We start from the raw sequence: 230,686 nt of genomic DNA, 5'->3' as shown, positions 1-230,686 counted from the left end.
GCTTTAACTTTGGCGTCAACTTCTTGAACGGTTAGCTCTTTGCGGCGGTAGGCGGCTTCGACCTCATCTAGCTTGCGCCAGTAGTCTCGGGTAGCACCGATCAAATCGGGAAGCATTGGTTAACTTTTGTAACTGCGTTATTGACAGTCTAACGCTTCTCCGATCTTGAGGTGTCTATAGACAGAGGTAGAACAAACCCTACACCTTGGCCGATTCGACAGCTTGCTCAGGGGTCTTCTCGGCTGCTTTTTCGGGTGCGTTCTCAGGTGCAGCCGCAGCCACCTCATCGCCATGGGTGTCATAAAACACCAGGGCTGCTTCTACCTGAGCTTTAGAAAGGCCATATTCTTCGGCGATCTGCTCCGTTGACCAGTCCCACTCGGTGGCGGCTATCACCACCGTTCGCACATGAATGGTGGTGCCATGCACTACGGGCACCCAGCTATTTTCGGCATCAGAGCGAAAGGCAATGTCGGGAAAGGCGGGGTCGGGTTCCATCAGGGCGCAGTGGGTCTCTTTCTGAAGCGAGGCTAAAACCGTGTTTACGAGTTGCCAACGGGCCTCAACAGAGAGTTGCAGAGCCTGATCTTGTAATTCCTGGAGCGTCATAAATGTGAGCGTAAGTGCGGGTGGAACACCTCCATTAAACTGCAAATGCCGAACCGGGTCTTGTCGGTGGGGCTGTTCTAGGGGCTAAGGGCAACTGGTTTATGCTGAAGATGGACCTCTTGCCCGAGCCAGAGGTCTGCTGAGCACCTGTTCTCTAGTTGTTGCGCCATGTTTGCCACCACCGCCCCGCCGCTGCCCGTCAACCGCGATCGCATTCGCCCCGCCATCCAAGTTCTGCAAGACCAGCTGGTGGCCTGGCGGCGAGGCCTGCATCAGCGGCCCGAGCTGGGGTTTAAAGAATGGCTGACCGCCGACTTTATCTGCGAAAAGCTCAGCGAGTGGGGCATCGAATACCAGCGCAATATTGCTAAAACCGGCGTGGCAGCGGTGATTGAGGGCAGCCGCCCCGGCCCCGTGCTGGGCATTCGCGCCGATATGGATGCCCTGCCCATTCAAGAAGAAAACGCGGTGCCTTACTGCTCGCAGCACGATGGTGTGATGCATGCCTGCGGGCACGACGGTCACGTGGCGATCGCCCTGGGCACCGCCTACTACCTGGCCACCCACCGCGACTTTGCGGGCACCGTCAAAATCGTCTTTCAGCCCGCCGAAGAGGGGCCGGGGGGGGCCAAACCCATGATCGAGGCCGGGGTGCTAAAGAACCCCGATGTCGAGGCCATGATTGGCCTGCACCTGTGGAACAACCTGCCCCTGGGCACTGTGGGCGTGCGCACCGGGGCACTGATGGCGGCATCCGAATTTTTTACCTGCACGGTGCAGGGCAAGGGGGGCCACGGCGCGCTGCCCCACCAAACCGTCGATTCCATCGTGGTCGGGGCGCAGATTGTCAACGCGCTGCAAACCATCGTGGCCCGCAACATCGACCCCACCAAGTCAGCGGTGGTGACGGTGGGCCAGTTCCACGCCGGTAAGGCCCAAAACGTAATTGCCGACACCGCCACCTTTGGCGGCACCGTGCGCTACTTCGACCCCGCCTACGCCGACTACTTTGCCCCCCGCATGGAGCAGATCATTGCGGGCATTTGTCAGGCCCACGGGGCCAGCTACAGCTTCGATTACCGAGCGCTATATCCCCCTGTAATCAACGATGCAGGGATGGCAGATCTGGTGCGATCGGTAGCGTTGGCAGTGGTCGAGACTCCAGCGGGCGTGGTGCCCGACTGCCACACCATGGGCGGCGAAGACATGGCCTTTTTCTTGCAGGAAGTGCCGGGGTGCTACTTCTTTTTGGGCTCGGCCAACTCCGACAAGGCTCTGGCCTATCCCCACCATCACCCCCGCTTCGACTTCGACGAAACCGCCCTGGGGCTGGGGGTGGAAATGTTTGTGCGCTGTGTGGAAGCGTATTTTGGCGAGTAGAGAGGTGGATGGGTAGATGCGTAGGGGCAGACCCACGTGTCTGCTCAAAACCAACGTGTCTGCCCTTCTCCGAAGAGTGAGGTTAGAACGCTCAAAGTTAACTTCTTTTATCGGGCGAGTTCTCGGCTAGCAGAGTTGCTATGCTTGGCGGTTAGATAACGAGGATTTCACCATGGGGCAGCGGTTTCGGCAGTTTAGGGGGCTAGCGATCGCGGCGATCGCCCTAGCCGCAAGTATCTTGCTGACCCAAGGAATGCACCCTAGCGTTGGCGTCGGCAACCGGGATGCAATCGCCCAAACCAACGCCCCACCGCCAGCCCTGGCCCCGGCACTGCCCATGGTCAGCGGCAGTTTCGAAGACCCCCAGGGCCGGTTTCAGATCGGCATTTTAGACGGCTACAGCGTCAGTTCAGCGGGCGGCAGTCCGCTGTTTCAGGCGGCAGATGGTAGTTTGGCTTACACCGTGGCGGTAGCGCCCTTACCCTCGGCCCAGACTCCCGAAGCGGCCCTGGTGGCGGCGGCAGAGAGCACCTTTGGCGCTGGGGAAGGCTTTTTGGCGGGCGACGATGTGCAGCCCATCCCCGGCGGCGGCATTCGCATTAACTGGACAGGTCGCCTCAGCCAGGGAGCCGCCCCACCCCAGCCCATTACCGGCAAAATCTTTGCCCGCCAGCGCGGCGAAGAAGCCTTTTTGCTGCTGGTGGCCGCCACCAGTGCCGCCGAATCCCAGCTGTCTGACGCCATCAACGCCCTGGGGGGGACGCTAACGGTGCCGTAGGCTACAGTGGCGTTAGTTAAAAGGTTTAAGCAGGCTATGGGTATGCGCCGATCGACCTTGTGGGGGCAGCCCCAGACCTATCTACTGCTAGGGGGCACCGCCCTGGGCTACGCTCTGATGATCTTTTTGGTGGGGCCAAAACCCGTGGCCGTGCTAGCAGGGGCCGGAACGGCGGCGGCCATGGTGAGCAGCTGGGCAGCTGGGTTTCGCCCCAGTGAGGCATCGACGAATAGCGGCGACCTGCTCGACCCCCAAACCTTTGCCAGCCAGTTGGGCACTCTGGGCCAACGGGTGCCCCCCAAGGCCCAAAAAGTCTGGCGCGAAGTGCAGGCCTGGTCTACCGAATCGCAGCGCTTTGCCGCCCGCATCTTCGATCGCGACCCCCTCCTGCAAGTGGAACTGCTCGAAGCCCTGCACACCGTGCTCGATCTCTCAGGCCAGGTGGCCGATGGCCTAGCCGTGCTTGACCAGATCGAAACCCCCGCCTACCAACAGATGGCCCAGCAGCGCTTGACCGCCAGCCGCGATCGCCTCCAGGCGACCCATTCCCAGCTGCAACAGCTCCAGGATCAAGTCGCCCTCTCCACCCTCGACACCGCCGACGACAGCACCCTACCCCACAGCCTGCAATCGCTGATTGAGGCCAACAAAACCATCCTCCAAGACAACCAAGACTCCACGTAACCCCCAGTTTTCCAGGAACCCTCAGGAAAACACGCAATTCAACCTGTATCTACTCCCTCACCTTCCCCACTTTCTATTCCCCACCCATCCCTCCCTAAAATGCGCCGCCTTCCCCTCATCCTTTTCCTCCTCAGCCTCTGCGCCGTGCTGCTGTGGAACTGCACCCCTGGTCAGACGGGGCGCGTTGCCCAGGTTGATTCTGTGGAGAGCGCCCAGCAGGCACTACAGCAGTCGGTAATGCCCAACATCAACGTGGGTGAAGACCTGATCGCCGATGAGGTGGCTAGCCGCTACACCACCGACCAGATCGAAGACCCGCTGCCCGATGTCAACACTTTTCCGCTCTATGCGGCCCAGCCCGGTGGGGGCAACACCGCCTATATAGAAATCTACAGCTCGTCAGAAAAGGCCAACGTCGATCGCCAAAACGAGCGCTGGTTGGTAGAAGTGGCCGAAGCCTTTAACCAGCGCCAAGAGACTCTGCCCTCAGGCGAAGTCATTCAGGTGGGGGTGCGTCAGGTGGCCTCGGGCACCGCCGCTCGGCTGCTGGGGGCCGGGGCTGTGCAGCCCCAGGGCTATAGCCCGTCTAACGATCTCTGGGTGGCGATGGTGCAGAGCCAGGGGGTGAGCACCGTGCCCGTGGCGGCGCGGCTGGTGCCCAACACCGCTGGGTGGGTGCTGCCTAAACCCGTCTACGACAGCCTGGCTGAGAATGGCACCGTCAGCTTCGATCGATTATTAAATGCGATCGCCTCGGGCGAAGTCACCGTAGCCTACCCCAACCCCTACAGCAGCTCCACTGCGCTCAATCTGCTTTACACGCTCTACTGGCGGGCGGCAGGGCATCAAGAAAACGGCGGCCAGCTCACCGTGGCCGAGCTGCAAACCCCCCAGGTCAACTCGGTCTTCGACCAGTTTCAGCAGCAGGTGCTGATCACCACGCCCACCACCCTCGACCTGCAAGAACTCTTTCTGCGCGACCAGAGCAATCTGCAAGCCTTTCCGCTGGAATACCAAAACTACCTGGCCCTGCGGGAGGTGCCCGGCTTTAGCGACACCGAGTTTGTGCCCTTTGGCGTGCCCCACAACAACCCCCTAGTCGGCTTTGGCTGGAACACGCCTCAGCAGGCGGCGGCGCTACAGCGGTTTGCCCAGTTTGCCCAGTCGGCCGAAATGCAGACCCTAGCCCAGCAGCAGGGCTTTGTCGAAACCGACTACCTCAAGGCCAACCAGGTGCCCCCCTTCCCCAACGGCGAGACCCTGCTGGCCGCCCAGTCAAACTGGAAGCTGCGCAAAGACGGGGGCCGCACGGTCTATATGGCCCTGGTCATCGATACCAGCGGCTCTATGGAAGGCGATCGCATCCAGGCTCTCAAGGATGGGCTGCGGGTCGCCGCCGGGCAGATCAACGCGGGCAACTACGTCAGCGTCGTCACCTTTGCCGATGCGCCCACCCGCCGCCTGCCCCTGGCCCCCTTTGATCAGCTCCAGCACCAAAAGTTTTTGGCCACCGTTGACAGTTTGCGGGCCGATGGTGCGACAGCCATGTACGACGGGGCCATGGTGGGCCTCGCCGACCTGCTGGCCCAAAAAGAAAAAGATCCCAACGGACGCTATTATCTGCTGCTGCTCAGCGATGGCGAGGTCAACCGGGGCTACACCTTTGACGCCATCCAAGACATTTTGACCTATAGCGATGTGCGGTTTTACCCCATCGCCTACGGGGAGGTCAACCAGGGCGAATTACAGGCGATCGCAGCCCTGCGCGAATCCACCGTGCAGCAGGGCACCCCCGACAACGTGCAAACCCTGTTCAAAGACCTGTTCCAGGTTAATCTATAGGTCGTTTGGTCGGACTCGACTCACCCATGCGCAACCCCAACCAACGACTGATTCTCACCCTCGGCCTGGGCTGGCTAACCTTTGCCGGCCTGGGGCTGGGGCTGCGCCAACTTCTGGCTGGCCCAGCGGTAACGGTGATTATCGATCGCAGCTACTGCGCCCCGGCCCAGTGGCAGGAACGGGTGGGCGATCGCTACGCCAGCCTCTACGCCGAGCAAGAGCAGCGGCAGCTCACCATCGATCAAGTAATCTACGTCAGCGACCTGGGGCAGGAAGTTGCCGAGGCCGTGCCCTCCCCCGAAGATGTGCAGACCCTCAGCACCTACGGCAGACCCAACCCCACCCAAATGCAGCAGGCCACCCAGGAAAGCCCCAATGCGGTGGTGCTCTCCTGCGGTAGTTAAGGAGTGTAGGATGCTGTGGCGGTCGATTCTTCACCCGCTTTATAAGACTGACAAGCCATATAGAGCTAAATCACGTATATTAGGGATAAAAGTGAGTTCTGCCTCAGAATTATATGACTGAGACATCCCAAACACTCCCCGATTTTGAAGAACCACCTGTTGTAGAGAATGTAATAGGTGTTGAGTTCAATGAACTCAATGACTGGTCAATAATGAGTTTTGCCGAGTTCTGGCAAGTTATTCAGGAAGAATATCCGAGATACGAAACTCAGCCACCTGTTACAACTACATCTGTTCAAGACCTGGTTCTAGAGTATGGTTTTCCAGGTAAGTTTCCAGTTCGTTTCTGGTTTCATCATTCTTCAGAAGCTCAACTGTTACAAGTTCAGAGTGATCGTTTCCTTTACAACTGGCGCAAGTACATTACCGAAGGTACCTATCCTCGATATGAGAAGACAATCCGCCCAGAATTTATCAAAGAGTGGACACGATTCTGCGATTTTCTTCAACAAAAAGGTATTGAATCTCCGCAGGTCAAAAAATGCGAGATAACTTACGTAAACCATTTCGAAAAATCTCGAGAATGGGAGTCCCTGGAGGACATGCCTGAAATGTTTCGTTTTTGGCAAAAAGGCATCTCAAGCGTCTTCTTGCCGTCGGCATCTTCGCTAGCATTCCAAATTGTTTATCCAATACCTGAAATCGATGGAAGCTTGCTTGTAAATATGCAACCTGCCCTACGAAATAGTGATTCGAAAGACATAATTCAGCTTAGTTTGACTGCTGTTGGCAAACCAAACTCCTCAACGTTGGAGGATGTATTGGATTGCCTTGATACAGAGCGTCAATGGATTGTTAATAGCTTTTTGGATATAACAACTGAAAGAATGCATGAAATATGGGGAATTAAAAAAATATGAGTACCTCAGCTGCCCATTATAATAGTCATCTTCTTGGTATTTCCTCAGCCATTACTACTTATAATTATGCTTCTGAAATTTCAAACACTCTTACCCTCGATAGGGTTGCAGATTCATCTTTGCAGCAAGTAAACAATAAAACCACCAAAATTAAAAGCATCACGTCTTCCAGATCAGGCGCTTTATATTATGCGGTGCCTTACGGGGATCAGAAGGCATTCTATGATCCTAGTCAAAAATATCAACAGACTCAAATTACTCCTTACGAAGCTCGATCGAGTTGGCTTTTGCCTGTTTTGAAGTCTGCATTCGAGTTTAAAGAGCTTACGGAAAACTGGGACAGCTATGGTAGTCCGAAAATTACTGAGGATGCTTTTCAATCGTTATTAAATGTTTTATTTCAGGTTCAAAATGAAATTTTACCGTCCCCTTTTATTTGTCCTGTGCCAGGTGGCGGCTTACAACTTGAGTGGGAGATTGGTGAATACGAACTAGAGCTAGAGTTTTTGCCCGATGGTTCAATCGAGTTTTTGACTGTAGATAAAAGTGCTAATCATTTGGAAGATGGCATGATGGAAGGCAAGTTGGAGCGTACCAACGGCATAGCGAGGATTCACGAACTCCTTGCGTGGTTATTGTCTAAGTAAGTAATTATATTTATTCCAAATCCCTTTCCTATGCAGCCACGTGTTGATGATAAATCAATCAGTGATGATGAAAGGCTTTGGCGTAGAATTGTACCCTCTAACGTTTTTACTAAAGTAGATAAGGACGGAAATTTGCGTCCTTCCTCAGCTGCGTTTCTCGATGGAATAACTGGCGAAGTTTCTGTATGCAGGGCATGTTTAACTTCGGTTGACAAGGTTCTCGAGAATTATCAACAGCAAGGCTTAGTAGAGATTAATGCAAAACTTCCACGATCTTTAGGCCACATAGTAGTAGCAGATCCCCAAGAAGAGGATTTATCTCACGCGTTGATATGTCCGCCACCAGATAGTTCCTATAATCGGAGAAAAAAAGATGCCCGAATCATAGCGGATAAGGCTGAATGGCTGGTCAAGCCTGTAATGGCTTCTTAATTCTATATCTTAATAGAGGGGTAGTGAGAATTCTTACTTCTGAAATCTGCTTCACAGATACAAATTCACGCCTAAACTGAAAAGTGCGCTTGTAATCATCTTTGCCACGATTTTCCCACCTTTATGACCGCTACCTCCAACCTGCCCAGCGACGACACCACCCGCCGCCCCGATAGCGACTGGCGGCTGTTTCTGCGCATGTGGCCCTACATCTACAAGCACCGCAATGCCCTGGTGCTGCCGCTGATTTTGCTGGTGCCCCTGTCGCTGGCCAACGCCCTCCAGCCGGTGTTAATTGGGCAGGCTATCTCCCTGATTCGCCAAGAGCCGGTGATGTTTTTTCTAGAGGGTCGCACCCTCCAGGGCGGGCTGAATTTGCTGGTGGGGCTGCTGGTGGTTACCGTGCTGATTCGCCTGCTGCTGGATGGCTTTCAGAGCTACCTGGTGCAGGCCGTGGGGCAAAACATTACCGCCGACATTCGCACCGACCTGTTTACCCACGTCACATCGCTGGCGGTGCGCTTCTTTGACCGCACCCCCGTGGGCAAACTGATCACCCGCATCACCAGCGATGTCGATGCCCTGGGCGACGTGTTCTCCACCGGGGCGGTGGGCATCATCACCGATGTGGTGTCGATGCTGGTGCTGCTCGTGGTGATGTTTACCATGCAGTGGCAGCTAGCCCTCATGCTGCTGGCCCTGCTGGTGCCCGTCACCTGGCTGATCATTTACTTTCAGCAGCAGTTTCGCAAGGCCAACTACAAAGCCCGCGAATACCTCTCTGAACTCAACGCCACCCTGCAAGAAAACGTCGCGGGTATCAACGTGGTGCAGCTGTTTCGGCGCGAGCGCTACAACGCCGAAATGTTTCGGGCCACCAACCAGAAATACATCACCGCCGTCGATAAAACCATCTTCTACGACTCGGCGGTGTCCTCGACGCTGGAGTGGATTTCGCTGGTGGCGATCGGTGGCGTGCTCTGGCTCGGCGGTCTACTCGTCATGCAAGACGCCCTCACCTTCGGTACCCTGGCCACCTTCATTCTCTTTGCCCAGCGCCTGTTCGACCCCCTGCGCCAGTTTGCCGACAAGTTCACCGCCATCCAGGCCGGCCTCACTGCCGTGGAGCGCATCACCGACCTGTTTACCGTGCCAGTCGAGATTCGCGACCCAGAGAAGGTAGGGAAAGATGGGGACGGTAAGAAAGGTAAGGAAGGTGGGGGCAATAAGAGCGCGGCGATGGGGCTTGGCGGAGTCAACGGCAACGGAGCGAAGGAATTAATAGGTAAAGGCAAAAGCGAAGGGAATAGCAGCTTAGCCACCTTCCCCACCACCTATCCACCCATCTCCCCCACCGCTTCATCTTCCTTATCCTCCTCATCTTCCTCACCCCTCCACCCCCTCACCCCCTCACCCGCCAAAGCCTCCGAAATCCGCTTCGACCACGTCACCTTTGGCTATAGGGCCGATGAGCCCGTGCTCAAAGACCTCACCTTCACCATTCGCCCCGGCGAAAAGGTAGCTTTGGTGGGGCCAACAGGGGCGGGGAAGAGTTCGATCATTCGGCTGCTGTGTCGGCTCTACGACATCAACCAGGGGGCGATTTTGCTGGATGGAGTCGATATTCGTGACCTGCCCCAGGCGGAGCTGCGGCGGCGCATGGCGGTGATTTTGCAGGATGGCTTCCTCTTTGCTGGGGATGTAAAGAGCAATATTACCCTGGGGGAAGAATATCCCCTAGAGGCAGTGATTGAGGCCGCGAAGCAGACCAACATTCACGGGCTGATTGAAGACCTGCCCCAGGGCTACGACACCGAGCTGCGGGAGCGGGGCACCAACCTCTCGGGGGGGCAGAAGCAGCTATTGGCCTTTGCCCGGGCAGCAATTCGCGATCCGGGGATTTTGGTGTTGGACGAGGCCACCGCTAACCTGGATGTGGGCACCGAGGCAATGATTCAAGAGGCCCTAGAGCGTCTGCTGGAGGGGCGCACGGCGATTATTATTGCCCACCGCCTATCGACTATTCGCAACGTCGATCGCATTTTGGTGCTCAAGTATGGCGAGCTGGTCGAGCAGGGTAGCCACGACGAGCTGCTGGCGCGGGAGGGGCTGTATTCGAGCCTGTATCGTTTGCAGCGGCTTGGGGTTTAGGGCATAGGGTTCAGGAGATTCTCCGAAAACCTGTACCTTAAACCTTAGGCCATCTAGACACTGCCTTTTTTCACCGGCATGGCAACCGCAGCCCCGCAACCTGAAAAGCGCGAAACCCCACCCCCCAACGAGGGCTTTTTGGTGTGTGGGTTGGGCAGCCTGGGCCAAAACTGTGTGGCCAATCTCAAGAGCTTTGGGGTGCCGGTGCACGCCATCAACAACACCCTGCCCGACCAGTGGGAGGTGCCCCACCTGCGGGATTTAATTGACCACTTAGAAATTGGTGACTGCCGCTCGGCGGAGGTGCTGGAGAAGGCGGGTATTCGCCAGTGTCGGGCGGTGCTGCTAGTGACTCAGGATGAGCGGGTCAATCTGGAGGCGGCGCTGACGGCGCGGGTCTTGAACCCCAAGGTGCGACTGGTGATGCGATCGGATAAGCAGAACCTCAACGAGCTGATGGGTCAGCAGTTGCAGAATTTTATTGCCTTTGAGCCCACCCAGCTGGCAGCCCCCGCCTTTGCCCTAGGGGCCTTTGGGGAGGAGCTGATCGGCTACTTTACCCTCGATGGCCACCGCTTTCAGGTGGTGAAGCAGCGGTTGGAGTCGGGGCACGGCTGGTGCGATCGCCGCCATCTCCACGAGCTAGATACCCACCACCGCCGCATTCTATGCCATACCCCCGTCGATGAAGATTCCTGGGTGATGGCCGATAGCCCCTCCAGCCTGTTTTACTCCTGGATTCCCGACACTGCCCTGCGGGTGGGCGACGAGGTGGTGATGGTTGAAAGCGATGCCCAGCTGCGTACCCTTCACCGCGAAGCCCCTCAGCCCGTGCGGCGAAAGCCCCTCAGACAGATCGGCCGGGCGATCGCCCGGCTGTGCCACTGGCCGACCCTAAAGCAGGATTTCATTCATCTAGTGCGATCGAGTTCGGGGCAGCAGTTGCGTCGGGTGGCGATTATCTGCGGTATCACGGTGCTAGCGCTGTGTCTGATCGGCACGCTGCTGCTAGACGCCAACTCCCCCGACGACATTCCTTTGTTTCAGGCGTTTTTGTACACGTTTATCACCCTGTTTGGCGGCTATGGGGATGTCTACGAAGCCCTAGAAGACTTTGAGCATCCGCGCCTGCTGCAATCCTTTGGGGTGGTGCTGACGGTGGCCGGAGCCGCCTTTATCGGCGTCCTCTACGCCCTGCTCACCGAAAAACTGCTCACCCTGCGGTTTGAGTTTATGGAGCGCCGCCCCCCGGTGCCCGAAAAAGACCACGTAGTGGTGATCTGGCTGGGGCGGGTCGGGCGGCAGGTGCTGGCCGCGCTGCAAGAGCTCAACCAGCCCGTCGTAGGGATTTCGTCCCACGGTCTCGATGCCGATGTGCTGCCCAGAGTGCCGCTGCTGACCGGCGATGTCAGCGCCGCCCTCAACAAAGCCAACCTAGCCACCGCCAAAAGCGTTGTGGCGGTCAGCGAAGACGAAATTCAAAACCTGGAAATGGGGCTCTTGGCCCACCGCCTCAACCCCTACTGCCGCGCCATCATTCGCACCTACGACCAGCAGTTTACCGATCGCGTCGCCCAGATTTTTCCCTTTGCCCAGGTGCTCTGTGCCTCGGCCCTGTCTGCTGAAGCCTTTGCCGGGGCGGCTTTTGGTGAGCATGTCATCGGCCTGTTTCGCCTCTACGACCAAACGGTGTTGATCACTCAGTACCAGGTCGAAACTGGGGATACCCTGGTCGGCATGCTGCTGGCGGAGGTGGCCTATGGCTACGGCGTTGTGCCCCTGTGGCATCAGCACCCCGACCAGCCCGGTAAAATCATGCCCTCCGACGACACGCGATTGCAGCCGGGCGATCGCCTGGTGGTACTGGCCACGATCAGCGGTCTGCGCCGCATTGAGCAGCAGGAACTCGCCCCCCGCACCTGGCACATTTACATCGAAAAAGCCTTCACCGCCGATGCTCTGTTCGACGGGGCCACCGAGCTGGCTCGGGTGGCTGGCTACCGTCTGGGCGACGCGCGGGAGTTTATGGCCCAGCTGCCCAGCACCCTGCCGCTGTCCCTCTACCGCCACCAGGCCCTGCGCCTCAGCCGCCTGCTGACCCGAGCCCAGGTCAAGGCCGAGGTGGTGCCGCCGCCCTCCTAGGGGCGATCGCCCTGGGGGTCGGTCCCTGACCATCGCTCCGGCCAGAGGATTTCTGAAGAAATAGATAGATTCGGCAGTTTTCCTGCCGGGGCTAGGGCCTTTGCGATAGAGTTTGCCCAGAGATATTTGCAGCAGGACGGGGCTATGGCTAAGTGGGGTAAAGGAATAACGCAGCACCGAGGGGCAAAGCCCCGCCTGAAAGCGTTGCTCTGGCTGGGGGGAATTAGCGCGCTGGTACCTCTGGCCCTGCCAGTGCTAGCCCTCACCGAATCGGTGGGTGCCCCAGGAATCGACGCCCTGCGGCTGCACGGTGAACCCTATAACCTAACCGGCGCAAAAATTGCCCTGGGCCAGGTTGAAATTGGCCGCCCCAGCCAGTTTGGCCTCGACAAAGTGGCCTCAGAAACCCTGCCCGTGGTAGTGCGGCGGGTGCTGTTGCTCGACGGCTGGGCCGTGGCCGACGAGTATGTCGATGGCCATGCAGCCAATGTGGCCAGCGTCATGATTAGCCAAGACAAACTGCGCACCGGGGTTGCCCCCGAGGCGCTGCTGTACTCGGGGGCGGTGGGGCCGCTGAGCGATCGCAGCGCCCAGCCCGAAGAATGCCTCGCCTCCCAGTCGGTGGCGCTGCAGAACGGCGGCGATGTGCGAGCCATCAACTTCAGCTTTGGCGAACCCCTGGGCCGCGACCCACGACCCAACGCGGTGCTCGACGGCAACGCCCTGCTCACCCAGTGCATCGACTGGTCGTCGCGGGTGCACGGCTCTCTGTACGTGATTGCGGGCAACCAGGGCGGCGGCGGCATCCCCATCCCCACCGACAACTTCAACGGGCTGAATATCGCCTACTCGCGCCAGGTCAACGGTGAGTTCAACAAAATTGACTACTCTAATCTGGGTAGCGAACCCACCTTTCAGTCGCGCCGCGCCGCCGCCCCCGAAACCAACGAAGGGCCTCGCCGTTCGATTACGCTGGTGGCCCCCGGCAGCGACATTGAGCTGATCGACCCCGACGGGCAGGTGCGGCGCTCTAGCGGCACCAGCTTTGCCTCGCCCCACGTGGCTGGCACCGTTGCCCTGATGCAGCAGTTTGTCGATCGCCAGTTTCGCACCGGGTCGCCCAACTGGTCTCTCAATGCCCGCCACCCCATGGTGATGAAAGCTGTGCTGCTCAACTCTGCCGACAAGGTTAAAGACAGCGGCGATGGCCTGCGCCTGGGCATGAGCCGTACCCTGGTAGACGACGGCAACCGCTCCTGGCTGGAGTCTGACGCCTACCGCGACCCGAAGATTCCGCTCCACAGCGATCTGGGTACCGGCCATCTCAACGCCTACCGCGCCTACCAGCAGCTGGCCCCCGGTACCGCTGGCCCTGACCAGGCGATCCCCCCTATCGGCTGGAATTTTGCCGAGCTTGAGGCCCAGCCCGCTGCGGTGCAAGACTATGCGTTTGCCGATACCCTTCAGGCCGGCAGCTTTTTGTCGGCTACCCTGGCCTGGGAGCGGGTGGTAGATCTGGTCGATGCCAACGGCAATGGCCTCTATGACCTGGGCGAGAGCTTTAACGACAAAGGCCTCAACGATCTCAATCTATACCTCATGCCCGCCGCCGAAGACGACATTGCCAACAGCGTGTGGTCATCGGTGAGCGAGGTCGATAGCGTTGAACACATTTTTTATCAAATTCCGGAAACGGGCCGGTACAAACTGAGAGTTATCTATCAGCAGCAGGCCCACAGCGAACCTACCCAGCCCTATGCCCTGGCCTGGTGGTCGGTGCCTGCGCCCTAGGGCTCACAGCAGTGGTTTAGGCCGCTCCTCTGATAGTTTCTAGGGGAGACTACGCCCTTTTGGAGAAATGCCTCATGGTCGACTACGCCGTTGCTCTCAAATGCGCTCGCCTGTGCCAGGAGGTCTACCGCGACTTTAGCGGCCTGCGGTTTTCAGACTATCCCGACGTCGAGCCCGTGTTCGTAGAAAGCCAGGACAGTGGTTTTACCGATACCCAGGTGTCGATCTTAAACGAGCTGACCAGCGATCGCCTCTATATCGTCTTTCGCGGTTCCGACAAATCCATCGACTGGATGAACAACGTTCAGTTTCGTCAGCAGGTTTACCCCTACGGCGACGGCAACACCGAGGTCAAGTTTCACCAGGGGTTTATGACGGCCTACTTCGCCGTGCGCCAGCAACTGCTGGAGGCCATGGACAAATTTGTGGGCCAGAATGTCATTGTCACGGGCCACAGTTTGGGCGGGGCGCTGGCCACCATCGCCGCCCTCGACATCCAGTACAACCTGGGAGCCAAGCGCGATCTCAGGTTTGAGGTGTACACCTTTGGCGCTCCCCGCGTGGGCAACACCGCCATGGTCAAGTCCTACAATGGCCGCATTCCCAACAGCTATCGCTTCATCTACGGTTGGGATATTGTCACCCGCATTCCCCGTACTTGGCAGGGCTTTGACCATGTAGAAAAAGCGATTCAGCTAGGCTCTCGCTGGACCTGGCAGGTGCTCAGCCGCCGATTTAGCGACCATTCCATCAGCGCCTACATTGAGGGTTTAGAGGCTGAAGTTAAGGCCGCCTAATCGGGGGAATGCGATTTAATGCCAAGGCCCACCCGCCGATAGTGGCTCGGCCACAAAGGCCTACGTTCGCGGCCCCGGCACCATAGAGATGCCGGGGCCACGCTGCTACAGCGATCGCCAGTCTAATTGAGACAGTTCTCTCAAAACCATTCAAGCGGTTTTAGCAGTCTTTGAGAGAAGTCCTTCAGATCCTGACTATAGCTGTATCTACAGACTGTCGGTGACGCCGGTTTCGGCTAGGGGAGGGGGCGTAGTGACGCTGCTAAAACCCATCTGAGTAGCGGCTTCCCGCAGCAGCGAAATCTGCGACTGAAACTCCATACCCTTAAGGTCAGACAAAATTTTGCTGACATCGCCTTGAGCGCTGTAGTTGCTGGGCATGCCCACGATCTGGTTGCCCATGGCCTCGGCCCAGCCGAACCACACCAGCAGTTGGTTATTGGCGCTGAGAGCACCGTAACGCTGGGAAATATCGCTCTGGTCGCCCTTCGCCACGCTGCGCATCGCCTCTAGCTGTTCCTCTTCAGACATATCAAACAGCTCGGTAACTAATGGTTCGGCCAGCTCTGGGTCGGCTGCGCCGGGGGCCGCTGGGGTAATTGAGCTACCCATAGCTTCGTAGACGTAGTAGAGCAATGCCAGCTTGTCGTCTACAGACAGCGCATCGTAGCGCTGAAACAGGTCATCGGTAGAGTTTTCGGTAATTTGAGTTGTTTGCTTGTCAGCCATAAAGCCATCCAATATCGTCGCTTCACCTTAAACCGGTGGCCCTTGCCCCTACATCGGCTGCGGGGGAGACATGGCCGTAGCCAATTGGTAGAGGCGTGGGGGGTAAGGGGGGGATCGACTGCTGGCAATACAGCTGAGATGCATTTGTGTCTAAGCGATTTACTGCTTAGACAGAGCCTCTAGATCGGGGCGTAGCCAAAAGTGACATTAAACTGGCGGCACCAAATGCCCACGGTTTGGTAGTCATTGATGTCAACGTCCGCCGGAATCAGGTATCGCTGCGCCCCGGAGAAGCTTTGTAGGGGGGCGAGGGTCAAGTAGTCGCCCTCAGCAATATTGACGGGCACCGTCGCGCCTTTGTAGAGAATGACCTCGACCGCCGGGCCACGCGCCGTGTCAAAGGCGGCATCAAATTCTAGATATCGCTGCCCGCTGGCGGTCGTTAGGGTGGCGGTACCCCTGGTGGCGTGGTCTTGTTCGACGGTGACAAACTGGCCTGGGGTCTGAGCTAGGAAGGCTGTCGCAGCTACAGCCCCTCTACTCAGCAGCGAGTCAGGCAGGATTGCCGTGGAGGGGGCAATGCTAGTGCCCAGCGCCACCGCCGTTGCCCCAAACGCTAGGGCGGCAAACATCAGATTTTTCATAGAAGTTATCTCCAGTAATGGGCGATCGGGTTAGGCCATCGGTTGATGCTTGTGGCCATCATCGGTGGCCCGCGTGAGAATACCCTGATCTAAATCTGAAGAGCTGTTGAGAAAACGATGAGGGATGCGGCTGCCTACTCAGGGGCAGGAGAATTGGGGATACCTACAGGGAAAGAGCGAAAATCGAAGAGCGAAGAACGAAAAACAAGAGCGAAAAAATCCCGATGGGCCTGAATATTTGGCGTTTTGGGCCGTTTTAACTCAGACTTCACCGGCTGTGGAGCTTGGGCCTGATGTCGCCTGCGAGCGGTTTTAGCCGACAACCTGCTGTAATCTCCTAGGGTCTGGCAATGGTCTCTAGATTTGGGCAGGGATGCGGGATAACCACCAAAATCAGATGAAACTGTCTCAGCTGCGGATTTTAGTGGCTGTGGCCGAGCATGAAACCTTTAGCGAGGCCGCGCTCAACCTCGATATGTCGCAGTCGGCGGTGAGCCACAGCATTTCGGCGCTGGAAGACCATTTGGGGGTGGTGCTGTTTTCTCGCGGGCGGCACGGGGCACGGCTCACCCCGGTGGGCGATCGCATCGTCAGCCACGCCCGCACCATCTTGCAGCAGGCCGACGCCATTGCCCGCGAGGCCGAGCTGGCGCGGGGTTTACAGGGGGGCCAGGTGCGTATTGCCTCTTTTCGTAGTATTGCCATTCACCTGCTGCCCGACGCGATCGCCGAGTTTAAGCACCGCCACCCCAACATTGCCGTCAACCTCAGCGAGCACGACAACTACCTCCAGGTCGAACGCGCCCTGCGGGAGGGCCGCGCCGACATTGGCTTTACCCTGCTGCCAGCCGCAGATGATCTCGACACCCGAGAGATTTTGGAAAACGCCTACGTGGCTCTGTTTCCGCCCGGTTTTAAGCTGGCTGGGCCGCAGCTCACCTGGGCAGAGCTGGCCCAGCACCCGCTGATTATGCCCCCCGCCGATCGCATCATGATGCGCGATGTTTACGAGCATGTGCAGTCTTACGGGTACCAGCTCAACGTGGTCTCTGAGGTCGAAACCGACACCACCATCGTCAACCTGGTGGCCCAGGGGTTGGGGGCGACCATTCTGCCCCGGCTGGCCGCCGAGCCGATTCCGCCCCAGGTGCAGGTGTTTGCGCTGCCGGTGCCCCTGGGGCGCATCATTGGGGCCGCTGTTTTGGGCGGTGCCCTGCACACCCCGGCCATCTACGCTTTTCTCGATGTGCTCAAGGCTCTGGGCAGCTCTATCGCCGCCAGTGCCACGCGATCAACCGTTGCTGCCGCCCCAAATTCCTAGCCGCTATCCCCAGGCCCTGGGATGGGCCTGAATCGTAGCCGCAACGCTGCGGTAAATGCAGAACAGCGCCACCATTTGCACCAGGTGGTAGACCACCAGGGGGCTGACCCCAGGCCAGGGAATCAGCAGCCCGATGGCCCCCATTGCAGAGAGGGCGATCGCCGCCAGCAGCCAGACCGGAGCACCCGGATTCTTATGGCGCTGCAGCCACTGCACCAGCAGCACAATAATCAGCGCACTGAGATAATCGGCCACCCGCAGGGCAAACCCCCACAGGGTAAACCCCACGGCGATCGCCCCGGCCAGTTTTCCTGTAGCCAAGGCCAGCAGCAACCGGCGATCGCCCCGGCGTAGAGTCGCCGCCGCCGCCGCCAGCGTAAAAAAACTGGCGATCGCCACCGCCATCCCCATCCCCTGCCACAGCCAAATGCGGTGCCCTAGGGAAAGCTGGGGAGCAAACCCGTGGTAGGTGCCCCCCATTGCCGCCGCCCCGCTAACGCTGGTAAAGGCCGCCGCCCAGAGCCGCTGAATATTCCTCTGCCCCAAGAGTAGCCCGGCCAGCAGCAGGCACTCTAGGGCGATCGCATAGTCAGTCAGAGTCGCAAGTGGTTCTGCCATGCCGAGGAAAGACAAATGAAGCTTGGGCGTGCAACCCAGTCTTAAAGTCTAAGAATACTCCAGGCAAACAACCACCCCGTTGCCACCCACTCACTCACCCACGCATCCACCCCTTTCAAAAAAATGCTTGACTTAGAGTGCGCTCTAACCTCTAACGTGCAGATATGGAACAGGAACTCACCATTCAGCAGGTCGCCGCCGCCACCGGGCTCAGCGTTTACACCTTGCGCTATTACGAGCGCTGCAACCTGATTGCGCCCATTGGTCGCTCCACCAGCGGCCATCGACGCTACTCGGCTAACGACCTCCGCTGGATCGAGTTTCTCAACAAACTGCGGCTGACGGGCATGCCCATTCGCCAAATGCAGGAGTACGCAGAGCTGGTGCGATCGCAGCCCGACTCTGGGTTCCACAGCCGACGACAGATTCTAGAAGCCCATCGCGAAGCGGTGCTAGCCCAAATCCAGCAGCTTCAAGAAAACCTGGCCGTCATCGACTGGAAGATTCAGCACTACTCAGAACTAGAGGCCAATCTCCATGACTCACTCAACCCCTCTGAACAGACCCGCTCCGCGTAATGAAGACGTTTGAGAAGGTCTGTTTCTTATAGCAAACGTCAAGATCCCCTAAATTCCTCCTTAGAGGATGTTTAAAGAGTCCTATTTTTTGTAGCAAAAGCGGAGATCCCCCTAAATCCCCCTACCCTGCGGGAAGCCGCAAGCGTCTATAAAAAGGGGGACTTTTAACCCCCCTTTTTAAGGGGGGCAGGGGGGATCAGCCGGTGACTAAAGCTACAGCGACTCACTTTGCAAACGCTATCTAAGCCCTCAAGTTTCATCTTTCGCAGTCTGTCCAGTGGATCTGTGCTGCGGAAATTTGAGCATCCCAACCTCCAAATTGAGGGTTAGGGGAGAACGATATTGGAATAAAACAACCTAAACCAGGAGTTAAGCCATGAAAACCCGTAAATTAGGTCAACTGGAAGTTTCCGCCATTGGGCTCGGCTGCATGGGCATGTCGGAGTTCTACGGCGATCGCGATGAAGCCGAGGCGATCGCCACCCTGCACCGCGCCCTAGAGCTAGGCGTCACCTTGCTCGACACCGCCGACATGTATGGCCCCTTTACCAACGAAGAACTGGTGGGTCGCGCCATTAAAGACCGCCGCGACCAAGTGGTGCTGGCCACCAAGTTTGGCAACGTGCGCACCGCCGAGGGCGGATGGGGCGGCGTCAAAGGCACCCCTGAATACGTCAAGCAGTGCTGCGACGACTCGCTCAAACGGCTCGGGGTCGAAGTCATTGACCTTTACTACCAGCACCGGGTAGACCCCACCGTGCCCATCGAAGACACCATCGGGGCCATGGCCGAGCTGGTGCAGGCGGGTAAGGTGCGCTACCTGGGCATGTCCGAGGCGGCCCCGGCCACCCTGCGCCGCGCCCACGCTGTGCACCCCATCAGCGCCCTGCAAACCGAATACTCCCTCTGGAGCCGGGAGCCGGAGGACGAAATTTTGCCCACGGTGCGCGAGCTGGGCATCGGCTTTGTGCCCTATAGCCCCCTGGGGCGGGGGTTCTTGACCGGAGCCTACCAAAGCCCTGACGACTTTGCCCCCGACGACTATCGCCGCCATGCCCCCCGCTTCCAGGGTGAGAATTTTGCTAAAAACCTGGCCCTAGTCGATCAGGTGAAGGCGATCGCCGCCGAAAAATCCGTCACCCCCGCCCAGCTGGCCCTGGCCTGGCTGCTGGCCCAGGGCGACGATATGGTGCCCATCCCCGGCACCAAGCGCCGCAAGTACCTCGAAGAAAACGTGGCGGCGGCAGAGATTGAGCTATCCCAGGCCGACCTCGATCGCATTGACGCCGTGGCCCCCCAGGGGGCCGCCGTGGGCGATCGCTACGCCGACATGAGCACCGTTAACCGCTAAGTGTTGCTGTCTAAAACCCGCTCTAACCCCCCTTTTTAAGGGGGCAGGGGGATCTTCAAGGGCCGGTACCGATATCCAACGCCATCGCAGAATTCTCTAAACCACTACCTAGGTCAAACCGACACCTAGCAAACAAAGGGGTGCCCGATTCGCCGAGCACCCCTTTCCCACATATCTCAGTCAACTAGCGTAACTAGCGGCCCTAAAACCCTCGGGGCTGGCTTAGCTGCTGAAACTCAAAGCTGATGGTGGTCTGGGCATTGTCGTCGTCGGTAATGGTACAGGTCTGAATTGCCCCATCGTCGTCGGTGACAATGCTGACGGCCTGGGGTGCCACAATGCGGTGGGCGTAGACGGCCTCGCGGATGCCCAAAAAGCGATTCACCGTAACCACCAGATCGCGGCTGTGGTCGGGCTGGTCGTAGGTAATCGAAAACAGCGGCTTCTGACGCAGTACGTCAAATTCCCCCAGCTCTCGATCTAGCTGTTTTAGGGTGATCAAGCGGCCTCGGTGCTCATCGGTGAGCTGGGCAAAAAACTCTTGCCAAATGCCGGGGGGAATTTCGAGCTGATATCGCTTATAGGACAGTTCCAAATCCATCGTTTACCTCCTGACAATGGTGTTTAGAGTAGGGTTGGGGTGTGTCATTGATGTGCCAAGACTGTGACAAAAGGGCCACCTCTGGGCGGTGCAACACCGCTGAGACGCCATCGACACACCATCGCCACAACCGCTGATTACCGTTAGCCATCACACAAAATGCACCGATTCCCAATTGGAAAAGGACAGACATTATGGAAACTATGGTTCGCGATCGCCAAATCACCCCCACTGGCTCTCGCTCTGCTGCGATCGCCCCCGGTCGTCGGGCGTTGGGTATGGCCCCCTTTGCGCCCTCGGCTTTTGACCCCCGCACCGTCGCCATGGGCCGCTGCGAGCTGGGCAAAATTCGCCTGGAAATGGGCCGGTTTCAAGACGCCCTAGAGCTATTTGAGCAATCCTTGGCCGTGCAGCCCCACGCCGTCGAAAGCTGGTATGGCCGAGCCGAGGCGCTGACCTGCCTAGGCCGCTACGAAGATGCCCTCGCCAGCCTAGAGCAAGCCCAAACCCTGGCCGGGTTTGCCAGCGCCCGCCTCTGGGTGCAAAAAGCCGCCGTGTTGCTCTGGCTCAACCGCCTAGAGGCCGCCCTCAACTGCTGCAATCGAGCCCTCTGGCTCACCCCCCACCACAGCCAGGCCTGGCTGTTTCGCGGCGTTGCCCTACACCGCCTGGGCCGGGTAAAAGAGGCCTACCGCAGCTATCGACGGGTTTCCCAGCCCGAGGCGGCGGCGGGTGCGCGCGCGAATATTCAGCAGTTGTGCCAAGACATTGCGCTGCAAAGCCAGGCTGGTTAGACCTCCACTCAGCCCTGCTCTGGTTAACCCTACGCCTCAAGGCGGATAGCATCCCCCTGAGGCGTAGACGGCTGAAACTAGAGGATATTGCCGAAAAACACTCCAAAGGGGGGGATTTCGAGGGTGTCGCCGTAGCTGCGATCGCTAAATACCCCTTCCCCCGTGGGCTCACAGGGCGGCAGGGGCGATCGGTCTTGGTAGACGGTTTCGGGGCTTAGGTTAAACAGACAGAGCAGCTGCTGCTGGTCGCAGGTGCGCACAAACCCCAGCAGCCGCTCTTCGGTTAGGGTGAGCAGCTGTAGGTCGCCCCCGGTCAGAGCGGGCTGCTGTTTGCGCCAGTGAATCAGCCGCTGATACTTGTGCAGCAGCGAGTCTGGGTTGGCCTCCTGCACATCCACTGCACTGTCACGGTGCTGGTCGGGAATGGGTAGCCAGGGGTCATTGCTGGTGGTAAAGCCCGCCTCAAGAGCCTCTTTTGCCCAGGGCATGGGCGTGCGCGAGCCATCGCGCCCCAGTACTTGAGGGTAGCCCTGAATGCCAAAGGGATCTTTCATCTTTTCGTGGGGAATGTCGGCCTGGGTCAGGCCCAGTTCGTCGCCCTGGTAGATGCAGCAGCTGCCCCGCAAAGACATAATCAGGGCGGCAAACATGTGGTCAAAGGCCGCCTGCAAAAATTCGCTGCTGGGCTGGTACTTGCTCCACCGATTCTTTAGGCGAGGAAAGTCGTGGGTGCCCGCCGTCCAGCAAATGACGCCCTCATCAAACAGCGTTTCGACCTGGCGAATCAAGGCCTGCATCCGCTGAACGGTGAAGGGCTCGTCGGTCATCAACGATGAGTTGTAGGCGGTGTGCAGTCGGTCGGTACCCTTCACGTACTCGCTAGAGGTGAGCAGGGCATCCTCCGTGCTGCTAATTTCGGCCAGGGTGGTGGCACCGTAGCGATCCATCAGCTGGCGAATGGGTTTGAGCAGGGCCAGGGTTTCGGGCTGGTCGAGGTTGTGCTGGTTGATCTGCGAAAAGAATGGATCGGTGGCGGTGGCCCCCGCCGGACGCGGCATGTCTGGCGGGCGCATGGGGTTGTCGGCCAGGGTGCGATCGCAGGTAAAGAAGTTCACCACATCCAGCCGAAAGCCATCGACCCCCAGCTCAAGCCAAAACCGCGCCGTGTCTAAAATGGCCTCCACTACCGCCGGGTTGTACCAGTTGAGGTCGGGCTGGCTGGTGAGAAAGTTGTGCAAATAGTACTGCTGTCGGCGCGGTTCCCAGGCCCAGGCGCTGCCGCCAAAGGTCGAGAGCCAGTTGTTGGGCGGCGTGCCGTCGGGCTTGGGGTCGGCCCACAGGTACCAGTCGGCCCTGGGGTTTTCGCGGCTCTCGCGGCTTTCGAGGAACCAGGGGTGCTGGTCAGAGGTGTGGTTCCACACCTGATCGATGAGGACCTTGAGGCTGCGATCGTGGGCGGCCGCCAGGATATCTTTGAAATCTTCTAGGGTGCCAAAGATTGGGTCTACCGCTCGATAGTCGGAAATGTCGTAGCCAAAGTCATCCATCGGCGACTTAAAAAAGGGCGAAATCCACACCGCATCCACCCCCAGATCGGCAACGTAGTCGAGCTTTTGCAAAATGCCCGGCAGGTCGCCAATGCCATCGCCGTTGCTGTCGGCAAAACTGCGCGGATAAATCTGGTAAATGACGGCACTACGCCACCAGTCAGAGGGGGAATGCATAAACAAGTCTGTGTGTACGGCAAAGGGAGCGGCGACGCCCCTGGAAACGCTTTCAGGAGAGGGAAATCTCATAGAAACCCACGCCCAAGCTCCAACGGTGACCTTCAGATCCCCAATAACAGGGCAGAGCCATTTCAGGGTGGAAAACGCATCCTCAGTCCAGCGACGTCGCCATGGGCGATCGCTACGACTGTCTAGTCAGCGATCGCTGGGGCCGGTGACGGGGTTTAGACAGCTGAGCCCCAGAGCTGCTCTCCTCATCCCCCTGGTGTTCTAACGTATCTTTGGCAGTGCCGCTATTGGCCGGTGGGGTAGTGGGTTGTAAATTGCCGAAGAAATAGCCGTAGCCCCGCAGACGCAGCATGCCTTCGTTGCGCTTAGCCGCCGGGTTGGCCCCCGTGGCGGTGACACAGGGCAACATGTCGTCGGGCAGATCAAAGTGGGCCGTGTCTGGGCTGAGATTAAACATACACAGCATACGCTGCTGGGGAGCCTCACGAATAAAGGCAAAGAGTGGCTCTTCGGTATCGAGAATGCGGCAATTTCCCTGCATCAGAGCAGGCTGGTTTTTGCGCCAGTGCAGCAACCGCCGCCAGGTATTGAGCAGCGAGCTGGGGTCTTCGGTTTGAGCGTCTACCGCTCGGGGGCGGTGGGCCTCGGGAATGGGCAACCAGGTGTCGGCATGGCTCGAAAAACCCGCGCTGACGGCGGAGGACTGCCAGGGCATGGGCGTGCGCGACCCGTCTCGCCCCACCACGTCGGGGTACAGCGCCTTGCCGAAGGGATCTTGAATCTGGCTCACCGAAATATCTTCAGGAATGCGAGCCTCACTGAGGCCCAGCTCGTCGCCCTGGTACAGGCAGAGGGCACCGGGCATAGACACCAGCATGGCCGCCGCCTGGTGATAAAACGTCTCGGGATAGGGCGTGCCAGCGGCATCTTTGCCGCTCCAGCGGCTGCGCAGGCGACCGTAGTCGTGGTTGCCCACCATCCAGCAGTTGCCGCCGTTGGTGAAGTACCGCTCCATTTTTTCGAGGGTGTGGCGCATCAGCCCGGCGCTGATGGGCTGATCGACCAGCAGGGCGCTGTTGTAGGCCAAGTGGGCGCGGTGCTTGCCCTGCACATACTCGCTAGACAGCGCAATGGAATCTTCGCACAGGGTGACTTCGGCCAGGGTAACGGTGCTGGGATATTGGTCGATTAAATCGCGCACAGGCTTCAGCGCCTCTAGGGCCTCGGGCTGGCAAAAGCTGCGCTCAAACATCATTTTCGCCATCGGGTTCTCGGGGTCGATGCCGTCGGGATGGGGGCTGCCCTCGGGGCGAATCTGCTCGTCGCGCAGCTCCAGGTCGTGCATAAAAAAGTTGGGGGCATCGATGCGAAACCCGTCTACGCCGCGATCGAGCCAAAACTTCGCCCGGCTTAAAATAGCCTCGATCACCTCGGGGTTTTGCCAGTTGAGCTTGGGCTGACTGCGCAAAAAGTGAAACAAAAAGTACTGCTCGCGCTTGGGTTCCCATTTCCAGGCGGAGTCGCCGTTAAAGGCCGAGAGCCAGTTGTTGGGCGGTGAACCATCGGGCTTGGGGTCGGCCCACACATACCAGTCGGCCTTGGGGTTGTCGCGGCTTTCGCTACTTTCTAAAAACCAGAAGTGGCGATCGCTAGTGTGACCCCACACCTGATCGACAATCATCCGCAGGCCCCGGGCGTGGGTTAGGGCCAAGAGCTTATCAAAAACATTCAGATCGCCAATCACCGGGTCAATATCCATCATGTCGGTGATGTCGTAGCCCAAATCATCCATGGGCGACTCATAGATCGGCGTTAGCCAGATAGCATCAACCCCCAGGGCCGAAATGTAGTCGAGGCGATCGACGATGCCGTTTAAGTTGCCCCGACCATCGCCATCGGTATCTAAGAAGCTCCAGGGCACGATTTGGTAAATTGCAGCATTTTGCCACCATTCAACGGTCTGCATAGATCAATCCTTTCAATGTTGAGAAGCGTGGCTTCAATCTGCCCAGTGCGTTGAACGTCAGCAGCAGGGTGTCTGAACTTGCCCACATCAGTCTCGACAACAGATTGAAGTATTTACCACCAGCGATATTCACCGGCTGATTTAGAAACCGCTGTGGAGAGACTAAGGTTTCAACCTGCCTTAACCACAGGGTTACTTCATTTTAGAACCCAAGAGAACAATGCTATCCGCCCGAAGAAAGACTTGCCTATCAGCAAATTTAAGTAGGAAAAATCACTCAAAACCAATGAGTTTAGGGCAGTGGTTCGATCGCAGCTATAGTTTTCAAGATGGTTTTATAACGGGTTTCACCAGGGTGAAATCCATCGCGGCATCCCCCCTGTGCCCCATATTAAGAAATGGCCCTACTGTTCAGAATGCTCGAAATACCTGCGAACTAAGGATTTTCACTTTTAATTTTGCATTTTGAACTCCGCATAGCGGTACTAGTTTGGTCGTTATCACCTTTAAATAAAAAATAATGTAATAAAAATCTCAAAAAATCCCGCCCCTATCGAGGGGCGGGATAAAAGGACGCTAGATCGCGCAGGCATAGCGTCATTGAGCAGCGACTGGCTTTAGTTACCGGGGGTAACTTTCTCTAGGGCATTCTCAATTTGATCTTGCACAGTGGTCGCTTGAGAATTTTGAGGAGAATTTAGCGTATGCAGATCGGCATCTCCCTGTACTTCGTTGGGCCCGCGCTGGGCCTTGCCCTGCACCTCGCCCTGGCTGCGGGGCTCAGCCTTGAGCGCCCGCTCCGAGGCTTTTTGTATATTATTCATTTGGGCTGTGCCATCTGAGGAATTGCTGCTGGATTTACCAAAGGCCATGGCTGGACTGGCCACCCCAAGGAACAAAAACAGCGAGGCAATCATCACCATAGAAATCCTGGCCAGATTGCGATTGAGCCGATGAAGAATCTGCTTCATTGTTGATAATCCTCTCAACTTAGATTTGATGAACAAACTAAAACTTACGCAAATAGTTTTTAGGAGCTAAGATCACCAGTTATTGCTACCAAAACCGACTTTAATCGGCCCATTGAAGGAGGTTAAGCTGGCGTTAGCCATCATTTTTTTCAATGACCCCATCACCTTAGGGCATTGACAACCTATCAGCATCAATCTGAGGATATAGGCCCAACGGTGGGGATTTGCCGTTGCCTGCGATCGCCCAAATCTGGGGATAAAAAACGTGATGGCACTCAATCTGAGGATTCCTCAACCTCGCTTCCTCACTGTGGGCGGGGTCTAACACCAAGTTTTAGCTGAATACCCTCGATGCTTAGGGCAAGCATGCTACGGCTCTACGGGTTTCCTGATGATGAATCGGGGTTTTATCAAATCAGATTTCGTATCAGACTTAATCGAGGCTAAAGCTTTGGGTGATAGCAGCGGCAATTCCTGTTGTTCAGCGGGTTGCCGCAGAATTGCTAGGAATGCGGTCGATCGCCCCCTGAAGAATATCGGTCTACCCAAAGAGCAGGTTAAAGCAGGGTAAATCTATTCCTCAGGGTTGAGCAGCGGGGGGATATTTTGCCCAAAGTGCCTGCCTGTGGATAGTTTTTTGAGATTGTTGTTTTAAGGGATTCCATTTCTTTGGAAGGTTGGTCTCAGGGCGATCGCCGGGTCAGACACGATGGCCACCTTCACAAAACTATGGATATTTTTCTACCCTAGGGTAGATCAGCCTTTGGATAGAAAGGTTAATCATCAGACGTAGGCCATGGGTCGTACTGACGGCTGCCGAAAGCCTGAACAGACCTGGACGAAAATGATTACCTCAGAGCTGTGGAGGTTCTGAAGGCCATCGACTTCAGCCGGTGAGGCTATCTAGGTCACTGTTTGGCAGGGTGAGAAGCAGGGCGAGACTCGTCGCTGGCCGTTGAGCTTGCGCCCTAGCTGTCAGTTCAGCGATATACATCTGGCCCATGTCAGAGCTGAGGCGTACCTAGGTGACTACTGGGAACTTTCTCCCCCATGGTGGGTAACGCCCACCCCACGGCGGCTACCGTCGCCAAATAAAGCGGGGATCTTAATTTTCTGGAAATCTCCTTATCTATTCAGGTGAACCAGTATTCGGTGAACCAGTATTCAGGTGAACCAGGCGTAAAGGGAGACTCACATGCCTCTTCAGGGCTTAACCCAATCCATACCTATGGGCCAAGACCCGATGGCAGCGCTACGGCGATCGCGCGATTGGTCGCAGACCCCGCTGGGCGACGACGCTGCCTGGCCCGCTGCCCTTAAAACCACCCTGGGCATTGTGCTCAGCGCAGAGACGCCGATGGCGTGCGTCTGGGGGCGCGATCGTCACCTGTTCTCTAACTCGGCCTGTGCCGCTTGGCAGCCTGGCGAGCCTGGGCAAGGCCAACCCCTGACCGACTTTTTAGCCAGCCATGGGGGCTGGGAAGATCTGGGTCGCACCGTTGAGAATGTGTTTGCCAGCGGGCGATCGCAGTTCGTTGACCTTCCCCCAGACGCCAACCTGCACCACTGGGCCTGTAGCGCCATTTGGGATGAGGCGGGCCAGATCGCGGGGGTATTTGTCACAGCTCAGATCACCCACTGCCCCTCGGCGGAAGGAGCCCTGCGCAAAAGTGAAGAGCAGCTGCGCCTGGCCCAGCGGGGGGCCGGGGCCGGCCTGTGGGATTGGGATATGGTCGCCAACCGCGTCACCTGGTCCGAGGAGTACTACCACCTCTACGGCTTGGCCCCGACGGTGATGCCCTCCTACAAAAACTGGTTGGCCGCCATTTCGCCCCTCGACCGACCCCACGTAGAGCAAAAAACCCGTGAGGCGATCGAGCAGGGCGAAAATCTCAAGGTCAGTTTTCGCATTGCCCACCCCGAGAATGGGCGGCGCTGGATCATGGTTCGGGGGCAGACCTTCTATAACGAGGCGGGCCAGCCCATGCGCATGACGGGCATTGCCATCAACGTCACCGAGCAAAAGCGCTTTGAGCAAGCGCTGATCGGCAGCGAGGCGATCGCCCATACCCAGGCCGAAGAGCTGGCCGCCCTGATGGAAACGACCCCCGCCGCCATCTGGATTGCCCACGATGCCGACTGCCAGCGGATGACCGCCAACCGCACGGCCCACGAGCTGATGCGAACCCAGTCGCAGGGGGGACTGATCGCTGCACCCTCCAGAGATGAACGCTCGCCGCTCTTCAAACAGTGCCGACAGGGGCAGGAGATTGAACCCCAGGATTTGCCGATGGAAAAAGCCATTCGCACCGGGCAGGAGGTGACCGATGAAATTGAGTTCGTCTACCCCGACGGCACGGTGCGCACCATCTACGGTAAGGTCGTGCCCCTCCGTGGTGCCGATGGCCAGGTGCGGGGGGCGATCGCCGGCTTTGCCGAGATCACAGCCCTAAAAGAGAGTGAGCGCGATCGCGAGCAGCTGCTTCAGCGTGAGCGCATTGCCCGCGAAGAGGCCGAACAGGCCAACCGGCTGAAGGATCAGTTTTTAGCGGTGCTCTCCCACGAGCTCAGGTCGCCCCTCAACCCCATTTTGGGCTGGGCCAAGCTGCTGCAAACCCGCAGTTTTGATACGGCCAAAACCGCCCAGGCTCTCGCCACCATCGAGCGCAATGCCCTGCTCCAGACCCAGCTAGTCGATGACCTGCTCGATCTGGCCAAAATTTTGCGCGGCAAGCTTCACCTCAACCCGGTGCCGGTTCACCTCGCGACCGTGGTCGAGTCGGCCCTAGAGACGGTGAAGACGGCAGCGGCCACCAAGACCATTGCCGTCAACCTCGACCTTGACCCGACGGTTCGAGTGGCGGGCGATGCCGCCCGTCTCCAGCAAATTGTTGGCAACCTGCTCTCCAACGCGATTAAATTTACCCCCAGCGGTGGCCAGATCAACGTCACCCTAGGCTCCGTCGATGACCAGGCCAACCTGGAGGTCAGCGATACGGGCATTGGCATCAGCGCCGACTTTTTGCCCTACCTATTTGAGTCCTTCCGACAGGAGGATATTTCGATCACCCGCAGGCACGGTGGGCTGGGGCTGGGGCTGGCGATCGTGCGTCAGCTGGTTGACATTCACGGCGGCACCATTGCCGCCCGCAGCCCCGGCGAAGGTCAGGGGGCGACCTTCAGCGTTCGGATTCCTAAGCTGGCGGAGAAGACCAATGCCGACTCCGTCGCAGCCCTACCGCGACCGGCCCTCGACTTGAGCGGCATTCGGGTGTTTTCGGTCGATGACTCGGCCGACACTCGCGAATTTTTGACGGTGCTGCTGGGGCAGTATGGGGCCGACGTCATTACCGCTGGCTCGGCCACCGAAGCCCTCGACACCCTCAAAACCCTCCATCCCGATGTGCTGATCAGCGACATTGGTATGCCCGACATGGATGGCTACCGGCTGATTCGCCAGGTGCGCGCCCTGCCCCCAGACCAGGGGGGCAAAATACCGGCGATCGCCCTCACCGCCTACGCCCGCGACGAAGATCAGCAGCAGTCCCTCGACAGCGGCTATCAGCGCCACCTCACCAAACCCCTCGATCTCGAAAAGCTGGTGCAGGCGGTGGTGGAGCTGACTCAGGCGTGCCCGTAGGATGGGGTTGAAGGGTTAGCGGGTTGAAGGGTTGAAAGGTTTGAACCTGCCAACTTGCCAACCTGCTAACCCCAACGGCCAAGTTAGCCCTGCCAACAAGAGTCGAAACGTTAACGAGCGACGCTGAGCGCCTGCAGCAAGGCCTGGGCCGCCGCCTCAGAGGAAGCCGGATTTTGCCCGGTGATCAAGTGGCCGTCGTGCGCCACGTAGGGCTGCCAATCCTCGGCTTTGCTGTAGTTGCCGCCGCTCTGCTTCAGCGCGTCTTCGACTAGAAAGGGCACTACGTCGGTCAGGCCCACGGCCGCTTCTTCGCTGTTGGTAAAGCCGGTGACGCTCTTGTTTTGCACCAGGGGCGAGCCGTCGGGCGCTTTGGCCTGGCGCAGCACCCCAGGGGCGTGGCACACGGCGGCCACAGGCTTATTCGCCTTGTAGAAGGCTTCGATTAGGGCGATGGAATGGGAATCGTTGGCGAGATCCCACAGCGGGCCGTGGCCACCGGGGTAAAACACGGCGTCGTAGTCGGCGGCAGATACCGTAGACAGCACGGCGGTGTTGGCCAGGGCATGCTGGGCGCTAGGGTCTTGCCTAAAGCGCTCGGTGGCCTCGGTCTGGGCATCGGGGGCGTCGCTTTTGGGGTCTAGCGGCGGCTGACCGCCCTGGGGTGAGGCCAGGGTAAGCTCGGCCCCGGCGTCTTTAAACACGTAGTAGGGGGCGGCAAATTCCTCTAGCCAGAAGCCGGTTTTTTTGCCGGTGTTGCCCAACTGATCGTGGGAGGTCAAAATCATCAAAATTTTCATAGACTCAATTCCTTTGCGTTAGTCAGATGTACGGTTTGAACAGGCTTGGGCCTAGCCACTAGAGCCGCAGACCAGCTCTGCCAGGGCTAGGCCCAGTTGCTCTACGTCGAGGGGTTTACTCAGGTGGCGCTGAAACCCGGCAGCGATCGCGCGATCGCGCGTCTGGGCATCCACGTAGGCGGTCAGGGCGATTGCGGGGGTGAGCCCCCCGGCTGCCGCTGGCCGCTGGCGCAGAATCTGCATCAGCGTGATGCCGTCTTGCTCGGGCATGCCAATGTCGCTAATCAGCACATCGGGATGGTGCTGCTCGATCAGGTGCAGGCCCACCGCCGCCGATTCGGCGGTGAGCACCTCCATGCCGTAGTCTTTCAGCAGGGCCGACAGCAGGTGCAGCGAATCGCGATCGTCGTCAACCACCAGCGCTAGCCGCCCAGTCAGGTTAATGGTGCCGGGGGGGACGAGGGCTGGATTAGGCAGGGCCGTGGCCGCTTGCAGGGGCAGCCGCACGGTAAAGGTGGCTCCCTGGCCAAGGCCTGGGCTGGTCACCGAGACCTCACCGCCGTGCTGCTCCGTCAGATAGCGCACGATCGCTAGCCCCAGCCCCAGCCCGCCAAAGGAGCGGGTGCTGCTGCTGTCGGCCTGGCGAAAGCGCTCAAATACGTGGGGCAAAAAGTCGGCGCTAATGCCCTGGCCCGTATCGGCCACCTCAATGACGGCATAGTTGCCAGCTTGGCGCAGCCTGACCGTAACCGTACCGCCCCTAGGGGTGAATTTGATGGCGTTGGAGAGCAGGTTCCACACGATCTGTTGGAGGCGGCTGGGGTCGCCCCCCACCGTCCCCAGGGTCGAATCAAACTCGGGGTGTAGGGCAATGGCCTTGGCCTGGGCCGAGAGCTGCACCGTTTCTAGGGCGGCCTGCACCACGGTAGACAGCGCGACAGACTGAATATTGAGCTGGAGCTTGCCCCGCAAAATGCGCGACACATCGAGCAAATCTTCAATTAGCTCGGCCTGCACCTTGGCGTTGCGCTCAATGGTTTCGAGGGCGCGGGCGCGGGTATCTTCGTCGAGGGGGCGCGATCGCAGCAGCGAAATCCAGCCCAAGATGGGGTTTAGCGGCGTGCGCAGCTCGTGGGAGAGCATCGCTAAAAACTCGTCTTTGATGTGGTTGGCCGCCTCGGCCTCGGCGCGAGCGACCCGCTCCTGGGCCAGGGCGCGATCGCGCTCCACCAGCGCCGTTTTCTGGTCGTGAATATCCGTAGACGAGCCAAACCACCGCAGCACCTCCCCCCCTTCCCCCCGCAGCGGAAACGCCCGTACCAGGTGCCAGCGATACTGGCCGTCCGCCCGCCGGGGTCTGGCCTCTAGGGACAGCGGCAGCCCCTGGTGCAGCGCCTCGGCCCAGGCCGTCTGGCAGCGATCGCGATCGTCGGGGTGCAGCACCGTCAGCCAGCCCTCAGCAAAGCTCTGGGCCGCAGTCAGGCCCGTGTAGTCGTACCAGCGCTGGTTGCAATATTCCAGCTGGCCGTCGGCCAGCGCCGTCCAAAACATTTGCGGCATCGAGTTGGCCAGGGTGCGAAAGTGCAGCTCGCTCTTGCGCAGGGCAGCTTCCACCTCCTTTTGCTCGGTCACGTCGGAGTTGATTTCTAACACAGCGTCGGGTTCGCCCGCCGGGGTGGGCTGAAGCGTCCAGCGGCTATTGGTAATAATCGCGCGGCCCTCGCGAGTGGTTTGCCTCAGCTCCCCCGCCCAGTACCCCTCCTGCAAAATAGCTTCGTGAATTGCCGACCTGGGCTCGGGCAAGACAGTTTTGAGCAACTCTGTGGCCGATCGCCCCACCGCCTCCGCTGCCGACCAGCCGTACCGCCGCGCCGCCCCCTGGTTCCAGTAGGTAATGATGGCCGTATCGAGGTCTTGAATAATAATGCTGTCGTTGGCCAAGTCAAGCATCTGCATCTGCTGATAGAGCTGACGCTGGCTATTTCTGCGATCGGTCACATCGCGAAAGTAGATCGCCAGCCCGTTAGCCAGGGGGTTAACATGCATCTCAAACAGGCGATCGCGGTGCAATACCCCCGGAGTTTCTACCATCAGCGGCTGCCGAGTCATCATGGCCCGTTTGAACGATTCCCCCATAGCGCTGCCGTCTAGATCGCTCAGCACCTCCCAAATCGACTGCCCCAGCAGCTCGTCTAGGGGGCGATTAAACAGGTACTGCGCCTGGGGGTTGATGTACACAAACCGCCACTGCAAATCGACCGCATAAAAGCCTTCAGTAATGCTCTCTAAAATAGCCGTTACCCACTGACTGGTCTGGGTTAGAGAGACTTCGCTTTCCCGCAGCTGCAGAGAGCTGTACTCTAGGCGATGGCGGGCCGCTCTCAACGAGCCGCATATGGCGCTGAGCCCCATCCCTTGGATCACAAACACGCTTAGTCGAATCAGAGCTGGGGTATCTAGGCTGAGGCTATACAGCGGTGCCATAAAAAAATAGCTGCTGACCAAAGCCGCTAAGACCGTTGTCAGCGCCCCACACGCCGCCCCACCCCGCCATGCGGCTACGACCACGGCCCCATAGAACAGCAAAAAAGGCGTCATAGCCATATTGGCTACGGGGTTGAGCAGCCCCATAATCAGGAGGGCCACCGTCACGCTAAAAACCGCTATGCCACAGGTTTTAGGACGCAAATAAAACAGATGAATGTTCATAGCAGCCTAACGGTATTAAGCATTTAAGACGGTAGATAGGCTATTTTCAGCCTACAGCTCGCGCACAAAAAACCGAATTTAGCCTGCCTACCGTCTTTTGGCTAAATCTAGCTTGAGATAGCAAACTCCGGTAGTCATATATCTCTAGGCATAGATTAGGTATTTGCACTGATTAAGCTACCCGATCGCGGCTCAGCCCATATCCGGGCGCCTATAGAGATTGTAGAGATTGGGTGACTATCGGCCACAGCTAGCGATCCCCCTAAATCCCCCTTAAAAAGGGAGACTTTGAAGCGGACTCACCCCCCTTTTTAAGGGGGGCAGGGGGGATCCTCCAGCCGTTGTATACACGCTTATATCCGGTTTTGCTCAGTTTTGCCGCTGAAGCCTGAGAGCCATAAACCCACCTATCTGGCCCAAATTTATTCTTGAATCTGCTGTCAAAAGTCCAGCGTCAGCCGCAGGCTTTTTGTCAAATTGGGTTCAACCTAGCGAAAGATAACGCCGCTGATTTCGATCGTTACAGTAGGGCCAGCCTATCAATTAGAGCGGCCTTAGCCTATCAATTAGAGCGGCCTTTACGAAGTTTTATCCAGTAGCTAACCCTGCCGCCGCCTTTTTTGGCCAGATAAGTCTTTTTTATCGCTCTTTGTAGCCTCTTTTTTGTAGCTCCCTTAATTAAGCACTTTTGTATTCACCCCAATTGAGACCCGCCATGACGATTACCCCCGATCAAATTTCTGCTCAACATCAAGACCGCACCCCCGCCCTAGAGTCAGAGATGGTGCCCAGACCCCAGTACGACGACCCCAACTACAAGGGCAGCGGCAAATTGCAGGATAAAGTGGCCCTAATTACCGGTGGTGACAGCGGTATTGGTCGCTCTGTCGCGGTTTACTACGCCAAAGAAGGGGCCGATGTTGCCATTGTCTACCTCAACGAGCACGACGACGCCAAAGAAACCCAGCGGGCCGTGGAAGATTACGGTCGCCGCTGTCTGCTAATTCCGGGCGATATTCGCAGCGAAGACTTTTGCCGCGAGGCGGTACAGCGAACCGTCAAAGAATTCGGCCAGCTCGATATTTTGGTCAACAATGCAGCGGTGCAGTACCAAGAACCTACCCTCGATGAAATCGACGAGGCTCGCCTAGAGGAGGTTTTTGCCACCAACATCTTCTCCATGTTTTACTTTGCCAAGGCGGCGACTCCCCACATGAAACCGGGCAGCTCTATGATCAACACCACGTCGATCAACGCCTACAAAGGCAACCCCAGTCTGCTGAGCTATTCCACCACCAAGGGGGCGATTTTGGCCTTCACCCGCTCCATTGCCGGGCCTATGTTAGAAAAAGGCATTCGCGTCAATGGCGTGGCCCCAGGCCCAATCTGGACGCCGTTTATTCCCGATGCGTTTTCGGGAGACGATGTGGCCAATTTTGGCAAACAGGTGCCCATGCAGCGCCCTGGACAACCTAACGAAGTTGCGCCTAGCTTTGTCTTTTTGGCGTCTGAAGATGCGTCTTATATGGCGGGTCAGGTGCTGCACCCCAACGGCGGTGTAGTGGTTAACGGGTAAAACTGAACCAGCCTAAATACGGTATGCAGAGGAGGAAATCTCGTCCAGTCTCCTAAGGCTGGCTAAATTTCCTCCTCAATTATTCATCTTCTAGGGATGTTAGAAGGGAAAAACCTGCTTATCTATCGCTAGATTTTCCGAGTTATCCCACAGGGCTGATTTGTCTTCAGCTGGGGGCATCGTATGGTTGAAAATGCGATGGAGGCTTGGTGCTCCACTGTGGCTGCTTCCCTGAATATTTCTCCTATTCCCCTTTGAAAAGGATCATCATGCAAGGTCATTGCTTGGCAGCAATACCCCGCTCTGCTTCGACAAATTTGGATGACGATACGCTTCGATCGAGTCCTGTTTTAGTTGCTGAGTCGCCGCTGCCCCCCACGCGAGTTTCGGTAATTGTGCCGGTTCGAAATGAAGCGGAGATGCTGCCAGAGACCCTGCTAGCGCTGGCAAATCAGGTCAATTTTAACGGCGATCGCTTAGAGTCTAAAAGCTACGAAGTGATTGTGTTTGCCAACAACTGCACTGACGACTCGGCAGCGATCGCTCGCCAGTTTGCTCAGCAGCATTCCCAGTTTCAACTCCATGTCGTCGAGCAAACCCTGCCCCCTCAGGAAGCCCACATTGGTCGCGTGCGCCAGATGCTGATGGATGAGGCCTACCGACGGCTCCAGGGGCTGGGGCAGCCCTACGGCATCATTGCCTCCACCGATGGCGATAGCCAGGTCGATCGCCACTGGATTGCCGCCATGCGGTACGAAATTGAGCAGGGGGCCGATGCGGTGGGCGGGCGCACGGTCACCCACCGGGCCGAGCGAGCGGCGCTAGATGCGGCAACTAAGGCTTCTTATCTGCGGTTTGTGGGCTATCGCTACTTGATCAAGCAGCTCGAAGACTACCTCGATCCCGACCCCTTTGATAAGGCTCCGCGCCACTACCAATTTTTTGGCGCTAACTTTGCGGTCACCCACGAAATGTACGCCCTGGCGGGGGGCATGCCCCTAGTACCCACCTCTGAGGATGTGGCGTTTCACAATGCGATTGTCAAAGTGGGGGCCAAGGTGCGCCACAGCCCGCTGATGCGAGTGACCACCTCGGCTCGCCACCAGGGCCGCGCCACGATGGGCTTGGCCGATCGCCTCAGTCAGTTTCAAGCGCTAGGACAGCGGCGGCAGTCATTCTTGGTGGCGTCAGCGGCAGAGGTTAGGGCCAGGCTGCTGGTGCGCCGCGATCTGCGCCGCTACTGGGGACAGGCCACCAGCGACCCATTTCGCGCCGCGCTGGCCCCCCAGCGACTGGCCCAGTTGGCGACGCGGTTAGCCGTGCCCATGGCCGATCTGCACCAGGCGATTGAGCAGTCGTTGACCTTTGGAGAGCTGTTTCAGCGGGTTGAGCAGTGCCAGCAGACGATAGGGATCTGGCAGCAGCAGTGGGCGGCGGTACCCATAGAGATGGCGATCGCCGATCTGCGCCTCTACCTCAATCAGCAGCGCCAGCAGGCGTCGCCCCAGGCTGGCGATCGCTGGCCTGGGGCTGAGTTGAGAGACAACTCTGTGCCAACCCCCAATGTCGCCTTGACGGTCTAATCCGAAATCCTACCTGAATACCCCCGATTCGTAGGGGCGTAGCATGCTACGCCCCTACGAGGTTGCTGATTATGAATCGGAGTTTCCCAACTCGGATTTCGTATTAGACTTCATCCTGCCGAATACCCTAAGGCACCGGCCTTTAAGAGGATGTTTGAAAAGTCCTATTTCTTGTAGAAAAAGTGGAGATCCCCCGAAATCCTCCTTAAAAAGGGGGACTTTTACCCCCCTTTTTAAGGGGGGCAGGGGGGATCAGCAGGTGACTAAAACTACAGCAAATCACTTTTCAAACGCCCTCTAAGGGTGAAGATGCCGTTTGTAAAGGCGTCCTTCAGCTAGTTCGCGTTTGGTTTGCTAAGGGCGCTCGTAGAGATCTAAGCGATAGTCGGCGGTGCACTGACTGGACAAAGGCTTGAGCTGGGAAACCGCCGCAAAGTCTTGAAAGGCATTGTGCACATCGTCGCCCCGCAGCGGGTAGCTGGGGGCATCGTGCAGCCAGTGCACCAGCAGCAAGTGGCCACCGGGCTCCAGCGATTCGTAAATGCGCTGTTGGGCGCTGTGCAGATCGGCCAGGCACCAGTAGTAGCCCACCTCTGAGAGCAAGACTAAATCGAAGCTGTCGGTGGGGTACTCCTGGGGCACATTCATCAGCCGAAAGCGCACTTGGGGGAGGTGTTGGCAGCGCTGTATAGCCCGCTCTTGGGCGATCGCAGAAATATCCACCGACAGCAGGGCGTCGCAGCGCTGGGCCAGTTGCTCGGTGAGCACGCCGATAGAGCTGCCGATCTCAAAGGCGGAGCGGTAGCGCGGTTTGGGTAGCGCGGCCATGGTGGCGGCGTATTTGGCGGCTTCGTACTGGCTGGTTTCAAACCGCCAGGGGTCGGGGTCGGCCTGGTAGAGGGTGTCAAAAAAATCGGCGGCGAGGGATTGTTCGCTTACGGGGTCGGTCATGGGGTGGGCTCTAGATAAACTTCCCAGGGGTTGAGAAAATTGGCGATCAGCTCAGGCGACAGGCGAAACCCGGTGGGGTCATCATCAATTAGATCGGTGGTTTGCGATCGGTAGCAGTGAATCGCCTGCTGTTTGAGGGGTAGCTGGGGGGCAACATCGAGCCGCCAGGGCTGGTAGCCCTCGGCCAGGGGCTGGCGCTGGTGCGGGTCCCAATCCCAAATTGGGTATTCGATCACCTGGGGCGGCTGGGGAAGCACCGCGATCGCCCCCTGCACTAGCTGCCAGCTCGCCCGATGGTCGCGGTGGGGGTCAAACCGATAGGGCAAAAAAATTGTCTGGGGAACCGTCTGCCGCAGGTAGGTCTGGCACTGCTCCAGCGCCGCCTGGGCCGCTGGTTCCTGGGGGCGATTGCCCGCTAGGGACAGGTGCGGTACAGCGCCATCGGGCAGGCCCAGAAAGGTGACGTTCTCAGCCTCCACCCCAAGCAGCGCCAGGGCAGCTAGGGTCTCGGCCTCGCGCACCTGCTTCAGCCGAAGGGCCGGATACTGCTGCGATCGCGGGTGGGATCGGGTGCCGTCGCTAATCACCAGCACGTGCACCGGGCAGTCTCTGGCCCGCAGCTGAGCGATCGCGCCGCCGCAGCCCAGGGTTTCGTCATCGGGATGGGGGGCCACCACCAGTACCGGGGGCTGGAGGGAAGTGATGGATTGCAGCGGCAGCGCCTCTGCCGCCACAAAGGGCGACGTGAACGAAGAAAGCGTGTCTAGGCTTGCCATAGGCGATCGGCGGGGATAGTTTGGGTCAGAGCGTAGCCCCCCACCCCAGCTAGGGCGACATCAAAGGCGGGCTGCCGCAGATACAGGGTCAAATCGCGAATCACCCGCTCCATGGGGTGGGGCGATAGCAGCCCTCGGGTGCCCACCGAGCGCTGGCACAGCTGCATGGTGTCAATGCAGATTTGCTCAATGGCGGTACGCATCATGTTGGCGTAGGCCACCAGCTGCCCCTGGTGAGGATGGGCTCCCTGGGCCTGGCCGCCAAACTGTGGGTCGTAGGCGACCAGGCGATCGGCGACCCCGCCCAGCCAGAGATTGCCGCTCTCTAGGGCGATCGCCATCTGGCCCAGCCGCTCTTGCTGGTAGGGGTGGTCGGTGCGGCCCTCGCCCTGGAGGTACTGCCGAGTGAAGTCAAACAGCGCCTCGGCCCCGCCCAGCTGCACGGCGGCAAAACGCACCACCCCAGCCGTGAGCCAGGGCTGCCGCAGATAGTCGCCCGGTTCGCCAATCAGCGATTCGGCCCCCAGCTCTACACCGCTGAAATCAATTTTGTAGCTGGCGGTGGCGCGCATGCCCATGGGCTGCCACCAGTTGCGATCGCACCTAGTTTGCACCTCATCCATGGGCACAATGCACATTTGCCACGACCCGTCGGGCAGCTTGCCGTTGACAAAGGGGCGCTCCACGTAGCCGCCCCCCGAACAAAACGTCTTTGCCCCCTGTAGTCGGTAGCGGTTGGGGCCAATGGGCACCAGGTGCAGGCCTTCGGCGTCTTCGGCATTCCAAACGCCAAAAAGTTTGTGCTCGTCGCGGGCCTCGCGCCCGTAGCGCTGAATCTGCGCCGCCGTGCCAAAGGTTTGAATCAGCTGTAGCGCGTTGACATGGCCTTCATACACCCGCCCGATCGCCAGATTGCCCCGGCCAATCTGCTTGAGCAGCCGCAGCAGTTCGTGGGTTGTCGAGGCGTCAATGCCGAGACCGCAGCCCCCCAGCTCGGGGTGCAGCGGTGCCGCCAAAAAACCGGCCCTGGCCAGCTGCCCAAACTCCTCCACCGGAAATGCCCCTGGCCGATCGACTGCCGCCGCCCGGTTCGCAAAGCCATCGGCCAATTGCCCAGCCGATCGCAGCAGGTCAGCGATCGCCAGTTTAGGCCCCAGGGGAATCGTTAAAAGTTCAGCAGTGATAGGAACACCTCCTAGGAAATCCGGCCCTGCCCCTGACCAAAATTTGGCTCACCTTGGGGACAACAATGGGAATGCTCTTAAGAATGACAGATGCTCGACCTGTGCCCCTCTACCCTGAGGGATATTTGAAAAGCGGCCTATTTTTATTGGTTAGAGCTTATTGATTAGGGATCGAGATATCCCTAATCTCAAGCTTTTTTCAACGTCCAAGACAGCGTTTTTCGGGGAGCATCCATTAAAGCTTTAGTCAGCGCAGTGTTAGAGTTAAACTTGAGCTGCGATAGGTAAGAGGCATCGACCATAACTGTAAATTTTTCGCAGGAAAATGGCCAGGGCGTAACGCTTAAATCGCCAGAATCTAGCTCATAAATACTGTAGCGTCTGCCGTCGGGGCCTTGGGTAATCTCTAGCTGCCGACCGCCTACGGGTATCTGACGCTGGGACAAAATTAGCGACAGGCGATCGCACCAGCGCATAAAGGTATAGGCTTTTTCGGCGTCCTCCTGGGTAATGTCAAGTTCGGTCTGCCACTGGGCCTGGCGCTGGCGCTGTTCCTTTAAAAAACTGGCCATTTTGGAGTCATCTTCCCCCTTGCCCTGGTTTAAGAAGCACAGGTGCATCGAAATTAGCATCGCCACCCAACGGCCCTGATACAACGCTTCATCGGCGTGCTGGCTGAGTTGTTCGATGGGCGATTCTTTCTTTAAAGTAAAGTCTAGGGGCGCTCCGGCCTCGGTTAGCTGATCTCCCTCCCACTCTTTTTCGAGGTGATCGTGGTGGGTGATCGCCGCGATCGTTTCGTAGAGACGATAGGTTTGCTTGCTAAAGTCCCAATGTCCGGCAATTTGAGCCGCTAAGAGCGCATGGGCACGGTGATAAATAATTTCCCAGCCATCATCTTGAAGATTGACGATCATAAATGTAGGTTTCAAACAATCAAAGTAAGCAACGCTTTTGGCCTCTGGGTCACTGACCGCAAATTCCCTTAAGCCGCTGACTCTAGGGAACTCTAAACGCTTCGCCCCGGCCAAAACGTCAAACAGCCCAGGAAAAATTCTATCGAGAAATAAAAACCCATACAATCAGCATCCAGATAGAGATCATTACAGAGCGTCTCTATCTGGATGCTGGTTTGAGTTCCTGGGCTAGGGCCAGAAGCTAGCTGTTCGGCAGAACGGTGTCAGCAGCACCGTTGACTAGACCCCGAGCGTTTTCGGCGGCGTTGTCAGCGGCTTGCTGGGTCGATTGGCCAATGTTTTCGGCGGCCCGCTTGGCCGACTGGCCAACCTCTTCGGCCTGCTGCCCCAGAGATTTATTGCTGTTTTGCTCAATCCGCTGCTCCGCCTGGCGAATCATGCGATCGGCTTTAGCATCGGCGGCCCGGGTATCCATGTCGGTATCTTTGTGGGGATACATGCCCTCGCTCTTAGGCGAAACGGCAGTAGCCGAATTGTTATCGACCGGCACCGCCGCCTGGGTTGCACCACAGGCCGTTGTCGTTAGCACAACTAGGCCAGCCAGAAAAACCACCATCCACTGACGCCAGGCGCTGGGGTTGAAAATGCGTTTTAGGGTCTGCATAATAAAGCTCCATTGGGAATTTGCTCACAGTCTAAGAGGTTTAGAGTCAGGCGATATCTACCGCTAGGGCTGATTAAACCGCTGTTGAACGGGCAGATCTCTATCCCTAGACTCAACCTAAAACCTAGCCAGATCGCAGGCATCGCCGGATATGTCTTGGGGCGATCGCCACCTCTCTGCAAACGATGAAAAGGTTGCGATCGCCCCCGAGGCCGATCTCTACTGCCCGCCTAAGCCACCGACACCTGGCTGACATCGACCTCGCGGGTGCCGTCTAGATGATTGGCAATATCCACAATTCGATCTAAGACAGCGCTGTCTTCCACAGAGCCAGATAGACAAATGGCGCTGCCGTGCTGGGTCAGCGTTACGGTGTCAATGGCGGCCAGATCGGGCTGCTGATCCAGGGTCTCAGCCAGCCGATGCACAAGCCCAAAGGTGTCGTATTCCCCCTCTAGGCCCATGCACTCGGGTGGCGGTGGCGGTGTGTGCATACCCGCTTTTTCCCGCAGTTCGGCGTCGTAGGTGTTGGTGAGGCCGGGCGTCATTGGGCTGTGGGATGATGCCCCGTGGGTCGAACTATCATCACAGTGCTCAAGATCGATCTGATTATGCCAAGTCATGACTAAATATGGGTTTACTAAAGGATTTTTTGAGAAAAACGTGAGCCTAGATATTCTCTGTTGAAGGGTTGGAAAGGATCGGTCGATAGCTCAAACTGCGACCAATCCCGGTTCAAACAACGGCTTAACTCAGGAGACTTCTGAGAGGATGTTTGAAAAGTCCTATTTCTTGTAGCAAAAGTGGAGATCCCCCTAAATCCCCCTTAAAAAGGGGGACTTTTACCCCCCTTTTTAAGGGGGGCAGGGGGATCGGCAGGTGACTAAAACTACAGCAAATCACTTTTCAAACGCCCTCTGAAAAAGAGTTTCCCTAATGGTGGGCAGTGCCCACCCTACAGCGGCTATGGTCGCTGGATTGAAGCTGGTATCTTCTTTCCTGGAAATCTCCTCACTAATCCGATGCATCCCCTGGCCCGACAATGCCCACTTTGTGGCGAAAGGTCAGCTCGCCGCCAAACCAGCCGCTCACCATCAGCAGCACCGCCACCGTGCAAGACAATATCAGCCCCACCGGCACAATAGCGTCGGCCGGATTGCCCAGGCGCAGGCCAACGTTGACCATGCTGAGCACCAGGGCACCAATGTTCAGCACCATGTGGGCCCAACCAGCCCGACGCTTGCGCACCCGAGGAATTTTAGCGAAATCGACCATGCCCGTGACGCCAGCGGCGACCCCGGCCAACACCCCCGCCCCCAGCAGCCAAAGCCCGGCCCTGGCCCAGAAAAAATCTTGGGTGATTAAGTAGCCCAGGTCAGTGCCCGCCGCGCCGCTTAGGAACGCGATCGGAAAAATCACAATCACCGGATGGATAGGATGGCCAAAGATGGCCACCGAACTGGTAATGCCCGGCCCTCGGTACTCCGCTGCCCGACTGTCAATCAGTGGGGGCAGGTTAGGGTAGGGCACCGAATCAACCTGAGTTTGGCGATCTTGAGTATCCATGGCAGCAGTCTCCAAGCAATAGTTGTCAATCAATAGCGGTACATTCAGCAACAGGTCAGAGATTAAGATGCAGAAACTGACGTCCTAACTATCTGTTCCAACGACCGCTTTGAACCGGTCTTTTAGCCAGTTGCCCGCTTCTTTGAGGTTGTAGATCAGGGGCTCTTGCACGCTCAAAAACACCCGAGCACAGTTGCGCCCCGGCATCCCCGAGATCGAACCGCCGGGGTGGGTGCCCGCTCCGGTCAAAAACAGCCCCTCGATCGGGGTTTGGTAGTTAGCCAGCTCGGGCAAGGGGCGAAAGAACACCATTTGGTCGAGGGTCATATCGATGTGGTAATGGTTGCCCTTACGCACCCCCAGCCGCTGGGTTAGCTCAGCCGGGCTTTCTACCCGCCGAGCAATGATCGACTGTTTGAGATTGGGCGCATAGTCGGTCAGCTTGTCGAGCACGCGATCAGCCACTTTGTTTTTTCGCTCATCGGTCCAGCCGGTGCCGAGCAGGCCGGTGCCCTCGGCGTCTTTGATTTGGTAAGGGGCAAAGAACTCCACCCAGAGGGTGTGCTGGCCTGCCGGGGCCATCGACGGGTCGAGCACCGTCGGCACCACCGCATACAGCGAGGGATCTTGGTCAGGAATCAACCCCTGCAACGGCATCGCGTGGGCGGTTTCCACCTGATCCATCGAGTCGGCAATTAGAACTGAGCCGATCAGGTAGTCGTCTTGGTGGTCGTAGGCCTCAAAGCGGGGCATTTCAGATAGGGCGCAGTCGATTTTGAGAATGCCCTCGTTGTTGTTGACAATGCGGCGATCGAGCCGCTCGCCCAAACCGGGGGCAAAGGAGTCTGCATCGGCGGTGGGCACTAGGTCTTGAAAGACTCGCTGGGCATCAATGTTTGAAATCACCCCTTTCTTCGCCCGATATTCTTGCCCCCCAGCGACCCGTACCCCTTCCACGCGCCCCTCGCCATTGACCAAAAGTTGATCCACCGAGCGATCGCAGAGAATCGTGCCGCCGTTGTCTTGAACCATGCGCACCAGGGCATCGACTAGAGCCCCGGTACCGCCCCGAGGGCGGGCCATACCGGGGTTGTGGCGCAGTCCCATCATCATCGAACCGATGGCCAAGGTTTTCTCCGAGGGTGGCCCCCCCAATTCAGAGGCCAAACGGGCCAGGGGCGCCTTAACAACTTCAGCATCAAACCATTCGTTGAGCGTGTTTTCGGGGCTATTCAACATGGTTCGCACCAGATCGAGAGCCTTGTCAACGCCCCCAATCAGCGACAGCAAGTCTTGCATGTTGTGCAGCCCGTAATTGCCCAAAATATCGATGACAGATTTTGGCGGCGCATTAAACACAGGGGTGATGGCCTGGATGAGGGTATCCCAAAAGGCCATGTATTCTTTGTATTTAGCGGCATCACGCGCACTGTAGCGGGCAATTTCTGCACAGGTTTTATCGACCGAGCGATGGCCTAAAAAGGTTTTGCCGTCGGCCTGGGGGCAAAAGACAACCGGGTCACAAAACAGGTATTCCAGACCGTATCGCTCTAGCTCTAGCTCATCGACCACAGGGCCAAGATGAATAAATTCGTGGTCGATCGCGCAAAGATTGAAGCGAAAGCCAGGAGCCTCCTCTGGCAAGGCTTCTTCTGTTGTGGCAGCCCCACCGGGAATCGACTGTTTTTCTAGCAGCAAAACACTGTAGCCTGACTTTAATAGGTACCCAGCGCAAACCAACCCGTTGTGGCCTGCGCCAATAATGACTACATCAAATGTTTGCATAGGACAATCGCTCGCAATGATGTCCTGATAGTAGGCAATTCGCTTTTTTTAGCGAACTATCATAGGGAATAGATGTCAAAAATATTGGTTTTATTTTATATAGCGGCTAGCCGTTTATGTTCAATGTCGCCAAAAATTTGCCGGATCTATTAGTGGTAATTATAATAAATTATCTTCAAAATTTATGGTTTCAGGAATAGGCTTTTGGGAGAGGGTTTTTGGGGGCGATCGCCCCCAAATAACCACTAACAGTTCTTGCCTGTTTTGCTAATCTCGACGGGGAGAATTAGCGGTCGGCAGATCACTCGGCTCTGGATCAGAGCTACTGGATACATGATCTTCGGCTTCGGCAGATACGCCAGACCCACCAGAGGCATTGGGCCCCTCACCAGCGGCAGCGTTGCGGGCTTCTTGCTGCATCAGTTCTGGGTTTTGATGGATGGCGGCAGTTCTAGCGCCCGGATTGTCGGCAACTTCTTCTAGCAGTTTATTTTGATCATTTTCTTTGTCGTCAACGTTGGCCATCAGGCTGTTTTCTTCGCTTTCGCTATCGTTGGCCATTGGTTTTGTTCCTAGAGTGGGTAAATTATGCGAAGCCGTGACCATGATCAACCGAGCCGTGTTTAATTGGCCTAGCACTGGCTTACGTAAATTTTCTCGCTATCTACTCACACGGCGGCAAAGGGCTTGAGAACAACCTTGATGCAGTTGTCTTCTTTGTCGCGGAAGATTTTGTAGGCGCGAGGTGCCTCTTCGAGCGGTAGCCGGTGGGTAATCACAAAGGTAGGATCAATATCGCCCTTTTGCACCCGCTCTAGCAGCGGTTTTAAGTACTTATGAACATGGGTTTGGCCCGATCGCATCGTCAAGCCTTTGTTAACAAACGCCCCCATCGGCACTTTGTCGATGAATCCGCCGTAGACGCCAGGTACTGAGACCTTGCCCCCTTTGCGACAGGCGGCGATCGCCTGCCGCAGCACCTGAGGGCGATCGCTTTCTAGGCGCACCGCCTGCTTAACGGTGTCGTAGAGCCCCATGGGGCCAGGGCTATGGGCTTCCATACCAACGGCATCGATGCAGCTGTCAGGGCCTCGACCACCGGTCATTTCCTTCAGGGCTTCCCCAGGGTCAAGCTCTTCGTAGTTGAGAATTTCGGCTCCGCCCGCCTGGGCCAAGGCTAGCCGCTCAGGTACGCGGTCGATGGCAATCACCCGTTCAGCGCCGAGCATAAAGGCGCTGCGAATGGCAAACTGGCCTACCGGGCCACAGCCCCACACAGCCACTGTATCACCGGGTTGAATGTCGCAATTTTCAGCGGCCATATAACCGGTGGGGAAGATGTCGGTGAGAAACAGCACCTGCTCATCGCTAAGGCCATCGGGCACTTTGAGTGGGCCAACATCGGCAAAAGGCACTCGCACGTACTCGGCTTGGCCCCCGGCGTAGCCCCCCATCAGGTGAGAGTAGCCAAATAGACCCGATGGCGAATGGCCGTAGAATTTCTCCGCCATCCACCCGTTGGGGTTGGAGTTATCACACAGCGACCACAGATCGCGCTCGCAGAAAAAGCAGCCGCCGCAGGAAATGGTGAAGGGCACCACCACGCGATCGCCCTGCTTCAGGTTGCTCACCCCTGACCCCGTTTCGACCACTTCTCCCATGAACTCGTGGCCTAAAATATCTCCCGACTGCATGGTGGGGATAAAGCCGTCGTAGAGGTGCAGATCAGACCCGCAGATTGCCGTAGAGGTAACTTTAATAATGGCGTCGCGCGGGTTCAAAATTGTCGGGTCAGGCACAGTATCTACCCGAACATCGTGGGTGCCGTGCCAGCAAACTGCTTTCATCAAACTTCTCCTAAGGTAAATGCGTTCAGCGGATATTGGTCAACAGCCCGGCAGTGTCGCATTACCCATGGATTGGGGAATAGACAAGGATTTGAGGACTCGGTAGCTCAGCAAGATCTCAATGGTCGGTGTAGCGGTCTAGAGTAGGATTTCTTTCGGGTTGCACGGTACTACGAGGCGCATCGGTGGGCGACTCGTCTGAGGACAGCCCTGGCACCAGATTTTTGAGCCTGTCGCCAAGGCTGACCTCTGGCTCAGCCGGTGGCTGAACGGTTTTGCCCTGCCGATCAACAGCGGTTAGATCGACACCGCCTTGAAAGTTTTCGTTGCTGATCGGGTTGCGGGTCGGGCGCACAGGGCTGGGATCACCGGCTCCGGTTTGGGTGGCGTTGGCTGCCTGGGCGCTGGGTAGGTAAACACCCACTGATCCCACCCAGAGGGCGATCGCCAGAGCACCCAACGCCACCTGTCGCCCGAGTTGAACCTTCCCCGTCACGGTTTTCACGAAAGTGAGGAGAGAAGAAAGAGAACGGAACAAGGAATTCATGGCACTACGTCTTAAAAACATCGGTGAGTCATGCTCAGGCACCCTTGGGCTGACCTTCAGTGGTGGCGATTTCTCCTGTTTCCATCAGCTGTTTAAAGCGGCTGAGGTCATCGCCAATCTGCTGTTCGGGTGCTTCGCCAAAGAGCTTGGCGATCGCCGCCGCCATCGCCCCGCCCGGCAGTTCATACTCCATGACCACTTTGACTTCGGTACCGCGATCGCCGGTAGCGGGCTGAAACCGCACAAACCCGGAATGATCCACTTCGGCATCGTCGGCTGAGGTCCAGGCAATCAGGTGATCGGGCTGGTCGTTTACAATCACCGCATCCCATTCGACGCGCTGATCGAGAGGGGCGTTGACCACCCAGTGGGAACGGTTTTCGTCGATAACCTGCACAGACTTGAGGTGGCGCATAAAGCGGGGCAGGTTGTCGAACTGCCGCCAAAAGCTGTAGAGCTCTGAGGCCGGGCGGTTGATGGTGACGGTTTTTTCGACCAAAATGGCCTTTTCTCCGCCAACGGCCTCGCCGATTTGCTTGATTGTGCTTTTCTTCTGGGCACCCTGGTAAACCAGACCGCCGCCAGCAACCGCCGCTAAAATTCCCCGCAGCGATCGCTGCTGCAAGCCTCCCAATACCAGTGCGCCGCCGCTAATAATTGACGCCCACCGCTCTAGACGGCTGGCCTCCGTATCCGTCGATGTTTGCGTGCTGACAGAATCTTCCACACCGATACCCCTAGGCGAAAATATTGTTTTATAGTCTTTGTGCTAAACCCGTCCAAGGGAAGTCAAGGCCATAGCCTTAGTGCCCTTGGGCGGGCTAGCCCTAAATCTGTACATTTAGGCTTTTCTAAAACTCAGACGAGCGATCGGTGCTGAGCTCAGAGCCCGAACCATCGCGCAGAAAGGCAGGGGTTTTCTTGTCGAAGTAGTTGTCAATGAAGGTATTCACCGCAGATAGCACCAGGGGGCCTACCAAAAAGCCGATGATGCCGGTGATGTAGAAACCTGGCACCACCAACGAGGCCAGCCACAGGCAAAGGCCGTTTAGAACCAGCGAAAAGGCCCCAAAACTGATGGCGTTGATGGGCATGGTCAACGTTTGCAGCGCCGGTCGCAGGAAGGCATTGACCAAACCGACTGAAACAGCTGCGATCGCCGCCGCAGTCAGCGTATTGATAGTAACCCCAGGCACGATCAAATCAACTACTAGCAGGCTGAGGGCCGTTGCCAAGCCAGACAAAAGAACACTCCACATAGTCATCTCCTTAAAAAATATAGGCCTGCACGAAATTGTGTCGAGGCTAAACCAAAGCGAGTCATGCCACTCAAAAAGCCGGGCGAATAAACCAAGCAGTTTTCTGTGATATTAGGCTCGCGTCACTTATCCCCACGTTAAAAACCAATTCAAATATTGGTGTCTACTATTGGATAGATAAACCAAGAATATAAACAAATGTTTCACGTTTCCTGCGCCAAGCTTTTGTTTTGTAGCGACTAGGTGAGCATTTTCTGTTTAGAAAAAGCCAAACCCCTAGGAGACAACATCCAAAGGAAGGCGATCGGCAGGCTATGTCTTTAGAGAGACCCATCTTACTGCGCTTGAGAGATACCGAACTTTCTACTGTCATCTAGACTACGGATCTATACCGTTAGGGTGCGATCGCATCGCGCCCTACCTATTACCTCTAATTGGAGTAACTTTATGTCAATTTCACTAGAAATTGGAATGGTGGTTCTTGGGCTAGGAGCAGCTCTGCTCTTAATCCGTTCCCCTAAAGCCGCGCAGTCTGGGTTAGTGGCCCTGACTTGCCTAGCAATTCTGCTGGTTGGGTTCACCCAGCCCGCCCTGGCCGGTGCAGTCAACGGCGATGTGTTGACTAACGACCAGCAAAAACTCAACGAGACGCTTCAGTCGAACCCTGGCGACAGTCAATATCAAGGCATCGAATACGCCGATTCTAAGGGTACTCCCCTGGGCGATCAGGAAATTACCAACAAGGTTGAAAGCCAGGTTCCTGAAAATTTGAAAGTTAGCGTGTCTAACGGTTCGGTGCGTCTGTCGGGTAAAGTCAGCGATCGCGGCACCGCCCAGGCCATCATTGAAGAGGTTAAGTCCATCCCTGGGGTTCACGAAGTCGCCTACGATCTGGGCCTGAAGAACCTATCGCGCAAGTAATAGGCTGAGAACCCTGTATCCATTGTGATGATTAGAATCGGCGGCGTCCCGCCGATTTTTTTGTACTTAATATATTAATTCTGCAGAAGATAAAGGATAAAGAATCCAGGCTTTTAACTGACCACAAACCAAGTTAAAATAGCCTATAGTTCGCGGCTATTCTATCCACTAAAATTGTTTGAGACGCAAGCAATGGCTAATGAGATCGAGCCTCTTGACATCAGCTCTACCTTCGTCGTCATGAATGCTGAGGGAAGTGCTGTACCTGTTCCAGTAGGCGACAACTTCTACGAAGAACTTGATCGTAACTTCGGCGACTTCAAAGATAAACGTCTCGTCTCACACCACAGGTTTGACCAAGACTGGGACAGTTGGGAAATGCACCCTGCTGGAGAAGAGTTTGTCTGCCTGCTTTCGGGCCGGGTCGATTTTGTCCTGGAGCAGGACGGTGTTGAAAATGTAGCAGCCTTGACCATAGCCGGAGCCTATGTCATTGTCCCGCAAGGTGTGTGGCATACGGCCAAGGTTCATCAGCCCAGCTCTGTACTCTTTATTACTCCTGGAGAAGGGACCCAGCATCGAGCTGTTTAATCAGGCTAAATCATCGTCGAAGGCTTTAATTGGTGGGGAGTTCAATAGGCTGAACTTCCTATGTCAAATAAAGTTTTTTGAGAGCAGGCTTGGTGCTAGGCGGCGCGATCGCAGTTGACCAGCCACGGCGTGCCAAATTGATCGACCAGCATCCCGAACCGGGCTGCCCAAAATGTTTCTTGAATGGGCATCTTAACGGTGCCATTTTCGGCCAGAGCCTCGAAAATATGCTCGGCCTTCTCCACATCCTCAACGGCGATTAAGACTGAGGTGCCCTTGGCTTCTTCGAAGTACTCGGGTGTGCTGTCGGCTCCCATGAGCTCTTGATCGCCCAAGATAAGCTGCGCGTGCATAATTTTGCTGCGCCACTCATCAGACACCTGGTCGGCCATCGGCGATTCTCCATAGGTCATCTTGTCGCCAATTTTGCCGCCTAAAACCTGTGCGTAGAACGTAAATGCGGCCTCGCAATTACCATTGAAGTTGAGGTAAGAATACAGTTTCATCACGCCCTCCTAGGGCTAAAGAATAAAGGATCAATCGATCTGGATTCTGTGGTTGAGCTGTCGAAGATAAAGGGTTTAAAAGTCTGTTGAGGGGCGTATGCAACAATTGGGGGATCGCTAGTTTTGGCCGGTAGTCCCCCAATCTCTAGATGTGCCCCCTACTCAGGGACAGCGCCGGGGTCCATATACATCAGCTCCCAAATATGGCCGTCTAAATCTTGAAAACCGTGGGCATACATAAACCCGTAGTCTTGTGGGTCGTTGTAGGTCGCGCCGCCAGCATCGATCGCTTTGTGCACCAGCGCATCGACCTCTTCGCAGCTGTCGCAAGATAGGCACACCAGCACCTCGGTACTCTTGGTGGCGTCGCAGATGGGGTTGGGCGTAAAGGTTTTGAACTTTTCGTTGGTTAAAAGCATGACGAAGATGTCATCGCTGACAACCATGCAGGTGGCGGTTTCGTCGGTAAATTGCGGGTTAAAGGCAAAGCCGAGATGGGTAAAGAATTTGATCGACTGTTCGAGGTTTTGGGTAGGTAGATTAACAAAAATTTTGCGTCCCATGGTGGGGCTCCTTTGTGGTTTAGAGGACTTAAAATCGACGGTCTAGTACGCTGCGGCAGAAATGACCCTACGGTTCAGAATGCTGAAAATGCCTATACCCCAAGGATTTCTCACTTTGAATTTTGCATTTTGAACTCCGTATAGCGATACTAGGGTGTCATCGCCTGGCCTAAGAGGATGTTTGAAAAGTCCTCTTTCTTGTAGCAGAAGTGAGGATCCCTCTAAATCCCCCTTAAAAAGGGGGACTTTCAACCCCCCTTTTTAAGGGGGGCAGGGGGGATCAGCAGGTGACTAAAGCTACAGCAACTCACTTTTCAAACGCCCTCTAAGGCCCTAACTAATTCTTGAGGCCGCAGCTCAACAGCCTGGGTTGAAGGGTATCGAGCAGTGCTCATGCACAATTTGCCATTCGCCCTGCTGCTGCTGATAGCCACCGGTAACGCGCAACCACATCTGTGCCGCCGGATGATCGGCAGCAACGCCGGTATAGCGCAACAGCCAGTGGGCCAGGGCCAGATCGCCGCCAATGGTGATACTGAGATCCTGCATCTCGGTGCCCGACGAGTCTGGCATGTAGGGCAAACTGCTCTCCCACATTTGGCGAATAGCGGCGACACCCTTGAACTGGAGCGGCGGCTTAACGTCAAAGAGAACAGCCTCTGAGCCATAGTGGGCCATAATTTGCTCGACGTTTTTGGCGCAGATACCACTGGCCTGCTCGGTGATGAGCTGCCGAATTTGGGCTTCGTCGCGAGTAGTCGTAATCGTGCTAGTCATGGGCATATCTCCAGGTATCAATTGGGGGGCAGGGAATGATTTGCAACCAGAACCTCCCTGCTTTGTTAGTTAGTCGAAGGTTGGGCGGTGAGATCGACAGGTAGAGTCACCTTTTTGAGCAAAAAACCTCAAAGATCTGTCTCTACTGGCCAGATGGCAGGCCAGGCAGCTCTACTAAGGGACGAATTTCAACCGTGCCCTTGTGTACCGAGGGAATGCGACCGGCGATCGCGATCGCATCATCTAAATCTTCTGCCTCAATCAGAAAATAGCCGCCCAGCTGTTCTCGGGTTTCGGCAAAGGGGCCATCGGTCACCAGGCGCTTGCCGTCCCGCACCCGCACGCTGGTTGCCGTAGCCACCGATTGCAGGGGCGACGCTCCCAAATACTGGCCGCTGGCGTGCAGATCTTGAGTGAGTTTGACCGAATCTTGGTAGCAGCGCTCCTGCTCGCCCTCGCTCCAGGCGTTTTCGTCGCTGTAAATCAGCAGCATGTATTTCATGATTTAGCTCCTAAACATCATCCATAGGTCGGTCGCTGCGGCCAGCCAGCGGGAGAATCCTCAAAGTCTTGCTGCCGACCGTAGGGGGTGATATCGAGCAGGCTGTAGGCATTGGTCAGGTTTTCACAGCCTCGGGCATAGGTCGAGTAAGTGTGAAAGACCTCGTGTTCAATGCGAAAGAACACGCTCATACCGTGGCTTTCGCCCGTCATAAAGTGCTGTTCCTGCTTGTTGGCCAGCTCTTCCTGGTCGCGGTAGTTGTACTGCACTGGGGCCACTGACTCATCTAACGTGGCGTGAAAATCGTAGTTAAAGTCGCTGCCAAAGGAAGACACCCAGGGCAAAGTCCACTGGTGACGCGCCTTATAGGCATTGAGCTTGGCCAGCGGAGCACGGGATACGAGGGCCAGCGTGGTATCGCGATCGTAGAGCAGACTGATATCGCCGATGGCGTTGACCAGGCCGGTGCAGCCCGAGCAGCCGTTTTCCCACGCCGGGTCAAACATAAAGTGGTAGACCAGCAGTTGGCGGCGGCCCTCAAATAGATCGAGCAGAGTAGTTTCCCCATTGGGGCCGTCAAATCGGTAGGTTTTCTCTAGCTTGACCATGGGGAGGCGGCGACGCTGGGCATTGACGCGATCGCGCTGTTTAGTCAGGGCTTTTTCGTCCGCCAAAAGTGCTTTTCGCTCCGCTAGCCAGGTGTCAGCCGACACCACGGGCGGATGGGCAAGAGTGGTGGTCGTCATGGTGGTTTCTCCTTAGATTGTTTAATCGAGTTTTGTAGGGTGGGCATTGCCCACCAATCAGGAAGAAGTTTTCTAACAATTGCCTCAATGCAGCTCGGCCTGAACGGTTCTCTGGTTCACTTGGACGTTAATCTCCTCATCCGCTGGGCGAATCTCGAAGGGGCCGCTGCGCACCCCAGGATGGTGCGACATGAGCTGGATGGCGTGGTTGAGATCGCGGGCCTCCAGCATCAAGATGCCGCCGATTTGCTCCTTGGTTTCGGCAAAGGGGCCATCGGTAACCACGACGTTGCCATTTTGGTACCGCAGCGTCGCCGCATTGCAAACGCTTTGCAGCGCTTCGCCCCCGAGAAAGTGCCCGCCCCGGCGCAGTTCGTCGTCATAGGCAAAACAGTCAGCCATTAGATTCGCCTGTTCGACTTCCGAAAGCCCATTCCACTGCGTTTCGTCAAAATAGCCTAGACAGATAAATTTCATCATTGCCTCCAAAATTGGGTCTAACACCAAATCCTGTTTGCGTTTTGCAGGGGCGCATGGTGTGCGCTCTAGGAGTATCTGGTTTGCAGCAAGGTGATTGATTTTGGATTTGGTCTGAATTTGTCACCTTTGTGAATTAGTCGTTCGACCTAGCAGCAGATCGACAGCGGGGCAAAAGTATTTTCTAATTTTTTGAATGTCCCAAATGCAGGACCAGATACGGGGATACATCAAGCCTTCCAAGGTGCGCCTTAGGGCAAGTGGCCATTTGTCCCCACCCAAGTTCTCATTTGGCAAGGCCGTTTCTCAGACCAGTTCGCGCAGGCGGCTTTCGAGAAACCGACGCTCGGGTTCTTGCTTGACCAGTTCTAGCGCCCGCTGGTAAGACACTTTAGCACCGGCAGTTTTGCCCAGCTGTCGGCACAAATCGGCTCGCGCCGCGTGGGCCAGGTGGTAGTGAGCTAAATCGCCCTCGGCCAAAATTTCATCTAGCAGTTGCAGGCCCGCCTCGGGGCCATCGCGCATGGCCACAGCCACCGCTCGATTGAGCTGTACGACGGGGCTCGGCTCGATCTGGGCCAACAGGCTGTACAGACCGACAATTTGCGCCCAGTCGGTGGCGGCGGGGTCGGCGGCTTCGGCATGGACGGCGGCGATCGCCGCCTGAATTCCGTACGGCCCCACCTGCCCTGACGACAGGGCCTGCTGCACTAGCGATCGCCCCTCGGCAATCTGCCCCTGGTGCCACAGCGCCCGATCTTGGTCGGCCAACAGAATCAGATCGCCCGTGGCCGAGGTGCGGGCCTGGCGGCGCGACTCTTGCAGTAGCATCAATGCCAGCAGCCCCATCACCTCGGGGTCGGGCAGCAGCTCTAGCACCAGTCGCCCCAGGCGAATCGCCTCGCCCGAGAGGTCGGCCCGCGTCAGCGATGGCCCTGAAGAGGCCGCATACCCCTCGTTAAATACCAGATAGATCACCTGGAGAACAGCCTCTAGGCGATCGGGCAGATCTTCTATAGACGGCACCTGGTAGGGTATGCCCGCCGCGCGAATTTTGGCCTTAGCCCGCACAATGCGCTGGGCCAGGGTGGGTGGGGCCACCAAAAAGGCGCTGGCAATCTCTTCGGTTTTGAGGCCGCAGACCTCGCGCAGGGTCAAGGCCACCTGGGCCTCTTGGGGCAGAGCCGGGTGGCAGCAGGTGAAGATCAGCCGCAGGCGATCGTCTTCGACATCCTCATCGCTGGGCAGGTCGGGCTGGGCCTCAATCTGCTGGGCTAGCTCGGCCAGCGAGGCATCGAAGCGGGTGCGGCGGCGCAGGCGGTCGATCGCCCTAAACCGACCCACCGAAACCAGCCACGGTCTGGGCTTAGCGGGCATGCCCTGGTGCGGCCACTGCTCCATTGCTACGGCAAAAGCCTCGTGCAGCGCCTCTTCGGCCAGATCAAAGTCCCCCAGCAGGCGAATGAGTGTGGCAAAAACCCGCCGCGACTCAGCCCTGTAAATGGCATCTACCTGCCTCTGCATCTGGTGGGATTCGGTCATGGTTAGCGCTCCTGCCAGCAAAGCCCATCCTTTGAACCATTCTAATTACTCTAACTTAGTTCAAATGAACTAGATTTTTTGTTAACTATTTATAGCAATAGGGGCACTGAGTTGGGTTCTGCGGGACAGCGCCAGTGGTGGGTCGCTAACAACGGTCATCAATTGTTAAGCTTTGCGTTGGCAAAGCCTCCCGGAATGGGAATCACGCCTTTTCCTGCCGCCCGTTGGCAGAAACGGCAGCGCCATATCAGTTAAAAAAGACCGTTCGCTAGCCATCCCATCGCCCGGCCTAACTTGCGCAGCGGCCATTGTCTGTCGTCGCACAGGATAGCGATCGCCCCAACGGACAGAAAGAGCTACCTCTAGAACCTAGGCCATGTCAACAGACAGGCCGTCAAAGACGCTGGTTAGCTGGGGTGTTACCCTCAAATATGGCCCATTAGCGCTCCAACGCTAGCATGCTCGACCTGTTGCTCATGGCCAGCTTAGGATTTTTAGGCAGTTTTGGCCATTGCCTCGGCATGTGCGGGCCAATTACGGTCGCCTTTTCGCTGTCGCAGTCTGCCGCTCAGCCTAGCCGCTGGCAGCAGGTGGGGTTTCACCTGCTGCTCAACCTGGGGCGGCTGGTCAGCTACGCCCTGGTGGGCCTGATGATTGGTGCGCTGGGGTCGGTGCTGGTGGCCAGCGGGCAAATGGCGGGCCTCGGCAGCCCGCTGCGGCGGGGGGTTGCCCTAGTCACCGGGCTGCTGCTGATCTGGTTTGGGCTGGCGCAGATTAGCCCCGCCCAGGTGCCCAAAGTCCCGTTTCTCAACCCCATGGCCCAGGCGAGCTGGCACGATCGCCTCAGTCGAGCCATGCAGGCCCTTTCTCTCAACCCCCAGCGGTGGACACCGCTGCTGCTGGGATTGGCCTGGGGGTTGATGCCCTGCGGCTTTTTGTATGCGGCGCAGCTCAAGGCCGCCGAGACCACCAATCTCTGGCGGGGCGGGGCCACCATGCTGGCCTTTGGCGTCGGCACGCTGCCAATGATGCTGGGGGTCGGGGTCTCTAGCGCCTGGGTCAGCGGCGATCGCCGGGGGCAGCTGTTTCGCCTCGGCGGCTGGATTACTCTGCTGATTGGTCTACTGACCCTGTTCCGGGGCAGCGACATGATCGACTTCACCGGCCACGGGGCGCTGGGGTGCCTGCTGCTGGCGATCGTCGCCCGCCCCCTCAGCCGCCTGTGGTCGCCATTGCTCGGCTACCGTCGCACCCTGGGGGTGGGGGCCTTTGTGCTCTCGGTCGCCCATGTTGCCCACATGGTGACGATGGGATGGAACCCCGCCGCCTTGCCCTTTCTTTTGCCGAGTCTGCAAGCGGGCGGTTGGGCGGGTATTGTCGCCTTTGGGCTGATGGTGCCCCTGGCCCTGACCAGTTTTAATCGGGCTCAAACCTGGCTGGGCCACCGCTGGCGACAGATCCATTTGCTCAGCATCCCCATTTTTGGGTTGACCGTAGCCCATGCGGTGCTCTTGGGTTCAAGCTATTTGGGCGGGTTTGAGCGCTCTATCCGCCACTGGCTCGGGGCCGTGGCCCTGGTGGGGCTGGCGCTGCTGGCCCTGCTGCTGCGCTGGCGAAAACTTTGGTCTCTGCTGTCTCTGGAGAAATACTATGCGCCCGCCAAACCCTAGCCTGATGACGGTCGGGCTACTGTTGAGCAGTCTGACGATGCTGCCTGCCCAGGCCCACAAAACTGAGGTGGCGGGCGATGTGGCGGGCACCTGGCACCTCGAACCCAACCACAGCCCCAAAGCCGGAGAGCCGGCGCGGGTCTGGGTGGCGCTCACCCAGCAGGGCGGCCAGGTGATTCCCCTAGAGCAGTGCGACTGCACCCTCGCCGTCTATGCCACCAACCAGGCGGGGGGCGAACCGATCGCACAGCCCCCCCTCCAAGCCATGTCTCCAGAACGGTTTCAGAATATTCCTGGGGCCGACATCACGTTTCCTGACCTGGGCGAATACCGAATTGTCCTCACCGGCAGCCCCAGGGCCGAAGCTACCTTTGCTCCCTTTGAATTGAGCTATACCACCGTTGTCGCTGCAGGCAGCCCTAGCCCAACCCCTACCCAGGCCGCTGCCCCAGAGGTTGTCCCCGAGGACGGCGCGGGAGGCCGTTATCCCTACTGGATTTTTATAGGGGGCAGTGGGGTGGCGGCGATCGCCGCCTTAGCCCTGGGCCTGAGCCGCAGCAAATCGCCCAATTGATGGGCGAGGTTAGCTCTGACTGACACCCTCAGCTACCTCACGCCAAGGGTGAGCCACCATCTACCACCACCACCGGCAGCAGGCTGGTCTCTAACACCGCCTGAGAAACCGACCCCACCAACACCTCCTCTGGGGGCCGGTGGCCACGCTTCCCCATCACCACTTCCGCCACCCCATACTCTTGGGCCACCCGCACAATCTCCTCAGGCACCGACCCCGAGGTGGTAATAAACCAGTGGCGAATGTCGGCCAATCGCTCCTTCGCCTGCTGACGCAGCGCCTCCACCGCAGCTGGATGCTCCATTCGAATCACGTGTAGCACCACAACTTCGGCATCGCTGCGGCGGGCGAGGTCAGCAGCTTTAGTAAGCACCCCTGCCGCCAGGGGCGAGGTGTCCACTGCCGCCAGCAAAACAATCTGGCGGGCAACGGCCACCTTGGTGGGGTCTACCTCGCCCCGCTCCAGCAGCTTGGGGGCAAACAACGGAATCGCCCAGGCCCCCAGGGGAGCCGTCACCAAAATCGAGAGGGCCGACAGCGCCAGAATAATTTCGCCCCCCTCAACCCCCTGAGCCAGCGGAATGGCCCCGATCGCCGCCTGTACCGTGGCTTTGGCCGAGTTGCCGGGCAGCAAAAACAGCCGCTCCTGCCAAGTCCAGTTGCTGCCCAGGGTAGACAAATACCAGCCCAGCGATCGCCCCACCAGCGTGCCAATCGCCAGCACCAGCAGGCCCAGACCCAGCATGTTACCCAGCACGCTGAGCTGAATGCTCGCCCCCAGCAGCACAAAGAGAACAATCTGAGCAACCGTCCACAGGCCGTCAAAGACGCCCCGCAGCCGCCGCGCCAGTGGGGCATCGAGCTCGATCAGAAAAAAACCAGTCACCATCACCGCCAAATAGCCCGAGAACACCGGCACATCTTCGGCTACTACAACCAGCAGCAGGGCAAAGCCCGCCGCCACCAGAGCATCCTGCACCGCATTCTGTGTCCAGTTTTGCCGGGCCAGCAGTGACACCAGCAGCTGCGCCGTTAGCCAGCCCAACAGCACCCCCAAGGTAATCTGAACCACAATTTGCAGGGGTAAGAGCTGTAGCGGGCTCAGAGTCAACCCACCGGGCAGGGTCACGCCCATGGGGGCACTCTGGGAAAGAAAGGCCAGCAGCAGGCTAAACACCAGCAGCAGCAGCACATCCGACAGGGCGCTGCCGGTCAAAATCGCGTCAGGAATACCCTTTTTAACGCCCCACCCCAGGCTTTTGAGCCGCAGCATGGCGGGCACAATCACCGCAGGCGATTCGGCCCCCAGCACGCAGCCCAGCAGCAGCCCGGTGGCAACATCGAACTGAAACAGCCAGATAGCGGCAAAAGCAACGGCGATCGCCTCACAGGTCGCCGGCAAAAACCCCAGCCGCAGCGCCACCGACCCCTGCTGAGCCAGCTTTTCTCGGTCGAGGCCCAGGCCCGCCTTCATCAAAATCACCATCACGGCAATGGTGCGCAGCCCATCGGCCGCCCCCAGCACCTCGGGGCTAATCACGTTGCCCACCTGAGGGCCAATCACAATACCCACCAGCACCATGCCGACCAGGGCCGGAGCCTTCAGTCGCCGGGCAATCTGCCCAACGAAAAAGCCCATCAGCAAAATCCAAAGAATGCTTTCTAACATATCGCCACGCTGAGGTTGAATCGGTTAACCCAGGTGGCTTAGGGTAGATATCGCGCAAAGACCATAAAGCCCCTACCCTTCCGCCCCAAGCCGGAATAGTAGGAGCCATCAGCCCTTACAGCATTAGTAACCTAGGGCGGTTTTGGCGAGCTCCATCGCCGTTTTTAACGTTATACCAGACTGGCAATGTAGCGAGACAAAGGATCCGTGACCAGAGCGTCGCTCACCCTAACCCCGTCTCTGTAAAACCCAGGGACTGCAAAAGCTGCTCTACCTTGGCGCGGTGGTTGACTTCCCAATCGGCCAGGGATTGGGCGGCATCTTGCTCGGTGCGCTGCTGGGCCGCCTGCCAAACCTCCTCTTGCTGGGCCGCTGGAATCACCGCGATCCCTTCCTCATCGGCCACCACCATGTCGCCAGGGTTGACCCGCACCCCGCCGCAGACGATCGGCTGGTTGAGCGTGCCTAGGGCTTTCTTCTGGCCCGGCACCGGCATCACCCCCCGCGCAAACACCGCAAACTGCGCCTCGCGCACTTCGGCCAGGTCGCGAATGACGCCATCGACCACAAAGCCCGCAATGCCTCGGCTTTGGGCGATCGCACAGACATTACCCCCCGCCATAGCGTACTCCGCATCCCCCGCCTGCACCACAATGACAGCGCCGGGGGCCGCCCGGTAAATAGCGGCATGCAGCATCAGATTGTCCCCCGGTGGGCAGCTCACGGTATAGGCCGGGCCAGCCAGGCGAGGCATGCCGGGCCACAGTGCTCGCAGGCCCATATCCATAAACTGCTCGCGCCCCAAGACATCGCCGTAGGCCGTGGGGGAAAAGGCCGCAAAGTTTAAACGTTCGTTCACTGTCGCTCGCCACCCTGGCCCAAAACATTGCCGAGAATATTGGCTTTGGCTTGCAGCATTTGCCGAGGCTGGAGCGATCGCAGCGGGTGAGCGGCTGGCTGGGGGCCATGCAGCTTCAGGGATTGGGCGATCGCTACCTCCACCAGCTCAGCGGCGGGCAGCAGCAGCGGGTGGCCCTGGCCCGCGCCTTGGCCCCCGAACCAGAGGTGGTGCTGCTGGATGAACCCATCTCGGCCCTAGATACCTACCTGCGCAGTCAGGTCGAGCAGCAGCTGATTGCCACCCTGGCAAGCTACAGAGGCGTGACGCTGCTTGTCACCCACAACCTGGAGGAGGTGTAAGGAAACTTGGCTGAGGCCGAGGCAGCAACCACTGCCCTGGTACGTTCAGTTAGCCCCAGAGCGGGTGCTGCTGTTGAGCGATCGCCCAGAGCCCGCCCCAGGCTGTAGCCAGTCTAGCTAAGATATTTCCCCTCTGACCGTTGGAACATTTAAACGTTTGAACGTTTTCTGAATGTCCTAATCTAGGTAACTATATTGATCCCACAGCTGGATTTAAGGGTGAGTCGAACGGGTTGACTTTGACAACCTTAATGTTGTTAAACTTGATGAGTATTTTTACTGTGTTTCCCCTGTTATGGCCCAGCAACCCCCCAGTACCAAGGGAATCACCCTTCACCAAATGGAGGTTTTTGAGGCGGTTGCACGCCACGGCAGCTACACGAAAGCGGCTGAAGAGCTGTTTTTGAGCCAGCCGACGGTGTCAATTCAGGTTAAGCAGTTGTCTAAAACCATTGGCCTGCCCCTGTTTGAGACGGTGGGCAGAAAGCTCTTTCTAACGCCCGCTGGCGATACCCTGCTGGCCACCTGTCGCAATGTCTTGGCCCAGCTCTCGACCCTGGATGACGCGCTGGTAGCGTTTCAAGGGCTCGATCGCGGCATGGTCAGGGTGGCCACGGTTGAAAGTGGCAAAACCGCCCTGGTACAGCATCTCAAGCCTTTTATGGACAGCTACCCAGGGCTGGAACTCTCTCTGCACATTGGCAATCATCAGGAGCTTTCGGCTCGGCTGCAAGACAACCAGGATGACCTCTACCTGTTTAACCAGCCTCCGGCACTGAATGGCGTTGCGGTCTTTCCCTGTATGGATGTGCCGCTGCACATTGTCACCCATCGGCAGCACCCGCTGGCTGGGCGATCGGTGGTGACGCCCCAGCAGCTGGCTCAGGAGTCGTGGATTTTGAGTGAGGCGGGGTCGGTCAGCCGTCAGCTGTTAGAAGAGTTCTTTAGGGCTCAGTCAATTACGGTGCGCTGCCGTCTAGAGTTGAGCAGCTATGAGGCGATTAAGGTCAGCATTCGGGCTGGGCTGGGGATTGCGGTGCTGCCTGCCCCAAGTTTGTCTGCGGCGGAGCTTGCAACTGATTTTGTGATCTTGCCTGTGGCCGAGTTTTCGCTGCGAAAGCAGTGGCATTTGGCTTACCCCAAGGGGAAGCATCTATCGCCGGGGGCGAAGGTGTTTTGCGACTATTTGCTGGAGCACCTGTGAGCAAGGCAATACGTCGCGCTCGAATCTACTCACCCTCTACCAGCGCCTGAAACCGCTCGTCGGTGCGAATGGGGTCGAAATCGGTGTCGGTTTTGGCCAGATCGCGCCACTTAGTGGCTAGGGCAATGGCAGTTTGCAGACATTGGATGGCGTTGTCGGCATCGCCATAAAGACTGTAGTAGAAGGCTTTGTTGTAGAGCGCGTCGTGATAGTCGGGTTTGATTTTTAAGGCTGCATCATAGCAGGCGATCGCGGCCTCGTAATGGCCTAAGTCACCCAGCGCCATCCCTTTATGGTTGAGCGCTTCGTGGTAGTCAAGCTTGATGGCTAAGGCGGCATCGTAGCAAGTAATCGCACCCACCTTATCCCCCAGCTCAAACAGCGCATTTCCTTTGGCGTAGAGCGTGTAATGATAATCGGGTTTGATGGCTAAGGCGGCATCGTAGCAAGTAATCGCCACCTCATGTTGCCCCAAGCGCCCCAACGCCATCCCTTTATTATTGAGTGCCTGGTAATAATTGGGCTTGATGGTGAGGGCTTGGTCATAAGCGGCGATCGCGGTCTTATAATCACCTAATTCAGATGCTAGATTAGCTTGCAAAAGCAGCGATGTAGCTTGTAAGTCCTGAAGTTGAAATTCTGGATCAGCCGAAGCTTTTTCTAATTGATATTGGATTTCAATTGGATCTAGGCCTAATGCTTGAGCAAAAGCTTGAATATGCTTTGTTTGTTGGGGTTTCGAAGAAGCTGAACGGAGCTGAGTTGACTGCTGTTGTATTTTGTTAATTAGCTCGGGCGATGAAATTACTTGTATGAAATTTGACAAGCTAACATAAGCAGCTTCTTTATTTTGGTTGCTTCGCAGCTCAGTAATGAAAGGCAGCGCTACAGTAATAGGATCGCAACTACCCATTTCAGCCGCACGATTAAAGTCGGCTTTCGCCTGTTCTTGGCAGCCGAGCATCAAATAGGCTTTTCCTCGACTGGTAAACACTTTATGTTTGTCGGGCTCGATGTCTAAGCTTGCATTGAAGCAAGCGATTGCAGCTTCATACTGGCCTAAGTCGCTCAATGCACTTCCTTTGTGATAAAGCGCTTCGTAAAAGTCAGGCTTAATGGCTAAAGCTGCGTTAAAACAGGTGAGTGCGGCTTCATACTGATCTGAATGAGCCAGGGCAACCCCTTTATTATTTAACGCTTCGTAGTCGTCAGGATTGAGAGATAATACATCATCGTAGCAGGCGATCGCAGCCTCATACTGGCCTAAATTACGCAGCGCTATTCCCTTATTTTTGAGTGCTTCATGAAGGCTAGGGTTGATGGCGATAGCAGCATCGAAACATGTAATCGCGTCTTCATACTGACCCAAGTTACGCAGCGCTATCCCTTTGTTGTAAAGCACTTCGTGTGAGTCAGGATTGATCGTGAGGGCTTTGTCATAAGCAGCGATCGCAGCCTCACTCTGCCCTAAGGCACTCAGTGCAATCCCTTTGTTGTTGAGCGGGTCAGGAAAGTCGGGTTTGAGGGTAAGGGCCTGGTCATAAGTGGTGATCGCGTCCTCATATTGCCCCAATCCAATCAGCGCAATCCCTTTGTTGTTGAGAGCTTCGTGATAGTCGGGTTTCAGTAGAAAAGCTTTACCAAAAGTGGTGGCGGCGGCAAAAAAGTCCTTAGCAAAAGCAAAAATTAGACCTTGCTCAAAACATAATTTTGCTTGAGTTTGTGGAGTAGTCTTAGCTTCATCAATAACAGCTTGAATCTCAAAAATTCTAGCATTTAGTTCATCATCAGACCAACTGCAATAGGCATTATAATCAGACTCTGCTAGGATCCGTTCAGACTCTTGTGCCAAAGTCTCTACATTAGAAGCGTAGTTCACCAGTCCCGATCGCCAGTCAAAAAAGTCGGGGGCGCGGTGAACGATGTAATTGATTGCATACTGAGGCAGCAAAAATACAAAGCAAGTGGCAAAGTTATCCCGAAATCGCTCTCTCTGCTGATTCAGGTTGATCAGCACTGGAGGCACCTCGCGCCAGGTATAGGCGTTGGCTTTTTCGGCACTCCAGCCCAGGCGTTTCTTAGTTTCTTCGGCGTCAAACAGCGAGTTTTCTAACCCCTGAATAAACAGCACATCCACCGGGGAATTACTCAAGAAATCGCTGACCCGCTTAAAAACGTTGCCATCAGCAATAGGGCGCTCAAACTTGAGTGCGCCGATTGTTTTCTCTTTTAGGTCAGCCTGCACCCGTTCGATGAGTTTGCCGCCGCTAAAGGGTGAGCACTGCACAAAGTACAAGCCAAACCCCTGGGATCGTCTGAGCCCATTTAGCAGTGCCTGATACTCTTCATCGGGGCTCGTTTGCAGGTCTTCATCCCAGTCAAGCAGGTTGGCAGTCATGTCTTTAGCTCCTCCTGGGCTGCTCTAAACTCAGGAATCGCTTTAATTAATGGATGTACATCGTACCAGCACTGCATAGCACCGTCATCGTCAAAAAAGCGGTACTCCATCACACAGCGGCGAAACAGCAGGTCGCGGTGGTCTTCATCGTTTTCGATGGCACGCTTTTGGGCGACTTTAGCCAAAATGGCCCATTGGTGTTCTTCTACTGTGCGGCGGTAGGTATCGCGGGTTTCAGAAATGGCCCGGCGCACCGCCCGCGTGGGGATAGGTAAGCTATCGGCGCGATTGAGGGCTTCTTTCATTAGCAGCAACAGCTCTCGTACATGGCCACCGCTGGCTAGGCACAGTTGTTCAACAACTTTTGCTTCTTCAAAAACGTCTTCGCCCAAACTCACCTCAGGCAAAAAGGGAATTATGCGCCGCCGCAAAATCTCCTTGAGCTTTTCAAAGCCCGGCTCGTGGAGATCACCATCGGGGGTCTGCACCATAATCATCGGTAGCAGATCGGGGTTGCCGTAGATCTCTTTCAAGTCATTGGCCCGGTTCGAATACACCATGGCAATGGGTACGGTGTAGATCAGGTGGCAGTCTAACCCCTTGAGCTGGTCGCTGCGGTCAAGAAAAATTTCGTCGTGGTTGCTGCGGCCATTGTCTTCATAGACGGGCACGATGCGGTCTAGGTTGTCAGCAATCACCACGAGCTGGGTTTTGCCCTCCGGAAGCTTGCGATTGCCATCGGCAATAAATTCGTTGAGCGCTTTGACCAAGGTAACGGTGTGGGGGTTCACCAAGTCGCGAATTTTTTTGCGCTCACTGGGTACTGCACGAATGTTGGCAGTCATAGAGGCAAACTGGCTGGCCAGTACGTTCACATTTACCGAATCCATTTGTACTTGGGTTTGCCCTAGGTCATAGAGCGCTTTGCCCCGATCTTTGAACCAGCTCACCAACGGAGCCGGGTCAGCGGTTGTGAGCGTTTCCAACAAGTGACGGGTGCAGGCCAGCAGAATGTCGGTGTACTGCACGTCTTGGGGGTCAATGTCGCCGTCTTCGCCCACGGCGGCAAAGTAGACGACGAAACAGCCTTTAGATCCCAGATCGGCCTTGAGGCGCAATAGCTCTGTTGATTTGCCAGCCCCCCGGTGCCCGGCGTAAAGCTGGCAGGTGTAACGCTCAGAGCGAATAATTTCTGGCCCCAGGTCGAGCAGCACATTGGCATCACCCCGCTCGGCTTCGCAATCGACATAGGCCGGGTCGCCCGGTTCTAAAGGCCGAAAAGGGTCTACCGCGTTATAGATGCCGGTGAGAATATCGGTCATGGACTAACCCGCTGGGATTAAGCTAATTTTAGCTACCAGTTCTGGGATTTCTTGCTTTCAAACGAGCATTTTGCCACCGATCCAGAGACCAAGTTTCTCTTGATAGGTGAGCGGTGGGTTACGGCGGGGCAGGGGTGGCAGAGTCTTGGGCCGCCTAACCCACCCTACGGATAATCAAAACACCCCTCACCCATCCACCCCCCACTCCCTTAACCAACTCTTACCGAATAAAACTTCACAGCCTTGCCAGAGTATTGAATGATGGAGGTAGTGGATTTTTGCTATCCAAACTTGAGCGGTGGACTTGCTCTATATGAAAAACCTCATCTTGCTCCACGCTTCCCTCTCACCAGCCTATAGGATGAAACACTATGACAAGCTTTCCCATTGACCTGGGCGCATACCAGCGAATTTCCCTCGATGCGTCTAACCCCACCCTCACCGACGAGCAGCGCAGCGCCCTCAAGGCCAACATTCAGCTGTGTCGGGATGCGATCGTGTTCTTTACTGCGACCGGCGCAGCGCGAGGCGTGGGCGGTCACACTGGCGGCCCCTACGACACCGTGCCCGAGGTGATGATTCTCGATGCCCTGTTTCGCGGCGCGGGCGACAAGTACGTGCCGATTTTCTTTGACGAAGCGGGCCACCGGGTGGCCACCCAGTATCTAATGTCGGTGCTCAACGGCGACATGCCCGCCGAGCAGCTGATGCAGTACCGTGCCGCCAACGAAAAGTTGCCCGGCCACCCCGAGCTGGGGCTGACCCCCGGCGTCAAGTTTAGCTCGGGTCGTCTAGGCCACATGTGGCCCTACGTCAACGGTGTGGCCCTGGCTAACCCCGGCAAAGTCGCCTTCTGCCTGGGGTCTGACGGTGCCCAGCAGGAGGGCGACGACGCTGAGGCGGCCCGCTTTGCGGTGGCAAACCACGTCAATGTCAAGATTTTGGTGGATGACAACGATGTGACGATCGCCGGTCACCCCTCCCAGTACATGGGCGGCTACAGCGTCAAGAAAACCCTGGAGGGCCACGGCCTCACGGTGCTCGAAGGCGACGGCGAAGACCTGGACGGCCTCTACGCTAACATCTGCAAGGCGATCAACACACCCGGTCCGGTAGCGGTGATCAACAAGCGGGCGATGGCGGTGGGCATTGAGGGCATTGAGGGCAGCACCCACGGCCACGATGTGATCTCGGTGAAAGCGGCGATCGCCTACCTCACCGCCAAGGGCCACACCGCAGCGGTCGAAATTCTCGAAGGCATCGAGACCCCCAAGAACACCTACGAGTTCATGGGCTCTAGCAAAAACGTAGGCGCGAACCGCAACGTGTTTGGCGACGCCATGGTCGAAGTGCTGGGCGAGATAGATGAAATGGCCCGCAAGGAAAGCGTGCTGGTGGTCGATAGCGATCTGGAAGGCTCCTGCGGCCTGGCCCAAATTCGCAAGGCCTACCCTGAGATCTTCATCAGCGGCGGCATTATGGAGCGGGGCAACCTGTCGGCAGCAGCGGGCTTTGGTATGGCCAAGGGCAAGCAGGGCGTGTTCGCCACCTTCGCCGCCTTTTTGGAGATGTGCATTTCTGAGATCACCATGGCGCGGTTGAACTACTCCAACCTGCTGTGCCACTTCTCCCACTCGGGCATTGACGACATGGCCGACAACACCTGCCATTTCGGCCTCAACAACTTCTTTGCCGACAACGGCTTGAATGACGGCTACGACACCAAGCTCTACTTCCCCGCCGACCCCAACCAGATGAAGGCCTGCGTCAAGAAGGTGTTCCACGACCCCGGTCTGCGCTTCATCTTCTCAACCCGCTCGAAGGTGCCGATGATTCTGGATGCTGACGGCAACGAGATGTTTGGCGGCGACTACACCTTTACCCCTGGCAAAGACGAGGTCATTCGGGAAGGCACGGCGGGCTATATCGTCACCTTTGGCGACTCAGTCTACCGCGCCCTCGACGCGGTCGAGCGACTGAAGCAGGAAGGCATTGACGTGGGCCTGATCAACAAGTCCACCCTGAACGTCATTGATGAAGAGACCATGGCCAAGGTAGGCAAGGCTCCCTTTGTGCTGGTGACCGAGGCCTTTAACCGCAAGACGGGCCTGGGCAGCCGGTTTGGCTCCTGGCTGCTGGAGCGGGGCTATACGCCCAAGTTTGCCTTCATCGGCACACACCACGAGGGCAGTGGTGGCCTGTGGGAGCAGTTCATTCACCAGGGCATTGACCCCGATGGCATCATGGCCAAGGTGAAGGAGCTGGTGGGTTAGATTCCCCCTGCCCCCCTTAAAAAGGGGGGTGATGGAACCCCGGTTTCTTAGGGAGCCGGGGTTTTGTGCGATCGCAGCCCACTAAACTCAATGGGGAAGGTTATCGGCGATGAAAGTTGATGTGTTTAAGATCGCCCAGAGTGGCCCCGACGACCTGAGCGGTCTAGCCGCACTAGTGCAGCAGGGGACGCTAGACCCCAAAACCATCGTGGCGATTTTGGGCAAAACCGAGGGCAACGGCTGCGTGAATGATTTCACCCGTGGATTTGCGGTGGCCACGCTAAAGGGCTACCTGCGGGGGCTGATCGGCGACGAGCTGACCGACCAGGTGGTGTTTGTCATGTCGGGGGGCACTGAGGGGGTGCTAAGCCCTCACATGACGGTGTTTACTCGCCAGAGCAAGGGGCTGACGGGGGCGACTCAAACCGGGCTGGCCCTGGGGGTTTGCCACACCCGCGACTTCTCGACCGATGAAATTGGCACGTTGACAATGGTGGTGGAGGTGGCGGCGGGGGTAGAGCGGGCGATCGCATCTGCTGGCCTCACCGCCGAGGCAGTTCACTTCGTGCAGATTAAATGCCCGCTGATTACAGCGGCGCACCACACCCAGGCGGCCATCACCCAGGACAGCTATAAGTCGATGGCCTACTCGCGGGGGGCCTCGGCCCTTGGGGTGGCCCTGGCCCTGGGCGAGGTGCAGCGGGGCGATCTGACCGCCGCCGACATTTGCCACAACTACCGCCTCTATTCATCCGTGGCTTCGACCTCGGCGGGGGTCGAGCTACAAAACTGCGAAATTTTGGTGCTGGGCAATGCCCCTCAGTCCCACAGCCGCTACCGCATTGGCCACAGCGTCATGGCCCACGCCCTCGATATCGCCGCTGTCGATCTGGCTATCCACAGCGCCGGGGGAGTAAGTGACGGCGGCCAGATCGTGAATGTGTTTGCTAAGGCCGAAGCCGACCCCTCGGGGCAGCTGCTCGGGCACCGCCACACCATGCTCGACGACTCTGATATCAACCATACCCGCATGGCCAGGGCGGTGGTGGGGGCGGCGATCGCCGCCGTTGTGCAAGACCCGATGATCTATGTGTCGGGCGGCAGCGAGCACCAGGGGCCACCGGGGGGCGGGCCGATCGCCGTCATCGTTGCATGACGGGATGACCTCAATCCTTAAGTAGACCAAGATTCTAGAGTTCTCACAGTACCCTAGAGTCTTGGTCTAGAGAGGGGGAGTCGCGATGGTGAAAACCGAGCGGGAAAAGATGCTGGCCAATGAGCTATATCTAGGCTTCGATCCGGAGCTGGTGGCGCGGCGGCGGCAGGCCCAGGAACAGCTGTACCTGTTCAACCAGGCCCGGCCTGGGGAGCTTGAAGTGCGGCAGGCGGTGGTGCGATCGCTCTTCCACACCATTGGCCACAACTTCGAGATTACCCCGCCCTTTTTCTGCGACTACGGCAGCCACATTCGAGCCGGCAAAAACCTCTACATCAACGCCTACTGCACCATTCTCGACTGCAACTGGGTGACGCTGGGCGACAACGTGCTGATTGCGCCGAATGTGCAGATCTATACCGCCTACCACCCCACCGACCCCGCCGTGCGGCTGACCGGTTTAGAGCTGGCGGCCCCCATCGTCATCGGCAATAACGTGTGGCTGGGGGGCGGCGTCATTGTCTGCCCAGGAGTGACCATTGGCGACAACACCACCATCGGCGCGGGTAGCGTGGTGAGCAAGTCGATTCCGGCCAGCGTGGTTGCCGTGGGCAACCCCTGCCGGGTGGTGCGCGGGGTTTGAAGTCAATCGGGCCGCAGCGAGTGTGCGCTATTTGACCGAATCGGTGCTTTTCTAGCGTAACCCTAGGGCCAAATGGGAATACTCGATCCGATAAATAGCTTGATTGCGGACTCAACCCCATGGGATTTTCTGTCGCTAAGACCTGTGCTTGTCATCAAATCGGTCGGTGCCAGGCGAAAGAGTCTGGTCAGCTCTATCTCTGGTTTCCAGTTCCCCACACCCTGACTAAAGTACTGCCGTTTTTAAAGCAGGCGGCACTGGCGTTTGAACCCATGCAGGAACGACCTGGGTTGAGCATTGCCTGCAAACCGGGGCAGGCCCAGGAAATTGCCTGCCATTTGGCCCAGCTGGTGGCCCCTCGGGAGCTTAAGGAAACCCAGGTGTTGTTTGTGCGCGGGGCGATTCAGCCGCAGCTAGAGGACTTTAGCGAGATTGCGTCGCTACAGCGTTTTATTACCTACAGTCAGTCAGACTGGCTAGTAGATATGCTGGCGGATAACCGCGTTACCAGCCACTTTCAGCCCATCGTCTCGATGCAGGATACGTCGCAGATTTATGGTTACGAGTCGCTGCTGCGCGGGCTTGACCACCAGGGCAATATGGTTATGCCCAGCGCCATATTTGAGCTAGCGGCGGAGGCCGGACTGCTGCCGCAGCTAGACCGGGTCGCCCGGCTGAGCGCGATCGCCCATGCCAGTCAGCACCAGCTCACCGGGCGCATTTTTGTCAACTTTACCCCAACAGCGCTGTACGACCCGGTGTCTTGCCTGCGGAGCACCGTAGAGGCCATCGACCGGGCTAACATTCGCCATGATCAGGTTGTCTTTGAAGTAGTAGAGTCCGACAATCCTCAAGATTTAGAGCACTTGCAAACGGTGCTGAAATACTATCGGGACGCCGGGTTTGCTGTGGCGCTAGACGATCTGGGGTCGGGGTATTCTGGCTTAAATCTGCTGCACCAGCTGCGCCCCGACTTTATCAAGCTGGATATGGAGCTGATTCGCAATGTCCATCTCGATCTCTATAAAGCGTCTATTACTGAAAAACTGCTGGAAATTGCTCAGAAGCTAAATATTCAAACGGTGGCAGAAGGCATCGAATGCGTTGAAGAGCTGAACTGGCTCCAGGAGCGCGGCGCAGATTTTGCCCAAGGCTACTTAATTGCCAAACCGGCGGCGGTGCCGGTCAAGACAACGCCTCGCTTCGACCCCAAGCCGGTGGTTCGAGATGTGGTTCGAGATGCTGGGGCGCTGGGGGATGCCTCGGTGCAGCGTCAAAGCGAGTCTGAGCGCATTGTGGCGGCGGTCACCCAGCGCATTCGGCAGTCGTTAGATCTAACCGAAATTCTGCAAACCACCGCCGATGAGGTGCGGCAGCTGTTTGAGGTAGACCGAGTGGTAATTTATCGATTTGAACCCGACTGGAGTGGGCTAGTGGCGGTGGAGTCTCTGGCAGAAGAAAGTTCATCTATTTTGGGCTTCCACGTGATGGATACCTGCTTTCAGACCACCCACGCGGATTACTACCAGCAGGGCAATACTCGGGCGATCGAAAACATTGAAACCGCAGGGCTGCAACCCTGTCACGTGGAAATGCTGAGGAGCTTAAACATTCGGGCAAATTTAGTTGTGCCCATCTTGCAAAAAGAGCAGTTGTGGGGGCTTTTAATTGCGCACCAGTGTAGCCACACCCGGCAGTGGCAGCAGTCGGAAGTGAATTTGTTCTATCAGCTGGCCAGTCAGGCGGCGATCGCCATTCAGCAGTCGGAGCTTTACCACCAGCTGCAAACCGCCAATCAAGAGCTTCAGCGTCTGGCTGAGGTCGATGGGTTGACCCAGGTGGCCAATCGTCGCTGCTTCGACGAGCGACTGAGCGCCGAGTGGCTACGGCTGGCCCAAGAGCAAGGGCCCCTGTCCTTAATTCTGTGTGATGTCGACTGCTTTAAGCTCTACAACGATACCTACGGGCATTTAGCTGGAGATGACGCCCTGCGACAGGTGGCCAGCGCCATTGCTCAATCCTCTAAACGGCCCTCAGATTTGGTGGCCCGTTACGGTGGTGAAGAGTTTGCGGTTATTTTGCCAAATACCACTTCCGAGGGGGCGATCGCCGTAGCCAAAGCCATCCAGGCCAGGATCGCCGTTCTGGGGCTGCCCCATCCCACCTCCCAGGCTAGCAACCTGGTGACCCTGAGCTTTGGCATGGCCACGGTGGTGCCCCAGGATACGCTGTCGTTTGAGACGTTAATTGCCCTCGCCGATCAGGGGCTTTACCAGGCCAAAGCCCAGGGAAAAAACTGTGTGGTGCAGATGAGCTACGGAGAAATGGCGTCGTCATCGCGATGATTCACCGCTGTGATAGGCTGCGGTTGAGAGTAGCAAAGAACACCACCTATGGGCCGAAAACGGGTTCGCTATCAATGGTTTCGCGATATTCCCCGCAATGTTACCTATCGGGAGTACGAGCAGTTTCAGATGCGTTCGTTTGGGGCGTTTAGTCTGGGGCTGACCGCTGCGGCCATGGCGATCGTATCGGGGTTGGGGCTGACCCTGCGGCCCGCCCAGGAACTGACCGAATTCGATGCGATATCGATCGCTGCCGCGATCGAAGCGGGGAGCGATCGCCCTGACCCGGTAAAGCTGGAGGGCTATTTAGTCGCCGCTAACCCACCGACCATGCCCGACGATGCGGCGCGGCGGGTGATTCGGGGCCGCTTGCAGATTGCGGCACGGGGGCCGGCAGACTCGGAGGAACCGCTGCGCGAAACCCTGTTTCTCTGGGAAGAGACCGCTGCCCCTGTATTTCTCTCCGATGGCGATCGCCGCATTCCCTTGGCCTTTGATCTGGCGGTACTGCCCATGGAAGATGAAGACGCCAGCCAGCCAGTGCCCCGCATTGTGTGGCAGGGCGACTCAGCTCGCACCAGCCGCCCCGTGGCGATCGAGTATGGCGACCAGGTTTTTCCGCTCGATCGCGAGGTTTGGGGCAGTGCCGAGAGTGTGTATATCGACCTGGAGCGCCAGGTGATTCCCCAGGGGCAGGCTGTGGTGGTGATTGCCAAGGTAGAAGCTACGCCCCAGGGCAATCAGCTGGCCGACCCGTTGGGCGATCGCCTCCAGGTAGTTTTTGGCACTGAGGATGAATTTCGCCAGCAGGGTCAGCAGCTCCGCCTGTGGTTTGGCCTGCTGTCAATTCCTTTAGGACTGGCGAGCGTTATGGTGGGGCGATCGGCCTATGGTCTATGGCAAGAGTTTGTCGAGCGATCGCACCAGTGATATTGCCTAAGGTTCTTGATAGCTGACAACGCGCACCGCCGCCGCCGCCGGATCTGAGCTAAAGATCAGTACTCCCTCGGCCTCGGAGCGGGCGGGGATGAAGTCGAAGGTGGTGTTGGCGACTTCTTCAGGGCTAGTTGTCTCTAGCGTGCCTTCGACGGTGACCTCGGCGGCGGTGGCGTCGCCCTCGTTTTTGATGGTGACAGGCAGGTAGTAGTGGTCATTGGCGGCCCGCACTTTGCCCGGTTCCACCGTAAACTCGGCGGGTTTGAGCGATGGGTTGAGCCACAGCGAGGCCACCGTGGCAATCACCGCCGACAGCAGCGCCAGGGAAATGCCGAGGGAAAACCATTCAGCTCGATTGCGGATGGGCTTTTCAGACATATGGGTTTAGGGGTTATACGGCTAGGCGGCCTGCCGCACCGCCGATGGTACAGGGCAGACCCAATATGATGCTATAGCTCACCCATTGGTTGATCGGGTCGCCCACGCGCACCCCTTGAAACAACCACAGCATGAGCATCCCAGTGGCTAGGGCAATCAGGTAAGCCGCCACGGTCTCGCTAATCGGCCTTTGAAAAAAGCCGGACTGCGATCGCCGCCGCCGCTGAGCGCCAAAATTGGCCTCAAACACAATGATGTACGACAGCAGCAGTGAGCTGGCCATAATCAGCAGCAGGCGCGCGGGCTCTAGGGAGCTGGAAATCATGGGAATTTCATCGGTGGGGGCGATCGAGGAGCCTACGACGATGGCTCCTAGAAACGCTGCCCCGGCATCCGACAGTGTGCTCCGCCAGGGGTGGTCGTTCTGAGGCTCGCGCTGTTTGGCGGGGTCAGCCTCGTCGTCATCGATTTTCAGCAATAGGTTGTTAGCAATACCAACCCCAATGGAAAAGGGCAGCGACAGGGTAATCAACCGACCCATAATGGCGTCTATGCCAGCATCAAAGTGAACAATGTCAAGCAGCGTCAGACTCAGGGTAGCGGTGAAGAGGGCGATCGCAAGCCCTTCAGCACTTTCGACCAAAATTTGGGCGCGGCTGCGGGGCTGCTCGGCCCGAAATCCACCTTTGATGTTGAGCAGCACAAGGCCTAGGTAAGCTATCCCCAAAATCAGCATCATGCGCGGCGGCGAGGTGAAATTGCCCTTCCACCACACCTCCATGGTGTAGAGAAAAGGGGCACCAAACAAAAATGCCCCGGCAATGCCGCGCATTAAATCGTCAAATTCTGTCTGCCAGTCCTGGGCTTTGATTCGTACCATGCTATCAATTGCGAGGTTGCCTCTAAGTTTGGCAGATTCTGAGCACAGCTGAGCGTCGGAGCCGCTGCTAGCAATGTTTGAGATCCCTGCCCAGGGCCGCTACCTGCGATCGCTCGGGCATCGACGACTGCGCCCCCGGCACCATCACCGACGCGGCGGCTACGGCGCTGGCAAACTCCACCGCCGCCTCCAGATCCATAGCTTCGGCCAGGGCTGCGGCCAGGCCGCCATTAAAGGCATCCCCAGCGGCCACGGTGTCCACCGCCTTGACCGGCAGGGCGGGCTGGTGGAAGGTGCGATCGCCCGCCGCGACGACAGCGCCCAGTTCCCCCAACTTGACGATCGCGATCGCCACCCCGCGCTGCACCAGCTGGCGGCCCGCCTCTGTGGCGGTGGGGATGTCGGTCACGCTCAGCCCGGTGATCTGACTGACTTCGATCTGGTTAGGGGTGAGAATATCGACCGTCTTAAAGAACTCGGCAGGGAGGTCATCGCGGGCGGGGGCGGGGTCAACAATCACCCTGGCCCCCTGGGCTTTGGCGGCTTTGGCGGCGGCCATCACCGCTAGCAGGGGCACTTCAAACTGGAGCAGCACCAGGTCGCCGGGCCGCAGCCGGGTTGCGAGGCGATCGATGTCGTCATCGCCAACGCGACCGTTGGCACCGGGCACCACAACGATGGTGTTACGACCCGCCTCATCGACAGCGATCGCCGCCACCCCCGTCGGTGCCCCCGCATCCATCGCCACCCCCCTGGCCTCTACCCCCGCCTGCTGCAACCCCTGGATGAGCTGGCGACCAAAGTCATCCTCCCCCACCCGACCGACCATCGCCGTCGATGCCCCCAGGCGCGCCGCCGCCACCGCCTGGTTGGCCCCCTTGCCGCCGGGGAGCGTTTCGAAGTGGGTACCCAAAATCGTTTCCCCCGGCTGGGGCAGGCGCGGCGTACGGCAGACCAGATCCATATTTAAGCTGCCGAAAACGTGAATGGTCGGCGGGGCTGGGTTAGGGGTCATCAGTAAAGGGCGTTTGAGGGTTTGAACGCTGGAATGTTCGAACGCTGGTGAAATAGGGGGATCAACTGCGCCCAAAATCGCCTAAAACAGATCCCGATCGTCATCCTCGTCGAGGGTGCCGTAGGGCGACGGGGGGCGATCGCTGCTCCAGGCCCACCAGGGCGTTCCGCATTCGCCGCAGTGGTAAAACTCTTGCCATTTGCGGCGGTGATCGGCCCCGTAGACGGGCGATCGCCGGTTGATCCAAACGGCTTTGGCTTGGCGACTCTCGGCCCCGCACTGGGGGCAGCAAAACTCGGTGGCGTGGGTGGCCGACTCGGCCCAGTCGGGCGGAAAAGGGGAAAAAGCTTCCATAGGGTGGAGCGGTGGGTCAGTTCTATTATGGGCTAGGGGCGGAGTCTGAGGTCTTGAAGTTTGATCATCGCGCCGGGGGATCTGGTCTGGCGCAGAGGTGGAGGGAGGTTGGCAAGTTCAACTAATCTTCAAACCCTCAATTGGTTAAGTTCTGGGGCAGGGCGCTTCGCTAGCGACGTTCTTCGGCATAATCGGTGGCAGGCTCGCGAATTTGAGACCAAAAGGAGAATGAGCACCGCATGGCACTGCGCTTAATTTCGCTGCTGGGTATATTTGGCCTTTGCTTTATCGCCTGGCTGGGGTCAGAAGATCGACGGCGGGTGCCGTGGAAGGTCATCCAATGGGGCATTGGCATTCAGCTTTTGGTGGGGCTGCTGGTGTTTTTGCTGCCCTTTACCCGCGAGCTGGTGGTGTGGCTCAGCTCCCTACTCAACGCCCTAATCGATGCGTCGGATGCCGGGGCGCGGTTTTTGTTTGGCCCCATTTTTGTGCCCGATTTTAACCAACCCGTTGGCCCCGCCGGGGCAGGACGCTGGATTGCCCGCGCCCTGACGCCGCCCTTTACCGCCGTGCCGGGCGATCGCCTAGGAACCGATAACCTCAACCTGGGCTACATTTTTGCCTTTCGCTCGCTGCCCCAGGTGGTGTTCTTTGCCGCCATTTTCTCGCTGCTGTACAACCTGGGGGTGGTGCAGCCCATCGTGCGGGTGTTTGCCCGCTTCTTTCGCTGGGCGATGAACATCAGCGGGGCCGAGGCCCTAGCGGGGGCGGCGAATATTTTTGTCGGCATCGAGTCGGCGATCGCCATTAAGCCCTTCCTCGAACGCATGACCCGCAGCGAGCTGTGCGCCATTCTTGCCTCCTGCTTTGGCTCCATTGCTTCCACGGTGCTGGGCCTCTACGCCGGATACCTACGGCCGATTTTTCCCTCCATCGCTGGCCACCTGATGTCGGCCTCGGTGCTGACGATTCCGGCCTGTTTTGTGCTCGCCAAAATTTTGGTGCCCGAAACCGAAACGCCCGAAACCCTGGGCAAGGTGCCTGCGATCGATATGGCCGAAGAGGAGCGCCAAAGCCCCATGGACAGCCTGATTTTGGGTGCCCTGGACGGGGTCAAAATGGCCGTGGGCATCGTCGCCGCCCTGATCGCCATTCTGGGCTTGATTGCCCTGCTCGACCTAGTTTTTGCCCAGCTAGCATCGCTCGCCACCAGTGACTTTGGCCTGTGGCGGGCGATTGGTCAGGTGTTTAGCGTGGTCACCCTGCGAAACATTATGGGGGTGCTGTTTTTGCCTTTGACCTTTCTCACCGGGGTTTCCCTCGACTGGCCAGAGCTGTGGCTGTCGTCGCAGCTAATTGGGCGACGGTTTTTAGAAACGGCGATTCCGCCCTACATCAGCCTGGCCAATGCCGCCGCCGAGGGCACCCTGAGCGATCGCGCCTTGGTAATTGTCAGCTACGCGCTCTGCGGCTTTGCCCACCTGCCCTCGGTGGGCATCTTCGTCGGCGGTCTCTCGACCCTGGTGCCCTCCCGCCGCAAAGACATCAGCGAAGTCGCCTGGAAGGCGCTGTGGGCAGGCACCCTGGCCACCCTGATGACCGGCTGCGTGGCGGGCATCTTTTTCTACGAAGGCGCGGCGGTGCTGGGCCGGTAAGAGGCAGCTTTACAGGCACGCGATCGCGCCCTCACTGCGGCGATCGCACCCGCCCAACAGCCCGTTTGCATTCACCTGAATCGCGTGGGCGTGGCCCATTTGCTCAGCCCAGGCAGGGGCGGCAGTGACCTGGTGCCCCCGGCGTTCTAAAGCGTGGCGAATCTCAGCGGGAATCCGATTTTCCATCGCCAGGCGGGTAGAGGCTTCGCCCCAGGTGCGACCCCACAGCCAGCGGGGCAGATCGATCGCCGTTTGGGGAGAATAGCCAAAATCCAGCATTCTGGTCAGTAGGGCCAGCTGGGTCTGGGGCTGGCCCTCGCCGCCCATGGTGCCCACCACTAGGTATGGTCTGCCGTTCTTGAGTACCAGACCGGGCATCAGCGTGTGAAAGGGACGCTTGCCGGGTTCCAGACTGTTGGGATGGTTGGGGTCGAGGGAAAACAGTGCGCCACGGTTTTGCAGCGGAAAACCCAGCTCAGGCGGCACCACCGCCGCCCCAAAGTCGAAATACAGACTTTGAATAGTCGATACGGCGTTGCCTTCGCCGTCTACTACAGCGATGTAGACCGTATCGCCACCGCAGGCTGAGGTGGAATAATTCTGCGCTACGGCCATGCTCAGCCGGGCGCGGCGGCGATCGCCGTAGGACTTCGAGATCAGCTCCCCTAGCGGAATGTCGTTAAAGTCGGGGTCGCCCAGCCAGCGATCGCGATCGGCAAAGGCCAGCTTGGTGGCCTCCACCAGCAGGTGGTGGTAGTCGGCGGTGCCGTGGCCCACGGTGTGCAGGTTAAACCCTTCCAGCACATTCAGCATTTGTAGCACCGTAAAACCCTGGGTATTGGGGGGTAGCTGGAAGACCTGGTGACCCCGGTAGGGGGTGCTGATGGGGTCTACCCAGGTGGCGCTGTGGCGGGCGAAGTCGTTGCGGGTGAGCCAGCCACCCAGATCGCCCAGGTAGTCCACGATCTGTTCAGCGATTTGACCCTGATAGAAATCCTGGAAACCTACGCTGGCCAGGCGGCGTAGAGTCTTCCCCAGCGGTGCGTTGGCCACTTTTTCCCCAGCAGCAGGTACCTCACCCCCTGGCAAAAAGGGATTGTTTTCACCACCGTAGGCCTGCAAAAATTCAGCGTTAACCCGCGTCCAGTGGGCCTGGGATTTGGAGCAGGGGTAGCCCTGCTCAGCCAGGGCGATCGCAGGCACCAGCAGGTCGGACCAGGGCAGGCGGCCAAAGCGCTGGTGCATTTCACCCCAGGCCGAGACGCCCCCCGGCACCGTGATCACCGCCTGGGGGCCACGCTGGGGAATACTGTCTAGTCCCAAATGGGAGAAGCGATCGCGATCGCAGCTCGCCCCCGCCCGACCCGAGCCGTTGAGGCCGTAGAGCTGGCCAGTTCTAGCCTGGTAGCCCAGCCAAAACCCATCGCCGCCGAGCCCAGTCATGGCGGGGTAAACCGCGGATAGGGCGGCCTGGGTCGCGATCGCCGCATCGACCGCATTGCCCCCTTGACTCAGCACGTTTAGCCCAGCGGTGGAGGCCAGGTAGTGGGGGCAGACCACCATGGCAGTGGGGGCAGAGACTGGAGCCATAGCTAACTCAGGGACTGTTTCAGTATTGGGCCTAGAAGATTAGCATTTTTGCAGGTAGGCGGCAGGGGGCGATCGGCCGGGATCCAGCTCTGTTAAGAAATGCCTCATATGGTGGGGCGATTCCGGGACGGATCGCTTCGCGAATTGCAGACAGGCTCTTTTGCCCCCAAAGTTCCTGTGAGAGAATACAGCCTAATGCCAGCGGATTGTGCCTACGGTTGTTCCTTCAGTCCTGTCATTAAGGAGATTCACCGATGCTGCTTTACCTGCTCAGTATTTTGGCTACGGCGCTGTCGCTGCTGTTGGTAGACGCCATTTTTCCCGGCGTGGTGCTGGCCAATTTTCCAGCGGCAATGGTGGCGGCGATTGCCATCGGCATCGTCAACGGCATCATTAAGCCAGTGCTGTTTATTCTGTCGCTGCCCATTACTATCTTGACTCTTGGCTTATTTTCGCTGGTGGTCAACGGCATTTGCTTTTGGCTGGCATCGCTGGTGACCCCAGGCTTTGCGGTGCACGGCTTCTGGGCGTTTATCGTCGGCCCCATCGTGCTGTCGATCGTGTCCACTGCGCTCAACAAATTTTTTGTGGGTCAGGCCATCAAGCCTCAGGCCAAAGAGATCGAAGGATAGGCATAGCGCTAGCCGCCCCTGGGGGCATCGACTGCTTGGCGGCGGGGGGCATGACGTAGATGGCCTGGTACTGGTTGCGGCCTTGGGCCTTAGCCTGGTAGAGAGCCTGGTCGGCGGTAAACACTAGGTCAGAGGGCAGGTAGTCGGCCATGGGTAGTACATTGGCCACGCCGCAGCTAACGGTGACGATAGCCTGGGGCGCTGTGTCGTGGGGCAATTCCCGCTGCTGAATGCCCTGCACCAGCCGTTGGCTGACTGTAGTAGCCCCCTCCATCGTGGTGTTGGGCAAAATTACCGCAAATTCTTCGCCGCCGTAGCGGGTGACCAGATCGGCGGGGCGACTAATGCACTGGTTAAGGGTTTTGGCCACTTCCTGAAGGCAGCGATCGCCCGCCTGGTGACCGTAGTGGTCATTGTAGTTTTTGAAATTGTCAATGTCGCAGATCACCAGCGACAGGGGCAGGCTCTCGCGCACACCCCGCCCCCACTCTTGCAGCAGGTATTCATCAAAGCGACGGCGGTTGGCAACCTGGGTGAGGCTGTCGATCATGGTCAGCTTTTGGAGCCGATGGTTAGCTTCGCGCAGCTGAATTTCGAGCCGGTGCTGCAAGATTAGCCGCCGCACCCGCTGGCGCAGCACCGCCCAGTTAATCGGTTTAGTCACATAGTCCACCACCCCAATTTCAAAGGCCTGATCCACCGATTTTTCGTCCTCTAGGCCGGTGATCATCAGCACTGGAGCCAGGTTGCCCTGGGTCAGAGCCTGCAGGCGCCGACACACCTCAAAGCCGTCTACCACCGGCATCAGCGCATCAAGCAGCACCAGATCGGGCAGGTGATAAAAGTACAGGTCGAGGGCCGCTTCGCCGTGGGGCGCTTCGATCACCTGATAGCCCTCGCGCTCCAGATAACTGGTCAGCATGTGGCGAATAAATGGGTCATCGTCGGCCACCAAAATGACCGCTGAATCAGGGTTGACTGACATGGCTGGTTACCTCCTGGGAAACCAAGACAGACTGTAGCGCCGTTTTAACGTCGGTTAGAGCATAACGAATGGCCTCCACCCGTTCGGCAACCGCCGCATTGGGGTCTTGGCGCAGCACCACCTCCAGATCGCGGCACAGGTCGGAGAGGGCATCGGCACTGACGGAAGCGCTGCTCGACTTGAGGGTATGGGCCGCCCGCTGGAGAGTGGACCAGTCTTTCTGCCCCAGGGCGGTGCCCATGTCAGCTACGAGTTGTTCAGCGCTGTCTAGGTAGCTGGCAATCAAGTCGGCCATAAACTTAGCATCGTCGCCGCCTACGGTGGTGGCAAAGCATTGCAGTGCTGTCAAATCGACGGCGGGGGCGGCGGCAGGCTTACCGGCCTCCAGAACCCGAACTAATTCCTCTAGGCGAATCGGTTTGCTGATGTAGTCATCCATGCCGGCCCGCAGGCACTGTTCGCGATCGCCCTGCATGGCGTTGGCGGTGACGGCCACCAGGCGAGGGCGACGGGTAGGCCAGCGCTGAACGATCTGCCGAGCGGCGGCCAGGCCATCCATTTCAGGCATTTGTACATCCATCAGCACCAGGTCGTAGGGCTGCTGGTCGAGGGCGGCCAGCACCTCCAGACCGTTGGCGGCCACATCGGCTCGGTAGCCCAGGCGCTGCAAAATCTGGAGAGCCACCTTTTGATTGACCACGTTGTCTTCGGCCAGCAAAATGCGCCGGGGGCACCGCCGCCCCAGGTCGGCATCTACCGGCGCCGGCCGGGGCCGGGGAGACACCCGCACGGCCTCGGGGCGATCGGCCAGGGCGTTGGCCAGGGCCTCCATCAGCTGGGCCTGCTTGACGGGTTTGGTCAGGTAGGCGGCAAATAGACCCTGGTGAGCCATACCCTGGTGCCAGCCCAGGGAGGTCAGCATGACCAGGGGCAGCGATCGCTCCGCGAACCGTCGGTGCAGAGCCTGGGCTAGAGCCAGGCCGTCCATACTCGGCATTTGCATATCCAAAATGGCTAGGTCAAAGCGCTGGGTCTCAATCGCTTCTAGGGCCGCCAAGCCCGAATCTACAGTCACCACCGCCATGCCCCACCCCTGGAGCTGAAGCTGAAGAATCTTGCGGTTGGTGGCGTTGTCATCGACCACCAGCAAGCGACGACCCTGGAGCATGGTGGTCGGAGCCAGCGCAGTGGGGGCTGGCGGCTGGGGGTCGAGGGTGGTCTGCAGCGTGAAGTAAAAGGTTGACCCCTGGCCCTCGGTGCTCTCTACCCAGAGGCTGCCGCCCATCAGCTCGCACAGGCGCTGGCTAATGGCTAGGCCCAGCCCGGTGCCGCCAAACTGCCGGGTGGTCGAGGCATCCACCTGAGAAAAGGGCTGAAACAGCCGGTGCAGCCGATCGGTCGGAATGCCAATGCCGGTGTCTTTGACGGCCACCTGAAGCGTCATCTGCCCGGTGGCGCTCTGAGGATGGGCCTGTACCGAGACAATCACTTCCCCTGCGGGGGTGAACTTAATCGCGTTGCTAACCAGGTTGACCAGCACCTGGCGCAGGCGGCTGACATCGCCCAGCAGGTACTGGGGCACCTGGGTCGGCAGCAGGTAAGCCAGCTCTAGCCCTTTCTCAGAGGCCTTGGCGGACAGCAGATCTAGGGCTTCTTCCAGGCAGGTGCGCAGGTTAAAGGGCTGGGTTTCTAGCTCCAGCTTGCCCGACTCGATTTTTGAAAAGTCGAGGATGTCGTTGATGATGGTCAGCAGGCTATCGCTCGCGTTGCGGGTGGTTTCGACAAAGTCGCGCTGCTGGTCGGTGAGGGGCGTGTCGAGCAGCAGGCCAGTCATGCCGATGACGGCATTCATGGGGGTGCGAATTTCGTGGCTCATCATGGCCAGAAATTCGCTTTTGGCCCGGTTGGCGGCTTCGGCAGCGCAGCGGGCCTGTTCGAGATCATGGAGGTGCTGCTGTAGCTGAGCTTCGGCGAGTTTGCGATCGCTGATGTCAGTCTGAATGCCAATAAAGTGAGTCAGCTGACCCTGGCGGTCACGAATGGGGGCAATACTGAGGTGGTTCCAGTACTGCGTACCGTCCTTGCGGCAGTTGATCACCTCTACGGTGCAGTCTCGGCCTTCGGCCACCGCCTGGCGCAGGGTTTGCAGGTCGGGCTGGTCTCGGTTGCGCCCCTGCAAAAAGCGGCAGTTCTGCCCCAGAGCCTCGGCGGCAGAGTAGCTGGTAATGCGCTCGAAGGCCGGGTTGACGTAGATCACCGGGTTGTTGGGCTGGCGGGCGTCGGTAATGATAATGCCGTTGCGGCTGGCGGCGATCGCCCGCTCTTGCAGACGCAGGGTTTCTTCCATGCGCTGACGCTCTAGGTCAGCCTGATGAGCCTCCGCAATCTGGCGATGCAGCTCAAGCTGATCGATCACCTGAGCGGCCAATATCTCCAGGGCCTGGCGCTGCTCAGGGGTAAGGCTGCGGGGCACATGATCAATCACGCAAAGGGTGCCCAGGGCATAACCCTCAGCCGTGATCAACGGCATGCTCGCGTAGAAGCGCAGGTTAAGCTCGCCTACCACCAAGGGATTGTTAGAAAAACGCTCATCCTGGAGGGCATCGGGCACCTCCATTAGCTCTGTCTGCAAAATGGCGTGGGCACAAAAAGCGATTTCGCGAGACGTTTCCATGGCTTCAACCTGGCCGACTCCGGCTTTGAACCATTGCCGTTGTCGATCGATCAGGCTGACCATCGCAATGGGCGTGGCGCAGATCATCGCCGCCAGTCGGGTCAGGTTATCAAACCCCTCAGCCGGGGGCGTGTCGAGAATGTCGTAGTCGTACAGCGCCTGTAAACGACTGGTTTCATTGGCGGGCAGCGGTGCAGGTTGCATAGACCATCGCCCTTTGGGGCAGAGATGCGAGACGGGGTGTGGTCTTGCCACCAGCACCCCGCCCGAGGGCAGCGATATATCCTTGAGAGTACCCAGCTTGGGGTAGCAAAATGTTGCGGTTCGCCCGCTCAGGTCTCCGTAAAGGCACTGGTTCAAACCGTTGTCTCTGGCTAGCCTCGGGCTGAATACTCCCAACTCTTACGATAGAGGCTGGCGACAGGGCTGTCTCCAGGAAATCCCTGAGTTCTGCGCCATTGGGGCCTGAGATTGCGATCGGGCCAGGTCAGCGAGGCGATCGCCCTCGCTTAGTCTAAGCAGAGTTCGGAGTGGGGGAGGCCGACGGATTGGTCGAGGCAGCGGTTGGGCTGCTGCTGGTTTTGCACAAACTGCACCAGTTCGAGATCGTAGGCCCAGATGTGGTGGCTGAGCCATTGGGCCAGATCGTGGGTGAGGTCGATAGACAATGTTGCCTCGGGGGGGTGGCCCCCGAGGCGGAGGCGCAGAATTTTAGCCAGCAGCGCTTCGTGCTGCTCGGTGTGGGCACTGGCGTTGGGGTAGGCGTAGATTTCCATCAGCGCTTCTTCGGCCTCGCAGTGGGCAATGGCGGCGTTAAACAAGTGGTCTAAGATCGCCTCGACCTCGGCCCCATCGGGCTCTAGCAAAATAGATCGATGGAGCTGGGCCAAAATATTGAACAGGTCTCGGTGGTCTGCATCAATTTGGCGATGGTGAGTTTTACAGTCATCGCGCCAGTAGGTTACGGCCATGGGTCTGCTTGCCATTGAGCTTCTTTACCAATCTAGCCAAGTGCGCCGGGGCCATACCTCAGGAGTCTGCTGTAGACCGCCCTTTGGCCTAGGTTTTGTTCTCAGGTTTTCGCTACAGCTGGGCTAAGGGGGTAGCGATCGCCGCCCCGTTTCAAACTTGCCGTTACTGCGACCGGTCATCTGTGTAGACTTGGGAGTACCCTGGCCTGCACCAGGACAATCGTGGTTTAAGTCAAAACAGAGGCCGGTATGTCAACGATTCAGCTGGTAGTTGCCGACAATCACACCCTGGTGCGGGCGGGCTTTCGATCGCTGGTCGAAGAGCTTGACGGCATTGAAGTCATTGGCGAGGCCGAAAACGGGCGCGACGCCCTCCATCTGATCGAGACCCTCAAACCCCAGATTGTGCTGATGGATATTGCCATGCCCGAGATGAACGGGCTAGAGGCCACCGCCCGCATTGCCCGCGAGTTTCCCCAGGTAAAGGTGCTGATTTTGTCGATGCACGCCAACGAAGAGTACGTGTACCAGGCGCTGCGATCGGGGGCCAGCGGCTATCTGCTCAAAGACAGCGGCACCGAAGAGCTGGAGCTAGCCCTGCGGGCGATCGCCCGGGGAGAAACCTACCTCTGCCCGGCGGTGTCTAAGTATGTCGTCAGCGACTACGTCCGCCGCCTCAGCCAAGACCAGAACCCCCTCGACCAAATTACCCCCCGCCAGCGCGAAATTTTGCAGCTGATTGCCGAGGGCAAAAGCACTAAAGACATTGCCGACATTCTCTACATCAGCACTAAAACTGTCGAAACCCACCGCACTCAGCTGATGGATCGCCTCGATATTCACGATATTGCCGGGCTGGTGCGCTACGCAATTCGCACCGGGCTGGTGGTGTTGGATTAAGGAACTGGCTGGGGGCTGGGTCAGCGAACAGACGAGGAGGGAGGGTCTCTCCTGAAGTTGTTTTGCCAATGCCCGTTGCTTCGACTCCGCTCAGGAAACGGGCATTGGCGCAAACCTCAGGTCTTAGGAACCTCAAACTCAGGGATTTGCTGATGGAGCGATCGCAGACAGATCGCTACGGTGGAATCAGCTGTTAGATGCCCAAGGGCGTCTGGAGTATTTTCCCCCTGAGGACTGACGATGAAACTCAGCAATTCTGCCCCGATTAGCAGCGATAGCGTGCTGGCCCGCATGGCCCCAGAGATAGCCGCGACCTTTAGCCCCGCGCAGGTGCGGGCGTTGCAGGTGGCCCTGACGCCGCGCCGCCACCCGGTGAATATTCGCCTATCGCTGCCGCTGGGCATCACCCGGATTTACCTGGTGCTGCTGGCCGGTACCGAAGTGCGATCGGCAACTCGCCGTCGCCAAGATGCAGCCCAGCATCCCCTCTGGACACCGACAAACATGCTGGTGATGGCTGGCACCATGGGCCTGGGCATTTTGGCGCTGCTGGCAATGGTGCAGATCACCAGCGTCGATTTAGCGGCGGTGTTTAACCCCAAGGCAGCCCCGGCAGGAATTCCCTTTAAGGCAGACCGCAGCAGTTGTGAAGAGAGTGGGCGCACCTGGCGCGAGGGCAACTGCCTCGATTTTGGCCACGACCCCACGTTTTAGGAGCACGGCACAGCCCTTAACCAGGCAACCTGGAGGTAAATCTCAGCGTTTTCCTGATGCGAGGCCAGGGCTCTATTGCCTACCGTAGATGTATTCATTGGCATCGACAGTAGTTGGAAATCAGGGGCATAAAGAGTAGAGAAGCGGCTATGAAATATACCTGCGCTGATGATATTGATTCGCATCCCGCCCGTTATCTGGGGTCGGCCTTTGAGCCACGCCGTCCGCTGCCCGAGCCCGAGTCGCCAGACCTGAGGGCAGCGCCTGGGCACAGCGACCCCCTGGCGCAGGCGTTTAGCTCGCTGCAACGCATTCACCAGTCTTTAGATCTCGCGGTAGTGCTGCCGACAACGGTGTCTGAGGTGCGGCAGCTGTTGCAGGTAGAGCGCGTATTTTTGTTTCGCTTTGAGCCCGACTGGAGCGGAGTGGTGGAGGTCGAAGACTGCGCCCCCGGCTGTCTGTCGCTGCGGGGGCAGCAGGTCTACGACGAGTGCTTTGCCGACAAATGGGTCAGCGCCTACACCCAGGGCCGAGTGCAGGCGGTGGGCGATGTGGATCAGGCAGAATTGACCCCCTGCCACCGAGATTTTCTCAAGGGCTTGGGGGTGCGGGCCAATTTGGTGGTGCCACTGCTGGCCCACGATCGCCTGTGGGGGCTGCTGGTGGCCCAGCAGTGCTCTGCGCCGCGCCCCTGGCGGCTGGCGGAGGTACAGATGATGCAGCAGCTGGCGGTGCAGGTCGGTCTAGCCATTCAGCAGGCGGAGCTGCACCAGCAGATGCAGGCGGAGCTAAACGCCCACCGGCAGGCGGAGGCCCAGCTGCTGCACAAGGCCCAGCGATCGCACGATCGCCACCTAGAGAGCATTGGCACCCTGTCCGGGGGCATGGCCCACGACCTCAGCGACATTCTCACCCCAATTATGCTGGCGGCAGAAATGCTCAAGCAGCCCGCCCTCGACAGCGAGCAGCAGCAGCAGTGGCTCAACCGCATTCACACCAGCGCCCACCGGGGCGTTAGTTTGGTCGATCAGGTGCTCTCCTTTGCCCAGGGTATGGGCGGTCAGCGGGCGGAGATTCAGCTGGCCTACCTGCTGGGGGAACTGGTGCAAACCCTGCAAGAGATCTGTCCTGCCGGCCTCACCGTGACCTCACGCCTGCGGCAGGCTCGCCTGTGGACGGTGCATGCCAACGCTATCCAGCTGCACCAGACGTTTATGAACCTCTGCCGCAACGGGTTTGAGGCCATGGCCGAGGGTGGCACCCTGCACCTCGAGGCGCGCAACCTGTGGTGGCGGGGAGCCCCTGAGCATCCCCACATCAAGCCGGGGGCCTACGTGGTCGTGACGGTGACCGATACGGGCACGGGGATGACTCCGGCGGTATGCGATCGCAGCTGCGACCCCTTTTTTACCACCCGCGCCGAAGCGGGTCATTCTGGGCTGGGGCTCTCCACGGCTCAGGGGCTGGTCAAAAGCCACGGCGGCTGGCTCAAAACCTCCAGCCGGCCCGGCCACGGCACCACCGTTGAGGTGTACCTGCCGGCGATCGCAACGCCCGCAGAGCTGACTGCAACCCCAATGCCCGCTGGGCTAGAGGGCGGCAACGCCCTGGTGCTTTTGGTGATGGCCGACGACCCGGCCCGCGAGTGGCACCGCGCCCTGCTAGAGAGCTACGGCTACCGGGTGCTGGTGGCAGAGGATGGGGCCGATGCGATCGCCCTGTTTATTCAGCACCAGGCCGAGCTGGGAGCGGTGGTCTTAGACTTGACCCTACCCACCCTCAACGGCACAGCCATGCTGCGCCGTATGCAGCACATTTTGCCTGCGCTACCCCTGGTGGCCCTGGGCCAGGGCGACCTCGGCGAGGTCGCCGTGACCACCCTAGACTCGCCCGATAGCGCGACCCTGCTGGTTACCCTGGCCCAGGTGTGCGCCCCCGACCCAGGCCAAACTCAGCAATAATCTGACCCAGACTCAGGCATTTCCTGATAGGTAAAGCCATCTGCAAAGCCTAATCTAGAACTGTCTAAGAGGTGCGTTACCGGAGTAAGCCAAGGCTAGGTTCATCAATAGGCTATAGCTTGCTCCGGTTTTTTTTGCCTTGCCCCCCTGGCTTGCAGACATCATTTTCCCCGTACCCCTACTTCTTACTAGGCCATGGCACAGTCTCTCACCACTGCCTACCAGCGCATTCCCTTCGTGCCCCCGGCTGAATCGGCGGCGGCTCAGCCCACCGTAACCACCGCCCCCTGCCAGCCCCTGCGCCACTGTGCCGCTGAGTTTAGTACCTATCTGCAGCGCTGCTCAACCCTGTCTGACCTGCTGCAAACCGCCATGGTCAAGATTTGTGGGGCGATCGCCGCCGATGTGGTGGCCGTGAGCCAGCGGTCGGCTAACGACAATGACTGCCTGCTGGCCACAGCCTATAGCCATGGCCCTGCGCCGGAGGTCTGCCCTCGCTATTTTCGCTGGGAAATGGGCCTGGCTGGCCCAGAACACACCCAGTGTCTCGACGCCACCGCTCTAGGGCAGCTGCCCGCGGCCCTAGAGCAGAGTTTACAGCTTCAGCACATGGACAACGGCTGGATTGTTCCCCTGTGGTACAACGGGCAGATTTGGGGGCACTTGATGGGGTTTTGGCGATCGCCCTTTGCCCCCAGGGTCGTCGATATTATGGCTCACCTAGAGCAGATGGCGGCTCAGCTCATGGTGGGCGTTAGACTGATTGAGCTTCAGCGGCAGGCCGACTACAGCCAGGGCCAGCAAAGGCGGCTAGAGCAGTTGCTGCATCACCTTCAGCTGCACGACTCGCTGACCGGGCTGCCCAACCGCAGACACCTTTTGCAAGAGCTCACCCAGGCGCTGACCAACGAGTCGGCCGCCCAACTGACCGGGGTGGTGCTGGTGAATATCGATCGGTTTCAGGCCATTAACGACAGCCTGGGCCACGAGGCCGGTGATCAGCTGCTGCTAGAGATCAGCTTTCGCCTAGCCCAAGCCCTAAAACCTGCCCACGCGCTAGCCCACTGGGGCGAAGACACCTTCGCCATTGTGCTGCGGCAGCTGCCTGATGCAGACAGCGCGACGGCGATCGCCGCTAACCTGCGCCACGAAATTGAGCGCCCCTACGACTGCAACCACACTGAGGTCTTTCTCACTTGTTCCATGGGCATTTCTGTGAGTCGTGCTGCCCACACCACCCCCGAAGCGCTGGTGCAAGAAGCTGACACGGCCCTGCACCAGGCTAAGGGCCAGGGCCATGGACAAATTTTGAGCTTTCAGCCCGCCATGCACGATCGGGTGGTGGCCCGGCTTCAGCTCGAAATTGATCTGCGCAAAGCCATCCAGAACCAAGAGTTTGTGCTTTACTACCAGCCGATTGTGGCCTTGAGCGACAAAACGCTAGTGGGCTTTGAGGCCCTGGTGCGCTGGCAACACCCCACGGGTGGAATGATTTCTCCAGCAGAGTTTATCCCCCTCGCCGAAGAAACCGGGCTAATTGTAGCCATCGATCAGTGGTGTTTGCAGACGGCCTGCGAACAAATGCGTCAGTGGCAGCAGCGGTGGCCCAACCTACCGCCCCTGAGCATTAGCGTTAATCTCTCTAGCCAGCATTTTTTGCAGCCCAATTTGGTCGAGCACATTCAAACCTGCCTAGAGACAGCCGAGGTTGCCCCCAATCGCCTCAAGCTCGAAATTACCGAAAGCGTTTTAATTGGCAACACTGGCTTAGCCACCGCTATTTTGACTGAGCTTCAGCAGCTCGGCCTTCAAGTCAGCATGGATGACTTTGGCACGGGCTACTCATCGCTTAACTATTTGCACCAGTTTAATTTCAACACTCTCAAAGTCGATCAGTCATTTGTTGCGCTGCTAGAAGCCGGTACTAAAAAAACGGCGATCGTTCAGGCCATTATTACCCTGGCCCACGCCCTGGGCATGAATGTAGTAGCCGAAGGAGTAGAAACCTCAGCGCAGCACGATTTATTGGTAGCTATGCATTGCGAGTATGGCCAGGGCTATCTATTTGCCAGGCCGCTAACTTTAGATAACGCCACTGGCACAATCGAGCGGCAACTTTTCTAGGGTAGGCCTCAAAAATTTAATTTAACTAGGGATAAGCGATCATCTCTCATCCTAAATCCGAGTCACACAACCCCGACTCGAAACCGATACCTCGTAGGGGCATTGCATTGCAATGCCCCTACAAATCGTGGGTATGCAGATAAGATTTGGCAACGTCCCTATCTGAACCTGTGAGCAGGACAGCAATAATTTCACTAAGTAGGTCGCCTTAAATAAACGACGCTGTAGGTTGTGCCTTGCCACCAGTCCAACGCACCGCAAGATTTGGGCTAGTGCATCATTGCGCGGCGTGATGCATATTACGTATGAATGGCGAGATAGAGGATGCCGCTGTGGATTGGGTGCATGATGCCCAAAGAACAAGTCGAAAACTCTACGAAAAACCAGGCAAACAGTCCAGATCTGACAACCCGGAAGGATTTAACATCTCTTTGCAGACTTGTTTTAGTCTTGATAAAAAGATGCTTTTTCGTGAATCCGGAAAGTTCTTAAAATTGTTGATATAAGGTTAGAAAGCGTGGCTTTTTAATTCCTTTTTCAGCGTATTTTTGTCAGATTTAGACGGCATAAATCAGATGGGTTTTTATTCGAAACTATCTCAATATAATTACGTAAAAAAATTCACGTTCTGAAAATAAACTAGCAAAACTTAGGTGCAATTAGCGGGGGTTAATTTGGTCACACCCACTAAAGTAGTAGACATGGAGGAAAGAGATAAAAGCCTGGTTGTGAGCAAGCGATTCACCCATCTGCTATTCGAAGAACGAAACGACTAGCACTTTCGCTAACAGACTCAATCAGTCATCTCTTTACTTCAGTGCAAGCTACCGCAATTCTGGCTAAGGAAGAGGTTTTTCCCTCAGTTTCAAAGGGGAATGGATTTCTAGATCCAACCCAGAATTTAGGCCGCAGGGGGCCTTCCCTATACCCTGCAAACAAAATCACTTTAGGCAAACGATTGCCACTTCAGGAGACTCATTATGTTTGCTAAAACTTTCCGTAATACCCTAATCGCTTCTAGCCTGCTCGTCGGCGCATCTCTACTCGCTGGCCCTGCTGCCCTAGCGGCCACTGACAACGGTGAAGCAACCGGTACTGTCCAAGCCGTTAACACGATTGACTTTACGCCAGCGACAGGTACAGCCATTACCGGTGGGGCTGCTGAGCTAGCTTACCCCATGGGCACCTTAGCCCTACAAGACAACGCGACCGCTGGCTGGACCTTAGAGGTGAGTTCTCTTAACGGGGGCAAATTGCTCCATACGGTCACTCCCGCTAATGTTATTGCCTACACGCAACTCACCACGGATGATCTTGGCGCTTCGACAGCTACCCCAGTAGACTTTGTGGCGGCAGCTACTAACTATGAGCTGCACGATTCCCTCTTCGACGCTGTTGTAGCAGAAGGCGTCACTGGTATAGCCGTTACGGCGGAGATCGCAGCTGGTCAGTGGGTTCCTGTTGGCACCTATGCCGACACCTTGACCTTCACCCTAACCTCTAAATAATCCTTCCTTGAGGAATTTAGAGTTGACGTGACGGTCTGATTTAATCACCAAGTTATGTGGAGGTGCTCTAGGGCATCTCCACATAACAAGTGTGTTTTTGAGGGCAAAAAATGCGAAATTATGACCTCTTTAAATGGTTTGCACCGGCAGCACTAGGGCTAAGTATGCTGTGCCCAGCGGCGGCTTTAGCCTTGGAAATTATCGACTACACCCCTAGCAGTAGCTTTACCCTCAGCCTCAGTGCCGGCAACCCCAACCAAGACTTTGGCACGGTTCATATTCAGTCTGACAGTGCTAACGGGTGGGTGTTACGCGTGCGCTCTATCCAGAGGGGCAAACTCTCCCACAGCACTCATCCCTCTGCTGTTCCCTACACATTGACTGTGGATGGCCTTCAGGTCAGTAGCCTGGCTAGTGGTGACGATGTCCAGGTGCAAACCGCCTCTACCCTGACCTGCCCACCCCCCACTGGCTGCACTCTACCGGTGCGAGCCACGGCATTAGCCAGCGACATCGCCGGAAAACCAGCCGGATCGTACTCAGATACGCTGGTGTTTACCCTGATTAATCAATAAAAATAAATTAATCTTGATATCCTCAGCGATATTCCCTTAAATCCCCGAGAGAGACAGATAAATTGATAAGAAAAGGGGCACTATTAACCCAGTGGTTAGCTACAAAAACCAGGGTTAATTTACCGCATTCCTTCAGCAATTTTAAGCCCAGTCTCTCCGCAGCACCCCATGGAGAATCGACAATGAAAATTTTGACACAAACCTTGGCACCCATTGGCTGTCTAGCTTCACTTCTACTGGGAGCGGGGGCATTGATGGCACCACCCAGCTGGGCCGATGCCACCTATCAGCTCTCCCCCTCTAGCCTCACCCTCGAACCCAGCGGCTCTCGCTCCACTGGCTCGTTTCAGGTGCGCAGCACAGGCGATGAGCCCGTAGCCGTTGAAATTCGCGTCACCGAACGCCAGATGGATTTGAACGGCAGAGAAACCCGCCCCGATGCGGAAGATGATTTTGTGGTTTACCCACCCCAAATTTTGCTGCAACCGGGCCAGGTGCAAACAGTACGCGTCACCTGGCTGGGCGAGCCGAACCCAGAGTATGAACTGCCCTTTAGACTAATTGCCGAGCAGTTGCCCATTGCCTTTGACGAGCCTGAAGCTGTGGTCACCACCCCGGTGGTGAGAATTAGCGCCCTCTATAACTTTGTGGCTTCTCTCTACGTTGCACCCCCAGGGGTTAGCCCCAACGTGGTGCTTGAAAGCGCCAGCTACCAAAACATCAACGGGCAAGATGCTCTGGTGGTGCAGTTCAATAACCAGGGTACCGCCCGTCAACTGCTGACTGGCCTGCACCTCACCCTAGAGGCAGGCGGGCAGACAGTGACCCTCAACCCCGAGCAACTGCAAGGGATCAGCGGCGAAAACCTGCTGGCCCAAAACCAGCGGCAGTTTACCGTGCCCTGGCCCGCTGGGTTGCCCGTGGGGCCAGTTACCGCCACCTTTGATCTGCGATAAGCCCTGCCCCATAGCGCTGACCAGATGGCCCAGGAACTGGCAAAGCCAAACCCTGGGACGCCATCTGGCTCTCGATCGCTACTACCGAAGCACCGTCTTAGAGGATGTTTGAAAAGTCCTATTTCTTGTAGCAAAAGTGGAGATCCCCCTAAATCCCCCTTAAAAAGGGGGACTTTTATCCCCCTTTTTAAGGGGGGCAGGGGGGATCGGCCGGTGACTAAAACTACAGCAAATCACTTTTCAAACGCCCTCTTAGGCTGGTTTTAAGCAGCGATCGCAATACCCCTCTGTGCGCTGGTTCCAGCGCCCCCCTGGATGCCCCGTGTTAACGCCCTACCTGCTCACAGCAACGACGGCAACTCTGCCGGTCAATCCTTTGCCTCCCCCTTCAGCGGAGGCTGCACTTACAGCTGCGGCTGAAGCCCTGACCCCACCCCAAATTGCCGTGGCTCCCAACCCTGAAGCGACTGGGGGCCACGCCTTGGTATCTGGTTTACCTGCCCCACAACCGTCGTTTTCTACAGCCCGGCAGCCCTTGGCAGCAGTTCCCCCTTCATTAGCAGAGGCGACAGTTCAGGCTGCCACCCTGGTTGAACAACAGTTTGCAGAACCTCAACTTGCTGCCGTCCAAACTAAAAATGCTAATTCGATGCACCCCGGTGCTCGCCCAAGCGCGCCAGAACTGGGTCTGGATGCCAACCAGGCTGCCTGGAGTCCAAAGGTGGCGACTAGCGCCCATGCCGCTGCGCTTTTTCGGCCAGAGCCTGCAACCCCAGCTTCAGCACCATTGGCACTGAACCCAGAGCCCGAAACCCTCGTTTTAGAGGCTGAAATCCCTAATGCAGAACCAGCAGCTCCTCCGGTAGAGCCTGAAAACCAACCTGAACCCTCCACCCCAGAGAGCGCAACCCCAGCCCCAGCGGCTCCTGAGCCTGAGACTGAAATTCTTGATTCAGACCCTGGAAACTCTTCACCTGAGACTGAAGCCCCTGAAGCAGAACCGGACGCTACCGCTACCGAAGCACCGGCTTCTGAATCTACGGAGGAATCGGCTGAAACCGAGGCTGAACTGTTTGAGCGAATATTTGGCCGCCCGCCGCCGCAGGATCAGGCGATCGCGGTGCCCTTTTTCATTAACGATCAGCCCCAGGGGCAGGCGATCGTGGTGATTGCCGAGGGCAGTGCCAGCCAGGTGCAGGCCGCCCCGGTGCTCGACAAAACCGCGACTATTTTGCAGCCAGACTTGCAGAGCCAATTGGCTGCGATCGCCGATAGCGAGGGCTATTTGCCCCTAGATCAGCTGCAACAGTTGGGCATTGAGGTTGTGTTTGACCAAACCCAGCTAGAGCTATATCTACAGATTCCGGCAGCGCTGCGGCGCACCAATGTGGTGGGAGTCACCGGGTTGCCCCCCGAGGCGGCAGATGCTCTGCCTGTGAGCAACGTCAGCGGGTACCTAAATATTTTGGCTGGCGAAGACATTGTTTGGTCAGGCTCGGGGAGCACCGGACGGCAGCCTCTGCGCATTGCCCTCGATGGAGCGCTGAATGTATCGGGCTGGGTACTAGAAGGCCGCGCCAATGTCATTGAAGGCGGTACGCCGGGGTTTAGCCGGGGCGATGTGCGCCTGGTGCACGACGACCCGGTCAATGCCCTACGCTATATGGCAGGAGATTTGTCGATTCCGGTAAGTGGTGCGTTTCAGACGGTGGTGCCCCTGGGCGGCATCTCGGTATCTCGCAACTACAGCCTGCAACCCTATCGCGTCACCCGCCCCACGGGGGAATTCACCTTCTTTTTAGAGCGGCCTGCCAGAGTAGAAATCTACATCAACGGGGTCAGGGTGCAGCAGCTCCAGCTAGAGGCGGGGCCGCAAGACATTCGCAACCTGGCCCTGAGCACCGGGGCCAACGATATTCAGCTGGTGATTACCGATGACCTGGGGCAGGTGCAGCGCCTCGACTTTGCCACCGCCCTGGCCGGTAATTTGTTGGCACCGGGGCTACAGCAGTTTTCTTACAATTTGGGCTTCCCTACCCGCACTCTGAGCGGGCAGCGCCAGTACCAATGGGATGAGCCGCAGCTGGCCCTGGCCCATCGCTGGGGAGTCAGCCCCACCGTGACCCTGGGCGGCTATGCGCAACTGACCCCTTCCTATCAAATGGTAGAAACCGACGGAGTATGGGCCTCGGCGGTAGGCAACTGGGGTTGGGATGTGGCGGCCAGCCACACCAGCGAACTGGGCACGGGCCTGGCCATGCGGTTGCAGTATGAGCTGCCCCCCAGTCCCCAAGACGCCTCCAACCGATCGCTGCGCATTGCGGCGGAGTACCGGGGCGATCGCTTCACCACCTTTGGCTCGCTCAGCCCCAGCGCTGACTGGCTCACCCTGTCGGCGGCCTACAGCCAGCGCATTTTTGACAACACCAGCTTGAATATCGGCGGCGGCTACCGCCTGGGGCGCGATGGGCCAGATAGCTACACCGCTAACCTGGGACTGTCGCGATCGCTGGGCAACGGCCTCAGCGGCAGCCTCAACCTCAACCACAGCCGCAACCAGCAGGGCCAGAATGAAACTCGCGCCTTTTTGGGGCTGTCTTGGCTGATGCCCCAGCGCCGCCAGTCGGTAGCGCTCAACACCACAGTGAGCAGCACCGAGGCGATCGGCAGCCGCCTGTCGTGGAGCCGCAGCCCCGATCGTCGACTGCAAAGCCCAGGCCTAGCGCTCGATCTAAACCGAGGCGGCCAGGGTTACGACCTGTCAGGACGACTGACCTATACCGACTACCGCTTTGATCTAGGCCTCACCCACGATGTCGCCTGGCCCACGGCAGCGGCGGCGGCCACCAGCAACACCACTCGTCTGACCTTTGGTACGGCCCTGGTGTTTGCCGATGGCCACTTTGGCTGGTCGAGGCCGATTACCAACAGCTTTGTGCTGGTGGTACCGCGCGATCGCTGGCGGGGGCAAACCATTGGCGTCAACCCCAGCCAGGAGGGCTATGGGGCCGTCGTCGATGGGTTGGGCCCAGCGGTGCTGCCCGATCTCCAGCCCTACTACGTCTCGCGGCTGCGGCTTGAGGCTCCCGAGGCTCCCCTGGGCTATGACCTGGGCACCGATGAATATGTGATTATGCCCAGCTACCGTAGCGGTACGCTCATCATGGCCGGCACCGAAGCCTCGGCGTTTGTCCGGGGCGTGCTGGTGGATGAGGCCGGGGCACCTCTGGGGTTGCAGGCGGGCGAAGTGGTGTCGTTGTCCGATGCTGACTGGGCCGCTCAGCCCCTGTTTACCAACCGCATTGGTCGATTTGCTCTGCTGGGGTTTACCCCAGGGATGTATGAGATTCGGCTGCGCGATCGCGCCCCACTGCAATTTGAAATCACTCCTGACCAGGAAGGCATCATTGATCTCGGCACATTGCAGATCGGCCCTTCCTAAGCCCAACAAAAAATCTCTGGGGTTTTTAAAAACCCCAGAGATTTGTCCTTTAGACGAGACCTGAAACTGAGCTAAGCCACCGACACCCAGCCCTTAACCAGCGCCAGAGGAATGCTGATGTAGGGGTTTTGGGTAAACACCCGAATTAGCTCGCCGCTGCCCGCCTCCAATGCCTTGAGCAGCCGGGCTTTAAACTCAGGGCTAACCCGAGCTTTTTTCTGCAGGGCGTTGCTCACCACCTGGGGCCGCTGGTGGGCGGGCACCTGAGAGGCCTGCTCGGCCAGCTGTTGCAGCAACTCTTCTACCTGAACAACGAGTTCAAAGTCAGAGACCGTATCCATCGCGTGCTGATTGTACTGCACCGATTTTTGCTGGCCCCCCGCTTCTACGGTGTCGGCAAAGCTACCGATGTTGGCACCGCGCATGTCGTACTTAGATACACCAGTCATAATGCTATTCTCCGTTACAGAAACTGATTGAACGTAAACGTTTTGCCGGGTCATGGCCTTGAGCAGCTCCAGCAGTTCGTCGTTTTGCCGCTGCACCGTCGCCATCTGCTCTTCTTTAAGCTGAAGCTGATGGCGATAGTAGTCGCCCCGACCCAGGGTGCTGAGCAACTGCTGCACATTGGGCTTCTCCACCACTGGCGGCGGCGGCGCTTTGAGACCAGGTACCCCAACCCGCACCATCAGGTCGCCATCGCTTTGAAGCTCTACCGATTGCAGGTAGATGTCAGGGCCAACGGCTCTGACTGAGGCGGGCCAGTCAATACGGTAATGGCGGGGGCCATCGGTTTCGCATGCCTCCACAAAGCTCTGGTAAAACTGATGCAGAGCTGAGCGAAAGTAAGCGGTGTAGGTGTTGGCCGTCTCGCCACTATCTCCCTGAGCCATGCAAGACAACACGTAAACGTGGTCGCAGGTCACGTTTTCTAGGGTGGCCAGCACGCCAATATCGACATCGCTGACCATGATGCCGGTCAGCTCTGCCCCAGTCATCCGAGCGTTGGTGAGCTTGGCGTTGGTGAGCTTGGCCCCCTTGAGGTTGGCCCCGGTGAGGTCGGCCCCAGCCAGGTTGGCCCCAGCCAGGTTGGTCATGCTCAGGTTGGCGTGGTGCAGGTTAGTGCCGCGCAGGTCAGCTTGGCTGAGGTTGGCACTGAGCAGTTCGGCCTCGGCCAGGTTAGCCCCGGCCAGATTGGCGCTGCCCAGGTTGGCGCTGCTGAGATTGGCAGCCCGCACATTGGCATGGCTCAGGTCAGCCCCCCACAGATCGGCAGAGTACAGGTCGGCCTTGTGCAGATTGGCTCCGCTGAGGTTGGCCGCGCTGAGGTCGCTGGCGCAGAGATAGGCTTCGCTTAAATCGGGTTTTATGGTTGGGTTATCATTGCGCCAGCGGTTCCAGGTTTCGATGTTTTGTTTTAGATGCACGAGGTGGGTTGGGCTGCCCATGAGACGCACCTCCCCTAAGTAATAGGCCCTGATGATGAGAGAGACGCTTCAGCGATGAAAAGATGCAAAGGGCTGAAGCTGATAGACACTAGCCCAAGGGCTAGACAGAGAACAGAAGGCTTCAGCGGTGAAAAGATGCAGGATGCTGAAGCTGGTAGACACTAGCCTTTGGGCTAGACAGAGAACAGAAGGCTTCAGCGGTGAAAAGATGCAGGATGCTGAAGCCGGTAGACACTAGCCGAGGGGCTAGTCTAGCAGTGCCACTCGCACGATGGTCTGCTGCCCAGGAATGCTCTCGATCAGCACTTCACCCCGATGCAGCTCGACCAGGCGTTTGGCAATGGTGAGACCCAGGCCAGTGCCGGTGGCTTCTGACTCGGGTTCAAACTGGAGGTAGGCCCCCACGTGGGCGATCTGGTCGGGGGTCATGCCCTGACCGTAGTCGATCACGTAGAAGGTGACCTTGCCGTCGCCGCGCGACCCAAATACTTTGATTGGGGTGCCCACGGCAGAAAACTTAAAGGCGTTGTCCAGCAGCTCTTCGCAGACCTTGCGCAGCTGGGCCTCAGACATAGGCAAGTCTAGGTGCTCAAGGGAGATCTCCAGGTCGTCCTCGCGCAGGTAGTCGGCGGCCATGGTCTGGGCAATCTCGGTAATTACCTCGTCGGCGCGATCGGTGTGCTGGCGCTGGAGGGCCTGGGCAGAAATTTGCTCGGGGCTGAGCCGCTCCAGCTTGGCAAACAGCATGACGTTTTGGGTCAGGCGGGCGGTGCGCTGGGCGTTGCGGTGAATGGCCTTGGCCAGGGTGACGACCTCTTCGGGCTCCAGGGTTTCGGCCTCGTCGATTAGGGTGGTAGAGAGCTTGAGCACTTCGCGCATGGGGGCACCCAGCTCCCGGGGTAGGGCGATGCTAATGCTGCTGCGCAGGGCGTTGAGGTGCTGCTGAGTTTTTTGCTCCACAGCACTCTGGGCCCCTAGGCGGGTTTGAATCATGCGCAGCAGATCGTCGTGGGTGAAGGGCTTGGTGAGGTAGTCGTCGGCCCCTAGATCCATACCGCTGCGAAAGTCAACCCGTTCGGCCTTGGCGGTGAGAAACACAAAGGGCAGGGTGGCTAAACCGGGATCTTGGCGGATTTGCTGCAAGACGCCGAAGCCGTCGAGCACAGGCATCATCACGTCGCAGATCACCATGTCGGGTTTGAACTCGTGAATTTGGCGCAGGCCCTCTTCGCCGTTGGCGGCGCTGTCAACAATAAAGTCTTCGGCGTTGAGAATGTCAACGATGCTGTCGCGTACCCCAGCTTCGTCTTCGATTACCAGAATCTTAGCCATGATGGTCACTCCATAGTACAAGGGGTAATACAACGGTAAAGGTGGTGCCTATGCCCGCTTCACTGACAAACGAAATCTGCCCCTGATGGGCTTCGGCGGCCCGCTTGGCAATGACCAAGCCCAGGCCGGTGCCGGAGATATTCCCCACGTTGTCGGCCCGGTGAAAGGCTCCGAAGAGCCGCGTCTGGTCGGCGGGGGGAATGCCAATGCCGCGATCGCTCACCTGCAGCACGGTCTGGTCAGCCCCACAGTTGAGGGTGAAGGTGACCGGGGTGTGCTCGGGGGAATATTTCACCGCGTTGGAGAGCAGGTTGAGGAGCATGTGCCGCAGCAGCTTTTCGTCGGCCAGCACCCAGAAGCGATCGCCCGTGGCGATGAACTCGATGGGGCTGGCGGTGCTGATTTGGGCAAACTGCACCTCTTCGACCAGGTCGAGGCAAAACTGTTGCAGGTCAATGGGGGCCACGGTGCAGTCGAGCTTGCCCGCTTCAGCTTTGCCCACGGTGAGCACGTCGTTGAGCAGGCCAATCATGTGATGCACCGAGGTTTGAATGCGCTTGAGCACCACCTGCTGCTTCTCGGGGGGAAACTTTTGGCCGTAGCGCTCCAGGGTTTCGGCTGAGGCCAAAATGGTGGTCAGCGGCGTGCGAAACTCGTGGGAGGCCATGGAGATAAAGCGGGTCTTGAGGTCGCCCAACTCTTTCTCGCGGGTGAGGGCTTTGCGAATGTTGACCTCGACCTGCTTGCGCTCGGTGATGTCGCGGGTGATGCCCCGGTAGCCCTCGAACTCCCCTTCAGTGGTAAAGATAGGAGAACCACTGATGTCGAGGGTGACGGCCTCGCCGCTGGGGCGCAGGCAGGTGGCCTCCAGCTGGGTAAAGGGCTGGCGCTGACCCACCAGCAGGGCCAAAATGGTGCTAAACCGCACCGCCTCGTCGTCGGCCATGAAGTCGGTGAACCGGTGGCTGAGAATCGCTTCGGCGGGGCAGTCGAGAATTTCGGTGGCGCGGGGGTTGATGTAGCTAAAGGCAAACTGGCGATCGATTTCCCACACCCAGTCATTGGTTTGCTCGACCAGGCTGCGAAACTTAATTTCGCTGGTTTGCAGGGCGGCTTTGGCCTGCTCGCGATCGCTGATATCCAGCCCCACAAACACCGCCGCGCTGCCCTGGTCGTACTTTTGGGCCACCAGCAGCCAGTGGCTCGCCACCCCATTCGCCGAAAACTGCATCTCTTGGGTGATTAGGTTGGCCTCGCTGCCTAAGAAATCTTGAGCAAACTGGCAAAAGGGCGATGCCTGCCCCAAAAAGCCCACGTGCTGGCCAATGAAGTCAGCGGGGAGGAGGTCAAAGGAATCGGCCAGACGGTGGTTGCAGCCCAGGTAGCGCCCGTCTTTGCCCACCCACGACACCATGGCGGGCACCGCGTTGAGCACGGCCTGAAGCTGCTGATTGGTTTTGGCCAGGGTTTGCTCGGCCTGGCGGCGCTGGTCTACTTCCTGGCTAAGCTTTTCGGTGACCTGACGCCAGGAGGCGGTGCGTTCTTCTACCCGCTGCTCTAGCTGATCGTTGAGCTGTTGCAGGTGAATTTCGTACTGTTTACGGGTTTCGAGATCCTCCTGGAGCTTTTGGTACAGCTCTGACTGGCGCACGGCAATGGCCACCGATCGCGCCAGCTGCTCCACTAGGCGAGTTTCCCAGTCGCGCCAGCGGCGGGCCTCGCCGCACTGGTTGATCACCAAGAGCCCCCAGAGCTGATGGTTGCAGACAATGGGCACCACCAGATTGGCCCTAATTTGCAGCGCTTCAAGCATCTCCACGTGGCAGGGGCTGAGGCCCGCCCGCTGAATATCTTCCACCGCCTGAAAGCGACCGTAGCGGTAGGCTTCAGCCCAGTGCTGCTCAAAGCAGGTGTCTTCAATGGTGTGGCCCAGCAGCGACTGCCAGGGCGGCACCACCGCTTCTACAGCTACAGTGCCGCTGGCGGCGGTATCAAACCGATAGATCAGGGCGCGATCGGCCCCCAGCAGCTGTCGTACTTCCCCCACCGTGGTGGAGAGAACATCCTGCACTTCAAGAGATTCGTGAATGCGCTGGGTGAGGGTGGTGAGCAGGCGATCGCACTTGGCCTGTTCTTCGAGCAGCTCGGTGCGCCCCTGCACCAGACGCTCTAGCTCAGAGCTGTGGCTTTTCCAGATCTCTACCTGTTCGCTGTCAGACTGCTTAAAGGTCTGCCACAGATGGCTAAAGGAGGCTTGCAGCTCGCGCAGGTCGAGGCTGTAGAGCAGGTCTGACTGACTGATCACCCCTAGAGGCTGCTGCTCAGGGGTACCCACCACCAGGCAGGGCAGGCGGTGCTGGCTCATTTCTTTGTAGGCCAGCCATAGCGAATCGTTGGGCTGAAGACAGAGCTGCGGATCGCGCATGATCGCCTGCACCGGCAGCTGAGCCAGATCGAGCTGCCGCGCCTGAAAGCGCAGCACATCCTGCCGCAGCACCAGCCCAAGCAGCACCCCGGCGGCGGGGTCAACCACCGCCACGCAGTTGACCTGGTATTCGGCCAGCAGCGTGGCGACAGCTAGGGCCGAATCGGTGGGGTGGGCGGTCGCCAGGTTGGTGGTCATGCGCGACTGCGCCCGCTGTAGTTTGAGCACGTGGGGCGGCTGCAGCGTCTGCTGCAGCGAGCCGATGGTCACTAACCGCACCGGGTGCTGATCGGCATTGACCAGGGGCACATGGTGAATCTGCCGCTGGCGCATGAGATCTAATATATCGAGGGCGCTGTGGGTTTCGCCAACCGGCAGCACCGTCAGCGAGTCGGTCATGAGCTGGTGCACCGGGGTGGCGAGATCGACGCCGTTGATCACCATGCGAATGACATCGCGATCGGTGACGAGCCCTACTAGCTGCTGCCCCTGCACCACCAGCACGCAGCTGTGCCCCTGAAGCGAATCCTCACCTAGAGAGTTAATCACCTCTTGCAGGGTGGCAGTTTGGGGCACCGTCACCGGAGTAGTGCCGAGCGACCACAGGGCTTCGGGCCGGTGACTTTGGCCAAAATTTGCGGTTTGAAGGTTGGGCATGGCTTGAACCGCCGATAGCGATGGGGAACTTGGATCGGGTCGCTGCTAGGGCATAACCGCACAGCCTGGGGGAGATTGCTTCTCCCTCTCTCTAACCTACGGGCAACCCATCGGATGTCCTATCAGGAGATACCTGAGATCCCCGCCGAAATATCCTGATACGCCAAAACCCTTGAGCTGAGGTGGCCCAGAGCCGTTGGGTATCGACTTGGGAGTCGAACTCACTGAGAGGGGCAATTCTCCCCCTGGCCCAGCCCGATCGCCCCAAGGCCCGACCAGTTCAGAATCTGGCTGCTGGCGTGGGGAAATCTATTTTTCTCCGCTGAAGGTAGCTGCATCAAAAGGTCAGGAGTTCCCTATGACAGTTGCCTCTCGCCAGCACCACGCCGAATGTCTGAGCTTTTTGTGGCAGCTCACGGCCCAGCACCAGGGCGATACCGCTCCGGTGTGCCAATGGCTACTGGCTCACCCGGCCGCCGCTCAACCCCAGGCCCTGGCGGCGGCACTGCCCCTGGCGGCCTCGCGCTGGCTGGCGGCCCACGCCGACCCCGCCACTCGCCCCGTGGCCCTGCGGGTGATGGCCACCTTTGCCAACGCCATCCAGCAGGCCCCCCTGGGCAACCGAGCCGCCCAGATTGAGCTGGCGATCGCCACCTATAACTGGGTGCTCACTGAGCTGCCACCCCACTCGGTTGACTGGGCCACCACCCTCAACAACCTGGCCACCGCCTACCGTCACCGCCTGATGGGCGACCCAGCCGACAATCTGGAGCAGGCGATTAAACTCTACCAACAGGCGCTGGCGGTGCCCTCGCCCCTAACCTGGCCTGTCACCATGACGGGTCTGGGGGCAGCCTACCGCGATCGCATCCACGGCGACCCAGCCGAGAATATAGAGCGCGCGATCGCCGCCTACCAGCAGGCTCTGGGCGCAATTTCTCGCCACAGCCAGCCGATGGCCTGGGCGATGGTGACCAACCATTTGGCGGCGGTCTACGGCGATCGCCAGAGGGGCGATCGGCGGTGCAACATCGATATGGCCATCGATAACTACCGGCGAGCCTTTGCTGAGCTGTAGCCCTCTGCACGATCAGTTGCCTCTACCGATGACTATATAAACCCCATAATCCCCACCCACCTACGCCCATTCATCCATCCCACACCCCCGGTCTGAACCGACTGTAGTAGGATCTGGACATCTCAGCGCCAGCACCCAACCCAATGCAGAATTCAGGCTTTTTTCGCAGCGCCCAGCGGTGGATTTCTCGTACCCCCGAGCGCGCGCTCAACCAGGCCTACGAAGCCGCCCAGATGATTGAGGCGATTGAGCGCGAGTACTTTGGCGGCAACCCGATCTCGCCCCGCTACGGCAACTACGGCGACAGCGCGATCGCCTACTTCCAGGGCGAGCTAAAAAAATACCTGAATCTGATCAAAGTTCGCATGGCCGTGTTTCGGGCCAGCCGCTCGGTGGTGCGAGTCAGCGACCCCAGAATGACCGAGGTGCAGCTGCCCGCCGACGGAGCCGACGAGCTGGCCGTCAGCGTGATCGATCAGCAGGCGATGTTTTTTCGCAAGCTCCAGCTGATCGACGCGGTGCTGGCCCGCTACGCCAACCTCGACACCAGTCCCGAGCGGGTGATTACCCTTCCCAATGGGGGCAATGGGAGTCTGGAGCCGACCCCATCGGCTCAGGTGCTGCGGTCTAGAGCTAACCAGGCCCAGAACGACCAGAATGTAGCCAGGCAGAATGGAACGATACGCGCAGCGACTCCTTCGGGGATTGCGGTTCCTGCCGATATTACCCCAGACGGCACCCGGGCAGCGGGTCTTTCCGACCGGGTCAACGTGCTGCCCCGCTCCATCCTGCGCACCGTCGATCGCATTCGCCAAGACCTCGACCCCAACGCCGAGCAGGAGGTGGTCAGAGAGTTCCGCAACTCCAAGGCCAAAACCACCGCCGCCATTCGGTTTGTGCTGCTGCTGGTGATTGTGCCGCTGCTGACCCAGCAGTTTACCAAAACTTTTTTAGTTGGGCCAATCGTCGATCGGGTGCGGGCCGGAGGCGAAGAAGCCGAAGTCTTTCTCAACCTCGAAATGGAGGAAGAAGCCCTCCACGAGCTGCAGCAGTTTGAAGAGCGCCTGCGCTTTGAAGTGCTGATTGGCAAAGTCCCCGCCCTGTCAGAGCTCAATATCGAAGAGCGAGTTCGCGCCAAAGCCGCCGAAGTTGAAGAAGAGTACCGCGATCGCAGCGCCAGCGCCGTCAAAAACGTGTTCTCTGACATCCTGGCCGCGATCGCCTTCGCCCTGCTGCTGATCTACCGCAAGCAAGACGTCGCTAACATCAAAGCCTTCATGGATGAGATCGTCTACGGCCTCAGCGACAGCGCCAAAGCCTTCATCATCATTCTATTCACCGACACCTTCGTCGGCTTCCACTCCCCCCACGGCTGGGAAATCCTCCTAGAAGGCCTCTCGCGACATCTGGGCCTCCCCGCCAACCGCGACTTCATCTTTCTCTTTATCGCTACCTTCCCAGTCATCCTCGACACCATCTTCAAATACTGGATCTTCCGCTACCTGAACCGGATCTCGCCTTCAGCGGTCGCGACCTACAAGAACATGAACGAGTAAGGAGTGGGAGGTGAGGGTGTGGGTGGGTGAGTGAGTGAGGGGGGTAGGAAGATGGAGGAGATGGAGGAAATGGGGGAGATAGGGATGCGAGATGAGGCCGATTGCAGGTGCCCACAAGCCCATTCGCAAAATGTAGGTTTAAACCGATGATCGGCCAGTCCTTTCCGTGGGGTGAAGGGCGGCGGAACGCCATTCTCGACGGGGGTCTGGGGCCTGCGAAATGGCCCCAGCAGCAGATCTGGCTTTCGACCAAAATTGTGCGCCGCAACAAACCATAGTTGTCCCCCATCCAGCGCTAAAGATGTCGCTTGGGCAAATAAATGCCTCTTGCTCCTCGTTTTACCCCTAAGAGCAAGCCATCAAACCCCACCTACCCGTCCCGCAACATTGCCTATGATCCCCATAGACTCTACCGGCGAAAAAAGCGCCATCCCCTCAACAGGAATTAACATTTCATAAAACTACTACTGAGTCTTACCCTCCAGTGAGACAATCTGCCCACACCCAGCATCCCCCTAGCGATTGATAGCTGTGATACCTACCCTATAAACAGCAGCTTGTTATGCTCAAGCTGCTGCCCCCCCACAAGTTGCCCAGGCGCTAAACTCTAACCGTGTCGTTCAACTCAGCTCAAGCTCCCCAACTCTAAGGACACCCCCGTGTTTGAGTACCTCCCCCCCCTCAACGCCCACAACCTGCCCTACCCCGACACCATCCACCCCATCGTGGTGCACTTCGTCATTGCCATGGCCCTATTCGCCTTTGTGTGCGACGTAATCGGCTACTTCACCAAAAACCCCCGCTACTTCGAAGTCAGCTGGTGGAACATGGCCTTCGCCACCGTCTCCATTTTTATTGCCGTCATTTTTGGCCAGGTAGAAGCCGGCCTAGCGACCCCCTATGTGCCCTCAGCAGAATCCACCCTCAATCTGCACACCATCCTGGGCTGGTCACTGTCAGGCATCATCGCGGCCATTACCGGCTGGCGCTACGTACTGCGCCTGAACGACCCCAAGTCTATTCCTATCGCTTACCTGGGGGCCGGGGCACTGCTCACCGGGCTGGTGTTTTTTCAGACCTACCTAGGCGACAAACTGGTGTGGATCTACGGGCTACACACCGTTGAGGTGGTCGAAGCCATTCGCGATGGAGTGCTCTAATGAACGACGATCTCCTCAACCAGATGGCCGACCAACTAGGAGCCAACGGGCTGCCCTACTACCTGCCCATTCACCCCAACCTGGTGCACTTGACCTTAGGTCTGTTTATTGTCGCCATTAGCTTTGATATTGTGGGGGCGCTGTTTCCGTTAGAGAAGCGGGTGTTCAAGTTTTTGGCGGTACCCGCCACCCGGTCTAACTTCTTTGATGTGGGCTGGTTCAATATCGTGGCGGCAGCAGTGATCACCTTCCCCACCGTGGCCGCAGGGTTTTATGAAATGCTGCTGGCCCAGCCCGCCAGCGACGAGATCAGCGATTGGGGGTTGGGCAGCCTCGAAACCATGCTCTGGCACGGGGTCGGCGGCGTGCTGCTGCTGACGCTGATCACTGGCATGGCTATCTGGCGAGGCTTTCAGCGCTACGCCTGGCGTAAAGATCGGGCGCGGCAGGTGCAGTGGTCGTACCTGCTTACCGGCCTCGGCGTGTTTGTGCTGATGTTTGCCCACGGCACCCTGGGGGCGCACCTGGCCGGTGAGTTTGGCGTTCACATTAGCGCCGATATGCTGCTGCGGGCCGGAGAAGACTTATCGACCTTGAATGTGCTGTTGCCCAGGGGATTCTAGATTGTGATGAACATTCGGGTACTGCTTAGACTGGCCGCCCTGACCGGCATCATGGCTCCCATCAGCATTTGGATTGGGCAGCTGTCTTACTCATGGATGCCTGAGCCCGCCTCTGCTGAAGCGCTGCTGGTGGATAACCTATTCAGCTTTCTGACCACCCTGGGCACCTTTATTTTTTTGGGTGTGGCGGGGACGCTGCTGTACTCGGTGCTGTTTCAGCGGGCCGACAAGTACGACGAAGGCGACGGCCCCCCCATTGAGGGCAACCTCACCCTAGAGATTGTCTGGACGGCCATTCCCCTGGTGCTGGTGATCTGGATTGCGGGCTACAGCTACAAGATCTACGACGAGATGGGCATTTTGGGGCCGATGGAGCACATGCACAGGGGTGAGGCCATTGCGGCACCCCTCACCGCCCAAACGTCCACGGAACCTGAACCTATCGAAGTCCATGCCCGCCAGTGGGTGTGGGAATTTTATTACCCCGAAGCGGGCGTCGCCAGCACCGAGCTGCACCTGCCCAACAACACCCGCGCCAAGCTCGCCCTCACCTCCGAGGATGTACTCCACGGCTTCTTTGTGCCCGCCTTTCGGGTCAAGCAGGATGTGATTCCGGGGCGCAGCATCGACTTTGAGTTCACCCCCATTCGCGAGGGCGTTTACCGCCTGCGCGACTCCCAGTACAGCGGTACCTACTTTGCCGCCATGCAGGCCAATGTGGTGGTTGAGTCGCCCGAAGCATACCAGCAGTGGTTGAGAGACACCGCCGCGTTGCCCCCGCAGCCGGGGCTAAACCCCTCCTACACCGAGTACAAGGTGAAGGTAGAAAATCGAGAAAATCGCCCCGGCTGGAAGACAGTTACCCCAGCCCCGGCCCCGCTAGTCAACTTCCCCGGCTCCCCCGAGATCCCGGTGCCGAAACCCTAGCGATCCGACCATTTCTCTGGCGATCGCAGGTTGGGTAAAAGAAGTGCATCCCAAAAATCTCGCCGTTGGATTCCGCTACCGCTCCGCCCAATCTACCCATAGCCCAATTCAAAATCCAAAATTGCCCCCTCTCCCATGACTGACCTCTCCCTCGAAACTGCCCCTAAGCGCGAACAGCCCGTCCCCGGCGAGCCCGAAAACTGGCGGCGGTTCTTTAGCTTCAGCACCGACCACAAGGTGATCGGCATTCAGTACATGGTTGTCGCCTTTGTGTTCTTTCTGATCGGCGGTTTTCTCGCCATGGTGATGCGCGGCGAGTTGATTACCCCCGAAGCCGACCTGGTCGATCGCACCGTCTACAACGCCCTATTCACCATGCACGGCACCATCATGCTGTTCATGTGGACCTTTCCGGTGCTGAACGGGCTGGCCAACTACCTGGTGCCCCTGCAAATTGGCGCGCGGGATATGGCCTTCCCTCGGCTAAATGCCGTCGCCTTTTGGATGGTGCCGGTGTTTGGGGTCATTCTGATGGCCAGCTTTTTGGTGCCCGGTGGCCCAGCTAACTCGGGCTGGTGGTCATATCCGCCGGTGAGCCTGCAAAACCCTGCCGGCAATTTGATCAGCGGCCAGTTCCTCTGGCTGCTGGCGGTGGCCCTCTCCGGGGTCTCCTCCATTTTGGGAGCGGTGAACATTGTCACCACCATCATCCGCATGCGGGCACCGGGCATGACCTTCTTCAAAATGCCGGTGTTTTGCTGGGCGGTGATGGCGGCGCAGATGATTCAGCTGTTTGGTCTGCCCGCCCTCACTGCCGGGGCCGTGATGCTGCTGTTTGACCTGAGCGTTGGCACCAGCTTCTTTGACCCTGCCACCGGGGGAGACCCGGTGCTATACCAGCACTTCTTTTGGTTTTATTCTCACCCGGCAGTGTACGTAATTATTCTGCCGGTGTTTGGGGTGTTTTCAGAGCTGTTTCCGGTACATGCCCGCAAGCCGCTGTTTGGCTATAGGTTTGTGGCGGTGTCGTCGTTTGTGATTACGGCGCTAAGTGCGGTGGTATGGGTGCACCACATGTTTGCCAGCGGCACCCCCGGCTGGATGCGGATGCTGTTTATGGCCACCAGCATGACCATCTCGGTGCCGACTGGGGTGAAGATTTTTGCCTGGGTAGCCACTATCTGGGGTGGTAAACTGCGGCTGAATACGCCGATGCTGTTTGCCCTGGGCGGCCTGGTGAACTTTTTGTTTGCGGGCATCACCGGCATTATGCTGGCGGCGGTGCCCTTTGATATCCACGTCAACAACACCTATTTTGTAGTCGGCCACTTCCACTACGTGATCTACGGCGCGGCGGTGATGGGCATCTACGCTGCCATCTACCACTGGTTCCCCAAAATGACGGGGCGCATGTATTACGAAGGGCTGGGTAAGCTGCACTTTGCCCTCACCTTCATTGGCGTCAACCTCAACTTTTTGCCCATGCATCCCCTGGGGCTGATGGGCATGCCGCGCCGGGTGGCCTCCTACGACCCCGAGTTTGCCTATTGGAATGTGATGGCTAGCCTGGGGGGCTTTTTGCTGGGGGTGTCTACCCTGCCCTTTTTGCTGAACATCATCAGCTCCTGGATTCAGGGGGAAAAGGCTCCGGCGAACCCCTGGCGGGCGATTGGGCTGGAGTGGCTAGTGGCCTCGCCGCCGCCCCACGAAAATTTTGCCGAGATTCCTATTGTGGTGTCTGAACCCTACGGCTACGGCAAAAACGAACCTTTGATTGCACAGCAAACGGCATCTATGGAGTCGGCCAGTGAGCTCAATTGACCTCGACCAAAACCTCAATACAGGGGCGACCGTTCACGCCACTGAGCACCACGAGGAAGGCGAACACCGCATGTTTGGCTTCATCATCTTTCTGATCTCAGAAAGCGTGATTTTCCTCAGCTTTTTTGTCGGCTACATTGTTTACAAAACCAGCGCCACCGACTGGCTCCCCGCCGGAGTGGAGGGGCTAGAGGTGCGCGAGCCGTTTATCAACACCATTGTGCTGGTGTCGAGCAGCTTTGTGATTTACTTTGCCGAGCGCTTTTTGCACAAAGAAAACCTCTGGGGCTTTCGCGCCTTTTGGCTGTTGACTATGGCCATGGGCAGCTTCTTTCTCTACGGCCAGGCGGTGGAGTGGCAGGGGTTAGAGTTTGGCTTTACCGATGGCCTATTTGGCGGCACCTTTTACCTGCTGACGGGCTTCCACGGGCTGCATGTGCTGACCGGAGTGCTGTTGCAGGGGGTAATGCTGGGGCGATCGTTTATTCCGGGCAACTACGACGATGGCGAAGTCGGCGTTGTCGCCACCTCCCTCTTCTGGCACTTCGTCGATGTGATCTGGATTATTCTATTTATCTTGATCTACGTGTGGCAGTAGTTGTGGCCCTCACCCCCAGCCCCTCTCTCTGAGGGAGAGGGGATCCGGAGACTACCTAAAAAACCTCTGTCTAGGTATCTACAATGAGCACTCAAGTCACGATCACACTGCCAGATGAAGTCTACCAACGGGCTGAGCGCTTTGCTCACCTGGCTAATCGGGATGTGGCCAGTGTATTAGCGGACTCGATTTTGCTCTCAATACCAGCTATTCGCGAAGAGGCGCTAATGCTGGCCCCTATCTCGTCCTTAGAGGATGATGAGGTTATCGCCTTAACTCAATTACAAATGGAGCCTGATCAAGATCAGCGGCTCAGCCTGCTGCTTGGTCGCCAACAAGAGGCCACTTTAACTAGCTCTGAACACCTAGAGTTAACAACTCTAATACAGATCTACCAAGAGGGGTTACTGCGGAAAGCGACAGCCCTAAGCGAGGCTGTGAAACGAGAATTGATTGAGCCGTTAAGCGAGTGAGCCAAATTAGTGCAGAAGTTCGAGAGAGAGTCAGGACTGATGCTAGTAATCGGTGTGGATATTGCCTCAGTCAGCAGAAGTATGTGTTAGGCATTTTAGAAATTGCCCATATTGTTCCTAAAGCGGCGGGTGGTTCTGATGATGAGGAAAATTTGTGGCTGGCCTGTCGGCTATGTAACTCTTATAAGGGCACTCAGACTAGGGCAAAAGATCCTGTTACCCGCCGCACTGTAAACCTCTTCAATCCCCGTTTACAAACCTGGGAACAGCATTTTGGATGGATTAACGGCGGTATTTTAATTGAAGGCAAAACGGATATAGGTCGCGCTACCGTTGGTGCCCTACAGATCAATAATCCCTATGCCGTTACGGTCAGGCAAGCCTGGATTTCTGCTGGATGGCACCCACCCGATACATTTTCTATCTGAACCTTTTATAGGAAAGCACCATGATTATCGACGACCAGCACTACGACGTGATCATTGTGGGCACTGGAGCCGGGGGGGGAACGCTGGCCCGCAAGCTAGCCCCATCGGGTAAGCGAATTCTGCTGCTAGAGCGGGGTGATGCCATGCCTCTGGAGGAGCAGAACATCAGCAATGTGGATATCTTCCAGAAGCAGCGCTACCATGCCCCCGAGCAGTGGTATGACGGCGAGGGTGAACCGTTTACGCCGCAGATGAAGTATGCGATCGGCGGAAACACCAAAATCTACGGGGCCGCCCTCCAGCGCATGCGCGAAAGAGACTTTGAAACGGTGAACCACCAGGATGGCATTTCGCCCGAGTGGTGCCTGAAATACGCCGATCTGGAGCCTTACTACGCCGAAGCCGAGGCGATGTACCAGGTGCATGGACAGAGCGGGGTAGATCCGACTGAGCCCCCTCGCAGCGGAGATTTTACCTACCCGGCGATCGCCCACGCTCCCACCATCCAGCCTGTGGTAGAGGGCATTGCCAAGCGGGGCTGCCATCCCTACCCGCTGCCTATCTCTCTGTCGCTGCGAGAGGATGACCCAACCGGGGATGCGGAGGTATTTGGGGTGACCCCAGCGCTAGATTTTGGCAACGTCACCCTCAAAACTTCGGCCAAGGTTATGGGGATTCTCACCAACCCGTCGGGTACGGCGGCCAAGGCGGTGCAGGCTGAGATCAACGGCCAGCCCTACCTGTTTTTGGCCGACATTATTGTGCTGGCCTGCGGGGCGATTAACTCGGCGGTGCTGCTGTTGCGATCGGCCAATGAGAAGCATCCTACCGGACTAGCCAATGGCTCTGATCAGGTGGGCCGCAACCTGATGAAGATTCAGATGAGTTCCATTGTGGAGGTGACGGCGCAGCCCAACTCGGGTAAGTTTCCGCGCTCCGTAGGCGTTAACGACTACTACTGGGGCGATGGCCAGTTTAGCTACCCCATGGGCCACATTCAAAACATGGGCGGGGTGCTGCAAGACGCCATCTTTGCCGAGTCGCCCCCGGTGCTTTCGCTGATTACCAAGTTTATGCCCAACTTTGGGCTGAAGCAGTTGGCGACGCGATCGATCGCCTGGTGGGCCATGACCGAGGTCTTGCCCGACCCCAAAAACCGGGTGGAGGTCAAAGACGGCAAGCTTTATCTTCACTTTGCCGCCAACAATGCCGAGGCCCACGATCGCCTCGTGTACCGCTGGCTCGACGTGCTCAAGGCGGTTGAGAAAGACAGCAGTTTGTTTTCGCGATCGGGCATGCACCCGCGCGGCGAGGTGCCTTTGCCTGTCGTCGCCAACCAGTGCGGCACCTGCGTCATGGGCACTGACCCGGACACCTCGGTGCTGGATATTAACTGCCGCGCCCACGAGTTAGATAACCTCTACGTGGTCGATAGCAGCTTTTTCCCCTCTAGCTCCAGTGTGGGGCCAGCACTGACGGTGATTGCCAATGCCCTGCGGGTGGGCGAGCATTTGCTAGAGCGACTGCGGTAGTTAGGATGATGCCCCTAGCACCGGCCCAATGTGGTGCATGACGCTCACCACCTCGTACAGACCGCTATCCTGCGGCTAAAACCATCGTGGCCGCGTACCTCACCCACCCAAATCCTCCTCCCAGCAGACCAGCGCCTCCCCACCCGGTTGCTACCATAGCTGTAGCGCTCAAGCCGCAGCTTTCTGTAGCTTTTTAACCAAGGGAATCATCGCCCATGTGTGGACGTTTCAGCCTCAATCAAACCGGTGATGACCTAGCCAATGCCTTTGACCTCAGGCCCAGTCCTCCCGTGGGGCCGCGCTACAATATCGCCCCCAGCCAGCCGATAGCCACGGTAGTTGCCACCACCGAAAACCCAGAGCCCTATTTCGACTTCCGGCTGTGGGGGCTAATCCCAAGCTGGGCCAAAGACCCCGCCATTGGCAGCCGGATGATCAACGCTCGGGCCGAAACCGTGGTCGAAAAGCCGTCGTTTCGCGCTGCCTTCAAGCGCCGTCGCTGCCTCATTTTGGCCGATGGTTTCTACGAATGGCAGGCCATTTCGGGCAGCAAAACCAAGCAGCCCCACTACATCTTTCTCAGAGACCGCCAGCCCTTTGCCTTTGCCGGGCTGTGGGAGCACTGGAGCGACCCAACTAGCGGCGGCGAACTGCAAACCTGCACCATTCTCACCACCACTCCCAATGAGCTGATGGAACCAATCCATAACCGCATGCCGGTGATTTTGGCCCCAGATGACTATGCCGCGTGGCTCGACCCCGACTACTACCAACCCCAAGCGCTTCAGGATATGCTGCGTCCCTACGACGATGCAGCCATGGATCGCTACCCGGTTTCGACGGTGGTCAATAAGCCCCAAAATGACTCCCCCGACTGCATCGAGCCCCTTGATACGGCATCGGATGAACTCGTCAAGGCTTAGTGCCGGGGGCTAGCTACTGAGGGCTATCGCACCAGGCGAGGATACAGGCGACCGCAAAAAGCGATCAGCACAGCGGCTACGCCCACCAAAATCGAGAGGCTCAGCCCCAGGCTGTAGCTGCCCGCCGGTTCTACCAGCATCAGCTGGCGCAGGGCATCGACCATATAGGTCAACGGGTTGAGCCGCGACACCACCTGCAACCAGGCGGGCATAATCGAGATTGGGTAGATCGCGTTGCTGGCAAAGAATAGCGGCATCATCATCAGCTGACCCACGCCCATCACCCTCTCGTGGGTCTGCGCCCAGCAGGCGACGATGAGGGAAAAGGTCGAGAACAGCGCTGCCCCCAGGATTACCACTAGGGCTACGCCGAGAATTGCAAGAGGGTTCCAGTTGATGGCCACGCCCATGAGAGCCGCCACAATATAGATGATCAGCAGTTGCGACAGGCATCGCACTCCGGCCCCGATCGCTTTCCCCAGCACCAAAGCCGATTTTGGGGCAGGGCTAACCATCAGCTTGTGCAAAATCCCCAGATCCTTCTCCCAGATCACCAGCAGCCCGGTGAAAATCGACATAAAGAGAACGCTTTGGGCCAAAATGCCCGGCGTCATAAAGTCGATGTAGCTGAGCCCCCCAGTGGGAATGCCCCGCACCTGGGTAAACACCTGACCAAAAATGGTTAGCCACAGCACCGGCTGCACCGCGCGGGTAAACAACTGAATGGGGTCGTGGCGCAGCTTGCGAATTTCGAGTTCGGCGGCGACTAAGGCCTTGGCGATAAAGTCTTCGATGGGGGCGGTCACGCGACCTCGGTTAGCCCAGCCGTTGAGCGGTGCGTCGTGTAGTTGACGTGTCACGATAGCTTCCTTCGTTGTCGGTGGTCAGGGGGTTGCGGGTGTAATGGATGAAAACGTCATCCATGGTGGCTTCGGGGTGGGGCACGGTGGCCTTGAGCGCGGCGGGGGTGCCCATGGCCACCTGCTGGCCGTTGTAGAGCATGGCGATGCGATCGCACAGCACATCCGCCTCTTCCATAAAGTGGGTGGTGAGAAACACCGTGGTCTGGTAGTCGCGCCGCAGCTGCAAGATCAGATCCCACATGGTTTTGCGGGCCACCGGGTCGAGCCCTACGGTCGGTTCATCCAGAAACAAAACTGGCGGACGGTGCAGGGTGGCCTGGGCCATCTCCAGCCGCCGAATCATGCCGCCGGAGTAAGTGTTGACCAGGCGATTCGCCACCGTGTCAAGTCCTACATAATGCAGGGCGGCGTGGATGCGATCGAGCCGCTGCCGCCGGGGCACGCTGTAGAGTTTGGCTAAAATCAGCAGGTTTTCGTAGCCGGTCAGGTTGCCGTCTACCGACAGTGCCTGGGGCACGTAGCCAATGCTGCGCTGCACCCCAGAGGGCTGGCGGCCAATGTCGTATCCGGCGATCGCTGCCCGTCCACTGCTAGCCGGTAGCAGAGTGGTGAGCATTTTAATCACTGTGCTTTTGCCCGCCCCGTTCGGCCCTAGCAAACCAAAGACTTCCCCCGGTTCCACGGTGAGGCTAAACCCATCTACCGCCATTTTGGTGCCGAAGCGCTTGGTCAATTCCTGAATTTCAATCATCGTCATAGGTCAATCACTCGGTACAGCAGGCTCCTCAAAAATGTTGGTTAAAACCGCCAGCCCCGCCTTGACTTGCTGAAGCTGCGCTTCGGATAGCCCCTCTAGGCGATCGGCCACGGTCTGCAACGTGGCGTCGTAAACCCGCTCCATTTCCACCGTTCCTTCAGCAGTCAAGGTGAGAATGATGCGCCGCCGCTCAACCGGATCGCTAATTCTGTTGACCAGCCCACGCTGCACCAGGCGCTCGACCATAGCCGACATGGTGGGCCGGGTGACGTCTAAATAGTCAGCCACTTCTGACAGGGAGGACTGCGATCGCCGCCGCAAAAAATACAGCACCCGTAGCTGCGACAGCGACAAATGGGGCTTGCCGTGGCGACGAATGCCCGCCCGCAAAAACCGCGTCACCGCCGGTACCGCCGTCATAATGTCTGCCGCGCACTGGGTTGAGGTGAGGGCTTGGGTAACCACAGACAGATGAGCTCTCAACTAATAGTTAGTTTAACTAACAGTTAGCTTAGCTGAGTATTCCCAAATTGTGGAGCAGTTGTGGCTCGGTTCGGCCCGCCAGTTGGGAAAACCCCAACACTGTGGGAACGGCCTTAAGTTGAGGCTCAATTTGTCTTCTGTAAAAAAATCTTTCCGATCCCCCAATCTTTGATTCAGTGGTTTACAGGGCCTCCAAACCTGGTAGATTGTCTTGGTATCGGCAAAGAGAATGAAGCATTGATATGAAAGTCCTTGTAATTGGCGGCGACGGCTATTGCGGGTGGGCAACCGCCCTATACCTCTCCAATCGTGGCTACGAAGTCGGGATTCTTGATAGCTTGGTGCGTCGCCACTGGGATGCTCAGCTTCAGATCGAGACCCTGACCCCCATTGCGCCCATCCAAAGCCGCCTCCAGCGCTGGAAAGATCTCACCGGCAAGCACATTGACCTCTACGTCGGCGACATCAACGACTACTCCTTTTTAGAGGAGACGATGCTTGAGTTTGAGCCGGGTGCGGTGGTGCATTTTGGCGAACAGCGATCGGCCCCCTTCTCGATGATCGACCGCGAGCACGCCGTGCTGACCCAGGCCAACAACGTGCTGGGCAACCTGAACTTGCTCTACGTGCTGCGCGACCACTTCCCCAAGTGCCACCTGGTTAAGCTGGGCACCATGGGCGAGTACGGCACCCCCAACATCGACATCGAAGAGGGCTACATCACCATTGAGCACAATGGTCGCAAAGACACCCTCCCCTACCCCAAGCAGCCCGGCTCTTTCTACCACCTGAGCAAGGTGCACGACTCCCACAACATTCACTTCGCCTGTAAGGTGTGGGGCCTGCGCGCCACCGACCTCAACCAGGGCGTGGTCTACGGCGTGCTCACCGAAGAGACCGGCATGGATGAGCTGCTAATCAACCGCCTCGACTACGACGGTGTGTTTGGCACCGCCCTCAACCGCTTTTGTGTACAGGCGGCGGTAGGTCACCCCCTGACTGTCTATGGCAAGGGCAGCCAGACTCGTGCTTTCTTAGACATTCGCGATACCGTGCGCTGTGTGGAAATTGCGATCGCCAACCCCGGCGACCCCGGCATCTTCCGCGTCTTCAACCAGTTCACCGAAATGTTTAGCGTCGGCGACCTGGCCATGATGGTGAAAAAAGCTGGCACTACCCTGGGCGTTGATGTAGAAATCGACCACATTGATAACCCCCGCGTCGAGGCCGAAGAGCACTACTTCAACGCCAAAAACACCAACCTGCTAGAACTCGGTCTACAGCCCCACCTGCTGTCTGACTCGCTGCTCGACAGCCTGCTCAACTTCGCGGTCAAGTACAAAGATCGCGTTGATAAGAACCAGATTCTGCCCAAAGTTCAGTGGCGACGCGATTAGTGAGTAAATAGGCCAAAATCACGCTGTGATTTTGGCCTATTTACAAGTCTATTCTTCTCTTTTCAATCATCTTCCTTAGCCCCCCTCAATTGTTATGCGGATTGCTCTCTTCACCGAGACCTTTTTGCCGAAAGTAGACGGCATTGTGACCCGTCTCAAGCACACCGTTGATCACTTGCAGCGCCAGGGTAACCAGGTTTTAGTGTTTTCCCCCGAGGGGGGCTTAACCGAGTACCGGGGGGCAAAAATTCACGGGGTATCGGGGTTTCCGCTGCCGCTCTACCCAGAGCTCAAGCTAGCTTTGCCGCGCCCGTCCATTGGCGAAGCGCTAGAAGACTTTCGGCCTGATTTAGTCCATGTCGTGAACCCGGCAGTCCTCGGGCTGGCGGGCATTTACTACAGCAAGACTCTAGATCTGCCGCTGGTGGCGTCGTACCACACGCACCTGCCCAAATACCTAGAGCACTACGGCCTGGGCATGCTCGAAGGCGTGATGTGGGAGCTGATCAAGGCCATGCACAACCAGGCCCAGATCAACCTGGTCACCTCTACTGCCATGCAGACCGAGCTGTCGGAGCACGGTGTGGAAAACATTGAAGTGTGGCAGCGCGGAGTTGATACCGAGCTGTTTCGGCCAGAGCTAGCCAGTGCCGAGATGCGCGATCGCCTCTCCCAGGGCCACCCCGAAGCCCCCTTACTGCTCTATATCGGTCGCCTCTCCGCCGAAAAAGAAATCGATCGCATCAAGCCCGTGCTCCAGGCTATCCCCGGTGCGCGGCTGGCTCTGGTGGGCGATGGCCCCTACCGAGCCGAGCTAGAGACCCACTTTGAAGGTACCTTCACCAACTTTGTCGGCTATTTGGGAGGGGAAGATCTGGCCTCAGCCTACGCCTCCGCCGATGCCTTTGTCTTCCCCTCCCGCACCGAGACCCTAGGTTTGGTGCTGCTGGAAGCCATGGCGGCGGGCTGCCCGGTGGTGGCGGCCAACTCTGGCGGCATCCCTGACATTGTCACCGACGGCGTCAACGGCTTTTTGTTTAACCCGACAGATGAGGAAGGGGCGATCGTGGCTACCCGCCGCCTGATCGAAGCCAAGGCCGAACGCGAGCTGATGCGCCGCAACGCCGTCGCCGAGGCCGAGCAGTGGGGCTGGGCCGCCGCCACTCGACAGCTTCAGCAGTTTTATCGGCAGGTGCTAGCGCAGCGATCGCTGCCCATGGCCGCGTAGGTCTCCTAAACTATAGGTTCAAGCCGCACTGTTTGCGAGGTTGGCTATGGTCGCAGCTCCTCAATCATCTTGGGTAGTGACCTGGGAAAAATTACCCGATGATTTTGTCCTGGACGCCGAGCCTGTGGATAATATCAACCAGCCTGCCCTGGCCGCCGCCCTAACTGAAAGCCTGGAGTTGGCTGAGCTTTTACCGGCTCAGTCGTTGGTGATGACCAACTACGGCCTGTGCGCCACCGTCAACGGCAGAACCGTGGTCAAAGCTCCCGACTGGGGCTATGTGCCCGAAATTCGGGTGCCGCGAGATGAGGTGACGCGCAGCTATACCCCACAACTGCAAGGCGACCTTCCCGCTGTGGTGATAGAATTTCTCTCTGCTACCGAGGGTGGCGAGTATTCCATCAAGCCTACCTATCCCCCCGGCAAGTGGTTCTTCTACGAACAGGTGCTGCGAGTACCTAACTACATTATTTTTGAACCCGACAGTGGCTTACTAGAAGCTTACGGGCTCAACGATGCTGGCCAATACAAACTTCGTTCACCCGACGACCAGCAGCGATTCTGGATCGATCAGCTGGGTCTAGCCCTGGGCGTTTGGCAGGGCACTCGCGAAAATCGCACTGGCTACTGGCTGCGCTGGTGGAACGATCGCGGCGAGCTGCTTCCCTGGGGTAAAGAACAAGCAGAACGGGAGCATCAGCGGGCTGAGCAAGAACGGCAGCGAGCCGAGCGTTTAGCGGCTCAGCTCCGAGCGGCGGGCATAGAGCCAGAGGAGTAGCCCCATTGACTGACGCGGCGGGCAGAAATGATTGAGCGCCAACCGTTGAAGGTACTGACTGATCTTGATTTCTTGAAGAGCATCACGCCAGAATAAAGCTACAGCAACGGCAAATACCCGCTCCCATGACTACCTCCACCCCGCAATTTTTGTCTCCCGCTCCGTCCAATCAGCCCAATTTAAGGAGTCAACCATCGGAGCTAACGGTGGATGTGGCCATTGTCGGCGGGGGCATTGTGGGGCTGACTCTGGCAGCAGCCCTGGGCGACAGCGGCATGCAAATCGTGGTAGTTGAGGCCCAAACGGCGGCAGCGGCAGCTTCGCGGCAGCGGGCCTACGCCTTTTCGCTCACCTCAGCGGATATTTTTAAGGGGCTGGGGCTATGGTCGCAGATTGGACCACATATTTGTCATTTTGACCAGGTGCAGCTCTCCGATGGCGACTACGGCAAGGTCGTGCGGTTTTTACCCAGCGATTTGGGCACCGATGCAGTCTACTACGGGGCCGAGCACGGGGTGCTGATGGCGGCATTGCAGGGGGCGATCGCGACTTTCCCCAACATTCACTACCTCTGCTCGGCCACCCTGGGGGAAATTCACGACCAGGGGGAATGCACTGTAGCGGCGGTGAGTACGTCTGAGGGCACCGTGACGGTGCGATCGCCCCTGTTTGTTGCCGCCGACGGCAAGGGCTCTTTTCTGCGGCAGCGATCGGGCATTGGCAGCTTTGGCTGGCGCTACCGGCAGTCCTGCGTCACGGCGGTGCTCGCCCCCGAGCACTCCCACCAAAACACTGCCTACGAGCGCTTTTGGCCCAGTGGCCCCTTCGCCATTTTGCCCCTGCCCGGCCAGCGCTGCCAGGTGGTGTGGACGGCCCCCCACGCCGAGGCCGAGGCTATTTTGCACCTGCCCGAAGCCGAGTTTATGGCCGAACTAGAGCAGCGCTACGGTCGCCAGATGGGGCAGCTCAGGCGATTGACCGCGCCCGCGATGTTTCCGGTGCAGCTGATGCAGTGCGATCGCTACGTTTTACCCCGCCTGGCCCTGGTGGGCGACGCCGCCCATAGCTGCCACCCCGTAGGTGGGCAAGGTCTCAACATGGGCATTCGCGATGCCGCTGCCCTGGCAGAAGTGCTGACCACCGCCCACCAGCAGAGCCAAGACCTGGGCAGCCTCACCGTGCTGCGCCGCTACGAACGCTGGCGACGGTTAGAAAATTGGGTCATTCTCAGTTTTACGGACGGGCTCACCCGCATTTTCTCGAACCAGCTGTGGCCCATTGTGGTGCTGCGACGCAGCGGGCTTTGGGCACTCAGCCACATTCCCCCGCTCAAGCGCCTGGCCCTACGGCTGATGACCGGCCGTCTGGGGCGAGTACCCCGGCTCGCCCATCTGGGGCGGCAAAGGCTCGGCTAGTCTGAGTCAGCGGAAAATTTGAATTTTCCCCAATAGATTGGTATATCTAGCCATCCACTACCATTGCAGCCCTCCAGTTTTGGAGGGCTGCAATGGTAGTGAACCTTTCCTCAGATGCGGCATGAGTATGCCCCATGAAACGATGTAATGCCCGGCCCAATTAATACTGGTATTGGGCTTCTGAACGAGTATAGTCTCGCAGGGGAATGGCGTAATTTAGAGCCATACTTTTGGCAAACTTAAACAGACTATCGTAGTTACGCTGCCTACAAACCAATCGCCCATCACCGGAATATTGATTGCCATCATCCCGCAGCTCAATGGCAAAATCAGACACATAGACAGAAAAAATTCGGGTTGCAGCGTTCATGGTGGTTAGCGACCTGTCGTAAGAATTATTGGTGGCGTAACGATTTCCTCACACACGATTTCAAACCAAAGGCAAAGCCCAGACCTAGCTGGTGTAAACCCTACCTAGAGTCAGAAATCAAGGCTGAATTAACTACAGGAAAACCTAACAAAAGGCTTTGATATTAGCAGGATCTACGTAGTAGCACGCTGCGCTGTCTAAACAAATGCGCGCCCAGCCCGCTGCACTGACATCGACCAGTTCATAGGTCGTATCTTGGACAAAAAAGCCTCGATGGTCGCGAGTACCAGGAAGCACAGAAAAGCAGTAGCCTTTGTCGCTCAGGGTGTTCATTGTGGTTTCTTATAGTGAGGATTAAAAATTGAGCAGGAACCTTTTCCTACTTTTTAATCCTATATGAAGGAACTGTGAGGTAAGTCTTTTTCTTGCGAATTGATTTTAATCTTTACCCTGGGTTTCGAGATTGTTACCTCAGCTACGTTTAGGGTAAATTCTTCATCAATAAACGTAACGATCGCGCTTTTATACCTATGGGCTACAGCGCCACGATGCGTTCGGCTACCCGCAGCTTGGCCGAGCGAGCGCGAGGGTTTTGGCTCACTTCGGTCTCGGTGGCGATCACGGGCTTTTTAGTAATGACCTTGAGGTCGGGGGAATCTTTTAGGCTGTGCTTAACCAGGCGATCCTCTAGACTGTGGAAACTGATAATCACCAGCCGTCCACCCGGGGCGAGCCAGTTAGGGGCGGCCTTGAGCAAGGTTTCTAATACGTTCAACTCCTGATTTACCGCAATGCGTAAGGCCTGAAAGGTGCGGGTGGCCGGATGAATCCGACCATAGCGATAGCTGCGCGGCACAGAGTGGAAAATCGCCTCGGCCAGGTCGGTGGTGGTCTGCCAGGGGCGCTGATCGACAATTTTGCGGGCAATGCGGCGCGAGAGCCGTTCTTCGCCATAGGTATAGATCAAGTTGGCCAGCTCGGTTTCATCCCAGTGGTTGACGATGTCGGCAGCGGTGAGGTCTTGGCGCAGATCCATGCGCATGTCGAGGGGGGCGGTCTGGCGAAAGCTAAAACCGCGATCGCCCACATCGAGTTGCACCGAACTCACCCCCAGATCCGCGAGAATGCCGCTGAAGGAGTCACCCGTGGGCTTGAACTCAGCAAAGTTGCCGTGCCAGTAGGTGACGCGATTGCCGAATTCGGCCAGGTTGGCTTGGGTGGCGGCGATCGCCGCCCCATCTTGATCTACCGCCACCAAACTGACCGTAGGGTCGGCCTCTAAAATCAGCCGACTGTGGCCCCCGCCCCCCGCCGTGGCATCTAAGTAGCGGCCACCGGGCTGAATGTTGAGCCCCTCGATCACCGCCTCGGGCAGCACCGGTACGTGGTGAAACTCTGGTTCTGCCATTGGTAATCTCAATCCCTGCTTTGTATCGCCAAGTTAGGCGATACCCATTAAGATACTCAAAGATACAGCACAACAAGCCTTCGACGATTGGGTAGCCCCTATGTCAATCATTGAAACCAAGACAGAACCCATGGTGCTCAACATGGGGCCTCACCACCCCTCCATGCACGGGGTGCTGCGACTCATCGTCACCCTCGACGGCGAAGACGTCCTCGACTGCGAGCCGGTGATTGGCTACCTGCACCGGGGCATGGAAAAAATTGCCGAAAGCCGCACCAACGTTATGTTTGTGCCCTACGTCAGCCGGTGGGACTACGCGGCGGGCATGTTTAACGAAGCGATTACCGTCAATGCCCCCGAGAAGCTGGCCGACATTGAAGTGCCCAAGCGGGCCAGCTATATCCGCGTCATCATGCTGGAGCTGAACCGCATCGCCAACCACCTGCTGTGGCTTGGCCCCTTCTTGGCCGACGTGGGTGCCCAGACACCCTTCTTCTACATCTTTCGCGAGCGCGAGATGATCTACGACCTGTGGGAAGCCGCCACGGGCATGCGCCTGATCAACAACAACTACTTCCGCATTGGCGGGGTAGCTGCCGACCTGCCCTACGGCTGGGTCGACAAGTGTTTAGACTTCTGCGATTACTTTTTGCCCAAGGTCGATGAGTACGAGAAGCTCATTACCAACAACCCGATCTTTCGCCGCCGGATTGAGGGCATTGGCACCATTACCCGAGACGAGGCGATCGCCTGGGGGTTGTCTGGCCCCATGCTGCGCGGCTCCGGCGTCAAGTGGGATCTGCGCAAGGTCGATCATTACGAGTGCTACGACGACTTCGATTGGGACGTGCAGTACGAAACCGCTGGCGACTGCATGGCTCGCTACCAGGTACGTATTCGCGAAATGCGCGAGTCGGTCAAAATCATCAAGCAGGCTTGCGCCGGCCTGCCCGGTGGCCCCTTCGAAAACCTAGAAGCCAAGCGCATGGCCGAAGGCCCCAAGTCAGAGTGGAACAGCTTTGACTACCAGTTCATCGGCAAAAAGATTGCTCCCACCTTCAAAATTCCCGCTGGAGAGCACTATGTGCGCCTAGAAGCCGGGAAGGGCGAGATGGGCGTGTTTATTATGGGCAACGACAACATCTTTCCCTGGCGGTTTAAGATTCGCGCCCCTGACTTCAACAACCTGCAAATTTTGCCCCACCTGTTGAAAGGGGTAAAAGTGGCCGATATTATGGCTATTTTGGGCAGTATCGACGTGATTATGGGGTCGGTAGACCGATAGGGGCCGCACCCCAGAGCAGGTGCGTGAGCCGATGGACTACCATAGCGATGGCTCAGATTTTGCACTGCCTAGAGGATCGTGGAGGGCAATTGTCCTCCACCTGGGCTAGTCGTTGCTAGCCCCTCTGTTCATGAATCAGTTTGTCGCCTGTGACTTCACTGCCCTCTAGCCCATCTCGTAGTCTCGCCCGGCAGCGCCGCATTCAGCAGGCCAAGCAGCGGCGAGCTGTTGTCATTGTCGTGCTGCTACTGCTGGGCATCGGCACGTTGGGGGTGCAGTCTTTACCGCGTCCCTCACTGCGGAAAATTCAAGAAACCGTGTGGGTCAGCCATCCCGAACCGCTGGCCATGGCCGGGGGTGACCCCTACATTCGCGCCCTGATGCGCACAATTTCTGCCGCCGAGTCAAACACCAATCAGCCCTACAACGTTCTCTACGGCGGCGATGTGGTGCAGCAGCTTAACCGCCACCCCGATATTTGCATTGAAATTGTTAACGGGCCTAACCAAGGCCAATGCACCACCGCTGCCGGACGCTATCAGTTTTTGACCACCACCTGGCAAGAAAAAGCTCGCCAGTATCATCCCAAGCCGTCTAGCTGGTTTGGGAGCTGGGGTGACTACAGCTTCGACCCCGAATCTCAGGATCTAGTGGTCTACCACTGGCTGAAGGATGCCTCGGCCTGGAATCTCGATATTCCCACTGCCCTGCGCGACGATCGCCTAGATGAGGTGCTGCGCCACCTCTCGGGCACCTGGACCAGCCTCGGCTACGGCATCGAGTCCAACAGCATGACCGCCCGCTTACCCCGCATTTACGACAACTTATTAAAAGAAGAGCTAGAGCAATCTGCCTCCGGCCAGGCTTCGCTGACGCTATCTAGGCAAGTTCCCTAGATCTAGATCCCTTGCCCCAAGAACCCTTTAAAAACCGCTGCCCCCCGGTATGCGCATACCGGGGGGCAGGGTGACTCAACTTCAACTTTGCCAAAGAGAGCTACAGAGCGAAAAGATGCCATTCCGCAAAAAGCGGCGGATGTTTCGCTCTATCCTCTAAAGACTCAGGCTGCCGTTAGGGACATTTTGGAGCGATCGCAGCGAATCTAGCCTTCGTTGGACTTATCGAGATTGGCAATCCGCAGCTTTTCAAAATCCACTTTGTCGCGGTTCTCATTGCGCAGTTGGTCGAAGTCGGCTTTGTCACGGTTCTCGTCGCGCAGTTGATCGAAGTTTACGGCAGACTTCTCCAGATTTTCTTGGCGCAGCTCGCGGAAGTTGGTGGCGGCAACGGCGGGAGAGACAGTGGCAGCAGCGATCGCAGCGGTCAGAATAAAGAGGGCGGTGCGTTTCATAGTGTTTAGCTCCTTTAGAACTCAAAAGGTTTGTTGAATTCATCAACTTGAGTTCCATAGTGCTGGGGGCGACTGAAAGGGTGCTGATGCGACTCTGAGCGAACCTTAAACCCTCTCTGAGAATTCTGAGTATCCCTTGATAATGAAATTAATCATCAGAGCCTAGCCCCGATGGCCTTGGGGCTGCAACGGGTTGGGCTGAGATGGGCGATCGCCGCTTAGCTACCCAGTCTTTTGACGCTCCGAGGTGAACAGTCGCCCATTCACCCCTTACCCACCCCCTGTGGCTTAGTTTAGCCAGGCCCAGGATCGGTGATTACCGCCAACAGCGGCACCATGGCCGCCAGGTACAGTGGTATCGCCACAGAAATTAACCCGCTGGCAAAGCGGCTGTCTAAGGCGTTTTCTTGGGTAAAAAACAGCGTCAGCAGGCTGGGGGGCAGCGCTGCACCCAGCAGTACGGCAGCGCGCTCTACCCCCTCTAGGCCAAAGGCGATCGCCGCCAGCCAGCCCAAGCCCAGACCGCAGCTAATTTTGGCCAGAGCCACCAGCCCATATTCCCCTAGCCCCGCCATCTGCACCTCAAACTCCATCCCCACCAGCAGCAGCACCAGCAGTAAAAAGCTGCCCCCCACAATATCGAGCAGGCTGAGCAGCGCCGGGTGGGTAATTTCCAGGCTGTTCATTAACAACCCCAGCACGATCGCCCAAAAAAACGGCGTCTGCCCGAGCTTGAGCGCCACGGCGCGGGCCGTCACCCCCGCCTGGCCAAACCAGGCAGAGAGGCTATACACCACCGTCAGCAGGTAAACCGCCTGGGCCAGGTCAAACAGTACGATGCGGCTCAACCCGACTTCGCCATAGGCCAGCAGCATCAGCGGGTAGCCCACTGCCCCGCCTTCAAAGGTGGGGAATGTGGTCATCAATGCCCCGGCCTTGGCCCTTTCCCATCCCAGGCCGCGAATGGCCACCAGGCCAATGAGCGTGAGCCCGAGGACCACTATCAGCGCCGACAGCGGCAGGTACACCAGCTCAGAAGTAATTGAGGCGGTCGCCAGCGCCTTGAGAATGACGGCGGGCAGCGCCAGATGGGTGAGCAACGTACCGATCGCCTTAGCGTCACCCGGGCCTAGTACCCCAGCTCGCTTGAGTCCATAGCCAAGGCAGCCCACCAAAATCAGCGGCAAAAGTTGAATAAACATGAGGCCCGCCGCTGCACTACACCCCAAACAGTACGCCAAAACCCTGGCGCAATCTTGATCGATCCTCACCCACAATACCCCCAACAAAACTATAGCTACTCGCTGGGTGACCGGGCTTAGCGATCGCGGGTCTGCATTGCTGAGCAAACCTGTCTGTAACCTTTAGCATTCAACTAGCTCAGCCGCACTACGGCTTCATTATCCAGCAGCGTATTTCCGGTGAGAATGTCTTCGACGGTGATGCGCAGCAGCCGATCGCTATCCACCTTAAACAGCACCCGCAAGCGATCACTGCCCGGAAATCCCGGCGGGTCGAGCTGGGCGATCGTGCGGGCTCCTTCGCGATCGTTCAGCGGTTGCACCGAGGGGGCATCGCCGCCCAGCTGGCGCGTCACCAGGCGACCATTTTCGAAATATACCTCCGTCTGGGTGCTGGCGGCCCCTAGCTCGCCAATAATTAGCTCCAGGCTGGGCTGCTTTTCCACCGAAGCGCCCAGGGTAATTTCAACCGGCGCGCCCATGGGGTAGGGCTGGCCCTGGTTGAGAATGGGGTGCCAGCCGTGGCGGTTGTTGCGCCGATCCCAGTAGCGAATGCCGTAGCTGTGGTAGAGAAAGTCTTCGACCGCCAGGCCCTGGGCGATTTGCAGGGCTCCCTGGGCCACCGCTTCAAAGGGGCGATCGCACCTCACCTTTTCGGCCCCAAATTGCGACCTCACCCACTGCTGCACCGCCGGAATCTGCGCCGTGCCCCCCACCAGCAGCACCGCGTCGATCGCATCCTGGTCAATGCCCTGGCGCTGCCCCTGCTGAAGCACCTGGGTCAGCCCCTTCTCCAGCCGTTCAAAGAACTGGTTCTGAGTCAGAATTTCCTCGAACTGGTCGCGGGTCAGGGCCAGGTCGTAGGTGTCAAAGGTCTCGTCGTCAAAGTAGGCTTCTGCCGCCTCAGGTTGATCGGAAAGCGCAATCTTGAGCCGCTCGGCTAGCCGCTGCACCACCGCCCCACCGGGGATTCCCTGACCGGCAAAGTGCTCGACCAACCAGTGGTCAATATCGGCACCACCCAGGTTTTCGCCCGCTTTGGCGAGCACTCTTGCCACCTCAGGTTTTTGGGCGCTGATCTGGTCGGCTCCCTGACCCCGCCATTTGAGCAAAAAACCGACGGGCTGCTGCTTGACGGGAGATACCAGCCGCACCATCGACCAGTCGAGGGTACCGCCGCCAAAATCAAGCACCAGCAGAGTTTGCTCTCCGGTTAAGCCGTAGCCCAGGGCGGCGGCGGTGGGCTCATCGATCAGCCGCACTTCTTTGAAGTCTAGGGCGGTGGCCACATCCCCCAGCCACAGGCGGTAGGCTTCAAAGCTGTTCACCGGCACCGTCAGCACCAGGCTGTCCTCTTCCCCAGCCACGGCGCGCACCTGGGTTAAGAGCGATCGCAGAAACCACTCCCCCAGCTGCTCAAAGGAGAGCGATTCGCCGTCGATATCGGGCAAAAAGCCCTGGAGCGGCGTGCCAATGCCGCGCTTCACGTTGGCGAAAAAGCGGGGATTGGTGGGGATGTCGAGGCCGCGATCGCGCACCGCCTGCCCCACCACCACCCCATTGGCCTGGGGCTTCTCAACGTAGAGCAAACTGGGCACTAGCGACGGCCCCTGCCCCAGTTGCCAACTCAGCCCCGGCAGGGCCAGGGTTTCCGGGCTTTCAGAAACCGGATTCCAGCGGGCAACGACGGTATTACTGGTGCCAAAATCAACCGCTAAGGCCATGGGTGCAGACAAACAAGGATGCTACCCATCCTACCGAGAGTGGGTATCGCTAGGAAGCTGAGCCTTCTTTTCTGCCGCCGGGCGATCGCCCGGCCTCGACTTAATCACCACCAGCGCCAGCGTCACCACCGTCAGCGGCATCACAAACAGCAGCATCACCTGGCTAAATAGCCCCAGCTGGGCATGGTCAGCCGCCCGCAAAATCAGGTAGGTGACATAGGCCACGTAGTAGGCGCTAAACAGCATTCCCTCCCAGCGCGAAATCACGTTGCCGGTGAGAAAAATGGGCAGACAGGCCAGCGCCACCGCCACCATGACCGGCAGGTCAAAGTACAGCACCGAGTTGGGAATGCTGATGCCCACCCCAGACGTCACCGCCGTCACCCCCAGCACCGTCAAAATATTGAAAATATTGCTGCCCACCACATTGCCCACGGCAATATCGCGCTCGCCCCGAAACGTTGCTACCGCAGAGGTAGCCAGCTCCGGCAGCGACGTACCCGCCGCCACAATGGTCAGCCCAATCACCAGCTGGCTCACACCCAGCGACTGAGCAATGCTCACCGCCCCGGTCACAAACAGCCTTGACCCCACCACCAGCGCCACTAGCCCAACGCCCATAAACACCAGGTTGGTGACCCAGGTCGTGCGCCCCACGGGGGTAGGGCCATACTCCCGGTCGTACTCCGACTGCACCTCGGCATTGGTTTCTTTACGGCTCTGGTAAACCAAAAACAGCGTGTAGACGACCCCGCCAATAAACAAAATGATGCCGTCGCTGGGCTGTAGCAGGTGATCAAAGGAAAAGAACAGCAGCAGCGCCGAAATGCCCACCATAATCGGCACATCTAGCTTAATCAGCTGCTGGGCCACCGGCAGCGGTGCCACCAGCGACGACAGGCCCAAAATCACGAGCACATTAAAAATGTTGCTGCCAATCACGTTGCCAAGGGCAATATCGCCCTGACCCGCCAGGCTAGACTGCACACTCACCGCCATCTCCGGAGCGCTGGTGCCGTAGGCCACAATAGTGAGGCCGATAATCAGCGGCGAAATTCCCAAGAGCGCTGCTAGCTTAGAGGCTCCCCGCACCAGGGCTTCAGCCCCCACTAGCAACAGCCCTCCCCCAGCAATTAGCAATAGGATGGCAACAGTCATGGGTGCAAGCTCACTCAGTAAACGTTTTGCTATAACGCCCCCGCCTAGGCCAGGAACGTTTCGACCTGACACATACGGCAATAAGGCCAACCTCCAGTATGTCTGATTCTGATCCATCTCTGTTGTCCGCCGTCGCCCTGGCCCCCTGGCGCAGTCCCCTGGCCCGCGCCCTGCACCGCAACCGCAGCCGCCCCTACAGCCGCTATTTTCAGCTCGCTACGGTAACCCCGGCGGGCCGCCCGGCCAACCGCACCGTGGTGTTTCGCGGCTGGCTACCCGACAGCAACACCCTCACCCTGATCACCGACCGGCGCAGCGCCAAGGTCGCCGACATCGCCGCCCACCCCTGGGCCGAAGCCTGCTGGTACTTTACCGACACCCGCGAACAGTTTCGCCTGGCAGGCTCCATCCAGATCGTTACTGCTGCTGAAGAAGAGACTAGCCTTACCCAAGCTCGGCAGAATTCTTGGGCAGCCCTCTCTAACAATTCCCGCCAGCAGTTCTACTGGCCTCACCCAGCCCAGACCCGCACCGCCGGGGCCAACTTTTCGCCTAAAGGAATTCAGGCCACACCCCCCGCTGAATTTTGCCTGGTGCTGCTAACGCCTGACCAGGTTGACCATCTGGAGCTGCGCGGCGATCCGCAAAACCGCACTCTGTATGATTGCCAATCCGACGGCACCTGGCAGATCAAAGCGGTGAATCCCTGACGTCTTATGGTGTTCATTCGGCGCTAGTGCAGAAGATTTGCGCCGTAGAAGATCGGATGACAGCATCCTACGATTCGTTGGCTGCGATCAGGGGAAACCGCCCTGGATGCTGAATAGTTTCAAGCAATAAATCAACATCGAGATCAGGCCAATACAAATCAACATCGAGATCAGGCCAATACAAATGACCCGGATGCGGCTCTTCTAAATGAAATATATGTTTAACAGGTGCGTCTCTAAACCAGGGAAATTCTTCGTAAGGCAGAAAATATTCTTGGTCGTGGCAAAGCAACCATAAGCCGTTGACTGAGATATTGCTAACTTCTGTTTTGAAAGTAACGACTCCATGCGTTTCTGAAATCATCAGAATATTCCTCAATAAGCGTTTCAATTTGTTTTAACTGTACTCTTGAGAGCTTATGGTTAGTAGCCAGTGATCCCATTATCGCAAGTTCTCTGAATTTTGATTTGGGCAAGAATGCCACAGCTATCCCTGTCATTTCTTAGAGGGTGTTTGAGAAGTCGGTCAGTGGGTAAAAAAGCTCACTCCGTGTAAGTTGCAGATAGATGTCAGCAACGCCGGAGTGAGGCTATGAGTAAAGACTACCTCAGCAACTTAACCCGTGCCCAATACGAACTCCTGAGTGACTTACTGCCTGAGGCCAAACCGGGCGGACGACCTCGAGAAGTGGATCTGTGGGAGGTGCTCAATGCCATCCTGTATCTTCTGGTAGAAGGGTGTCGTTGGCGGGCCTTGCCGGGAGACTTTCCGCCGTGGCAGACGGTTTACACCTACTTTCGTAACTGGCGCAAGGACGGTACGTGGGTCGTCATTCATGACCACTTACGCGAGTGGATACGGATTGAGCAAGACCGACACCCTCAGCCTTCCGAAGCCGTCATCGATAGTCAGAGCGTGAAAAGCGCAGCGATGGTGTACGAGGCCGTTGGTTATGATGCGGGCAAACGAATTAAGGGACGCAAACGGTTTCTGGGCGTCGATACCCTAGGCTTGGTGCTGCGGGTGCTGGTCACGGCTGCCAATGTGCCCGAACGCGAGGGCGGTAAGCAACTCCTCAATCGCGTCAAAGCGATGGGTTCGGCCATCTCAAGACTGACCGTTATTTGGGCCGACGGGGGCTTTGATGGCCCTGCTTTCATGATGTGGGTCATGGATACCTGTCGTTGGATTCTCCAAGTCGTGTTGCGACCCCAACAAACGAAAGGGTTCGTGCTACTCAAGAAACGCTGGGTGGTGGAGCGTACTCTCGGTTGGCTGATGGGGTGCCGACGCTTGGTGCGAGATTATGAACTGTTACCGGAAACCTCAGAGACCCTCATCTACCTGGCCATGATCCGTATTATGGTCAGGCGGTTGGCATGATTTTTGACCCCTCAGATCTTTTCAAACGTCCTCTTAGCTGACGCTAGGAACGCGCTAAGCGGCGCAGCCGTCGATCGAGCCACATCAACACCGCCAGGGCGGGCACCACGGTCACCATCAGCTCCAGCCAAAAGCCGTGGGCCGTCGCATCCCCTTGATCTAGCGCCCAGCCGCCTAGGGGTGGGCCGATTAGATAACCCACGGCCCAGCACATGGAGTTCACCGAGAGGTAGACGCCGCGCAGGGTCTCGGGGGCGATCGCCGCTACCAGCGCCGAGCCAATCGGCGTGTAGGCCACCATCGCCAGGGCCATTACCCCCAGGGCCAGCCCGCCCCACACCAAAGGAAAATCCCCCGTCCCCGACTGCCACACCAGGCCAAACCCTATTCCCCACAGCAGCGCCGACACCATCAGCCCCTGGGCGGGGCGAAAGCGATTGAGAGCACGGGCCAGGGGCAACTGGGCGATCGCCGCCAGCACCACATGGCCGGTAAACAGCAGGCTCAGCGTCCCCTCACTGACCCCCTGCTGCCCCCCGCCAAAGCGATTGAGATAGAGGGGCAGCGTGCTTTGAATCTGCGCCAGGTAGCCGGTAAACAGCACATTCACCACGGCGTAGACCATCAGGGTGGTGTCTTTTAGGGCGTGGCCCCAGCCCTGAAAGAGCGATCGCGGCGGGTTACCTGCCGGGCGAGTCTCGGCAATGGCGACGTAGATGATGGCAAAAAACAGTAAAAACGTCACCCCGTCGATGGCAAACAGCGCCCGGTAGGCCCCAGTCAACGAGATCAGCGCCCCGCCAGCAATCACCCCGATCCCCAGGCCCAGGGTATCGGCCAGGCGCACCAGGGCGTAGGCCTCATTGCGCTGTTCGGGGGTGGTAATATCCGCCGCCACCGACTCCGCCGCTGGCCAGTAGAGCCCCACCCCAAACCCCATCAGCAGGTTGCCCGCCAAAAATATCCAAAAGTCGTTGGCCAGCAGCAGCACGCCATCCGCCGCCGCCGACACCAGGGCCGAAGCCAGCAGCGTGGGTCGCCGCCCCGCTGTCGGCGAATCGGCCATCGACCCGCCCAAAAATCGTCCGGCTATGCCCGCCACCGACCCCAGGCCAATGCCCAGGCCCACCTGAGTCGCCGTCAGGCCCACCTGCTCGGTAAAAAAGATCGGCGCGTAGAACAGCGTAAAGCCAATGCCCACCTGCGACAGCAACCGTCCCGCCGCCAAAATCCACACGCGGGGGTCAAGGTTGGGCAGCCATCCCTTAAGCCAGCGCTGCACTAAAGCCATCATTGGCCTAAAAACCGCTGGGGTCGCCGCACGGCATCCACCAGGGCCACCGTGCCGCCCACCATCCCCCAAAGCATCCACACACTCAGGTCGTAGCCCTTGCGCTGGGCCACCTGGGCGGCCACCAGCCCAATCAGGCAGTGCAAGAACATGGGCCAGTAGGTCAGGGGTAGAGTATCAGCCATTATTAGTGCAATAAAACGAGAAAATCTGGAAAACGGGCGAAAGACCGGGCGATCGCATTCCTCACCTTACACCCAGGGCTAGATCTATGCTGTTGAGCGTACCGCCCGCCGCCGCCAATTAGAATCTGTCGAGAGAATTATCCCCATGGCCACCGGACTGTTTGTTGGGCTAATCACCCTCGACTGCATCTACCGCGTCGATCATGTGCCCAGCAGCGATGAAAAAATTGTCGCTGAGGAGAGTTTGCTGGTAGCAGGCGGGCCAGCCACCAACGCCGCGATCGCCTTTGCCGCCCTGGGCAATCGGGCGATCCTGCTCGGTGCCCTGGGGCAGCATCCCCTGGCCGCTCTAATTCGGGCAGACCTGGCGACCTACGGCGTCGAGATGGTGGATTTTAGCCCCCAACTGCGATCGCCGCCGCCGCTCTCCACCATTCTGGTTACCGCCGCCACGGGCGATCGCGCCGTCGTCTCCCGCAATGCCGTCGGTCGCCAGGCAGACCCTGCCGCGCGTCCAGAGACCCTGCTCACCGCTGTCGATATTGTTTTGATCGACGGCCATCAGATGGCCGCCAGTCACACCATCGCGATCGCCGCCCAAGCCCAAACCATCCCCATCGTTGTAGACGCGGGCAGCTGGAAGCCCGGCTTCGATAGTGTCCTACCCCTCGCCACCAGCGTCATCGCCGCCGCCAAATTTCACTGGCCCAACCGGGTTGATACCCTAGCGGCCCTCAGCGCCCAGGGCATTCCCGAAGTCGCCATCACCCACGGCCCCAGCCCCATCCAGTTTTGCGATCGCGGCACCCTGGGCACCTTACCCGTCCCCCCAGTCACCGTCCAAGACACCCTCGGAGCCGGAGACATCTTCCACGGCGCTTTTTGCCACTACCGTCTGCACATGCCCTTCCCTGAATCCCTGACCCACGCCGCCCAGATCGCCGCTCAGAGCTGCCGCCACTTCGGCCCCCGCACCTGGATCGAGAACGCCCCCCAACCGCTATAGTGCTCTCTTGTAATCCCCCACTCCCCCACTCCCTCACTCCCCTACTCCCCCAAATCCTTCACCACACACACCCTCACCCATGCCCTACTCCCAGGAAAAACAAACCGCGATCGCCGCCGTCACTCAGGCCGCCCAGCTCTGTGAAGCCGTGCGCCAGGGCCTCGTCCCCGCCGCCATTGAAAAGAATGACAAAAGCCCCGTCACCATTGCCGACTACGGGGCTCAGGCGTTGATCTGCAAAGCCCTGGCCGAGGCCTTCCCCAGCGACCCGGTGGTGGGTGAAGAAGACACCACCGACCTGCGCCAGCCCGAGGCCGCCGCTGTGCTTACCGCCGTTACCGCCCAGGTGCAGCAGGCCATCCCCAGCGCCACCAACAGCGACGTGCTGAGCTGGATCGACCACGGCAACGGCGATGTCGCCCCCCGCTACTGGACCCTTGACCCCATTGACGGCACCAAGGGCTTTTTGCGCGGCGACCAGTATGCGATCGCCCTGGCTTTAGTCGAAGACGGCGACATCAAAGTGGGGGTGCTGGGCTGTCCCTTCCTCAGCTTTGACGGCGGCGAAACCGGGCTGCTCTTCTTTGCCGTGCGTGGGGAAGGCACCGTAATGATGCCCCTGGCTGGCGGCGACTCTCAGCCGCTGAAGGTCACCGCCGCAGACGACACCGACCATCTGCGCCTGGTTGAAAGTGTCGAGTCGGGCCACGGCGACCTCGGCCAGCAGGGGCAGGTGGCCCAGGCGGTCGGCATTACCATCCCCTCCATTCGCATGGATAGCCAGGCCAAGTACGCTGCCGTCGCCGCCGGTCAGGCCGCCCTCTACCTGCGCCTGCCCTCCCCCAAAACCCCCGACTACCGCGAAAAAATCTGGGATCACGCCGCCGGAGTACTGGTGGTCGAAGAAGCCGGGGGCCGCGTCACCGACATGCACGGCAAACCGCTAGATTTTGCCAGTGCTGCCCGCTTTCCCAACAACCCTGGCGTCGTCGCCAGCAACGGTGCCATTCACGATGCGGTGCTGAAGGCGCTGGCGGAGTAATGAACCAAACCTAATCAAGGCTGTACATCGGTCGAGACGATTCTGGCGCACCGACATCCTCCCGCAGCCACACCTGGCGGGGCGAGCCAATGGCGATGTGGTGGCGATCGAGAGCCATCTTCAGCCGTCGGCGAAACTCCATCGACACCAGCCACTGCTTCAGCGGAATGGTCTTAATCCAGATTCGAATCAGAATGCCGCTGTGGGAAATCTCCTGCACCCCAAAGAATTCGTGGGTGTCTAGAATCTGCGGCCCCCACTCCGGGTCGGCGGCCAGCTCATCAGCGGTTTCGCGCACCACCGCCAGCGCCTGGTTGACGTCGGTGTTGTAGGCCACCTCCACATCAATGGTGGTCCGCGACCAGTGGCGGGTCATGTTGCGAACGTGGGTGATTGAGCTGTTGGGCAGGGTAATGAGCTCTCCGGCGGGGTTGCGCAGCTGGGTCACCCGCAGGTTGAGGTCTTCGACAAAGCCGTCGATATCGCCCACCATAATCACGTCGCCAATCCGAAACTGATCTTCCAGCAAGATCAAAAAGCCGTTGACCAGATCTTTGACCAGGTTTTGGGCCGCAAACGACAGCACCAAGGCAACCAGCGTTCCCAGGGCCAGCACCGACCCCGGCACTAGGCTGAGCCACTGCAGTACCCAGATCAGGCCAATGATGTAGACCACCACCGTCTTGACGCCCTTGATTACCTGGGCGATCGTGTGGATGCGCTGGAGGTTGGTCGAGGTCATCGGCTGCCCCTTGGCGAACTTTTGAATGAACCGATCGACCGCTAGGCTAATCAGGCGATCGCTCAGCCCGACCACAAACCAGGTGAGCAAAATTACCACCGGGGCCAGCACCATTTTTTGGGCAAACTGGCGGGTCTGAGGAAACAGGTTCAAGCTGTAGGCAATGCTGAGCGCCCACAGCGACGCCATCCCCCAAAACAGCAGCCATCGCACCAGCCGCACCGCCTGGAGCTGGTGTTCGAGCTTGAGGTGTTGGTACAGCCCATGGCGCAGCTGCGGATCTTGATGGCCATGGGGCGGAGGGTCTGTCTCTCTGGCCTCGTGCAGCTGGGCCTCAATTAAGGCCGACTCCGCCGTTCGGCGCTGGTGCAGCCGATGCTCGTAACGCCCCAGCCAAACCCGAATAGCGAACAAAATTAGGCTTAAAACCAATGTTGCCGCCACCACCTTGGCTACTGAGGCGAACTGCTGCCGCAGGGCCGCAGGCTGGCGTTGGGCCACAGCCTGGCGCAGTTCCTGAACCAAAATGCCCTGCCACTACTCGGCCAGCGCCTGCTTGCTGGGGGCCGAATGGTACTGCACATCGGCATCGGTCACCGTCAGCAACACCCTGGGCTCGGCCAGGCTGGCATCTTGGGCAAATAAAACCGGGTAATTATCAATGTCTTTGACAACCACTTCCAGGGTTTCAGGGTTGAGCGGCGCGGCCGACGACTGATCGTTTGGAAACAGGCGCTGTAGGTTGGCTTCTACCTGTCGCGCCCTCATTTCCACCGGCAGTTGGCTCCCTACCTCGGCCCGATTAAACACGGCGGGTGACGCAATGCGAAACAGTTCTTGGCCGTCGATCTGCACCCACGCCGCCTCTAACTTGCCACTCCGCTCGACATTAACGGGCAGCGCTTCGCTGCTGCCACTCGACGAGGGAATAGGCAGAAACTGGGCCAGGGCGCTGGTTGAGGGCAGTGCTGGGCTGGTTAAAACCACCAGAAGCAGGGCAAGACCTGCTACGACAGCCTGGCGCAGCAGCCGGGCTCGGATCCAGGGACGAAGTTTGTGCATAAGACGGATCGTTCCGCAAGCGTTTCAACACAAGTTAACCCTTAAACCCAAAGTGTCAAGTTAAATTGCAAACAGTTAGGGCCAACAGGCCAACCGTTTAGGGAGGGCTACTGGGGATAATTCCATACAGCTCGCGTACCGACTCTTGCAGCAGCACGACCAGCGTTGCCACTCCTAGCACTGTGCCCAGGGGCGTAAACAGGAGCGCTCCACAGGCCACTACGACGCTAAACCAGTAGTGTTTGTGCCGCCGCAAACAGCCGCCCGAGACAATTAGCGCGATCGCCAGCACCAGCCCGTAGAGAAACAGCGCTCCGCCAATCACCACAAAAATCAGCCCTGCGGCCAAGGGCGGCAGCTCGCTATCGCCGCTGGTCACGCTTTCTGGGGTCAGCAACACCATGCCCCCGGCGACTACAAAGATGAGGGACATCAGCGTAACGGCCAGCACCAGCCCCGCCACCACGTAGTGCAGCATCGCCAGCACCCTTAACCGCTCAATGTCTCGGCTGGGAGGGAGGGAGGCCATGATCGAGAAACCCCAATTGATACATCCTCTAAACAGATCTTGTACCCCCTAGCGCCCCGGCATAGGATTATGTGTCTCAACATTAAGTCGGGCTAGCCTGCCTTTGGCCCAGGGAGCAGCCAGTGTCCCCCTAGCGGAGTGTGCTAAATCTATGGGAAGCATGATCGTTGCGCTGTTGCCCTACATTCTCGGCAGCGCCCTGGTGCCGCTGCAAATTATTATCGGCTTGCTGCTGCTGCAAAGCCCCAACCAGGGGTTGCTCAAAGGCATCGCCTACGTGGGCGGCATGACCCTCACCCGCCTGCTCCAGGGCGCGGCCTTTGGGCTACTTCTGGGCGAATCCGTCGCCGCCTCTGGCGGGGAAGAAGGCAAGGGGCCAGTGGTGGCTACCCTGCTGCTGGTGCTTGGTATTCTGCTGCTGGTAGCCGCCTACAAAAAGTGGCGCAAACAGCCCGACCCCGACGAACCGCCCCCCAAATGGCTGACTGCGATCGACAGCGCCACCCCCTGGCAAGCCCTGGGCATTGGCCTAACTCTTCCCCTAATTGCTATCAAACTGTGGGTGTTTACCCTCAGCGCCCTGGCCACCATTGCCACCGCGCAGCTAGGGTTGCAGAGTGGGGCGATCGCCTATGTGATCTTCATCCTTCTGGCCCAGTCGCTACTGCTGCTGCCCCTGGCCCTGCGCCTGCTCATTCCCCAGCGATCCAAAGCGATTTTAGATCGCGCCTCAGCCTGGCTAACCGCCTACAACCGCCCCATTGTGATCGGCGTTTCTCTGGTGTTTGGCCTGCTCTTCTTGCAGTCTGGCCTCAGCGGCCTTTGGGCTATCCCCTAGTAAATCCACCCGCTCCCCACCAACACCCTACGGGAAGCCGCTCCACGCCTACCCCCTCCCTTCGCTATCCTTAAAACATCCCCACCTTCCCCATCCCCTCACCCACCCGCCCACTCACCCCCTCTCTCCATGCCCGCTTCCGACAACGCCCTGTCAATTCCTGAGCCAGACCCCACCTGGGAAGAGGTTGAGGCCGAACTGGGCGAATTCGTCGCTACGGTGCAGGGCGCTCCCCTAGCGCTGCCCGCCGCCGACCCCGCCACCTGGGAGGCCGTGGAGCAAGAGCTGGGCGATCTGGTGCTCGACTTTCAAGACCTGCAAGACGACCACAACTACCGCCGCGCCCAGGAAGCCCTGGGTGGTCTGGTGCAGCGCCTCAACCTCACCCCCCGCGAGCAGGCCGGGGTAGAAGAAGCGCTGCAAAACCTCAAAGGGCTCAAGGATAAGCTCGAGAATACGGTGGTGCACATCGCCGCCTTTGGGCTGGTGGGGCGCGGCAAATCTTCCCTGCTCAATGCCCTGATGGGTCGGGAGGTGTTTGTCACTGGCGTCACCCACGGCGTCACCCAGGTGGTGGAAGGCAGCGCCTGGGCCGTTAGCCGAGAATCCCTCGCGCCCGACCTGCCCGATCTGCTGCGGGTTTCGCTCAAAAGCGTCGGCCAGTCGCGCATTGAGCTGATCGACACCCCCGGCCTCGACGAAGTAGATGGCGAAGACCGCGCCGCTCTAGCCCGCCGCATCGCCGAGCAGGTCGATCTAATTTTGTTTGTGATTGCGGGCGACATTACCCGGGTGGAGTATGAGGCGCTGAAAGCTCTGCGCCAGGCCAGCAAGCCGATGCTGCTGGTGTTCAACAAAGTTGACCAGTTCCCCGAGGCCGATCGCCAGACCCTCTACGAAACCCTGCGCGATCGCCGCCTGCAAGACCTGATCTCTCCCGACGAAATCGTCATGGCGGCTGCTTCTCCGTTAGCGGTGCAGGCCGTTGCCCAACCCGGCGGCGAAACGACCTACAAAACCGTGCGCGCCCAGCCCCAGGTCGATGATCTCAAGCTCAAAATTCTCGATATTCTGCACCGCGAAGGCAAAGCCCTGGTGGCGCTCAACACGCTGATGTATGCCGAGGGTGTCAGCGCCGAAATCTTGGAGCGCAAGCGGCAGATCTGCGATCGCATCGCCGACGACACCGTTTGGAACGCCACCATGATCAAAGCCGTCGCCGTCGCCCTCAACCCGATCACCGTGGCGGATTTAATTGGCGGCACCGTCATCGATGTCATGCTGATTCTCAACCTGTCGCGGCTCTACGGTCTGCCCATGACCCGCCCCGCCGCCCTCAAACTGCTCCAGCAGATCGCCCTGGGCCTGGGCGGCATCACCATCAGCGAGCTGGTGATTACCCTGGGGCTGAGTTCGCTCAAGGGCATGCTGGGGGTGTCGGCGATCGCGACGGGTGGCCTAGCGATCGCCCCCTACATTCCCGTGGCCCTGGCCCAGGGCGGTGTCGCCGGTCTGGCCACCTACGGTATCGGCCAGATTACCAAAACCTACCTCACCAACGGGGCCACCTGGGGGCCAAACGGCCCCAAAGCCGTAATCGGCGAAATTCTCGACGGCCTCGACGAAGCTTCTATTTTGAACCGCATCAAAGCCGAACTCAGAGCCAAGATCACCCCGTAGACAGTCCCTTTTCGTTCTTCGTTCTTAATTCTTCGTTTTTTTCGCGTCTCTCCTGCCCATAGGGGCACAGATCGAGCACCATGCAGCGATCGCAGCTCGGATTTTTATAAAAGCAGCACCGCTGACCGTGGAGCATCATTACCTCGTGGTGGTCGTAGACCTGCTGCGCGTCCCACTCGTCGGGCAAAAACCCTGCCAACGCAACGTGGGATGGCCCCACCGCCATCGTTTTAGGAATCAGGCCCAACCGCTGGGCTACTCGGTGATGGTGGCTATCTACCGGCAGCGCCCGACCCCGTAGCTGACTAAAGCACAGCACTGCCGCGCTGGTCTTTGGCCCAACTCCGGGCAGCGCTTCCAGCCAGGCCCGCGCCTTGACTACCGGCATATCCTTCAAAAAATCGAGCGACCATTCTCCGTTGGTCAACTCCCCAACCAACCGCAACACCTGCTGAATGCGGGGTGCTTTTTGCTCGGGCCAGGTGCAGGGGGCGATCGCCTGTTCTACTAACTCCGTGGGCGCATCCCGCACTGCCACCCAGGTGGGAAACTGAGACACTAGCTGCTTAAAGGCGCGACCCGAATCCCGGTTTTTGGTGCGGTGAGACAGCAGCGAAGACACCAGCTCACTCAGCGGATCGAGGGCGTGAAAATAGGGAATAGGGCAGCCGTATTTGACACAGAGGCGATGGTGAACGGCGATCGCTCTATGCTGCAAATCTGAAGAACTTCCCATAATAAGAGGAAATAGGTTACCGCCATGCTTTAGAGGACGCTTGAAAAGCTCTATTTCTTGCAGCAAACGTGAAGATCCCCCTAAATCTCCCTCAAGAAAAGGAGAATTTCAACCCCCCTTTTTAAGGGGGGCAGGGGGGATCAGCAGATGACTGAAAATACAGCAAATCGCTTTTCAAGCGTCCTCTTAGCTAGCAGGCTGAAGAAGATTCACGCCTCCCCCTAGTCTGGGGCGATCGGCGAAATTAAGGCGTATCGGTGTCGCTATCGGTAGAATCTGACTGTCGAGGAGTCTGTATTTCAGGTATCTCAGGCGTCTCAATTTCCCTCACCGGAATATCCAGGCGATCGTTCTGATCCGTAGAATCGCTCGGCTCGGCAGGTGTAGCCTCAGAGGATGGTTCTTCAGGAAATTCTTCCGTAGGTTCTGGGGAATCTGGATCGGCAGGGTCTGCGTTGGGTTGGGCAGGAGTGGCGCTAGAACCAGGTACAGCGGCGGGGCTTGTGATGGTGTAGTTCCTGGTCTCAGAGGTCGATGAACTATCTTGAGGCTCAGTTGAAGCATCGCTGGCATTGGGGGCGGGCAGCGTTTCAGACTCATCGTCGCTAAGGCAGAGGTCATCTAGATTGACCACCCGGCCCTCGGCGTTTATTAGATAGCAAAACCCCTGAGCCTGACTCACACTGGGCCACATCAGGGCACCAGCAATCAGCCCCAAACCACCTACGTAGCTTAAAAGTCTAAGTCTCATGGCCTTCCACCGAATGGGGATATGGTCGTAATGTATCAAGCCGACAAAAGCTGCCGTATCGACCATGGGGTAGAGAACTTTGTGCAGTTTTGTGCAGTATTAGCCTCAGCTGCGTCCGGAATCGCCGCCCATAGCGCTGTAGGAAAAGAGATGCCCTCAACTGTGGCATCGTGTGGTCGCCATCTATAGCGCGACAGAGAGCGCGACGGAGCGGCTTCTCCATTTACTGAACTGTCAACTCATTCCCTATGCGACTTCTGATTCAAATTGTTGGTCTGGCCCTAATGCTGCTGGGTATCTATTTTTTGGGTAAAAACATTTTTTTTACCACCAATGTCAGCCCCTATTGGTGGCGAGGTATTGCCGCTGATCTATCGATTTTCCTGTTGTTTGGCGGCATCTTTTTGCTGGTTTTTATGCCCCTGGGTTTGATGAAACAACTGGGCTGGGTGTTTGTGGCCGGTGGCATTCTCTGCGTTTTTGTCAGCAGTCGGGCCGTGCTCAACCCCACCAGCCTCTGGCATTTCTTTGTTTCGATGCTGGGTATGACCTTTGGCTATAGGCTGCTGGCCACTGGGCGACTGCCATTTTAGAGGCAGACTGGTGGCGGTATTGGGAGATATCGAGCAGTTCATCGGTTGGCTGTTCGCTTCAAGCCTAGAGCCATGGATTATTGACTCCAAAAACCGCGATGAAGGGCGACAATTTCTGCTTCTACCTCAGCGATTGGCCCCCAGACTGCGATCGCCTTTTGCCCCCGCTCAAACACATAGCGGCAGGGCACATCTAGCGTGGGGTTTGCGGCATGGTTGCCCGTCAGCCCCAGCAGCATCTGCTCTGAAACACCGTAAACTAGCCGCCCCACATTAGCCCAGTACTGCGCCCCGGCGCACATCACGCAGGGTTCAACCGTGGTGTAAAGCGTGCAGCCCCACAAAAAACCGGGGTCAAACTCAGCGTAGGCCCGCCGCATCAGGGTTGATTCGGCGTGGTTTACCGTATCTATATTGCCCTGCTCTAGCAGCACGGTGGTATGGTCAGAGGCCACCAAAATCGCCCCAAAGGGGTGGTGCCCCTGGACCATGGCCAACTGGGCTACCTGGTTTGTCCGTCGTAGATTCTGAACTATCTGTGTAGAGGTAGGCTCATTCATAGGTTTAATTCGTAATTATTTGTAAGCAATGGTAGAGCTTAAAATCATCGAATTACTACCTTTTGAGCCAGAGTAAATAGAAATAATCTCCATCCAATGGCGAATGACAGACTAAAGGAGAAAAACTATCCTAATAGTATAGGAAGCTTAGCTTGGAATCAATATTTTATGTTGATTCCAAGTTAGCGTTACTTCATTTTAACAAAAGCTGTTTCTTGACATTTTCCCATGAAAAACAAAACTTTGGCCACTTGGCTAGGTACTGGTGCGCTTGCTCTAAGCCTCGCTGTTCTGCCTTCTACTCTGCCCGCGTCTGCTCAAACTAACACCGATCCAATTACTCCTGGTAACACCGTCACCACCACCAACGATGACTATGGCGACGACGGATTTGACTGGGGTTGGTTAGGTCTTCTTGGCCTAATTGGTCTAGCAGGGTTGAAAGGTCGCGATCGCAATCACGACACCAGCACCAGCTACGCCGATCGCACAACTGCAACTTCCACTAACAACCCTCGCTACTAAAGCAAGGAGCATCGTGCTCTGATGCTTAATAAAACAGAAGGGGTCATCAGCTGATGGTTCCTTCTGTTTTTCTGTAATTACAGCTATATTTAATTACGCAAATAACCTCCACTACTTGGCCAAGTAGTGGAGGTTATTTGTAGGTTATCTAGAATAGATTTACCTGGTTAAGATGTGAACATCCCTAAGGTAAATCTATTCAGCTTTATTTCAAAGATGCAGCTGGATCCGCAATGTACTTGAAATCAGGCTCAGAGTTCCAGGGACCACGCTCGTCTTTGCCGCTGTCATCAGTAGAGAAGTTGTAGTACAAATCTACCGTTTCATCGGGCTGAATGTTGCCAAACATCGGGTCGGTCAACTTGCCCATAGCGTCTAAGGCGTTCATGAACATTTTGGTGTGAGAAATTTCCCGAGTCAGTAAGTGGGTGAGAGTTTTTTTAGTGCCCTCGTCAGTAGCAAGCTTAATCAGGGATTCGTAGGTCTGGCGAGCGCCAGCCTCGGCGGCAATGTTGGCCCGCAGGTCTCTAACAACATCTCCACCTTCGTTGAGGTAGCTAGCCGTCCAGTTGTTGCCCTGGCTATCGAGGAAGTGAGGCCCCATACCGCGCACGGCAAATAGCGTGCTGTTGTAGGCTTCGGTTTGGTCGGTGTTTTTGGTGTGGATTTCAATCAATTTGCCCACCATTTCTAGGTGGCCAAATTCTTCAACAGCAATATCCTGGAGCATGTCTTTGATGCTAGGATCTTCAATGTGGAAAGATTGCACCCAGTATTGCAGTGCCGCCGAAAGTTCGCCGGTAGCACCACCAAACTGCTCTAGCAGCAGTTGGGCAAATACAGGGTTAGACTCATTGACTTGAACAGTATGGACAGGATCTTTCTTGTGAAAAAACATAAGTTCCTTTGGTGATCTTTTCTAGCGACTACGAGAGTAAGCTCAGTGTAAGAAATAAGCATTTCTGCTGAGTTCTTGATTTATTCAAAAAAGGCAATCTAAGGCCGAATCCCATTAGATTAGAGCAAGACAATTTGGCTACAGGGCTAGCCAAGGTCGGCCAGGGTCTAAGCAAAATTCTGTTTTCTAATGGTGATGCCTGAGACTTTAACGCTGCCGTTAAAGTTTGGCTAAGCCGCTGATTTGCCTTTAATTACTGCGCTTGATCACACCTTAAGGCGGGACAAACAAAGCCTCCTCTATATATGTAGGGAGAAGTCGGGAGTCTAAATGTAGAGGTGGTAATTATGCACTACTCAAATCGACGGTAGTCGGTCGCTCAGGACAAAAAGTACCCCGAGCGCCGGAGGCGGGGCATTGTTCGAACTACCAGCGATCGCCCCGGCTACTGCTCTAATACACTGCGGCAGAAATGACCCTACTGTTTAGAATGCTTGAAATACCTGTACCCTAAGGATTTTTCACTTTTAATTTTGCATTTTGAACTCCGCATAGCGGTACTAGCAGGTCCAAATTGGTAGATTTTTGGAGCGTTGGCGAAACCCAATGAAGCAGACTGCCCTTGGGTTTCGCATTGTTTTACCCAACCGACGATGAATCCTTCGACTTTGAGCCTAGACAAAGTTCGCGGCGGTAATATCAGCCGCATCGGTCAGCAACAGCTTTGCCATCGCATCAAACGATGTGGCGTTCAAAACAAAGGTGTTGCGCGCCTCTACCCCTGTCCCCTGGGCCAAAATGACATCAAAAAAGGCGGCGTTGGTGAGCTTGTCAACCGCTGCGTCAAAGTCCAGCACGGTGGTGATACCCGGGCCGTCAGACAGGCCAAAGGTGTCTGCGCCCTCACCGCCAAAGGCTGTGTTGTTGCCCGCGCCGCCATCGAGCAAATCACTGCCGCCAAAGCCGAATAGGGCATCATCGCCCGTGCCGCCCAGCAGGATGTCATCGCCATCGGAGCCTTCAAAGCTGTTGGTTCCGGCCAGGCTCCGAGTGTCGCCGCTGATATGGGTAATGCCAGCAAACTCGCTGCCAAAGGTGTTATTGGCCACGACAATGTCTGAGAAGGCTTCGGTCGGCTCTCGATGGTCGAACGCTACCGCTGAGGCGGCGATCGCATCAAAACTATTGCCGCTAATGTCAATATCCGATTGCGTGCCCTGGGCGGTTGTGCCCTCGGCAGCCGCCAACCGAATGCCGTAGAACGCATTGGAAACGCTATTGTCGGTGATCTCAACCGCCGTTAGATCGCGATCGTCTAGGGTGACGATGCCGTCGTAGGCTCCAGAGAAGGTGTTGTCGGCAATGGTTACATTCGCGGTGGAGCTGGCCGAGCCGTCATCGTCTAGGGAGAGCTGAAGGGCGTAGCGGGCGGCGGTGAAGGCCGCCAGTTCATCGGCAAAGTCTGTGATCCCCAGCTCAACGACGTTGTTCAAAACTTCCACATTTTGAGAATTGTCAATCTGAATGCCCCGCCGACCTACGACCCCGGCATCGTCATGAACGCCTACGTTATTGGCAATCCGCAGGCCATCCACATTGTCAATGCGCATGATCGAGGCATCGTTGCCGGTGATGCCGTCAAAGTAGTTGCTCGTAATCGACCAGTTAGCGCCGCCCGAGGGTGCCCCGCCGGTACCAAAGCCGTTGGTAATAAAGGTTTGGTTGTTGGTGGTCAAGCCCACAAAGTCGTTGAATGCGATCGCAACATTGCTGAAATTGACGCTGCCATCGCTGCCCCCCTGAATGGCGGCGGTGTCGTTGGTGAACTCAAACCCCAGAATCGAAATATTGTCATCGGCCAGGGTGAACGAACCCTCAAGCACTGATTCTGCGCCGCGAGCGGCGGCGTTGCCAGCCAGGCCAAAGTTGGCCCCAACCAGGGTCAACCCTTTATTGAGGGTGACATCCTCGCTGTAGGTGCCCGCCGCTGCCAACAGCGTATAGCCATCGGCGGCGGCATCCACCGCCGCCTGCATGCTGCTGAAACCGCCCACCAGGTTGTTGTCAGCGTCGAACAGCTGTACCGGCTGGGAAGACTGTCCCCCCCCACTCAACGCGGCCACCAGCGTAATGTCGGGATCAGAATTACCCAGCGACAGGGGTCGATCTAACAGGTTGCCCAGCAGGCCCAAATCTTTTGGCTCAGTCAACGTCACCAAGCCCTGGCCATCCGCGCCATCGACGGTGTCGTCCTTCAGCAGACTGATAATTTGAATAGCGTCGATCGCTTCCCCATCCGCCAGGCCAAAGTCGCTTAAATCAAAGGCCGTCGCAAACAGCCCCGTGCCGTCTGCGGGGCCATTGACGGCAGTTTCGTCATAGCTGTCAAAGAACTCGTAGCGAAACGGGGTGAACTGGCCGGTTGCTGTACTGCGCACGGCGACGGCGTAGTCTTCCGGCACTCGGGCAAACCCGTTTTCATACACGACAAGATCATCCCCCGTCTGGTTCACGGGGCCAAGGCCAGTATTCCAAGTCAGTTCTAGGGTTGAGCGGTTGAAAAGATTGCCTAGGGTGATAGATTGCCCGCTGCTGCCGCCGACTAGGGAGCCGACTGTATTGTCTAAAAGCTCGGGAAATTGCAGTCCAGACCCAAATAAGAGCGTTCTAGAAGCACCATCGACGATCGAGCCGTCGGTCACTAAATCACTCTCGTCAAAGGTAAACCCAGCGATCGCAAACGTAGCCATGGTATTTAAAATCCCTTAAACGCACACCTGCCTTTAAATAGTGAGGGATTATGGGTTGGCGTGTGTAAAGAGAAATAAAGCAAGCCTATATTGGGGCTGGATCAAGCCACCCCCAGGTGGGCGTATTCCCTTTACCAGTGGGTTTTTAGCCCCTGTAGCCGCATCATTTCCTGAAGCGATCCTATAGCGCCATTGGGGACAATGTCGGGCGGGTAATGGACAGGGGCACTGGCCGATACCAGCCAGCCAGCGGTTACCCCCGCCGCCGCCCCGGTCTGCCATTCGCCATAGTGAATGCGAGTCGAGGAGCTGGCAATGTGGGTGGCCGCCAGGGTTTTACCGCCAATCAGCAGGTTATCGACCCCCCGGGGAATTAGGCTCTCTAACGGGATCTGCACGGGCTTGACGTGGGGCTCCTGGGCAGGTGCGGTAACGGCTTCGCCCGAAGGCTGCCAATTGCGGTAGCGGCAGCCGTGGATATCGATCGCATAGTGGGTCAGCCCTACAGCCGTGGGGCTGAAGTCGCGCTGACCAGCGAAGTTGTAGCGCAGATCGTTTTCGCGAATCATAAACTCGTCTTGGCCATAGGCCGCGCGGCCAACAATTCGCCGCCCTTCGCGAAAGTAGGGCACCATACTGAGGCCCGACAGCGTGCCCATGGGGCTATCGGCTCCGTAGAGGTAGGCCAGCGGGTAGTTGGGGCCAGATTGGGTTTCAATCAGCCAGCGGGCGAAGGTAAGGGCGTTCTCTTCGCCAAATTTAAGGGCCGATGCCGACAGCCCCCCCATCCAGTTTTGATGCTGACCAACGGCCTCTAGATCGGCGGCTTTGAGAATCAGGGGCGGATCCATCCAGTTCCAGTCGTTGCCCCGGTTCCAGTTGATCATGGAGATGTCGCCGGGGGCGGGGGCGCTGGTGTAGGGGTTGCCCCGGGTTTGGCTGACGATGCGCCGGTAGTGAAACACGCTCTTGCCCGCAAAAAACGGAAACCCCTCTAAATCAAACGAGGCCTGGTGTTCATGAATGCCGTGGGTGGGCGACAGCCGCGCCAGGGCGGCCAGGCTGTCGCCGCCGTCGTTATGGATGCCGAGGGCAAAGGGGTAGGTAAAGGCCTGGGTACAGTCGGGGTTGTCGAAGGCGGCGGCGTTGGGCTCCCCCGTGGTCGCCTGGGACTCAGACCCCAGGCGATAGGGCACCTTGGCCCAGGCCACCAGCTCGGCGGTATCGGTGGCGTCGATCACGATCATGCGCTGGCCGGGGGGCGGCTGGAGCTTGACGGGCACGCGGTCAAACTCGGCGGTGGGCGACCAGCTATACCAGTTGGCCAGCTCTGCCGATAGCCGCCCCTGGGGCCGATAGCCCGGATCTTTAGGAATGCGCCGCACCCCATATACCGCTGTAATGTGCCGCCCAGAGGCGTCAAACTCGGCTCCTTTAAACGCCGTCATGGTGGCCCAGCGGCTGGCGGGGGCGCTGGGGTTGGTATCGGCCAAAAACTGCTCGGCGGCCTTGGCCCCGGCCTGGGGCAAAAAGCACAGGGTGCCGACCCAGCAGCTGTTGATGTCGGCCACCGATCGCGACGTTCCGCCAGGGCTCCAGGCCGGTAAAGTAACCACCTGCTGCTTGATCAGCTGCCGAAACCGTAGCCAGCTGGGGGATAGATTGTTGGCCTGGCGCATGCGCAGCGATTCATCGAGGGCAGAGACCCCCTGGGAGCTAATCTGCCCCCCCAGCCAGGGGGCAACTTCGATTAGGCAGGTGGTGGCACCACTGGCCATGGCGTGGGCGGCAGCCGCCACCCCGCCGAGGGAGCCGCCAATAACGGCCACCTGGCATTCCCAGACTTCTTCAAATTTAGGCAGGGGATCGATCTGAGGGCGACCGTTAAATACGATGGGCTGGGGCACATCCCGCAGCCCCAGGGCCGGGGCAATGTCGCCGCCTGCGCCGGGCGATGGGGTGGGCGACCAGCGAGAGGCCGTGAGCCCGGCGATCGCCCCCACCCCAAACATGATGGCGGCCAGCCCCGGTATATATCGCCACTGTGTGCGCCAGTTTCGCCGCTGAGTCTGCCTGCGATCGCCCTTCACACCTAAATCTCGGTTAACGCTGCCAAGGTTTTAGCACACCTTCCCAAAGAGAGAGCATCCTTTGGCATGCTCTGTTACAGGCCGCTCCAGACCCAGGTGAACCTGATACAGTAGCCACAGATTCGCTACCTTCTGCCCTATGCCCCCCGATCTGCCCTTCGTCTCCAACCCCGCCGCCGGTGCCGTCTCTTCCTCCTACCCATGGACGGGGGCCGACGAGGCCGTGGCGCTGCTGTCGGTCGAGGCGGTGCAAAAGTACCTCAACCGATCGCGGGCCTCGGTCTACCGCTACGCCAACACCGACCCCGACACCCTCAACCCCCCCTACGACCAAACCAAGCTCAACCCCGAAGTGCGCCGCGACAAAGACGATCCCCTGGAGTTTCGCCCCCAGGAAGTGCGCCGCTTTGCCGAAGAGGTGCTGGGCCTCCACCCCACCATTCAGGTGCAGACCCCCGAGGAGACAGTAACCCACGACCTGATGCGGCAGATGCTTCAGGAGCTGCGGGCGATTCGGCACCTGCTAGAGCAGCGGGGGGAGTAGATCGGGGAAGAGGGATATCCGTAATATTCCAACGCCGTCGGGAATGTTAGATTCAAAGGTGGTTTAAACCTGTAGGCTTGATTGGGCCAAAGGTCAAACCTTTGGAGCAAGCAATGTCATGGATTGATTGCTATAACCTTGCATATGGTTTCAATGGAACCGTTTTCCCCCTCAAGATCGTCGATACTCTCGTCCAAGATGAGTACACGCTGGTGGTGGGCTCAACCGAGTCTATCTCCAATGGGTTGATGTGTGGGGTTGGATAGTTGGGATGATCTGGGCTTTCTGGGCCTTGGCCTCGACCTCAGATACGTATCCCTTGTTGCTTTCAATTATTTCACTGTATGGATTCTGCCAGTCAACCGGATACCCCTGCGGGGGAACCTCCTAGTCCTTCATCTAGTGTGTTGGGCGTGTTAATTGCGGTACTGACCCTAACTCTGCCCCTGTTTGTAGTCGCCCATTTCTCAGCGGCGACGGCAAAGCTAGAACAACCTCCAGCCTTCGTGGTACCGGCTTCGACGGGGCGCTAGGGGGCAAGCCGGACGGAATGTCTGGGCGTTCACGAAATGTCCACGACGGGGAATCGCCCCGCTTGAGGCGGCTGATTTGTTTGCGGTCGGCGGGCTAAACCATGCGGAAAATGGGTCACCGGCCCGTAGAATACTATGTCGTAAGGGCATTTGCAGGAGTCTGGTGGCCACCTTTAGCGGTGCGCACAGCTTTTAAGCACAGGCATTGAGCCTCCTGCTGCCCTGTTAACTCAGCTTTTTATTGATTGGAGTAGTGTTGTGGATCTATCCCGTATTCCAGCTCAGCCCGAGCCTGGACTGATTAATGTGCTGGTGGAGATTACCGGCGGCAGCAAGAACAAGTACGAGTTTGACAAAGACCTGAACGCGTTTATTCTAGACCGGGTGCTGTTTTCGTCGGTGAAATATCCCTACGACTACGGCTTTGTGCCCAATACCCTGGCCGACGATGGCGACCCCCTCGACGGTATGGTGCTGATGGATGAACCCACCTTTCCCGGCTGCGTGATCGCATCGCGCCCCATCGGCATGCTGGAGATGATTGACGGCGGCGATCGCGACGAAAAAATCCTCTGCGTGCCCGCCGAAGACCCCCGCTACAGCCACGTCAAATCGCTAGATGACGTGGCCCCCCACCGCCTCGACGAGATCGCCGAATTTTTCCGCTCCTACAAAAATCTGGAGAAAAAGGTGACCGAGATTCTCGGTTGGCAGAACGTTGACAAGGTCGCGGCCCTCGTAGAGCAGTGCATTGCGGCGGCCAAGTAGCGCTTAGTCTCTACCCACCATAACCATCCAAACAAAAGAGGGATGCTTCGTCGGCGAAGCATCCCTCTTTGATAAGCAAACTCGTGGAAAGGTCTAATCCCGCCGAGCGGGACTAAACCATCCAGACTTAGTAGAGTTCTTCTTCTTGGTGGGTCATGATGGTGCAGTCGGAGGTGGGGTAGGCAACACAGGTGAGCACGTACCCAGCGCCGATCTGATCATCGTCCAGGAAGGACTGATCGGATTGATCAACGGTGCCAGCGGTGATTTTGCCAGCACAGGTGGAGCAAGCCCCAGCCCGGCAGGAGTAGGGCAGGTCTAGACCCTGCTCTTCAGCAGCGTCAAGAATATAGGTATCGTCGTCTACGTCGATGGTTTGGTTGAGCCCTTCAGCCTCGTTAATCAGCGTAACCTTGAAGGTTGCCATGGTGCTATCCTCTCGTCAAATACAGATTGCAGATCGATCTTTAAGCTACAGAACACCCTTCGGATAACGTTTCCAGGATTTGCTCTGAGCAGACCTAACACAACTTTGATACTACGGGAAAACCTGAAGACTGTCTTGCCTTTTTCGCCCTTGGCTGAACGGGATTCGTAATCAAACCGATTAGTTATGGATTGGTTTGCTTATATCCGTCAGGATCCTAAACGGTAGACAGTGGCGATCGCCCCATCAAACCCGTATGGCTGTTTTAATCATTGACCCCAAAAAAACAGGGCAGCCTGACGACTCAGGCTGCCCAGCAGCGGATTGAACAATGGAGGCCAGCTAGACCGAATGGGTGTACTTAACGCCCCGGTAGGTCATTTCAACCTCATGGTGATGGCCACCTAGTTGGGGAAAATGCCGACGGGTGGCGGGGGCACCCCGATAGATGCCGATGGTTTCTACACCGTCGCTCTGCACCGTAGGCAGGTGGGCCTCGTACTGGGCACCGCGATAGGACAATTTCATGACACAAACTCCACGTTAAGGGTATTGGTACGCAGCGGCGCTACCCTCAGCCTGGTTCTGCTAAATAACGAGCAAACATGCTGAGCAAACTGTAGCTTACTTAACAGTTTAGATCCGCAAAGTCTGATCCATGTAGGCAGAGGCTACATTTGCAATGAATATTTATTGAGGGAGCCGGGTCAAGGGCCGAGGGCGTTAGCGCAGTCCGATGCCTGGCTCGGCACCCTCGGGCCTTCCAACCCCGGCTCTTTGCAGGCCTACGCTTTGCGGCTGTTTTCGGCCATCTGCAGGTTAAACTCGGCCTGGGTGAGCAGAGCCGCCACCTGGCAGGCCATGTCGGGGGACAGGGCTGGCTGGCTCTCGGTGACAAAGTCGAGGTAGCCGTTAAAGGTGCGCATGATGATTTGCTTGTTTTGCAGCATGGTGATCTCCTTAAAATAAGCCGCCGACAAACGGGTGCTGCCCCATGATAAAAGCTGCCCAACCCGAGAGGCTAATGTCGTTATACTGAATCGGTTTGATGAGCAGGGGTGAGCTGCATCCATGGCCGATTTACTGTTGTTTTGGCACCGCCGCGATCTGCGCCTGGGGGACAATGTGGGGCTGGCGGCGGCGCGCGATCGCACCCCCCAAGTCATCGGCGTATTCTGCCTCGACCCCGGCATTCTCAAGGGCGACGACGTGGCCCCGGCGCGGGTCGCCTACATGATCGGCTGTTTAAAGGCATTGCAGAACAGCTATGCCCAAGCAGGGGGCCAACTGTTAATTCTCCAGGGCGATCCCCGCAAACAGATTTCGGCTCTGGCCAAGGCGCTCCAGGCCGACGCAGTGTACTGGAACCGCGATGTAGAGCCCTACTCGCGCCAGCGGGATACCGAGGTGGTCGATGCCCTCAAAGCGGCGGGTGTTGAATTTCGCACCACCTTTTGGGATCAGCTGCTCCACGAACCGGGGGAAGTGCGCACCGGGGCGGGGGATCCCTACACGGTATACACCCCCTTCTGGCGCAACTGGGTGAAGCGCTCTAAGGCAGCGCCCCTGCCTGCGCCAGAGGGGCTAAAATCCCTCAGTGCCAAGCAGACCGAGGCGGCGCAGCAAGCGGGCTGTATCGATCTGCCCAGCGCGGCGGACCTGGGATTTGCTTGGGAGAACGGGTTCCCCATCGAGCCGGGGGAGCAGGCCGCCCTGGAGCGCCTGGAGGCATTTTGCGACGGCGACCGGGACATTGCCACCTACGACGAGCAGCGCAACTTTCCCTTTGTGGATGGCACGTCGCGGCTCAGCGCGGCGCTGAAGTTTGGGGCCGTGGGCATTCGCACCGTGTGGGCCGCCGCCGATGCCACCTACAAGCGCAGCCGCAGCGACGAAACCCGCGACAACATTCAAACCTGGCAGCAGGAGCTGGCCTGGCGCGAGTTTTACCAGCACGTGATGTATTTCTTTCCAGAATTGGCCGACGGCCCCTACCGCGAGCCGCTAAAGAATTTTCCCTGGGTCAACAATGAAGACCATTTTGCCGCCTGGTGCGAGGGCCGCACCGGCTACCCGATTGTCGATGCCGCCATGCGCCAGCTCAACGAAATCGGCTGGATGCACAACCGCTGCCGCATGATTGTGGCCAGCTTTCTCACCAAAGACCTGATCGTCAACTGGCAGTGGGGCGAAAAGTACTTTATGCAGCATTTAGTGGATGGCGACCTGTCGGCCAACAACGGCGGCTGGCAGTGGAGTGCCTCCAGCGGCATGGATCCTAAACCGCTGCGCATCTTTAACCCCGCCAGTCAGGCCCAAAAGTTTGACGCCGAGGCCGAGTACATTCGCCAATGGGTGCCCGAGCTGCGATCGGTGGATGCGGGGCCGCTGGTGACGGGGAAGATTGGGGAGCGCGATCGCAGCGACTACCCGGCCCCCATTGTCGATCACAAAATTCAGCAGGCCCTGTTCAAAGACAAGTACAAAGCCCAAAAAGGCTAGGGAAAGGGTTCAGTCAGCTTCATTGCCCTCGGGCTTTAAACCCTCTGCCCTGGATAAAATAGAACAAAGGCAAAGCTCAGATCGAGTGAATCTCCCTGCGTTCCCCACCTATGATTCAAGTTGTCGTTAGTCCCTAGTCGGTTTTGGAAACCGTCGATAACTTACGATTCTTTAAATTCACCGATGCCCTTCAAGATCGGCTAGAAGATCTGCTGGAGAAAAATAAGTTAGGTGATCTCACCGCCGAAGAGGCGGACGAACTTAACTCTATCAGTGAGCTTGATCGCCTATTTACCTACCTTAACTCCCTGCTGCTAGCTCAGTAATGTCCATCTCGTTAGTGCTCAAACAACAGGTGCGCCAGTGGGCCAACCGTCTGTGTGAATACTGCCACTCTCCCGAAAAAATTAGCACCGCGCGCTTCACCATTGACCACATCTATCCCCGCTCCCTCGGCGGTTCAGACGGTTTAGGTAACCTGGCGCTCGCCTGTGGCCGCTGCAACCAGCGTCGCTACAACTTTATTGTGGGTCGCGATCGCGAAACCCTAGCTATGCTGCCTCTGTTTCATCCCCGCCAGCAAAATTGGGTCGACCACTTTATTTGGAGCCCCTCTTCTCGCCGTCGCGTTTCAGGTAGAACCAGGCGATGGTGACGGGGCAACTTAGCCCCTGGAGGTGGACCCGCTGTCCCGGCTTGGGCAACTCAAAGAGGTGCCGTTCATCGCTGAGTTTGCGGTCATAACGCACTCCAGTAATGGCATGCAACTTCAGCCTGCGAATGCCCTGGAGAAAGTCCACACTACCGAAGGCGGTATCCGCTAGCACTCTGACTTTGAACGCTCGTTTCAGCCACTTGGGCAGCTGCCGCACCAGGTTCAACCCCAGTTGGGCGGCAGACGGTTGACCTTTACCCCGGTAAACGCGAAAGCTTCAGGGCACCCGCCAGCGCCCGACGATCAGGTAGAGCACCACCAGATGCACGCCTCGTTTGCCATGAAACACGCTGATGAGATCCGAAAAGGCTTTGAACTTGCCTCGTTTCTCCAGCGTCGTCATGTCCAGAATCACGTGCAGATGGGGCCGACGGCCCCGAGGTCGATAGCGCTTGAGCTCTTGACCTCGGGGCCTGGCGCACGTGGCGGATAACCTGCCGCACTGACCAGGTGTACACCGTGAGAAATCGCTTAAGACGCTGGCAGACTTCAGGTGACTATGCTCGGGCAACGGTGCCCCTTGCGCTTTGAGAAACAGTTCTAGGAAGGCTTTCAGGCTTTGGCGCTGATAGGCACTCGGCATCCCAGTAGATTAGCGCTTGGGCGCGGGCAAGAATCTTCATGGTCCTTGCTATCTATACGCTTCACGCCCTTTTCTCTCATCCCCCTGGCCAGGGGGCAAGATCTGAGTAGATGAAGTAGTTAAATAAAACCGATCAAACAGGCCAGGGAGAATTAGCGCCGGGGCGCATTGGGTGGGCGATCGGTCTTGGCCTGGCCCACCGCCAAAACACCCCAACTCGATAGGTTAGGCATAGGGCGGGATGGCTGGCGGCGATTCGCCAGGGCCACCAGTCCGCAGAGTTGACACATGGCTTATCCCTTCCGAATCACGTAGTAGTCGTTCATGATGTCGTGGGGCAGTTCCTTCATGTCGATCGAGCTAAACCCTGCCTGGGCGAGCATTTCGCTCGCTTTTTCGCGGCCCCACATGGTGCCCAGGCCCATGCCGCCCTCGGCTAGCGACACCGTCATGCAGTGCATGCACGACACGGTGTAGAGAAAAGGCGCAACGGGATGGTCGAGGTTGCCGCTGACCTCGCTGGCGGCGCGAATGTCCTGCATCAGGTACAGGCCGTCGGGGCGCAGGGCATGGCGAATGTTGCGCAGCACGCGATCGGGGTGGGCTTGGTCGTGGATGGCGTCGAAGGTGGTGATCAGGTCGTAGCGATCGCGCTCCTGGAGATTGGTCACATCCTTGACCTGGAACTGTACGTTGGTGAGGCCGTGGGCCTGGGCCTCGGCGGTGGCAACGGCGATCGCCTGGGCCGAAAAGTCATAGCCCCGAAACCGACTGGCCGGGAACAGCGCCGCCAGCTTATTCATCGCCCGACCGCTGCCACAGCCCACATCCAGCACGTCAATGCCCTGCTGCAGCCGCTCGATCAGCCCCGGCACTAGGGGCAAAATGTAGTCTTCCAGGGCCGCGACAATGGTTTGGCCGCTGTCTTCGGCCATCACCTCATGGAAGCGGCCAAAGGCCGAGTAGGGAACGCCGCCGCCCGCCTTAAAGCATTCGATAATCTCGTCTTCTACCGTGGCCAGGCCAACGGTGTGCTGAAAAAAGGTGGCCATATTTTCAGAGCCCGCCGCACGAGTCAGAAAGGCCGCGTGCTCGGCGGGCAGGCGATAGGTTTTGGCGGTGGCGTCGTACTCCACAATTTGTCCTACGGTGAGGGCGTTGAGCCATTCGCGCACGTAGCGCTCGTGCAGACCGGCGGCGGTGGCAATCTGCTGACTGGTGGCTGGGGGCAGGTTGGCCATCGCATCAAACAGCTGAGTGCGGTGGCCAACCGACACCATCAGCGACAAAGCGCCCTGGTTGAGCATGGTCAGCATTTCACCGGCAAAGGCTTCGGCCTTGGCGGCATCAAAGGTGGTGGGTGCAAGTTGGGCGGTCATGGGGCCTCCTGGGGATGTGTTTTATTTATACCAACTAGTCTGTATGTTAAGCGGCGCGATCGCACCTGTCAATGGCCACGAAATTACGCTTTGTAACGCTGATGGCCCAAAAATCCTGCTTTGCTGCACTCAAGGTGTCAGGGCGAACGGCCTCAAGCCTGCGGCTGAGCGACGTCTACGTCTCCCGGGCTGACTTTGGTAGGGTCAGGATGATATGTTTTGAATTTGGGGTTAGATCGAGGTCGGCGCACGCCCTGGCGCTTCTGCAAAACAGGATCGTTTAGTCAGAAGTGGCGGTGCCGTTGGGGCGCTAGTGGCTAAGGCGATTCGGACGTTTGCAGGTGGGCCGTCCATACGCGCTCGAAGGAAACGTTTTCCTGACGAAAGGCTTCGCGCAGGGTGTCGGCGTCGGTGGCCTGAAATTCGCAAATGCTGCGGCTGCGGTCTTTTGAGATCAGGGTGCGCAGTTTTTGGATGCGGCGGACGCTCAGGCAGGGGTGAAGGGTGGGATTGGCCCTCATCTCCTCAAAATGGGCTTCTGTGAGGGGAGGGGTGTAGAGGGACAAGACCAAAATGCGGGCCGCGGTCGCTGGTGGACGACGATTCTCAGAGTTTGCGATCGCCCCGGAGTTGACGATGGATGGAGCAGGCGAGGATGGGACGGCAGGTGGGGGAGAGGGGCGATCGCCCATTCCTGACCCCAGCTTGGGAAACTCGATCACATCGGCCGCCCAAATGTGGTCGAAGGGGGCACCCGCTGCATAGCAAGCCTCGCGCACGGTATCGGCGTCGGTGGCGGCCATCTCGCAGAGGGTGCGGGTACCGTTGGGCGAAATATACATGCCCAGTCGCTGGATGTGGCGGGCCTTCAGACAATCTTGAGAGCGTTGGATAAACGCCGTCAGCTGCGCCCCGATCAGCGGCGTGGAGTGGGTTGCTTCAATCAGAATTGTAGCCATGGCACTAACGGGTGGGAGAAACCGTGGTCTTGAACGCTTGGGCGGCGGCGGCCAGGGTTTGGGTGGCGCGGTGGCTGAGTTCCTGGCGGTGGGCAAAGGTTTGCAGTAGGGGCCAGGCTGGCTGGGCCTTGTCCAGTTGGCCGGTGGCGATCTGGGCTTTAACTAGCAGCGACCCAGCTATGACCACATCGCTGGGATGGGCTACGACATGGGCGGCGGTGTATGCGGCGATAGCGTGGGCTAGGGCAGATTCAGGACGGTGGCGGCTGAGATCGATTTCGGCGGCACCGCTGTAAATATAGGCAAGTTTCCGGGGCGCATCGAGGTCGTGAAGGGTTTGGATCGCGGTGGTTAGAGCGGTATGGCTCTCTGCTTGAGCGGGCGCGATCGCATAACAAGCCAGGGCCTCTAGCGCTTGCCCAAAGGCAACTTCGCTACCCTGGCCCAGCTTTTGGGCGAGGGGCTGGAGGTCGCGGCAGCGGGCGATCGCAGCTTCCCAATGGTGGGCCTCTAGCTCGGCCATGGCCCAGTGGCTGAGAGCCATAGCGACATTCAGATAGATGGGTGGGTCGTTTGCCAGCGTGGTCTCAAGCAGGGCGTAGACCGCGGCAAACTGTCGTCGGGCGGTGACCAGGTCGCCGCGAAAGCGGGCCACAATGCCCAGCCCGCAGGGAATATCGGGCAAAATGGCCTGCCCCCGCTGGGCCAGGGCCTGGGCCTCTAGCAGCAGCGCCTCGGCTCGGTTCATGTCGCGCTCCATGGTGGTGAGGCAGGCCCCGCTAATGGCCAGCACTCGGGCGCTGTGGCTGGGGTGCACGGTGTGGCCCCGCTCCGCCGCCCGCAGAGAGTGGTGGTGCAGGTCGCTGAGGCGATTGTGGTGGTAGTTCAACACCAGCAGCGCCTCTAGGCCAGTGGCTTCGGCCTCTGGCAAGCCCAGATCTTGGGCCGTTTGCAGAGCGGTTTGCAGAGATTGGGCGATCGCAGGCACTTCCTCAGCCCCGACCCCCGCCAGCACCTGCACCTTCAACAACGGCAGTTCTAAGGCAAATTTGGTCTTGGGTTCCAGGTGGGCGCAGTGGCTCAGGCCCTGCTGGGCCAGCTCGGCCACTTCTTCGTAGGCAAACAGCTGTAACCCTCGCTGCGCCGCCTCTAGCGCCGCCTGGGCCGCCAGCTCATGGTGCTGACCCAGGGAGGCGTGGCGGGCGACTTCGCCGATTAGCTCGGGGGTCGAGGCGGCCAATAGGGTTAGGTGCTGGGCGATTTGTCGGTGCATGAGGCACTGCCGTGGGGCCGATATCGAGGCATAGACCACCTGGCGCACCACATCGTGGGCAAAGTCGTAGCGGTTTTGCCCTGCCGCACTGGGACGCAGGATGTTGGCGGCTTCGAGCTGCTCCAGACCCGTAAGCAGATCAGCCAGGGGACAATCGGCCACCTGGGCTAGCAGGTCGGGGGCAAACTGGCGACCGATCGCCGCCGCCCAGGGCAGCAGGGTTTGGGCCGAGTCGGCCAGATGTTTGAGGCGATCTGCAATCAGTGCTTGCAGGGTGCTGGAGTCTATCCGGCCCTGGTGGTGCAAGGCGCGCACGGCTTCGAGGGCAAACAGCGGGTTGCCGCCGCTGTCGTGGTAAATGCGATCGCCATTCATCGAGCCATCGACGGTGCGAATCAGGGCCAGAATGGCACTGTGGCCGAGGGGGCCAATATCTAAAACGCACAGCTGCTGGTCGCGGCGCAGGGTTTGAATCAGGGTGGCCACCGCTGGGTTTTGCTGGAGTTCTTGGCGGCGGGCGCTGAAGACAAACCGTACTGGGGTTGAACGCAACAGCCGCAGGGCATAGTGCAGCAGCGACACCGAGGCATCGTCGAGCCACTGAATATCGTCAAGGGCGATGACCAGGGGCGGCTGGGCGATCGCAAGCTGATGCAGCAGCGCAATTACTTCGTCAAACAGACGGCCCCGGTCGGCCAAGGGTTCTGATGGAATACCCAGCTCGGGCAGCAGTGCACCCAGCTCGGGGGGCAGCGATTGCTGTTGGTCAGAGGGCAGCGATCGCAGCGCATCTACCCAGGCTCCGTAGGGCCGCAGTAGCTCGGCCTCAAAGCCGCGCCCCTGGAGTACCGTTCCAGCCGTGGTCTGCACCATGTGGGTGAGTTCTTCGAGCAGGCGGGTTTTGCCGATGCCGGGTTCGCCGATCAGCAGCAGGGCGGTGTTCTCGGTGCTGAGCCAGGTTTGCAGGGTTTGGTGTTCTGCGGTTCTGCCGACTAGGGGAGCGTTTGGGGCGGGGGGATTGGGGCGCAGTGGGGATGGGGAAGGTGGGGGAGATAGGGGAGGTGGGGCAGTGGAGATCTCTGGCGAAGGCTCGGCGGTGAGGGCTTGCTGGTAGAGCTGCTGGGTGGTGGGGCTGGGGTCGATGCCGAGTTCGTCGCGCAGGGTGGTGAGGCACTGATGATAGACCTTGAGGGCGGCGGCGCGATCGCCTAAGCCCTGATGCGATCGCATCAATGCCTGGTAGCCCATTTCGTGCAGCGGGTCGAGCTGGAGCAGCCGCAGGGCCAGGGGTAGGGCGGCGGCATAGTTTTGCCGCTGCAACTGCTGTTGAATTAACCGATCAAGCGCCAGCATGGCCTGCTGGTGATAGCGCTCTCGCAGGGGCACAATCCAGTCGTCGTAGCACTGGGGCAGCAGCTCGCCCCGGTACAGATGGGTGGCTTGCTCCAGGTGCGATCGCACAGTCAATGCATCCACCGGCTGAGCAGATGCCGTCTGGGCCAAACCCACTTCAAACTCAGCCACATCCAGCTGAAAGGGGCTGTCGGGCAGCCACTGGAGGGTCTTGGTTTGAATGCTGAGATACCGATCCGCCTGGGGCAGCAGCTGCTTGAGGCGGTAGAGTTCTCGCCGCAGACTGGTTTTAGCTTGGGCCTCGGGCAGGTCGGGCCAGAGGGCGAGAGCCATGCTCTGGCGCGACTGGGGGCCGTGACGGTGCAGTAGTAGATAGGCCAGTAGAGCCTGCGATCGCTCTGAGCCCACAGCAATGTCTCCGACCTGGGCATCGGTCAGGTGAAACGCTCCCAATAGCTCAATGCAAAGCATTCAATCTATGCAGCCGCTTAGAACTCTGACTGGAGAACCTGCCGACCTGCCCTCGGTATGCTGTCTTTCAGGCAACAGTTCACCGGAAAATTGAGGGCCATTACCTAACGATAGTAGCGCTGCTCTAACCACTGCCGCAGTTCATGTTCAGAGGTAAAGTGGGCCGCCTGTCTAGAGATCGGGTCGTAAGCCCGCCAGCGCAGATTCCCATTCTGCAGCTGCCGAATCTGAGGTTCGGTGCTGCCCGTCATAGACGAGATCAGGTTCTGCGATCGCTGCTGTAGCCATGCTGATATTCTCCGCCGAATTGATCTTTGGGCTTGGTCAGAAGGGGGTTGGGCGACCAGTGGGGCCGCTGATAGTTGAGAGTCAACACTATGAGTAGGGGCTTTCATGGCCAGTTCCTCGCTTGGGGTTGGGTTAAATTCAGCTGCTCATTCATAAATTGCCGCCGCTTTGAAGGAGGCAGAGCGTGATAGCTACCGTAAAAGTGACTGAATCGCCAGAAGGCTTTGAGCAGTTTCCAGGTGTAGGGTTGCAGGTCTTGCTCACGATCAATGGAGAACCTAGTTGAGTCAAAATTCCACAGCACGGCTTAATCTCCTGATGTCTGGTGGGTTGAAACGCCCCTCGGCGGCGCATCTAGAGATTGGGGGACTACCGGCCAAAGCTAGCGATCCCCCTAAATCCCCCTTAAAAAGGGGGACTTTGAAGCGGACTTAGACCCCCCTTTTTAAGGGGGGAAGAGAGGATCCCCCAACCGTTGCATACGCCCTCCCTCGGCGACCCTCAAATTGCCGCCGAGGGACACTGAATTTAGGCTTCGACTTGCAGGGTCGGCACCATCTTGACCGGGTTGGCCAGGTTCCAGAAGTTGGGCGAAGATGCGATCGTCGCCTCATACATCTGCTGGAATTTCTCAGGACTGGCATCGCCCTTGACCGTCATCGTCCAGCGCAGGTCTTGGTACCCGGCGTGGACAGATTCATCCAGCTTGAGCATGCCGCGCACGTCTAGGGTGCCGGTGCTGTGGATCTCCACCTTCTCCAGCCGAATGCCCTCCACCGAGCAAAACTCGACAAAGGTGGCCATAATGCAGGAATTAACCCCTGCTAGCAGCACTTCCTGGGGGTTTGGCCCCATGTTGGTGCCGCCCAGTTCCTCAGGCTCGTCAATGGTGAGCGAGAAGTTGCGGGCGTAGGGCTGCCCGGCCCAGTCAAAGGATTTGATGCTGGTCAGCGATCGCGTGCCATCGACCCAGGCGGTGGTGGCGTGGAACCCCAGTTGGGCATTGGCGGTATCTTGCTGAATGGCGGCAATCAGGTCGGTGATGCCGCTGGGAGCAAAGCCATTGATGGTGTATACGGTTTGGGTGGTCATGATCAAACTCCTTAAGGGTTAGTGAAAAATTGGGCAAAAACAAGACCGTCGGAACAGGCGTCAGGCCTGAATGGTGGGCTTACAAAAAGCCGTAAACGGGGGTCGCCGCAGAGTCAGCACACAAAACCTCGTAGGTTAGGGCTTCTGTGGGGTTAGCTTCCTGCGGTCGCATTCTGTCTACCCAGTCGGTATTACGGAACGCCAGTTGATCCTGGGCGGCCTGCTGGTGCAGGGTTGCCTTGCCGTCGGCGTGGCCATCGGGGGCAATGTCGGTCAGGGTGGGTGACCGTTGGTTTGGTGTCATCGTTAAACTCCTTTGCTTAGAGACAATTGAGGGCGATAGGGCGCAGCAATCCGTGAAATGACCGCAGCCATTCCGTTTTGGGTTCATTGCGCAGTTCGTTTGTCGCGCCGTTAGTCGTCGGGCAAAAACTCGTGGGCCAGGGCCGCAATCTGGGCGTATCCCGCTGCGCTCAACGCTTGCACGCTGTGCTTAAAGCTGGGATGGGTTATTCCAGCGATCAGAAAGGCGTTCTGATACGAGCGCTCCTGAATGTGCTGAATCTCATCCCGTTCGGGGGCAGAAAATGTTCGCCCGATCGCCCGCTCCAGGCTGGCAATATCCAGCTGCACCTGGGCTTTAAGGCCCTGATCGAGGTAGCGAATGATGGCGATGTAGTCGTCAATAGCAGCTGCGATCGCATTGGCATCTAGCGATTGAGCCATCGACTCCACCATCAGGGCATCGAGGCGGGCGTGCTGGGCCTCCTCCTGCCAGTGGTGCTTTAGCAGGCGGCAAAACTGTGGGTCGAGGGCATCCTGCTGGCCGCGAACGCTTTCCAGAAAGTGCCGCTGGGTCATCCATTCAATGTGCAGGGTCATCAGGGCCACGCCCAGGGGGCTGTGGCTAAGGACGAAGTCGGCGATCGCCTGGGGCGGCCCAATCACCTCGCAACGATGGCCAAACCCGGCCTCAAAGGCCGCCGCAAACTGGCGAAACAGGCGGATGTGTTTGCTCTCTTCGGCGGCAAAGCCCAGGTAGGCCTGGGTGGCCTCAATGTCATCACAGCCCGGGGTTTTAGCGTGGTCCACCACCAGCGGCAGAATGAATTCTTCCACCAGGCCAAACAGGTGCAGGTAGCTGTAGCTGCGAATGTGGTTTAGGGCCAGGGATTCTTTAACGCTGAGGCCGGAAACCTGGGTCTGCACCAGCGCCTCGGGCAAAAAGGGGCGGCTAAAGTCGAGGGGGCGATGGGGGCCAATCAGGTCTTCCACCTGCCAGGTCACCCGCGCGGCATCTTTGAGAATGGCCGGGTAGCTATACTTCGGAACGGTTGCGGCGGTCATAAAACCTCCTTGAGATAAAACGGGTCTTGTCAGGGTTGAACCGAATGGCTCAGGGGCCTGTGCTTTGACTTGATTTCAGAGTAGATAGAGGGGCGTCGCCGGTTCGTCGCCAAAGCGTCCCGGCAACGTCGCCCCAGGCGAGGCAAGTGGTTTAGGCGGCGGTGGGCAGTACCCCGAGCTGGCTCAGCAGGGTAGCGGTGTCGGGGTAGAGCCAGGTTTCGGCAATTTGCCCCTGGGTCATGCGGTAGAAGGCTACGCCAGTGAAATTCAGGGCATTGCCGGTGGCGGGGATGCCGAAGAGGTTTCCGGCATGGCGTCCGGTAATGGCGTAGCGCACCGCGATGTGCTCGCCTTCGGCAGCGATCGCCAAAATCACGCACTCTTGCTCCGTCACGCCGCTATTCCACTGGCGAAAGAACGCCTTGTACTCTTCACGGCTGGTGGGGCTCTTGCCGCCGGGGAAGTTGTGGGTGACGATATCGGCTGCCACCAGGCGATCGATCACATCCAGTTCGCCCCGGTGGGTGGTGGCAAAGAATTCTCGAATCACTTGCTTGTGCTGCTCTAGCTGAGCCTGATCGGCGGCAGAAATAGAGGTTGCAAACATAGGTCATATCTCCTGAAAAAACGTAAGAACAGAACAGAGAACTTGAAAACTAAACGGTGTCGTTAGTGCAGCGTCAATCCTGAAAATTAGGGTTCTCGTAGGTTGGGATTGACAGACCCCTAGGCGGCGATCGCCATCATCTGCTCCAGGGCCTGCTGGTCGGGGCCGGGGGTCGGCGTTGCCAACCGCGCCAGTTGCAGATAGTCAATTAGCCGGTCGGTCAACCCCCAGGCGGGGGGCAGGTGGCTGCTGAGAATGACCTGGGGCTGAAGCTGGCGCAGGGGGGCGATCGCCCGGTTCAACGCGCTGGCCTCGACCAGCGGCAGCCAGGGGGCATCGACCATCGTCCAGTTGATCAATCCGTCGCGCAGAGCATCGGGGTGGATAGACTGAGCCGTCTCGACGGGCTGCTGCATCAGCGCCCCAAAGCAGTCGGAGCTAAACAGTATGCGGTTGTCGGGGTCGAACAGGCCGGTGGTTTCGGGGGCGTCAAAGACCGGGGGCCGCAGGGCGAGAACGGTGCGATCGCCCAGATCCAGCCGCTGGCCTGGATTCAGCAAATACACCCGATTCAGCGGAAATTGCAGCAGCCCCAGCTTGCCCATGCCCAAAAAGGTGGTGACAAGGTGCGCTCTGGGAGCCAGGGCCATGAGCTCGGCCAGGTTGCCCAGGTGGTCGGGGTCGGTGTGGGTGAGGTAGATCCAGGCCAGGTCGGCGGGGTCGATCAGCTGCGACAGGCGATCGATGAAATCAGCTCCCAGGGCGGCTAGTCCGGTGTCGATCAGCATCGGCTGAGCGGCGCGAATGAGAAAAGCGTTCACCGGCAGCAGGCCTGCACCGGGCACCGGCAGGTAGGCAGGCAGGGTGTAGGTATCAGCGGCAATGCGTTGCGGGTCGAACATAGTCGGTGCTTGCATGGGTTCTCCTTTTTTGAGTAGGTGAGTGGATAGGTCAATAAAGCCAGCTTTGGTACTCGGGGGTGGCGGTTTTCATGTCTTCGTAGAGCCACACCATGCGGTCAAAAAACCACAGTTTGCCGACAAAAATCAGCAGCGTGCCCACCAGGGTCAGCGTCAGATTAAGCTGCCACAGTCCCCAGGCTCCGAGGCCCAGGCCCAGGGCCGCCAGCAGGGTTAAAAGCTGGGGCAAAGTCCGGTGGTGGGAAGGGATGGGCACCTGGTTGCGGTTAATCCACACCCGCTCGCCAAACACGCCCTTAGATACCCAGTTGCGGGTTGACCGGGGCGGCGGAAACAGGCGGGCGTTGACCCACACCCAGCTCAGGGCAATGGCAATGGGCCAGAGCGCCCCCCAGCCCAGCCAAACTCGGCTCCAGATCGCTAAAAACAGCAGGGGCATTACCGAAAGCCGGGTCCAAAAGCACCAGGGGTTGGCGTGGCCGCGCCAGGTGCGCTCATCCATGGCAAAAAGTTGAGAAATTGTGCGGGCAACCATGATTGGTCCTCCAGATTGGCATACTGCAAGGGCAGCGATCGCCCCTTTGATCGGGGTTTAGGCGAAGCGGGCGATCGCCATTAGGACTAACCCAGGGCTTGGCCAACCACCGCCCCAAACTGAGGTTGGGTGGGCATCACGGCCCTGGCGGTGATAGCGGTCGCCTCCGACCAGACCGGGGTGAGGCGAATCTGCATGGCGCTAAAGGCGGGGTTGTGCTGAATGTGCTGGCCAATATCGCTGTTGAGGTAGGCGATCGCCGCCACCTCGCTGTCAAACCAGTAGATGCCGCCCGCCTCTCTTTTGGCTTCATTCATGAGCCAGGTTTTCCAAACCAGTCCGGGCACTTGGGCGATCGCTAGCGCCAGGTCTAACCCGGCTTCTTTCAACTGTTCTGCTGGCGCGTCAAACGCAAAATTCATCTGTAAAATGCAGCTCATGGGTACCTCCGATGTCGGGTGTTTTCAATACACCAACCATCATGGGCGAGGCTGCGAACAGAGTGATGATCACCCCATGATCATCTGATGAGAAAGCTGTGATCAGCTTCAGAGGGCGTTTGAAAAGTGAATTGCTGTAGCTTTAGTCACCGGCTGATCCCCCCTGCCCCCCTTTTTAAGGGGGACTTTTACCCCCCTTTTTAAGGGGGATTTAGGGGGATCTCTACTTTTGCTACAAGAAACAAGACTTTTCAAACATCCTCTCAAATGCAAAGCTTTTGAGGCTAGCATTGAGTTAATTGGAAGTTACGAGAAAAGCGCGCTTAGGCGACTTTTCGAAAATCTTTCCAGTGGTGGGCGATGCCCACCCTACAGCAGTTAGGATCACTAGATAATGCTGGGATTGGCGTTCTTGGAAATCGCCTTCGCCGATTAAAATTCCTGATTTACAGTGAGTTTAACAGTCCTATTTTCGACTTTTTGTGCAAACCATCGGAAGAACGTGCCAGACACCATTGCCTAAACTGCTCATACTTGCCGCAGAGCCATTTCGCCAACCCCGGAGTGACCGATGCCGACTATTCAAGATCGCCTTCGACAGCAGGCCCAGCAGCGTTTTGTTGGACGCGGTGCAGAACTCGATATCCTGTGGCGAGCATTGGATGACGACGGGCCGTTGGTTACCTTTGTCTCCGGTCTGGGCGGCATCGGCAAATCGGCTCTGTTGGCGGCCTTTGTGGAGCAGCTTCAGGCCCAAAACATCACTGTTTTACCGCTCGACTGCCGAGCGGTGGAACCGTCAGAACAGGGGGTGCTAGAGGCGCTAGGGCAGCTCTGCAAAGCATCTTTTGCCACGGTGGCCGATGTTGCCGCTGCCCTCGATCGCCTGCCTGCCCCCGTGGTTATCACCTTCGACACCTACGAGCTGTTTCGCCTGCTCGATGCCTGGCTGCGGCAGGGGTTTGTGCCTGCTCTGCCCGACCGGGTGCGGCTGTTTTTTGTCGGTCGCGAGGCCCCAGTATCGGCCTGGTTGCTCACGCCCGGTTGGCAGGGGTTGTGCCAGCACCTGGCGCTAGACAGTTTAGATACCGTGGCGGCAACGGCGCTGCTGCGGCAGGCAGGCGTTGCCCCAGAGCAGGTTGAGCCCATTACCCGCTTTGCCCACGGCCATCCCCTGGCGCTGAAGCTGGCGGCGGCGGCCCTGGCTGAGCGGCCCGACCTCAGCATGGTCGAGCTAGAGGGGCAGCCTGTGGTCAGCGAGCTGGCCCGCATTTATTTACAAGATGTGCGCGATCCGGTGACCCGACAGGTGCTGGAGGCGGCCTCGGTGGTGCGGCGGACGACGCGATCGCTCCTCGCCGCCATGGTGCCCGATGTGCCAGAAAGTGAAGCCCGCGATCGCCTATTAACCCTGCCCTTCGTCGCCATCAGCCAGGACGGGCTGATGCTGCACGACATGGTGCAGCAGGCCATGGGCAGCTTTTTGCAGACCACCGATCCAGCCAAATATCAGCTCTACCGCAGTCGGGCTTGGCAGCAGCTGCGGCAGGAGTGGGCCACGGCGGGGCAAACCCACCGCTGGCGCTACACCGCCGACATGCTGTATCTGATTGAGCACCGCATGGTGCGCGATGCCTTCTTTCCGGCAGGGGCGCACACCCTGGCGATGGAGCCCGCCAAGGCTGAGGATGGGGAGGGCATTGTCGCCATTACCCAGCTGCACGAGGGTAAGCAGGCGGCTGTTTTACTCCAGGACTGGTGGCGAGAGGTACCGACGGCGTTTCGGGCCGCGCGTGATCGCAACAACGACCTGGTGGGCTATTCTCTGGTGTTTGACCCCGCTGAGGTGTCAGAAAATCTGCTGCTGGCCGACCCGATTACCAAGTTTTGGTGGCAAGAGCTACAGGCCAACCCAGTGCCAGCCGGGCAGCGGGTCTTTTTCATTCGCCGTGCCCTGGGCAAGCTCACTGGGGAAGCTATGTCAGAGATTCAGGCTGCCTGCTGGCTCGATGCCAAGCGCCTGTATCTCGAAAATCTGGATACCCTGCGGCGGGTTTATATCGTCTTTCGCAGCATCGATCAGCAGGGACCAATTGTTGAACGGCTAGGCTTTCGCTCGCTGGGGGATGGCATTGAACTGGAGGGGCACCACTACTACTGTTACTGCCTCGATTTTGGCCCCCAGCAGGTGATGGGCTGGCTCAGCGGTCTGGTCGATGCCCAGTACGGCTGCCCAGCGGAGTCTCTGGCAACAGAACCGCTAACGGAAGCATCTTCAAGCCCCGACGTGTTTGATGTAGAGGGCCACGCCCTGATCATTGACGGTGAGCCAGTGCCCCTCACGCCGCTGGAGTACGGGGTTTTAGCTTACCTGCACAGCCACTCCGGCAAGGCGGTTAGCCGCATGACCCTGCTGGAGGAAGTCTGGGGCTATGACTACGAAGGCGGCAGCAACGTGGTGGATTCGATCGTGCGATCGCTGCGTAAAAAGCTGCGGGACTACAGTGGTGCGATCGCCACGGTGACCGGCGTTGGCTATCGCTTTGACGGCTTTTAGCGATCAACCGAACCCATGACCACGTCAATGCTGCCCAGAATGACAAAAATGTCGGCCACCTTTTGGCCCCGAAGCAGATGGGGGAGCAGTTGCAGGTTGTTGAAGTCGGCGGGGCGAATCTTCCAGCGCCAGGGCATGGGGCTGTCGTTGCCGAGCAGAAAAATGCCCAGCTCGCCCCGGCCCGATTCCACCCGCACGTAGTGCTCGCCAGCGGGAATTTTGAAGGTGGGGGCAATTTTTTTGGCGATGAACTGGTAGTCGAAGCTATCCCACTCCGACTTTGGCCCTTCGGCCAGGCGCTTGGTCTCCAGATTTTCCCAGGGGCCGCCCGGCAGGCCGTCGATCGCCTGCTGAATAATTTTTAGAGACTCGCGCATTTCCGTGAGGCGCACCCGGTAGCGGGCCAGGCAGTCGCCCTCAACCTCCCAGGCCACCGACCAGTCAAAGTCGTCGTAGCATTCGTAGTGGTCAACTTTGCGCAGATCCCACCGCACGCCGCTGGCGCGCAGCATGGGGCCAGAGCAGCCCCAGCTAATAGCATCCTCCCGACTGACTACTCCAAGCCCTTCGCAGCGGCGGCGAAAGACTGGGTTGTCGGTGACCAGACGCTCATACTCGTCGAGCTTGGGGGCCAGGTAGTCAACAAAATCCTGACACTTGTCCACCCAGCCGTAGGGTAGGTCAGCGGCCACACCCCCCACCCGAAAGTAATTGTGGTTGACCATGCGGTAGCCGCTGACCGCTTCAAATAAATCAAGAATCGGTTCGCGATCGCGCAGCGTATAAAAAAACAGCGTCTGCGCCCCCATATCCATCACAAACGGCCCCACCCACAGCAGGTGGTTGACCAGCCGGGTCAGCTCCAGCAAAATGGCGCGAATGTAGCTGGCCCGCCGGGGCACCTCGATATCCGCCAGCTTTTCCACGGCATTGACCGTTACCGCTTCGTTAAACAAACCGCCGTAGTAGTCCCACCGGCTGGTGTAGGGAATGAACATGGTTGAGGTGCGGCCTTCGGCGATTTTTTCCATGCCCCGGTGCAGGTAGCCGATGACGGGCTCGCAATCGACCACGTCTTCGCCGTCGAGGGTGACCATAATGCGAAAGCAGCCGTGCATAGATGGATGGTGGGGGCCAAAGTTGACCACCATGGGCTCGGTGCGGGTTTCGATTTGGGCCATGGGTGTTCCTCCATTGGGGGTCATGGCACCAGTATTCTGACTTTGCCCCGCCCTGTCTTGCAGGTTCTTCAAAGCGTTTGCACAAAGTTCCGACAGAGAAGGGTTAGGGTAGTTTTAGTGGGATGAAACTGTGAAGGACAGCCACAAACTGACAAGAAGGAACGACTGCAGCCCGATGATTGCAGGCGGTTGGTCAGCCCCCTGCCGGATCACAACTTGTTTAACAAGCTATATCTAGAGCCATAGGAGCCATAGGATGACGCTGAAGGAAATGCTTATGCAAGAGTTAAGCGATGCCTCAGATCCTTTAATTGTCGAGGTTTTGGATTTCTTGAGATTCTTAAAAAGCAAGCAAACTGAGGACAATGCTGACCTCATAGAAGCTAGGGAGGCTTTAGCAACCGTTGCCGCCGAAGGCACCGTAGACTGGCACGACCTCAAGGCAGAATCTGGGCTATGACCTACCGCCTTAGGTTTGTGAAACGTGCGGCTAAACAGTTTCAGGCTTTGCCGGAGCAGGCGAAACGAAGAATTCAACCCAAAATTGACGCCCTAGCTACTGAACCTCGGCCTACTGGCGTTACCAAACTCTCTGGCGAGGATAACCTGTACCGCATTCGAGTGGGTGATTACCGCATTCTGTACGCTATCGAAGATGACCAGCTACTGGTTTTGGTAGTGGCACTTGGGCATCGCCGGGAAATTTATCGCTAACTCCGCCGCCACTGCCCTGGGGTAACCCCCACCAGCCGCTTAAAGTGGCGGTTGAGGTGGCTCTGGTGGGCAAAGCCAACCTGGTAGGCGATGTCGGCAATGGGCGCATGGGGCTGGGCCAGCAGTGTCTTGGCCCGTTCGACCCGGCAGCGAATCACGTACTGGTGGGGGGCAAACCCCGTGGACTGCTTGAACAACTGCGAGAAGTAGTGGGCGCTCATGCCCGCCAGGTCTGCCAGGGTAGCGAGGCGCAGGTCAGTATCGAGGTGGGCGTGGATGTAGTCGAGAATGCGCCGGAGCTTGGCCTGGGAAAGCCCGTCGGAGTAGGTTTTGAGGATGGGCTGGCGGGTGGCGTAGGTTTGCAGCAGGTGTACCGCCAGGGTCGTGGTGAGCGATTCGGCGTAGAGGCTGTCGATGTTGCCTAGCTGGAGCTGCCGTTTGAGGGCCAGCCCGAGTTGAAGCACGAGCAAGTCTTGGGTGGCGAAGTGGGGCACCAACTCAACGGTGGTGCCATCCAGCGATCGCCCCAGGGTCGCCGGTTCAAAGGCCAGACTCATAAACTCGCCCGGCACGTTCCAGCGCGATCGCTGCCCCACCTGGGCGGGCAACACCAAAATATCCCCCGGATGCACGGGCTCGACCTTAAACTGGCTGTCGATCCAGCGCTCCGCCAAGGCTGTCTCCGGCAGCTGGGTAAACAGCACAATGCTGTGCCAGGGGGTGGCCACCTCCATGGGCGTTTCCCCCGGTGGTTCCCAGCGGCAGTCGACGTAGGTGCCCCCCCAGCAAAACTCCTCGGTGGACACCAGCGGCGGGGCCGTAAAGATGGCATCGATCTGGGGCTTGCTGGAGAGCAGTTGAGGGGCCATGGCAAGATCCTCACGTCGGTCGGGCAGTGCCCACTAGTCCAAACTTTACTAGCTTTATACCAAACAGACTAAATAGTCTGTAAGATGGGCAACATCAATTTCACCGGCAAACCCATGCCCCGCAGTGGCGAAAAAACCAAAGCCAAGATTCTCGACGCCGCCCACGCCCTGGTGATGGGCCACGGGCTGGCGGGCACTTCCATAGACATGGTGCTGGCCAAGGCCGAAATCACCAAGGGGGCGTTTTTCTACCACTACAAGACCAAAGCCGACCTGGCCCAAGCGTTGGTGCAGCGCTACAGCGATCGCGATGCCGCCCACCTAGAGAGCACCCTGGCTCGCGCCGAAAAGCTCAGCCGCGACCCGCTCCAGCAAATTTTGGTGTTTCTCGGCCTGCTGCAAGAGGAGGTCGAGCAGCTCACTGACCCCACCGCTGGCTGTCTGATCGCCTCCTACGTCTACCAGTTTGAGGATCTGGCCCCCGAGATTCGCACCATTTCAGCAGAGTCGTTTTTGCTGTGGCGGCAGCGGCTGGGGGCCAAGTTTGAGGCGGCGATCGCCCAGCATCCTCCCCGGGCCTCCGTCACCGCTGCCTCCCTGGCCGATGCGCTCGTGTCGGTTTTTGAAGGCGGCTTTGTGATGACCCGCGTGCTGCAAGACCCGACGCAAATGGCCCAGCAGTTGGCTCACTACCGCCACTACATCGAGCTGCTGTTCACCCGACCTGACCCGCTATGATGCGGGTTGCCAGGTGACTAACCCCGTGGATTGTCAGGAGGTTACGGATCCACCGTCTACGGCCCCGAGGGCTTGCAGCGATACCCGCTGAGCATCGGTGAGCCCGGTGGCCCCAGTGATGGTCATGCCTTCGTAGGGACGACTGGCTCGATAGGTTTGCAGGCAATACCCACTGGCCACATCCCAGACTTTGACGGTTTCATCGACGCTGCCGCTGGCCAACAGGCGGCCATCAGCGCTAAAGGTCACCGAGGTGACGCGATTGCTATGGCCGGTCAGAACACGTTGCAGGGTGCGAGTAGGCCAGTGCCAGTGCCAAATGGTGTGGTCATCGCTGCCAGTGGCCAAAAGCTCACCCTCGGGATGAAAGCAAACGGTCTGTACTGTTGCCCCGTGGCCAGTAAAAGTGTGCTTTAGCACTCCGGTGTCAGCGTTCCATAGGCCAACAGTGGTGTGTTGCAGCCGGTGGCCAGATGCTAAGGTCGACCGACCACACCGGCTCTGGGTGCGGTAATGAGTGCAAGATCTGGCCTGAGGGAAGCGCCCAAAGCTTGGCGGTGCAGTCGTGGCTACAGCTGGCCAATCGAGTGCCATTGGGGCTAAATTTGGCAGCCCAGGTCATATTGGTGTGGCCCTCTAAGGATTTGATTAATTTCCCGGTCTGTACATCCCAAAGCTTGACGGTATAGTCTAAGCTGCCGCTGGCTAACTGCTGTCCGTCGGGGCTAAAGCGTATATTCCAGACCGAGTTGCGGTGACCATCAAAGGTATGAATGAGCTGATGGGTCTGGAGATTCCACAGTTTGATAGTGCGATCGCTGCTGCCACTGGCAAAACAGGTGCCGTCTGGATGCACATCTACTGACAGCACCCGGTTGGTGTGGTCGTACCAGGTTTTCAGCAGCTTGCCCGTGGCGCGATCCCACAGCCGCAGGGATCACCTAATTGCTGTAGCCCTGCCAGGTTTTGAGGGTCTGCCCTGTCTGCACATCCCACAGTTTGAAGCAGTGATCGTTGCTGCCGCTGACCAATTGACGCCCATCGGGACTAAAGGCCACCGACCAGACCCAGCTAGTGTGACCATACAGCGTTTTGAACAACTGTCCAGTGGCCCAGTGCCACAGTATCACCGTGCCATTGGCGCAGGCGCTGGCCAAAATTTCGCCATCCGGGCTAAAGATCGCAAGCCAGGTCATGATTGTCTGCTCTAGGCCCGAGAGACGGGCAAACTGCTGGTTGAGCAGGCGGCGAATGCCGTTGAACACCACTGTTTCCTGGGCGAGAAAGGGGGCAATATCACCATCAAACAGATCTTGGATGGTACTGGCCACCAGATTGAGGGCCAGGGGGTTGCCGCTGTAGCGATCGCACAACTGTCGCCGGTCTGCATCGCTGCCCCTGGCCAGCAGTGCCTCAGGCGGCTTGGTGGCCGAGAGCACAGTTGTCACGCCGGGGTAGTAGCGCCCCTCAATTTCATAAAGCATTTTGCGATGGCCCGGCCCGGCCTCTGGGCCATCGCGCCGCACTCGTTTAGCCGAGTAGCGCGGAAGTTTGTGCATGGTTACCAGACTGTAGGTTGTCGTTCAATCTCTACAGGCTAGGTTAATACTCATCCTCAAACTGCGGATGCACCCACATAAATTCGCGACGTTTGTTTTGCACGCGCACCAGCCCGCCAAAGCTGGGATCTCGCTCCTGTAAGAGGGCGTGCAGCTCTCGCAGCATGGCGTTTTGAGCTTGCTGCGCTACTCCATGCCCTACGTCCGAAATAATGTCATCGCCGGAAACTTCGGCTAGTGCGCCGCTACTCGTCAATGCAGCGCCAAACAATTCTTTGCCAAAATCGAGGCCCTTTTCGATGCCTTTGTAGGTGTCATCAGGAATAGCAATCTTTGTCGTAGCAGCGACGACAGGAAGTATCGCGCCAAGCGTCTTGGTTACGGTTCGCAAGGCAGGCCCGTAATTCTCTAGCCACTCGCGCGATCGTTCGAGTTTGTAGCTGCCGCGACTCCGATCTTCGCAGAGGGCAGGAAGGGGTTTGCGGGAATGCTCGCACCAAAGGGTTAAATAGAACTTCTGAGTCGCCCATGAGGGGTTATCGAGAAAGCCAGTGTCGGTGGGTGTGAGGCTGAAAAGGCGGGGGCCGTTTCTAGCTTCGTCGAGCCCCATCTGCATCAATATCGCTAGCTGTTCGTCCGCTTGGCTCATCATTCGATACAAAGCCTGCATCCGTTGGAAGTCTTTTTCGTCTTTCACGTCAACGATTTCTTGGACTTCGTGGCGAATTTGCTTGATGTCGCTGTCAGACAGCTGCGACCGGCGTATGACCGTCGCATTGCGCATCAATGCCTCTACAGAATGAAACTGCTCACAATCGGTGGCCGAACAGAGAACTTTGTTGACGTCATTCTTTTTGTTAAGGATGAGTTTCCTTACATCAAATCGTCCACGCCCTGGATCGTTTAGTCCACAGGGGGCGATGCAGGGTACTACAACCTCACATCGCAGGCCAGCCCATCCCTGATCAGGATTTTCAATCAGTTCTTGCACGTCTTTTGTCAATTCGTACAGCAAAAATTCTGGATATGCTGCCCGCACTGTGATGTGAACATCGTTGCCAATGTGCCGCAGCAATGCCCGACCATTGTAATCGTCGTCGAGCATCAAGCCGCGCTGCCAGTGAACGCTCTTGTCGTAGTCTTCGCGACCCAGCGAATACTTATGCAGCCGCGCGATCAAACGGTAAAACAGCCCTTCGGCATTGGCAGATTGGTCTTTGTCGCGCTCGACGATTTGGCAGATCTGTTGCTTTTCTTCGTCGCCGGGTTGAGGGTGATCACCCCAGTCGGGCAAGGGCTTGGGCTGGTCGTCCACCAATTGTGCAATCAGGCTGGTCGCGGGCGGCCTGCTGTTTGCCGGATCGACAATTACCTGATACGAAATATCGAAGCGTTCCATTAGCCTGCGAAACAACGGGTGCAGCTCTTCGGGATAGCCTGCTTCATATTCGTAAGGTGGGTTATTCCACAATTGGGTGAGGTGCTCATGACTTACCAGGCCGTTTAGTTCTCGGGTGGTGGGGTCATCCAGTACAAAGCTGATTGCCTTGGCCAGCCAGTCGGGCTTCAAAATCATGAACTGCTTCAAATCGTCGTCGGTGCCATAGTGAATCACGTAACCGAGCTGATTCAGCATGCCAGCGTAGGTTTTTGCCAATACTTTTGGCACCTTTTCTAATTCGCACAATTCCTCAAATTGCTCGTAGGCAATGTAGGGGTCTGCCTCACTGCGTTGCTTCACGGCTTGCAGCACATTGTTCCAGCTAGTGGCTACTTCTCGACCGACATTCGGCAATGCCGCCGCGGCGTTTGCAATTGCTTCTATTAGTTCTGCCATGCCCTGGCGCTCACCAGTCCATGTATCGTTTGCCTCGTCATAGTGTTCGGGTCGGCTATTAACGTGGAAGGCACCTACCACGCAGTCGGCACCAAATTTGTCGCGCAGATCTTGCAGGTCGATATCGGGTTGGCGTTGTTGGGGGCCGCCGTGGGTACCAACGATCAACACCTTGGCGTCCTCGCCAGCGCGGTGTTTGATAGTGTTGATCCAGTACTCGATCGCCCCTTGCTGTGGGCCTTCGCGTGGCTTCCAAACCACCAAATACACCGCCGGGGCGCTGAAGAAAAACTGGTGCGTGGGTCGGTACACCTTCTGCCCGCCAAAGTCCCAGGTATTTAACGTGATCTCGGTTTCCGAGCCATTGCCATCGCGATGGGTAACCGGCACGGGTTTAATTTCAATGCCGTGGGTCGAGTCGTGTTTTTGCCATGGCTCGTTACGCAGCGCGTCGAGCAGGCAAGATTTGCCCACTTCCCCCTCGCCGATCAGAATCAGCTTCGCCTCGTTGAGAACGATTTGATCTTCGGCTTTGGCTTGCAGATACGCCTTGATTGCGTCGAGACCCTGCTCGTAAGCTGCGGCCAGTTCAAGGTTGAGAGGGTTTTCTTGAACAGAGAGTTCACTCAGTTCGTTAAGCTGAATCAGCCAAACCGGCAAATCGCGGATCTCACAACCGTCAAGATAGAGTCCCTGTAGTCTCGATAGATGCTGAAGTTGCGGCGGCACTTCAGTCATCGGATTTCCACCGAAACCCTGTTGGCCAATAAACAGGGTCCTTAATTTGCTTAGCTTGGAAAACGAAGCTGGAAATTGGCGAATCTGATTTCTGTTTAGGCCGAGATAAGTCAACTCATGAAGACTGCCGACGGCCTCTGGCAAAGATGTTAGCTGACAGCCGAAGAGGGAAAGTATCTGTAACTGGGAGAGCTGGCCTAGCCACTCCGGCAGTGCCGTCAGTTGGCTGTCGGAAAGGTCCAGCGACCGCAACTGGGAGAGCTGGCCCAGCGACTCCGGCAGCGCCGTCAGTTGGTTGCCTCTGAGGTCCAACGACTGCAACTGGGAGAGCTGGCCCAGCGACTCCGGCAGCGCCGCCAGTTGGTTACTAGAGAGGTTCAGCTCTTGCAACTGGATAAGCTGGCCCAGCCACTCCGGCAGTGCCGTCAGTTGGTTGCGGGAGAGGTCTAGCGACTGCAACTGGGTGAACTGGCCCAGCGACTCCGGCAGTGCCGTCAGTTGGTTGCGGGAGAGGTCTAGCGACTGCAACTGGGTGAACTGGCCCAGCGACTCCGGCAGCACCGCCAGTTGGTTACTAGAGAGGTTCAGCTCCTGCAACTGGGTAAGCTGGCCCAGCCACTTCGGCAGCGCCGTCAGTTGGTTGCCCGAGAGGTTCAGCGACTGCAACTGGAGCTGGCCCAGCGACTCGGGCAGCGCCGTCAGTTGGTTGCCCGAGAGGTTCAGCGACTGCAACTGGAGCTGGCCCAGCGACTCGGGCAGCACCGTCAGTTGGTTGCCCGAGAGGTTCAGCGACTGCAACTGGAGCTGGCCCAGCGACTCCGGCAGTGCCGTCAGTTGGTTGCCCGAGAGGTCTAGCGACTGCAACTGGAGCTGGCCCAGCGACTCGGGCAGCGCCGTCAGTTGGTTGCCCGAGAGGTTCAGCGACTGCAACTGGAGCTGGCCCAGCGACTCGGGCAGCGCCGTCAGTTGGTTGCCCGAGAGGTCTAGCGACTGCAACTGGAGCTGGCCCAGCCAATCCGGCAGCACCGTAAGTTGGTTGTAGGCCAGGTCTAGCGACTGCAACTGGGTGAGCTGGCTCAGCGACTCCGACAGCGGCGTCAGTTGGTTGCCCGAGAGGTCTAGCGACTGCAACTGGGTGAGCTGGCTCAGCGACTCGGGCAGCGCCGTCAGTTGGTTGCCCGAGAGGTCTAGCGACTGCAACTGGGTGAGCTGGCCTATCGACTCCGGCAGCGCCGTCAGTTGGTTAGATGAGAGATTTAGCTCCGCCAACTGGGTGAGCTGGCCTATCAACTCTGGCAGATCGATGAGCCTTTCTGAGTCATCGGCATCCCAATCACAACTCAGATCGAGTTTTGTCGCCCCAGTACGCAACGCTTCCGCAATTTTGCGCTCGGCCTCTTGATAAGGCTTATCCGTTGCCATTGCCAATCCCCCCTCGCCCCTTCATTTTGAAAAACCCGCACCGAACTATATCAACAGCAAGATATATTCGGCCTATCTACCCAAATCTAAAGCGATATACCGCCACTGGCGACCCATCTGCCCAAATTTGGCCAACGCGACTCCCCAGCACCGTCAAGCCCATCAGTACCCAGACAAAGCACCAAGTCATCGCATCCTAGCCTCCTTTGAAGCTGCTTCGCCAACCCTAAGCCAATCAGGCTAACGCCAAGTAATTACACCCCGGTGATAAGCAATTACACCAAAGTGCCAAATAATCACATCCAAATGCCAAGCAATTACACCCGAGTACCAAGCAATCACACCTAGGTGATAAGTAAGTACATGGGTTGTCATGCCTCACCCCCATCGCCGCTTCATTTAGCAGCGCGTATCCATATTGCTTCCATAAAGCTCTCTCATTTCTTCCGGGTTTTTTGCCGCACCGGGCACATTGCCTAAAGCGAAAGGCGAGCCTCCCCAACCTTCCCGCCGACCAACCTTCACCCATCCTATGAATTGCCATTAAGGAGCACTACACCATGCCCAATACTGATACCACTCGCCGCCTGCGGCCCGACTATATCGATCAAGATATTGAATCTCTTCGCGGTGTTCGCACCATCGCTGACTACACCTCGCCTCGCCCCGAAACTACCCTCGAAGGGCTGCAAAGCAGCTACGCTGAAATGATGTCCGCCCAGGATGAAGCCTCCGAAGCCCTCATCCGCGCCAAAGCCCTGGCCGACAAAGCCCGCCTCGCCGAGTGGAAATTTCACAACAACATCTTGGCCATGAAAGAGCTAGTGCGAGGCGTCTATGGCTCCGATAGCGACGAAGCCCAGGCCATCGGCTACAAGAAAAAATCTGAACGCAGACGTCCTCGACGTTCTGCGGCCTAGACATCAAATTTATATTCAAACAACATACCCCCCAAATCTGTCAGGTTTGGGGGGTATTAAATGGCTTGGGTGAGCCTCTATTCGCCAGTCTGCTACCGGGTCTGCCACAACAGTCTTTAGCTTTAACCACCAAACGATTTACTTGGCTGCAAAAGGAGTGGCGTAGACGCGGCTGATGCGAAATTCTATCTGGGTGGTGCGGTGCTGCCAAGTAAGTTTTTCGATGACAATATCGGCGTGGGCGAGCCAGTTTTCGTCCACCAAACACAGCGGCACATCGAGGGGAAAAATGCGATAGCCCGCTTTCTGTACCCGGTGCTGTGTCCCAACTTCGAGCACGGCGGGGTAGCCCTGGGCGGGCTTGAGTTTGAGCAGGCTATTGATTTCGCAGGGCATTCCCATGGGCAGTTTCTCTAAGCGTTGCTCTAGCGGTTTTGGGAAGGAATTATCTGGCGAAGATAACGAGGTCAGCGCGGGCGCGATCGCCCCATCCCGGCCAGAGTTACGACGGCAGCGAGCAAAGCATTTATCCTAGCAGTGGAACCCTCGTCGATCTAGCTGCGCGATCGCCCTATGTCCCCAACACCCGACCCTGCCGCCGTCATCGCCATCGAGAACGTGTCGCGGGTGTTTGGCAGCGGCGAGGCGGCGGTGCGGGCCTGCGATCGCATCAATATCACCATTCACCCCGGCGAATACTGCGCCATTATGGGCCAGTCGGGCTCGGGCAAATCGACCCTGATGAATATCCTTGGCTGTCTCGATCGGCCCACGCGCGGGCGCTACCTGCTCGACGGCACCGATGTCTCAACGGTCGATAAAACCCGGCTGACCCGCATTCGCAACCGCAAAATTGGCTTTATCTTTCAGCGCTACGAGCTGCTGCCCAACCTGACGGCCCTAGAGAACGTAATTTTGCCGATGATGTACGCAGGGCTGGGGCGATCGGTGCGGCAGCGCCGGGCGGCGGCGGCCCTCACCCACATGGGCCTGGCCAACCGTATGGATAAACGCCCCTCCCAGCTCTCGGGCGGGCAGCAGCAGCGGGTCGCCATTGCCCGCGCCATCGTCAACCAGCCGGTGCTCTTGCTGGCCGACGAGCCCACCGGGGCGCTCGACTCCCAGTCGGCCGCAGAGGTGCTGGGCATTTTTGAGGCGCTGCACCAGCGGGGCATTACCATCGTCATGGTGACCCACTCCCACGAGGTGGCCCGCCACAGTCGGCGCATTATTATGATGAGCGATGGCCGGGTTACCGATGCCCATCTCAGCCCCGCCGAGCTGGGGCATCTCGCTCCGCTGTAGCCGCTGCCGCTACCTGCCGTTTGTCTGGACGATGCCCCGTGCCGCCCGAACCCCACCCCGACACTTCCACCCGCGCCAACGCTTCCACCGATGCCGACCCCCTGCAACCCAACTCCTCGGGTCAGGAGGGGCCAACAACAAAACCCCTCGGCCCTGGCCTGTTCGATGACGATCTGCTCGACGATGGCGATCCGTCAAGATCTCGCCCTGGGCTGAAGTGGATAGTGGCCTCAGGACTAGTTATTCTGCTTGGCGCGGGCGGCTGGCTGGGCTATCGCACCTGGCAGCGCCGCAGCGTAGACCCCGTGGTGGTAACCACCGGCACCCCCAGCCGCGACACCCTCGAAAACCGCGTCGATGCCTCCGGCATTATGAGCCTGGGCAACCAGCAAATTCTTAAAGCGCCGGGGGATGTCACCGTGGAGGCGGTGCTGGTGGAAGAGCGCCAGCGGGTAGAGCCGGGAGCAGTGCTGCTGCGGCTGCGCGATCGCAACCTTGAGCAAGAGCTAGACGACGCCCAGATTCAGACCGAAATTCTGCGGCTCCAGCGCCAGCGCAACGCCGAGGTGCTGCAAGATCGCCAGCGCACCGTGCAGCGGGCCGAAGAGCGGCTGAGGGAATCGCGATCGCTAGTCGATCAGGGGTTTATCTCGGAGGATGAGTACAACGGCGATCGCGACGAGCTAGAGGCAGCCCAGTCGGAACTGCGGGGGGCCGAGGTTGACCTCCAGCGCGCCGAGCTAGAAATCCGCCAAAACCAGGCCAGCCTAGCCAACATTCGCGCCCGCATCGCCGACAACGCCATCGTCGCCCCCTTCGACGCCGTGGTGCTCAACATCGACGTGCAGCCCGGCGACGGCGTGCAGAGCGAAGGCACCCTGCTCACCATCGGCGACCCCACCCAGGAGGTGGTGCTGTTTGACCTCATGACCCTCGACGCCAACAAAGTTTCCGTCAACATGCCCGTGCGGGTCAGCGTCATTGGCCCCAACCCCGAAAACTACACGGGCCGCGTGATCAGCATTGCCCCCCAGGCCATTACTGACACCGAGGGTGGCGGCGGCGGCTCCCAGGCCATGGTGCAAGCCGTCGCCCAGCTCGATCGCCCCAGCGGCGTCCTCATCCCCGGCGGCTCCGTCAGCGTCGAAGTCATTCTGGTGCAGCGAGAAAATGCCCTGGCCCTGCCCAGCAACGCGATTCAGCAGGAGGGCGGCGAAACCTTTGTCTGGGTCGTCGATGCCGAAGGCCGCGCCCAAAAGCGCCCCGTCACCACCGGCCTCGACACCCTAGAGGCCGTCGAAATTGTCTCTGGCCTAGACGACACCGACACCGTCATTCTTACCCCCCCACCCGACCAGCCCCTCGAAGCCGGCCTAACCGTAGAAGCAACCCCCGCCACCCCCGGAGGCCGCAACCGCCCCACCCCCTAAGTCACCCATTCCCCTAGGGCAGACCCATCGGTCTGCCCCTACGCACCCACGCACCCACGCTCCTCCCCATGCCCCTCTCCCCCCTCGACCTCAGCCTCACCACCCTGCGGGATCTAACCGGCAACTGGGTGCGATCGGGCCTCACCGCCCTGGGCATTTTCATGGGAGTCGCCGCCGTCAACGCCACTCTCAACATCGACACGATTGCCAACCGGGTGCTGCAAGAGCAGCTAGCGGCGAGGGATAACCCCAACATCACCCCCTTTGTCTACGGGCGCGGGCGGCCCCCGGTGGAATTTGATGAGGCGGCGATCGCCGAAATTCAGCAGGCTGTCCCCGGCATTCTCAGCATCAGCCGCGTCACCCCGCTGTGGGGGTCAGAGGTGCAGTACCAGGGCACCATCACCGACAGCCTCAACGCCTTCAGCGTGTCAGAAAATTACCAGCGCACCACCGGTCGCCAGGTGCTCGACGGTCGCTTCTTTGACCCCGAAGACTTCGACTCATTTCGGCCCGTAGCCGTGATCGACACGGTGCTGGCCCAGCAGTTATTTCAGGCAGCCCCACCCCTGGGCGAGGGCATCTTCATCAACGGCACCCGCTTCACCGTCGTCGGCCTGATCGAGAACAAAGACCTCTACGGTAGCGAAGAGGGCGAACCCACCGGCACCCTCTGGGTGCCAGAACCCTACGGCAGCCTGCTCCAGGGGCGCTTTCGCTCGGGGCGGCAAATTCAAATCGCCCTGCAAAGCCTCAACGACTTTGAAACCACCCGCGACGGGGTTGAAGCCCAGCTCCAGCAAATGTTTCCCGACTACGAAATGTTCATCGGTGGCAATGTCGAAGACCTCTACGAAGAGGAACAGCGGCAGCGGGCCTCCATTCGCGTGCTCAAGGCCGTGGGGCTGCTGGCCCTGGTGATTGGCGGCGTCGGCATCGCCAACATCACCATCGCTGCGATCATGGAGCGCACCCGCGAGATTGGCCTGCGCCGCGCCATTGGGGCCACCGATTTAGAGATCATGGCCCAGTTCATCGCCGAAGCCGCCCTGCTCAGCCTGATCGGCGGCACCACGGCAGTGGCCACCGTCCACGGGCTGACGAAGGTGGCGACCACCACCGTGTTTGAAGCCCCCTACGAGTTCAACTGGCGCGACGCGGCTCTGTCGATGGGGGCGGCTTTTGGGGTGGGTGTCGGCGCTAGTTTCTTGCCCGCCCTGCGGGTAACGCAGATCGACGTGGTGCAGGCACTGCGAGGGGAGTAGGTAAAGTTGGCGGGGACAGCGCCTCCTCTATGGGGAAATCGATGGTAAACCCGCTACAAACTGCTGATGTTCGGCAGTTTGGATGCCCGCTTGTAGCCCAGCCAGAACCTCAGCCATGTTGCACTGCAACAGCGCCGTCGCTGCCAACCACAGTCCCGGAAATGTGGCACTGCAAATCATGCCATCAGCATCCGTCGGTAGTGACTGATAATCGCCGTCTATCAGGTAAAACCAGTCCAGTCGGTTTTCGTAGACTTGCCAAACCAGGTATTCGGGCACCCCATTGCGACGGTAAGCCTGTTTCTTGTCGCCTAAATCAATGGCAGCGCTGCTGGCGGCAATCTCAATCACCAGTTCGGGAGTACCTTCGAGATAGCCATCGGGGCTGAGGCGGGCCTGGCCGCCAGCGGCTTCATCGATCAGCAGCACAATGTCGGGCTGAGGCTCATTGTCGAGGTCAAGGCGGACTGTGGGTTCAATACCCGATCGAGTACCAGGAGTTAGGGCTGCGTAGGTACCTATCCAGGTGTTTAGGCGACTATGGGGTTCGGCATGCTGTTGAAACCTGAGGGGCGAAGCCACGTAGACGACTCCTTCGATGAGTTCAGCTTTTTTAACGGTAGAGTTTTTGTAGCGTCGCTCGAACTCGGGGCGGGTGAGGCGATCGCCGCTTTCCAGCGGAGCTGTTGTGACACCAGTGGTTGTGGCTGAACCAGCGTGATAGGTTGTCATAGCAGTGGGGCGAGTTGTTGGTTCTATCCTACTGGGTAGGTCGAGCCGTGGTGAGGGAGGCAGCGAAAATGATGGCAACTTCGACGATGCTCATCAGTCAGCGACTGGGCCTAGTTTGGGCAGGTGTAGCCCTGGGTGTTGGGTTTGGCGCGATCGCCCCTGCCGCCCTGGCCGACACGATCCCCCTAGTCAATCCTGTACCCGAGGCTGAGTCATCGGGTGCAGAATCAGCTCCTGCGGCAGTAGAAGACACCGAGGAACCTGCCGAGGTCGTTTCCCTGACCCTAACCGATTTACTCAACCTCACCCTGGAGGGCAACCGCGAGCTGCGCAACCAGGCCCTGGGGCGCATCGTGCAGCGGCAGCAGCTCGCCGCCGCCGAGCAGACCTTTAACCCCCGTCTGACCCCTACCCTACGGGTGGATGCCTCCCGCAGTCGCTCGGGCAACGGCGGTTTTGTAGAATCCACCCCTGGCTCGGTGCTGCTGGGGGGCAGTGACACTGACCTCGATCAGCAAGTGCGCCTCGACACCGCCGTCACCACCCGCCTGGGCACCAGTTTTGAGCTAGGGCTAACCCCCTTTGAAGGCGGGCAATCCCTACAGTTTAGAGTTAGCCAGCCCCTGCTGCGGGGCTTTGGCACCGCCGTCAACGAAGCCCCGCTGAACCAGGCCCGCCTGGGCGAAACCCGCAACCAGCTAGCCCTGCGCAGCACCGTCATCGACACCCTGACCACCGCCATTCTCAGCTACAACGATCTGATCAATGCCCAGGCCCAGGTCGAGATTCAGGCCCAGGCTCTGGAGCGGCGACGGCAGCAGCTCGACATTTTGCAGGCCCTGGTAGAGGCGGGACGGCGGGCACCCATTGACCTGTACGACCCAGAGCGATCGCTAGCCGATGCCCAGCGCAGCCTAGTCGATGCCCAAAACCAGCTCGACCAGGCCAACAGCGCCCTGCTCAACCTAATTGGCACCGATCGCAACCTGCGCTTTGTGGCCTCAGTAGAAACCATTGACGAGCTGTTTGATGCCGCCGCCGCCCAGCTCACCACCTACCAGCCCGAAGCCCTGGTGACCTTGGCCCTGGCCCAGAGCAACGACTACCAGCAGGCCCAGCTCCAGCGGCAGCAGCAGGAACTCGACCTATTGGTGGCCCAAGACAATCTGCGCTGGCAGCTCGATGCTGTGGCCGACGGCACCCTGGGCGATGGCTCCCGCAGCGCCGTCGGCCTAGTGGCCACCCGCACCTTTGGCGACCCCGCCCCCGAAACCGCTCGCCTGACCAGCGATATTGCCCTGCAACAGCAAGACAACACCCTGGCCCAGCTGCAAGACCAAATTCGCAACGATGTCGTCGCCGGGCTCAGCGAGGCCCAGGCCAGCCGACTCCAGGTCGAAGCTGCTGAGCGAGCCACCCTCAACGCCCGCCGCCAGCTCGAAGCCGCCCAGGAGCAGTTTCGCCTGGGGCGGGGCAACATTACGCTGTTTCAGCTGATCGATCAGGAAGAAACCCTGGTGACGGCTGAGACTAGGGAGCTAGCGGCCCGCATCGCCTTCCTCAACAGCGTGGCCCAGCTGGAGCAGACCGTGGGCATTACGCTCGATCGCTGGGCGGCGGAGCTAGAGATTGGCCCAGAGTTACAGGAGTAAATGATTTGAACATTGGAATGTTTTCTGGATGTCCTAAATCAAGTGACGATGGCTATATATTCTTGTTGGCCGCTTAATCTCTTCCCCCCAAACCCTTCCTAAGGTAGACGGCCCAGCGCCTGACATCCGTGAACATGCTTAGATATTGAGTTCTCCGATCGCCATGCTAGACGTTATTAGTTCCACGGTTAGGCCCCTGCTGCTGGATGATCAGGTGTTGGAAGTAGCCTACCGACTTTACATGACGGCTCCTCGCGGTGGCTCACCCGCCATTAGCCTCAAGCGTCTATCAGATATGACCGGCAAATCTCCCCTCAAATGTCGCAACGCCATTGTGGAAGCTAACGGGCTGGGCCGCTTTCCCGATTGCGAGCTGCACCCCTAGCCGTTCTATTCCGGGCTACACTTTGGGAGAGTTAAGGGAAGACCGCATTTAGCCTGGGCTTTGCCCCGTTCTCTTGCTGTGGTTTTTCTTGCCCCCGTAATGCTGCCGCCCCTGTGATGTTGTTAAAGCGCCTGGAACCCTTGCTGAGCCGCAAGCGGGTAGCCATTGTCGAGGCGTGCGTCATCGGGCTGGTGTCGGGGCTGGCGGCGGTGCTGCTCAAGCAGGGAGTCGAACTGCTGACCCTGTGGCGCACCACTACCACCTTTCCCCTATGGCTGGCGCTGCCCATAGTGGGTTTGGTGGGAGGCTGGCTGTCGGGCTGGTCGGTAGAGCGTCTCGCTCCCGAGGCGGCGGGCAGCGGCATTCCCCAGGTCAAAGCCGCGCTGGGCTTCGCCAAAATTCCTCTAAACCTGCGGGTGGCGCTAGTAAAGCTGGGCAGCACCCTGCTCGCCCTGGGGTCAGGCCTTTCCCTAGGGCGGCAGGGGCCAACCGTACAGATTGGGGCCGGACTGGCGGCGCAGCTGAGCCGCTGGGTGCCAACCTCCCCCGAGTACCGACGGCAGCTAATTTCTGCTGGAGCGGCGGCGGGTCTAGCGGCGGGCTTTAATGCCCCCATTGCCGGGGTGCTGTTCGTCGTCGAAGAGCTGCTGCAAGATTTTTCTGACCTCACCCTGGGCAGCGCCATTTTGGCGTCGTTTATTGGGGCCGTGGTGTCGCGGCTGCTGGGGGGCCAGGGGCTCAATTTAATTATGGATGACCGACCCATTGGCCTGTCGGTGCACGACCTGCCTTTTTTGATTATTTTGGGGCTGCTGGCCGGGCTGCTGGGGGCGCTGTTTCGGAAGGGAATTTTTGGCAGTCTGGCATTCTTTCGGCAGTTCAAGCAGCTGGGGCTGCCGGAGCGCATTGGCCTAGCGGGGCTGATTACTGGCCTGGTGGGGGTGTTTGTGCCGATCGCGGCGATCGACAACACCGGGCTGCAAGAGTTTTTGGTGACGGGTTCAGCGGGGTGGCAGCTAATTGCGATCGCCTTCGTCGCCAAATTCTTGCTCACCCTGCTGGCCTACGGCTCCGGGGCACCGGGGGGAATTTTTGCCCCCTCGCTGGTGCTGGGGGCGGCGTTGGGGTGCCTGGTGAGCTTCTTTGCCCAGGGCGTCTACACCGGCTTTGGGGCCTGGCCCATGCCAACTGATCTAGCCAGCACCACCACCTACGCCCTCACCGGCATGGGGGCTTTTTTTAGCGCGGTGACGGGGGTGCCGATGACCGCCATCGTGATCGTGTTTGAGATGACCGCCAACTTTAACCTGGTGCTGCCCCTGATGATTGGCTCAGGCGTCGCCTACCTGATTGCCGATCGCACCAACAACGGCTCGATTTACAACCGCCTGCTCGCCCTCCAAGGCATTCACCTGGAGCCGGTGCCCCAGGCCAACAACCCCTGGGGCCACCTCAAGGCGGCTGATTTAATGCAGCGTCGGGTCGAAACCCTCTCCAGTCAGATGAGCCTGCCTGAGGTGGCGCAGGCCTTTTCGCGATCGCACCATCGCGGCTTTCCGGTGCTCGAGGACGGTCGCCTAGTGGGCATCGTCACCCAGAGCGACCTGAGCGACTCTACCGGCCAGAATCTGGATGACTACCTCACCCTGGCCGATATTATGACGACCGAGCCGGTCACCGTGGCCCCCGACGCCACCCTGCCCCGGGTGCTGCACCTGCTCAACCGGCTTAAACTCAGCCGCTTGCCCGTCACCGAAGGCAAAAAGCTGGTGGGCATCATCACCCGCGCCGACATCATTCGCGCCGAGTGCGACCAGGTCAGCGGCGATCAGCTCAAACTCGGCCCCCAGGCCGAGCCCTCCTACGTGGTGCTTCAGCAGCGGGCCCCCGCCACCGGCCAGGGACGACTGCTGCTGCCCCTGGCCGACCCCCGCACCGCGCCCGATTTGATTAAAATTGCGGCGGCGATCGCCCACGGCCTGCACTACGAACTGGAATGCGTCCACGTGGTGCCGGTCTCCCGCAGCGTTGCCCCCGCCGAGGCCAAAGTCGATTTGCAAAAGGTCGAGCCCCTGCGCCAGCTCGCCCTCTCCTATGCTGCTAACAGCGGGCTGTCGGTGCATTTTCAGGTGCGGGCCGCCCACGAAATTGGCCGCACCCTGCTCGAAGTGATCAAAGAGCGCCACATCGATCTGGTGCTGATGGGCTGGCACCACCCCAGCCTCACCCCCGGCCGCGTGATCAGCGGCGTGGTCGATACCCTGATTCGCCAGGCCCCCTGCCAGGTGGTGGTGGTGCGCCCCGGACGCAATCTCACCTTCGATCGCTGGCTAATACCCACCGCAGGTGGCCCCAACGCCCAAAGCGCCCAGGCCCTGCTGCCCGGATTGCTCACATTGGGTCACTCCCCCGAAATTCAGCTCTGCACCATCTGCCACCCCGAAAAGGGCGAGTGCCTCACCCCCCAGCACATCTCCGAAATGGCCGATGGGTTAGAAGCCTCCCTCAAACGCCCGGTCTATACCCAGGTGCTGACCCATCCCTCGGTTTCTGATGCGATCGTGGATATGGCCAATCTGTGCCACAGCGACGCCATTTTGCTTGGGGCTTCGCGAGAAAACTTGCTCAGCCAGGTGATTAAGGGCAACGTACCGCTAGAAATTGCCCAACAGACCGACATCACTGTAATCCTGCTGCGCCAGGTAGACGAAATAGCCCCAACCTCGTTGTGAGACAAAAAAAGTCGCCCTAAAGGCGACTTTTAGTAAAAAGCTGCTGATCAGCAGCTAGCGCAAAACTAACCACTCAAAGAACTAGCTGAGGCATGAACTCAGAAAACTAAGCGTTTTCTTCAGCAGTTTCGTCCTTTTTACGTCGTAACGCCGCTACACCTATCCCGATCAGACCGGGGAGCAGTGCAGGGGTAGGTACCTCTTCAATATCAAATGAGTAACTTGCACCCTGACTGTTAGCCAAAGTAAACAAATCATCTTGAAGAGGATCAAACGCTCCAAGAGCTGGCAGGCCTGTATCCTGAAATCGTCCATCGACAGTGGCCAACCAATCATTACCAGGATTTCTTACTAGTCTAAATGTAGACAACTCAAATCCAATGGAACCTACAGTAATAAAGCTTGGAAGTGTTGATCCAGTATACTCCCAGACATTCCCAGCTGTTTGGGTTAGCGTAATGTCTTGCAGTGTAGCCAACTGGTTTAAGAGAGATGCAAATCGGCCACTGCTAGATGTTGTTACACTCGCCGTACCAATTTCCGTACCGTATATGTTGCCTGGATCTTCTCGGAAGTCAAGCAAGCCGGAAGTAGTGTTGAACTTAGCTCTTCCAGATAAGGCCAGCGTATTTTCACCTGTCAAGGTGAAAGCTTGAACGGGAGAAGTCAATAGAACTATACCGGCCAGAGAAGTAAGCGTTATGGCTGTGCGAGAACAAAGTAATTTGGTGTTCATAAAACCATTCACCTATTTGAAAGGATTTTGACAAGAATCGATATCCGTTGCTGTCAAGCCTTTGAAACAGACTAAAGCAGTCAACCCAGAGATGCAGCCTGTGATAGCGTTCTGACAAAACAGAAATCCTGATTCGACAAGCTCACAGGTTTACGCAAGTTAGGTGAAAAGTAGAAGCTGCTGTTTAACCACCAGGGCATCACTAAACCTTAGTGATGTCTACAGTGAATGTACTTAGATGCTATGTCCTAATTCTAAAGACTTAACTGCTCCTCGAGGAGATCCTGGCTTAAGCTTTGCTATAGTTTTATATTTTATGAAATGAACTACATATACTAGGGGCATTTTGTAAAATAAGGCATTAACTTTTCTGCACTTATTTTTTAAGTTATCAGTTAGATATCTCTTCTTATATAGAGGCAATAGCACTCTAAAAATTAGGCATCGAAAAAAGAAAAAAGCGGCCTATATAGACCGCTCTTAAGAGTGCATTAAATTACACGGGCAAAGCTAACTAGAAACTAGAGCTTTTGCCAACAGCTTCAGCAATTGGGTGGTCTTGACCTTTAGCCGAAAACTCACGGTGCTAGCGCTGTTTCAGGCTTCAAGTTACTTAAGCCACCCAGGTTTGCCGGTGCTATGCGTTTTCTTCAACCGCTTCGTTCTGTTTACGCCGCAGGGCCGCGACCCCTAGACCAATCAGACCAGGAAGCAGTGCGGGGGTTGGCACTTCTCTAAAAGCGTGGTTATCGCTTTCAAAGGCAGCACTGGTAGATGTCAACTTAATACTGTCAAAGTAGTTGAGAGCGCTCGATGAAGTAAAGTTAACGTAGCGTGCGCCGCCCACTTGCTGATCGCCGTTAGCTCCACCGATCACATCATTACCATCGAAAATACCGACGCTGACCCCTTCCTTGAAGAACTCAATGAAGTTATAGGCATCTACAGAGGCCCAGTAGAGGCCAAAGTAGTTGGATAAGCCTGGTAGCGTAATGGTCACAGGCCCGGGTTCAGCAGTGCCACCTAGGGTCAGGTAGGTATTGTTGGCGTTGTCATAGTCAGGTAGTTGAGTAGGTGGTGCCGCAAACTGACCACTTACACCGCCTTGGACAAAACTACCACTACCGCTGTAGGTTACGCCGTTCTCGGTGTAAGACGAAGGGCCAAGAGGGGCACCACTAAAATCGATAGTGGTAGTTCCTGTTACGCTGGTGGACGTTCCGCCTGAAGTATATAGGCTGATAGCTTCAGCAGAAGAAGTGCCTGCCATTGCCACAACAGCTACCGTGCCTGCGCCCAAAAGCGCTTGCAAAGAAATTGTTCTCATCATGATTAGTTACTACGAAAGGTGAAAGAAATAAAACTGATTCAGCGTAAGCACAAGAGAAATAGAAACCTATATCTCAGTGGGTATGGGTAGCGCACTATCGGTAGATGAGGAAACAAAAATCTAGAAAAAAACCTGGCCAGCCCTAATTCTTATGTAGGCTTGCTCATGCCTGTGCTGCACTCTTTACTAAGTGTAGTTGTTTACACTTAGTCTGTCTAGACATTTGAGCACCATTCACCAATTTTTTAAGTAACATTAGACAAATATAATGAATCATCTGGGGTTCTCAGGCTACCGATACTAAACAGGTAGCAGTGCCATTTTGCTAGCCGCTTCTTTAGCAATCAGCCCAATTAAAGGAATCTTAGAAATCCAGAGTTTTTCTAAAGTTTGCTCAAGCTGAGCTGATTTTACTGTGCCTAGATGTGACACCAGCACTAGACCACTAGTCTCGGCAGAAAGTAGGGCAGCATCGGCATATTCTGAGAAGGGGGGTGAATCATAGATCACCAGGTCAAAGTAAGACTCGGTTTTGGCAACAAACTGCTTCATCTTTGTCGATGACAACAATCGGGCTGGGTCAACAGCGGTACTACCGGTGGTTAGCACAAAGAGATTTGGTTCGGTAGGCGATCGCTTGATGACGTTTTTAAGGTCAAGCTCACCTGCCAAAATGTTGGCAAAGCCCTGCTGATTAGGCAGCTCTAAAAAATTGTGCAAATGGGGAAATCGAAAGTCGGCGTCGATCAGCAGCACCCGGTTGCCTAACTCAGCCGCAGCCCAGGCCAGGTAAGCTGCTGTGGTGGAATCGGCCAGTTGGTTGTCGGCAGAGCTAATCACTAGCGATCGCAGCGGGCGGTCAGCATCTAAGCGTTGCAGATTTGCTACCAGCGATCGAAACGCCTCACGGTAGATATAGAGATCTTCCGTGGGCATCATCCTATGTTTGGAGCCCTTGCCGTTGCTTTCGTAGTTGGTTGTAGCTCGAGATTCAGCAACGCTTTGATAAAGCGATATCAAATACTGCTCATCGTAGCCTTGCTCAACAGCACCATTGTTCGGAATAACCCCCAAGATTGGTACTGGCGTTACTCGCTTCAGGTCTCTTGGAGTGTATAAAACATCCTTTTGAGAATCTAAGGCCAGGGCCAACCCGGTGCCCAGCAGTAGTCCAAGTAGCGCCCCCAATACCAAACTATTTTGTAAATTAGCAATATCCGTAGACAGTGTAGCTGGAGTAATCAGCTCCCAGGGCAGTTCTCGTTGAGCTGCCTCAATCTGAAGGGTGTCACGACGCTCTAACAGTTGCCCCAGGTTATTATTAGCTAGGGTAAGTTCCCGTTCTAAGTCAGTAAACTGTCGTGTGACCTCAGCTAGTTGACCCACATCTACATTGAGGTCAGCTAGGGTGTCAGATAAGGCCGCTTCTCGAGCAGCTAGCACATCAATTTGGCCCATGAGCTCTCGCTGGGTGTTAGCTCCTTCTCGGGACATTAGCGCAAGTAGGTTTCGCCGCTGCTCTTGCAGCACCTGCATGTCGGGGCTGTTATTTAGAAATAGCGTCGAAGCTTGGGCAATCTGACTGTCTAGTGCTAGCAGCTCCTGTACCAGAGACTGGTATCGGCTATTGGCACTGAGTACCGACGATACTGAGGCATCTTGAGGCTGCTGCGTCAGCTGCTGCTGCAATTCTTCATAGCGAGTCAGGTTTTCTTCCAGTTCAATCAGCACAGCCCGGTACTGATTTTCAAAGGCAGCAACTTGCTCAGATATTTTATTACCCTCGTCAGCCGGGGTAATCAGGCTAGAGTTTTGGCGCAGGTCTTGTAAATCAGACTGAAGCTCATCTACCCGCTGTCGGGCATCAGGTATTTTATCGTCTAAAAAGCTTAGCCCTTGCTGCAGATCTCGCTGCCGCGAGGCTAATCCATAGTCGAGAAAAGTGCGGGCAATTAGCGTAGCTACGTACTCCACATCCTGGGCCGAGTCACCATAATAACTAGCCTGAAAAATTCTAGAATCTTTAGTGAGCTGAATGCTGAGACGACTTTTAACCCGGGCGTAGCAGGCATTCTGTAGCTCTTCGTTAGATCGCCCCGTGAGCGACGCCTGGGTTTCTGGAACACAGCCTTCTAACCCCTTGGCCCGCAAATCGTTGATAACCGGTTGCAGTACCCCAGGGCTGGCTAAAATTCTGGTTTGGTCGGCTAAGCTTAAGTCACTTGACCGCTGGTTAATAGGTACATCTGAGAGGGTAGAAATAACTTCAGTTTCAGCACTCAACGGCTGAATCAAAACTTCAAAAGCAGCCGAATAACTTGGAGGGCTTAAATACGCTCGAACCCCTGCGGCTGCAGTAACCGTCGCCGCTATCCCAGCAATTAGAAGTGCTCTGCGTCTGAGCGTAGACAGCAAACTACTAAAGTCTAGCCCCCCCTCTTGACTGGATCCTGCGGCTACTGGAGCAGCCACAGCGGGAGGTAATGAAGGTAGGGTTTGAGCTTTCATCCCTGATTCCTAAATAAAAGGTAGTAAAATCTACGGAGCAATATCTACAGGTTGAGACTGTATTGAGCAAGCCCAATCTGCTAAAGTCATTGCCCCGTTTTGGCACAGCTATAAATAATCAGTCAGACCTGGATTGAGAAGCCCAGGCATAGTGGCTATACCTGATCAATTGAACAAGTTAAAAATTCGAAATGGTGCGGTCAGTATATTGAGAAAATTGCCTAGAGGATTTGCCACACTGCCCAAATTGTCGGAGAACGTAGCCAGCCCAGAACGCCCCACAATAATGATGTCGTTATTTTGTAGAGTAGGGTTGTTCTCGGCGCTAATGCCCTGGGCAAAATCAATGTTGATTTCCCGTTGGGTCACAGTGCCGTCAGGATTAAGACGTATTAGCCCTACCGAAGTTTCTCTAGCCCGAGTATTAAACCCACCTGCTGCTAAAATCCCTTGGTTTAGAGGTGTATTAGGGGGTACTTCAATAATGCCTCGGTTGGGCACCTCACCCACGACATTGATGCGAATAGTATTGGGAGAAAAGCTGGCAGCAGCAGTTTGAGATGATTCAACTGGGTCAATAGCGGCAGTAGCCGTCGGGATAAATATGGCATCGCCCTCTTGCAAAATAGCATTTTGCCGCAGGTCGCCAGCCTGAAGCATTGCCCACAAATCGACTTGAAATGTTTCTTGGGCACCACTGCGGGTAGTACGCCGCACCTCTACCTGCCGAATATTAGCTAAGGGCTTGATGCCTCCCGCAACCTGAATAGCATCAGTGACCGTAGCAGGCTGACCCGAGCCCCCCTCTCCTCCAGGTAGCCCTGCATCACCTGTACGAGTTGAGCCTCCCCGCAACCGGTAAGGCCCAGGACGAAACACTTCGCCAATTACCGCGATGTTGACCGGCTGGGCGACATCGGCTGCAAAACTGGAGGTAGCCAGCAGTGGGCCTTCCTCCAGGGGTACCACCGTCGATGGAATGATAATGCTGTCGCCGTCCCTTAGGGTCAGATCTTGGTTGAGGTCGCCTGCACTCACTAAATCCCAGAGATTGGCGGTTATTAGCTGAGTTTGGCCATTCTGTTGCCGACGAATTTGCACGTTGCGCAAATCGGCGCTCTGGGTAATGCCCCCAGCCAACTCAAATAGCTCAGTTAGCTTAGGATAGGTTTCGCTGCCAAGACTGTAGGTGCCAGGGCGGTTGATCTCACCAGCTACTCCGATCACTAGCGGTCGGCGGCTGAGAATATTTAGGGTGACTAGGGGCCGTCTCAGCACTTGGCTATAGCGGCTAGAAATTAGGGCAGTGGCCTGGTCAACGGTCAACCCTTGTACCATCACTGGCCCTACTAAGGCCAAGTTGAGGCTGCCGTCTACCTGCACTTCGTAATCGCCGCTGTAATCAGGCAAGCGAAACAGACTGATCCTGACTTGATCCCCAGCACCTAAACTATAGGCCTGGTTTACTGCGGGCGGAGACAATGGACGAGAACTGGCCGAGGGTGGCTGCCTAGGCGCTACTTCAGTGTCAAGTCTCACTGAGCCAGACACCGCAGGCCCTCCTGGCATTCTTTGGGCTGTGCCAGCTTTGGGCCACAATCCTTCCATGCCAAAAAGCATGAGTCCAAGGCTAACAACCAGGCCAGAGTGCGACCCAACGCGCTGTAGCCTGGTGATCAGGAGAGTAATCATGCAAAACCTCTGTCATAGTCGGTAACGTACCCTGTGCTCCTCCTCCCAATATCCGTGGAGTCTCGGAGAAATCCGTATAGATTTCAGAAATACCAGTAAACCTACTGAACACTTCACACGAACTTTGTAAACAAAAGCAAACTGCTAAGATATGCTGATTGGAGACCGCAAATTTACTGAAATGGAGCTAGCTCATTGGTCTTCTGTTATCCTGCAGGCTGAGCATTTCTTGGTTGGATGGCCCTGCTTGGCCTATTCAGATCCTCAAGTGTCTTGCTTTGCGGTGTGTTTGAACAATCGTTCTCAAGTGGCAGACTGCTTTTTCTCGTTGACCTTTAAAGCAAGTGCAGCAAGAAGTAGCAGGGTTCCACAGGTCAGCTCATGCATCTATTTTTTCTAGGGTTTCATCTCTCTGTTTAAGGGCGTTATGGCCCAATCTTATAGCTTCTGCCAGGAGCCCACCTAGCAGGGATATCTACCAACTGCTACTTTTCTCACATCAGGAGAATGTCAATTAGGAACTTTTTCAATCACCAACCTGTCTTTCGTAGACATAATGGCTGCTGAACCTGTCTGAATACAAAGTAGATAAGGTGCCTAGTTAACAGATCTCTCCCTCCAGATACAGAGGTTTGTTAAAGGGTAATCAGGTATTCTAGATAACATTAGCTGAAAGCCTGAAAAGTTTCTAGAAATGCTCTAGCTTCCAAAAGGCATCTAGTTAACAGATTTCTTCCTCCAGATACAGAGGTCTGTTTACTGGCGGTTAAGTATTCTAGATAACAATTTGAGTCTTGCAGTAGGCGATCGCGATTTTTGGAAACCGAGTAAATACTGTTTTTATCCGGAAGACTGAAAAATCCTTAGAAGATTGCTTTAGTTTCGAGATTATTATCGACTTTATGCTCAACAATCAGCTCAATGCAGCGGTTGTTCGTAGACCTAGAGTCAATAATATTTGAGGGTGTTCTCTACCTAAAACTTAAGCTCAAACATGCTGCTATAGCTTTAGCGAACTTACCCTGAACTGTACCCATTTTCCAATCAGCACAGAAACCTGAAAATCTTTGATTAAGAACTCTAGATAAAGCGACCTCCACACACATATTTGCTGTGGAGACTGAGCTTTGCTGGATTTAATAGGTGTTTAAATCTCCAAACAGGAGGAGCACCTGTAGTCTTTTTCAACGCCCCTAGAAAACGATTGGTCTAATAAAGGATTAAACAGATGAGTGTAGCAATAATCACCGGATCAGCCGGACTGATTGGTTCTGAAGCTGTACGTTTTTTCAGCAGTATAGGTATGCATGTTGTCGGTATTGACAATGACATGCGCAAGCAGTTCTTTGGAGAAGAAGCCTCCACCGAGTGGAACTGTGCTCAGCTAAAAAAGGATATCAAAGACTACGACCACTACGATGTAGACATTAGAGACTATTCGAGCGTACGAAAAATCTTTGAAACCTTTGGAAAAGATATAGAAATCATTATTCATACCGCCGCTCAACCGTCCCACGATTGGGCCGCTAGAGATCCTCTGACCGATTTCTCGATCAACGCCAACGGCACCCTTCATCTCTTGCAGGCCGCCCGCGATCTTGCACCAGAAAGTTCGTTTATTTTTACATCAACAAATAAAGTCTATGGCGATCTGCCTAACTATTTACCCCTCATTGAGCAGGAAAGTCGCTGGGAAATTGATGCCTCTCATCGCTATCACCAGGGCATTGCCGAAGATATGAGCATTGACCAGTGCAAACACTCTCTATTTGGGGCTTCTAAAGTAGCTGCTGACGTGCTGGTGCAGGAGTATGGCCAATATTTTGGTATGAAAACCGCTTGCTTTAGGGGTGGATGCTTGACTGGCCCAAATCATTCTGGCACCCAGCTTCACGGTTTTTTGGCCTACTTAATGAAGTGTGCCATGACTGAAACCCCCTATAAGATATTTGGCTACAAGGGTAAACAGGTGCGTGACAATATACATTCCTCAGACTTGATTGCAGCTTTCTATGAATTTTATAAAAATCCTAAGTCTGCTGAGGTCTATAACATTGGTGGTGGTCGTGAAAGCAACTGCTCAATGTTGGAGGCAATTGATCTGTGCCAAAAAATTACTGGGAAAGAGATGCATTACTCATACGTTGAAGACAATCGCATCGGCGATCATATTTGGTACATCAGTGATCTCACAAAATTTAAGGAGCATTACCCCAACTGGTCAATCAAGTATGATGTCAATGCGATTTTGTCTGAGATTTTTGAAAAGAACACCGAGCGGTGGAGCTAGCATATTTTGCTAGCTTAGTTTTCCAGGGTATCAAGGGTTGCTTCTTCCACTCTATCTGTACTCAGAAGAGTCATTGTCAAGGGAAAATAACACGCTTCTGCTTGCCACTAGGAGTATCTCTAATGATCAACAAAGGAAAGCACTCCGTCTTAGGAGTCAATGTGCATGCTGTCGATCTAGAATACGCGGTTTCTAAAATAGTTTCTGCCGCAGAAAACAAGCAGCCCTGTGCAACTAGTGCCCTCGCTGTCCATGGCGTTATGACCGGTTTTTTTGACAAAATTCATCGAGGACGGTTAAACGCTCTTGATTTAATCGTCCCTGATGGGCAGCCGGTACGCATGGCTTTGCAGTGGTTATATGGACATAAACTGCCCAATCGAATTGCTGGAGCCGATCTCACCACAGGGGTCGCTCGGGCTTTTGCCCAAAAAGGTTTGAAGGTTTATTTGTATGGCAGCAAACCCGACGTGCTAAAGGATTTTGCTAAGGGATTGAGAAAAGAGTTTCCTGGACTGCAAATTGTAGGACAAGAGCCGTCTAAATTTCGCCGTCTAACGGAGCAAGAACGCTTGGAAGTAGTATCACGCATTAAGGCATCTGGTGCCGATGCGGTGTTTGTTGGGTTGGGCTGCCCTCGGCAAGAGGTCTGGGCCTACGAGTATCGTGAGCTTTTGGGGATGCCAATTCTTGCTGTTGGTGCCGTGTTTGACTTTTTTGCTGGTAACCTACCCCGAGCGCCTCAGTTTTGTCAGGACTATTGCCTGGAATGGTTCTATCGTTTGATTCAAGAACCCAAACGGTTGTGGCAGCGGTACCTGGTACTAGGGCCAATCTACATTGCTAACATTTTGATGCAGGGAGTTGGCATCAAGGCATTTCCGCCCACGATGCCCGATGGTAGCGAAAAGCTTGAATCATTTGGATAAAGCAGTATGAAAGGATCTGTTAACGATGCTGGCCACCATTTCATAATGGGAACCTCTTGAAGGTTTTTGGTTTGGCATCGTTGATGGCCTCATGCGGCTAATTTTAGTGGAGCAGCGCAATCTTCAGGACTTCGATATAAGTCGAATTTGAAGGTCTAGTAGATATATGTTTCGTCTCCCATTCTCTTCCTTCAAAACAGAATTATCTGTTCTCGAAAAGGAGCTTACTGTTCCAGAGAGTATTTATTCTTCGCCTACTCACCCGTCGGTCACTTCTTTTTTCAAGCGATGCTTTGATTTAATTGGTGGATTGGTAGGGCTGCTGGCGGCTTTGGTTTTGACGGTTCCTATTGCGATCGCCATTCAGCTAGATAACCCTGGGCCAGTTTTTTACAGTCAAATACGGTGTGGTTATCGCGGACGGCCATTTCGCATTTGGAAATATCGGTCTATGGTTGTCAATGCCGACGATCTCAAGCATCAGGTAACTAATCAGGCCGAAGGACTGATCTTTAAGAACCACAATGATCCGCGAGTTACTCGGGTGGGGCGATTCTTGCGGCGAACCAGCCTAGACGAATTTCCCCAGTTTTGGAATGTGCTTAAAGGAGACATGAGTTTAGTGGGTACCCGCCCGCCTACGTGGGAGGAAGTCAGCCAGTATGAACCCCATCACTGGCAAAGGCTCAACGTCAAACCCGGACTAACCGGCAAGTGGCAAGCACAGGGCCGTTCTTCGGTGAAAGATTTTGAGGCTATTGTCAAAATGGACTTAGACTACCAAGCCCAGTGGTCTCTTCGGCACGATGTGCATTTGATTTTGCAAACCATTGGCGCAGTAGTGCTTAGTCGGGGTGCATGCTAATCTACCAGACTAGTATGATTGCTCTTTTCAGTTCAGCCTCCTAGCTTAGCAGGGGGCTGAATTATTTCTGGGATAAGGCTATAGTTAGAGCGTTTGTGCCTGTTAACTAACAGCTAGTACTCAGTGTTAAGGGCTGGCTAAAATGGATTGAGTTGTCTGTAACACTGAGGGTTAGAAGCTGTGTTTGTGGCTTCAAACACAGCTTCTATTTACGCTGAAAGAGGAAGGCTAAAAGCTATCTGATATATCTCCTGGTATTTCTAGGCGACTTGGCCTACGAAGCTACTCAGGGGAACAGTTACCTCTAATTTGTTTCAATCTGGTAGATTACAGGCTTGTCTAACGATTAGCTCTTTGCTAACCGTACTTTTTATTGGAGAAATTAAGCTTTATTCTAAAGTCAAGTTCAGAAAGATAGAGTAATACTGTATCAATGAAAATAACAATACCCAGCATTTCGAAAGTTTCTTCAAACAAGATGCTAATAGCTGTGTTAATTCCAGCGTACACCAGTACAGACTCTAGCATTTCGACTCCAATAGCTCCACCTAAAAAGACTAACCCAGCTAAGCAAAGACGCGACGAGTACCGTAAGGGAAGGCGCTTCAGGAAGGGAAGGTATGAACAACCAATAACTATGACAAGTGGGATATAAGCAAGATACCAACGGTAGTATAGAACGCCCGTACCACGACCTAAATAGTTTTCTAAAAGCACGCCAATGATGCCCTCGTGAATTTGTGCGGCTTCATCGATGCTCATAAGCAGCAATCCGACCGAGAGACCTACCCAGTAACGACTCATTCGTTTTTTTTGCGGCACATCGTGACGTGAAACGAGCAAGCAGAGCCCGGCTGCAAGCAAAAGGTTTAGAGCCGAAATATATGTCGGGAAATTGGCCTCTTGACCCATGCTGAAAAACTTGAAGACCCCTACAAAGGGTGTATTTGCAATATCAAACAAGTAAGACAATGCATGAACAACAATGTGCCCGGCTGCGGCTAAAGCAACTGCGCCGATCAGGAAGAGGGAGGTGTGATGGAAGTAAACTGCTATCTCTGTGGACTCGCTGAAAGTTTTTTGCATGACTTGTACTTGATTAAGGGGGGCAATAAGGTAATGCAGTGGCACAATCGCACCCGCAATGAGTAATAGCCGTTTGTCGCCATCCCTAGTCTAGGGATGATGGTGGCTATTTTTACCTTACGTTTACCTTTCCTTAACCTGTCGTCCGGACAATACTCTAAAATTTCTGAAATTTCAGATCAGGACATTTTTAAGATTTTGATACAGATTTCACCAAACCTTTAATCCTCTAAAAACCTTGCGATTGTCATTGATATTTCCGGGGCGAACACTTTAGCCTTGTAAAGTAAAATAACAAGCCTAGTAAAAAGTATTTTGAATACTGCCAGCAGACATATCCCCAATTTGTTCGACGAGTCGCCAGGAAATATTTAAAGACCATTGGCTAGTTAGCCACAAAACAATCCTGTAAATTGTTCGATAAAATAGGATCTGGGTAAAATACTGGAGTTATTCCGTGGGAACTTATTCGTTAAATACTATTCTTTAATTGTAAGCAAATTAATCTTTTTACTAAAACAGGTCTAGTGCTATTAAAATCTAAACGTCGCAATGACCAAATAACTTAATAGCTACTGCAAGGATTTAAAATGAGTTTACAAAAAAAAGTTGCTAAAGGTGTTTTTTGGTCTGCCATCGAAAGCTGGGGGAGGCAACTATTTTCATTTATTGTTTTTTCATTATTAGCACGTCTCTTAACACCAGATGCCTTTGGAATCGTTGCGCTAGCAAGCGTTTTTCTTGGTTTTTTACAATTATTTCTGAATCAGGGAGTAGGGCAAGCTATTATTCAATCTAACAACCTTGATGACGCAGATCTAAACACTGCCTTCTGGGCTAATGTTTCTTTGAATGGAATTTTAACTATAGTTGGATTTTCAATAGCTAGTTTTGCCGCTACTTTTTTTGATGAGCCTGCATTAACACCTATTATACAAGCGTTATCTTTAACATTTTTGTTAAGTGGCTTTGGCAATATTCAACAGGCTTTGCTAGAAAAAGAATTGCAATTTAGGGCTCTTGCAATTCGCTCAGTAATAGCCATTTTTCTTAGCGGAATTGTCGGAATAGTTATGGCATTTAGGGGTTATGGAGTTTGGAGTTTGGTTGGTCAGCAACTCACCAATAGCCTCTTTCAAGTAGTCATTCTTTGGTGCTTGAGTGACTGGAAGCCTGGATTTAGATTTTCCCTAAAAAATTCAAATATGCTAATTGAGTTTGGCATAGGTGAAATCGGATTTAAAACATTCGATTATTTTAGCCGTCGAGGCGACGACCTAGTTATTGGTTATTTTTTAGGTTCTACAGCGCTAGGGTATTACACAGTAGCCTACAAAATTCTCCTGGTTATGACTCAACTGCTCATAACAGTTACTAGTAAAATAGCTCTACCTGCTTTTTCTAAAATACAGGGTGATAAAGAGCGGCTGAGGCGTTCTTTCTATACTGCAACTCAAATGACGAGTTTAGTAGCTATGCCAGCTTTTTTAGCTGTATCAGTACTTTCAAAGCAACTGATTGAAGTAGTCTTTGGTTCTCAGTGGTTACCTAGTGCACCAGTCATGAGTGTTTTAGCTCTAGTTGGGGTTTTGCAATCTGTATCGTACTTTAACAACTCAGTAATTTTAGCTTTAGGAAAACCCTATTGGAGACTAGGGTTTATGAGTGCTAGCGGGGTAACAAATATATTAGCCTATCTGATTACAGTGCAATGGGGTATTTTGGCTGTTGCTTCGGCTTATGTTATTCGTGCCTATCTATTCTCACCTATCCCATTAATTATGATTAAAAAATTAATGGATATTCAATTCTCAACTTATTTTAAAAATTTAAGGTGTGCATTCTTTTCATCGTTGGCAATGATTCTAATAATAGTTCTAACAAGGGCTTTATTGATTGATGTTGTTTCAACAAGACTAGTCCTTGGAATTTGCATTGCATCTGGGTCTCTTTCATATATCGGATCTATTTATTTGTTCTCACCCGATGTACTTCAAAAGATATTCTCATTAGCAAGTTCAACAATTCCAAAAAAAACTTAGGGTTTAGTGATGTTTTGCCAGATGATGTATTTCTAATTTTGGAAGTTTATTGACAAAAACTATCTTGAAAAGCTTGCCTAGATTTTGCACGAATGAGGGCTATTCCTGCCAATAAAGGTGTTGCAAAAAACTTTTGGAAAGCAGATAAAAGAATTAGATTTTTAAGTAATATATTCTAGCCTGAGGTTCAAAGAAAATGGTCGCGTTTATTTCTAAAGCCATGACAGCTAACCTTAAAGCACCTTTTTCAAAGGCGACTATGAAGAAGGTGCTGGAAAAACATTTAATGCAGATCGCAGTGCGGTCTCGTTTCTTAAGTTCTCTCTACTATGTAGCATTCTCAAAAGCGTTTGGCCGAGAAAATCAAGCTTGCATTTATGGCAAAATTCAGTATCAAAAAAATCTTCACTCTAATGATGAAGACAGTTATCTTCTGAGACGAAATATTCATCGGATCGAAAAAGGAATTTTAATGCGGCCTAGGAGAAGTATCTTTGCAGCAGATTATATTGCTGAAACTTTTCAGGCTTACAAAACAATGCTGGCAAAAAGTAATGATCTTCAGAATGAGGAATTGAGGTGGGCTCATGATGTACTGTCAGAGTACTTTTCAATTGTCGGTTCAGAACCTGGAATTGATATATGTCGTCAAGAATTCCTATCTTTGAAATCCCTTGGATTTAGTGATTCACTCAAAATTCCTTATGAGCGGGGCAGCTCTGATGAACTATCAGTCAGCTACGAAAATATACTGAAGCTGTCTGTTCGACGCAGATCTGTTAGATGGTATTTGCAAAAACCAGTTCCACGAGACTTGATTGATCAAGCAATTACAATTGCAGCTCTTGCCCCTAGTGCTTGTAATCGGCAACCATTTGAGTTTAGGATTTTTGACGATCCACAATTAGTCAAGCAAATCTCCTCTATACCCATGGGGACTAAAGGTTTTTCCGAAAACTTCCCAGCGGTTATTGTAGTTGTCGGCAAACTCAGGGCTTATTTTAGTGAAAGAGATAGGCATATTATTTATATTGATGCTGCCTTAGCATCAATGTCTCTAATGTATGCATTAGAAACTTTAGGTCTGGGATCTTGCCCTATTAACTGGCCAGATATTGAGTCAAAGGAAAAGCAAATGGCAGATTTGATTAACTTAGAACTTGATGAAAGACCTGTAATGCTGATTTCGCTAGGCTATCCAGATCCTAGCGGAATGATTGCTTTTTCGCAGAAAAAATCTTTGAATCAATTGAGGAGATATAACTGAGTGCTAATTCAGAGAAACAGTTTGGAACGGCTAGGAAAAATATTAATTTATTAGTTAGTTAGTCGTTAGCGTTCAGTCTTAGTGAAATCAAAGCTTATCCAGATCGGCATATTTATAATAGAGGCCTAGTAATGATTACTGAAATTCGAGGCGTTCAGTTTGAGAACAAAGGTGCTGAGCTAATGCTTTATGCAGTAGTTCAGCAACTTAAAGAGTGGGATGAAAAAAACGTTGTTGCCATGAGGGCAAAAGTTGGCAGCTATAGTCAAAGAGCCCAGGCAGGCGTATCTCAATTACTTTGGTCAGATAAAACCTTTCCCATTATTGGCTCTTCTCCTAACCTAGCTCTAAATCTAATTCCCCAAAAAACAAAAGACAGATTAGGCCTTGTCACTTACTCCCAAATAGATGCAGTCCTTGATGCATCTGGGTTCAACTACTCAGACCAATGGGGACTTGAGAAAACAAACACTATGCTAGATCTTGCTGTAAGGTGCAAAAAAGCAGGGAAGAAAGTTATCTTTTTGCCTCAAGCCTTTGGCCCTTTCAAAGATCCGGCAATTCGCAAGTCTTTTTCTAAAGTCTTATCTTATAGCGACCTGATCTTTGCAAGAGACGATATTTCTTACAAATATCTGATTGATATTGGCGGCGATTCATCTAAAATCAAAATGTCGCCTGACTTCACAAATCTCTTGAAAGGCATTCCACCTGAAAACCTGCCTCAAGATATACACAAAAGAGTCTGTGTTATTCCAAATATACGAATGACAGACAAAACTTCTGACAAGGTTAGTGGAGCTTATTTCCATTTTCTAGAATCTAGCATAAAGATTACTCGTGCTAAAGGATTAAACCCGCTAATAGTAGTCCATGAAACTTGTGATATTGAACTAGCTAAAGCTTTGCAAAATAGGTTTGATCCATCATTAGAAATTATCATAGAAAAAAATCCCTTACGTCTTAAGGGTTTGATAGGTAAATCTTATGCGGTTATAGGCTCAAGATTCCACGGTTTGATTAATGCTCTATCGCAGGGCGTACCTTGTGTTGCCACCGCTTGGAGCCATAAGTATCACATGCTGATGAAGGATTACGATTGCTTCGAGTGTTTGTTAACCGATGTAGATGTTGATAATGAAATCGAGCAAAAGATTAATATTGTTACTGATGAAAGTTTGCGCGATGAATTAGTGAAGAAAATTCAGACTTCCTCACTTAAACAGAAAGATGCGGCCCGCTCTATGTGGGGCGAAGTCAAAAATTTGCTCTACTGATTTATCTCAGCCTCGCTAGAAACTAGCGAGGCTGAAGCTTATCATTTCAAGCAAATTTCTATTTTGAACCAAAAATTATCCAGCATTACTTTCTACTTACGTTCATGAGCAGATCTGCGTTGAAACCACCCTTAGTAAGCATTCTAATTAATAACTATAATTATGAAAATTTTTTGCCAACTGCTATTGATAGTGCTCTAAATCAAACTTATTCAAATGTTGAGGTTGTGGTTGTTGATGACGGATCAACAGATAGATCTCGCCAACTGATCAACCAATATGGTGACCGAATTATTTCTGTTTTTAAGAAAAATGGTGGACAGGCATCTGCTCTTAACGCAGGGTTTGCTGCAAGTAAGGGCGAAATAATTTGCCTCTTAGATGCTGACGATATATTTTTGCCTGAGAAAGCATCTCAAGTAGTAGCTATTTTTCAATCTGATTCTGACATCGATTGGGTATTTACGGAATCTGCTCCTGTCGAAACTAGTGATATTTTGCCAAACAAGCTAGAGGATCTTTTTGCCTCTATTCGAAGTCAATCATCTGTGGAAAATCTGGGCAAGATAAATTTTAGCAAGAGTATCTTGAAGGGAAAATTGCCTGATTTTACGCCTTCTACCTCAAATTTATGTTTCTCTCATAAGTTGCTGGGCACATTGTTTCCTCTACCCGAAATTAAGGGCCTTTCGGGAGTCGCGATTTCTGACCTATACATCAAGATTCTAGCGGTTGGTCTTGGCACAGGTTATGTTTCTAAAGAAAATCTAGGCATATATAGGTTTCACAATAATTACTATAAAAATCTTGACCTAAGCAAAAAGCGTAGAATGTTTGGAGAAATCAACACGACTACTGGTTACTGGATCTCGAAAAACTTTCCGGAATTCAGAGCTATTAGTCAGAAGATCTTAGGAAAGGGTTTTGCTACATATCTGAGCAGTACCTATACAACCCAACAGGTTGCCGATGCCGATTGTCAGGCAATGCTAGATGATTATCTAAGCTCTTCTTCGATTTTCGATAGGCTAAAAACTACTCTAATTATTTTCTACTATAGGATTCGACTTAAGTTCAAAAATTTTGTGTAGCTTTAGGCGCTTGAGGGGCATTTAGTAAATGTATTCGATTCAGCCTGCTTTTGTTTCTATTATTATTCCAGTCTTTAACGACAATCAGCATTTACAGATCTGCTTAGAGGCTATTGCTCAACAGACCTACCCGTCTGAGCACTATGAAATTATTGTTGTTGATAATAATTCTAAGGAAGACGTTAGCAGTGTTACGGCTCTATTTGAAAACGTTGTTTTAATCCATGAGCCTTCCCCCGGCTCTTATATTGCTCGCAATCGAGGTATTGAAGTAGCCAGAGGAGAGATCATTGCTTTTACTGATGCAGACTGCATACCTGAACCAGCCTGGTTAGCCAATGGTGTTAAGGCTTTGCAGAGTGAGCCTAATGTAGGGCTAGTGGCGGGTCACATCGAATTGTTTGTGAGCGATTCCAACTATCCTAACCCCTTTGAGCTATACGAAACTATTGCTCTAGCCTTTCCCCAAGACCAGTTTTTGGCCAACGATAACTTTGGCGTAACAGCTAACCTGCTGACCTTCAAGCACATTCTGGATGCTGTTGGCCTGTTTGATGAAACGCTCAAATCTGGAGGCGACAAGCAGTGGGGCCAGAGGGTGTTTGCGGCGGGCTACAAGCAGCTATATGCCGAAGATGCACGGGTTAACCACCCGGCCCGAGACACGTGGGATGCTCTTCGCAAGCGAGCCGTGCGAATTATTGGGGGTCGATATGATGTACTTAAGTCAAACCGCCCGTCTGCAATAGCTTTACTGACCGACCTAGTTATTTTTCTCAAGCCGCCGTTTAGATTCTTTCTGCGGACCTGGCAAGACACCCGCCTTAAAGGGCCTAGGCAGAAATTTCAGTTTACGGTGGTCATGCTGCGGCTGCGGTGGGTTGCCATCCAAGAACGCTTTCGGTTGCAGTTTGGAGGGGGTGTTTCGGAACGGGGATAGTCGTTGCTGTCAAGGTATTTAGGCTTGACCCAGTTGAGTATTTACTCGCAGGTAAACGATAACTTTGGGCTCGATCAAGGTTTAGAGGTATTAGCAAGGCAATAGAGCAGATGCTTTTAGTCAGCATTATTATCAATAACTATAATTACGGCAGTTTTCTGCCCCAAGCGATTGATAGCGCTCTCGCTCAGACCTATTCGCACGTTGAGGTTGTTGTAGTTGACGACCTCTCTAGCGATAACTCGCGCGACATTATTGCTGGGTATGGCGATCGCATCATTCCTGTACTCCACACCACCAACGGTAAGCAGGGGGCGGCCTTTAACAGCGGCTTTGCCAAGAGCCAGGGCGACATCATTATTTTTCTCGATGCCGACGACTATCTCTACCCCCATGCCGTCGAAAATATTGTCGCCGTCTGGCAGCCTACCCTGGCAAAAGTTCATTACCGCCTAGATGTAGTTGACACAGAGGGGCAGCCACGGGGAATTTCCTACCCCCAGGGTGGGCCTCTAGACAGCGGCAGCATTCGTCAGTCGGTGCTGAGGGTGGGCACCTATGTGGGCGTACCCACCAGCGGCAACGCCATCGGTCGCCAGGCGCTGGCCCAGGTCACCCCCATCCCTGCCGAATTTACTACGACATCTGACGATTATCTGTCGGTGCTGATTCCGCTTTTTGGTGAGGTGGCGGCGGTTGAAACTCCCCTGGGGGCCTATCGCATTCACACCAGCAACCAGTGGGCCATGACCCAGGTGACCAGCGATCGCTTCCACCGCATCATTCGACACGATCTTCAGCGCTGCGCCTTAATTAACCAGTACGGAACCCAGCTGGGTTATGACGTATCCGACGATCTCTACATGCGCTTTGTCGGTCGCGTCTGGACGCGGCTAGCGTCGCTCCGGTTTGATCCGACCAGCCATCCGGTGGCCTCCGATCGCCCCCTGGGGCTGACCTGGCTCGGCCTGCGGGCCATTTGGCGCTATTCGTCATTTAACTGGCAAAAGCGGCTGATCTTTAGCGCCTGGTTTACGTGGGTAGGGCTGGCCCCTCGACCGCTGGCCAAGCCCGTGATTGTTTGGCTCTTTGCGCCCCACCATCGGCCCAAATTTATTAGCTGGTCCCTAACTCGCATTCGCCGACTGGTGAGTAGTCCAGGCTAGTCAATCCGTTTGGTTGTGTCTGCTAACTGTCGTATCTGCTAATTGAGCATATTCACCCGGAGACTCACTATGAACCAACAGCGAAGCAGTCGCGTCGCCTGGCTGCTGCCTTCTATGGGCCGGGGCGGCATCTCCTGGCAGCACATTCTGCGGGAGTTTACTCAAGTCTTCCCTAACACTCGGGTGTTTACCGGGGAATGGGTCGGCTATGTGCCCGGCTTTGAAGATAGCTTTGAGCTACAGACCGTGGGTCGCACTCAGTTTATGGAGACCGGTAAGTCTAACCAGGGTTATGGCTTTGGCTTCTCCTATGCGTCGCCCACAATTATCTATCACCTACTTAAATTTAGGCCCCAGGTGGTGATCACCAATGCCTTCTCGGTGTGGTCAATTTTGGCGCTGCTGTTCAAATTTTTGGGCGGGTGGCGAGTAATTGTCGCCTATGAGGGTGGTTCTCCCAATTCAAACTATGAAACCAATTCTCTGCGCCTGCGATCGCGGCGGTTTATTGTGGCCGGGGCCGATGGCTTTGTCGCCAACAGCCAGGCAGGGAAAGACTACCTAGTCAACGTTTTGGGGGCCAGCCCCGGCAAGATTTTTTGCCGGCCTTTTTTGGTGCCCAGCCTTGATGCCCTGCTGCGATCGCCCCAGGCGGCCCAAGAGCAGTTGCCCGAAACACTGCCCCGGCCCGTTTTTCTCCACGTGGGCCAAATTATTGAGCGCAAAGGGGTAAGAACCCTGCTCGAAGCCTGCCACCGGCTCAAGGCCAAGCACCTGCCCTTCACGCTGCTGCTCATTGGCGACGGTGAGCAGCGCCCCGAGCTCGAAGCCTATACCCAAACCGCTGGTTTAGAGGACGCCATTCACTGGCTGGGCAAAATCGACTACGGCGCTTTGGGCTCCTACTTTAAGCAGGCGGATGTGTTTGTCTTTTCGACCAACGAAGATATTTGGGGCATGGTATTGCCCGAAGCCATGGCCTTTGGCAAAGCCGTACTCTGCTCTAAGGGAGCTGGCGCTGCCGAAATGGTAATACATGGCGAAAACGGCTTTGTTTTCTCGCCCAATCAGCCCCAAGAACTGGCCGACCTGATGGGGCAATTCTTAGAAACCCCGACCCTGGCGACAGCTATGGGGGCAAAATCAGCCGAAATTATGGCAGCCCATACCCCTGCGGCGGCAACCACGATTTTTACCGCCGCCGTTGAGCATGTGCAGAGGGCGGTCTAAGGTTTCAGCCGCCGACATTTACCCTATTTCAGCAGCCCTATTTCAGCAGCAAGGACAGCTAGCCGTCATGCGTGTATTAGTAATTCGCCGAGCGAAGGGGGCTTCCTTTAGCATGGATGTCTATGCCGACGGCCTGATCGAAGGTCTCAGGCAGGCGCGGCCAGACTGGTCAGTTGAAGCGCTAACGCCGTCGTTCTCTGAATACAGCGGCTCCGTTCTCAACCGAATTGACAAATACTTCTGGCGCTACCTGGCCCTACCGCAGCAGGTGTCTCAGCGCGACGACATCGATATTTTTCACGTTATTGACCATAGCGACGGTCACTTTGCCTATAGTTTGCGTCGGGCTCAGCGCCGTGTGGTGGTTACCTGCCACGACCTGATCAACTTTGTTCAGCCCGAAAACATCACCACCCAGGCCCTAGCCCCCTGGGTGAGCACCATGATTTGGAAATATGCCGTGGAGGGCATTTGCAAGGCAGACCACGTAGTTACTGTGTCAAATTACACCGCTAACGACGTTACCAAGGTGTTTGGTCTGAGTACCGATCACATTACTGCGATTCACAATGGGGTCGAGTCAGACTTTCGCCCCTGGCCCGAGCGGGGTGCAGCCCTGCGCCAGCACTATGGCCTGAGCCTAGACACCTTTTGTCTGCTCAACGTGGGGTCTAACCACCCGCGCAAAAATGTGATTACCGCCCTCCAAGCTGTAGCGCTGCTGCATCAGCGCGGCCTGCCGGTGCACTTTCTCAAGGCGGGAGCCGATTTTACCCCCGCCCAAAAAGAATTTATTGATTCTAAAAACCTTTCGGATTGGGTAAGTTACGTCGGTAAACCTAGTAAAGACCAGCTGGTAGATCTCTATAACGCTGCCGACCTGCTGATCGCCCCCTCGCTCTATGAAGGGTTTGGCATCACGGTGTTAGAAGCCATGGCCTGCGGTACTCCGGTGGTTACATCTAATGCAACCGCCCTGCCGGAGGTCGTCGGCACAGCCGGGTTAATGGCCCCCCCTGACGATGTGGAGGCCATGGCCACCGCCGTGATGCAAATGCAGCAAAACCCGGCAGAGTATCGGCAGTTTGTGGAAAAAGGGCTGGCCCATGTTCAAACCTTTACCTGGAAGGCCCACGGTGAGCGAGTGGCCAAGGTCTATGAAAACGTGCTGAGTCAAACCCCATGAAGCCGCTCAAGATTTTAATGTCTGCCTACGCCTGCCAACCCGCCATGGGGTCTGAACCTGGCGTGGGCTGGAATGTCGGGCAAGAACTGGCGAAGTACCATCGGGTTTGGGTGTTGACCCGCCGCAACAATCGGCCTGCGATCGAGGCTGAGCTGTCGGTTCGCCCCAATGCCAATCTCACGTTTCTGTACTGCGACCCACCCGGCCCGGCCCGGTGGCTGCCACCCACCCAGGTGCCCCACTACTACGGCTGGCAAATTGGTGCTTACTTTGCCGCTAAGGCGCTCCTCCAGCAGGTAGATCTCGACCTCATTCACCACGTCACCTACGTCCGCTACTCTACCCCTAGCTTTTTGGCGCTGTTGCCCGTGCCGTTTGTCTGGGGGCCGGTGGGGGGTGGCGAGGCCGCGCCCGCCGCGTTTTGGCAGGGCTTTAGCCGCCGGGGCCAGGGATACGAGGTGCTGCGCAGTCTTATTCACCGTCTGGGCGAGCTAGACCCGTTTACCCAAATGACGGCCCGTCGCAGCGCCTTAACCCAGGCCACCACGGCAGATACCGCCCGGCGGCTGCAACACATCGGCGCTAAAGATGTGCGCATTTCTCCAGCTATTGGCCTTTCGCAGCAAGAGCTACAGCAGCTATCGGCGCTAAAACTTACCTCTGCCCCCAAAGACAGGGTCCGCTTTGTCAGCGTGGCTCGACTGCTGCACTGGAAAGGGCTGCACCTGAGCCTGCGGGCCTTTGCCGAAGCCAATCTAGATGAAGCCGAATACTGGTTTTTGGGTGAAGGCCCCGAGAAACAGCGTCTACAGGCGATCGCCGCTGATTTAGATCTAGGCGATCGAGTCAAGTTTCTCGGCAGTCTACCCCGCGCCGAGGTTTTGGCTCAGCTACAGCAGTGCGACGTGCTGCTGCATCCCAGTCTGCACGAATCGGGCGGGCTGGTCTGCCTTGAGGCTATGGCCGCCGGGCTCCCTGTCATTTGCCTAGATTTGGGCGGGCCCAGTCTTCAGGTCACCGCCGAAACTGGCTGCAAGATTGCGGCCCATAACCCCCAGCAAACGATTCAAGATTTAGCGGCGGCGATCGCCCAGCTGGCCCAAGACCCCCAGCTCAGAACCCAAATGGGCCAAGCGGGGCAGCGCCGAGCGCAGGACACATTTTCTTGGTCAGCTAAGGGGCAAGAGCTAATTCAACACTATGCAGAAATTTGCCGAGAGGTGGCCCCATGCGCATTTTAAGCATTCACAATGTCTATCAAATTCGAGGGGGAGAAGAGGAGTCTCGCGACTCTGAGGAGCGGCTGCTGCGAGAAAACGGCCACATTGTCGATAGCTACGAAGAAACCAACCACGATATTGAACAGTATTCGTCTCTTCAGGTCGCCTTAAAATCAATCTGGTCTCAAAAGTCGTACCGCATTGTCAAAGAAAAACTTAAACGCAATACCTACGATGTGGTTCATGTGCAAAACTTTTTCCCGCTGATTTCTCCATCGGTTTATTATGCGGCCCAGTCTATGGGGGTGCCGGTGGTTCAGACCTTGAGAAACTATCGTCTAATCTGCCCCAACTCTTTGTTTTTTAGGGATGGTCAGGTTTGCGAAGACTGCCTTGGCAAACCCATTCCCTACCCCGGCGTAGTGCATGGATGTTATCGCACCAGCCGCGCCGTTACTGGGGTCACAGCGGCTATGCTGACGAGCCATCGCCTGGCCCGCACCTGGCAGAAACAAGTCGATGTGTTTATTGCATTAACCGATTTTGCAAAGCAGAAAATGATCGAGGGGGGCCTGCCGGCTCAAAAAATTATTGTCAAGCCCAATTTCGTCAATCCTGACCCAGGGCCGGGAAGCGGGGCCGGTAAGTTTGCCCTGTACGTCGGTCGGCTTTCTGTTGAGAAAGGTCTCGATACCTTAATCGAAGCTTGGCGACAGCTAGAGCAGCCCATGCCGCTCAAAATCATTGGCGATGGCCCCCTTGCCCCAGTGGTTGAGCAGGCCGCCCAAGAGCTAGTTGGGGTAGAGTGGCTCGGCAAAAAGCCCATAGCCGAAGTGCACCGTCTGATGGGCGATGCCAGCTTTTTGATCTTTCCATCTAAGTGGTATGAGACCTTTGGTCGCGTGGCCGTGGAAGCGTTTGCCAAGGGAACCCCTGTGATTGCGGCCAACATTGGGGCGATCGCTGAACTGGTCGAGAATGGAGTAACCGGCCTTCATTTCGAGCCTGGCAATGCCCACAGCCTGGCGCAGAGTGTGCAGTGGATGCTTGCCCATCCCGAACATCAGGCCAAAATGCGCCATCAGGCCAGAAAAATCTATTTAGAACGCTACACATCTCGCCAGAACTATGACCAGATTATGGCGATCTACAGGCAAGCTCAACTCAACGCCAATGTTAAGTTAAGTGCTTAAAGCGGGAATCACTATGAGTGGCAATATTTTCCCAACAAATCCCTATAGAGCATCCAGAGATAAAGGCTATCTCTCAAATACAGCGCTGATTTTAGCTGCATTTGCCAGCGCATTTTTCCCTAGAATTATTCAATCGATTGGTGCCCCATCACCAATTAACTTCTTACACTTCTTCATTGTGCCGCTAGCCTGCATCGTCGTTTTTCTACGCTGCCGCAGAACAAGCTATAAACAAGTTGCTATTACCCGCTCTCTTTTTGTTGCCTTATACGTCTATTTTGGCATCAATGCTGCCAGCGCCTTTCTCAACAACGCGGGGGCTGTCAACATATTCTTGAATTTTATGATTCAAGCGGAACCATTCATGGTGCTAATTGCCATTATTTACATTCCGCTAAATGTTCAAAAACTAGGGCAGTTTAGGACTTGGGCACTGAGATTTTTCTTGCTAAACCTAGTGATTGCCTTGATTCAAGCCATTGGTCTCTACAGCGGTATTATGCCCTATCCAACAATGACCATGGAAGATAATGTGCAGGGAGTATTTTACCTTTCTTCTGGCGGCCATGTGGTCTCAGCCTCTGTCTCCTTGATCTACGGGCTGTACTATTTCACTAAGCAAAATGTGCCCTTGGCTTGGACTCGATACCTTGTTCTTTTTGGTAGCCTACTGCACGTTTATTTGGCCGATTCTAAGCAGACTATTCTTGTTGGTATCGCCGCCTGGATACTGCTGATCATCAGTCGATCAACGGATATTAAAGCCACTCTAAAATACGTAATTATCGCCACTATAGTTCTTTACTCGTTCTATTGGTGTGTTTATAACGTGGATGCTCTACAGGCTTACCGCACCTGGATTCGTCCTGAAATCTACGGCCCTGACGGTGATGCAACGGTGCAAAAGCTGTTTCCTGTTCGTAATATTCCTACCTACTACACATCCCTACTCAACTGGTTTTTGGGGTTGGGGCCGGGGCACACCTTAGGCCGCATTGGCGGCTGGATGATTCGTGATTATGCCAGTATTTTGGCCCCTCTAGGGGCTACTCGTCACCCGGCTAGTCAGGCTGCTTGGAACGTGTGGAACGGAAGCTACCTAGATTCCAGCTTTTTCTCCCCATTCTGGGGCTTTGTGGGAATTTGGGGAGATGTTGGTTTTCTAGGTTTAGGTACATACTTGACAATTTGGTGGATTGTTTGGACGAGGGTGTGCAAAGACGATTTTTCTCGATTTTTGGTGCTCAACGTCTTGGTCAATGGATTTATCTTTACAACTATGGAAGAGCCTGGGTTTATGCTCTCTATGGCTGTGCTGCTCGGCTTGAGGTGGCACGAGCTCAATCCTCGCCAGTCTGCCCCCACTCGCGAAACGCTATTTGAAGGGGCAAACATGTATTTGACCTAGAGATCGGCTTTCTAAGGTGAAACTCCCTCAAGGCGGCGATAAATTTCAAGAAGTTTCCGGTTTAGGCAATGCCTGGGTGAAGAGAGGAGAAGATCGCCTGAGCAACTCGATTGACTGGGTGTGTGGTTGACCGATAGCCACATCAAAGGGGCGATCCCCAGTCCCTTGCGCCAGTTGAACCTCCCCCTGATAGACCTGATCAGGAGCCTTACTGCTAACGTCTATAGCTCAATGTCTTTATCTATATTAATTCGATGACCAGCATGTCTAACGCTACCTATGTTTCGCTGCCGCGGGCTAACTCCCATACGTCTAAAATTTTCTTAATTCTTGGGCTGGCCTGTATTGTTGGCTTTGTTATAAATATGGCGACTTTTGCGATTCCGCCCAACCCAATGGCACTAGAATGGCGACTTGTTTTTTTGCAGCAAATTGGCAACCGCAGCATTTTATTATTCTTGGGTACAGCGATGCTGCTTTACAGCCTGCTAGATCTTCCTTCATTGGTTAAACCCCTTGCCCTGGCTTGTTTAATAATGGGGATTGTGCTGCCACTATCCTGTGTGCTGCTGGTACGTGACCATTTAGTATTGCAGACCCAAACTATGACCTCCATCGACAATCAGGCACAGGCGCTGCAAACCCAAATTCAAATTGCCGAAAACGATCCAAGCCGACCGACTGAGGTTACTCCTGAATTATTACAGCAGGCCATGGCACAGGTTGAATCCCAAACAGATTCTTTGATCCAAAATGCCCGTAACAATACTACAAAATCTATTGTGGCTAATGCCGGCAACCTAATTGTTATTGGCCTAGGGCTAATCAGCCTTGGCCGGTTCGGGATAAAACAGACAGTCTAAAAAAAATCTCTCGTCCCCGGTCTAATTACTTTGCTGATATGAAAGCACAGCACTATTTAAAACTTGCTGGACTATGGATAATATCCCTCGCTAAGGATTACCACGGTCGTTTTATTTTACTTGGGCTCAGCATTGGATTATTTTACTTTCCCATTTGGGTAGGGTATTTGGTGCCTAAGGCATTAAGGGGCAAAGTTGGCTGGTTTTTGATCGCCTGTATGCTGCTGCTGGCTGGTGCCGAACTTTGGAGCCGGCGGCAAGTGCTTCAGAATCTCAAGGCTTCCGCAGAAGATCAGCTTTTGGGACATCTAATGATTGTCTTTGGAGCGGTTCTGTTTCCCTTTTGCCGATTTGACATCTGGCCGCAGGCATTCTTGTGGCTAATTATTTTAGCTGGCATGGCTTGTAGCACCTGGGGGGCCAGCATATTTACAAAATTTGTGCTGCCATCGATTTTTATTGGTATTACGACTTATCCACGCATTGGCTTAATTTCTCGATTTATTTGGGATTTTATAACACCTTATCAATTCCTTGAAATTAAAATGGCGCAGGCTAGTAGTCTGGCTATGCAGGCAATTGGCTTTCCGGCTACTCACCAAGGAGTTTATATCACATTCCCTGAGGGAGCTGTGCAGGTAGGTTGGGGATGTAATGGTTTAGACATGGCGCTTTCTATCGCAGCAACGGGTCTGTTCATGGGCATACTCTACAAGCAAAATCGAGTGCAAATGGCAATTTTAATTGTCATTGCTATGGTTGTTTCCTTGGCATTTAATATTCCTCGACTAATGTTAGTTACTCTGGCCCATGTTTATTGGGGGCCGTGGTGGTTTGATTTTTGGCATGGCTTTTGGGGCGGGCAAATTTTTGTAGGTTTGCTGCTCACCCTCTATTACTACGTGATGATGGCCATGATTGAACGCAACAAAGCTCGGCCAAACGCCTCTCACTAGAACACTTGCCCCAAAAGCTAACTACGACTCTGGTTAGAGCGTCGTTCTGAGCATCAGTTGAACAAAGTCTGCTTGGGAGGGGCTCCGGCCATCGAATGCCTTTAGATCGCTTTCTATGAATTTAGGATAAACGGCTTAAAAATGTGCGGATTAGCAGACTGGCCGTAGAAATACGTAGTTAGCCAATCTGAGCCGTTTAATTGGCGGCTGAGACGCCTAACGTGGCGTAGGTGTACCGAATACCGGCAACACATCTCTCTTAGTAGGGTTATTCTAATGGTCAGTGCTTCCAATCCTCTATCTTCTAACTCTCTAAATGGCCAGGCCATCGCCCGCATTGTTGGGTGGACTTGCGCGCTTGGGTTTATGGTTGACACAATAGCCCTCACTTTCCCGCTAGGGGCAGGTGCAGCCTGGCGGGCAGGCCTTATGCAGCAGATGAGCGATCGCAGCATTGTGCTGTTGATTGGTATTGCGCTGCTACTCTACGGTATTTGGGAGAGTCCGGCCTTGCGTAAACCGCTGGGCTTTGTTTCCTTGAGTTTAGGAACTCTATTTTTGCTGCTTTGCATGCTGGTTGTGCGCGATAGCGTTTTGCTTCAGTCCCAGGCGGTCGAGTCTATTGGTACTCAGGCAACCCAGCTGCAAACCCAGGTTGAGCAAAATCGATCTGACCCCAGTGCTGCTCCCAATGCTACTCCCGACGATTTTGCCGAAGCTCTGCGGCAAATTGATGCTCAGGCTGCGAGTCTAAAGCAAAATGCCAAAACCAGTATTACTAAAGCCGGAATCGCTAGCACCAGCAACTTTGTGGTGGTGTCCGTTGGCTTGCTGAGCCTGGGCCGTCTGGGTATGGGAGCAGGGGGCGGATCGAGAACCCGCAGCGTTAAAAAGCTGCGGAAGCAAGCCTAACTACTTAATGGCGAGGGGGAGCTTGCTGCTAATTTCAGAAACTTGAGCAGTTACCAGCCTCGCATTGGCCCAAACCATCCATTCAGTATGCTCTCTTTATCTCGCTGGCAATTGTTGTAGCCCGCCAGTGGCATAACCATATCGACCAATACACATTGTGATTGCTCATGCATCAAGTGCTGGGATTGGGTTTATTTACGCTGGTCATGGTGGGGCCAATACCGCTTTGCCTAGTGCTGTCAAAGCCAGGGGGGGTGACGCAAGTAGCCCTGACAACCCTAACTCTCTGGAGCCTAATGCAGGTCGGACTAGGTCTCGTTTTAGGCAGTCTGCATCACCTCGCCTTAGGACCCGTTTTGATAATAGAACTTGTCCTGGCCGTAGTGGGGCTGGGGATGTTTTACGTCCGACCAAAGTCACGGGTTTACCTACGACAGACAATGGCCCGAGTTTGTCAACTTCGACTCCAGCCAGAGGAAGGTCTGGTGATTGCTGCTCTAGCTTTTGTGGCCGTTGTATTGCTAGAACGCGTTATCACCCAGCCATTTACCAACTACGATACCCTTTGGTTTCACGGCCCAATCGTGGCTCGGTGGTATCAAACTGCTGCTTTCTCCCAGCTAGACCCTCTTGGCCACTGGATCATTGAGCACCCCGATGCCCAAGTCTATCCTTACAACTGGCACATTCTTTTTCTGCTCTGCCTTTTGCCCCTTGGGCAAGACAGTCTATTGGCTTTCCCCATGCTGTTGGCCTGGTTGATGCTGGGGCTATCTGTATATGGCCTCGGTCGACTGACCGAGGCTAAGCGATTCTATAGCCTTGCGGCGGCGGCGCTAGTGTTGTTTGTTCCTTTCGGTTTAAACCATGTTACAACCCTGCAGATTGATTTGCCGCTAGCCGCTGTTTACACGGCCAGTCTCTACTATTTGGGCGCATACGCCAAAACCCGTCAGAGTAGAGATGCTGGCCTATTTTTGGCCATGACGGGCTTGATGGCTGGCATCAAAACCATCGGCATTATATACAGTGCCTTTTTAATAGCATTGCTGGCCGCCATCGAACTACTTGCGCGTCTAAGTTCAGCCCCCAACCGGCCACTGCTTAAACAGCCGCTGGTCTGGGTCGGTATTTTAGCCCTGATCTGCTTTGGCGGGTTTTGGCCCATTAAGCATGCTTTAGAGGCAGATTTCCCTACCGCCAGTGCCCTTGCCCCCAACCTGACTGAAGCCACAGTTCTGGCGGGAGTTGGCCCTGTGATGGCAGAACCCTCTATATGGGCTAACTTAGTCGCCAAAGGAGTTGCACTGCAGCGCACTACTCTAACTGCTCAATTTGACCCGACCAACTTGTCACACTGGGTAGCTATCAGTAGCCAGGCGATCACTCGCCTACAGCTCCCCTTTTTGTTAATGCTGCTTCAGGTTATAACGATTCCTATCGTTATCTTTTCACACCGCCAGAAGGAAAAAAACGCCAAGGTAATCAGCGTTGTTTTTCTAATTTTGCTCACAACATTTTTTCTCTATTGGAACACTCCCTACACCTCGGGAACCAGCGGAGAGATACCAAATCAGTTAGATCCCATGATGGGTAACAATATGCGGTATGGGTTTCCAGTACTCGGCATTTTAGGAGTAGCAACAGCTTTTAGTACATCCCTTTTGTCTAGCAACAAAAATATAATTGTGGGGCTTGTACTACTCTGCAGCCTGTTAGGGGTCACTAGTAGCGCTCTTTTTGATGAAATTAGAGCGATCGCATTTTTGGGAAAAGATGGTTTTTGGCCTGGAAAAATAATCTATGAGTTTAGAGCGGCTCCTGGTAGATCAGTGGGTGTAATTGTAGGCTCTCTAACGCAGATCGATCTATTGAGCATCCTTCTGTATGCTTTAGCGTTTGCAGGATTAATGGGTTTTCTTATTTATAAACGGAGGATCTACAGCAGTAATCTATTGCACTACAGATGGTTAACACGTTCCCTAAAATCAATCTTTTCAGTTTCTCACCCCCTAGCGTGTGGCATAGGCTGTATCAGCTTACTCTGCCTCTCAATAATACATTTGCAGAGTCTTCGAGACATCAACCGCATAGAAATCTACCAAAATATTGATGGCGTGCTCGAGCAGTACCAAGCTTCCACAGAGCACGTAGCCTACTTTGCCAGCCAACGCAGCTATCTTTTTTACGGTAAACATTTCAACTACTCTGTCATTCACCTACCGCCGTCAGGCGAAAACCTCAACGACTGGATTAATAGCCTTCGCCAAGTCGGAGTAACGTTAGTTGCAGCTGGGCCAGTGCCAGCCTCAGACTACTGGTTTCAGGTGCTATCGACCCTATCTGCACCCGGGGGGCCACTCAAACCGTTGTCTAACCAAGAGCCAGATCGGGGGCCGATGCTATATCGCCTAGAGGCGGCGTAGGGAAGCCTGCTAAATGACACATTGAAGCTGCGATCGCACTCACTAGTAAAGCTCAGTTTGAAATTTCCAAAATATCCTCACTTTAAGGTAGGCAAATTGTACTTTCCATAAAGTCTTAGGAGAAATTGCGGAAGGGACAAGAGAAGCCAGAAGAGCTAACTAGAGCTTTGGAAAATCTTTAAATGCCCCTATGCCTAATCCACTACTGCCAAAAATATCAATCATTATTCCGGTCTACAACGGTAGGTCGGCCTTAACAGCTTGTGTTCAAGGTTTGAAGCAATATCTGCCCCACCGCTCAAATTCTTACAGAGTGAAGAGATCATACCAGGAAAATTTTACTGATGAAAAGTGGAATCAGCGGCAGCGGTGGTCTAACAAGCCGACTAATGAAGCTCATTCATCCAGGCCAGATATAGCTTCATCTATGCTGTTTTTTTAGCGGCTCAGGTTGAGATATCGTCATGTATTATCAAATTCTTGAGACCGCGTTTATCCCAGAAAAACCTCTAGTTTCAGTCATTATTCCAGCTTATAATGCCGAAAAGTTTATCGCCCAAACTCTGTTTTCAGTACTCAACCAAACCTACCATTCTATTGAGATATTGGTAATCGACGACGGCTCCAGTGATCGCACACCCGAAATTGTGAAAACCCTCGCCCAGCAATATAGCCAGATTCAGCTATTGAGGCAGGCTAATGCGGGAGTAGCGGCGGCCCGAAATCTAGGTATTCAGGCTGCTCGGGGAGAGTTTATTGCTCCTATTGATTCAGATGATCTCTGGCATCCAGATACCATCGCCAAGTTACTGAATCAGTTTGACCGTTCCTGTTCCAAGGTCGGAGTGGTGTATGCCTGGTCGGTCGATATTGACGAGCAAGGGCAGTTTACAGGCGGATTTCATGCAGCCGTCGTAGTAGGTGACGTTTACAAAACTCTAATTTGCCACAACTTTTTGGGCAACGCTAGCAGCACTCTAATTCGCAAGTGCTGCCTAGAGCAAGTAGGAGGTTACAACCCTCTGCTCAAAGCTCAACAAGCTCAAGGATGTGAAGACTGGGATTTGTACTTACGCTTAGCTGCGCAATACTCTTTTGCAGTTGTACCAGAGTTCTTGGTGGGCTACCGCAAGCAAACCACAAGCATGTCAGGGGATTATCACCAAATGGCGCGATCGCAGCAGCTTATGCTAAAAACCGCTCAGCAAAACCATCCTGAAATTCCGGGGTTTCTTTATCGACTATCGCGCAGCAGCTTTTACCTGTATCTGGCTCATCAATGCCATAGTCAGGGGCAGGCTGCCAACACATTGCTGTGGCTGTGGCAAGCACTTAAAATCGACCCAATAACTCCTCTGGGGCGACCCGGTTTTTACCAGTTGCTAGTTATTAACCTGCTCCGACTAGGGCTTGGCTACAACTACCTTCCTACACGGGAGGTAGCCAACCTTTCTGATAAAAAAGCATCAATCTCAGGTTTACCTTACAGTGCAGTATCCATAACGGCATCCCCTGTAGTTCTCCGGGCCAGTCACCCAAAGGTGTGGGTCAAGGTGTGGGTCAACGGAATTTTACACCGCACTTTGCAGTTCATCTAAGTTGACTGGTTGAATTCGTCATTCTTAAGTCTGGAATTGTCTCTATGCTATATCCAATTAAAGTTGTTGATATCGAATTAAGCCAACCCATTCCTACGATTGAGGGGTTGGAGGGCTATATGGGTCTGCAAGGGTTGGTACGTTTGCACGGTGTGCCCCTAGGTTATGTGAAAGCCCCAATCTCGCTGGGTAAATGTACCGCCGCGACGTTGGGCAAGCTGATCTTAGAAGAGCATAGCGAAGCAATTATTGGTCAATTGCTTAAGAACGGTTTGGCCTCACCCCACCGACCAGCAGACTTTAAATTAGAGGATCTGCTTGATTTGCCCCCTGTCGAGTACGACGGCGAATGGCCACTGGTGACGGTGGCGGTTTGTACGCGCGATCGCCCCGATGATATCAAGCTTTGCCTAGAGGCTATTGCCCAGCTTGACTACCCCAATCTTGACATTTTGGTGGTAGATAATGCACCTACTACAGAGAGAACTAAAGACCTGATTGACCACCATTATTCTCAGGTGCGTTATGTGCATGAGCCACGCCCCGGCCTAGACTGGGCGCGCAATCGCGCTATTTTAGAAGCCAAAGGCGAGATTATTGCCTATACCGATGATGATGTGGTGGTGGATCGAGGTTGGGTAAAGGCAATTGCGCTGACCTTTTCAGAACATCCTGACATTATGGCGGTAACGGGGCTAGTCGTTCCTTATGAGTTAGAAACTGAGGCCCAAGTTTTATTTGAAAATTATGGTGGATTTGGACGTGGATTTGAACAAAAAAGGTATCACACTAATTTAGGCGAACCAATGCCTTGGCAGTGGCTAGGGGCAGGGCAGTTTGGTACTGGCGCTAATATGGCTTTTCGAAGATCAATATTTGAGAAGATTGGATATTTCGATCCAGCATTAGATGTTGGTACACCTACCAACGGCTGTGGTGATTTAGAGATGTTCATTCGGGTCATCAGATCAGAATACGTCCTGATTTATGAACCACAGGCAATGATCCGCCACCGTCATCGGCGAGAATATGCCCAACTAAAGCGTCAGATTTCTTTTAACGGAAGCCTTTATGCTCTGTGGTCAAGCCTTGCAATTACCTATCCTGACCTACGTATTTCCTGCTTAAAAATTGGCATATGGTGGATGTTTTACTGGAATATACGCCGTACCGTCGTGGCTTTTATCCATAAAACTCAGTTCCCTAGGGATTTGATACTGGCTGAATTTCGAGGGGCATTTGCTGGGTTTACAGCATATCAAACAGCTACTCAAAAAGTTGATAATGTTGTTCAAGAGCATAGCTGGCAAACAGAAAAACCTTTACCTATTCACTATCATCCTGTGTTAAATCAAAAACTAAAAGCTAAACAATCTGGAGCAATTGCCATTCGACAAATCGAACTAAGCCGACCGTTATATTCTCTCAGTGATTTAGAAAATCACTCTAAAGTTCGCATCTTTGTTAGCTGGAATAATAGTCCTTTTGGCAGCTTTGATTACAGAAATAACTATCGAAATATAGCTGTAGCAAGTCTTTGTCAACTTATCGTGAGTCAGTTTGGAGCCAACTTACTTGACCCATTTGGGAATAGTGTGGGCAAGGCAAATTTGGCGCATTCAATACATACAATTATGTCAAAGTATGGCATATCGCCCCAAGATTCGATTGCCTCCTTGCCCGACTCTATAACAGTTTCTGTGGTTATTGCTACCTTCGATCGCCCAGACGATCTCCGTAACTGTTTAAACCATTTACAAAACCAGAATACCCGCCGATTAATTGAAATTGTGGTAGTAGATAATCACCCTGATTCTGGGTTAACTCTGCCTGTAATTGCAGATTTTCCAGCAGTTATTTTAGTACGTGAACCTCGACAGGGGCTAGCTTATGCCAGAAATGCGGGATTCGTTGCTAGTCGTGGCGATATCATCATCGCAACGGATGATGATGTCACCGTTCCTCCTGACTGGATTGAAAATCTAATTACCCCATTCACCCGCCCCGATGTCATGGTTGTAACAGGAAATGTTTTACCCATTGAATTGGAGCATGCATCTCAACAAGCCTTTGAAAATTATGGAGGTCTCGGCCGAGGGTTTAAACCCTTAGAAGTTGGAGGTTCTTGGTATGACCTGTTTCCTTATAAGCCCTCTCCTACTTGGTCTTTAGGGGCAACAGCAAATGCTGCTTTCAGAGCAAGTATTTTTTGCCACCCCAATATTGGCCTCATGGATGAAGCTTTAGGCCCCGGCATGCCCTCTGGAGTTGGCGAAGATACTTATTTGTTCTATAAGGTTTTGAAGGCTGGATATACTATTATTTACAATCCCAAGTCCTTTGTCTGGCACAAACATCGTAAGACCCGAGAAGCTTTAGAGCGACAACTCTATGGCTACAGCAAAGGTCATGTATCTTACAATCTCACTACTTGGTTAAATCATGGCGATTGGAGAGGACTGGCTCAAGTTCTTCTAGGTTTGCCCTACGCCCATTACTATCGAATTAAGGAGCGTTTGCTGAAGCGGAGCGACTATCCATTTTCCTTGATCTGGCTAGAAATTTGTGGCAATTTAGCAGGACCATGGTCTCTGTGGCGATCGCGCCTACGTATTCAGCGAGAAGGACGGAGTAAAGCCTATATCCCAGTGCAAGAACGTCTTCAGTTAACTCAGGAAGAAGCCATTCTTCAGCCAGAATACCAATCGGCCCATGCCTCTAGTCTGATGCCTTAGCCCATATTGCTATTTCCATAACCCATCACACTGGATTCATATGATAAGAAAGCCCAGAATGCTCAAGCAAGATATGATAGCTAACTGGTTCTTATCATTTGGCTATCTTTGGGATCTGCTGCGATCGCTAGTTGATCGCGACATGAAAATCATGTACAAGCGCTCCACTCTGGGGATTGCCTGGACATTGATCAGTCCATTGCTCCAGTTGTTGGTTTTTGTCTTTGTCTTTCAAGTCATCATTAAAATTGATATTCCTCAATATTCCTCCTACGTCTTTACGGGGCTACTCGTTTGGAACTGGTTTCAAAATTCCTTATTTCAGGCGGCTGGCATTATTATCAGCAGTCGTCCACTCATTCGACAACCGGGTTTTCCAAACGCCATTTTGCCTATTGTTGTCGTCACCACAGGCTTAATTCATTTTGTATTAGCGTTGCCTGTGCTATTTGTTTTTTTGCTCATTGATGGGGTTCGGCTCACACCTATACTGCTAGTATTACCGCTAATTCAAATTATTCAATTTGCCCTCACTGTCACATTTTCTTATTTTCTTGCATCTCTTAATGTCACTTTTAGAGATACTCAGCATACCCTGGGTGTGCTGCTTCAGTTTTTGTTTTATCTAACCCCTATTTTTTATGAGATAGATAACATCCCCGATCGATACTGGTTTATCTATGGCCTCAATCCGATGGTGCACATTGTCACCAGCTATCGACAGATTTTAATGTGGGGCACACAACCCGACTGGCTAGCCCTAGCTATTATCTCTAGCATAGTTGCTGTGCTCATGCCTCTGGGCTACAACCTCTTCAAACGTCAAAGCTTACGATTTGTAGAAGAAATTTAAAATGGGTGCTGCAATTCTGGTTGAAAACTTAGGCAAGCGATTTCATCGCTACCATGCCAAAAAGCCCGTCACCCTTATGGAGGCGGCGCTGTCGGGGCTGAAGCGCATTCAGCCGATGGATGACTTTTGGGCCTTGCGGGGCATTTCCTTTGAAGTAGCCGCAGGGGAAATGCTAGGCGTCATTGGCCACAACGGTGCTGGAAAATCTACCCTGCTGCAAGTATTAGGCAAAGTCGCCCACCCCAACGAGGGGCGCATTAAGATGCGAGGGCGCGTGGGCGCACTGCTCGACCTGGGAGCCGGGTTTCATGGTGATTTGACTGGGCGAGAGAACGTCTTTGTGTCCGCAATAGTCGCCGGGCTGCGGCAGCGTGAAGTAACTCGCCGCTTTGACCGGATCGTTGAGTTTGCAGAGCTTGAGAACTTCATCGACAACCCAGTGCGCACCTATAGTTCTGGCATGATGATGCGGCTGGCTTTTTCGGTAGCTGTGCACACCGACCCAGATATTTTGCTAGTGGATGAGTTTTTATCAGTAGGAGATTTAGCCTTTCAGAGTAAATGTCTTAGCCGCATTGCCGAGATGAAGACCCGGGGTTGCGCCATTGTACTGGTGTCTCATGATGCAGGGCAGGTGGAAAGGTTGTGCGATCGTGCTCTCTGGCTCAAAAAAGGAACTGTGATGGCCTATGGAGAACCGGCTGTAGTTGCTGGGCAATACACTATGGAGATGCGATCACAAACCCAGCGGCGCACCCCCTCCCATCATCCAATCCAACTCTCTTCATCAGGTACAGAATTGCGTGTTAACGAAAACCGCTTTGGCTCTATGGAGGTTCAAATTGTCGATGTCAAACTATTGCCGACTAGCGAGATTGATCGTGGTGACAGGATAAATATCGAAATAGAATACTTGGCTTCACAACCAGTTGAATCACCGATATTTAGTGTTTCTATCAGTCGGGAAGACGGCCAAGTTTTTTTTGATAGCAACACGCAAAACATGGGTTCTGTTATACCAATAATTCAAGATAGTGGCAAGATTTGGCTAAAAATAGAACGATTAGATCTAGTAGGCGGAGCCTATTTTGTTAATGTAGGGGTTTACGCAATAGATTGGAAATACGCCTATGATTTTCACTGGCATATTTATTCTCTGATAGTACATTCTAACATCAGTGAAACCGGTATCCTCAGTCCTCCTTGCCAATGGGAAATCAGGAACCTGACTCGTCCAAGTATAAGAAACTAATTTTCAACTGAGAAAAGCAGGAGATTATTGCAAAATGCTAAAAGTTTTTTTGAAGAATGTCCAGGAAAAATACTTGTCAAAGAAAGCTGAACTGAATGCTTACACATCCTATCCAGACTGGGCTGCTCATGAGCCCCAGCTAGTACCACCTTTAGAATTGATGCGTTCTGAAGGCATCCAGTGTTTGGAAGAATGGTATCGTTGGGCAGAAGAATGGAGTATGTTGTTGCGAGTTTATGGAGGAATTACTCAAAGTAGTAAAGTTCTGGAGATTGGTTGCGGGCTGGGCAGAATTGCTTTTCCTTTGAGATATATTTTGATATCAGACGGATCATATGACGGATTTGAGATTTGCCAATTCAAAGTCAAGTTTTTAGAGAAAAATTTTCAGCAAGCTTATCCTAAATTCCGCTTCGTTTGGGCTAATATACATAATACTTTTTACAATCCAAAAGGAGAAATAGAGGCTAAGAACTATCATTTTCCTTATGAAGATAATTCCTTTGATATTGTTTTTGCAGCTTCTGTGTTTACCCATATGCTACCTGACACTGTTCAAAATTATTTTCAGGAAGCCTTTCGTGTTTTGAAGCCAGGGGGAAGAGCTGTATTTAGCTTTTTTATTTTAGATAATTATTGCCCTAAACAGCCTAGACCTTTAGGATTTTCACGATCTGATTTTGATTTTGATCATTCCTATAGTTTATACAAAGATGAGTTCAGAATTGTTTCACCACAGAACCCTGAATATATGACAGCCTACCGACGCAGCTTAATTGAACAGTTTGCTGCTCAATCTGGGCTAAAAATAAAACAATCTCCAATTCCTGGCTTATGGTCCGGAAGCCACTCTAATTGGGTAGGATCGCAAGATGTAGTTATCTTGGAGAAACCTGTTATTGAACAGAAATAAAACGCTTAAGAATTGATAGTTTTGGCACTATAAGTTGTCCCTAGTGTTAACTAAAGCTGATAGTTTAAGCAATTTTAGATGTATTTTTTATTGACGATAGAGTTAGGAGTCTTGTTAAACTTTTTAACCATCAAGCTCAATGTGATTTTGGATTTGCAGGAACAGCTATCGCCAAGCCGTGGGTTGGCATGTATAGCCATAGCCAACATTCTTCAGACGTTTTGCTTGTATCGATACGTAATTATTTAGGTCTTAGACACCACTTCAACTGCAACCTTGCAAGTACTCCAAATCTGGCCCAGAGGGAATAATACCGCCCGGATTGAGCGGAAACAGATTGCCATAGTAGTCGCGTTTGACCGCCTCAATGTCGCAGGTCTCTGCCACCCCCGGCAGTTGGTACATGCGCCGCAGGTAGGGGCCAAGGTAGGCATAGTCTTGAATACGGCGGCGATTGCACTTAAACAGACTGTAATAAACCACATCAAAGCGAAACAGCGTGGTAAACAGTCGCACATCCGCCAGCGATATCGCGTCGCCGCAGAGGTAGGGGCGATTTCCCGCAGGGGATGCTGCGCCGCCCAGTGCCCCGTCGATCGCATCCAGCGCATCAAACAGTTCGGCAACGGCGCGATCGTAGGCGGCCTGGGTTTGGGCAAAGCCGCAGCGATAGACGCCATTGTTAACGGCGTGGTAAGTGCGCTCGTTCCACTGGTCAATGTCGGCCCTTAAAGCTTCTGGATAGAGGTCAACCTCTGGCCGTTTAGCCCATTCGTTGAAGGCCGCATTCAAAATGACGATGATATCGGCGCTTTCATTGTTAACCATGCTGGCCGTCTGCGCATCCCACAGCACCGGCACCGTAGCGCGACCCCTATACCCCGGCTTGGCCTGGCGGTAAAGTTCTGGCAACGTGCGGCAGCCGCGAAAGGGCTTTTCAAACACCCAACAGCCTTCGTTGGGGGAAGGAACAACAGGCAGAATTGATATAGTCCCCTCCAACCCCTTCAGTGCCCGCGTCACCAAAGTCCGGTGCGCCCACGGACAGCCCAGGCCCACAATCAACTGATAGCGATTCGCATCGGGGGGATAGGCGCCATCGGGTGTAACCCACTGGCGAAACTCACTCTCGGGCCGCTGGTAGTCACCGCCCTTGCTGCTGGGAGCCATCTGACCCATCATGGTCTGCCACAGCGTTGTCCAGATCTGTTTAGCGGTGCGAATCAACAACCCCGGCGGAAGACCAGCCATGACGTGCTTGCCGTAGAGAATGCCTTCACTATACCGAGGTCGCAGGGCTCCCATCAAAAACCCCTCCTTGTGACGTTAAGACGAGTTCTCAAGGGGCCGCTGACACCAGGCCAGCAATGTGCCCCGGCGTTGGCTGAGATTTTTTTATAGGCAGTGGGCTAGGTTCTCAATCAGGCGATCGCATTCCTCAAGCGTGTTGTAGTGCACCATGCTGACCCGCACTACCCCCTGATTCGCCAACAACCCCAAATCTTCGATCAGCCGCAGCGCGTAAAAATGGCCGTAGCGAATGCCAATATTCTGGGCATCGAGCCGGGGCGGAATTTGGTCGCTGCTGACCCCCTCCACTACAAAGGAAATGGTTGAAACCCGCTCCGTCGGGTCGGCGGTGTCTCGGCCGATAATGCGAACCTTAGGCCGACTGTGTAGAAACGACAGCAGCCGTTCATTGAGTGCCCCTTCGTGTTTTTGGATCAGATTAAAGGCCTGATCGATGGAGTCGGCATCGCCAGACGCTCCGTGGTGTTGGGCCAGGGCTTCGAAATAGTCGGTAATCGCCGTAAGACTGTAGCTCAGCTCGTAGCTGCTGCCCCCGGGCTGAAACTTGTAGGGGATGGCCGTGTCGTCAATAAAGTAGTGGTTGTAGCCGGGCAGGGCCAGCAGCAGCTCTTTTTTGCCGTAGAGCAGCGCCATGTGGGGGCCGTAGACCTTATAGAGGCTGAAGGTATAGAAATCGACATCCAACGCCTGCACATCGACGCGGCGGTGGGGGGCAAAGGCGACCCCATCGACACAGATCAGCGCGCCGTGGGCGTGGACGAGATCGGCGATCGCCCGCACCGGATGAATGCTGCCCAAGACATTCGACGTGTGGGTGACGGCGACCAAGCGAGTTTTGGGCGTCAGCAAGGCCTCCAGATCCGCCAGATCGAGTTCAAAGGTGGCGGGGTTCACCCGCCAGATCTTGACCACAATGCCCTCGCGCTCTAGCTCCACCCAGGGGCTAATGTTGGCCTCGTGGTCGGCATTGGTGACGACAATTTCATCGCCCGGTTCGAGCGTGGGTCGAAAGCACTGGGCCAGCATGCGCAGCAGCGCCGAGGTGCTCGGGCCGAGCACCACCTCCGCCGGGTCGGCGGCGTTGATCAGCGTGGCCATGGCTTTACCCCCCGCCGCCACCCGCTCCGTCGCCAGCTGCGACACGGCGTAGCTCGCCCCCAGCTGCACGTTCGACTCGTAGAGAAATTCGGTGATGCGATCGACCACGGGCTTGAGAATCTGCGAGCCGCCCGCATTGTCAAAAAAGACCCAGTCGCCCGCCAAAGCAGGGAACTGCTGACGAACAAAATCGAGATCGAGCGCAGCGGCGGAATTGTGGGTAAGGAGCAAGGTCTAACGTTCCAAATAGTGCTTTGAGGGGCTGTTGCTAACAAGATGAGCCGATCTGGGTTGACCGCTCAAGCTTCCCAATTCTAAAGGCATCTCAAGGCGGTTTGGGGCTTGAGCCTCCCGAGAGGTGAGAACTTGGTAACGATTGGGCAGCGATCAAAAACACCGGGGGCAATTTTGGCTTGCCACCCTTAGTTTGGTAGAATCAAGAGCTTGCTAACAAAACACCGCAGCCCGTCAATCTCAAGGAGAACCCCATGGCCCGCATGTACTACGACAGTGACGCCAATTTAGATTTGCTCAACGGCAAGACCGTGGCCATTATTGGCTATGGCTCCCAGGGCCATGCCCACGCCCTCAACCTCAAAGACAGCGGCGTCAACGTCATTGTGGGTCTCTACGAAGGCAGCAAGTCTGCCGCCAAAGCTGAGGCCGAGGGGCTCACCGTTAAGCCCGTCGCCGATGCCGTCAAGCTCGCCGACTGGATCATGATTTTGCTGCCCGACGAAGTGCAGCGCACCATTTATAAAGAGGCGATCGCCCCCAACCTCGAAGCGGGCAACGTGCTGTTGTTTGCCCACGGCTTTAACATCAACTTTGGCCAGATCGTGCCCCCCGCCGACGTAGATGTGGTGATGGTCGCCCCCAAAGGCCCCGGCCACCTGGTGCGCCGCACCTACCAAGAGGGCCAGGGAGTGCCCTGCCTGTTTGCGGTATATCAAGATGCCACGGGTCAGGCCCGCGATCGCGCCATGGCCTACGCTAAGGGCATTGGCGGCACCCGTGCTGGCGTGCTCGAAACCACCTTTAGAGAAGAGACCGAGACCGACCTGTTTGGCGAGCAAGTGGTACTCTGCGGTGGCCTCAGCGAGTTGATCAAAGCCGGGTTTGAAACCCTGGTGAATGCTGGCTACCAGCCCGAATTAGCCTACTTCGAGTGCCTCCACGAAGTGAAGCTGATCGTGGATCTTGTTGTGGAAGGCGGCCTCGCCAAAATGCGCGACAGCATCTCCAACACCGCCGAGTACGGCGACTACACTCGCGGCCCCCGCATCATCACCGATGAGACCCGCGCCGAAATGCGCAAGGTGCTGAAGGAAATTCAGACCGGCCAGTTCGCCCGCGAGTTTGTGCTCGAAAGCCAGTCGGGCAACGCTGGGTTTACCGCCATGCGCCGCCGCGAAGCCGAGCACCCCATCGAAGAAGTGGGTAAGGATCTGCGGGCGATGTTCAGCTGGCTGAAGAAAGCGTAATTGGGTATGTAGGGGCACAGCAGTGCTGTGCCCCTACATAAACCTAGGCTTCCACCTTCACCTTGTTGCTGTAAAACGCCACGTAGCCCTTGATGTTGTTCGCAGCGGGTTTGGGTTCGGCGTAGTACCAGGCGGCACCAGAATTGACATTGCCGTCAACAACAATGTCGTAGTAGCTGGCAGTGCCTTTCCAGGGGCAGCCGGTGGTCTTGCTGATGGGCTTGAAGTAGTCCATATTCAGCGAGTCGGGGGGGAAGTACTGGTTGCCTTCGACAACCTCGCAGGCGTCGCTTTCGGCTAGCACAACGCCGTTCCAGGTAACTTTAGCCATGGGATACTCTCCAGATTTTCTCTTCAGACTATAGCGAATCAGGTAAGGGGTGACGCAGGCGGAGATCCCCCCTGCCCCCTTTTTTAAGGGGGGTTATGTGATGGGTCTTTAACAGCGAGAAACTGGGGGGATCAGGTCTCGCCTAGGAAGCATCCAACCAAAATCGAGAATCGAGAAACGCTACAGCATTCGACTCATCGTTCTTTGCACAGCCATGCTCGATCAGTCCCAAACCCCTATTCTCTCCGCGTTGCAGAGTAGCAGTCGCCGTCCCCACGCGGCGTTCTATGCGCCGGGGCACAAGCGGGGGCAGGGGGCATCGCCTCGGCTGCGGGAACTGCTGGGAGCGGCGGCGCTGGCGGCGGATCTGCCGGAACTTCCGGAGCTAGACAATTTGTTTGCCCCGGAGGGCGTGATTCTCAAAGCTCAGGAACTCGCTGCCGAGGCGTTTGGGACCGCTGGCCCTGAAGGGCCGGTCTCTGACCATCGCACCTACTTTCTGGCCAATGGTTCGACCTGCGGTATTGAGGCAGCGATCCTCGCCACCTGCGGCCCTGGAGAAAAGATTATTGTGCCGCGCAACGCCCATCGCTCGGTGATTGCAGGGCTGGTGCTGTCGGGGGCGATGCCAATTTTTGTGGCTCCAGAGTACAGCTCAGAGCTGGGGCTGGCATTGGGAGTGAAGGCGGAGGCGATCGCAGCCACCCTCGACCATCACCCCGATGCCCGCGCCATTCTGCTGGTGTCGCCCACCTACCACGGCATTTGTTCCGATGTGGGGGCGATCGCCGCCCTTGCCCACCACCACGGCATTCCCTTACTGATAGACGAAGCCCACGGACCACACTTTGCCTTTCACCCCGACCTACCGGCCTCGGCCTTAGCGCTGGGAGCCGATCTGGTGGTGCAGTCAACCCACAAGGTGCTGGGGGCACTCAGCCAGGCGGCAATGCTGCATACACAGGGGAACCGCATCGAGCGATCGCGCCTGCAAGCGGCCCTCCAGCTTACCCAATCCACCAGCCCCAATTCGCTGCTGCTGGCATCGTTGGATGCTGCCCGTCACCAGATGGCCACCGAGGGCAAGGCGCTTTTATCGGAGACTTTGACCCTGGCGCAGCACCTGCGAACGGAACTGGCTACGATCCCTGGTCTGCGGGTGATCGACAAACCGGCGGTGACGGCATTCTCCAGCGTTAGCGATCTAGATCTAACTCGGCTGACGGTGGATGTCTCGGGTCTGGGAATCACGGGACTAAAGGTCGATGAAATTCTCCACGAAGAGCTGGGCGTCACCGTCGAGCTGCCGGAGCTGCGGCACCTGACCTTGATTATTAGTCTGGGCAATACAGTGGCGGATGGGCAGCGCTGTATCGCTGGGTTGCGTTCGCTGTCTAAGCGCTGCGCCCCGCAATCGCTGGCCGAGCGCAGCGCCAAACAGAGTCTCTCCGTCGAGACATGGCATCAGCCCACCTCAGGCTATGCGGACACCCTATTTACCCTGCCGCAGGTGTCCCCCCGCGAGGCGTTCTTTGCCGCCACAGAAACCGTCGGGGCGGAGGCTGCCCTGGGCCGCATCAGTGCCGATACAATTTCGGCCTACCCCCCAGGCATTCCCGCCATTGTGGCTGGGGAAATGATTGGTAAAGGGGCGATCGCCCATCTCACCGCCATCAAGCAACAGGGTGGCTACATTACCGGCGGCGACGCACCAGAGAAATTCCGGGTTTTAGCCCAAAAGCAACCACAGTCTGTCCCTAGATAGGCTTGTTCTTCGGTTGATAGACCTATGCTTAAAGACGCAGACCTAGAAAAACTCTCAATATCCCCGGCTGTATACTGAATACAGCTCTGGTGATGCGCTCTTAAAGGATCCTTGGGCATCATGGCTCTACCGGAATTGGTGACGGCAACTATTACTCGTCTGAGGGATCTTCTCAGGCAGCAGCTCAGCCAGCGGCTGGCGGCAGCAGACGGGTTTGGCGCACTGCTGGGTCGAGAAACAAACCCCGATCTATCTAGCCCCAGCGTCATCATTGAGTACATTGTGCCCAATACAAAGAATTGTGCCTTTCGCAGCTGGCACCGCCGCATGGTCAAGACAGCTCAGCGTTCTGAAGGATTTTTGCGGGCCGATCGCTATCGCCCTCTGGCCGTCCAGAAAGACTGTCTTAAGTGGCACACCGTGCTGCACTTCGAGCAACCTCACCATCTCAAACAGTGGTTGCAGTCGAGCGATCGCGAAGCCCTGCTAAAAACGGGGCGCGATATTTTTAAATCCTACAAATTCACCTCCTTTGAGACTGACATGCAGGGCTGGTTTAGCGACGAGTCTGGGGAAGAGCTGACCGGGCTTGGCCCCCCGGCCTGGAAGGAGATTTTGGTGGTGGTGCTGGGGCTGTACCCGATCATCATGGTGCAGGGCTTCATTCTGGAGCGCCTGGGCGTGTTTGAATCGTGGGATCCCGCTAGCGCCATGCTGGCCAACAATCTGATTACCACCTGCATCTTCACCCTGATCGTGATGCCTCGCATTGTGCGGGTGCTCAACTTTTGGCTGCGGCCCGCCCACCGCCGTTCTCCCCTGCGAACAGAGGTGGTGGGTACCGTTGTCACCGTGCTCGCCATGGTAGCGATGGTCTATTTCTTCAACGAAATCGCCTAGGCAAAGGGGCTTCAGCGGCGAGAGTATCCCAACTAAAAAAGCATCCTCTCCAGGACGCGAACTCAGCCTATTGGGACAGTCGCGGCGAAATTCTGGATAGGTAGTTATATAGCTATAGCCACTTAGGTTAGGACGCGGCTTGCTTGAGGACGGCCTCAATGGCAGCCCGCAGACCATCATCATGAGGAAGGGCTTTTCGAATCCGGCTTTTCAACCACCCCCAGCACTTTTCAA

General features: G+C 56.3%; 208 protein-coding genes and 1 riboswitch (1 of these 209 cut by a window edge). Of the genes, 108 read left to right on the top strand and 100 right to left on the bottom strand.

The genetic code is table 11. From position 1 onward, the window contains the following. A protein-coding gene (locus tag VB780_RS09510; RefSeq protein WP_323350903.1) for a hypothetical protein crosses the window boundary here: on the bottom strand, positions 1-116 show its beginning. The gene continues 157 nt to the left of window position 1, outside the view; the window shows 116 of its 273 coding nt (coding positions 1-116); it begins with the start codon at positions 114-116; its stop codon lies off the left edge, out of view. Positions 117-198: 82 nt separating this feature from the next. Next, positions 199-609 carry a DUF433 domain-containing protein gene (locus VB780_RS09505; RefSeq protein ID WP_323350902.1) on the bottom strand — a complete coding sequence of 137 codons (411 nt, stop codon included), beginning with the start codon at positions 607-609 and terminating at the stop codon, positions 199-201. A gap of 168 nt (positions 610-777) precedes the next feature. Between VB780_RS09505 and VB780_RS09500 the strand changes: the two genes are divergently transcribed. The 12 genes from VB780_RS09500 to VB780_RS09445 all read left to right on the top strand — a co-directional run bounded on the left by VB780_RS09500 (position 778) and on the right by VB780_RS09445 (position 14,577). Further along, positions 778-1,989 carry a M20 family metallopeptidase gene (locus VB780_RS09500; protein WP_323350901.1) on the top strand — a complete coding sequence of 404 codons (1,212 nt, stop codon included), beginning with the start codon at positions 778-780 and terminating at the stop codon, positions 1,987-1,989. 172 nt (positions 1,990-2,161) lie between these two features. Continuing rightward, positions 2,162-2,767, top strand: a complete 606-nt coding sequence (locus VB780_RS09495) for a hypothetical protein (protein WP_323350900.1) — start codon at positions 2,162-2,164, stop codon at positions 2,765-2,767. A gap of 42 nt (positions 2,768-2,809) precedes the next feature. Then, positions 2,810-3,451, top strand: coding sequence for a hypothetical protein (locus tag VB780_RS09490; RefSeq protein WP_323350899.1), 642 nt, complete (start codon positions 2,810-2,812; stop codon positions 3,449-3,451). A 99-nt stretch (positions 3,452-3,550) separates the two neighbouring features. Continuing rightward, the gene (locus VB780_RS09485; RefSeq protein ID WP_323350898.1) at positions 3,551-5,293 is read left to right on the top strand and encodes a VWA domain-containing protein; all 1,743 of its coding nucleotides are present in this window, start codon (positions 3,551-3,553) and stop codon (positions 5,291-5,293) included. Positions 5,294-5,319: 26 nt separating this feature from the next. Continuing rightward, entirely contained in the window at positions 5,320-5,697 is a 378-nt protein-coding gene (locus VB780_RS09480) for a hypothetical protein (protein ID WP_323350897.1), read from the top strand. A 113-nt stretch (positions 5,698-5,810) separates the two neighbouring features. Next, positions 5,811-6,617: a TIGR04255 family protein gene (locus VB780_RS09475; protein WP_323350896.1), complete on the top strand. Its 807-nt coding sequence runs from the start codon at positions 5,811-5,813 to the stop codon at positions 6,615-6,617. Then, complete coding sequence (locus tag VB780_RS09470) at positions 6,614-7,264, top strand: hypothetical protein (protein WP_323350895.1); 651 nt, start codon at positions 6,614-6,616, stop codon at positions 7,262-7,264. The genes VB780_RS09475 and VB780_RS09470 overlap by 4 nt, the downstream gene beginning before the upstream one ends. 30 nt (positions 7,265-7,294) lie before the next feature. Further along, complete coding sequence (locus VB780_RS09465) at positions 7,295-7,696, top strand: hypothetical protein (protein ID WP_323350894.1); 402 nt, start codon at positions 7,295-7,297, stop codon at positions 7,694-7,696. Positions 7,697-7,819: 123 nt separating this feature from the next. Further along, entirely contained in the window at positions 7,820-9,847 is a 2,028-nt protein-coding gene (locus tag VB780_RS09460) for an ABC transporter ATP-binding protein (RefSeq protein ID WP_323350893.1), read from the top strand. 78 nt (positions 9,848-9,925) lie between these two features. Next, entirely contained in the window at positions 9,926-11,989 is a 2,064-nt protein-coding gene (locus VB780_RS09455) for a potassium channel family protein (protein ID WP_323350892.1), read from the top strand. A 144-nt stretch (positions 11,990-12,133) separates the two neighbouring features. Further along, a complete protein-coding gene (locus VB780_RS09450) occupies positions 12,134-13,780 on the top strand; it encodes a S8 family serine peptidase (RefSeq protein ID WP_323350891.1) in 1,647 nt (548 codons plus the stop codon). A gap of 74 nt (positions 13,781-13,854) precedes the next feature. Next, positions 13,855-14,577 (top strand): lipase family protein, encoded by a 723-nt coding sequence (locus VB780_RS09445; RefSeq protein ID WP_323350890.1) that lies wholly within the window; start codon positions 13,855-13,857, stop codon positions 14,575-14,577. Between the two features lie 207 nt (positions 14,578-14,784). On the opposite strand, the gene VB780_RS09440 is transcribed toward VB780_RS09445, so the two are convergent. After that, positions 14,785-15,306: an orange carotenoid protein N-terminal domain-containing protein gene (locus VB780_RS09440; protein WP_323350889.1), complete on the bottom strand. Its 522-nt coding sequence runs from the start codon at positions 15,304-15,306 to the stop codon at positions 14,785-14,787. Between the two features lie 179 nt (positions 15,307-15,485). After that, the gene (locus VB780_RS09435; protein WP_323350888.1) at positions 15,486-15,950 is read right to left on the bottom strand and encodes a DM13 domain-containing protein; all 465 of its coding nucleotides are present in this window, start codon (positions 15,948-15,950) and stop codon (positions 15,486-15,488) included. A gap of 397 nt (positions 15,951-16,347) precedes the next feature. Here VB780_RS09435 and VB780_RS09430 point away from each other — a divergent pair, with 397 nt between their 5' ends. Further along, on the top strand, positions 16,348-17,271 hold the full coding sequence (locus tag VB780_RS09430; RefSeq protein ID WP_323350887.1) for a LysR family transcriptional regulator: 924 nt from the start codon (positions 16,348-16,350) through the stop codon (positions 17,269-17,271). Between the two features lie 3 nt (positions 17,272-17,274). Here VB780_RS09430 and VB780_RS09425 read toward each other — a convergent pair whose 3' ends face one another. After that, positions 17,275-17,889 (bottom strand): DUF6962 family protein, encoded by a 615-nt coding sequence (locus VB780_RS09425; protein WP_323350886.1) that lies wholly within the window; start codon positions 17,887-17,889, stop codon positions 17,275-17,277. 164 nt (positions 17,890-18,053) lie between these two features. Here VB780_RS09425 and VB780_RS09420 point away from each other — a divergent pair, with 164 nt between their 5' ends. Then, on the top strand, positions 18,054-18,467 hold the full coding sequence (locus VB780_RS09420) for a MerR family transcriptional regulator (RefSeq protein ID WP_323350885.1): 414 nt from the start codon (positions 18,054-18,056) through the stop codon (positions 18,465-18,467). Positions 18,468-18,843: 376 nt separating this feature from the next. After that, positions 18,844-19,818, top strand: coding sequence for an aldo/keto reductase (locus tag VB780_RS09415; protein WP_323350884.1), 975 nt, complete (start codon positions 18,844-18,846; stop codon positions 19,816-19,818). A 202-nt stretch (positions 19,819-20,020) separates the two neighbouring features. On the opposite strand, the gene VB780_RS09410 is transcribed toward VB780_RS09415, so the two are convergent. Continuing rightward, on the bottom strand, positions 20,021-20,419 hold the full coding sequence (locus VB780_RS09410) for a DUF5335 family protein (RefSeq protein ID WP_323350883.1): 399 nt from the start codon (positions 20,417-20,419) through the stop codon (positions 20,021-20,023). A gap of 194 nt (positions 20,420-20,613) precedes the next feature. Here VB780_RS09410 and VB780_RS09405 point away from each other — a divergent pair, with 194 nt between their 5' ends. After that, the gene (locus VB780_RS09405) at positions 20,614-21,213 is read left to right on the top strand and encodes a tetratricopeptide repeat protein (RefSeq protein WP_323350882.1); all 600 of its coding nucleotides are present in this window, start codon (positions 20,614-20,616) and stop codon (positions 21,211-21,213) included. A 77-nt stretch (positions 21,214-21,290) separates the two neighbouring features. Here VB780_RS09405 and VB780_RS09400 read toward each other — a convergent pair whose 3' ends face one another. The 3 genes from VB780_RS09400 to VB780_RS09390 form a co-directional block, all read right to left on the bottom strand. After that, the gene (locus VB780_RS09400; RefSeq protein ID WP_323350881.1) at positions 21,291-23,009 is read right to left on the bottom strand and encodes an alpha-glucosidase; all 1,719 of its coding nucleotides are present in this window, start codon (positions 23,007-23,009) and stop codon (positions 21,291-21,293) included. Between the two features lie 112 nt (positions 23,010-23,121). Next, a complete protein-coding gene (locus tag VB780_RS09395; protein ID WP_323350880.1) occupies positions 23,122-24,915 on the bottom strand; it encodes an alpha-glucosidase in 1,794 nt (597 codons plus the stop codon). A 617-nt stretch (positions 24,916-25,532) separates the two neighbouring features. Continuing rightward, the gene (locus VB780_RS09390; protein WP_323350879.1) at positions 25,533-25,886 is read right to left on the bottom strand and encodes a hypothetical protein; all 354 of its coding nucleotides are present in this window, start codon (positions 25,884-25,886) and stop codon (positions 25,533-25,535) included. Between the two features lie 1,195 nt (positions 25,887-27,081). Here VB780_RS09390 and VB780_RS09385 point away from each other — a divergent pair. Continuing rightward, on the top strand, positions 27,082-29,526 hold the full coding sequence (locus VB780_RS09385) for an ATP-binding protein (protein ID WP_323350878.1): 2,445 nt from the start codon (positions 27,082-27,084) through the stop codon (positions 29,524-29,526). Between the two features lie 110 nt (positions 29,527-29,636). Here VB780_RS09385 and VB780_RS09380 read toward each other — a convergent pair whose 3' ends face one another. Further along, positions 29,637-30,323: a type 1 glutamine amidotransferase domain-containing protein gene (locus VB780_RS09380; protein ID WP_323350877.1), complete on the bottom strand. Its 687-nt coding sequence runs from the start codon at positions 30,321-30,323 to the stop codon at positions 29,637-29,639. Between the two features lie 51 nt (positions 30,324-30,374). Next, positions 30,375-33,032: a PAS domain S-box protein gene (locus VB780_RS09375; protein WP_323350876.1), complete on the bottom strand. Its 2,658-nt coding sequence runs from the start codon at positions 33,030-33,032 to the stop codon at positions 30,375-30,377. A 715-nt stretch (positions 33,033-33,747) separates the two neighbouring features. Between VB780_RS09375 and VB780_RS09370 the strand changes: the two genes are divergently transcribed. Both VB780_RS09370 and VB780_RS09365 read left to right on the top strand, forming a co-directional pair. Next, on the top strand, positions 33,748-34,608 hold the full coding sequence (locus VB780_RS09370) for an SDR family oxidoreductase (RefSeq protein WP_323350875.1): 861 nt from the start codon (positions 33,748-33,750) through the stop codon (positions 34,606-34,608). A gap of 269 nt (positions 34,609-34,877) precedes the next feature. Then, positions 34,878-36,191, top strand: a complete 1,314-nt coding sequence (locus VB780_RS09365) for a glycosyltransferase (RefSeq protein ID WP_323350874.1) — start codon at positions 34,878-34,880, stop codon at positions 36,189-36,191. A gap of 354 nt (positions 36,192-36,545) precedes the next feature. Here the strand turns inward: VB780_RS09365 and VB780_RS09360 are convergent, their stop codons facing one another. The 13 genes from VB780_RS09360 to VB780_RS09300 all read right to left on the bottom strand — a co-directional run bounded on the left by VB780_RS09360 (position 36,546) and on the right by VB780_RS09300 (position 47,687). After that, positions 36,546-37,142 carry a class I SAM-dependent methyltransferase gene (locus tag VB780_RS09360; protein ID WP_323350873.1) on the bottom strand — a complete coding sequence of 199 codons (597 nt, stop codon included), beginning with the start codon at positions 37,140-37,142 and terminating at the stop codon, positions 36,546-36,548. Further along, a complete protein-coding gene (locus VB780_RS09355) occupies positions 37,139-37,918 on the bottom strand; it encodes a PIG-L deacetylase family protein (RefSeq protein WP_323350872.1) in 780 nt (259 codons plus the stop codon). Before VB780_RS09355 ends, VB780_RS09360 begins: the two co-directional genes overlap by 4 nt. Then, entirely contained in the window at positions 37,906-39,027 is a 1,122-nt protein-coding gene (locus VB780_RS09350; RefSeq protein ID WP_323350871.1) for an acyl-CoA dehydrogenase family protein, read from the bottom strand. The genes VB780_RS09355 and VB780_RS09350 overlap by 13 nt, the downstream gene beginning before the upstream one ends. A gap of 263 nt (positions 39,028-39,290) precedes the next feature. Then, positions 39,291-40,019, bottom strand: coding sequence for a DUF3891 family protein (locus VB780_RS09345; protein ID WP_323350870.1), 729 nt, complete (start codon positions 40,017-40,019; stop codon positions 39,291-39,293). Positions 40,020-40,260: 241 nt separating this feature from the next. Then, complete coding sequence (locus tag VB780_RS09340; RefSeq protein ID WP_323350869.1) at positions 40,261-40,683, bottom strand: hypothetical protein; 423 nt, start codon at positions 40,681-40,683, stop codon at positions 40,261-40,263. Positions 40,684-40,913: 230 nt separating this feature from the next. Next, positions 40,914-41,306 (bottom strand): hypothetical protein, encoded by a 393-nt coding sequence (locus VB780_RS09335; RefSeq protein WP_323350868.1) that lies wholly within the window; start codon positions 41,304-41,306, stop codon positions 40,914-40,916. A 391-nt stretch (positions 41,307-41,697) separates the two neighbouring features. Then, positions 41,698-42,249: a DUF2231 domain-containing protein gene (locus tag VB780_RS09330; RefSeq protein ID WP_323350867.1), complete on the bottom strand. Its 552-nt coding sequence runs from the start codon at positions 42,247-42,249 to the stop codon at positions 41,698-41,700. Between the two features lie 84 nt (positions 42,250-42,333). Continuing rightward, positions 42,334-44,034: a beta-carotene ketolase CrtO gene (gene crtO, locus VB780_RS09325; protein ID WP_323350866.1), complete on the bottom strand. Its 1,701-nt coding sequence runs from the start codon at positions 44,032-44,034 to the stop codon at positions 42,334-42,336. A 267-nt stretch (positions 44,035-44,301) separates the two neighbouring features. Next, complete coding sequence (locus VB780_RS09320) at positions 44,302-44,595, bottom strand: hypothetical protein (RefSeq protein ID WP_323350865.1); 294 nt, start codon at positions 44,593-44,595, stop codon at positions 44,302-44,304. 107 nt (positions 44,596-44,702) lie between these two features. Then, entirely contained in the window at positions 44,703-45,881 is a 1,179-nt protein-coding gene (locus VB780_RS09315) for a zinc-dependent alcohol dehydrogenase (protein ID WP_323350864.1), read from the bottom strand. A gap of 118 nt (positions 45,882-45,999) precedes the next feature. Beyond that, on the bottom strand, positions 46,000-46,377 hold the full coding sequence (locus VB780_RS09310) for a hypothetical protein (RefSeq protein WP_323350863.1): 378 nt from the start codon (positions 46,375-46,377) through the stop codon (positions 46,000-46,002). 85 nt (positions 46,378-46,462) lie between these two features. After that, entirely contained in the window at positions 46,463-47,155 is a 693-nt protein-coding gene (locus VB780_RS09305; RefSeq protein WP_323350862.1) for an SRPBCC family protein, read from the bottom strand. A gap of 124 nt (positions 47,156-47,279) precedes the next feature. Next, entirely contained in the window at positions 47,280-47,687 is a 408-nt protein-coding gene (locus tag VB780_RS09300) for a phage holin family protein (protein WP_323350861.1), read from the bottom strand. A gap of 447 nt (positions 47,688-48,134) precedes the next feature. Between VB780_RS09300 and VB780_RS09295 the strand changes: the two genes are divergently transcribed. Then, a complete protein-coding gene (locus VB780_RS09295; RefSeq protein ID WP_323350860.1) occupies positions 48,135-48,608 on the top strand; it encodes a BON domain-containing protein in 474 nt (157 codons plus the stop codon). A gap of 192 nt (positions 48,609-48,800) precedes the next feature. Beyond that, on the top strand, positions 48,801-49,199 hold the full coding sequence (locus VB780_RS09290) for a hypothetical protein (protein ID WP_323350859.1): 399 nt from the start codon (positions 48,801-48,803) through the stop codon (positions 49,197-49,199). Between the two features lie 95 nt (positions 49,200-49,294). Here VB780_RS09290 and VB780_RS09285 read toward each other — a convergent pair whose 3' ends face one another. The 7 genes from VB780_RS09285 to VB780_RS09255 all read right to left on the bottom strand — a co-directional run bounded on the left by VB780_RS09285 (position 49,295) and on the right by VB780_RS09255 (position 54,312). Beyond that, a complete protein-coding gene (locus VB780_RS09285) occupies positions 49,295-49,705 on the bottom strand; it encodes a VOC family protein (RefSeq protein ID WP_323350858.1) in 411 nt (136 codons plus the stop codon). 158 nt (positions 49,706-49,863) lie between these two features. Further along, positions 49,864-50,268 (bottom strand): VOC family protein, encoded by a 405-nt coding sequence (locus VB780_RS09280; RefSeq protein WP_323350857.1) that lies wholly within the window; start codon positions 50,266-50,268, stop codon positions 49,864-49,866. A 357-nt stretch (positions 50,269-50,625) separates the two neighbouring features. Continuing rightward, positions 50,626-51,045, bottom strand: coding sequence for a YybH family protein (locus tag VB780_RS09275; protein ID WP_323350856.1), 420 nt, complete (start codon positions 51,043-51,045; stop codon positions 50,626-50,628). Positions 51,046-51,187: 142 nt separating this feature from the next. After that, entirely contained in the window at positions 51,188-51,547 is a 360-nt protein-coding gene (locus VB780_RS09270) for a YciI family protein (protein WP_323350855.1), read from the bottom strand. A 17-nt stretch (positions 51,548-51,564) separates the two neighbouring features. Beyond that, complete coding sequence (locus VB780_RS09265) at positions 51,565-52,293, bottom strand: DUF899 domain-containing protein (RefSeq protein ID WP_323350854.1); 729 nt, start codon at positions 52,291-52,293, stop codon at positions 51,565-51,567. A gap of 84 nt (positions 52,294-52,377) precedes the next feature. After that, the gene (locus VB780_RS09260) at positions 52,378-52,770 is read right to left on the bottom strand and encodes a YciI family protein (RefSeq protein ID WP_323350853.1); all 393 of its coding nucleotides are present in this window, start codon (positions 52,768-52,770) and stop codon (positions 52,378-52,380) included. A gap of 306 nt (positions 52,771-53,076) precedes the next feature. Continuing rightward, positions 53,077-54,312 (bottom strand): RNA polymerase sigma factor, encoded by a 1,236-nt coding sequence (locus VB780_RS09255; protein WP_323350852.1) that lies wholly within the window; start codon positions 54,310-54,312, stop codon positions 53,077-53,079. 458 nt (positions 54,313-54,770) lie between these two features. Between VB780_RS09255 and VB780_RS09250 the strand changes: the two genes are divergently transcribed. Beyond that, a complete protein-coding gene (locus VB780_RS09250) occupies positions 54,771-55,982 on the top strand; it encodes a sulfite exporter TauE/SafE family protein (RefSeq protein WP_323350851.1) in 1,212 nt (403 codons plus the stop codon). Next, positions 55,963-56,556 (top strand): hypothetical protein, encoded by a 594-nt coding sequence (locus VB780_RS09245; RefSeq protein ID WP_323350850.1) that lies wholly within the window; start codon positions 55,963-55,965, stop codon positions 56,554-56,556. Before VB780_RS09250 ends, VB780_RS09245 begins: the two co-directional genes overlap by 20 nt. Before the next feature lie 37 nt (positions 56,557-56,593). Here VB780_RS09245 and VB780_RS09240 read toward each other — a convergent pair whose 3' ends face one another. Then, positions 56,594-58,195: a cation:proton antiporter gene (locus tag VB780_RS09240; protein WP_416349215.1), complete on the bottom strand. Its 1,602-nt coding sequence runs from the start codon at positions 58,193-58,195 to the stop codon at positions 56,594-56,596. Between the two features lie 122 nt (positions 58,196-58,317). Further along, positions 58,318-58,394, bottom strand: a riboswitch (Fluoride riboswitch). A gap of 54 nt (positions 58,395-58,448) precedes the next feature. After that, positions 58,449-59,084 carry an RraA family protein gene (locus tag VB780_RS09235; RefSeq protein ID WP_323350848.1) on the bottom strand — a complete coding sequence of 212 codons (636 nt, stop codon included), beginning with the start codon at positions 59,082-59,084 and terminating at the stop codon, positions 58,449-58,451. Between VB780_RS09235 and VB780_RS09230 the strand changes: the two genes are divergently transcribed. Continuing rightward, a complete protein-coding gene (locus VB780_RS09230; protein WP_323350972.1) occupies positions 59,084-59,425 on the top strand; it encodes an ATP-binding cassette domain-containing protein in 342 nt (113 codons plus the stop codon). The genes VB780_RS09235 and VB780_RS09230 overlap by 1 nt on opposite strands. 295 nt (positions 59,426-59,720) lie before the next feature. Beyond that, the gene (locus tag VB780_RS09225) at positions 59,721-60,629 is read left to right on the top strand and encodes a LysR family transcriptional regulator (protein WP_323350847.1); all 909 of its coding nucleotides are present in this window, start codon (positions 59,721-59,723) and stop codon (positions 60,627-60,629) included. 25 nt (positions 60,630-60,654) lie between these two features. Here VB780_RS09225 and VB780_RS09220 read toward each other — a convergent pair whose 3' ends face one another. Together VB780_RS09220 and VB780_RS09215 are read right to left on the bottom strand one after the other, a co-directional pair. Further along, complete coding sequence (locus VB780_RS09220; RefSeq protein ID WP_323350846.1) at positions 60,655-63,027, bottom strand: tetratricopeptide repeat protein; 2,373 nt, start codon at positions 63,025-63,027, stop codon at positions 60,655-60,657. After that, complete coding sequence (locus VB780_RS09215) at positions 63,024-64,349, bottom strand: ATP-binding protein (protein WP_323350845.1); 1,326 nt, start codon at positions 64,347-64,349, stop codon at positions 63,024-63,026. Before VB780_RS09215 ends, VB780_RS09220 begins: the two co-directional genes overlap by 4 nt. A gap of 371 nt (positions 64,350-64,720) precedes the next feature. On the opposite strand from VB780_RS09215, the gene VB780_RS09210 reads away from it, so the two are divergent. The 5 genes from VB780_RS09210 to VB780_RS09190 all read left to right on the top strand — a co-directional run bounded on the left by VB780_RS09210 (position 64,721) and on the right by VB780_RS09190 (position 71,696). Next, positions 64,721-66,622 carry a transketolase C-terminal domain-containing protein gene (locus VB780_RS09210; protein WP_323350844.1) on the top strand — a complete coding sequence of 634 codons (1,902 nt, stop codon included), beginning with the start codon at positions 64,721-64,723 and terminating at the stop codon, positions 66,620-66,622. A 109-nt stretch (positions 66,623-66,731) separates the two neighbouring features. Then, positions 66,732-67,778 (top strand): ring-opening amidohydrolase, encoded by a 1,047-nt coding sequence (locus VB780_RS09205; protein ID WP_323350843.1) that lies wholly within the window; start codon positions 66,732-66,734, stop codon positions 67,776-67,778. Positions 67,779-67,863: 85 nt separating this feature from the next. Further along, positions 67,864-68,421 carry a sugar O-acetyltransferase gene (locus tag VB780_RS09200; protein ID WP_323350842.1) on the top strand — a complete coding sequence of 186 codons (558 nt, stop codon included), beginning with the start codon at positions 67,864-67,866 and terminating at the stop codon, positions 68,419-68,421. Positions 68,422-68,540: 119 nt separating this feature from the next. Continuing rightward, positions 68,541-70,766 carry an EAL domain-containing protein gene (locus VB780_RS09195; RefSeq protein WP_323350841.1) on the top strand — a complete coding sequence of 742 codons (2,226 nt, stop codon included), beginning with the start codon at positions 68,541-68,543 and terminating at the stop codon, positions 70,764-70,766. Positions 70,767-70,814: 48 nt separating this feature from the next. After that, positions 70,815-71,696 carry a hypothetical protein gene (locus VB780_RS09190; protein ID WP_323350840.1) on the top strand — a complete coding sequence of 294 codons (882 nt, stop codon included), beginning with the start codon at positions 70,815-70,817 and terminating at the stop codon, positions 71,694-71,696. Between the two features lie 6 nt (positions 71,697-71,702). Here the strand turns inward: VB780_RS09190 and VB780_RS09185 are convergent, their stop codons facing one another. From VB780_RS09185 to VB780_RS09170, 4 genes are all read right to left on the bottom strand, one after another. Beyond that, the gene (locus tag VB780_RS09185) at positions 71,703-72,080 is read right to left on the bottom strand and encodes a hypothetical protein (protein ID WP_323350839.1); all 378 of its coding nucleotides are present in this window, start codon (positions 72,078-72,080) and stop codon (positions 71,703-71,705) included. A gap of 13 nt (positions 72,081-72,093) precedes the next feature. After that, positions 72,094-72,960 carry a TIGR02587 family membrane protein gene (locus VB780_RS09180; RefSeq protein WP_323350838.1) on the bottom strand — a complete coding sequence of 289 codons (867 nt, stop codon included), beginning with the start codon at positions 72,958-72,960 and terminating at the stop codon, positions 72,094-72,096. Positions 72,961-73,027: 67 nt separating this feature from the next. Next, positions 73,028-73,975, bottom strand: coding sequence for a ribokinase (rbsK, locus tag VB780_RS09175; RefSeq protein WP_323350837.1), 948 nt, complete (start codon positions 73,973-73,975; stop codon positions 73,028-73,030). A gap of 81 nt (positions 73,976-74,056) precedes the next feature. Beyond that, positions 74,057-74,329: a hypothetical protein gene (locus tag VB780_RS09170; RefSeq protein WP_323350836.1), complete on the bottom strand. Its 273-nt coding sequence runs from the start codon at positions 74,327-74,329 to the stop codon at positions 74,057-74,059. Between the two features lie 239 nt (positions 74,330-74,568). Here VB780_RS09170 and VB780_RS09165 point away from each other — a divergent pair, with 239 nt between their 5' ends. Continuing rightward, on the top strand, positions 74,569-75,984 hold the full coding sequence (locus VB780_RS09165) for a NupC/NupG family nucleoside CNT transporter (RefSeq protein ID WP_323350835.1): 1,416 nt from the start codon (positions 74,569-74,571) through the stop codon (positions 75,982-75,984). Positions 75,985-75,993: 9 nt separating this feature from the next. Here VB780_RS09165 and ggt read toward each other — a convergent pair whose 3' ends face one another. Further along, a complete protein-coding gene (gene ggt / locus VB780_RS09160) occupies positions 75,994-77,574 on the bottom strand; it encodes a gamma-glutamyltransferase (RefSeq protein WP_323350834.1) in 1,581 nt (526 codons plus the stop codon). Between the two features lie 254 nt (positions 77,575-77,828). Between ggt and VB780_RS09155 the strand changes: the two genes are divergently transcribed. Continuing rightward, positions 77,829-78,206: a phage holin family protein gene (locus VB780_RS09155; protein ID WP_323350833.1), complete on the top strand. Its 378-nt coding sequence runs from the start codon at positions 77,829-77,831 to the stop codon at positions 78,204-78,206. Here the strand turns inward: VB780_RS09155 and VB780_RS09150 are convergent. From VB780_RS09150 to VB780_RS09140, 3 genes are all read right to left on the bottom strand, one after another. Further along, complete coding sequence (locus VB780_RS09150; RefSeq protein WP_323350832.1) at positions 78,175-79,191, bottom strand: PleD family two-component system response regulator; 1,017 nt, start codon at positions 79,189-79,191, stop codon at positions 78,175-78,177. The two genes, VB780_RS09155 and VB780_RS09150, sit on opposite strands and share 32 nt — an antisense overlap. Further along, positions 79,175-82,069, bottom strand: a complete 2,895-nt coding sequence (locus VB780_RS09145; RefSeq protein WP_323350831.1) for a response regulator — start codon at positions 82,067-82,069, stop codon at positions 79,175-79,177. The genes VB780_RS09150 and VB780_RS09145 overlap by 17 nt, the downstream gene beginning before the upstream one ends. A gap of 305 nt (positions 82,070-82,374) precedes the next feature. Next, on the bottom strand, positions 82,375-82,836 hold the full coding sequence (locus VB780_RS09140) for a bacteriohemerythrin (RefSeq protein WP_323350830.1): 462 nt from the start codon (positions 82,834-82,836) through the stop codon (positions 82,375-82,377). 249 nt (positions 82,837-83,085) lie between these two features. Here VB780_RS09140 and VB780_RS09135 point away from each other — a divergent pair, with 249 nt between their 5' ends. The 8 genes from VB780_RS09135 (at position 83,086) to VB780_RS09100 (ending at position 95,016) form a co-directional block, all read left to right on the top strand. Then, entirely contained in the window at positions 83,086-83,736 is a 651-nt protein-coding gene (locus VB780_RS09135; RefSeq protein ID WP_323350829.1) for a response regulator transcription factor, read from the top strand. A gap of 240 nt (positions 83,737-83,976) precedes the next feature. Then, complete coding sequence (locus VB780_RS09130) at positions 83,977-84,450, top strand: hypothetical protein (RefSeq protein ID WP_323350828.1); 474 nt, start codon at positions 83,977-83,979, stop codon at positions 84,448-84,450. 149 nt (positions 84,451-84,599) lie between these two features. Continuing rightward, positions 84,600-86,411, top strand: coding sequence for a GAF domain-containing protein (locus tag VB780_RS09125; protein WP_323350827.1), 1,812 nt, complete (start codon positions 84,600-84,602; stop codon positions 86,409-86,411). A 195-nt stretch (positions 86,412-86,606) separates the two neighbouring features. Further along, positions 86,607-88,535 carry a putative bifunctional diguanylate cyclase/phosphodiesterase gene (locus VB780_RS09120; protein WP_323350826.1) on the top strand — a complete coding sequence of 643 codons (1,929 nt, stop codon included), beginning with the start codon at positions 86,607-86,609 and terminating at the stop codon, positions 88,533-88,535. A 980-nt stretch (positions 88,536-89,515) separates the two neighbouring features. Beyond that, positions 89,516-90,043 carry a hypothetical protein gene (locus VB780_RS09115; RefSeq protein WP_323350825.1) on the top strand — a complete coding sequence of 176 codons (528 nt, stop codon included), beginning with the start codon at positions 89,516-89,518 and terminating at the stop codon, positions 90,041-90,043. A 110-nt stretch (positions 90,044-90,153) separates the two neighbouring features. Then, positions 90,154-90,618, top strand: coding sequence for a hypothetical protein (locus tag VB780_RS09110; protein ID WP_323350824.1), 465 nt, complete (start codon positions 90,154-90,156; stop codon positions 90,616-90,618). A 182-nt stretch (positions 90,619-90,800) separates the two neighbouring features. Then, a complete protein-coding gene (locus VB780_RS09105; protein WP_323350823.1) occupies positions 90,801-91,574 on the top strand; it encodes a molecular chaperone in 774 nt (257 codons plus the stop codon). A 322-nt stretch (positions 91,575-91,896) separates the two neighbouring features. Beyond that, positions 91,897-95,016, top strand: a complete 3,120-nt coding sequence (locus VB780_RS09100) for a fimbria/pilus outer membrane usher protein (protein ID WP_323350822.1) — start codon at positions 91,897-91,899, stop codon at positions 95,014-95,016. Between the two features lie 71 nt (positions 95,017-95,087). Here VB780_RS09100 and VB780_RS09095 read toward each other — a convergent pair whose 3' ends face one another. From VB780_RS09095 to VB780_RS09085, 3 genes are all read right to left on the bottom strand, one after another. Continuing rightward, positions 95,088-96,464, bottom strand: coding sequence for a pentapeptide repeat-containing protein (locus VB780_RS09095; RefSeq protein ID WP_323350821.1), 1,377 nt, complete (start codon positions 96,462-96,464; stop codon positions 95,088-95,090). A gap of 246 nt (positions 96,465-96,710) precedes the next feature. Then, positions 96,711-97,796 carry a response regulator gene (locus VB780_RS09090; RefSeq protein ID WP_323350820.1) on the bottom strand — a complete coding sequence of 362 codons (1,086 nt, stop codon included), beginning with the start codon at positions 97,794-97,796 and terminating at the stop codon, positions 96,711-96,713. Continuing rightward, a complete protein-coding gene (locus VB780_RS09085) occupies positions 97,789-100,878 on the bottom strand; it encodes a CBS domain-containing protein (RefSeq protein WP_323350819.1) in 3,090 nt (1,029 codons plus the stop codon). Before VB780_RS09085 ends, VB780_RS09090 begins: the two co-directional genes overlap by 8 nt. A gap of 358 nt (positions 100,879-101,236) precedes the next feature. Here VB780_RS09085 and VB780_RS09080 point away from each other — a divergent pair, with 358 nt between their 5' ends. The 12 genes from VB780_RS09080 (at position 101,237) to VB780_RS09025 (ending at position 111,997) form a co-directional block, all read left to right on the top strand. Continuing rightward, entirely contained in the window at positions 101,237-101,956 is a 720-nt protein-coding gene (locus VB780_RS09080) for a tetratricopeptide repeat protein (protein ID WP_323350818.1), read from the top strand. Between the two features lie 143 nt (positions 101,957-102,099). Then, positions 102,100-103,512 (top strand): proton extrusion protein PcxA, encoded by a 1,413-nt coding sequence (locus tag VB780_RS09075; protein WP_323350817.1) that lies wholly within the window; start codon positions 102,100-102,102, stop codon positions 103,510-103,512. Positions 103,513-103,658: 146 nt separating this feature from the next. Beyond that, complete coding sequence (locus tag VB780_RS09070) at positions 103,659-103,790, top strand: hypothetical protein (protein WP_323350816.1); 132 nt, start codon at positions 103,659-103,661, stop codon at positions 103,788-103,790. 381 nt (positions 103,791-104,171) lie between these two features. After that, positions 104,172-104,672, top strand: coding sequence for a DUF2231 domain-containing protein (locus VB780_RS09065; RefSeq protein ID WP_323350815.1), 501 nt, complete (start codon positions 104,172-104,174; stop codon positions 104,670-104,672). Further along, a complete protein-coding gene (locus VB780_RS09060; RefSeq protein WP_323350814.1) occupies positions 104,672-105,295 on the top strand; it encodes a DUF2231 domain-containing protein in 624 nt (207 codons plus the stop codon). Before VB780_RS09065 ends, VB780_RS09060 begins: the two co-directional genes overlap by 1 nt. Before the next feature lie 6 nt (positions 105,296-105,301). Continuing rightward, on the top strand, positions 105,302-106,222 hold the full coding sequence (locus VB780_RS09055; protein WP_323350813.1) for a cytochrome c oxidase subunit II: 921 nt from the start codon (positions 105,302-105,304) through the stop codon (positions 106,220-106,222). Between the two features lie 135 nt (positions 106,223-106,357). Continuing rightward, complete coding sequence (ctaD, locus tag VB780_RS09050) at positions 106,358-108,043, top strand: cytochrome c oxidase subunit I (protein ID WP_323350812.1); 1,686 nt, start codon at positions 106,358-106,360, stop codon at positions 108,041-108,043. Then, positions 108,030-108,641 carry a heme-copper oxidase subunit III gene (locus tag VB780_RS09045; RefSeq protein ID WP_323350811.1) on the top strand — a complete coding sequence of 204 codons (612 nt, stop codon included), beginning with the start codon at positions 108,030-108,032 and terminating at the stop codon, positions 108,639-108,641. Before ctaD ends, VB780_RS09045 begins: the two co-directional genes overlap by 14 nt. A gap of 83 nt (positions 108,642-108,724) precedes the next feature. Continuing rightward, positions 108,725-109,114: a hypothetical protein gene (locus VB780_RS09040; RefSeq protein ID WP_323350810.1), complete on the top strand. Its 390-nt coding sequence runs from the start codon at positions 108,725-108,727 to the stop codon at positions 109,112-109,114. After that, entirely contained in the window at positions 109,111-109,542 is a 432-nt protein-coding gene (locus tag VB780_RS09035; RefSeq protein ID WP_323350809.1) for an HNH endonuclease, read from the top strand. The genes VB780_RS09040 and VB780_RS09035 overlap by 4 nt, the downstream gene beginning before the upstream one ends. A 20-nt stretch (positions 109,543-109,562) precedes the next feature. Next, positions 109,563-111,074, top strand: a complete 1,512-nt coding sequence (locus tag VB780_RS09030) for a GMC family oxidoreductase (RefSeq protein ID WP_323350808.1) — start codon at positions 109,563-109,565, stop codon at positions 111,072-111,074. Between the two features lie 215 nt (positions 111,075-111,289). Continuing rightward, positions 111,290-111,997, top strand: a complete 708-nt coding sequence (locus tag VB780_RS09025) for an SOS response-associated peptidase (RefSeq protein ID WP_323350807.1) — start codon at positions 111,290-111,292, stop codon at positions 111,995-111,997. 23 nt (positions 111,998-112,020) lie between these two features. Here the strand turns inward: VB780_RS09025 and VB780_RS09020 are convergent, their stop codons facing one another. The 3 genes from VB780_RS09020 to VB780_RS09010 are packed head-to-tail and all read right to left on the bottom strand — an operon-like array spanning position 112,021 to position 114,082. After that, positions 112,021-112,857: an ABC transporter permease gene (locus tag VB780_RS09020; RefSeq protein WP_323350806.1), complete on the bottom strand. Its 837-nt coding sequence runs from the start codon at positions 112,855-112,857 to the stop codon at positions 112,021-112,023. Beyond that, positions 112,814-113,617 (bottom strand): ABC transporter ATP-binding protein, encoded by an 804-nt coding sequence (locus tag VB780_RS09015; protein ID WP_323350805.1) that lies wholly within the window; start codon positions 113,615-113,617, stop codon positions 112,814-112,816. Before VB780_RS09015 ends, VB780_RS09020 begins: the two co-directional genes overlap by 44 nt. A 3-nt stretch (positions 113,618-113,620) precedes the next feature. Next, complete coding sequence (locus VB780_RS09010) at positions 113,621-114,082, bottom strand: MarR family winged helix-turn-helix transcriptional regulator (RefSeq protein WP_323350804.1); 462 nt, start codon at positions 114,080-114,082, stop codon at positions 113,621-113,623. A 260-nt stretch (positions 114,083-114,342) separates the two neighbouring features. Between VB780_RS09010 and VB780_RS09005 the strand changes: the two genes are divergently transcribed. The 4 genes from VB780_RS09005 (at position 114,343) to VB780_RS08990 (ending at position 118,918) form a co-directional block, all read left to right on the top strand. Further along, entirely contained in the window at positions 114,343-115,497 is a 1,155-nt protein-coding gene (locus VB780_RS09005) for an NAD-dependent epimerase/dehydratase family protein (RefSeq protein ID WP_323350803.1), read from the top strand. Positions 115,498-115,591: 94 nt separating this feature from the next. Beyond that, entirely contained in the window at positions 115,592-116,725 is a 1,134-nt protein-coding gene (locus VB780_RS09000) for a glycosyltransferase family 1 protein (protein ID WP_323350802.1), read from the top strand. Between the two features lie 46 nt (positions 116,726-116,771). Then, positions 116,772-117,503, top strand: coding sequence for a Uma2 family endonuclease (locus tag VB780_RS08995; protein ID WP_323350801.1), 732 nt, complete (start codon positions 116,772-116,774; stop codon positions 117,501-117,503). Positions 117,504-117,628: 125 nt separating this feature from the next. Then, complete coding sequence (locus VB780_RS08990) at positions 117,629-118,918, top strand: FAD-dependent hydroxylase (RefSeq protein ID WP_323350800.1); 1,290 nt, start codon at positions 117,629-117,631, stop codon at positions 118,916-118,918. A gap of 160 nt (positions 118,919-119,078) precedes the next feature. On the opposite strand, the gene VB780_RS08985 is transcribed toward VB780_RS08990, so the two are convergent. From VB780_RS08985 to rsmH, 3 genes are all read right to left on the bottom strand, one after another. Beyond that, on the bottom strand, positions 119,079-119,288 hold the full coding sequence (locus tag VB780_RS08985; protein WP_323350799.1) for a hypothetical protein: 210 nt from the start codon (positions 119,286-119,288) through the stop codon (positions 119,079-119,081). Positions 119,289-119,432: 144 nt separating this feature from the next. Next, the gene (locus VB780_RS08980; protein WP_323350798.1) at positions 119,433-119,621 is read right to left on the bottom strand and encodes a hypothetical protein; all 189 of its coding nucleotides are present in this window, start codon (positions 119,619-119,621) and stop codon (positions 119,433-119,435) included. Between the two features lie 202 nt (positions 119,622-119,823). Then, positions 119,824-120,696 carry a 16S rRNA (cytosine(1402)-N(4))-methyltransferase RsmH gene (gene rsmH / locus VB780_RS08975; protein WP_323350797.1) on the bottom strand — a complete coding sequence of 291 codons (873 nt, stop codon included), beginning with the start codon at positions 120,694-120,696 and terminating at the stop codon, positions 119,824-119,826. 100 nt (positions 120,697-120,796) lie between these two features. Between rsmH and VB780_RS08970 the strand changes: the two genes are divergently transcribed. After that, on the top strand, positions 120,797-121,981 hold the full coding sequence (locus VB780_RS08970) for an NAD(P)H-quinone oxidoreductase subunit H (RefSeq protein ID WP_323350796.1): 1,185 nt from the start codon (positions 120,797-120,799) through the stop codon (positions 121,979-121,981). A 149-nt stretch (positions 121,982-122,130) separates the two neighbouring features. Continuing rightward, positions 122,131-122,877, top strand: coding sequence for a glycoside hydrolase family protein (locus VB780_RS08965; protein ID WP_323350795.1), 747 nt, complete (start codon positions 122,131-122,133; stop codon positions 122,875-122,877). Positions 122,878-123,083: 206 nt separating this feature from the next. On the opposite strand, the gene VB780_RS08960 is transcribed toward VB780_RS08965, so the two are convergent. The 4 genes from VB780_RS08960 to VB780_RS08945 form a co-directional block, all read right to left on the bottom strand. Next, positions 123,084-123,332 (bottom strand): hypothetical protein, encoded by a 249-nt coding sequence (locus VB780_RS08960; protein WP_323350794.1) that lies wholly within the window; start codon positions 123,330-123,332, stop codon positions 123,084-123,086. 293 nt (positions 123,333-123,625) lie between these two features. Further along, on the bottom strand, positions 123,626-124,534 hold the full coding sequence (locus VB780_RS08955; protein WP_323350793.1) for an AEC family transporter: 909 nt from the start codon (positions 124,532-124,534) through the stop codon (positions 123,626-123,628). 173 nt (positions 124,535-124,707) lie between these two features. Beyond that, entirely contained in the window at positions 124,708-126,297 is a 1,590-nt protein-coding gene (locus tag VB780_RS08950) for an Hsp70 family protein (RefSeq protein ID WP_323350792.1), read from the bottom strand. A 30-nt stretch (positions 126,298-126,327) separates the two neighbouring features. Continuing rightward, positions 126,328-127,455: a calcium/sodium antiporter gene (locus tag VB780_RS08945; RefSeq protein WP_323350791.1), complete on the bottom strand. Its 1,128-nt coding sequence runs from the start codon at positions 127,453-127,455 to the stop codon at positions 126,328-126,330. A gap of 98 nt (positions 127,456-127,553) precedes the next feature. Here VB780_RS08945 and VB780_RS08940 point away from each other — a divergent pair, with 98 nt between their 5' ends. After that, a complete protein-coding gene (locus VB780_RS08940; protein ID WP_323350790.1) occupies positions 127,554-128,165 on the top strand; it encodes an Npun_F5749 family FMN-dependent PPOX-type flavoprotein in 612 nt (203 codons plus the stop codon). A gap of 67 nt (positions 128,166-128,232) precedes the next feature. On the opposite strand, the gene VB780_RS08935 is transcribed toward VB780_RS08940, so the two are convergent. Next, positions 128,233-128,529 (bottom strand): DUF2442 domain-containing protein, encoded by a 297-nt coding sequence (locus VB780_RS08935; RefSeq protein ID WP_323350789.1) that lies wholly within the window; start codon positions 128,527-128,529, stop codon positions 128,233-128,235. A 228-nt stretch (positions 128,530-128,757) separates the two neighbouring features. Between VB780_RS08935 and VB780_RS08930 the strand changes: the two genes are divergently transcribed. Then, a complete protein-coding gene (locus tag VB780_RS08930) occupies positions 128,758-129,549 on the top strand; it encodes an IS5 family transposase (RefSeq protein ID WP_323350788.1) in 792 nt (263 codons plus the stop codon). Between the two features lie 43 nt (positions 129,550-129,592). Here the strand turns inward: VB780_RS08930 and VB780_RS08925 are convergent, their stop codons facing one another. Together VB780_RS08925 and VB780_RS08920 are read right to left on the bottom strand one after the other, a co-directional pair. Beyond that, a complete protein-coding gene (locus tag VB780_RS08925) occupies positions 129,593-130,840 on the bottom strand; it encodes an MFS transporter (protein ID WP_323350787.1) in 1,248 nt (415 codons plus the stop codon). Continuing rightward, positions 130,840-131,025 carry a hypothetical protein gene (locus tag VB780_RS08920; RefSeq protein ID WP_323350786.1) on the bottom strand — a complete coding sequence of 62 codons (186 nt, stop codon included), beginning with the start codon at positions 131,023-131,025 and terminating at the stop codon, positions 130,840-130,842. Before VB780_RS08920 ends, VB780_RS08925 begins: the two co-directional genes overlap by 1 nt. 145 nt (positions 131,026-131,170) lie before the next feature. Between VB780_RS08920 and VB780_RS08915 the strand changes: the two genes are divergently transcribed. Together VB780_RS08915 and VB780_RS08910 are read left to right on the top strand one after the other, a co-directional pair. After that, positions 131,171-132,031, top strand: coding sequence for a PfkB family carbohydrate kinase (locus VB780_RS08915; RefSeq protein ID WP_323350785.1), 861 nt, complete (start codon positions 131,171-131,173; stop codon positions 132,029-132,031). A 79-nt stretch (positions 132,032-132,110) separates the two neighbouring features. Next, positions 132,111-133,073, top strand: a complete 963-nt coding sequence (locus VB780_RS08910) for a 3'(2'),5'-bisphosphate nucleotidase (RefSeq protein ID WP_323350784.1) — start codon at positions 132,111-132,113, stop codon at positions 133,071-133,073. 10 nt (positions 133,074-133,083) lie between these two features. Here VB780_RS08910 and VB780_RS08905 read toward each other — a convergent pair whose 3' ends face one another. From VB780_RS08905 to VB780_RS08895, 3 genes are all read right to left on the bottom strand, one after another. After that, the gene (locus VB780_RS08905) at positions 133,084-134,340 is read right to left on the bottom strand and encodes a mechanosensitive ion channel family protein (RefSeq protein ID WP_323350783.1); all 1,257 of its coding nucleotides are present in this window, start codon (positions 134,338-134,340) and stop codon (positions 133,084-133,086) included. A 12-nt stretch (positions 134,341-134,352) separates the two neighbouring features. Beyond that, the gene (locus tag VB780_RS08900) at positions 134,353-134,877 is read right to left on the bottom strand and encodes a hypothetical protein (protein ID WP_323350782.1); all 525 of its coding nucleotides are present in this window, start codon (positions 134,875-134,877) and stop codon (positions 134,353-134,355) included. 97 nt (positions 134,878-134,974) lie between these two features. After that, the gene (locus VB780_RS08895; RefSeq protein WP_323350781.1) at positions 134,975-135,406 is read right to left on the bottom strand and encodes a hypothetical protein; all 432 of its coding nucleotides are present in this window, start codon (positions 135,404-135,406) and stop codon (positions 134,975-134,977) included. A 151-nt stretch (positions 135,407-135,557) separates the two neighbouring features. On the opposite strand from VB780_RS08895, the gene VB780_RS08890 reads away from it, so the two are divergent. Together VB780_RS08890 and VB780_RS08885 are read left to right on the top strand one after the other, a co-directional pair. After that, positions 135,558-136,244: a GAP family protein gene (locus VB780_RS08890; protein ID WP_323350780.1), complete on the top strand. Its 687-nt coding sequence runs from the start codon at positions 135,558-135,560 to the stop codon at positions 136,242-136,244. Positions 136,245-136,373: 129 nt separating this feature from the next. After that, a complete protein-coding gene (locus VB780_RS08885; RefSeq protein ID WP_323350779.1) occupies positions 136,374-137,924 on the top strand; it encodes a GTP-binding protein in 1,551 nt (516 codons plus the stop codon). On the opposite strand, the gene VB780_RS08880 is transcribed toward VB780_RS08885, so the two are convergent. Together VB780_RS08880 and VB780_RS08875 are read right to left on the bottom strand one after the other, a co-directional pair. Then, positions 137,914-138,660, bottom strand: a complete 747-nt coding sequence (locus tag VB780_RS08880; protein ID WP_323350778.1) for a hypothetical protein — start codon at positions 138,658-138,660, stop codon at positions 137,914-137,916. The two genes, VB780_RS08885 and VB780_RS08880, sit on opposite strands and share 11 nt — an antisense overlap. A 244-nt stretch (positions 138,661-138,904) precedes the next feature. Then, positions 138,905-139,411, bottom strand: a complete 507-nt coding sequence (locus VB780_RS08875) for a hypothetical protein (protein ID WP_323350777.1) — start codon at positions 139,409-139,411, stop codon at positions 138,905-138,907. A gap of 248 nt (positions 139,412-139,659) precedes the next feature. Here VB780_RS08875 and VB780_RS08870 point away from each other — a divergent pair, with 248 nt between their 5' ends. Next, a complete protein-coding gene (locus tag VB780_RS08870) occupies positions 139,660-140,004 on the top strand; it encodes a hypothetical protein (protein ID WP_323350776.1) in 345 nt (114 codons plus the stop codon). Positions 140,005-140,081: 77 nt separating this feature from the next. Here the strand turns inward: VB780_RS08870 and VB780_RS08865 are convergent, their stop codons facing one another. Then, positions 140,082-140,564, bottom strand: coding sequence for a nucleoside deaminase (locus VB780_RS08865; protein WP_323350775.1), 483 nt, complete (start codon positions 140,562-140,564; stop codon positions 140,082-140,084). A gap of 228 nt (positions 140,565-140,792) precedes the next feature. On the opposite strand from VB780_RS08865, the gene VB780_RS08860 reads away from it, so the two are divergent. Beyond that, positions 140,793-141,089: a WGxxGxxG family protein gene (locus VB780_RS08860; protein ID WP_323350774.1), complete on the top strand. Its 297-nt coding sequence runs from the start codon at positions 140,793-140,795 to the stop codon at positions 141,087-141,089. 205 nt (positions 141,090-141,294) lie between these two features. Here VB780_RS08860 and VB780_RS08855 read toward each other — a convergent pair whose 3' ends face one another. The 3 genes from VB780_RS08855 to VB780_RS08845 form a co-directional block, all read right to left on the bottom strand. Continuing rightward, the gene (locus tag VB780_RS08855) at positions 141,295-141,987 is read right to left on the bottom strand and encodes a manganese catalase family protein (protein ID WP_323350773.1); all 693 of its coding nucleotides are present in this window, start codon (positions 141,985-141,987) and stop codon (positions 141,295-141,297) included. Between the two features lie 674 nt (positions 141,988-142,661). After that, complete coding sequence (locus tag VB780_RS08850; RefSeq protein ID WP_323350772.1) at positions 142,662-144,737, bottom strand: hypothetical protein; 2,076 nt, start codon at positions 144,735-144,737, stop codon at positions 142,662-142,664. A 131-nt stretch (positions 144,738-144,868) separates the two neighbouring features. Continuing rightward, positions 144,869-146,827 carry an FAD-dependent oxidoreductase gene (locus tag VB780_RS08845; RefSeq protein WP_323350771.1) on the bottom strand — a complete coding sequence of 653 codons (1,959 nt, stop codon included), beginning with the start codon at positions 146,825-146,827 and terminating at the stop codon, positions 144,869-144,871. A 139-nt stretch (positions 146,828-146,966) separates the two neighbouring features. On the opposite strand from VB780_RS08845, the gene VB780_RS08840 reads away from it, so the two are divergent. Together VB780_RS08840 and VB780_RS08835 are read left to right on the top strand one after the other, a co-directional pair. Next, positions 146,967-147,371, top strand: coding sequence for a resolvase (locus VB780_RS08840; RefSeq protein ID WP_323350770.1), 405 nt, complete (start codon positions 146,967-146,969; stop codon positions 147,369-147,371). Positions 147,372-148,162: 791 nt separating this feature from the next. Further along, positions 148,163-148,672 (top strand): inorganic diphosphatase, encoded by a 510-nt coding sequence (locus VB780_RS08835; protein WP_323350769.1) that lies wholly within the window; start codon positions 148,163-148,165, stop codon positions 148,670-148,672. Between the two features lie 127 nt (positions 148,673-148,799). Here the strand turns inward: VB780_RS08835 and VB780_RS08830 are convergent, their stop codons facing one another. The 3 genes from VB780_RS08830 to VB780_RS08820 all read right to left on the bottom strand — a co-directional run bounded on the left by VB780_RS08830 (position 148,800) and on the right by VB780_RS08820 (position 150,049). Next, on the bottom strand, positions 148,800-149,099 hold the full coding sequence (locus VB780_RS08830) for a ferredoxin (protein WP_193968448.1): 300 nt from the start codon (positions 149,097-149,099) through the stop codon (positions 148,800-148,802). 342 nt (positions 149,100-149,441) lie between these two features. Next, entirely contained in the window at positions 149,442-149,627 is a 186-nt protein-coding gene (locus VB780_RS08825) for a DUF4278 domain-containing protein (protein WP_323350768.1), read from the bottom strand. A 257-nt stretch (positions 149,628-149,884) separates the two neighbouring features. Then, positions 149,885-150,049: a hypothetical protein gene (locus VB780_RS08820; RefSeq protein ID WP_323350767.1), complete on the bottom strand. Its 165-nt coding sequence runs from the start codon at positions 150,047-150,049 to the stop codon at positions 149,885-149,887. A 121-nt stretch (positions 150,050-150,170) separates the two neighbouring features. On the opposite strand from VB780_RS08820, the gene VB780_RS08815 reads away from it, so the two are divergent. From VB780_RS08815 to VB780_RS08805, 3 genes are all read left to right on the top strand, one after another. Continuing rightward, positions 150,171-151,601 carry an FAD-binding domain-containing protein gene (locus tag VB780_RS08815; RefSeq protein ID WP_323350766.1) on the top strand — a complete coding sequence of 477 codons (1,431 nt, stop codon included), beginning with the start codon at positions 150,171-150,173 and terminating at the stop codon, positions 151,599-151,601. Positions 151,602-151,744: 143 nt separating this feature from the next. After that, positions 151,745-151,927: a hypothetical protein gene (locus VB780_RS08810; protein WP_323350765.1), complete on the top strand. Its 183-nt coding sequence runs from the start codon at positions 151,745-151,747 to the stop codon at positions 151,925-151,927. Then, positions 151,927-152,256, top strand: a complete 330-nt coding sequence (locus tag VB780_RS08805) for an HNH endonuclease signature motif containing protein (RefSeq protein WP_323350764.1) — start codon at positions 151,927-151,929, stop codon at positions 152,254-152,256. The genes VB780_RS08810 and VB780_RS08805 overlap by 1 nt, the downstream gene beginning before the upstream one ends. A gap of 277 nt (positions 152,257-152,533) precedes the next feature. On the opposite strand, the gene VB780_RS08800 is transcribed toward VB780_RS08805, so the two are convergent. From VB780_RS08800 to VB780_RS08740, 13 genes are all read right to left on the bottom strand, one after another. Continuing rightward, positions 152,534-152,659, bottom strand: coding sequence for a hypothetical protein (locus tag VB780_RS08800; protein ID WP_323350763.1), 126 nt, complete (start codon positions 152,657-152,659; stop codon positions 152,534-152,536). A gap of 392 nt (positions 152,660-153,051) precedes the next feature. Then, positions 153,052-153,189, bottom strand: a complete 138-nt coding sequence (locus tag VB780_RS08795) for a hypothetical protein (RefSeq protein ID WP_323350762.1) — start codon at positions 153,187-153,189, stop codon at positions 153,052-153,054. Positions 153,190-153,192: 3 nt separating this feature from the next. Then, positions 153,193-154,278 carry a class I SAM-dependent methyltransferase gene (locus VB780_RS08790; protein WP_323350761.1) on the bottom strand — a complete coding sequence of 362 codons (1,086 nt, stop codon included), beginning with the start codon at positions 154,276-154,278 and terminating at the stop codon, positions 153,193-153,195. A 317-nt stretch (positions 154,279-154,595) separates the two neighbouring features. Continuing rightward, positions 154,596-155,237, bottom strand: a complete 642-nt coding sequence (locus VB780_RS08785) for a nickel-binding protein (protein WP_323350760.1) — start codon at positions 155,235-155,237, stop codon at positions 154,596-154,598. Between the two features lie 4 nt (positions 155,238-155,241). After that, entirely contained in the window at positions 155,242-158,334 is a 3,093-nt protein-coding gene (locus VB780_RS08780; RefSeq protein WP_323350759.1) for a BTAD domain-containing putative transcriptional regulator, read from the bottom strand. Positions 158,335-158,438: 104 nt separating this feature from the next. Beyond that, a complete protein-coding gene (locus tag VB780_RS08775) occupies positions 158,439-158,729 on the bottom strand; it encodes a hypothetical protein (protein ID WP_323350758.1) in 291 nt (96 codons plus the stop codon). A 421-nt stretch (positions 158,730-159,150) separates the two neighbouring features. Further along, positions 159,151-159,714 (bottom strand): OsmC family protein, encoded by a 564-nt coding sequence (locus VB780_RS08770; protein WP_323350757.1) that lies wholly within the window; start codon positions 159,712-159,714, stop codon positions 159,151-159,153. A gap of 79 nt (positions 159,715-159,793) precedes the next feature. Continuing rightward, positions 159,794-160,018, bottom strand: coding sequence for a hypothetical protein (locus tag VB780_RS08765; RefSeq protein ID WP_323350756.1), 225 nt, complete (start codon positions 160,016-160,018; stop codon positions 159,794-159,796). Between the two features lie 110 nt (positions 160,019-160,128). Next, entirely contained in the window at positions 160,129-161,061 is a 933-nt protein-coding gene (locus VB780_RS08760) for a hypothetical protein (protein WP_323350755.1), read from the bottom strand. Between the two features lie 151 nt (positions 161,062-161,212). Beyond that, positions 161,213-161,668 (bottom strand): ester cyclase, encoded by a 456-nt coding sequence (locus VB780_RS08755; RefSeq protein WP_323350754.1) that lies wholly within the window; start codon positions 161,666-161,668, stop codon positions 161,213-161,215. 119 nt (positions 161,669-161,787) lie between these two features. Then, a complete protein-coding gene (locus VB780_RS08750) occupies positions 161,788-162,585 on the bottom strand; it encodes an MBL fold metallo-hydrolase (protein ID WP_323350753.1) in 798 nt (265 codons plus the stop codon). Positions 162,586-162,619: 34 nt separating this feature from the next. Then, entirely contained in the window at positions 162,620-163,123 is a 504-nt protein-coding gene (locus VB780_RS08745; RefSeq protein ID WP_323350752.1) for a DUF6653 family protein, read from the bottom strand. An 86-nt stretch (positions 163,124-163,209) separates the two neighbouring features. Beyond that, the gene (locus VB780_RS08740; RefSeq protein WP_323350751.1) at positions 163,210-163,563 is read right to left on the bottom strand and encodes a YdhR family protein; all 354 of its coding nucleotides are present in this window, start codon (positions 163,561-163,563) and stop codon (positions 163,210-163,212) included. A gap of 571 nt (positions 163,564-164,134) precedes the next feature. Between VB780_RS08740 and VB780_RS08735 the strand changes: the two genes are divergently transcribed. Continuing rightward, positions 164,135-166,120: a winged helix-turn-helix domain-containing protein gene (locus tag VB780_RS08735; protein WP_323350750.1), complete on the top strand. Its 1,986-nt coding sequence runs from the start codon at positions 164,135-164,137 to the stop codon at positions 166,118-166,120. Here VB780_RS08735 and VB780_RS08730 read toward each other — a convergent pair. After that, positions 166,117-167,301, bottom strand: coding sequence for an NAD(P)H-quinone oxidoreductase subunit H (locus VB780_RS08730; RefSeq protein ID WP_323350749.1), 1,185 nt, complete (start codon positions 167,299-167,301; stop codon positions 166,117-166,119). The two genes, VB780_RS08735 and VB780_RS08730, sit on opposite strands and share 4 nt — an antisense overlap. A 256-nt stretch (positions 167,302-167,557) precedes the next feature. Here VB780_RS08730 and VB780_RS08725 point away from each other — a divergent pair, with 256 nt between their 5' ends. Continuing rightward, positions 167,558-167,761: a hypothetical protein gene (locus VB780_RS08725; RefSeq protein WP_323350748.1), complete on the top strand. Its 204-nt coding sequence runs from the start codon at positions 167,558-167,560 to the stop codon at positions 167,759-167,761. After that, on the top strand, positions 167,758-168,015 hold the full coding sequence (locus tag VB780_RS08720) for a type II toxin-antitoxin system RelE/ParE family toxin (RefSeq protein ID WP_323350747.1): 258 nt from the start codon (positions 167,758-167,760) through the stop codon (positions 168,013-168,015). The genes VB780_RS08725 and VB780_RS08720 overlap by 4 nt, the downstream gene beginning before the upstream one ends. Here the strand turns inward: VB780_RS08720 and VB780_RS08715 are convergent. Then, on the bottom strand, positions 168,012-168,884 hold the full coding sequence (locus VB780_RS08715; RefSeq protein WP_323350746.1) for an AraC family transcriptional regulator: 873 nt from the start codon (positions 168,882-168,884) through the stop codon (positions 168,012-168,014). The two genes, VB780_RS08720 and VB780_RS08715, sit on opposite strands and share 4 nt — an antisense overlap. Before the next feature lie 84 nt (positions 168,885-168,968). Here VB780_RS08715 and VB780_RS08710 point away from each other — a divergent pair, with 84 nt between their 5' ends. Continuing rightward, complete coding sequence (locus tag VB780_RS08710; protein ID WP_323350745.1) at positions 168,969-169,622, top strand: TetR/AcrR family transcriptional regulator; 654 nt, start codon at positions 168,969-168,971, stop codon at positions 169,620-169,622. A 33-nt stretch (positions 169,623-169,655) separates the two neighbouring features. On the opposite strand, the gene VB780_RS08705 is transcribed toward VB780_RS08710, so the two are convergent. The 4 genes from VB780_RS08705 to VB780_RS08690 are packed head-to-tail and all read right to left on the bottom strand — an operon-like array spanning position 169,656 to position 175,178. Further along, positions 169,656-170,042, bottom strand: coding sequence for a hypothetical protein (locus tag VB780_RS08705; protein WP_323350744.1), 387 nt, complete (start codon positions 170,040-170,042; stop codon positions 169,656-169,658). 7 nt (positions 170,043-170,049) lie between these two features. After that, positions 170,050-170,523: a WD40 repeat domain-containing protein gene (locus VB780_RS08700; RefSeq protein ID WP_323350971.1), complete on the bottom strand. Its 474-nt coding sequence runs from the start codon at positions 170,521-170,523 to the stop codon at positions 170,050-170,052. 40 nt (positions 170,524-170,563) lie between these two features. Next, complete coding sequence (locus VB780_RS08695; RefSeq protein ID WP_323350743.1) at positions 170,564-171,181, bottom strand: hypothetical protein; 618 nt, start codon at positions 171,179-171,181, stop codon at positions 170,564-170,566. Positions 171,182-171,224: 43 nt separating this feature from the next. Further along, positions 171,225-175,178 carry a leucine-rich repeat domain-containing protein gene (locus tag VB780_RS08690; RefSeq protein WP_323350742.1) on the bottom strand — a complete coding sequence of 1,318 codons (3,954 nt, stop codon included), beginning with the start codon at positions 175,176-175,178 and terminating at the stop codon, positions 171,225-171,227. 560 nt (positions 175,179-175,738) lie between these two features. On the opposite strand from VB780_RS08690, the gene VB780_RS08685 reads away from it, so the two are divergent. Beyond that, on the top strand, positions 175,739-176,098 hold the full coding sequence (locus VB780_RS08685) for a hypothetical protein (RefSeq protein ID WP_323350741.1): 360 nt from the start codon (positions 175,739-175,741) through the stop codon (positions 176,096-176,098). Positions 176,099-176,236: 138 nt separating this feature from the next. Here the strand turns inward: VB780_RS08685 and VB780_RS08680 are convergent, their stop codons facing one another. Next, entirely contained in the window at positions 176,237-176,500 is a 264-nt protein-coding gene (locus VB780_RS08680) for a DUF2584 family protein (RefSeq protein WP_323350740.1), read from the bottom strand. A gap of 171 nt (positions 176,501-176,671) precedes the next feature. Between VB780_RS08680 and VB780_RS08675 the strand changes: the two genes are divergently transcribed. The 3 genes from VB780_RS08675 to VB780_RS08665 all read left to right on the top strand — a co-directional run bounded on the left by VB780_RS08675 (position 176,672) and on the right by VB780_RS08665 (position 180,098). Continuing rightward, complete coding sequence (locus tag VB780_RS08675) at positions 176,672-177,403, top strand: ABC transporter ATP-binding protein (protein ID WP_323350739.1); 732 nt, start codon at positions 176,672-176,674, stop codon at positions 177,401-177,403. Positions 177,404-177,441: 38 nt separating this feature from the next. After that, positions 177,442-178,833, top strand: a complete 1,392-nt coding sequence (locus VB780_RS08670) for an efflux RND transporter periplasmic adaptor subunit (protein ID WP_323350738.1) — start codon at positions 177,442-177,444, stop codon at positions 178,831-178,833. A gap of 68 nt (positions 178,834-178,901) precedes the next feature. Beyond that, a complete protein-coding gene (locus VB780_RS08665) occupies positions 178,902-180,098 on the top strand; it encodes an ABC transporter permease (protein ID WP_323350737.1) in 1,197 nt (398 codons plus the stop codon). A 27-nt stretch (positions 180,099-180,125) separates the two neighbouring features. Here VB780_RS08665 and VB780_RS08660 read toward each other — a convergent pair whose 3' ends face one another. Continuing rightward, positions 180,126-180,830: a Uma2 family endonuclease gene (locus tag VB780_RS08660; RefSeq protein WP_323350736.1), complete on the bottom strand. Its 705-nt coding sequence runs from the start codon at positions 180,828-180,830 to the stop codon at positions 180,126-180,128. A gap of 68 nt (positions 180,831-180,898) precedes the next feature. Between VB780_RS08660 and VB780_RS08655 the strand changes: the two genes are divergently transcribed. From VB780_RS08655 to VB780_RS08645, 3 genes are all read left to right on the top strand, one after another. Then, the gene (locus VB780_RS08655) at positions 180,899-182,482 is read left to right on the top strand and encodes a TolC family protein (RefSeq protein ID WP_323350735.1); all 1,584 of its coding nucleotides are present in this window, start codon (positions 180,899-180,901) and stop codon (positions 182,480-182,482) included. Positions 182,483-182,645: 163 nt separating this feature from the next. Further along, positions 182,646-182,867 carry a hypothetical protein gene (locus VB780_RS08650; RefSeq protein ID WP_323350734.1) on the top strand — a complete coding sequence of 74 codons (222 nt, stop codon included), beginning with the start codon at positions 182,646-182,648 and terminating at the stop codon, positions 182,865-182,867. A 116-nt stretch (positions 182,868-182,983) separates the two neighbouring features. Then, on the top strand, positions 182,984-185,599 hold the full coding sequence (locus tag VB780_RS08645; protein WP_323350733.1) for a chloride channel protein: 2,616 nt from the start codon (positions 182,984-182,986) through the stop codon (positions 185,597-185,599). A gap of 106 nt (positions 185,600-185,705) precedes the next feature. On the opposite strand, the gene VB780_RS08640 is transcribed toward VB780_RS08645, so the two are convergent. The 4 genes from VB780_RS08640 to VB780_RS08625 all read right to left on the bottom strand — a co-directional run bounded on the left by VB780_RS08640 (position 185,706) and on the right by VB780_RS08625 (position 191,742). Further along, entirely contained in the window at positions 185,706-186,335 is a 630-nt protein-coding gene (locus VB780_RS08640; RefSeq protein ID WP_323350732.1) for a PTPA-CTERM sorting domain-containing protein, read from the bottom strand. 637 nt (positions 186,336-186,972) lie between these two features. Next, positions 186,973-187,665, bottom strand: coding sequence for a PTPA-CTERM sorting domain-containing protein (locus VB780_RS08635; protein WP_323350731.1), 693 nt, complete (start codon positions 187,663-187,665; stop codon positions 186,973-186,975). A 300-nt stretch (positions 187,666-187,965) separates the two neighbouring features. Then, positions 187,966-190,173 carry a polysaccharide biosynthesis tyrosine autokinase gene (locus VB780_RS08630; protein ID WP_323350730.1) on the bottom strand — a complete coding sequence of 736 codons (2,208 nt, stop codon included), beginning with the start codon at positions 190,171-190,173 and terminating at the stop codon, positions 187,966-187,968. Between the two features lie 165 nt (positions 190,174-190,338). Continuing rightward, entirely contained in the window at positions 190,339-191,742 is a 1,404-nt protein-coding gene (locus VB780_RS08625) for a polysaccharide biosynthesis/export family protein (RefSeq protein ID WP_323350970.1), read from the bottom strand. A 1,351-nt stretch (positions 191,743-193,093) separates the two neighbouring features. Here VB780_RS08625 and VB780_RS08620 point away from each other — a divergent pair. The 3 genes from VB780_RS08620 to VB780_RS08610 all read left to right on the top strand — a co-directional run bounded on the left by VB780_RS08620 (position 193,094) and on the right by VB780_RS08610 (position 195,949). Next, complete coding sequence (locus VB780_RS08620) at positions 193,094-194,155, top strand: NAD-dependent epimerase/dehydratase family protein (protein WP_323350729.1); 1,062 nt, start codon at positions 193,094-193,096, stop codon at positions 194,153-194,155. Positions 194,156-194,277: 122 nt separating this feature from the next. After that, entirely contained in the window at positions 194,278-195,084 is an 807-nt protein-coding gene (locus VB780_RS08615; protein WP_323350728.1) for a WecB/TagA/CpsF family glycosyltransferase, read from the top strand. Positions 195,085-195,250: 166 nt separating this feature from the next. Beyond that, a complete protein-coding gene (locus VB780_RS08610) occupies positions 195,251-195,949 on the top strand; it encodes a sugar transferase (RefSeq protein WP_323350727.1) in 699 nt (232 codons plus the stop codon). 357 nt (positions 195,950-196,306) lie between these two features. On the opposite strand, the gene VB780_RS08605 is transcribed toward VB780_RS08610, so the two are convergent. Further along, complete coding sequence (locus VB780_RS08605) at positions 196,307-197,080, bottom strand: hypothetical protein (protein ID WP_323350726.1); 774 nt, start codon at positions 197,078-197,080, stop codon at positions 196,307-196,309. A 545-nt stretch (positions 197,081-197,625) separates the two neighbouring features. Between VB780_RS08605 and VB780_RS08600 the strand changes: the two genes are divergently transcribed. The 20 genes from VB780_RS08600 to VB780_RS08505 all read left to right on the top strand — a co-directional run bounded on the left by VB780_RS08600 (position 197,626) and on the right by VB780_RS08505 (position 223,563). Next, the gene (locus VB780_RS08600; RefSeq protein WP_323350725.1) at positions 197,626-199,077 is read left to right on the top strand and encodes a lipopolysaccharide biosynthesis protein; all 1,452 of its coding nucleotides are present in this window, start codon (positions 197,626-197,628) and stop codon (positions 199,075-199,077) included. Positions 199,078-199,297: 220 nt separating this feature from the next. Continuing rightward, positions 199,298-200,344, top strand: a complete 1,047-nt coding sequence (locus tag VB780_RS08595) for a nitroreductase family protein (RefSeq protein WP_323350724.1) — start codon at positions 199,298-199,300, stop codon at positions 200,342-200,344. Positions 200,345-200,475: 131 nt separating this feature from the next. Beyond that, positions 200,476-201,621, top strand: coding sequence for a polysaccharide pyruvyl transferase family protein (locus VB780_RS08590; RefSeq protein ID WP_323350723.1), 1,146 nt, complete (start codon positions 200,476-200,478; stop codon positions 201,619-201,621). Between the two features lie 104 nt (positions 201,622-201,725). After that, a complete protein-coding gene (locus VB780_RS08585; RefSeq protein ID WP_323350722.1) occupies positions 201,726-202,712 on the top strand; it encodes a glycosyltransferase family A protein in 987 nt (328 codons plus the stop codon). Between the two features lie 28 nt (positions 202,713-202,740). Next, positions 202,741-203,652, top strand: a complete 912-nt coding sequence (locus VB780_RS08580; RefSeq protein WP_323350721.1) for a glycosyltransferase — start codon at positions 202,741-202,743, stop codon at positions 203,650-203,652. A 110-nt stretch (positions 203,653-203,762) separates the two neighbouring features. Next, positions 203,763-204,818: a glycosyltransferase family 2 protein gene (locus tag VB780_RS08575; RefSeq protein WP_323350720.1), complete on the top strand. Its 1,056-nt coding sequence runs from the start codon at positions 203,763-203,765 to the stop codon at positions 204,816-204,818. Between the two features lie 69 nt (positions 204,819-204,887). Beyond that, entirely contained in the window at positions 204,888-206,048 is a 1,161-nt protein-coding gene (locus tag VB780_RS08570) for a glycosyltransferase family 4 protein (protein WP_323350719.1), read from the top strand. A 67-nt stretch (positions 206,049-206,115) separates the two neighbouring features. Then, entirely contained in the window at positions 206,116-207,234 is a 1,119-nt protein-coding gene (locus VB780_RS08565) for a glycosyltransferase family 1 protein (RefSeq protein WP_323350718.1), read from the top strand. Continuing rightward, on the top strand, positions 207,231-208,475 hold the full coding sequence (locus VB780_RS08560; protein ID WP_323350717.1) for a glycosyltransferase: 1,245 nt from the start codon (positions 207,231-207,233) through the stop codon (positions 208,473-208,475). The genes VB780_RS08565 and VB780_RS08560 overlap by 4 nt, the downstream gene beginning before the upstream one ends. Beyond that, complete coding sequence (locus VB780_RS08555; protein ID WP_323350716.1) at positions 208,463-209,647, top strand: glycosyltransferase; 1,185 nt, start codon at positions 208,463-208,465, stop codon at positions 209,645-209,647. Before VB780_RS08560 ends, VB780_RS08555 begins: the two co-directional genes overlap by 13 nt. Positions 209,648-209,660: 13 nt before the next feature. Next, complete coding sequence (locus VB780_RS08550; protein ID WP_323350715.1) at positions 209,661-211,055, top strand: hypothetical protein; 1,395 nt, start codon at positions 209,661-209,663, stop codon at positions 211,053-211,055. A 254-nt stretch (positions 211,056-211,309) separates the two neighbouring features. Continuing rightward, complete coding sequence (locus VB780_RS08545; protein ID WP_323350714.1) at positions 211,310-211,918, top strand: hypothetical protein; 609 nt, start codon at positions 211,310-211,312, stop codon at positions 211,916-211,918. Positions 211,919-211,956: 38 nt separating this feature from the next. Further along, positions 211,957-212,874, top strand: a complete 918-nt coding sequence (gene crtC, locus VB780_RS08540) for a cyanoexosortase C (protein ID WP_323350713.1) — start codon at positions 211,957-211,959, stop codon at positions 212,872-212,874. Positions 212,875-213,150: 276 nt separating this feature from the next. Further along, complete coding sequence (locus tag VB780_RS08535; protein ID WP_323350712.1) at positions 213,151-213,786, top strand: HpsJ family protein; 636 nt, start codon at positions 213,151-213,153, stop codon at positions 213,784-213,786. Between the two features lie 485 nt (positions 213,787-214,271). Next, positions 214,272-216,212, top strand: a complete 1,941-nt coding sequence (locus VB780_RS08530) for a glycosyltransferase family 39 protein (protein WP_323350711.1) — start codon at positions 214,272-214,274, stop codon at positions 216,210-216,212. A gap of 464 nt (positions 216,213-216,676) precedes the next feature. After that, on the top strand, positions 216,677-217,810 hold the full coding sequence (locus VB780_RS08525; protein WP_323350710.1) for a glycosyltransferase family A protein: 1,134 nt from the start codon (positions 216,677-216,679) through the stop codon (positions 217,808-217,810). A 44-nt stretch (positions 217,811-217,854) separates the two neighbouring features. Then, on the top strand, positions 217,855-220,545 hold the full coding sequence (locus VB780_RS08520) for a glycosyltransferase (RefSeq protein ID WP_323350709.1): 2,691 nt from the start codon (positions 217,855-217,857) through the stop codon (positions 220,543-220,545). Positions 220,546-220,603: 58 nt separating this feature from the next. Beyond that, complete coding sequence (locus VB780_RS08515; RefSeq protein WP_323350708.1) at positions 220,604-221,398, top strand: ABC transporter permease; 795 nt, start codon at positions 220,604-220,606, stop codon at positions 221,396-221,398. Position 221,399: 1 nt separating this feature from the next. Next, complete coding sequence (locus VB780_RS08510; protein ID WP_323350707.1) at positions 221,400-222,650, top strand: ABC transporter ATP-binding protein; 1,251 nt, start codon at positions 221,400-221,402, stop codon at positions 222,648-222,650. Between the two features lie 34 nt (positions 222,651-222,684). Continuing rightward, the gene (locus VB780_RS08505; protein ID WP_323350706.1) at positions 222,685-223,563 is read left to right on the top strand and encodes a class I SAM-dependent methyltransferase; all 879 of its coding nucleotides are present in this window, start codon (positions 222,685-222,687) and stop codon (positions 223,561-223,563) included. A 264-nt stretch (positions 223,564-223,827) separates the two neighbouring features. Here the strand turns inward: VB780_RS08505 and VB780_RS08500 are convergent, their stop codons facing one another. Together VB780_RS08500 and VB780_RS08495 are read right to left on the bottom strand one after the other, a co-directional pair. Then, on the bottom strand, positions 223,828-224,868 hold the full coding sequence (locus VB780_RS08500; protein WP_323350705.1) for a glutathione S-transferase family protein: 1,041 nt from the start codon (positions 224,866-224,868) through the stop codon (positions 223,828-223,830). Positions 224,869-224,958: 90 nt separating this feature from the next. Further along, complete coding sequence (locus VB780_RS08495) at positions 224,959-226,203, bottom strand: cysteine desulfurase-like protein (protein WP_323350704.1); 1,245 nt, start codon at positions 226,201-226,203, stop codon at positions 224,959-224,961. Positions 226,204-226,460: 257 nt separating this feature from the next. Here VB780_RS08495 and ilvC point away from each other — a divergent pair, with 257 nt between their 5' ends. After that, positions 226,461-227,456: a ketol-acid reductoisomerase gene (gene ilvC / locus VB780_RS08490; protein ID WP_323350703.1), complete on the top strand. Its 996-nt coding sequence runs from the start codon at positions 226,461-226,463 to the stop codon at positions 227,454-227,456. A 43-nt stretch (positions 227,457-227,499) separates the two neighbouring features. Here the strand turns inward: ilvC and VB780_RS08485 are convergent, their stop codons facing one another. Beyond that, positions 227,500-227,787, bottom strand: a complete 288-nt coding sequence (locus tag VB780_RS08485) for a DUF427 domain-containing protein (RefSeq protein ID WP_323350702.1) — start codon at positions 227,785-227,787, stop codon at positions 227,500-227,502. A 214-nt stretch (positions 227,788-228,001) separates the two neighbouring features. Here VB780_RS08485 and VB780_RS08480 point away from each other — a divergent pair, with 214 nt between their 5' ends. Both VB780_RS08480 and VB780_RS08475 read left to right on the top strand, forming a co-directional pair. Next, positions 228,002-229,552, top strand: coding sequence for an aminotransferase class I/II-fold pyridoxal phosphate-dependent enzyme (locus VB780_RS08480; protein ID WP_323350701.1), 1,551 nt, complete (start codon positions 228,002-228,004; stop codon positions 229,550-229,552). A gap of 120 nt (positions 229,553-229,672) precedes the next feature. Further along, the gene (locus VB780_RS08475) at positions 229,673-230,452 is read left to right on the top strand and encodes a hypothetical protein (RefSeq protein WP_323350700.1); all 780 of its coding nucleotides are present in this window, start codon (positions 229,673-229,675) and stop codon (positions 230,450-230,452) included. The last annotated feature ends 234 nt before the right edge of the window (positions 230,453-230,686 follow it).

This window comes from Leptolyngbya sp. CCNP1308 (genome assembly GCF_034932455.1).
GTDB lineage: Bacteria > Cyanobacteriota > Cyanobacteriia > Phormidesmidales > Phormidesmidaceae > Nodosilinea.
Note: the sequence above shows the minus strand (reverse complement) of the source record. Positions and strands in the feature narration are given on the sequence as shown.

What these genes read in the sequence shown, in the direction of transcription:
- VB780_RS08850 (WP_323350772.1), bottom strand. Translation starts at nt 144,737, where the DNA reads ATGGCTACGTTTGCGATCGCTGGGTTTACCTTTGACGAGAGTGATTTA.
- VB780_RS09215 (WP_323350845.1), bottom strand. Translation starts at nt 64,349, where the DNA reads ATGACCGATATTCTCACCGGCATCTATAACGCGGTAGACCCTTTTCGG.
- VB780_RS08515 (WP_323350708.1), top strand. Translation starts at nt 220,604, where the DNA reads ATGCTCAAGCAAGATATGATAGCTAACTGGTTCTTATCATTTGGCTAT.
- VB780_RS08615 (WP_323350728.1), top strand. Translation starts at nt 194,278, where the DNA reads ATGATCAACAAAGGAAAGCACTCCGTCTTAGGAGTCAATGTGCATGCT.
- VB780_RS09210 (WP_323350844.1), top strand. Translation starts at nt 64,721, where the DNA reads ATGACAAGCTTTCCCATTGACCTGGGCGCATACCAGCGAATTTCCCTC.
- VB780_RS09110 (WP_323350824.1), top strand. Translation starts at nt 90,154, where the DNA reads ATGCGAAATTATGACCTCTTTAAATGGTTTGCACCGGCAGCACTAGGG.
- VB780_RS09250 (WP_323350851.1), top strand. Translation starts at nt 54,771, where the DNA reads ATGCTCGACCTGTTGCTCATGGCCAGCTTAGGATTTTTAGGCAGTTTT.
- VB780_RS09380 (WP_323350877.1), bottom strand. Translation starts at nt 30,323, where the DNA reads ATGAAAATTTTGATGATTTTGACCTCCCACGATCAGTTGGGCAACACC.
- VB780_RS09500 (WP_323350901.1), top strand. Translation starts at nt 778, where the DNA reads ATGTTTGCCACCACCGCCCCGCCGCTGCCCGTCAACCGCGATCGCATT.
- VB780_RS08665 (WP_323350737.1), top strand. Translation starts at nt 178,902, where the DNA reads ATGCCCCTCTCCCCCCTCGACCTCAGCCTCACCACCCTGCGGGATCTA.
- VB780_RS09130 (WP_323350828.1), top strand. Translation starts at nt 83,977, where the DNA reads ATGAAACTCAGCAATTCTGCCCCGATTAGCAGCGATAGCGTGCTGGCC.
- VB780_RS09345 (WP_323350870.1), bottom strand. Translation starts at nt 40,019, where the DNA reads ATGATCGTCAATCTTCAAGATGATGGCTGGGAAATTATTTATCACCGT.
- VB780_RS09255 (WP_323350852.1), bottom strand. Translation starts at nt 54,312, where the DNA reads ATGACCGAATCCCACCAGATGCAGAGGCAGGTAGATGCCATTTACAGG.
- VB780_RS08685 (WP_323350741.1), top strand. Translation starts at nt 175,739, where the DNA reads ATGCCCAATACTGATACCACTCGCCGCCTGCGGCCCGACTATATCGAT.
- VB780_RS08500 (WP_323350705.1), bottom strand. Translation starts at nt 224,868, where the DNA reads ATGGGAGCCCTGCGACCTCGGTATAGTGAAGGCATTCTCTACGGCAAG.
- VB780_RS09095 (WP_323350821.1), bottom strand. Translation starts at nt 96,464, where the DNA reads ATGGGCAGCCCAACCCACCTCGTGCATCTAAAACAAAACATCGAAACC.
- VB780_RS09105 (WP_323350823.1), top strand. Translation starts at nt 90,801, where the DNA reads ATGAAAATTTTGACACAAACCTTGGCACCCATTGGCTGTCTAGCTTCA.
- VB780_RS09460 (WP_323350893.1), top strand. Translation starts at nt 7,820, where the DNA reads ATGACCGCTACCTCCAACCTGCCCAGCGACGACACCACCCGCCGCCCC.
- VB780_RS08855 (WP_323350773.1), bottom strand. Translation starts at nt 141,987, where the DNA reads ATGTTTTTTCACAAGAAAGATCCTGTCCATACTGTTCAAGTCAATGAG.
- VB780_RS09470 (WP_323350895.1), top strand. Translation starts at nt 6,614, where the DNA reads ATGAGTACCTCAGCTGCCCATTATAATAGTCATCTTCTTGGTATTTCC.
- VB780_RS09300 (WP_323350861.1), bottom strand. Translation starts at nt 47,687, where the DNA reads ATGTGGAGTGTTCTTTTGTCTGGCTTGGCAACGGCCCTCAGCCTGCTA.
- VB780_RS08725 (WP_323350748.1), top strand. Translation starts at nt 167,558, where the DNA reads ATGACGCTGAAGGAAATGCTTATGCAAGAGTTAAGCGATGCCTCAGAT.
- VB780_RS08980 (WP_323350798.1), bottom strand. Translation starts at nt 119,621, where the DNA reads ATGAACACCCTGAGCGACAAAGGCTACTGCTTTTCTGTGCTTCCTGGT.
- VB780_RS09205 (WP_323350843.1), top strand. Translation starts at nt 66,732, where the DNA reads ATGAAAGTTGATGTGTTTAAGATCGCCCAGAGTGGCCCCGACGACCTG.
- ctaD (WP_323350812.1), top strand. Translation starts at nt 106,358, where the DNA reads ATGACTGACCTCTCCCTCGAAACTGCCCCTAAGCGCGAACAGCCCGTC.
- VB780_RS08580 (WP_323350721.1), top strand. Translation starts at nt 202,741, where the DNA reads ATGTATTCGATTCAGCCTGCTTTTGTTTCTATTATTATTCCAGTCTTT.
- VB780_RS08840 (WP_323350770.1), top strand. Translation starts at nt 146,967, where the DNA reads ATGCCCCCCGATCTGCCCTTCGTCTCCAACCCCGCCGCCGGTGCCGTC.
- VB780_RS09135 (WP_323350829.1), top strand. Translation starts at nt 83,086, where the DNA reads ATGTCAACGATTCAGCTGGTAGTTGCCGACAATCACACCCTGGTGCGG.
- VB780_RS09485 (WP_323350898.1), top strand. Translation starts at nt 3,551, where the DNA reads ATGCGCCGCCTTCCCCTCATCCTTTTCCTCCTCAGCCTCTGCGCCGTG.
- VB780_RS08900 (WP_323350782.1), bottom strand. Translation starts at nt 134,877, where the DNA reads ATGCACAAACTTCGTCCCTGGATCCGAGCCCGGCTGCTGCGCCAGGCT.
- VB780_RS08865 (WP_323350775.1), bottom strand. Translation starts at nt 140,564, where the DNA reads ATGAATGAGCCTACCTCTACACAGATAGTTCAGAATCTACGACGGACA.
- VB780_RS09400 (WP_323350881.1), bottom strand. Translation starts at nt 23,009, where the DNA reads ATGAGATTTCCCTCTCCTGAAAGCGTTTCCAGGGGCGTCGCCGCTCCC.
- VB780_RS08525 (WP_323350710.1), top strand. Translation starts at nt 216,677, where the DNA reads ATGTATTATCAAATTCTTGAGACCGCGTTTATCCCAGAAAAACCTCTA.
- VB780_RS09280 (WP_323350857.1), bottom strand. Translation starts at nt 50,268, where the DNA reads ATGGGACGCAAAATTTTTGTTAATCTACCTACCCAAAACCTCGAACAG.
- VB780_RS09415 (WP_323350884.1), top strand. Translation starts at nt 18,844, where the DNA reads ATGAAAACCCGTAAATTAGGTCAACTGGAAGTTTCCGCCATTGGGCTC.
- VB780_RS08545 (WP_323350714.1), top strand. Translation starts at nt 211,310, where the DNA reads ATGACCAGCATGTCTAACGCTACCTATGTTTCGCTGCCGCGGGCTAAC.
- VB780_RS09225 (WP_323350847.1), top strand. Translation starts at nt 59,721, where the DNA reads ATGGCCCAGCAACCCCCCAGTACCAAGGGAATCACCCTTCACCAAATG.
- VB780_RS08475 (WP_323350700.1), top strand. Translation starts at nt 229,673, where the DNA reads ATGGCTCTACCGGAATTGGTGACGGCAACTATTACTCGTCTGAGGGAT.
- VB780_RS09385 (WP_323350878.1), top strand. Translation starts at nt 27,082, where the DNA reads ATGCCTCTTCAGGGCTTAACCCAATCCATACCTATGGGCCAAGACCCG.
- VB780_RS09465 (WP_323350894.1), top strand. Translation starts at nt 7,295, where the DNA reads ATGCAGCCACGTGTTGATGATAAATCAATCAGTGATGATGAAAGGCTT.
- VB780_RS09195 (WP_323350841.1), top strand. Translation starts at nt 68,541, where the DNA reads ATGGGATTTTCTGTCGCTAAGACCTGTGCTTGTCATCAAATCGGTCGG.
- VB780_RS08550 (WP_323350715.1), top strand. Translation starts at nt 209,661, where the DNA reads ATGAGTGGCAATATTTTCCCAACAAATCCCTATAGAGCATCCAGAGAT.
- VB780_RS09155 (WP_323350833.1), top strand. Translation starts at nt 77,829, where the DNA reads ATGCTGCTTTACCTGCTCAGTATTTTGGCTACGGCGCTGTCGCTGCTG.
- VB780_RS08925 (WP_323350787.1), bottom strand. Translation starts at nt 130,840, where the DNA reads ATGGCTTTAGTGCAGCGCTGGCTTAAGGGATGGCTGCCCAACCTTGAC.
- VB780_RS08555 (WP_323350716.1), top strand. Translation starts at nt 208,463, where the DNA reads ATGCGCATTTTAAGCATTCACAATGTCTATCAAATTCGAGGGGGAGAA.
- VB780_RS09025 (WP_323350807.1), top strand. Translation starts at nt 111,290, where the DNA reads ATGTGTGGACGTTTCAGCCTCAATCAAACCGGTGATGACCTAGCCAAT.
- VB780_RS08655 (WP_323350735.1), top strand. Translation starts at nt 180,899, where the DNA reads ATGATGGCAACTTCGACGATGCTCATCAGTCAGCGACTGGGCCTAGTT.
- VB780_RS08645 (WP_323350733.1), top strand. Translation starts at nt 182,984, where the DNA reads ATGTTGTTAAAGCGCCTGGAACCCTTGCTGAGCCGCAAGCGGGTAGCC.
- VB780_RS09320 (WP_323350865.1), bottom strand. Translation starts at nt 44,595, where the DNA reads ATGGCCAACGATAGCGAAAGCGAAGAAAACAGCCTGATGGCCAACGTT.
- VB780_RS09375 (WP_323350876.1), bottom strand. Translation starts at nt 33,032, where the DNA reads ATGAACATTCATCTGTTTTATTTGCGTCCTAAAACCTGTGGCATAGCG.
- VB780_RS08480 (WP_323350701.1), top strand. Translation starts at nt 228,002, where the DNA reads ATGCTCGATCAGTCCCAAACCCCTATTCTCTCCGCGTTGCAGAGTAGC.
- VB780_RS09005 (WP_323350803.1), top strand. Translation starts at nt 114,343, where the DNA reads ATGAAAGTCCTTGTAATTGGCGGCGACGGCTATTGCGGGTGGGCAACC.
- VB780_RS08510 (WP_323350707.1), top strand. Translation starts at nt 221,400, where the DNA reads ATGGGTGCTGCAATTCTGGTTGAAAACTTAGGCAAGCGATTTCATCGC.
- VB780_RS09040 (WP_323350810.1), top strand. Translation starts at nt 108,725, where the DNA reads ATGAGCACTCAAGTCACGATCACACTGCCAGATGAAGTCTACCAACGG.
- VB780_RS08745 (WP_323350752.1), bottom strand. Translation starts at nt 163,123, where the DNA reads ATGGTTGCCCGCACAATTTCTCAACTTTTTGCCATGGATGAGCGCACC.
- VB780_RS08720 (WP_323350747.1), top strand. Translation starts at nt 167,758, where the DNA reads ATGACCTACCGCCTTAGGTTTGTGAAACGTGCGGCTAAACAGTTTCAG.
- VB780_RS09240 (WP_416349215.1), bottom strand. Translation starts at nt 58,195, where the DNA reads ATGGGCTTTTTCGTTGGGCAGATTGCCCGGCGACTGAAGGCTCCGGCC.
- VB780_RS09000 (WP_323350802.1), top strand. Translation starts at nt 115,592, where the DNA reads ATGCGGATTGCTCTCTTCACCGAGACCTTTTTGCCGAAAGTAGACGGC.
- VB780_RS09405 (WP_323350882.1), top strand. Translation starts at nt 20,614, where the DNA reads ATGGAAACTATGGTTCGCGATCGCCAAATCACCCCCACTGGCTCTCGC.
- ggt (WP_323350834.1), bottom strand. Translation starts at nt 77,574, where the DNA reads ATGGCTCCAGTCTCTGCCCCCACTGCCATGGTGGTCTGCCCCCACTAC.
- VB780_RS09125 (WP_323350827.1), top strand. Translation starts at nt 84,600, where the DNA reads ATGAAATATACCTGCGCTGATGATATTGATTCGCATCCCGCCCGTTAT.
- VB780_RS09260 (WP_323350853.1), bottom strand. Translation starts at nt 52,770, where the DNA reads ATGAAATTTATCTGTCTAGGCTATTTTGACGAAACGCAGTGGAATGGG.
- VB780_RS08885 (WP_323350779.1), top strand. Translation starts at nt 136,374, where the DNA reads ATGCCCGCTTCCGACAACGCCCTGTCAATTCCTGAGCCAGACCCCACC.
- VB780_RS09265 (WP_323350854.1), bottom strand. Translation starts at nt 52,293, where the DNA reads ATGACGACCACCACTCTTGCCCATCCGCCCGTGGTGTCGGCTGACACC.
- VB780_RS09425 (WP_323350886.1), bottom strand. Translation starts at nt 17,889, where the DNA reads ATGGCAGAACCACTTGCGACTCTGACTGACTATGCGATCGCCCTAGAG.
- VB780_RS08830 (WP_193968448.1), bottom strand. Translation starts at nt 149,099, where the DNA reads ATGGCAACCTTCAAGGTTACGCTGATTAACGAGGCTGAAGGGCTCAAC.
- VB780_RS08565 (WP_323350718.1), top strand. Translation starts at nt 206,116, where the DNA reads ATGCGTGTATTAGTAATTCGCCGAGCGAAGGGGGCTTCCTTTAGCATG.
- VB780_RS08985 (WP_323350799.1), bottom strand. Translation starts at nt 119,288, where the DNA reads ATGAACGCTGCAACCCGAATTTTTTCTGTCTATGTGTCTGATTTTGCC.
- VB780_RS09505 (WP_323350902.1), bottom strand. Translation starts at nt 609, where the DNA reads ATGACGCTCCAGGAATTACAAGATCAGGCTCTGCAACTCTCTGTTGAG.
- VB780_RS09480 (WP_323350897.1), top strand. Translation starts at nt 5,320, where the DNA reads ATGCGCAACCCCAACCAACGACTGATTCTCACCCTCGGCCTGGGCTGG.
- VB780_RS09435 (WP_323350888.1), bottom strand. Translation starts at nt 15,950, where the DNA reads ATGAAAAATCTGATGTTTGCCGCCCTAGCGTTTGGGGCAACGGCGGTG.
- VB780_RS09335 (WP_323350868.1), bottom strand. Translation starts at nt 41,306, where the DNA reads ATGACTTGGCATAATCAGATCGATCTTGAGCACTGTGATGATAGTTCG.
- ilvC (WP_323350703.1), top strand. Translation starts at nt 226,461, where the DNA reads ATGGCCCGCATGTACTACGACAGTGACGCCAATTTAGATTTGCTCAAC.
- VB780_RS08950 (WP_323350792.1), bottom strand. Translation starts at nt 126,297, where the DNA reads ATGGCCTTAGCGGTTGATTTTGGCACCAGTAATACCGTCGTTGCCCGC.
- VB780_RS09055 (WP_323350813.1), top strand. Translation starts at nt 105,302, where the DNA reads ATGAACATTCGGGTACTGCTTAGACTGGCCGCCCTGACCGGCATCATG.
- VB780_RS08640 (WP_323350732.1), bottom strand. Translation starts at nt 186,335, where the DNA reads ATGAACACCAAATTACTTTGTTCTCGCACAGCCATAACGCTTACTTCT.
- VB780_RS08955 (WP_323350793.1), bottom strand. Translation starts at nt 124,534, where the DNA reads ATGTTTATTCAACTTTTGCCGCTGATTTTGGTGGGCTGCCTTGGCTAT.
- VB780_RS08895 (WP_323350781.1), bottom strand. Translation starts at nt 135,406, where the DNA reads ATGGCCTCCCTCCCTCCCAGCCGAGACATTGAGCGGTTAAGGGTGCTG.
- VB780_RS08610 (WP_323350727.1), top strand. Translation starts at nt 195,251, where the DNA reads ATGTTTCGTCTCCCATTCTCTTCCTTCAAAACAGAATTATCTGTTCTC.
- VB780_RS09170 (WP_323350836.1), bottom strand. Translation starts at nt 74,329, where the DNA reads ATGGAAGCTTTTTCCCCTTTTCCGCCCGACTGGGCCGAGTCGGCCACC.
- VB780_RS09075 (WP_323350817.1), top strand. Translation starts at nt 102,100, where the DNA reads ATGCAGAATTCAGGCTTTTTTCGCAGCGCCCAGCGGTGGATTTCTCGT.
- rsmH (WP_323350797.1), bottom strand. Translation starts at nt 120,696, where the DNA reads ATGGCAGAACCAGAGTTTCACCACGTACCGGTGCTGCCCGAGGCGGTG.
- VB780_RS08915 (WP_323350785.1), top strand. Translation starts at nt 131,171, where the DNA reads ATGGCCACCGGACTGTTTGTTGGGCTAATCACCCTCGACTGCATCTAC.
- VB780_RS09340 (WP_323350869.1), bottom strand. Translation starts at nt 40,683, where the DNA reads ATGCAGACCCTAAAACGCATTTTCAACCCCAGCGCCTGGCGTCAGTGG.
- VB780_RS08675 (WP_323350739.1), top strand. Translation starts at nt 176,672, where the DNA reads ATGTCCCCAACACCCGACCCTGCCGCCGTCATCGCCATCGAGAACGTG.
- VB780_RS09440 (WP_323350889.1), bottom strand. Translation starts at nt 15,306, where the DNA reads ATGGCTGACAAGCAAACAACTCAAATTACCGAAAACTCTACCGATGAC.
- VB780_RS08815 (WP_323350766.1), top strand. Translation starts at nt 150,171, where the DNA reads ATGGCCGATTTACTGTTGTTTTGGCACCGCCGCGATCTGCGCCTGGGG.
- VB780_RS08485 (WP_323350702.1), bottom strand. Translation starts at nt 227,787, where the DNA reads ATGGCTAAAGTTACCTGGAACGGCGTTGTGCTAGCCGAAAGCGACGCC.
- VB780_RS09190 (WP_323350840.1), top strand. Translation starts at nt 70,815, where the DNA reads ATGGGCCGAAAACGGGTTCGCTATCAATGGTTTCGCGATATTCCCCGC.
- VB780_RS09180 (WP_323350838.1), bottom strand. Translation starts at nt 72,960, where the DNA reads ATGGTACGAATCAAAGCCCAGGACTGGCAGACAGAATTTGACGATTTA.
- crtO (WP_323350866.1), bottom strand. Translation starts at nt 44,034, where the DNA reads ATGCAAACATTTGATGTAGTCATTATTGGCGCAGGCCACAACGGGTTG.
- VB780_RS09355 (WP_323350872.1), bottom strand. Translation starts at nt 37,918, where the DNA reads ATGGCAAGCCTAGACACGCTTTCTTCGTTCACGTCGCCCTTTGTGGCG.
- VB780_RS08910 (WP_323350784.1), top strand. Translation starts at nt 132,111, where the DNA reads ATGCCCTACTCCCAGGAAAAACAAACCGCGATCGCCGCCGTCACTCAG.
- VB780_RS08740 (WP_323350751.1), bottom strand. Translation starts at nt 163,563, where the DNA reads ATGAGCTGCATTTTACAGATGAATTTTGCGTTTGACGCGCCAGCAGAA.
- VB780_RS09220 (WP_323350846.1), bottom strand. Translation starts at nt 63,027, where the DNA reads ATGACTGCCAACCTGCTTGACTGGGATGAAGACCTGCAAACGAGCCCC.
- VB780_RS09330 (WP_323350867.1), bottom strand. Translation starts at nt 42,249, where the DNA reads ATGGATACTCAAGATCGCCAAACTCAGGTTGATTCGGTGCCCTACCCT.
- VB780_RS09390 (WP_323350879.1), bottom strand. Translation starts at nt 25,886, where the DNA reads ATGAAGCAGATTCTTCATCGGCTCAATCGCAATCTGGCCAGGATTTCT.
- VB780_RS08570 (WP_323350719.1), top strand. Translation starts at nt 204,888, where the DNA reads ATGAACCAACAGCGAAGCAGTCGCGTCGCCTGGCTGCTGCCTTCTATG.
- VB780_RS09475 (WP_323350896.1), top strand. Translation starts at nt 5,811, where the DNA reads ATGACTGAGACATCCCAAACACTCCCCGATTTTGAAGAACCACCTGTT.
- VB780_RS08795 (WP_323350762.1), bottom strand. Translation starts at nt 153,189, where the DNA reads ATGTGTCAACTCTGCGGACTGGTGGCCCTGGCGAATCGCCGCCAGCCA.
- VB780_RS08875 (WP_323350777.1), bottom strand. Translation starts at nt 139,411, where the DNA reads ATGAGACTTAGACTTTTAAGCTACGTAGGTGGTTTGGGGCTGATTGCT.
- VB780_RS09290 (WP_323350859.1), top strand. Translation starts at nt 48,801, where the DNA reads ATGGCTAATGAGATCGAGCCTCTTGACATCAGCTCTACCTTCGTCGTC.
- VB780_RS08635 (WP_323350731.1), bottom strand. Translation starts at nt 187,665, where the DNA reads ATGATGAGAACAATTTCTTTGCAAGCGCTTTTGGGCGCAGGCACGGTA.
- VB780_RS09145 (WP_323350831.1), bottom strand. Translation starts at nt 82,069, where the DNA reads ATGCAACCTGCACCGCTGCCCGCCAATGAAACCAGTCGTTTACAGGCG.
- VB780_RS09030 (WP_323350808.1), top strand. Translation starts at nt 109,563, where the DNA reads ATGATTATCGACGACCAGCACTACGACGTGATCATTGTGGGCACTGGA.
- VB780_RS08785 (WP_323350760.1), bottom strand. Translation starts at nt 155,237, where the DNA reads ATGGCTACAATTCTGATTGAAGCAACCCACTCCACGCCGCTGATCGGG.
- rbsK (WP_323350837.1), bottom strand. Translation starts at nt 73,975, where the DNA reads ATGACCCCTAACCCAGCCCCGCCGACCATTCACGTTTTCGGCAGCTTA.
- VB780_RS08935 (WP_323350789.1), bottom strand. Translation starts at nt 128,529, where the DNA reads ATGATTTCAGAAACGCATGGAGTCGTTACTTTCAAAACAGAAGTTAGC.
- VB780_RS09070 (WP_323350816.1), top strand. Translation starts at nt 103,659, where the DNA reads ATGATCGGCCAGTCCTTTCCGTGGGGTGAAGGGCGGCGGAACGCCATT.
- VB780_RS09410 (WP_323350883.1), bottom strand. Translation starts at nt 20,419, where the DNA reads ATGGATTTGGAACTGTCCTATAAGCGATATCAGCTCGAAATTCCCCCC.
- VB780_RS08995 (WP_323350801.1), top strand. Translation starts at nt 116,772, where the DNA reads ATGGTCGCAGCTCCTCAATCATCTTGGGTAGTGACCTGGGAAAAATTA.
- VB780_RS08780 (WP_323350759.1), bottom strand. Translation starts at nt 158,334, where the DNA reads ATGCTTTGCATTGAGCTATTGGGAGCGTTTCACCTGACCGATGCCCAG.
- crtC (WP_323350713.1), top strand. Translation starts at nt 211,957, where the DNA reads ATGAAAGCACAGCACTATTTAAAACTTGCTGGACTATGGATAATATCC.
- VB780_RS09295 (WP_323350860.1), top strand. Translation starts at nt 48,135, where the DNA reads ATGTCAATTTCACTAGAAATTGGAATGGTGGTTCTTGGGCTAGGAGCA.
- VB780_RS08990 (WP_323350800.1), top strand. Translation starts at nt 117,629, where the DNA reads ATGACTACCTCCACCCCGCAATTTTTGTCTCCCGCTCCGTCCAATCAG.
- VB780_RS09090 (WP_323350820.1), bottom strand. Translation starts at nt 97,796, where the DNA reads ATGGCTAAGATTCTGGTAATCGAAGACGAAGCTGGGGTACGCGACAGC.
- VB780_RS09315 (WP_323350864.1), bottom strand. Translation starts at nt 45,881, where the DNA reads ATGAAAGCAGTTTGCTGGCACGGCACCCACGATGTTCGGGTAGATACT.
- VB780_RS08960 (WP_323350794.1), bottom strand. Translation starts at nt 123,332, where the DNA reads ATGAAACGCACCGCCCTCTTTATTCTGACCGCTGCGATCGCTGCTGCC.
- VB780_RS08760 (WP_323350755.1), bottom strand. Translation starts at nt 161,061, where the DNA reads ATGACCGCCGCAACCGTTCCGAAGTATAGCTACCCGGCCATTCTCAAA.
- VB780_RS08805 (WP_323350764.1), top strand. Translation starts at nt 151,927, where the DNA reads ATGTCCATCTCGTTAGTGCTCAAACAACAGGTGCGCCAGTGGGCCAAC.
- VB780_RS09085 (WP_323350819.1), bottom strand. Translation starts at nt 100,878, where the DNA reads ATGCCCAACCTTCAAACCGCAAATTTTGGCCAAAGTCACCGGCCCGAA.
- VB780_RS08820 (WP_323350767.1), bottom strand. Translation starts at nt 150,049, where the DNA reads ATGCTGCAAAACAAGCAAATCATCATGCGCACCTTTAACGGCTACCTC.
- VB780_RS08680 (WP_323350740.1), bottom strand. Translation starts at nt 176,500, where the DNA reads ATGGGAATGCCCTGCGAAATCAATAGCCTGCTCAAACTCAAGCCCGCC.
- VB780_RS08890 (WP_323350780.1), top strand. Translation starts at nt 135,558, where the DNA reads ATGGGAAGCATGATCGTTGCGCTGTTGCCCTACATTCTCGGCAGCGCC.
- VB780_RS09495 (WP_323350900.1), top strand. Translation starts at nt 2,162, where the DNA reads ATGGGGCAGCGGTTTCGGCAGTTTAGGGGGCTAGCGATCGCGGCGATC.
- VB780_RS08630 (WP_323350730.1), bottom strand. Translation starts at nt 190,173, where the DNA reads ATGAAAGCTCAAACCCTACCTTCATTACCTCCCGCTGTGGCTGCTCCA.
- VB780_RS09450 (WP_323350891.1), top strand. Translation starts at nt 12,134, where the DNA reads ATGGCTAAGTGGGGTAAAGGAATAACGCAGCACCGAGGGGCAAAGCCC.
- VB780_RS09165 (WP_323350835.1), top strand. Translation starts at nt 74,569, where the DNA reads ATGGCACTGCGCTTAATTTCGCTGCTGGGTATATTTGGCCTTTGCTTT.
- VB780_RS09150 (WP_323350832.1), bottom strand. Translation starts at nt 79,191, where the DNA reads ATGTCAGTCAACCCTGATTCAGCGGTCATTTTGGTGGCCGACGATGAC.
- VB780_RS08505 (WP_323350706.1), top strand. Translation starts at nt 222,685, where the DNA reads ATGCTAAAAGTTTTTTTGAAGAATGTCCAGGAAAAATACTTGTCAAAG.
- VB780_RS08755 (WP_323350754.1), bottom strand. Translation starts at nt 161,668, where the DNA reads ATGTTTGCAACCTCTATTTCTGCCGCCGATCAGGCTCAGCTAGAGCAG.
- VB780_RS08710 (WP_323350745.1), top strand. Translation starts at nt 168,969, where the DNA reads ATGGGCAACATCAATTTCACCGGCAAACCCATGCCCCGCAGTGGCGAA.
- VB780_RS09060 (WP_323350814.1), top strand. Translation starts at nt 104,672, where the DNA reads ATGAACGACGATCTCCTCAACCAGATGGCCGACCAACTAGGAGCCAAC.
- VB780_RS09490 (WP_323350899.1), top strand. Translation starts at nt 2,810, where the DNA reads ATGCGCCGATCGACCTTGTGGGGGCAGCCCCAGACCTATCTACTGCTA.
- VB780_RS09270 (WP_323350855.1), bottom strand. Translation starts at nt 51,547, where the DNA reads ATGAAATACATGCTGCTGATTTACAGCGACGAAAACGCCTGGAGCGAG.
- VB780_RS08620 (WP_323350729.1), top strand. Translation starts at nt 193,094, where the DNA reads ATGAGTGTAGCAATAATCACCGGATCAGCCGGACTGATTGGTTCTGAA.
- VB780_RS08790 (WP_323350761.1), bottom strand. Translation starts at nt 154,278, where the DNA reads ATGACCGCCCAACTTGCACCCACCACCTTTGATGCCGCCAAGGCCGAA.
- VB780_RS08930 (WP_323350788.1), top strand. Translation starts at nt 128,758, where the DNA reads ATGAGTAAAGACTACCTCAGCAACTTAACCCGTGCCCAATACGAACTC.
- VB780_RS08775 (WP_323350758.1), bottom strand. Translation starts at nt 158,729, where the DNA reads ATGAAAGCCCCTACTCATAGTGTTGACTCTCAACTATCAGCGGCCCCA.
- VB780_RS08800 (WP_323350763.1), bottom strand. Translation starts at nt 152,659, where the DNA reads ATGACGACGCTGGAGAAACGAGGCAAGTTCAAAGCCTTTTCGGATCTC.
- VB780_RS09245 (WP_323350850.1), top strand. Translation starts at nt 55,963, where the DNA reads ATGCGCCCGCCAAACCCTAGCCTGATGACGGTCGGGCTACTGTTGAGC.
- VB780_RS08940 (WP_323350790.1), top strand. Translation starts at nt 127,554, where the DNA reads ATGTCTGATTCTGATCCATCTCTGTTGTCCGCCGTCGCCCTGGCCCCC.
- VB780_RS08575 (WP_323350720.1), top strand. Translation starts at nt 203,763, where the DNA reads ATGCTTTTAGTCAGCATTATTATCAATAACTATAATTACGGCAGTTTT.
- VB780_RS09140 (WP_323350830.1), bottom strand. Translation starts at nt 82,836, where the DNA reads ATGGCCGTAACCTACTGGCGCGATGACTGTAAAACTCACCATCGCCAA.
- VB780_RS08600 (WP_323350725.1), top strand. Translation starts at nt 197,626, where the DNA reads ATGAGTTTACAAAAAAAAGTTGCTAAAGGTGTTTTTTGGTCTGCCATC.
- VB780_RS08585 (WP_323350722.1), top strand. Translation starts at nt 201,726, where the DNA reads ATGAGCAGATCTGCGTTGAAACCACCCTTAGTAAGCATTCTAATTAAT.
- VB780_RS09115 (WP_323350825.1), top strand. Translation starts at nt 89,516, where the DNA reads ATGTTTGCTAAAACTTTCCGTAATACCCTAATCGCTTCTAGCCTGCTC.
- VB780_RS08870 (WP_323350776.1), top strand. Translation starts at nt 139,660, where the DNA reads ATGCGACTTCTGATTCAAATTGTTGGTCTGGCCCTAATGCTGCTGGGT.
- VB780_RS08650 (WP_323350734.1), top strand. Translation starts at nt 182,646, where the DNA reads ATGCTAGACGTTATTAGTTCCACGGTTAGGCCCCTGCTGCTGGATGAT.
- VB780_RS08825 (WP_323350768.1), bottom strand. Translation starts at nt 149,627, where the DNA reads ATGAAATTGTCCTATCGCGGTGCCCAGTACGAGGCCCACCTGCCTACG.
- VB780_RS09365 (WP_323350874.1), top strand. Translation starts at nt 34,878, where the DNA reads ATGCAAGGTCATTGCTTGGCAGCAATACCCCGCTCTGCTTCGACAAAT.
- VB780_RS08590 (WP_323350723.1), top strand. Translation starts at nt 200,476, where the DNA reads ATGATTACTGAAATTCGAGGCGTTCAGTTTGAGAACAAAGGTGCTGAG.
- VB780_RS09395 (WP_323350880.1), bottom strand. Translation starts at nt 24,915, where the DNA reads ATGCAGACCGTTGAATGGTGGCAAAATGCTGCAATTTACCAAATCGTG.
- VB780_RS09275 (WP_323350856.1), bottom strand. Translation starts at nt 51,045, where the DNA reads ATGACTAGCACGATTACGACTACTCGCGACGAAGCCCAAATTCGGCAG.
- VB780_RS09015 (WP_323350805.1), bottom strand. Translation starts at nt 113,617, where the DNA reads ATGACGATGATTGAAATTCAGGAATTGACCAAGCGCTTCGGCACCAAA.
- VB780_RS08970 (WP_323350796.1), top strand. Translation starts at nt 120,797, where the DNA reads ATGTCAATCATTGAAACCAAGACAGAACCCATGGTGCTCAACATGGGG.
- VB780_RS08660 (WP_323350736.1), bottom strand. Translation starts at nt 180,830, where the DNA reads ATGACAACCTATCACGCTGGTTCAGCCACAACCACTGGTGTCACAACA.
- VB780_RS08765 (WP_323350756.1), bottom strand. Translation starts at nt 160,018, where the DNA reads ATGACACCAAACCAACGGTCACCCACCCTGACCGACATTGCCCCCGAT.
- VB780_RS08860 (WP_323350774.1), top strand. Translation starts at nt 140,793, where the DNA reads ATGAAAAACAAAACTTTGGCCACTTGGCTAGGTACTGGTGCGCTTGCT.
- VB780_RS09200 (WP_323350842.1), top strand. Translation starts at nt 67,864, where the DNA reads ATGGTGAAAACCGAGCGGGAAAAGATGCTGGCCAATGAGCTATATCTA.
- VB780_RS09445 (WP_323350890.1), top strand. Translation starts at nt 13,855, where the DNA reads ATGGTCGACTACGCCGTTGCTCTCAAATGCGCTCGCCTGTGCCAGGAG.
- VB780_RS08945 (WP_323350791.1), bottom strand. Translation starts at nt 127,455, where the DNA reads ATGACTGTTGCCATCCTATTGCTAATTGCTGGGGGAGGGCTGTTGCTA.
- VB780_RS09080 (WP_323350818.1), top strand. Translation starts at nt 101,237, where the DNA reads ATGACAGTTGCCTCTCGCCAGCACCACGCCGAATGTCTGAGCTTTTTG.
- VB780_RS08735 (WP_323350750.1), top strand. Translation starts at nt 164,135, where the DNA reads ATGCCGACTATTCAAGATCGCCTTCGACAGCAGGCCCAGCAGCGTTTT.
- VB780_RS08695 (WP_323350743.1), bottom strand. Translation starts at nt 171,181, where the DNA reads ATGCACAAACTTCCGCGCTACTCGGCTAAACGAGTGCGGCGCGATGGC.
- VB780_RS08880 (WP_323350778.1), bottom strand. Translation starts at nt 138,660, where the DNA reads ATGGGAAGTTCTTCAGATTTGCAGCATAGAGCGATCGCCGTTCACCAT.
- VB780_RS09285 (WP_323350858.1), bottom strand. Translation starts at nt 49,705, where the DNA reads ATGAAACTGTATTCTTACCTCAACTTCAATGGTAATTGCGAGGCCGCA.
- VB780_RS08520 (WP_323350709.1), top strand. Translation starts at nt 217,855, where the DNA reads ATGCTATATCCAATTAAAGTTGTTGATATCGAATTAAGCCAACCCATT.
- VB780_RS08535 (WP_323350712.1), top strand. Translation starts at nt 213,151, where the DNA reads ATGGTCAGTGCTTCCAATCCTCTATCTTCTAACTCTCTAAATGGCCAG.
- VB780_RS09455 (WP_323350892.1), top strand. Translation starts at nt 9,926, where the DNA reads ATGGCAACCGCAGCCCCGCAACCTGAAAAGCGCGAAACCCCACCCCCC.
- VB780_RS09430 (WP_323350887.1), top strand. Translation starts at nt 16,348, where the DNA reads ATGAAACTGTCTCAGCTGCGGATTTTAGTGGCTGTGGCCGAGCATGAA.
- VB780_RS09370 (WP_323350875.1), top strand. Translation starts at nt 33,748, where the DNA reads ATGACGATTACCCCCGATCAAATTTCTGCTCAACATCAAGACCGCACC.
- VB780_RS08920 (WP_323350786.1), bottom strand. Translation starts at nt 131,025, where the DNA reads ATGGCTGATACTCTACCCCTGACCTACTGGCCCATGTTCTTGCACTGC.
- VB780_RS08730 (WP_323350749.1), bottom strand. Translation starts at nt 167,301, where the DNA reads ATGGCCCAAATCGAAACCCGCACCGAGCCCATGGTGGTCAACTTTGGC.
- VB780_RS08750 (WP_323350753.1), bottom strand. Translation starts at nt 162,585, where the DNA reads ATGCAAGCACCGACTATGTTCGACCCGCAACGCATTGCCGCTGATACC.
- VB780_RS08595 (WP_323350724.1), top strand. Translation starts at nt 199,298, where the DNA reads ATGACAGCTAACCTTAAAGCACCTTTTTCAAAGGCGACTATGAAGAAG.
- VB780_RS08715 (WP_323350746.1), bottom strand. Translation starts at nt 168,884, where the DNA reads ATGGCCCCTCAACTGCTCTCCAGCAAGCCCCAGATCGATGCCATCTTT.
- VB780_RS08560 (WP_323350717.1), top strand. Translation starts at nt 207,231, where the DNA reads ATGAAGCCGCTCAAGATTTTAATGTCTGCCTACGCCTGCCAACCCGCC.
- VB780_RS09420 (WP_323350885.1), top strand. Translation starts at nt 18,054, where the DNA reads ATGGAACAGGAACTCACCATTCAGCAGGTCGCCGCCGCCACCGGGCTC.
- VB780_RS09185 (WP_323350839.1), bottom strand. Translation starts at nt 72,080, where the DNA reads ATGTCTGAAAAGCCCATCCGCAATCGAGCTGAATGGTTTTCCCTCGGC.
- VB780_RS08690 (WP_323350742.1), bottom strand. Translation starts at nt 175,178, where the DNA reads ATGGCAACGGATAAGCCTTATCAAGAGGCCGAGCGCAAAATTGCGGAA.
- VB780_RS08625 (WP_323350970.1), bottom strand. Translation starts at nt 191,742, where the DNA reads ATGCCAGGAGGGCCTGCGGTGTCTGGCTCAGTGAGACTTGACACTGAA.
- VB780_RS09120 (WP_323350826.1), top strand. Translation starts at nt 86,607, where the DNA reads ATGGCACAGTCTCTCACCACTGCCTACCAGCGCATTCCCTTCGTGCCC.
- VB780_RS09360 (WP_323350873.1), bottom strand. Translation starts at nt 37,142, where the DNA reads ATGACCGACCCCGTAAGCGAACAATCCCTCGCCGCCGATTTTTTTGAC.
- VB780_RS08770 (WP_323350757.1), bottom strand. Translation starts at nt 159,714, where the DNA reads ATGACCACCCAAACCGTATACACCATCAATGGCTTTGCTCCCAGCGGC.